At 67.8% G+C, this 228,201-nt stretch carries 199 protein-coding genes, 1 tRNA gene and 1 riboswitch (2 of these 201 cut by a window edge); of the genes, 77 read left to right on the top strand and 123 right to left on the bottom strand.

Annotated features, from left to right (window positions below; translation table 11 throughout):
• From accD to AC1VVG_RS24465, 15 genes are all read right to left on the bottom strand, one after another.
• On the bottom strand, window positions 1-135 hold the beginning of the coding sequence (gene accD / locus AC1VVG_RS24535; RefSeq protein ID WP_006484412.1) for an acetyl-CoA carboxylase, carboxyltransferase subunit beta. 738 nt of this gene lie to the left of the window's left edge; the window shows 135 of its 873 coding nt (coding positions 1-135); its start codon is at window positions 133-135; its stop codon lies beyond the left edge, outside the window.
• A 62-nt stretch (window positions 136-197) separates the two neighbouring features.
• Complete coding sequence (trpA, locus tag AC1VVG_RS24530; protein WP_034185817.1) at window positions 198-1,013, bottom strand: tryptophan synthase subunit alpha; 816 nt, start codon at window positions 1,011-1,013, stop codon at window positions 198-200.
• 96 nt (window positions 1,014-1,109) lie between these two features.
• A complete protein-coding gene (locus AC1VVG_RS24525; protein ID WP_059558342.1) occupies window positions 1,110-1,961 on the bottom strand; it encodes a DNA-methyltransferase in 852 nt (283 codons plus the stop codon).
• A 9-nt stretch (window positions 1,962-1,970) separates the two neighbouring features.
• Window positions 1,971-3,164 (bottom strand): tryptophan synthase subunit beta, encoded by a 1,194-nt coding sequence (gene trpB / locus AC1VVG_RS24520; protein ID WP_049035173.1) that lies wholly within the window; start codon window positions 3,162-3,164, stop codon window positions 1,971-1,973.
• 54 nt (window positions 3,165-3,218) lie between these two features.
• Window positions 3,219-3,917 (bottom strand): phosphoribosylanthranilate isomerase, encoded by a 699-nt coding sequence (locus tag AC1VVG_RS24515; protein WP_034185814.1) that lies wholly within the window; start codon window positions 3,915-3,917, stop codon window positions 3,219-3,221.
• Window positions 3,914-4,726, bottom strand: a complete 813-nt coding sequence (truA, locus tag AC1VVG_RS24510) for a tRNA pseudouridine(38-40) synthase TruA (protein ID WP_482836493.1) — start codon at window positions 4,724-4,726, stop codon at window positions 3,914-3,916. The genes AC1VVG_RS24515 and truA overlap by 4 nt, the downstream gene beginning before the upstream one ends.
• Window positions 4,726-6,819: a motility hub landmark protein FimV gene (locus tag AC1VVG_RS24505; protein ID WP_482836491.1), complete on the bottom strand. Its 2,094-nt coding sequence runs from the start codon at window positions 6,817-6,819 to the stop codon at window positions 4,726-4,728. The genes truA and AC1VVG_RS24505 overlap by 1 nt, the downstream gene beginning before the upstream one ends.
• 465 nt (window positions 6,820-7,284) lie before the next feature.
• Window positions 7,285-8,406, bottom strand: a complete 1,122-nt coding sequence (gene asd / locus AC1VVG_RS24500) for an aspartate-semialdehyde dehydrogenase (RefSeq protein WP_034185812.1) — start codon at window positions 8,404-8,406, stop codon at window positions 7,285-7,287.
• 85 nt (window positions 8,407-8,491) lie between these two features.
• The gene (locus tag AC1VVG_RS24495; protein WP_006756675.1) at window positions 8,492-8,611 is read right to left on the bottom strand and encodes a hypothetical protein; all 120 of its coding nucleotides are present in this window, start codon (window positions 8,609-8,611) and stop codon (window positions 8,492-8,494) included.
• Window positions 8,612-8,718: 107 nt separating this feature from the next.
• Window positions 8,719-9,786: a 3-isopropylmalate dehydrogenase gene (leuB, locus tag AC1VVG_RS24490; RefSeq protein WP_034185811.1), complete on the bottom strand. Its 1,068-nt coding sequence runs from the start codon at window positions 9,784-9,786 to the stop codon at window positions 8,719-8,721.
• A gap of 77 nt (window positions 9,787-9,863) precedes the next feature.
• Complete coding sequence (gene leuD / locus AC1VVG_RS24485; RefSeq protein ID WP_034185810.1) at window positions 9,864-10,514, bottom strand: 3-isopropylmalate dehydratase small subunit; 651 nt, start codon at window positions 10,512-10,514, stop codon at window positions 9,864-9,866.
• Between the two features lie 67 nt (window positions 10,515-10,581).
• Complete coding sequence (locus AC1VVG_RS24480) at window positions 10,582-10,728, bottom strand: entericidin A/B family lipoprotein (RefSeq protein ID WP_034185809.1); 147 nt, start codon at window positions 10,726-10,728, stop codon at window positions 10,582-10,584.
• 3 nt (window positions 10,729-10,731) lie between these two features.
• Window positions 10,732-12,141 (bottom strand): 3-isopropylmalate dehydratase large subunit, encoded by a 1,410-nt coding sequence (gene leuC / locus AC1VVG_RS24475; RefSeq protein ID WP_034185808.1) that lies wholly within the window; start codon window positions 12,139-12,141, stop codon window positions 10,732-10,734.
• Between the two features lie 233 nt (window positions 12,142-12,374).
• Window positions 12,375-13,133 carry a Tat pathway signal protein gene (locus AC1VVG_RS24470; protein ID WP_069705110.1) on the bottom strand — a complete coding sequence of 253 codons (759 nt, stop codon included), beginning with the start codon at window positions 13,131-13,133 and terminating at the stop codon, window positions 12,375-12,377.
• 33 nt (window positions 13,134-13,166) lie between these two features.
• On the bottom strand, window positions 13,167-13,988 hold the full coding sequence (locus AC1VVG_RS24465) for a hypothetical protein (RefSeq protein WP_069705035.1): 822 nt from the start codon (window positions 13,986-13,988) through the stop codon (window positions 13,167-13,169).
• A 367-nt stretch (window positions 13,989-14,355) separates the two neighbouring features.
• Between AC1VVG_RS24465 and AC1VVG_RS24460 the strand changes: the two genes are divergently transcribed.
• Entirely contained in the window at window positions 14,356-14,685 is a 330-nt protein-coding gene (locus AC1VVG_RS24460) for a cupin domain-containing protein (protein ID WP_069705109.1), read from the top strand.
• Between the two features lie 117 nt (window positions 14,686-14,802).
• Entirely contained in the window at window positions 14,803-15,528 is a 726-nt protein-coding gene (locus AC1VVG_RS24455) for a glutathione S-transferase (protein WP_482836487.1), read from the top strand.
• Between the two features lie 9 nt (window positions 15,529-15,537).
• On the opposite strand, the gene AC1VVG_RS24450 is transcribed toward AC1VVG_RS24455, so the two are convergent.
• The 5 genes from AC1VVG_RS24450 to AC1VVG_RS24430 all read right to left on the bottom strand — a co-directional run bounded on the left by AC1VVG_RS24450 (window position 15,538) and on the right by AC1VVG_RS24430 (window position 21,035).
• Complete coding sequence (locus tag AC1VVG_RS24450; protein WP_482836486.1) at window positions 15,538-17,235, bottom strand: flavin monoamine oxidase family protein; 1,698 nt, start codon at window positions 17,233-17,235, stop codon at window positions 15,538-15,540.
• 48 nt (window positions 17,236-17,283) lie between these two features.
• A complete protein-coding gene (locus tag AC1VVG_RS24445; protein WP_034185804.1) occupies window positions 17,284-17,766 on the bottom strand; it encodes an aromatic-ring-hydroxylating dioxygenase subunit beta in 483 nt (160 codons plus the stop codon).
• Window positions 17,744-19,090 carry an aromatic ring-hydroxylating dioxygenase subunit alpha gene (locus tag AC1VVG_RS24440; protein WP_034185803.1) on the bottom strand — a complete coding sequence of 449 codons (1,347 nt, stop codon included), beginning with the start codon at window positions 19,088-19,090 and terminating at the stop codon, window positions 17,744-17,746. Before AC1VVG_RS24440 ends, AC1VVG_RS24445 begins: the two co-directional genes overlap by 23 nt.
• A gap of 155 nt (window positions 19,091-19,245) precedes the next feature.
• The gene (locus tag AC1VVG_RS24435; RefSeq protein ID WP_175900139.1) at window positions 19,246-19,644 is read right to left on the bottom strand and encodes a DUF4440 domain-containing protein; all 399 of its coding nucleotides are present in this window, start codon (window positions 19,642-19,644) and stop codon (window positions 19,246-19,248) included.
• Window positions 19,641-21,035 carry an MFS transporter gene (locus AC1VVG_RS24430; RefSeq protein ID WP_482836483.1) on the bottom strand — a complete coding sequence of 465 codons (1,395 nt, stop codon included), beginning with the start codon at window positions 21,033-21,035 and terminating at the stop codon, window positions 19,641-19,643. The genes AC1VVG_RS24435 and AC1VVG_RS24430 overlap by 4 nt, the downstream gene beginning before the upstream one ends.
• Window positions 21,036-21,172: 137 nt before the next feature.
• Here AC1VVG_RS24430 and AC1VVG_RS24425 point away from each other — a divergent pair, with 137 nt between their 5' ends.
• Window positions 21,173-22,078, top strand: a complete 906-nt coding sequence (locus tag AC1VVG_RS24425; RefSeq protein ID WP_034185800.1) for a LysR family transcriptional regulator — start codon at window positions 21,173-21,175, stop codon at window positions 22,076-22,078.
• Between the two features lie 13 nt (window positions 22,079-22,091).
• On the opposite strand, the gene iaaH is transcribed toward AC1VVG_RS24425, so the two are convergent.
• The 6 genes from iaaH to AC1VVG_RS24395 form a co-directional block, all read right to left on the bottom strand.
• Window positions 22,092-23,513 carry an indoleacetamide hydrolase gene (iaaH, locus tag AC1VVG_RS24420; RefSeq protein WP_175028827.1) on the bottom strand — a complete coding sequence of 474 codons (1,422 nt, stop codon included), beginning with the start codon at window positions 23,511-23,513 and terminating at the stop codon, window positions 22,092-22,094.
• A gap of 123 nt (window positions 23,514-23,636) precedes the next feature.
• Window positions 23,637-25,196 (bottom strand): amino acid permease, encoded by a 1,560-nt coding sequence (locus AC1VVG_RS24415; protein WP_473375243.1) that lies wholly within the window; start codon window positions 25,194-25,196, stop codon window positions 23,637-23,639.
• A 106-nt stretch (window positions 25,197-25,302) separates the two neighbouring features.
• On the bottom strand, window positions 25,303-25,767 hold the full coding sequence (locus AC1VVG_RS24410; protein ID WP_049028515.1) for an Lrp/AsnC family transcriptional regulator: 465 nt from the start codon (window positions 25,765-25,767) through the stop codon (window positions 25,303-25,305).
• Between the two features lie 96 nt (window positions 25,768-25,863).
• Window positions 25,864-26,622: a dimethylarginine dimethylaminohydrolase family protein gene (locus tag AC1VVG_RS24405; RefSeq protein WP_034185982.1), complete on the bottom strand. Its 759-nt coding sequence runs from the start codon at window positions 26,620-26,622 to the stop codon at window positions 25,864-25,866.
• Between the two features lie 166 nt (window positions 26,623-26,788).
• Window positions 26,789-28,039, bottom strand: coding sequence for a DUF1479 domain-containing protein (locus AC1VVG_RS24400; protein ID WP_482836480.1), 1,251 nt, complete (start codon window positions 28,037-28,039; stop codon window positions 26,789-26,791).
• 110 nt (window positions 28,040-28,149) lie between these two features.
• On the bottom strand, window positions 28,150-28,539 hold the full coding sequence (locus AC1VVG_RS24395; protein WP_482836478.1) for a VOC family protein: 390 nt from the start codon (window positions 28,537-28,539) through the stop codon (window positions 28,150-28,152).
• Between the two features lie 73 nt (window positions 28,540-28,612).
• Here AC1VVG_RS24395 and AC1VVG_RS24390 point away from each other — a divergent pair, with 73 nt between their 5' ends.
• Complete coding sequence (locus AC1VVG_RS24390; RefSeq protein WP_124609434.1) at window positions 28,613-29,578, top strand: helix-turn-helix domain-containing protein; 966 nt, start codon at window positions 28,613-28,615, stop codon at window positions 29,576-29,578.
• A 90-nt stretch (window positions 29,579-29,668) separates the two neighbouring features.
• On the opposite strand, the gene gltA is transcribed toward AC1VVG_RS24390, so the two are convergent.
• From gltA to AC1VVG_RS24355, 7 genes are all read right to left on the bottom strand, one after another.
• Window positions 29,669-30,970, bottom strand: coding sequence for a citrate synthase (gene gltA, locus AC1VVG_RS24385; protein ID WP_034185794.1), 1,302 nt, complete (start codon window positions 30,968-30,970; stop codon window positions 29,669-29,671).
• A 66-nt stretch (window positions 30,971-31,036) separates the two neighbouring features.
• A complete protein-coding gene (locus AC1VVG_RS24380; protein ID WP_011548107.1) occupies window positions 31,037-31,309 on the bottom strand; it encodes an FAD assembly factor SdhE in 273 nt (90 codons plus the stop codon).
• A gap of 12 nt (window positions 31,310-31,321) precedes the next feature.
• Complete coding sequence (locus AC1VVG_RS24375; protein WP_011658352.1) at window positions 31,322-32,023, bottom strand: succinate dehydrogenase iron-sulfur subunit; 702 nt, start codon at window positions 32,021-32,023, stop codon at window positions 31,322-31,324.
• 21 nt (window positions 32,024-32,044) lie between these two features.
• Window positions 32,045-33,820, bottom strand: coding sequence for a succinate dehydrogenase flavoprotein subunit (gene sdhA / locus AC1VVG_RS24370; protein WP_034185793.1), 1,776 nt, complete (start codon window positions 33,818-33,820; stop codon window positions 32,045-32,047).
• A gap of 3 nt (window positions 33,821-33,823) precedes the next feature.
• Window positions 33,824-34,192: a succinate dehydrogenase, hydrophobic membrane anchor protein gene (gene sdhD / locus AC1VVG_RS24365; RefSeq protein ID WP_011355745.1), complete on the bottom strand. Its 369-nt coding sequence runs from the start codon at window positions 34,190-34,192 to the stop codon at window positions 33,824-33,826.
• 4 nt (window positions 34,193-34,196) lie between these two features.
• Window positions 34,197-34,613, bottom strand: a complete 417-nt coding sequence (gene sdhC / locus AC1VVG_RS24360; RefSeq protein ID WP_034185792.1) for a succinate dehydrogenase, cytochrome b556 subunit — start codon at window positions 34,611-34,613, stop codon at window positions 34,197-34,199.
• Between the two features lie 169 nt (window positions 34,614-34,782).
• Entirely contained in the window at window positions 34,783-35,607 is an 825-nt protein-coding gene (locus tag AC1VVG_RS24355) for a GntR family transcriptional regulator (protein ID WP_080287700.1), read from the bottom strand.
• A gap of 288 nt (window positions 35,608-35,895) precedes the next feature.
• On the opposite strand from AC1VVG_RS24355, the gene AC1VVG_RS24350 reads away from it, so the two are divergent.
• From AC1VVG_RS24350 to AC1VVG_RS24325, 6 genes are all read left to right on the top strand, one after another.
• The gene (locus AC1VVG_RS24350) at window positions 35,896-36,882 is read left to right on the top strand and encodes a malate dehydrogenase (protein ID WP_006754984.1); all 987 of its coding nucleotides are present in this window, start codon (window positions 35,896-35,898) and stop codon (window positions 36,880-36,882) included.
• A gap of 185 nt (window positions 36,883-37,067) precedes the next feature.
• Window positions 37,068-38,075, top strand: a complete 1,008-nt coding sequence (locus AC1VVG_RS24345; protein ID WP_482836473.1) for an HpcH/HpaI aldolase/citrate lyase family protein — start codon at window positions 37,068-37,070, stop codon at window positions 38,073-38,075.
• 230 nt (window positions 38,076-38,305) lie between these two features.
• The gene (locus AC1VVG_RS24340) at window positions 38,306-38,821 is read left to right on the top strand and encodes a hypothetical protein (RefSeq protein WP_034185790.1); all 516 of its coding nucleotides are present in this window, start codon (window positions 38,306-38,308) and stop codon (window positions 38,819-38,821) included.
• Window positions 38,822-38,843: 22 nt separating this feature from the next.
• Entirely contained in the window at window positions 38,844-40,295 is a 1,452-nt protein-coding gene (locus AC1VVG_RS24335) for a bifunctional 2-methylcitrate dehydratase/aconitate hydratase (protein ID WP_482836472.1), read from the top strand.
• A gap of 52 nt (window positions 40,296-40,347) precedes the next feature.
• Window positions 40,348-43,065: an aconitate hydratase AcnA gene (acnA, locus tag AC1VVG_RS24330; RefSeq protein WP_034185788.1), complete on the top strand. Its 2,718-nt coding sequence runs from the start codon at window positions 40,348-40,350 to the stop codon at window positions 43,063-43,065.
• Between the two features lie 246 nt (window positions 43,066-43,311).
• Window positions 43,312-44,211 (top strand): hypothetical protein, encoded by a 900-nt coding sequence (locus AC1VVG_RS24325; protein WP_226103892.1) that lies wholly within the window; start codon window positions 43,312-43,314, stop codon window positions 44,209-44,211.
• 15 nt (window positions 44,212-44,226) lie between these two features.
• On the opposite strand, the gene AC1VVG_RS24320 is transcribed toward AC1VVG_RS24325, so the two are convergent.
• The 3 genes from AC1VVG_RS24320 to AC1VVG_RS24310 are packed head-to-tail and all read right to left on the bottom strand — an operon-like array spanning window position 44,227 to window position 45,412.
• Window positions 44,227-44,661: a DUF1801 domain-containing protein gene (locus AC1VVG_RS24320; protein WP_034185786.1), complete on the bottom strand. Its 435-nt coding sequence runs from the start codon at window positions 44,659-44,661 to the stop codon at window positions 44,227-44,229.
• On the bottom strand, window positions 44,658-45,089 hold the full coding sequence (locus AC1VVG_RS24315; RefSeq protein ID WP_175028824.1) for an SRPBCC family protein: 432 nt from the start codon (window positions 45,087-45,089) through the stop codon (window positions 44,658-44,660). Before AC1VVG_RS24315 ends, AC1VVG_RS24320 begins: the two co-directional genes overlap by 4 nt.
• Entirely contained in the window at window positions 45,089-45,412 is a 324-nt protein-coding gene (locus AC1VVG_RS24310) for an ArsR/SmtB family transcription factor (protein ID WP_034185784.1), read from the bottom strand. Before AC1VVG_RS24310 ends, AC1VVG_RS24315 begins: the two co-directional genes overlap by 1 nt.
• Before the next feature lie 648 nt (window positions 45,413-46,060).
• Between AC1VVG_RS24310 and AC1VVG_RS24305 the strand changes: the two genes are divergently transcribed.
• A complete protein-coding gene (locus AC1VVG_RS24305) occupies window positions 46,061-47,794 on the top strand; it encodes a S53 family peptidase (RefSeq protein ID WP_124609436.1) in 1,734 nt (577 codons plus the stop codon).
• 49 nt (window positions 47,795-47,843) lie between these two features.
• Here AC1VVG_RS24305 and AC1VVG_RS24300 read toward each other — a convergent pair whose 3' ends face one another.
• The 5 genes from AC1VVG_RS24300 to AC1VVG_RS24280 all read right to left on the bottom strand — a co-directional run bounded on the left by AC1VVG_RS24300 (window position 47,844) and on the right by AC1VVG_RS24280 (window position 53,986).
• Window positions 47,844-49,277, bottom strand: coding sequence for an MFS transporter (locus AC1VVG_RS24300; RefSeq protein ID WP_034185782.1), 1,434 nt, complete (start codon window positions 49,275-49,277; stop codon window positions 47,844-47,846).
• A gap of 248 nt (window positions 49,278-49,525) precedes the next feature.
• Window positions 49,526-50,362: an ABC transporter permease gene (locus tag AC1VVG_RS24295; protein WP_049032914.1), complete on the bottom strand. Its 837-nt coding sequence runs from the start codon at window positions 50,360-50,362 to the stop codon at window positions 49,526-49,528.
• Window positions 50,363-50,397: 35 nt separating this feature from the next.
• Window positions 50,398-51,654, bottom strand: coding sequence for an ABC transporter permease (locus AC1VVG_RS24290; protein ID WP_034185979.1), 1,257 nt, complete (start codon window positions 51,652-51,654; stop codon window positions 50,398-50,400).
• Window positions 51,655-51,765: 111 nt separating this feature from the next.
• Window positions 51,766-52,812, bottom strand: a complete 1,047-nt coding sequence (locus AC1VVG_RS24285) for an ABC transporter substrate-binding protein (protein WP_034185780.1) — start codon at window positions 52,810-52,812, stop codon at window positions 51,766-51,768.
• Window positions 52,813-52,888: 76 nt separating this feature from the next.
• Window positions 52,889-53,986 carry an ABC transporter ATP-binding protein gene (locus AC1VVG_RS24280; protein WP_034185779.1) on the bottom strand — a complete coding sequence of 366 codons (1,098 nt, stop codon included), beginning with the start codon at window positions 53,984-53,986 and terminating at the stop codon, window positions 52,889-52,891.
• Between the two features lie 108 nt (window positions 53,987-54,094).
• Here AC1VVG_RS24280 and pdxR (AC1VVG_RS24275) point away from each other — a divergent pair, with 108 nt between their 5' ends.
• Window positions 54,095-55,618 carry a MocR-like pyridoxine biosynthesis transcription factor PdxR gene (pdxR, locus tag AC1VVG_RS24275; protein WP_124609438.1) on the top strand — a complete coding sequence of 508 codons (1,524 nt, stop codon included), beginning with the start codon at window positions 54,095-54,097 and terminating at the stop codon, window positions 55,616-55,618.
• 47 nt (window positions 55,619-55,665) lie between these two features.
• Here the strand turns inward: pdxR (AC1VVG_RS24275) and AC1VVG_RS24270 are convergent, their stop codons facing one another.
• From AC1VVG_RS24270 to AC1VVG_RS24250, 5 genes are all read right to left on the bottom strand, one after another.
• Window positions 55,666-56,697 carry a lipase secretion chaperone gene (locus tag AC1VVG_RS24270; RefSeq protein WP_059558369.1) on the bottom strand — a complete coding sequence of 344 codons (1,032 nt, stop codon included), beginning with the start codon at window positions 56,695-56,697 and terminating at the stop codon, window positions 55,666-55,668.
• A gap of 3 nt (window positions 56,698-56,700) precedes the next feature.
• Window positions 56,701-57,795, bottom strand: coding sequence for an alpha/beta fold hydrolase (locus tag AC1VVG_RS24265; protein WP_482836468.1), 1,095 nt, complete (start codon window positions 57,793-57,795; stop codon window positions 56,701-56,703).
• 219 nt (window positions 57,796-58,014) lie between these two features.
• Complete coding sequence (locus AC1VVG_RS24260; RefSeq protein ID WP_482836467.1) at window positions 58,015-60,147, bottom strand: TonB-dependent copper receptor; 2,133 nt, start codon at window positions 60,145-60,147, stop codon at window positions 58,015-58,017.
• 83 nt (window positions 60,148-60,230) lie between these two features.
• On the bottom strand, window positions 60,231-60,599 hold the full coding sequence (locus tag AC1VVG_RS24255; protein ID WP_482836466.1) for a DUF2946 domain-containing protein: 369 nt from the start codon (window positions 60,597-60,599) through the stop codon (window positions 60,231-60,233).
• Between the two features lie 156 nt (window positions 60,600-60,755).
• Complete coding sequence (locus AC1VVG_RS24250; protein WP_049036001.1) at window positions 60,756-61,292, bottom strand: cytochrome b; 537 nt, start codon at window positions 61,290-61,292, stop codon at window positions 60,756-60,758.
• Window positions 61,293-61,508: 216 nt separating this feature from the next.
• Here AC1VVG_RS24250 and AC1VVG_RS24245 point away from each other — a divergent pair, with 216 nt between their 5' ends.
• Window positions 61,509-62,147, top strand: a complete 639-nt coding sequence (locus tag AC1VVG_RS24245) for a Pr6Pr family membrane protein (protein ID WP_482836463.1) — start codon at window positions 61,509-61,511, stop codon at window positions 62,145-62,147.
• Window positions 62,148-62,195: 48 nt separating this feature from the next.
• Here AC1VVG_RS24245 and AC1VVG_RS24240 read toward each other — a convergent pair whose 3' ends face one another.
• Window positions 62,196-62,927: a peptidoglycan DD-metalloendopeptidase family protein gene (locus AC1VVG_RS24240; protein ID WP_034185772.1), complete on the bottom strand. Its 732-nt coding sequence runs from the start codon at window positions 62,925-62,927 to the stop codon at window positions 62,196-62,198.
• 444 nt (window positions 62,928-63,371) lie between these two features.
• Between AC1VVG_RS24240 and AC1VVG_RS24235 the strand changes: the two genes are divergently transcribed.
• Window positions 63,372-63,692 carry a hypothetical protein gene (locus tag AC1VVG_RS24235; protein WP_034185771.1) on the top strand — a complete coding sequence of 107 codons (321 nt, stop codon included), beginning with the start codon at window positions 63,372-63,374 and terminating at the stop codon, window positions 63,690-63,692.
• A 112-nt stretch (window positions 63,693-63,804) separates the two neighbouring features.
• Here AC1VVG_RS24235 and AC1VVG_RS24230 read toward each other — a convergent pair whose 3' ends face one another.
• The 4 genes from AC1VVG_RS24230 to AC1VVG_RS24215 form a co-directional block, all read right to left on the bottom strand.
• Window positions 63,805-64,146 (bottom strand): DUF4148 domain-containing protein, encoded by a 342-nt coding sequence (locus AC1VVG_RS24230; RefSeq protein ID WP_034185770.1) that lies wholly within the window; start codon window positions 64,144-64,146, stop codon window positions 63,805-63,807.
• A gap of 200 nt (window positions 64,147-64,346) precedes the next feature.
• Window positions 64,347-65,759 (bottom strand): NADP-dependent phosphogluconate dehydrogenase, encoded by a 1,413-nt coding sequence (gene gndA / locus AC1VVG_RS24225; RefSeq protein WP_049031130.1) that lies wholly within the window; start codon window positions 65,757-65,759, stop codon window positions 64,347-64,349.
• A 97-nt stretch (window positions 65,760-65,856) separates the two neighbouring features.
• A complete protein-coding gene (locus AC1VVG_RS24220; protein WP_367189156.1) occupies window positions 65,857-66,498 on the bottom strand; it encodes a DUF938 domain-containing protein in 642 nt (213 codons plus the stop codon).
• On the bottom strand, window positions 66,495-67,391 hold the full coding sequence (locus AC1VVG_RS24215) for an NAD-dependent protein deacetylase (protein ID WP_034185767.1): 897 nt from the start codon (window positions 67,389-67,391) through the stop codon (window positions 66,495-66,497). The genes AC1VVG_RS24220 and AC1VVG_RS24215 overlap by 4 nt, the downstream gene beginning before the upstream one ends.
• A gap of 1,099 nt (window positions 67,392-68,490) precedes the next feature.
• Between AC1VVG_RS24215 and AC1VVG_RS24210 the strand changes: the two genes are divergently transcribed.
• Together AC1VVG_RS24210 and AC1VVG_RS24205 are read left to right on the top strand one after the other, a co-directional pair.
• Window positions 68,491-69,450, top strand: coding sequence for an LLM class oxidoreductase (locus AC1VVG_RS24210; RefSeq protein WP_482836460.1), 960 nt, complete (start codon window positions 68,491-68,493; stop codon window positions 69,448-69,450).
• A gap of 327 nt (window positions 69,451-69,777) precedes the next feature.
• The gene (locus AC1VVG_RS24205; protein WP_482836459.1) at window positions 69,778-72,246 is read left to right on the top strand and encodes a mechanosensitive ion channel family protein; all 2,469 of its coding nucleotides are present in this window, start codon (window positions 69,778-69,780) and stop codon (window positions 72,244-72,246) included.
• 27 nt (window positions 72,247-72,273) lie between these two features.
• Here the strand turns inward: AC1VVG_RS24205 and AC1VVG_RS24200 are convergent, their stop codons facing one another.
• Window positions 72,274-73,110, bottom strand: coding sequence for a CerR family C-terminal domain-containing protein (locus AC1VVG_RS24200; RefSeq protein ID WP_034185764.1), 837 nt, complete (start codon window positions 73,108-73,110; stop codon window positions 72,274-72,276).
• Between the two features lie 91 nt (window positions 73,111-73,201).
• On the opposite strand from AC1VVG_RS24200, the gene AC1VVG_RS24195 reads away from it, so the two are divergent.
• The 13 genes from AC1VVG_RS24195 (at window position 73,202) to AC1VVG_RS24135 (ending at window position 93,195) form a co-directional block, all read left to right on the top strand.
• Complete coding sequence (locus AC1VVG_RS24195) at window positions 73,202-74,338, top strand: HlyD family secretion protein (protein ID WP_034185763.1); 1,137 nt, start codon at window positions 73,202-73,204, stop codon at window positions 74,336-74,338.
• Window positions 74,331-75,917 (top strand): MDR family MFS transporter, encoded by a 1,587-nt coding sequence (locus tag AC1VVG_RS24190; protein WP_482836456.1) that lies wholly within the window; start codon window positions 74,331-74,333, stop codon window positions 75,915-75,917. Before AC1VVG_RS24195 ends, AC1VVG_RS24190 begins: the two co-directional genes overlap by 8 nt.
• A 13-nt stretch (window positions 75,918-75,930) precedes the next feature.
• On the top strand, window positions 75,931-77,418 hold the full coding sequence (locus AC1VVG_RS24185) for an efflux transporter outer membrane subunit (protein ID WP_473375252.1): 1,488 nt from the start codon (window positions 75,931-75,933) through the stop codon (window positions 77,416-77,418).
• A gap of 225 nt (window positions 77,419-77,643) precedes the next feature.
• The gene (locus tag AC1VVG_RS24180; RefSeq protein ID WP_200086679.1) at window positions 77,644-79,179 is read left to right on the top strand and encodes a catalase; all 1,536 of its coding nucleotides are present in this window, start codon (window positions 77,644-77,646) and stop codon (window positions 79,177-79,179) included.
• A 78-nt stretch (window positions 79,180-79,257) separates the two neighbouring features.
• Window positions 79,258-79,869 (top strand): ankyrin repeat domain-containing protein, encoded by a 612-nt coding sequence (locus AC1VVG_RS24175; protein ID WP_226251857.1) that lies wholly within the window; start codon window positions 79,258-79,260, stop codon window positions 79,867-79,869.
• 80 nt (window positions 79,870-79,949) lie between these two features.
• Window positions 79,950-80,420 carry a VirK family protein gene (locus tag AC1VVG_RS24170; RefSeq protein WP_473375253.1) on the top strand — a complete coding sequence of 157 codons (471 nt, stop codon included), beginning with the start codon at window positions 79,950-79,952 and terminating at the stop codon, window positions 80,418-80,420.
• Between the two features lie 656 nt (window positions 80,421-81,076).
• Entirely contained in the window at window positions 81,077-82,234 is a 1,158-nt protein-coding gene (locus AC1VVG_RS24165; RefSeq protein WP_473375254.1) for an efflux RND transporter periplasmic adaptor subunit, read from the top strand.
• A gap of 20 nt (window positions 82,235-82,254) precedes the next feature.
• Window positions 82,255-85,398, top strand: a complete 3,144-nt coding sequence (locus tag AC1VVG_RS24160; RefSeq protein ID WP_482836454.1) for a multidrug efflux RND transporter permease subunit — start codon at window positions 82,255-82,257, stop codon at window positions 85,396-85,398.
• Window positions 85,399-85,402: 4 nt separating this feature from the next.
• The gene (locus tag AC1VVG_RS24155; RefSeq protein WP_482836453.1) at window positions 85,403-86,833 is read left to right on the top strand and encodes an efflux transporter outer membrane subunit; all 1,431 of its coding nucleotides are present in this window, start codon (window positions 85,403-85,405) and stop codon (window positions 86,831-86,833) included.
• Window positions 86,834-86,934: 101 nt separating this feature from the next.
• Entirely contained in the window at window positions 86,935-87,627 is a 693-nt protein-coding gene (locus AC1VVG_RS24150; RefSeq protein ID WP_034185754.1) for a response regulator, read from the top strand.
• Window positions 87,624-88,586: a sensor histidine kinase gene (locus AC1VVG_RS24145; protein ID WP_482836452.1), complete on the top strand. Its 963-nt coding sequence runs from the start codon at window positions 87,624-87,626 to the stop codon at window positions 88,584-88,586. The genes AC1VVG_RS24150 and AC1VVG_RS24145 overlap by 4 nt, the downstream gene beginning before the upstream one ends.
• A 630-nt stretch (window positions 88,587-89,216) precedes the next feature.
• Window positions 89,217-91,049, top strand: a complete 1,833-nt coding sequence (locus tag AC1VVG_RS24140; RefSeq protein WP_343726558.1) for a S53 family peptidase — start codon at window positions 89,217-89,219, stop codon at window positions 91,047-91,049.
• Between the two features lie 451 nt (window positions 91,050-91,500).
• Window positions 91,501-93,195 (top strand): DUF3300 domain-containing protein, encoded by a 1,695-nt coding sequence (locus AC1VVG_RS24135; protein ID WP_482836451.1) that lies wholly within the window; start codon window positions 91,501-91,503, stop codon window positions 93,193-93,195.
• 51 nt (window positions 93,196-93,246) lie between these two features.
• Here the strand turns inward: AC1VVG_RS24135 and AC1VVG_RS24130 are convergent, their stop codons facing one another.
• On the bottom strand, window positions 93,247-93,897 hold the full coding sequence (locus tag AC1VVG_RS24130) for a pyridoxamine 5'-phosphate oxidase family protein (protein ID WP_200086672.1): 651 nt from the start codon (window positions 93,895-93,897) through the stop codon (window positions 93,247-93,249).
• Window positions 93,898-94,131: 234 nt separating this feature from the next.
• Between AC1VVG_RS24130 and pdxR (AC1VVG_RS24125) the strand changes: the two genes are divergently transcribed.
• Window positions 94,132-95,598, top strand: a complete 1,467-nt coding sequence (gene pdxR / locus AC1VVG_RS24125; RefSeq protein WP_482836450.1) for a MocR-like pyridoxine biosynthesis transcription factor PdxR — start codon at window positions 94,132-94,134, stop codon at window positions 95,596-95,598.
• Between the two features lie 7 nt (window positions 95,599-95,605).
• Here the strand turns inward: pdxR (AC1VVG_RS24125) and AC1VVG_RS24120 are convergent, their stop codons facing one another.
• Together AC1VVG_RS24120 and AC1VVG_RS24115 are read right to left on the bottom strand one after the other, a co-directional pair.
• Complete coding sequence (locus tag AC1VVG_RS24120) at window positions 95,606-97,156, bottom strand: phospholipase D family protein (protein ID WP_059558401.1); 1,551 nt, start codon at window positions 97,154-97,156, stop codon at window positions 95,606-95,608.
• 202 nt (window positions 97,157-97,358) lie between these two features.
• Window positions 97,359-98,144 carry an AraC family transcriptional regulator gene (locus AC1VVG_RS24115; protein ID WP_034185749.1) on the bottom strand — a complete coding sequence of 262 codons (786 nt, stop codon included), beginning with the start codon at window positions 98,142-98,144 and terminating at the stop codon, window positions 97,359-97,361.
• Window positions 98,145-98,364: 220 nt separating this feature from the next.
• On the opposite strand from AC1VVG_RS24115, the gene AC1VVG_RS24110 reads away from it, so the two are divergent.
• The 5 genes from AC1VVG_RS24110 (at window position 98,365) to AC1VVG_RS24090 (ending at window position 106,208) form a co-directional block, all read left to right on the top strand.
• Complete coding sequence (locus AC1VVG_RS24110) at window positions 98,365-100,038, top strand: cyclic peptide export ABC transporter (protein WP_482836449.1); 1,674 nt, start codon at window positions 98,365-98,367, stop codon at window positions 100,036-100,038.
• Window positions 100,035-100,865 carry an ABC transporter ATP-binding protein gene (locus AC1VVG_RS24105; protein ID WP_034185747.1) on the top strand — a complete coding sequence of 277 codons (831 nt, stop codon included), beginning with the start codon at window positions 100,035-100,037 and terminating at the stop codon, window positions 100,863-100,865. The genes AC1VVG_RS24110 and AC1VVG_RS24105 overlap by 4 nt, the downstream gene beginning before the upstream one ends.
• A complete protein-coding gene (locus AC1VVG_RS24100; RefSeq protein WP_482836448.1) occupies window positions 100,862-101,836 on the top strand; it encodes an ABC transporter substrate-binding protein in 975 nt (324 codons plus the stop codon). The genes AC1VVG_RS24105 and AC1VVG_RS24100 overlap by 4 nt, the downstream gene beginning before the upstream one ends.
• A complete protein-coding gene (gene fhuB / locus AC1VVG_RS24095) occupies window positions 101,829-103,853 on the top strand; it encodes a Fe(3+)-hydroxamate ABC transporter permease FhuB (protein ID WP_482836447.1) in 2,025 nt (674 codons plus the stop codon). The genes AC1VVG_RS24100 and fhuB overlap by 8 nt, the downstream gene beginning before the upstream one ends.
• Before the next feature lie 180 nt (window positions 103,854-104,033).
• Entirely contained in the window at window positions 104,034-106,208 is a 2,175-nt protein-coding gene (locus AC1VVG_RS24090) for a TonB-dependent siderophore receptor (protein ID WP_124668825.1), read from the top strand.
• Between the two features lie 253 nt (window positions 106,209-106,461).
• On the opposite strand, the gene AC1VVG_RS24085 is transcribed toward AC1VVG_RS24090, so the two are convergent.
• The 6 genes from AC1VVG_RS24085 to AC1VVG_RS24060 all read right to left on the bottom strand — a co-directional run bounded on the left by AC1VVG_RS24085 (window position 106,462) and on the right by AC1VVG_RS24060 (window position 113,291).
• A tRNA-Ile gene (locus tag AC1VVG_RS24085) sits at window positions 106,462-106,537 on the bottom strand.
• 129 nt (window positions 106,538-106,666) lie between these two features.
• Entirely contained in the window at window positions 106,667-109,087 is a 2,421-nt protein-coding gene (gene rpoD / locus AC1VVG_RS24080; RefSeq protein ID WP_080287699.1) for an RNA polymerase sigma factor RpoD, read from the bottom strand.
• An 88-nt stretch (window positions 109,088-109,175) separates the two neighbouring features.
• Entirely contained in the window at window positions 109,176-111,041 is a 1,866-nt protein-coding gene (dnaG, locus tag AC1VVG_RS24075) for a DNA primase (protein WP_482836446.1), read from the bottom strand.
• 70 nt (window positions 111,042-111,111) lie between these two features.
• Window positions 111,112-111,558, bottom strand: a complete 447-nt coding sequence (locus AC1VVG_RS24070; RefSeq protein ID WP_006479409.1) for a GatB/YqeY domain-containing protein — start codon at window positions 111,556-111,558, stop codon at window positions 111,112-111,114.
• A 194-nt stretch (window positions 111,559-111,752) separates the two neighbouring features.
• Window positions 111,753-111,965, bottom strand: a complete 213-nt coding sequence (rpsU, locus tag AC1VVG_RS24065; protein ID WP_006479415.1) for a 30S ribosomal protein S21 — start codon at window positions 111,963-111,965, stop codon at window positions 111,753-111,755.
• Between the two features lie 105 nt (window positions 111,966-112,070).
• Window positions 112,071-113,291: a BaiN/RdsA family NAD(P)/FAD-dependent oxidoreductase gene (locus AC1VVG_RS24060; protein WP_034185742.1), complete on the bottom strand. Its 1,221-nt coding sequence runs from the start codon at window positions 113,289-113,291 to the stop codon at window positions 112,071-112,073.
• 128 nt (window positions 113,292-113,419) lie between these two features.
• Here AC1VVG_RS24060 and tsaD point away from each other — a divergent pair, with 128 nt between their 5' ends.
• Window positions 113,420-114,460: a tRNA (adenosine(37)-N6)-threonylcarbamoyltransferase complex transferase subunit TsaD gene (tsaD, locus tag AC1VVG_RS24055; protein ID WP_034185741.1), complete on the top strand. Its 1,041-nt coding sequence runs from the start codon at window positions 113,420-113,422 to the stop codon at window positions 114,458-114,460.
• 88 nt (window positions 114,461-114,548) lie between these two features.
• On the opposite strand, the gene folE2 is transcribed toward tsaD, so the two are convergent.
• The 4 genes from folE2 to AC1VVG_RS24035 all read right to left on the bottom strand — a co-directional run bounded on the left by folE2 (window position 114,549) and on the right by AC1VVG_RS24035 (window position 118,673).
• The gene (gene folE2 / locus AC1VVG_RS24050; protein WP_482836444.1) at window positions 114,549-115,358 is read right to left on the bottom strand and encodes a GTP cyclohydrolase FolE2; all 810 of its coding nucleotides are present in this window, start codon (window positions 115,356-115,358) and stop codon (window positions 114,549-114,551) included.
• A gap of 154 nt (window positions 115,359-115,512) precedes the next feature.
• Entirely contained in the window at window positions 115,513-117,417 is a 1,905-nt protein-coding gene (dxs, locus tag AC1VVG_RS24045; protein WP_034185740.1) for a 1-deoxy-D-xylulose-5-phosphate synthase, read from the bottom strand.
• Between the two features lie 81 nt (window positions 117,418-117,498).
• Window positions 117,499-118,383: a polyprenyl synthetase family protein gene (locus AC1VVG_RS24040; RefSeq protein WP_034185739.1), complete on the bottom strand. Its 885-nt coding sequence runs from the start codon at window positions 118,381-118,383 to the stop codon at window positions 117,499-117,501.
• Window positions 118,380-118,673: an exodeoxyribonuclease VII small subunit gene (locus AC1VVG_RS24035; RefSeq protein WP_034185738.1), complete on the bottom strand. Its 294-nt coding sequence runs from the start codon at window positions 118,671-118,673 to the stop codon at window positions 118,380-118,382. The genes AC1VVG_RS24040 and AC1VVG_RS24035 overlap by 4 nt, the downstream gene beginning before the upstream one ends.
• Before the next feature lie 270 nt (window positions 118,674-118,943).
• On the opposite strand from AC1VVG_RS24035, the gene AC1VVG_RS24030 reads away from it, so the two are divergent.
• Window positions 118,944-120,050 carry an aromatic ring-hydroxylating oxygenase subunit alpha gene (locus tag AC1VVG_RS24030; RefSeq protein ID WP_034185737.1) on the top strand — a complete coding sequence of 369 codons (1,107 nt, stop codon included), beginning with the start codon at window positions 118,944-118,946 and terminating at the stop codon, window positions 120,048-120,050.
• Window positions 120,051-120,167: 117 nt separating this feature from the next.
• Window positions 120,168-121,037, top strand: coding sequence for a sulfurtransferase (locus AC1VVG_RS24025; RefSeq protein ID WP_124668823.1), 870 nt, complete (start codon window positions 120,168-120,170; stop codon window positions 121,035-121,037).
• Between the two features lie 54 nt (window positions 121,038-121,091).
• Here the strand turns inward: AC1VVG_RS24025 and AC1VVG_RS24020 are convergent, their stop codons facing one another.
• The 3 genes from AC1VVG_RS24020 to polA all read right to left on the bottom strand — a co-directional run bounded on the left by AC1VVG_RS24020 (window position 121,092) and on the right by polA (window position 126,730).
• A complete protein-coding gene (locus AC1VVG_RS24020) occupies window positions 121,092-121,967 on the bottom strand; it encodes a dienelactone hydrolase family protein (protein ID WP_034185735.1) in 876 nt (291 codons plus the stop codon).
• 396 nt (window positions 121,968-122,363) lie between these two features.
• Entirely contained in the window at window positions 122,364-123,698 is a 1,335-nt protein-coding gene (locus AC1VVG_RS24015) for an NAD(P)/FAD-dependent oxidoreductase (RefSeq protein ID WP_049036581.1), read from the bottom strand.
• A 278-nt stretch (window positions 123,699-123,976) separates the two neighbouring features.
• On the bottom strand, window positions 123,977-126,730 hold the full coding sequence (gene polA, locus AC1VVG_RS24010; protein WP_069705002.1) for a DNA polymerase I: 2,754 nt from the start codon (window positions 126,728-126,730) through the stop codon (window positions 123,977-123,979).
• 1 nt (window position 126,731) lies between these two features.
• Here polA and AC1VVG_RS24005 point away from each other — a divergent pair, with 1 nt between their 5' ends.
• The 4 genes from AC1VVG_RS24005 (at window position 126,732) to AC1VVG_RS23990 (ending at window position 130,022) form a co-directional block, all read left to right on the top strand.
• A complete protein-coding gene (locus AC1VVG_RS24005) occupies window positions 126,732-127,490 on the top strand; it encodes an LOG family protein (RefSeq protein WP_034185732.1) in 759 nt (252 codons plus the stop codon).
• Between the two features lie 390 nt (window positions 127,491-127,880).
• Window positions 127,881-128,180: a hypothetical protein gene (locus AC1VVG_RS24000; RefSeq protein ID WP_034185731.1), complete on the top strand. Its 300-nt coding sequence runs from the start codon at window positions 127,881-127,883 to the stop codon at window positions 128,178-128,180.
• Window positions 128,181-128,316: 136 nt separating this feature from the next.
• Window positions 128,317-129,309, top strand: a complete 993-nt coding sequence (locus tag AC1VVG_RS23995; protein WP_482836441.1) for a GlxA family transcriptional regulator — start codon at window positions 128,317-128,319, stop codon at window positions 129,307-129,309.
• Window positions 129,310-129,458: 149 nt separating this feature from the next.
• Window positions 129,459-130,022: a Tautomerase enzyme gene (locus AC1VVG_RS23990; RefSeq protein WP_051700886.1), complete on the top strand. Its 564-nt coding sequence runs from the start codon at window positions 129,459-129,461 to the stop codon at window positions 130,020-130,022.
• 90 nt (window positions 130,023-130,112) lie between these two features.
• Here the strand turns inward: AC1VVG_RS23990 and AC1VVG_RS23985 are convergent, their stop codons facing one another.
• A complete protein-coding gene (locus AC1VVG_RS23985; protein ID WP_034185973.1) occupies window positions 130,113-131,639 on the bottom strand; it encodes an AMP nucleosidase in 1,527 nt (508 codons plus the stop codon).
• 129 nt (window positions 131,640-131,768) lie between these two features.
• Here AC1VVG_RS23985 and AC1VVG_RS23980 point away from each other — a divergent pair, with 129 nt between their 5' ends.
• The 5 genes from AC1VVG_RS23980 to AC1VVG_RS23960 all read left to right on the top strand — a co-directional run bounded on the left by AC1VVG_RS23980 (window position 131,769) and on the right by AC1VVG_RS23960 (window position 135,293).
• Window positions 131,769-132,164, top strand: a complete 396-nt coding sequence (locus tag AC1VVG_RS23980; RefSeq protein ID WP_021160838.1) for a hypothetical protein — start codon at window positions 131,769-131,771, stop codon at window positions 132,162-132,164.
• A 101-nt stretch (window positions 132,165-132,265) separates the two neighbouring features.
• The gene (locus AC1VVG_RS23975; RefSeq protein ID WP_034185729.1) at window positions 132,266-133,264 is read left to right on the top strand and encodes a homoserine kinase; all 999 of its coding nucleotides are present in this window, start codon (window positions 132,266-132,268) and stop codon (window positions 133,262-133,264) included.
• Window positions 133,255-134,064 (top strand): BPSS1780 family membrane protein, encoded by an 810-nt coding sequence (locus tag AC1VVG_RS23970; protein WP_034185728.1) that lies wholly within the window; start codon window positions 133,255-133,257, stop codon window positions 134,062-134,064. Before AC1VVG_RS23975 ends, AC1VVG_RS23970 begins: the two co-directional genes overlap by 10 nt.
• Before the next feature lie 201 nt (window positions 134,065-134,265).
• On the top strand, window positions 134,266-134,718 hold the full coding sequence (locus AC1VVG_RS23965; RefSeq protein ID WP_034185727.1) for a MarR family winged helix-turn-helix transcriptional regulator: 453 nt from the start codon (window positions 134,266-134,268) through the stop codon (window positions 134,716-134,718).
• Between the two features lie 155 nt (window positions 134,719-134,873).
• Window positions 134,874-135,293, top strand: coding sequence for an organic hydroperoxide resistance protein (locus AC1VVG_RS23960; protein ID WP_034185184.1), 420 nt, complete (start codon window positions 134,874-134,876; stop codon window positions 135,291-135,293).
• A gap of 107 nt (window positions 135,294-135,400) precedes the next feature.
• Here the strand turns inward: AC1VVG_RS23960 and AC1VVG_RS23955 are convergent, their stop codons facing one another.
• Both AC1VVG_RS23955 and AC1VVG_RS23950 read right to left on the bottom strand, forming a co-directional pair.
• Window positions 135,401-135,577, bottom strand: coding sequence for a DUF3563 family protein (locus tag AC1VVG_RS23955; protein ID WP_069245880.1), 177 nt, complete (start codon window positions 135,575-135,577; stop codon window positions 135,401-135,403).
• 78 nt (window positions 135,578-135,655) lie between these two features.
• Complete coding sequence (locus AC1VVG_RS23950) at window positions 135,656-136,765, bottom strand: extracellular catalytic domain type 1 short-chain-length polyhydroxyalkanoate depolymerase (RefSeq protein WP_049028950.1); 1,110 nt, start codon at window positions 136,763-136,765, stop codon at window positions 135,656-135,658.
• A gap of 259 nt (window positions 136,766-137,024) precedes the next feature.
• Between AC1VVG_RS23950 and AC1VVG_RS23945 the strand changes: the two genes are divergently transcribed.
• From AC1VVG_RS23945 to AC1VVG_RS23930, 4 genes are all read left to right on the top strand, one after another.
• Window positions 137,025-137,723, top strand: coding sequence for a phosphatase PAP2 family protein (locus AC1VVG_RS23945; protein ID WP_034185725.1), 699 nt, complete (start codon window positions 137,025-137,027; stop codon window positions 137,721-137,723).
• Between the two features lie 129 nt (window positions 137,724-137,852).
• A complete protein-coding gene (gene modA / locus AC1VVG_RS23940) occupies window positions 137,853-138,653 on the top strand; it encodes a molybdate ABC transporter substrate-binding protein (protein ID WP_034185724.1) in 801 nt (266 codons plus the stop codon).
• A gap of 10 nt (window positions 138,654-138,663) precedes the next feature.
• Window positions 138,664-139,341, top strand: coding sequence for a molybdate ABC transporter permease subunit (gene modB / locus AC1VVG_RS23935; RefSeq protein ID WP_034185723.1), 678 nt, complete (start codon window positions 138,664-138,666; stop codon window positions 139,339-139,341).
• 55 nt (window positions 139,342-139,396) lie between these two features.
• The gene (locus tag AC1VVG_RS23930; protein WP_034185722.1) at window positions 139,397-140,098 is read left to right on the top strand and encodes a sulfate/molybdate ABC transporter ATP-binding protein; all 702 of its coding nucleotides are present in this window, start codon (window positions 139,397-139,399) and stop codon (window positions 140,096-140,098) included.
• Between the two features lie 166 nt (window positions 140,099-140,264).
• Here the strand turns inward: AC1VVG_RS23930 and AC1VVG_RS23925 are convergent, their stop codons facing one another.
• From AC1VVG_RS23925 to AC1VVG_RS23915, 3 genes are all read right to left on the bottom strand, one after another.
• Window positions 140,265-141,101 carry a TOBE domain-containing protein gene (locus AC1VVG_RS23925; RefSeq protein ID WP_200086658.1) on the bottom strand — a complete coding sequence of 279 codons (837 nt, stop codon included), beginning with the start codon at window positions 141,099-141,101 and terminating at the stop codon, window positions 140,265-140,267.
• Between the two features lie 34 nt (window positions 141,102-141,135).
• Window positions 141,136-142,782 (bottom strand): CHAD domain-containing protein, encoded by a 1,647-nt coding sequence (locus AC1VVG_RS23920; protein ID WP_482836438.1) that lies wholly within the window; start codon window positions 142,780-142,782, stop codon window positions 141,136-141,138.
• A 125-nt stretch (window positions 142,783-142,907) separates the two neighbouring features.
• Window positions 142,908-143,291 (bottom strand): tautomerase family protein, encoded by a 384-nt coding sequence (locus tag AC1VVG_RS23915; protein WP_034185719.1) that lies wholly within the window; start codon window positions 143,289-143,291, stop codon window positions 142,908-142,910.
• Between the two features lie 116 nt (window positions 143,292-143,407).
• On the opposite strand from AC1VVG_RS23915, the gene AC1VVG_RS23910 reads away from it, so the two are divergent.
• The 5 genes from AC1VVG_RS23910 (at window position 143,408) to AC1VVG_RS23890 (ending at window position 148,116) form a co-directional block, all read left to right on the top strand.
• A complete protein-coding gene (locus AC1VVG_RS23910; RefSeq protein ID WP_034185718.1) occupies window positions 143,408-144,265 on the top strand; it encodes a LysR family transcriptional regulator in 858 nt (285 codons plus the stop codon).
• A 41-nt stretch (window positions 144,266-144,306) separates the two neighbouring features.
• Window positions 144,307-145,230, top strand: a complete 924-nt coding sequence (locus tag AC1VVG_RS23905; RefSeq protein ID WP_034185717.1) for a DMT family transporter — start codon at window positions 144,307-144,309, stop codon at window positions 145,228-145,230.
• Between the two features lie 67 nt (window positions 145,231-145,297).
• Window positions 145,298-146,080 carry a sensor histidine kinase gene (locus AC1VVG_RS23900; RefSeq protein WP_059558430.1) on the top strand — a complete coding sequence of 261 codons (783 nt, stop codon included), beginning with the start codon at window positions 145,298-145,300 and terminating at the stop codon, window positions 146,078-146,080.
• 76 nt (window positions 146,081-146,156) lie between these two features.
• The gene (locus AC1VVG_RS23895) at window positions 146,157-147,500 is read left to right on the top strand and encodes a hemolysin family protein (protein WP_034185715.1); all 1,344 of its coding nucleotides are present in this window, start codon (window positions 146,157-146,159) and stop codon (window positions 147,498-147,500) included.
• 22 nt (window positions 147,501-147,522) lie between these two features.
• Window positions 147,523-148,116, top strand: coding sequence for a thiamine phosphate synthase (locus AC1VVG_RS23890; RefSeq protein ID WP_124668818.1), 594 nt, complete (start codon window positions 147,523-147,525; stop codon window positions 148,114-148,116).
• A gap of 70 nt (window positions 148,117-148,186) precedes the next feature.
• Here AC1VVG_RS23890 and AC1VVG_RS23885 read toward each other — a convergent pair whose 3' ends face one another.
• Window positions 148,187-149,839 carry a DUF3459 domain-containing protein gene (locus AC1VVG_RS23885; RefSeq protein WP_049030518.1) on the bottom strand — a complete coding sequence of 551 codons (1,653 nt, stop codon included), beginning with the start codon at window positions 149,837-149,839 and terminating at the stop codon, window positions 148,187-148,189.
• Between the two features lie 307 nt (window positions 149,840-150,146).
• On the opposite strand from AC1VVG_RS23885, the gene AC1VVG_RS23880 reads away from it, so the two are divergent.
• Window positions 150,147-150,854 (top strand): class I SAM-dependent methyltransferase, encoded by a 708-nt coding sequence (locus tag AC1VVG_RS23880; protein WP_059558432.1) that lies wholly within the window; start codon window positions 150,147-150,149, stop codon window positions 150,852-150,854.
• Between the two features lie 85 nt (window positions 150,855-150,939).
• Window positions 150,940-151,608: a glutathione S-transferase gene (locus tag AC1VVG_RS23875; protein WP_034185713.1), complete on the top strand. Its 669-nt coding sequence runs from the start codon at window positions 150,940-150,942 to the stop codon at window positions 151,606-151,608.
• A 6-nt stretch (window positions 151,609-151,614) separates the two neighbouring features.
• On the opposite strand, the gene AC1VVG_RS23870 is transcribed toward AC1VVG_RS23875, so the two are convergent.
• Window positions 151,615-152,268 (bottom strand): DUF1345 domain-containing protein, encoded by a 654-nt coding sequence (locus tag AC1VVG_RS23870; protein ID WP_034185712.1) that lies wholly within the window; start codon window positions 152,266-152,268, stop codon window positions 151,615-151,617.
• Between the two features lie 137 nt (window positions 152,269-152,405).
• Between AC1VVG_RS23870 and AC1VVG_RS23865 the strand changes: the two genes are divergently transcribed.
• A complete protein-coding gene (locus AC1VVG_RS23865; protein WP_124668815.1) occupies window positions 152,406-153,137 on the top strand; it encodes a metallophosphoesterase in 732 nt (243 codons plus the stop codon).
• A gap of 53 nt (window positions 153,138-153,190) precedes the next feature.
• On the opposite strand, the gene AC1VVG_RS23860 is transcribed toward AC1VVG_RS23865, so the two are convergent.
• Both AC1VVG_RS23860 and AC1VVG_RS23855 read right to left on the bottom strand, forming a co-directional pair.
• The gene (locus tag AC1VVG_RS23860) at window positions 153,191-153,886 is read right to left on the bottom strand and encodes an RES family NAD+ phosphorylase (protein WP_080287698.1); all 696 of its coding nucleotides are present in this window, start codon (window positions 153,884-153,886) and stop codon (window positions 153,191-153,193) included.
• A 2-nt stretch (window positions 153,887-153,888) separates the two neighbouring features.
• Window positions 153,889-154,308, bottom strand: a complete 420-nt coding sequence (locus AC1VVG_RS23855) for an MbcA/ParS/Xre antitoxin family protein (protein ID WP_049032081.1) — start codon at window positions 154,306-154,308, stop codon at window positions 153,889-153,891.
• A 234-nt stretch (window positions 154,309-154,542) separates the two neighbouring features.
• On the opposite strand from AC1VVG_RS23855, the gene AC1VVG_RS23850 reads away from it, so the two are divergent.
• The gene (locus AC1VVG_RS23850) at window positions 154,543-155,325 is read left to right on the top strand and encodes an ABC transporter substrate-binding protein (protein ID WP_034185708.1); all 783 of its coding nucleotides are present in this window, start codon (window positions 154,543-154,545) and stop codon (window positions 155,323-155,325) included.
• A gap of 1,024 nt (window positions 155,326-156,349) precedes the next feature.
• Here the strand turns inward: AC1VVG_RS23850 and AC1VVG_RS23845 are convergent.
• Window positions 156,350-157,831: a sigma-54 dependent transcriptional regulator gene (locus AC1VVG_RS23845; protein ID WP_034185707.1), complete on the bottom strand. Its 1,482-nt coding sequence runs from the start codon at window positions 157,829-157,831 to the stop codon at window positions 156,350-156,352.
• Window positions 157,832-158,274: 443 nt separating this feature from the next.
• Window positions 158,275-159,192, bottom strand: coding sequence for a metal-dependent hydrolase (locus AC1VVG_RS23840; protein ID WP_034185970.1), 918 nt, complete (start codon window positions 159,190-159,192; stop codon window positions 158,275-158,277).
• Window positions 159,193-159,775: 583 nt separating this feature from the next.
• On the opposite strand from AC1VVG_RS23840, the gene AC1VVG_RS23835 reads away from it, so the two are divergent.
• From AC1VVG_RS23835 to AC1VVG_RS23825, 3 genes are all read left to right on the top strand, one after another.
• A complete protein-coding gene (locus AC1VVG_RS23835; RefSeq protein WP_034185706.1) occupies window positions 159,776-160,117 on the top strand; it encodes an FKBP-type peptidyl-prolyl cis-trans isomerase in 342 nt (113 codons plus the stop codon).
• 25 nt (window positions 160,118-160,142) lie between these two features.
• On the top strand, window positions 160,143-160,916 hold the full coding sequence (locus tag AC1VVG_RS23830) for a helix-turn-helix domain-containing protein (RefSeq protein ID WP_482836435.1): 774 nt from the start codon (window positions 160,143-160,145) through the stop codon (window positions 160,914-160,916).
• A gap of 126 nt (window positions 160,917-161,042) precedes the next feature.
• Entirely contained in the window at window positions 161,043-162,482 is a 1,440-nt protein-coding gene (locus AC1VVG_RS23825; protein ID WP_482836433.1) for an MFS transporter, read from the top strand.
• Between the two features lie 144 nt (window positions 162,483-162,626).
• Here AC1VVG_RS23825 and AC1VVG_RS23820 read toward each other — a convergent pair whose 3' ends face one another.
• Complete coding sequence (locus tag AC1VVG_RS23820; protein ID WP_175900399.1) at window positions 162,627-163,097, bottom strand: winged helix-turn-helix transcriptional regulator; 471 nt, start codon at window positions 163,095-163,097, stop codon at window positions 162,627-162,629.
• Between the two features lie 154 nt (window positions 163,098-163,251).
• On the opposite strand from AC1VVG_RS23820, the gene AC1VVG_RS23815 reads away from it, so the two are divergent.
• Window positions 163,252-164,487 (top strand): MFS transporter, encoded by a 1,236-nt coding sequence (locus AC1VVG_RS23815; RefSeq protein ID WP_124609070.1) that lies wholly within the window; start codon window positions 163,252-163,254, stop codon window positions 164,485-164,487.
• A 129-nt stretch (window positions 164,488-164,616) separates the two neighbouring features.
• On the opposite strand, the gene AC1VVG_RS23810 is transcribed toward AC1VVG_RS23815, so the two are convergent.
• The 10 genes from AC1VVG_RS23810 to AC1VVG_RS23765 form a co-directional block, all read right to left on the bottom strand.
• Window positions 164,617-165,783: a glycosyltransferase family 4 protein gene (locus tag AC1VVG_RS23810; RefSeq protein WP_034185968.1), complete on the bottom strand. Its 1,167-nt coding sequence runs from the start codon at window positions 165,781-165,783 to the stop codon at window positions 164,617-164,619.
• Complete coding sequence (locus AC1VVG_RS23805; RefSeq protein ID WP_034185702.1) at window positions 165,783-166,967, bottom strand: glycosyltransferase family 4 protein; 1,185 nt, start codon at window positions 166,965-166,967, stop codon at window positions 165,783-165,785. The genes AC1VVG_RS23810 and AC1VVG_RS23805 overlap by 1 nt, the downstream gene beginning before the upstream one ends.
• Entirely contained in the window at window positions 166,964-168,430 is a 1,467-nt protein-coding gene (locus tag AC1VVG_RS23800) for an O-antigen ligase family protein (RefSeq protein WP_034185701.1), read from the bottom strand. Before AC1VVG_RS23800 ends, AC1VVG_RS23805 begins: the two co-directional genes overlap by 4 nt.
• Window positions 168,431-168,440: 10 nt before the next feature.
• A complete protein-coding gene (locus tag AC1VVG_RS23795) occupies window positions 168,441-169,577 on the bottom strand; it encodes a glycosyltransferase family 4 protein (RefSeq protein WP_034185700.1) in 1,137 nt (378 codons plus the stop codon).
• A 43-nt stretch (window positions 169,578-169,620) separates the two neighbouring features.
• Window positions 169,621-170,580: a glycosyltransferase family 2 protein gene (locus AC1VVG_RS23790; protein WP_034185699.1), complete on the bottom strand. Its 960-nt coding sequence runs from the start codon at window positions 170,578-170,580 to the stop codon at window positions 169,621-169,623.
• 64 nt (window positions 170,581-170,644) lie between these two features.
• A complete protein-coding gene (locus AC1VVG_RS23785; RefSeq protein ID WP_034185698.1) occupies window positions 170,645-172,870 on the bottom strand; it encodes a polysaccharide biosynthesis tyrosine autokinase in 2,226 nt (741 codons plus the stop codon).
• Between the two features lie 50 nt (window positions 172,871-172,920).
• The gene (locus AC1VVG_RS23780; protein ID WP_034185697.1) at window positions 172,921-174,099 is read right to left on the bottom strand and encodes a polysaccharide biosynthesis/export family protein; all 1,179 of its coding nucleotides are present in this window, start codon (window positions 174,097-174,099) and stop codon (window positions 172,921-172,923) included.
• Window positions 174,093-174,536 carry a low molecular weight protein-tyrosine-phosphatase gene (locus AC1VVG_RS23775; protein ID WP_034185696.1) on the bottom strand — a complete coding sequence of 148 codons (444 nt, stop codon included), beginning with the start codon at window positions 174,534-174,536 and terminating at the stop codon, window positions 174,093-174,095. Before AC1VVG_RS23775 ends, AC1VVG_RS23780 begins: the two co-directional genes overlap by 7 nt.
• A 30-nt stretch (window positions 174,537-174,566) precedes the next feature.
• Window positions 174,567-175,979: a UDP-glucose dehydrogenase family protein gene (locus tag AC1VVG_RS23770; RefSeq protein WP_059558449.1), complete on the bottom strand. Its 1,413-nt coding sequence runs from the start codon at window positions 175,977-175,979 to the stop codon at window positions 174,567-174,569.
• A gap of 63 nt (window positions 175,980-176,042) precedes the next feature.
• Window positions 176,043-177,416, bottom strand: coding sequence for an undecaprenyl-phosphate glucose phosphotransferase (locus tag AC1VVG_RS23765; protein ID WP_034185967.1), 1,374 nt, complete (start codon window positions 177,414-177,416; stop codon window positions 176,043-176,045).
• 428 nt (window positions 177,417-177,844) lie between these two features.
• Between AC1VVG_RS23765 and AC1VVG_RS23760 the strand changes: the two genes are divergently transcribed.
• Window positions 177,845-179,371: a mannose-1-phosphate guanylyltransferase/mannose-6-phosphate isomerase gene (locus tag AC1VVG_RS23760; protein WP_124609068.1), complete on the top strand. Its 1,527-nt coding sequence runs from the start codon at window positions 177,845-177,847 to the stop codon at window positions 179,369-179,371.
• 147 nt (window positions 179,372-179,518) lie between these two features.
• Here AC1VVG_RS23760 and AC1VVG_RS23755 read toward each other — a convergent pair whose 3' ends face one another.
• The 8 genes from AC1VVG_RS23755 to AC1VVG_RS23720 all read right to left on the bottom strand — a co-directional run bounded on the left by AC1VVG_RS23755 (window position 179,519) and on the right by AC1VVG_RS23720 (window position 186,502).
• On the bottom strand, window positions 179,519-180,460 hold the full coding sequence (locus AC1VVG_RS23755) for a DUF6566 family protein (RefSeq protein ID WP_034185693.1): 942 nt from the start codon (window positions 180,458-180,460) through the stop codon (window positions 179,519-179,521).
• A 704-nt stretch (window positions 180,461-181,164) separates the two neighbouring features.
• Window positions 181,165-181,746: a DUF3501 family protein gene (locus AC1VVG_RS23750; RefSeq protein WP_482836430.1), complete on the bottom strand. Its 582-nt coding sequence runs from the start codon at window positions 181,744-181,746 to the stop codon at window positions 181,165-181,167.
• A 28-nt stretch (window positions 181,747-181,774) separates the two neighbouring features.
• Window positions 181,775-183,112 (bottom strand): heterodisulfide reductase-related iron-sulfur binding cluster, encoded by a 1,338-nt coding sequence (locus AC1VVG_RS23745; protein ID WP_482836429.1) that lies wholly within the window; start codon window positions 183,110-183,112, stop codon window positions 181,775-181,777.
• A 122-nt stretch (window positions 183,113-183,234) separates the two neighbouring features.
• The gene (locus AC1VVG_RS23740; protein WP_006497294.1) at window positions 183,235-183,657 is read right to left on the bottom strand and encodes a rubrerythrin family protein; all 423 of its coding nucleotides are present in this window, start codon (window positions 183,655-183,657) and stop codon (window positions 183,235-183,237) included.
• Window positions 183,658-183,883: 226 nt separating this feature from the next.
• The gene (locus tag AC1VVG_RS23735; RefSeq protein ID WP_049029219.1) at window positions 183,884-185,152 is read right to left on the bottom strand and encodes an RNA polymerase sigma factor; all 1,269 of its coding nucleotides are present in this window, start codon (window positions 185,150-185,152) and stop codon (window positions 183,884-183,886) included.
• Window positions 185,149-185,565 (bottom strand): VOC family protein, encoded by a 417-nt coding sequence (locus AC1VVG_RS23730; RefSeq protein WP_034185690.1) that lies wholly within the window; start codon window positions 185,563-185,565, stop codon window positions 185,149-185,151. The genes AC1VVG_RS23735 and AC1VVG_RS23730 overlap by 4 nt, the downstream gene beginning before the upstream one ends.
• 38 nt (window positions 185,566-185,603) lie before the next feature.
• Complete coding sequence (locus AC1VVG_RS23725; protein WP_034185689.1) at window positions 185,604-186,023, bottom strand: YciI family protein; 420 nt, start codon at window positions 186,021-186,023, stop codon at window positions 185,604-185,606.
• A 125-nt stretch (window positions 186,024-186,148) separates the two neighbouring features.
• Window positions 186,149-186,502 carry a YciI family protein gene (locus tag AC1VVG_RS23720; protein WP_034185688.1) on the bottom strand — a complete coding sequence of 118 codons (354 nt, stop codon included), beginning with the start codon at window positions 186,500-186,502 and terminating at the stop codon, window positions 186,149-186,151.
• Window positions 186,503-186,709: 207 nt separating this feature from the next.
• Between AC1VVG_RS23720 and AC1VVG_RS23715 the strand changes: the two genes are divergently transcribed.
• From AC1VVG_RS23715 to AC1VVG_RS23700, 4 genes are all read left to right on the top strand, one after another.
• On the top strand, window positions 186,710-188,557 hold the full coding sequence (locus AC1VVG_RS23715) for an ExeM/NucH family extracellular endonuclease (protein WP_482836427.1): 1,848 nt from the start codon (window positions 186,710-186,712) through the stop codon (window positions 188,555-188,557).
• A 285-nt stretch (window positions 188,558-188,842) separates the two neighbouring features.
• Window positions 188,843-189,229, top strand: a complete 387-nt coding sequence (locus AC1VVG_RS23710) for an ElaB/YgaM/YqjD family protein (protein ID WP_034185686.1) — start codon at window positions 188,843-188,845, stop codon at window positions 189,227-189,229.
• Between the two features lie 64 nt (window positions 189,230-189,293).
• Entirely contained in the window at window positions 189,294-189,878 is a 585-nt protein-coding gene (locus AC1VVG_RS23705) for a BPSL1445 family SYLF domain-containing lipoprotein (protein ID WP_034185685.1), read from the top strand.
• Window positions 189,879-190,114: 236 nt separating this feature from the next.
• A complete protein-coding gene (locus AC1VVG_RS23700; protein WP_034185684.1) occupies window positions 190,115-191,167 on the top strand; it encodes an AI-2E family transporter in 1,053 nt (350 codons plus the stop codon).
• Between the two features lie 9 nt (window positions 191,168-191,176).
• Here AC1VVG_RS23700 and AC1VVG_RS23695 read toward each other — a convergent pair whose 3' ends face one another.
• The 6 genes from AC1VVG_RS23695 to AC1VVG_RS23670 all read right to left on the bottom strand — a co-directional run bounded on the left by AC1VVG_RS23695 (window position 191,177) and on the right by AC1VVG_RS23670 (window position 197,170).
• Window positions 191,177-191,695 carry a thioesterase gene (locus AC1VVG_RS23695; protein WP_226251886.1) on the bottom strand — a complete coding sequence of 173 codons (519 nt, stop codon included), beginning with the start codon at window positions 191,693-191,695 and terminating at the stop codon, window positions 191,177-191,179.
• A 195-nt stretch (window positions 191,696-191,890) separates the two neighbouring features.
• Window positions 191,891-192,907, bottom strand: coding sequence for an NADP-dependent oxidoreductase (locus AC1VVG_RS23690; protein WP_034185682.1), 1,017 nt, complete (start codon window positions 192,905-192,907; stop codon window positions 191,891-191,893).
• A 37-nt stretch (window positions 192,908-192,944) separates the two neighbouring features.
• Window positions 192,945-193,733, bottom strand: coding sequence for an SDR family oxidoreductase (locus AC1VVG_RS23685; protein ID WP_034185681.1), 789 nt, complete (start codon window positions 193,731-193,733; stop codon window positions 192,945-192,947).
• Window positions 193,734-194,168: 435 nt separating this feature from the next.
• The gene (locus AC1VVG_RS23680) at window positions 194,169-194,759 is read right to left on the bottom strand and encodes a phosphatase PAP2 family protein (protein WP_049028189.1); all 591 of its coding nucleotides are present in this window, start codon (window positions 194,757-194,759) and stop codon (window positions 194,169-194,171) included.
• Window positions 194,760-194,840: 81 nt separating this feature from the next.
• Window positions 194,841-196,157 carry an Nramp family divalent metal transporter gene (locus tag AC1VVG_RS23675; protein ID WP_049028188.1) on the bottom strand — a complete coding sequence of 439 codons (1,317 nt, stop codon included), beginning with the start codon at window positions 196,155-196,157 and terminating at the stop codon, window positions 194,841-194,843.
• On the bottom strand, window positions 196,106-197,170 hold the full coding sequence (locus AC1VVG_RS23670; protein ID WP_301741938.1) for a helix-turn-helix domain-containing protein: 1,065 nt from the start codon (window positions 197,168-197,170) through the stop codon (window positions 196,106-196,108). The genes AC1VVG_RS23675 and AC1VVG_RS23670 overlap by 52 nt, the downstream gene beginning before the upstream one ends.
• A gap of 460 nt (window positions 197,171-197,630) precedes the next feature.
• Here AC1VVG_RS23670 and AC1VVG_RS23665 point away from each other — a divergent pair, with 460 nt between their 5' ends.
• Entirely contained in the window at window positions 197,631-198,554 is a 924-nt protein-coding gene (locus AC1VVG_RS23665; protein WP_034185677.1) for a LysR family transcriptional regulator, read from the top strand.
• Window positions 198,555-198,635: 81 nt separating this feature from the next.
• Window positions 198,636-199,037, top strand: coding sequence for an OsmC family protein (locus AC1VVG_RS23660; RefSeq protein ID WP_049028162.1), 402 nt, complete (start codon window positions 198,636-198,638; stop codon window positions 199,035-199,037).
• A gap of 104 nt (window positions 199,038-199,141) precedes the next feature.
• Here the strand turns inward: AC1VVG_RS23660 and AC1VVG_RS23655 are convergent, their stop codons facing one another.
• The gene (locus tag AC1VVG_RS23655; RefSeq protein WP_034185675.1) at window positions 199,142-200,023 is read right to left on the bottom strand and encodes a Dyp-type peroxidase; all 882 of its coding nucleotides are present in this window, start codon (window positions 200,021-200,023) and stop codon (window positions 199,142-199,144) included.
• Between the two features lie 489 nt (window positions 200,024-200,512).
• On the opposite strand from AC1VVG_RS23655, the gene AC1VVG_RS23650 reads away from it, so the two are divergent.
• Together AC1VVG_RS23650 and AC1VVG_RS23645 are read left to right on the top strand one after the other, a co-directional pair.
• On the top strand, window positions 200,513-202,375 hold the full coding sequence (locus AC1VVG_RS23650) for an ABC transporter ATP-binding protein (RefSeq protein ID WP_482836423.1): 1,863 nt from the start codon (window positions 200,513-200,515) through the stop codon (window positions 202,373-202,375).
• Between the two features lie 209 nt (window positions 202,376-202,584).
• The gene (locus tag AC1VVG_RS23645; protein ID WP_034185673.1) at window positions 202,585-203,298 is read left to right on the top strand and encodes a riboflavin synthase; all 714 of its coding nucleotides are present in this window, start codon (window positions 202,585-202,587) and stop codon (window positions 203,296-203,298) included.
• Window positions 203,299-203,423: 125 nt separating this feature from the next.
• Here the strand turns inward: AC1VVG_RS23645 and AC1VVG_RS23640 are convergent, their stop codons facing one another.
• The 11 genes from AC1VVG_RS23640 to AC1VVG_RS23590 form a co-directional block, all read right to left on the bottom strand.
• Complete coding sequence (locus tag AC1VVG_RS23640; RefSeq protein ID WP_034185672.1) at window positions 203,424-204,665, bottom strand: voltage-gated chloride channel family protein; 1,242 nt, start codon at window positions 204,663-204,665, stop codon at window positions 203,424-203,426.
• 79 nt (window positions 204,666-204,744) lie between these two features.
• Window positions 204,745-204,848: riboswitch (Fluoride riboswitch) on the bottom strand.
• 50 nt (window positions 204,849-204,898) lie between these two features.
• A complete protein-coding gene (cheB, locus tag AC1VVG_RS23635) occupies window positions 204,899-205,918 on the bottom strand; it encodes a chemotaxis-specific protein-glutamate methyltransferase CheB (RefSeq protein WP_482836421.1) in 1,020 nt (339 codons plus the stop codon).
• Window positions 205,915-208,224, bottom strand: coding sequence for a hybrid sensor histidine kinase/response regulator (locus AC1VVG_RS23630; RefSeq protein ID WP_059558466.1), 2,310 nt, complete (start codon window positions 208,222-208,224; stop codon window positions 205,915-205,917). The genes cheB and AC1VVG_RS23630 overlap by 4 nt, the downstream gene beginning before the upstream one ends.
• Complete coding sequence (locus AC1VVG_RS23625) at window positions 208,221-208,925, bottom strand: chemotaxis protein CheW (RefSeq protein ID WP_034185669.1); 705 nt, start codon at window positions 208,923-208,925, stop codon at window positions 208,221-208,223. Before AC1VVG_RS23625 ends, AC1VVG_RS23630 begins: the two co-directional genes overlap by 4 nt.
• A 46-nt stretch (window positions 208,926-208,971) precedes the next feature.
• Window positions 208,972-210,345, bottom strand: coding sequence for a CheR family methyltransferase (locus tag AC1VVG_RS23620; protein ID WP_482836418.1), 1,374 nt, complete (start codon window positions 210,343-210,345; stop codon window positions 208,972-208,974).
• Entirely contained in the window at window positions 210,342-210,854 is a 513-nt protein-coding gene (locus AC1VVG_RS23615; RefSeq protein ID WP_034185667.1) for a chemotaxis protein CheW, read from the bottom strand. The genes AC1VVG_RS23620 and AC1VVG_RS23615 overlap by 4 nt, the downstream gene beginning before the upstream one ends.
• Entirely contained in the window at window positions 210,851-212,527 is a 1,677-nt protein-coding gene (locus tag AC1VVG_RS23610) for a methyl-accepting chemotaxis protein (RefSeq protein ID WP_034185666.1), read from the bottom strand. Before AC1VVG_RS23610 ends, AC1VVG_RS23615 begins: the two co-directional genes overlap by 4 nt.
• A gap of 126 nt (window positions 212,528-212,653) precedes the next feature.
• A complete protein-coding gene (locus tag AC1VVG_RS23605; protein WP_034185665.1) occupies window positions 212,654-213,787 on the bottom strand; it encodes a hybrid sensor histidine kinase/response regulator in 1,134 nt (377 codons plus the stop codon).
• 476 nt (window positions 213,788-214,263) lie between these two features.
• Window positions 214,264-215,847, bottom strand: a complete 1,584-nt coding sequence (locus AC1VVG_RS23600; RefSeq protein ID WP_049031033.1) for a Na+/H+ antiporter — start codon at window positions 215,845-215,847, stop codon at window positions 214,264-214,266.
• 233 nt (window positions 215,848-216,080) lie between these two features.
• Window positions 216,081-217,514 (bottom strand): aldehyde dehydrogenase family protein, encoded by a 1,434-nt coding sequence (locus AC1VVG_RS23595; RefSeq protein WP_034185663.1) that lies wholly within the window; start codon window positions 217,512-217,514, stop codon window positions 216,081-216,083.
• A gap of 29 nt (window positions 217,515-217,543) precedes the next feature.
• Window positions 217,544-219,184, bottom strand: coding sequence for an acetolactate synthase large subunit (locus tag AC1VVG_RS23590; RefSeq protein ID WP_034185662.1), 1,641 nt, complete (start codon window positions 219,182-219,184; stop codon window positions 217,544-217,546).
• A gap of 338 nt (window positions 219,185-219,522) precedes the next feature.
• Here AC1VVG_RS23590 and AC1VVG_RS23585 point away from each other — a divergent pair, with 338 nt between their 5' ends.
• Both AC1VVG_RS23585 and AC1VVG_RS23580 read left to right on the top strand, forming a co-directional pair.
• A complete protein-coding gene (locus AC1VVG_RS23585) occupies window positions 219,523-219,861 on the top strand; it encodes a type II toxin-antitoxin system RelE/ParE family toxin (protein WP_482836416.1) in 339 nt (112 codons plus the stop codon).
• A 3-nt stretch (window positions 219,862-219,864) separates the two neighbouring features.
• Window positions 219,865-220,164, top strand: coding sequence for an addiction module antidote protein (locus AC1VVG_RS23580; RefSeq protein ID WP_482836414.1), 300 nt, complete (start codon window positions 219,865-219,867; stop codon window positions 220,162-220,164).
• 83 nt (window positions 220,165-220,247) lie between these two features.
• Here AC1VVG_RS23580 and AC1VVG_RS23575 read toward each other — a convergent pair whose 3' ends face one another.
• The 5 genes from AC1VVG_RS23575 to andAc all read right to left on the bottom strand — a co-directional run bounded on the left by AC1VVG_RS23575 (window position 220,248) and on the right by andAc (window position 224,960).
• Window positions 220,248-221,534 (bottom strand): DUF445 domain-containing protein, encoded by a 1,287-nt coding sequence (locus AC1VVG_RS23575; RefSeq protein ID WP_059558474.1) that lies wholly within the window; start codon window positions 221,532-221,534, stop codon window positions 220,248-220,250.
• 109 nt (window positions 221,535-221,643) lie between these two features.
• Complete coding sequence (gene andAa, locus AC1VVG_RS23570; RefSeq protein ID WP_124609060.1) at window positions 221,644-222,864, bottom strand: anthranilate 1,2-dioxygenase system ferredoxin--NAD(+) reductase; 1,221 nt, start codon at window positions 222,862-222,864, stop codon at window positions 221,644-221,646.
• Entirely contained in the window at window positions 222,854-223,180 is a 327-nt protein-coding gene (gene andAb / locus AC1VVG_RS23565) for an anthranilate 1,2-dioxygenase ferredoxin subunit AndAb (RefSeq protein ID WP_006479527.1), read from the bottom strand. The genes andAa and andAb overlap by 11 nt, the downstream gene beginning before the upstream one ends.
• Before the next feature lie 17 nt (window positions 223,181-223,197).
• A complete protein-coding gene (andAd, locus tag AC1VVG_RS23560; protein WP_482836412.1) occupies window positions 223,198-223,674 on the bottom strand; it encodes an anthranilate 1,2-dioxygenase small subunit AndAd in 477 nt (158 codons plus the stop codon).
• 14 nt (window positions 223,675-223,688) lie between these two features.
• Complete coding sequence (andAc, locus tag AC1VVG_RS23555; protein WP_049029683.1) at window positions 223,689-224,960, bottom strand: anthranilate 1,2-dioxygenase large subunit AndAc; 1,272 nt, start codon at window positions 224,958-224,960, stop codon at window positions 223,689-223,691.
• A 213-nt stretch (window positions 224,961-225,173) separates the two neighbouring features.
• On the opposite strand from andAc, the gene andR reads away from it, so the two are divergent.
• Window positions 225,174-226,133 carry an anthranilate 1,2-dioxygenase regulatory protein AndR gene (gene andR, locus AC1VVG_RS23550; protein WP_034185657.1) on the top strand — a complete coding sequence of 320 codons (960 nt, stop codon included), beginning with the start codon at window positions 225,174-225,176 and terminating at the stop codon, window positions 226,131-226,133.
• A 129-nt stretch (window positions 226,134-226,262) separates the two neighbouring features.
• Here andR and AC1VVG_RS23545 read toward each other — a convergent pair whose 3' ends face one another.
• Window positions 226,263-227,156, bottom strand: coding sequence for a LysR family transcriptional regulator (locus AC1VVG_RS23545; RefSeq protein WP_482836410.1), 894 nt, complete (start codon window positions 227,154-227,156; stop codon window positions 226,263-226,265).
• A gap of 91 nt (window positions 227,157-227,247) precedes the next feature.
• Here AC1VVG_RS23545 and AC1VVG_RS23540 point away from each other — a divergent pair, with 91 nt between their 5' ends.
• Window positions 227,248-228,201, top strand: the 5' portion of a protein-coding gene (locus AC1VVG_RS23540) for a muconate/chloromuconate family cycloisomerase (RefSeq protein WP_034185655.1). The gene runs 180 nt beyond the window's last position; 954 of the gene's 1,134 nt are visible here — the first part of the coding sequence; it begins with the start codon at window positions 227,248-227,250; its stop codon lies off the right edge, out of view.

The raw sequence follows: 228,201 nt of genomic DNA, 5'->3' as shown, positions 1-228,201 counted from the left end.
CGCATCCACGTCGTTGCGGTACAGCACGGCCTCGCAGGACGGGCACTTGACCCACAGGCCTTCCGGAATGCCCTTGCGGCTTTTCGGATCGGTCTGCTTGATCTTCGGCGGCAACAGTTTGTCGAGCCAGCTCATCGTATGGTTTCCTGTTCCGTGGCGGGCCGGGCCGACTGGCCCGCCCGCTTCCTGTGTTGTGTTTATCGCGCCGCCTTGCCCGCGCCGTCCAGGGCGGCACGCAGCTCGGCGATGAAGGTCTTCAGCGCGGCGGCGGCGGCGTCCGGCGCAGCGCTCTCGAGCAGCTGCACGAGGCGGCTGCCGATCACGACGGCGTCCGACACTTCGGCCACCGCACGCGCCGTTTCGGCGTCGCGGATCCCGAAGCCGACGCCCACCGGAACCGGCACGCGCGACTTGATGGCCGGGATTTTACCCGCAATGCTCGAAACATCCAGATTTCCCGCGCCGGTCACGCCCTTGAGCGACACGTAATACACGTAGCCGCTCGCGATCTTGCCAACGTCGGCGATACGTTCGTCGGTCGACGTGGGCGCCAGCAGGAAGATCGGATCGATCTGCGCGGCACGCATCTTTTCGGCGAATACGCCCGCCTCTTCCGGCGGATAGTCGACCACCAGCACGCCGTCGACACCGGCCGCATGCGCGTCGGCCGCGAACGCGTCGACGCCCATCCGTTCGATCGGGTTCGCATAGCCCATCAGCACGACGGGGGTTTTGGGGTCGGTCTCGCGAAAACGCTTCACGTCGGCGAGCACGCTCTTCAACGTGACGCCGCGCGCGAGCGCGCGCTCCGACGAGCGCTGGATCACGGGGCCGTCGGCCATCGGGTCCGAGAACGGCACGCCGAGCTCGATCACGTCCGCGCCGCCGGCGGCGAGCGCGTGCATGAATTCGACGGTTTTCGCGGGATCGGGGTCGCCGGCCGTGATGAACGGGATCAGGCCCTTACGGCCTTGTTCGGCGAGCGCGGCGAAGGTCTGCTGAATACGGGACATGGCAATTTTCCTGTGTCGATCCGGAGTGGGCGCGTCAGCGCTTGCTCCGGCCCCATACAAAGTATGGCGTTGCGTTCGGCGATGCGGCGGCGCGATTCACGCGCACGCCGGCGCGGCGAGCGCGCTGACGCGCTCGTGCGCGATCGCGCAATAGCTTTCGTTGATCTCGTAGCCGACGAAGTCGCGCCCCTGCCGTGCGCAGGCCACCGCGGTCGTGCCGCTGCCCATGAACGGATCGAGCACGCGGCCGCCCGGCGGGCAGCTTGCGAGCACCATCCGCTCGATGATTTCCAGCGGCTTCTGGGTCGGATGATCAACGCGCTCCGCGTGCTGCCGATGCAGGCGCGAGACCGACCAGACGTCCTTCGGGTTGTAGCCCATCTCCAGCCACTTGCTGCCTTCGAACAGCTTGCGCGAGCGGGCCTTCTTCGTATCGGCGTCGTACGGGATGCGGACCGGATCGAGATCGAAGTAATACGCTTTGGAAACCGCGAAAAAGCCGATGTTGTCGTGCACCGACGTGAAACGGCGCGTCGTGCCGCCCATGCTCGGCACGCGCCGGTCCCAGATGATCTCGTTGACCATCGTGAGCTTCGTCTTCAGGAAACTGAAGATTTCCGGCGCGTACTGCCACGTGCAGAAGATGTACATCGACCCGCTCGGCTTCAGCTTCGGAATCGCGAGCTCGAGCCACTCGCGCGTCCACGCGAGGAAATCGTCGCCCGAACGCTTGTCCGAATCGTTGCCGTAGTCCTTGCCGAGCCCGTACGGCGGATCGGCGACGATCAGGTCGATCGACGCGTCCGGCAGGTGCGCGGCATCGGTCAGGAAATCGCGGTTATGCAGCTCGATACCGGACGGCAGCGCGCGCGGCGCGGCGGCGGCGGGCTGAACCGCCTCCGCCTCGCTCGCGGCGCCGCCGCCCGGCTCTTCGATCAGGTCACGCATCGGTCGGGGTCAGAGGTCGATGCCCGATCGCTCGGCGACCGTGTGCATGTCCTTGTCGCCGCGGCCCGACAGGTTGACGAGCAGGATCTTGTCCTTCGGCAACGTCGGCGCGAGCTTCACGCCATACGCGATCGCGTGGCTCGACTCGAGCGCGGGGATGATCCCCTCGATCCGGCAGCAGTCGTGGAACGCCTTCAGCGCTTCGTCGTCGGTGATCGGCACGTACTGCGCGCGGCCGCTGTCCTTCAGCCAGGCGTGCTCGGGGCCGACGCCCGGATAGTCGAGGCCCGCCGATACCGAATGCGTCTCGATGATCTGGCCGTTGTCGTCCTGCAGCAGGTACGTGCGGTTGCCGTGCAGCACGCCCGGGCTGCCGGCGATCAGCGACGCCGCGTGATGGCCCGTGTCGAGGCCGTCGCCGGCCGCTTCGACGCCGATCAGCTGCACCGATTGATCGTCGATGTACGGATAGAAGATCCCCATTGCGTTCGACCCGCCGCCGACGCAGGCGATCACCGCGTCGGGCTGCCGGCCCGCGAGTTCGGGCATCTGCACCTTGCACTCGTCGCCGATCACGCGCTGGAAGTCGCGCACCATCATCGGGTACGGATGCGGGCCCGCGACCGTGCCGATGATGTAGAACGTGCTCTCGATGTTCGTGACCCAGTCGCGCATCGCTTCGTTCAGCGCGTCCTTCAGCGTGCGCGAGCCCGACTCGACCGGCACGACCGTCGCGCCGAGCAGCTTCATCCGGTAGACGTTCGCGGCCTGGCGGCGCACGTCCTCGGCGCCCATGTAGACGATGCACTCCATCCCGAAACGCGCGCAGATCGTCGCGGTTGCGACGCCGTGCTGGCCCGCGCCGGTTTCGGCGATCACGCGCTTCTTGCCCATGCGCTTCGCGAGCAGCGCCTGGCCGATCACGTTGTTGATCTTGTGCGCGCCGGTGTGGTTCAGGTCTTCGCGCTTCAGGTAAAGCTGCGCGCCGCCGAGCATCTCGCTCCAGCGCTGCGCGTGGTAGATCGGCGACGGGCGGCCGACGAAATACTTCAGTTCGCGCTCGTATTCGGCGACGAAGCCGGGATCGTTCCGGAATTTTTCATACGCGTCGCGCAGTTCGTCCAGCGCGTGAATCAGCGTCTCGGCGACGAACACGCCGCCATACGGGCCGAAGTGGCCGCGATCGTCAGGAAGGTTGTACATGATGTCTCTCTCGATCGGTCGGGGCGCCCCGCTTTCGGGGCCACACCGCTTGCATCACCGGGCGTCCGCTTCGCGCACCGCGCGTACGAACGCCGCCATTCGGGCGTGATCCTTCACGCCCTTTGCGCCCGCCACTTCGATGCCACTCGAGACATCGACAGCAAACGGACGCAGCTGGCGGATCGCATCACCGACGTTTTGCGCGCTCAAGCCACCACTCAAAACGGCCCGATGCGCGAGCTCTGCGGGAATAAGAGACCAATCGAAGACCTTGCCGCTACCGCCGTAATCCGGCACCAGGGTGTCGAACAGGAGGCCGCGCGCTTTCGAATAATGAAGAGCCGATTCTACCAAATCGGACGGCTGCGTCGAGGGGCCGACGCGCACCGCGCGCAACCACGGCAGCCGTGCCGCGCGGCCGAGCGCGTCGCACTGCTCCGGCGTCTCGTCGCCGTGGAACTGCAGCATCGTCAGCGGCACGTCGCGCACGACGGCCTCGATCTCGGCCTCGGTCGCGTTCACGAACAGCCCGACCACCGACACGAACGGCGGCGCGAGGCTCGCCAGCTCGGCCGCCTGCGCGAGGGTCACCGCGCGCGGGCTTTTCGGGTAGAACACGAGGCCGATCGCATCGGCGCCGAGCGCCGCCGCGTGCAGCACGTCCTCGGGGCGCGACAGCCCGCACAGCTTGATGCGCGTGCGCGGCGCCAGGCCGGCGGCGGAAGGCGGGGAAGACACGGCTTGATCCGTCATGATTGAGGGTCCAGATCGGCCCAGACGCTGCTCCACGGCACGCTGCCGAGCTGCGCGGGCGGGACGGCGAATTCCGCCGGGTAGCCGACGTGGGCCAGATACAGCCCGTCGGCCATGAACGTGGGCGCCGCCAGGTTGCGATCGCGCCCGGCCAGCACGTCGGCGAGCCAGTCGGCCGGATAGCGGCCGCGCCCGACCGCGACGAGGCAGCCCATCAGGTTGCGCACCATGTGATGCAGGAACGCGTTCGCGCGGAAGCGGAAATGGATGAAATGCCCCGCGCGCCGCACGTCGACCTGATACAGGTGTTTGACCGGCGTCTTCGACTGGCATTCCGACGACCGGAACGACGAAAAATCGTGCTCGCCGATCAGGTGCGCGGCGGCGGCGCGCATCGCGTCGTCGTCGAGCGGCGTGTGGATCCAGCCCGCACGCCCGGCCAGCATCGGCGAGCGCACGGGATGCACGTACAGCGCGTAGTAATAGGTGCGCTCGAACGCCGAGAAACGCGCGTGGAACGTGTCCGGCATCGGCTTCGCCCATTGCACCGATACGGTCGGCGGCAGGAACGCGTTGGTGCCGCGCACCCACGAGAACACCTCGCGTTCGAGCTCGGTGTCGAAGTGCACGACCTGCCCGAGCCCGTGCACGCCGGTGTCGGTCCGGCCAGCGACCGTCGTATGCAGCGGCACCCGCGCGAACTCGGCCAGCGCGTGCTCGAGCCGGTCCTGCACGGTCTTGCCGTGCGGCTGCGCCTGCCAGCCGCAGAACGCCGCGCCGTCGTACTGGATGCCCAGTGCGATCCGCATCACGCCTCGTCCGCCAGTTTCGCGAGCAACGCGCGCGCATCGTCGCGCGTCGCGGTGTCGTTCGCGTCGATCACTTCCTGCAGCAGCGTCCGCGCGCCGGACAAGTCGCCCAGTTCGACGTACTCCGACGCGAGATCGAGCTTGTTGCGCGCGATGCGCGCGAGCTCGTCCGCGGTCAGCGCGGGCAGCGCGGCGCCCGGCGCGGACGGGAGGTCGAGATCGAAATCGAGCTTCAGCGCGCCGAACTGCGCACCGCCGAGCGGCGGCAGCGACGACAGCGCAGACGGGCTGCCCGCGTGGCCGGCGGGCGTTGCCGCGTCCGGATCCCAATCGTACTCGTCGTCCTGGTCGGCCGGATGTTCCGGGGTCGGATGGTTCACGTCAATCGGCGGATGCGATTTGACTTGACCGTTAGTTGCGATTTCATCGATGTCCGACTGCCCTGCCCGCGCGGACAGCTCGTCCGGCGTCAGCGGTGCGTCCTCCGACGTTCGCGGCGGCAACGGCATGTCGAGGCTGTTCAGCGCGCTGATCGCGTTCTGCATCAGCGTCGCGTGCTGCGCGTCGGCCGCCGAAGGCGCGGCAGGCGTGTCGGCCGGCTTGGCAGCGGCCGTTTCGGCCGGTTCTGCGCCGTGCGCAGCCTGAGCCGGCGCCACCTCGTTCACCGGCGCCACGGCCGCTTGCGCGGGCGGCAATCCGGGCTGCTCGTCATGCGGCTTCGTGGCCTCCGGCGCCGACGGTGCATCGGCGACAGCCGGCTCGACCGTTTCGGCCGCGGCGGCAGTCGCCGCGGCAAGATACTGATCCGACGCGGCGTCGCGCGCGACCGGCATCTCGGGCAGGATCGGCAACTCGCGGTCGAGCGACGGCGCCGCTTCGGCCTCCGGGGCCGCGGCAGTACCGGCTGCAGCGGCCACCTCACCCGCATCGCCCGTCTCGCGCCCCTTCCTGCGCTTGCGCCACGCAAAGCCGGCCGCGAGCACGATCACGGCCGCGCCGGCCACGGCGGCCGGACGCCAGTCCATCTGCTCGGTACGGCGCGCCGGCGTCGCGACAGGAGCGGCCGGTCGCGCAGGCGCCGATGCCGATGCCGATGCCGATTGCGCCGCGCTGGCGGCGACCGCGGACGCGGCTTCGCTTGCCGCCGGCGCCGCTGCCGACGCACCGGCGTCGTTCGCGGCCGGACGCGGCGCGGCGGGTGCCGGCGCGGGTGCCGGCGCAGCGTCGTTCGCGGTGCCCGGCTTGCCGATGCCGTGCTTCTGCAATTCCATCAGCACGCGATTCTTCAGCGCCAGCAACTGCTGCAGGCTCGACGGCCGCGGCTGCGACGCGCCGGTCGCGGGCGCCGCACCGGCCGGCTCGCGCGAACCCGAAACCTGGCTGCCCGGCACCGGCTGGACCGCGGCCTCGCTCGCGGACGGCGGCGCGGACTGGATCACACCGCTCCATACATGCGGGCCGCTCGCGCCCGCGGCAGGTGCCGCCGGCGGCAGGCTGTCGGCCGTCGACGCGCCGTGTGCCGCCGACGCGCCGACCGAAGCCGACGCCCCCGCGCCCGTCGCGACGCTCGCGCCGCTCACCGGCGCCGCATGAACGGCCGGCGTGGCCGGCGCCGATTGCACGGCCGACCCGGGATGCGGCGCGGACGCGCCATGCTGCGCTTCCGCCGCCCCGCCCGATGCGGCGGCAGGCGCGGACGCCGCTGCCGCGGCCGAGGCAGCGGCGGCACTGGCCGGCGCGAGCGCCGCGCCGGTCGCGTCGAGCGCGGGCACGGTCAGCGTCGCGCCGACTTTCAGCCGGCTCGCGTCGCGCTTCATGAATGCTTGCGGATTGGCGTCGAACAGCGCGCGGCCGGCACGCGCGAGCACGCCGGGATCATGCGATTGCGTGGCCGCTTTCGCGATGTCGTTCAGCGACTGGCCCGGCTGGACCGTCACGGTAAGCGGTACGGCGCCGCCGGCGGCGGACGCCGGCAGTTCGACGGTGCCGACGGCCCAGGCCGATGCGGCTGCGCCGAGCGCCAGGATCGCCAGCGCGCCACGCACGGCGCGCGACAGACGGGACTGACGCGGAAACAAGGAAATTCGGGACATCGTGGGCTCTATCGCCGCGCGCGGGCGCGGCTCGGATTCGCGGTTGAAGGCGTCAATAAAGTTGCCGCAGAAATGCAAAAGCGTCGCGCGGAACGCGACGCTTTCGGCGGGTCTGTGCGTCGTAACCGCGTAGTTTACTTCACACGATCGCATTCGGGCCGAATTCGTCGCCGGCCGGTGCAACCGGGCGCGTCCGCCCGGCGATCGGGCCATCGCGCCGCCCGGGTCCGCATGCCGCGGCCGGCCGCCGGGCAGATCGAACACAGCCGCATCAATGGATGAAAATCATCGCCGCGCCGGGCAGCCCGCGGACGATCAAGACGCGGCAGGCAGTCGACCAGACGCTGCCGAGCATGCGCCGATCCATTCGCACATGAAAAACGCGCCGCGCCAGCCCCGAACCGGGGGCCGACGCGGCGCGTCATCGCGCGCAGTCCGGCCCGCGGGCCGGACATGCTGACAGGCTTACTTGTCGAGCAGGATGCGCAGCATGCGGCGCAGCGGCTCGGCCGCGCCCCACAGCAGCTGGTCGCCGACCGTGAACGCGGACAGGTATTCGCCGCCCATCGCGAGCTTGCGCAGGCGGCCGACCGGCACCGTCAGCGTGCCCGTGATCTTCGCCGGCGACAGGTCGCGCATCGACGCTTCGCGCTCGTTCGGCACGACCTTCACCCAGTCGTTCGCCGACGCGAGGATGCCGTTGATCTCGTCGAGCGGCACATCCTTCTTCAGCTTGATCGTCAGTGCCTGCGAGTGGCAGCGCATCGCGCCGATCCGCACGCACAGGCCGTCGACCGGGATCGAGCCCGGCTCGCCCATGGCCGGCTTGCCGAGGATCTTGTTGGTTTCCGCGCCGCCCTTCCACTCTTCCTTCGACATCCCGTTGCCGAGATCCTTATCGATCCACGGAATCAGCGAACCGGCCAGCGGCACGCCGAAGTGGCTCGTCGGCATCGCATCGCTGTTCATCGCGGCCAGCACGCGGCGGTCGATGTCGAGGATCGCCGACGCCGGATCGGCCAGCTGTTCCTGCACCGCGCCGTTCAGCGTGCCCATCTGCGACAGCAGCTCGCGCATGTTCTGCGCGCCCGCGCCCGATGCGGCCTGGTAGGTCATCGCCGTCATCCAGTCGACGAGGTTCTCGCGGAACAGGCCGCCGAGCGCCATCAGCATCAGGCTGACCGTGCAGTTGCCGCCGACGAAGTTCTTCGTGCCCTTGACGAGCGCGTCCTTGATCACGTCGAGGTTGACCGGGTCGAGGATGATGACCGCGTCGTCCTTCATCCGCAGCGACGATGCCGCGTCGATCCAGTAGCCGTTCCAGCCGGCCGCGCGCAGCTTCGGGAACACGTCGTTCGTGTAGTCGCCGCCCTGGCACGTGATGATCACGTCGCACTTCTTCAGCTCGTCGACGTTGGTCGCGTCCTTGAGCGTAGTCTCGTTTTTCGCGAACGACGGCGCCTTGCCGCCCGTGTTGCTGGTGCTGAAAAACACCGGTTCGATCAGGTCGAAATCGCCTTCTTCCTGCATGCGCTGCATCAGGACGCTGCCGACCATGCCGCGCCAACCTACGAGACCTACGTTCATGACTAACCCTTTGCTTTGAATGGAGCTTCCCCGCCATTTCCGTCCCCGCGTGACCGCGCGGGGAAACAGGCGGGCACGACGGCGATCAGCGTTTAATGATCGTTTTCGTGGTAATGGTTTTCGTGATGACGATGGCGCGCGCACCCGCACGGGCAGTGTTGCCGTGGAGTTTCAGGACCGGGGAGATCAGGGAAATCAGCGCCATCGTTCGAGTCTACACAAAGCCGGTGGCCCGCACAACGGCCAACCGGGGGCGAACCGGCCGATTTTCCCGGCCTGTTCGCGCCCTTTCTATATTACTGCCGCGTTGCCTTACAGCGCCGCGACCACCGCATCGCCCATCGCCGCCGTGCCGACCTGCCGGCAGCCCGGCGTGGCGATGTCGCCCGTACGGTAGCCCTGTTCGAGCACCGTTTTCACCGCGCGCTCGATGCGATCGGCCTGCTCCGCGCGATTCAGCGAGTAGCGCAGCAGCATCGCGGCCGACAGGATCGTCGCGAGCGGGTTGGCAATGCCCTTGCCCGCGATGTCCGGCGCCGAACCGTGCGACGGCTCGTACAGGCCCTTGTTGTTCTTGTCGAGCGACGCCGACGGCAGCATGCCGATCGAGCCCGTCAGCATCGACGCCTCATCGGACAGGATGTCGCCGAACATGTTGCCCGTGACGATCACGTCGAACTGCTTCGGCGCCTTCGCGAGCTGCATCGCCGCGTTGTCGACGTACATGTGCGACAGCTCGACGTCCGCGTATTCCTTCGACACGTCGATCATGACGTCGCGCCAGAACTGCGACGTTTCGAGCACGTTCGACTTGTCGACCGACAGCAGCTTCTTCGCGCGCTTGCGGGCGGCCTGGAACGCGACGTGCGCGATGCGGCGCACTTCCGGTTCCGAATAGCGCATCGTGTCGAAGCCTTCGCGTTCGCCGGCGAACGGGCCGTCCGGTGCCGCACGCACGCCGCGCGGCTGGCCGAAGTAGATGTCGCCGTTCAGTTCGCGCACGATCAGGATGTCGAGGCCCGCGACGAGTTCCGGCTTCAGCGGCGAGGCATCGACGAGCTGCGGATAGCAGATCGCCGGGCGGAAGTTCGCGAACAGCTCGAGATGCTTGCGCAGCCCGAGGATCGCCTGCTCGGGGCGCAGCGCGCGCTCGAGCGAGTCGTACTTCCAGTCGCCGACCGCGCCGAACAGGATCGCGTCGGCTTCCTTCGCGAGCGCCAGCGTCGCGTCGGGCAGCGGATGGCCGCTCGCCTCGTAGCCGGCGCCGCCGACCGGCGCCTGTTCGAGTTCGAACTTCTCGTCGAGTGCGTTCAGCACCTTCACGGCTTCCTTGACGATTTCCGGACCGATGCCGTCGCCGGGCAGCACTGCAATCTTCATGCGAAATTCCTGACTGGGTAGGTTGTATGAGGCAGGCCGGCGAACGCGCCGCTGGCGCGCCCGCCCGAAAGGCACGATCAGCCGACCAGCTTGGTGTTGAGCCACGGCTGCTTCACGAGCCGCTCCGCTTCGAACTGGCGGATCTTGTCCGCGTGGCGCAGCGTGAGGCCGATGTCGTCGAAGCCGTTCAGCAGGCAGTACTTGCGGAACGCGGTGATCTCGAACGGATACTCGCGGCCGTCGCCCGAGCGCACGACCTGGGCGTCGAGGTCGATCGTCAGTTGAAAGCCGTTGAACGCCGCCGTCTCGTTGAACAGGTGATCGACCTGCTGCTCGGTCAGCACGATCGGCAGCAGGCCGTTCTTGTAGCAGTTGTTGAAGAAGATGTCCGCGAAGCTCGGCGCGATGATCGCGCGGAAGCCGTACTGCTGCAGCGCCCACGGTGCGTGCTCGCGCGAGCTGCCGCAGCCGAAGTTCTTGCGGGCGAGCAGCACCGATGCGCCCTGGTAGCGCGGCTGGTTCAGCACGAAGTCCGGATTCAGCGGACGCTTCGAGTTGTCCTGGCCCGGCTCGCCGTGATCGAGGTAGCGCCATTCGTCGAACGCGTTCGGACCGAAGCCCGTGCGCTTGATCGACTTCAGGAACTGCTTCGGGATGATCGCGTCGGTGTCGACGTTCTCGCGATCGAGCGGCGCCACGACGCCGGTATGTACAGTGAATTTTTCCATGATCCGTCTATCCGGTTGAAGGGCCGGCACGCGGCCGGCACACATCGACAAATTCTCGGTGGCGGTGTCAGTCCGCGGCGCGCTTGAGCGCGTTGCCCGCGGCGTTGACGTCCTCGCCGAAGCCGCGGACGGTATTGCAGCCCGCGAGGCCGAAGCCCAGCCCCGCCAGCGCCAGCGCGGCAACCAGCCGCGCGATGACCTTCGTTGCCGTCACGCGTTACCCCAGCTGGCGAATGTCGACGAAGTGACCTTCGATCGCCGCGGCTGCCGCCATCGCGGGGCTCACGAGGTGCGTGCGACCGCCCGCGCCCTGCCGGCCCTCGAAGTTGCGGTTCGACGTCGACGCGCAGCGCTCGCCCGGATCGAGCCGGTCGGCGTTCATCGCGAGGCACATCGAACAGCCCGGCTCGCGCCATTCGAAGCCCGCATCGGTGAACACCTTGTCGAGCCCTTCGCGCTCGGCCTGCGCCTTCACGAGGCCCGAACCCGGCACGACCATCGCGAGCCGCACGTTCGATGCGATCCGGCGGTTCAGCTTCTTCACGACATACGCGGCCGCGCGGATATCCTCGATCCGTGCGTTCGTGCACGAGCCGATGAAGATCTTGTCGACCTTGATCGATTCGATCGGCGTGTTCGGCTCGAGCGCCATGTAGGCCAGCGCGCGCTCCATCGCGTCGCGCTTGACCGGATCCTTCTCGCGCTCGGGATCGGGCACGCGACCGTCGATCGACGTGACCATTTCCGGCGACGTGCCCCACGTGACCTGCGGGACGATCTCGGCCGCGTTCAGCTCGACCACGCGGTCGAACTGCGCGCCGTCGTCCGACTTGAACTGGCGCCAGTATTCGACGGCCTGATCCCATTCCGCGCCGGTCGGCACGAACGGCCGGCCCTTCAGGTAATCGATCGTCGTGTCGTCCACCGCGACCATGCCCGCGCGCGCGCCGGCTTCGATCGCCATGTTGCAGACGGTCATGCGGCCTTCCATCGTCAGCGCGCGGATCGTCGAGCCGCCGAATTCGATCGCGTAGCCCGTGCCGCCCGCCGTACCGATCTTGCCGATGATCGCGAGCACGATGTCCTTCGCGGTACAGCCGCGCGGCAGTGCGCCCTCGACCTTCACGAGCATGTTCTTGCTCTTCTTCTGCAGCAGGGTTTGCGTCGCGAGCACGTGCTCGACTTCCGACGTGCCGATGCCGTGCGCGAGCGCGCCGAACGCGCCGTGCGTCGACGTGTGCGAATCGCCGCACACGATCGTCATGCCCGGCAGCGTCGCGCCCTGTTCCGGCCCGATGATGTGGACGATGCCCTGGCGCACGTCGTTCATCTTGAACTGCGTGATGCCGAACGCATCGCAGTTCGCGTCGAGCGTGTCGACCTGCAGCTTCGAGACGGGATCGGCGATGCCGTGGCTGCGGTCCGTCGTCGGCACGTTGTGGTCCGACACGGCGAGGTTCGCGCTGATGCGCCACACCGGGCGATGCGTCATCTTCAGCCCTTCGAACGCCTGCGGGCTCGTGACTTCGTGCAGCAGCTGACGGTCGATGTAGAGCAGGGTCGTGCCGTCTTCCTCGGTGTGGACCACGTGGGTGTTCCACAGTTTGTCGTAGAGAGTCTGTGCCATGGGTATGCGGGGTCGTTGTGACTACAAGCCTTGCGGATGAAGTCGATTATGCCACGCAGCGTGCGCCCCGGCTCAGGCCGGGCGCGAAAAAACCCATTAAAAACAGTAGTTTGGCTGGTAGTGCCAATACCTGTATCGGCATTACCCGGCAAAACGGGGCACGCACGGTCCGGCGGGCGGCGATCGCGCGGCCGCATCGCCCGGGTCGCGCGCCGCGCCCCGTGGCTGGCGCATCAGCCGTTCGGGTACGCGCGGTTGATCAGGTCGAGCCGCAGCATCGCGAGCTGCATGCCGGCGTTGCCCAGCAGGTAGAGATCGCGCCGCCGCATGGCCGCCATCTGCGCGGACGTGTCGTAGCGCGACGGCAGCGCGAGGCCTGCCGGCACCGCCGCCTGCATCCCCGCCGCAGTCGACACGCGCACGGCGAGCGACGCCTGGTCCCGATGCGTGACGACGCCGACCTTGCCGAGCGCCGCGGCCGCGCCCGCCTGCCTGACGATCGCGGCGGCGACGCCGTCGGGGGTCGATATCGGGCTGCCGGCGGCGACCGCGGGCGTCGCGATCGACGTCACGCCGGCCGTGAGCCTGTATGTCGACGCGAGCACGCTCGCGACCTCCTGCTGCGCGAAGATCGGTGCCGCGACCTTCTGCCGAAGCTGGAACACGGCATCGGCAATCGCCTCGTTGACGGGGCCCGGTACGGGTGCGGCGGCCGATGCGCCGGCGCGGCTGCCGAAGCTGTATGCGACGATCGTATCGATGGCGGCCGCCGCGACGCTCGGCGGCGTCCACGAGAAAAACGTGTCGAGCAGATAACCGGTTTCGGCGGCGGCGGTCGCGCGATCGTCCAGTTCGTTCGTCAGCTTGCCGAGCATCTGGCGCTGCAGTTCGGCATCGGTAGCCGGCGCGGCGCTCGCGAACACGGGCGTGACGGCCGCGCACGACGCGGCCAGGACGGAGGTGGAAGCCAGGAAATGGCGACGGGTATGCATGGTCATGAGCGTCGATGGGGGGATCGGCGGGCGTCAGCCCTTCGGGTAGGCCTGCATCGTCGCGGTCATCGCGCGCGTCAGCATCTGCGCATACATGTCGTGCACGAGGTAGAGGCTGCGGTTGCGCGTCCACGGCTGGCCCGACTGCGAGTCGTACACCGTCGGCAGCGGCACCTCGGCGACGGCCGCCGCCTTCATGCCCGCCTGTTGCGACGTCTGGATGCAGCGCTTCGCGTGATCGCGATGGCCGACCACCGCGACGGTGCCCATCGCCGCCGCCCCGCCCGCCCGCGACACGGCGACCGCCGCGACGCCCGCGGTACTCAGGTACACGATCGAGCCGTCGTTCGCGATTACCGGTTCGACCGACGACAGCACGTCGGCGCCCATCCCGTATTTCGACACGAGAAACCGCGCGATTTCCCATTGCGCATAGACCTTGACGGGCTTCAGCTGGCGGATGCGGTACACGGCGTCCGCCAGCGCCTCGTTCACGGGCCCCGGATCGGGCAGCGCCGCCTGGTTGCCGCCGGTGCTCGACGTGTTGCCGCTCGACGCGTTCGGACGGTTGCCGAAGCTGTACGCGACGATCGCACCGATCTGCGCGGCGGCCACGGTCGGCAGGTCCCATGTGAAGCCGACGTCGGACATCGCCGGGACGATCGCGTCGACGGTCGCCGCGTCGCCGAGCTGCGCGTTCAGTTTCGCGGACATCTGCGCGGCCAGCGCGCTGTCGGTGACCGGCGCCGACGTGACGTCGTCGCCGCCGCAGGCGCTCAGCAGGGAAGAGGCCGCGACGGCTGGCGCGGCGGCGAGGAATTTTCTTCGGGACGAAGCCGGGGAATGCTGACTCATGTACACGATACGCCATGATGCGAATGACGACCGTGCGTGAGGACAGGCAGGGTCGACGAAATTCGCGGGGTCCAGGGAAAAGGCAATCGGGCAACCGCGCGCGAACCGGCAGCGCGACGTGCCATCGATCGATGCAGCGCGATCCTAGGCGGCGTTGGTTAAATTGCGGTGAAAGTAACGGCCGAATCCGTTCGATCGCCGCGCCGTTTCGCCGATGGACGATCTTGTTTCACCTGCGGCGAGCGAATCGCGCGCCTGTTTCGCCGGTGGAGCGCTCGCGACTGGCGCGGCGTTTCGACATATCGGCACCCGCATTACCATGGCGCAAGCCACGTTCCCTCACGATCCGGACCCGGAGCCCGCCACGATGAAGCTCGGCCTGAACGAATCGCTTGCGCGCCTCGACGACGAAGGCACGCTGTTCACGACGCTGTTTCGCCACGGCACGCGCGATGTCGAGCCGTACCGGCCGCGCGTCGAGGACCGGCAGACGCCGCACACGCGCGACGAGATCGACGTGATCGCGACCGGCACGTCGCGCTTCGTCGTCGACGGGCGCGAATGCGGCGTCGCGGCCGGCGACACGCTGTTCGTCCCCGCCCATGCGACGCATCGCTTCGTCGGCTTCTCCGACGACTTCTCGACCCGGGTGTTCTTCCACGGCCCGGAAGGCGGCGAGCGCGCACGCGACGCATGATGCCGCGCACGGCGCTTTTCGTTCGATCGCCTAGACTGTCTATTCGCAACGGGCGGCGCGCGGCCGCCCGGTCGTCACGAGGCCGGCGGCAGCCGGTTCAACGAACAGGACAACAGCATGCGATATGAACTCTATTACTGGCCCGAGATCCAGGGCCGCGGCGAGTACGTGCGGCTCGCGCTCGAGGCGGCCGAAGCCGACTATGTCGATGTCGCACGCGAATCGGGGCGCGGGATGGGCGTGTCGGCGATGATGCGCATGATGGACAACACGAAGGCCGAGTGCGTGCCGTTCGCGCCGCCGTTCCTGAAGGCGGGCGACGTGGTCGTCGGGCAGACGGCGAACATCCTGCTGTTTCTCGGCGCGCGGCTCGGGCTCGCGCCCGACGACGAAGCCGGCCGGCTGTGGGTACACCAGCTCCAGCTGACCGTCGCCGACTTCGTCACCGAGATCCACGACACGCATCACCCGATCGCCAGCTGCCTCTACTACGAGGACCAGAAGGCGGAAGCCGCGGAGCGCGCGGCCGACTTCATCGAGAACCGGCTGCCGAAATTCCTCGGCTACTTCGATCGCGTGCTCGAGCAGAATCCGCACGGCGGCGGCTACATCGCGGGCACCGCTCTCAGCTACGCGGACCTGTCGATGTTCCAGCTGATCGAGGGCTTGCGCTATGCGTTTCCGAAGGCGATGAAACGCGCGGAGCGGAAAGTCGCGGCGCTCGTCGCGCTGCACGATCGCGTCGCGCGGCATCCGCCCGTCGCGCGCTATCTCGCGTCGGCGCGCCGCATCCCGTTCAACGACATGGGGATCTTCCGGCACTACCCGGAGCTCGACCGGTAACGGCGCCGTTCAATCGCCATATCGATAGCGGCTGCGCATCGCGTCGAGCGGATTGCCGTCGGCCAGCGTGCCGCCGAGGCTGTGGATCACCGCGCTCGCCGCATTGATCGCGGTCTGCACCGCGCCCTCGATCCAGCCGCCCGTAAACGAACAGCAGCAGCCGGCCAGATAGATCCCGCGGTCCAACGACGGATCCGCCGCCGTCTGGAACTGGTAGAACAGCGCCTGCGAGTGGATGTCCTCGCCCGGGTAGTTCAGCTTGAACGCGCCCAGCGCGTAACGGTCCGACAGCCAGTCGTGACTCGTGACGTTGCGCGCGTAATCGTCGTCGAGCGGGCGCAGATGCGCGGCGAACGCCGGCGACACGACGCCGATCTCGGCCACGAGGCGCTTGAACCGCTCGATCTTGTCGGTCAGCGACAGGATCTTGTGCGAATCGTCTTCCCACGTGTAGCTGATCAGCACGACGCCGTGCGCGTCGGGATCGTCGGGCGCGTAGTCGAGGCAGTAGATGCCGCGCGCGAGCGTGTCGGTCTGGATGTTGTGCGGCAGCCCGTGCTTGAGCCAGAACTTGTCGCGGGCCAGCACGAAAAGCTTCGACGAGCTGACCATGTGCGTCTCGTTGATCGCGCGGACGACGTCCGGGGCGAACAGGTTCGCGATGCCCGTCATCCCCATGCCGACCTGCATCGCCCGCGTCGTCGTCGCGACGATCACGCGATCGAACACGCGGGTCGACCCGTCGTCGAGTGCGAGCGCAAGCGTACCGTCGGGCTGCTTCGTCACGCCGCGCACCGCTGCGTGAATGATGCAGTCGCGCACGCGCACGCCGTCGGCGCCGTCGTCCAGCAGCCCCCGCGCGAGCGCGAAGATGCCGGCCGGGATCAGTCGCTGGTCGACCTCGAGCTCATTGACGACGATCCGCAGGATTTCGAGGAACGACGCGCGATAGACCGGCTGGAAGCCGCCCGACCCGATGCCGAGCGTGCCGAACAGGCGCAGGTCCTCGCTCTTGCGCCAGCGAACGCCGCCGGGCGGCGTCGCGCCGGTGAAGATCTTCACGATCGCCGAATAGAACGACTCGTCGCCGAAGCGGTCGATGTACTGCTGCCAGCCGCACCGCGCATCGTCGTAGCGATGCGCGCGCAGCAGCGCCGTCAGTTCGGCCGGCGCCGGTAGCGACGTGCCGTCGTCGAGCCGCACGCCGTCGCGGATGAACGCGCGCCAGCCGCGGTCGACACGCTCGAACAGCGCCGGCGGCGCTTCGCCGGCCGGCCAGCGGTACGCATGGCCCTGATAGTGAATCTCCGTGTCGACGATGCCGGGATCGGGAAACGCCGATGCGCTGTCGACGCCGAACCGGTCCAGGTAGTGATACAGCGCCGCCTGCGACGGCGGAAAGCGCATCGCGCCCATTTCGGCGAGCAGGTGCGGATGCTCGGGATTGATCGACTGCGTCAGCAGGCGTCCGCCGACGCGCGCCCGGTTCGCCTCGAACACGACGACCTGCCGCGCACCGGCGCGCAGCAGTTCGCAGGCCGCGACAAGCCCGCCGACGCCCGCGCCGACGATCGCGATCCGCGCATCGCGCGCGCTTTCGGCCGCCAGCGTACCGACACGGCCGCCGGTACGGGACAGGAAAGCGCCATAGTCGTACAGCGTGTCGATGTACGGTAGCGTGTGCGGCAGGCGTTCAGGGGCGTTCATGGAATCGGGACCAAACCAGGGAAGGAAACCGGCAGCGCGAGCCCGCGCTCACACGGGCAGGTGGATGCTGCCGAGCGGCGCATCGGCGTTGACGAGGTCGACGCGCTTCACGCGGATGCGCAACGCGTCGCCGCTGACCGCGAGTTCGTGCGTGTACCAGCCGGCAAACAGCGTCTGCTCGTCGCGCCGCGCTTCGACGTAATGGAACGGCGTGCGCAACACGTACACGCCGCGCGCCGGGTCGGCGCGCTCGACGTACGGCTGCTGGAGCAGATGATGGCCGCGGCTCGCCGGCTGCTGCGAGAACGTGCGGCGGCCGGCCAGGCGCTCGATGCGGATGCGCAGCAGCAACCGGTCCTCGTCCATCAGCGCGCCATGCAGCACCGAATCGGGCTGATCCGGCGACAACGGCATCCAGTAGCGCGCGTCGTCCGCGTACAGCGCGAGCCAGTCTTCGTAGCGCCGCTCGTCGAGCAGGCGCGCCTCGCGATACACGAACGCGGCGAGTTCATCGTGAGCAAACGTGCGCATCGGCGGCCTCCTTCGTCGATGCGGGCGCGATATAGCGCAGCCACGCGCGGAACTGGTTGCGGATCTGCAGCTCGCTGGTGCCGTTCGTCTCGGCCGTCGCGTGCATGTGCTCGTGCGGATCGAACAGCCGTCCCACATGCACCCAGTCGCGCGATTGCGTCGCGAGGCCGCGCTGCGCGCGTTCGTACATCTCGAGATCGTCGTGCGCGACGATCGACGTCGGCGCGTTGATCAGCCGGTTGTAGGCCAGCGTGCGCTCGAACATCGAATCGGGTGCGCCCGCAAGACGGAACGACCACGATTCGACCAGCGTGCGGTCGGCCGCGAGCGGCTTGAACACGCGCAGGATCTGGATCGGCCCCTTCACCATCGCGTTCGGGAACAGCACCGTGTTGTGGCGCACCTCGCCGAGAATGCGGGCCGCGCGCGCTTCGCCGTACGCCGCCGTCATCTTCTCGTGATAACCGGGAATCGGCGTATAGCGCGCATGGATCGAATCGGCGGTGCCGGTGTGACCGTGCCCGTTGGGCCACACGCGCAGCCCCATCCGCTCGAAGAACGCATGCGGCTGGATGAACGGCTCCAGCAGTTCCACCGCCATCGGCTTCGCGCCTTCCATGCCGTCACGCTCCCAGACGCGCACGGCCGTGCCGGCCGACGACTCGTGCGCGACCATCGGGTGACAGGTGTCGGTCTGGTTCTCGACCAGCATCTTCCAGTTGCACGCATGCACGTACCGGAACACGCCGCCCGCGACTTCGACGCGCCCTTCCGGCGAGCGGTCGACCAGGTTGTCGAGCGACGACAGCGCCGCGCCGAAATAGTCGTGGAAGCCGACGCCCTCCGGGTTCAGCCGACAGAACACGAAACCACGATGCTCGTGGGTCGCGCCGACCGCCTGCATGCCCTTGCTCGCCTCGCACGATTCGAAGCCGGTCTGGTCGTAGCCGCGCCGCAGCGGAATCGCATGGAGGCTGCCGTCGGTCCGGTAGGACCATGCGTGGTACGGACAGCGAAAGAACGTACCCGTGTTGCCGCACGCGTCGGTCACGAGCTGCGTGCCCTTGTGCGAACACCGGTTGTGCAGCACGCGCACCGATCCGTCGACGTGGCGCACCATCACGACCGGCTCCGCGCCGATCGTCGTCGTCACGTAGTCGCCGGTGTCCGGAATCTGGCTGACGTGGCCGACGTACACCCATGTGTTCGCGAACAGGTGGCGCATCTCCAGTTCGAAGATCCGCGGCGACAGGTAAAGATCCTTGTGCACCTCGGTATCGCGCACGAGCGCCGCCACCCCATCGGTGAACCCGGGCGCCGTCATGCGCACCTCCGGCCGCGCACGCGTTGTTGCCGCGCGCCCTTGCGGCGCGCGGATTCGATTGTTTTTATCGTCATCTCTCAGGTTTCTGCTTGCCGTGCCGCTCGGACTGCGTACGCCCGCCGCCAGGCACGCGGCGGCGGGCGCGATGGCGACGGTCAGCCCGTCACCGGTGTTTCATGCAGGCGCAGCCAGCCGATGCGGCCGTTCGCGTCGCGCTCGAATACGACGGTCGAACGGCGCACGGTGCGCCGCCCCGCCGCGTCGACCTGCGTCTCGCGATAGGCAATCACCGCGCCGCCCTGCCACGCGCTCACTTCGTGCAGTTCGTCGATCGCGATCCGCAGCCCGGGACGCGCGCCGTGGCCGCGCGAGAACAGGACGTCGATATCCGCGAAATCCAGCGCATGCCCCTGCAGCGAAATCATCGAGAAACGCCGCGAAAAACGCGCGATCAGCGGCGCGAGCGCGTCGCGTGACGCATGGCCGGACAACCATTGCTCGATGTCGACGTGCGCGTCGACCACTTCCTGGAAAAACGGGTTGGACGGATTCATTTCGACACTTGCGTACGTTGGGAAACCGGTCGCGCGGCAGGCGCGCGGTGCAGGGCGAGGCGCGCGACGAACGGCAGCGGCAGCAGCGTCAGCAACGCGGCCAGGCCGAAGCACTGCTGATAAGACAGCCGCGCGTCGTCGCCCTGCGTCGACAGCAGGAAATTCAGCGCGCTGCCCAGCACGGCGACGCCGAGGCAGAAGCTCAACTGCCGGTTGATGTTCCACAGCGCGCTCGCGTCGCCCATCCGCGCCGCGGGAACGTCGAGGAACGCCGCGCTTTGCGACGTGCTCGTGCACATGCTGGCGCCGAGCCCCATCGCGACGAAAGCCAGCATGCGCCCGGCCTCGAAACCGGCGAGCGGTGTCGCGAGCAGCACGATGCCGATCGCATCGATCGCGATCCCGCTCATGAACAGTGGCTTCGCGCCCCACTTCGGAAAACAGCGCCGCGTCGTCGCGATCGCGACGAACGACGCGATCGCCCACGGCACCATCAGCGCGCCCGTATGCGTCGCGCTGAGCCCGAGCGCGTTCTGCAGGTACAGCGCCGCGACCAGGTTCACGCCGGTGAACACGCCCGGCACGCACAGATAGACGATCAAGCCGATCCGCAGCAGCGGCTGCGCGACGAGGCGCAGGTCGAGCAGCGGGGCCGCCGCGCGCCGCGCATGCGCGACGTACGCGCCACCGGCGACCAGCGCGACCGACAGCGGCGCGATCGCCAGGCGGCCGCCCCCCGGCTGGCCCGCGAACGTCAGGCCGAGCAGCAGCGCGACCAGCGCCACGGCGCTCAACGCGAGGCCGCGGGCATCGAGCGCCGGCGGACGTTCGCCCGCTGCATCCGGCGGCAGCCACGCGAACGCGAGCACGCAGGTCGCGGCGGCCAGCGGCACCATGCCGAAGAAGATCGCCCGCCACGACGCGCGATCGACGATCACGCCGCCGAGCGCCGGCGACAAGGCGGGCACGAGCAGCGCGACCATCATCACGATCGACGTCAGGTGGGCACGTGCATCCGGCGGATACGCGCGATAGGCCATCGTCTGCCCGACCGGGATCAGCAACCCGCCGCCGAGCCCCTGGATCAGGCGCCACGCGAGCAGCGCGCCGATCGACGCCGACAGGCCGACGCCGACGCTGCCGAGCGCGAACAGCACCAGCGACGCGATCAGCAGCCGGCGCTCGCCGAAACGCCGCGCCAGCCAGGTGCCGAGCGGGATCACGACGGTCAGCCCGAGCACGTACATGTTGCCGATCCACGCCAGCTGCGCGACCGATGCGTGCAGCTCGCGCTGGATCGTCGGATACGCGGCGTTGATGACGAACATGTTGGCGAGGTCGATCGCGAACCCGAGCAGGTAGACGGCAGCGATTTTCGAGCGATCGGTCATGTGGCGGAAGACGAACGAAACGCCGCAGTGTAAGGTTCGCCGCGCGTGTCGATAAGACCGTCCGGACGGCAAGACTGGTCGAAAAATTTTGACAATCAGGGCAACATGTCGGTTTTCCGGAAAGCAGCCGACACGCCATGGTGAGTCTCGATCGTTTCGCCGTCTTCCGCGCCGTCGTGGAAGCGGGGTCGTTTACGGCCGCCGCCGCCCAGTTGAATCAGGCCCGGGCCGCGGTCAGCTTCAACATCAAGCAGCTCGAAGCCGAACTCGGCGTCACGCTGTTCACGCGCACGACGCGGCGCGTCGAGCTGACCGACGCGGGCGAGCGCTTCCATGCGCGCTGCCTGCGCGTGCTGGAGGAAGCCGAGAGCGCGATCGACGACGCCCGCAGCGAGCACGGCGGGATGCACGGCGTGCTGCGCGTGACGTCGACGGTCGAGTACGGGACGATGGTGGTCGCGCCCGCGCTGCATGCGTTCATGCAGCGCCATCCCGCGCTGCGCGTGCGGCTCGAGACGCATGCGGCGCAGGTCGACCTGGTGCGGGAGCGCGTCGACGTCGCGATTCGCCTCGGGCGCCTCGAGCAGTTCCAGGACCTGCCCTACCGCGGCGCGTGCCTGGCGACCTACGAAGTGCGGCCCGTGATCGCGCCGTCGCTGCTCGCCGCCGCGGGCCTGTCCCGCATCGACTCGCCCGACGTGCTCGCGCGCCTGCCGCAGCTCGGTCATACGCGGCTCGAGCGCATCGCCACCTGGACGCTCACGGACCGCGACGGCAACCCGCATGCCTTCCGGCCCGGCGCCAAGCCGCGCGTCGTCGTCGACAACGCGTCGGTGCTGCGCGTGCTCGCGCGCCAGGGCAGCGGCGTCGCGCTGCTGCCCGAATGGCTCGTGCGCGACGACCTCGCGTGCGGCGCGCTGGTCGACGCACTGCCCGACTACCGGTTTCCGCCGCAGGCCGTCTACGCGTTGTATCCGTCGACCACGCACGTGCCGCAAAAGGTGCGCGCGTGGGTCGACTTCATGAAGGCCTATCTGGCCTGAACGCGGCCGCGGCTCAGGCGGCCGCTGCGCGATCCCGCAGCCGCGCGTCGATCCGGCGGGCGATCGCGAGCAGGCGCCGGTCGCTGCCCCACGGCCCCTCCAGCATGAGCCCGACCGGCAGCCCCGTCCGCGTGGAGAGCCCGGCCGGGATCGATACGGACGGTACGCCGGCGAGTGTCGCCGGCGACGTCTGGCGCACGACGCGCGCGAACAGCGCAGCGCCCTGTTCGGGCGTCATCGCGGCGGTGTCGCCGAGCGACGGCGGCTCGCCCGGCACCGTCGGCATCGCGATGCAGTCGACCGGCGCGCCGAACGCATCGTCGTACCAGTGCACGAGACGCTGCCGGCACACGATCGCTTCCGCATAGGCGTCGGCCTCGACCGGCGCTTCGACGAGTGACCGGAAGATGCCGCGCACGTCGTCGCTCGCGATCCGTTCGACGAACGTCTCGAACGGAATGCGCAGCCGCTCGGCCGCAAAGCGGCGCCAGTACCGGTTCGCCTCGAACGCCACGATCGGCAGGCCGCAGGCCTCGCTCGCGTCGTGCAGCGGCATCGCCGGCAGCGGCACGAGCGTCGCGCCGGCCGCCACGCACGACGCGAGCGCGTGTTCGATGCGGGCCGCAACGCCCGGGTCGAGCGCGTCGAAGTAAGGCGCGCCCGGTACGCCGATACGCAACTGCGGCCATTCCGGCGCGACGGCCACGCTGTCGTCGCGCGTCAGCACGGCGTCGAGCAGCAGCAAATCGTCGATGCCGTGGCCGATCGGCCCGACCGTATCGCGGGTGGGCGACAGCGACAGCACGCCATGCGGCGAATAGCGCTGCGCGGACGGCCGCAGCCCGTACACGCCGCAGAATGCGGCCGGAATGCGCACCGAGCCGCCCGTGTCGGTGCCGAGGCCGAACGGGATGCCGGCCGCGACCGCGGCCGCCGTTCCGCCGCTCGACCCGCCGGCGATGCGCTGCGGATCATGCGGATTGCCGACCGCGCCGAAATGCCCGTTGCCGCTCGTGATGCCGAACGCGAGCTCGTGCATGTTCGCCTTGCCCAGCGGCACCGCACCGGCTTCGAGCAGGCGCCGTACGGTCTGCGCATCGCCGGTTGCGCGATAGCCGCCCAGCGCCGGGCTCGCACCGAGCGTCGGCATCGCGGCGGTATCGAGGTTGTCCTTGATCACGAACGGCACGCCCGCGAGCGGCAGCGCCTCGCCCCGCGCGACGCGGGCATCGATGCGCTCGGCCGTGCGGCGGGCCAGCTCGGCATCGACGTGCACCATCGCATTGAGCGGCGCGATCGCCGCGAGACGCGCGAGCGCGTCGTCGGCGACGTCGACGGCACGCCGTCCGGCCGCGCGCACGGCATCGGCGATCTCGCGCACGCTGGCGCGGGAGGCAAGTGACGGGGAGGAAACGCGGTTCGGCTGGGTTGTCATGTTGTGTGCTGGACGCGAAATCGATCGGGAAACGCGCGGCATGCCACCGGCCCGGGCAGCACGCCGTGCGAATCGCGATGTTATCGCGGCCCGCGGCCGGCCGTCACGCGAGCGGCCCGCCCGCTACGCGCCGCGCGACGACTCGCGCGCATCCGCCGCCCCGTCGACCGCGCGCGCCAGCCACGGCCCGATCTCCATCTCCTCGTAGCGCACGAGCCGGCTCTTGCGAGCGCGGCGATACGCCCACCAGATCGCGACGAACAGCGGAATCCAGATATAGATCGACAGCACTTCCATCCAGTCGATGCGCGCCGCGAAGAACGCCTGATAGTCCTGCCCGAGCGAAATCACGATGCAGATCGCGATCGCGAACAGCGGCCCGAACGGGAACCACTTCGCGCGGTACGGCAACTGGTCGAGCCGGTAGCCCTGCTTCAGGAAACCCTTGCGGAACCGGTAATGGCAGACCGCGATGCCGAGCCACGCAATGAAGCCCGTGATGCCGACCGTGTTCAACAGCCACAGATAGATGCGCTGGTTGTTGGTCAGCGACGTGAGGAAGCACAGCCCGCCGACGGCCATCGTCGCGTACAGCGCGTTGCGCGGCACGCCGCCCGGCGACAGCGTCGCGAACATCGCCGGCGCGCGCCCTTCCGCGGCCAGGTTGTACAGCATCCGCGTCGCCGCGTAGGTGCCGGAATTGCCGGCCGACAGCACGGCCGTCAGGATCACCAGGTTCATCGCGCCGGCGGCAAGCGGGAAGCCCGCATGGCTGAACACCAGCGTGAACGGACTCACGCCGATGTCGGTCACGTCGCTCTTCAGCAGGTTCGGGTCGGTGTACGGCACGAGCAGGCCGATCACGAAGATCGCGAGCACGTAGAACAGCATGATCCGCCAGAAGATCTGCTTCACCGCGCGCGGGATCGTCTTGCGCGGATTTTCCGATTCACCGGCCGCGATCCCGACCAGCTCGGTGCCGAGAAACGAGAAACCCGCGATCAGCGCGACGCTCATCATCGCGTGCACGCCGCCGACGAACGGCGCGTCGCCCGTCGTGAAGTTGCGCCAGCCGACCGGATGCCCGGTGCCGGTATGCCCGCTGCCGGTATGCCCGCTGCCGAGCACGCCGGCCGCGATCAGCAGCCCCGCCGCGATGAACGCGATCACGGTGACGACCTTGATCAGCGAGAACCAGTATTCCGATTCCCCGAAGCCGCGCACCGACAGCGTATTGAGCAGGAAGATCAGCACGAGGAAGCCCGCGCCCCACCCTATGCCCGGCACCGCCGGAAACCAGTAGCGCATCACGATCTGCGCGGCGACCAGCTCGATCGCGATCGTCACGGCCCAGCTGTACCAGTAGGTCCAGCCGAGCGCGACGCCGAAGCCTTCGTCGACGTACTTCTCGCCGTAGATCGCGAACGAGCCCGACACGGGCATCAGCGCCGCCATCTCGCCGAGCCCGGTGACGACGAAATAGACCATGATCCCGATCGCGATATAGGCGGCGATCGCCCCGCCCGGCCCCGCCTGCGCAACCGACGCGCCCGACGCGACGAACAGCCCCGTGCCGATCGAGCCGCCGATCGCGATCATCGCGATGTGGCGGCCCTGCAGACGGCGCTTGAGCGTCGTCCCGGACGGCGCAGCCGTCTCCACTGCCGCTTGCATAGCATCCATAGTGTTCACCCTGATTGGTTCCGGCTTCCTTCGCCAATTTGATTCGGAATGCGAATCGATTGGCCTGGTCATTCGCGTCGAGCCGGGTCCTGCCCGGCCGGGCACATCACACGACGCTGCGCTTGATCGCCTGCAGTTCGGCCGTCGTCACGATCTTCTCGATCCGGAATCGCGGGCTTTCCAGCCACACGTTGGCGATCCGCCGGTACTCGTCGAGATCCTCGCACGCGAGCCGCACCAGAAAATCGAACGTGCCGCTGACGAGCCAGCAATCGAGCACGGCCGGATTCGCCCGCATTTCGTCCTCGAACGGCGCCTGCGAACGCCCGTGGTCGGCCAGCACGATCTGCGCGATCACGACGATCGGCTTGGTCGCGCGCGGCGCCTTGATCACCGCGCGGTAGCCTTCGATCACGCCGAGCGCCTCGAGCCGTTCCACACGCGCCTGGCAGGGCCGCGGCGTGAGGTTCACGCGCTCCGACAGCTTCCGGTAGGAAATCCGCCCGTCGGTACGCAGGATGTCGAGGATCCGGAGATCGATCTTGTCGAGCTGCATCTTCTTGTCGGTCATCCGCGTTCGCTCCGGTCGGTCGTGGCTGGTGCGCGGAACGTGTCCTCGTCCGCGCGGGGCCACATTATCCGGCCGAAGCGGCCGCGCGCCAATCGGCTAGAACCGCAGCGACAGGCAAGTCAGGCCGCCGTCCATCTTGCGGAACTCGCTCGTGTCGATCACGTGCAGCGGCATGCCGAGCGACGCGATCGCATCGTGAACGCGCGGATAACCGGCCGGCGTAATCAGCGTGCCGTTCACGCGTAGCGTGTTGCCCGCGTATTCGTCAGCGGCCGAGACCGTGATCCGGCGATAGCCGGCGAACGCCGGATGCGCGGCCAGCGCTTCGGTCACGAGCAGCGTGTCGTCGCCGAGCGCGTTGACGACCGACTTCAGGTGCAGCCCCGCGCCGACCGGTACCGCCACGACCGAGTAGCCGTAGCGCGACACCAGCGCCTCGAACGCGGCGATGCCTTCGGCGTCGGTGCGGCCCGTCAGGCCGATGTAGAAGCACTTGCCGACCAGCATCACGTCGCCGCCGTCGAGACGGCCGTCCTGCATCGGCAGCAGGTCGCGATGCGCGGCGAGTGCCGCTTCGATATGCACCGTCTCGCCGCGCCGCGCAGGGGCGCCGGGGCGCGTGATCACCGCGAATTCCGGCGTCACGACCGCGACGTCCTCGACGAAGTGCGAATCGGGGAACGCGTCCAGCGGCGGCAGCTCGGTCAGCGCGACGCCGAGCGTGCGCAGCGCGTCGCAATACGCATGAAACTGCGTAAGCGTCTTGTCGTAGTCGGGTGCGCCGAGTGCGGCGGTGGTCAGGCCCGCGCCACACGACGGTGCCGGACGGCGAACGATCGCTTGCGTGAATTGCATCGACTCCTCCATGGTCTGCGCCGCACCCTTGCGGCGCAAGGGCCCGCGGCGTTGTGTCCGGACCATTATCGGAAGCCAAATTGCGCAATTCGCGTCGATTTCGGCTGCGCCGACAGCCGATTGCGTCGAATTGCGCGCGGCACGCAGCGGATTCGGCAGAAGGCCGTCACGCGCCGGGCCCGAACCCCATCTGCGCTCGGCCCAGCATCGTCAGGTCGCCTTCGTCGCCACGCCCGTCGAAATCGACCTCGAAATGATCGGCCGGGAAATCGGGCGGACTCTCGCCGCGCACGAACGCGGACCGCTGACGCCGCAGGTATGCGTCGTTCTTCGCGCAGCCCGGCGCGGCCGCGATGTACATCACGTTGCTGTCGCCGCTGCCGCGGTGCGCATCCTCCACCGCATGCACGACGTCGCCGTGCCAGAACACCGCGTCGCCCGGCGCCATGTGCGGGATCGGCACCAGCGCGTCGAGCAGCAGCGCATGCCATTCGGGCCGGATCGACAGCGCGCGGCCGGGACGCGCGCCGCACAGGTCGTCGTCGGCGACGTCGTCCTGCAGCGCGCGCAGCACGACGTAGGCCATCGCGTTCGCGACCGGGATCAACTGCAGCGTGCCGTCGCCGGGCCCCTGCGGCGTCAGCGCGGTCCAGCCCTGGAACGTGCGGAACATCGAACAGACGGCCGGCGACGGAATCTCTTCCACGTCGGGACGGAACGCGGCGTCGAACGGATCGTAATCGCGCCAGCGACCGGCCAGCACGTGCCGGTAGACCTGCCGGAAGTTCGCCCCGAGCCAGCGCTCGACGGAGCCGCCGTCGACGTGCGGCGACAGCCCGAGCGACGTCGAACCGGGCGGCCGGCGGCGAATCCGGTCCGCATAGGCCGGCACCTGGTCCGGATCGAAATGCATGCGCACGGCATCCGCGTGCCGCCACAGGCGGTTCAGGAACACACGTGCCTGCGTCAGCGCCGGCGACTGGCGCGCGGCCACCTGCGGCTTCGACCAGTAGACGCCGTAGATCTGCGGCTTGCCCGATGCGAGATTGCCGAAATAGCGGTCTTCGGCACGCGCATTCAACCGCTCGGCGAAGCGGTTCGCATCCAGATACGCACCGATCTCGTCGTTCCAGTCGCGCGCCTGATGCGCGTCGAATACGCCGCGGATCACGACCGCGCCGTGCGTGCGGATGGCGGCGATCGCGCGAGGATCGACGGTGCCGCCCGCGATATCCGCGAACGGCACGACCGGGATCACGTCATGGCCGTGCGCGTGCGCGCGGCGGATCGCCTCGACCTGCCGCGCGATGTCGCCCTCCAGTTCGCGAAACGACGCCGCGTAACCGGGCAGGTCGGCGCGCAGCACCCGTTTCGCCGCGCGGATCGCGGCCGGCAGATCGTCAATCGTCAGTTGCATCGTGGTCTCCTCGCTGAAGCGTATCGTGATGTGCTGTCAGCGTACGGCCGGTACGGGGCCGCCATCACCGCTATCCGGTCAACTATCGATACAATTCTGACAACCGCGCGTTACTCCGGACGATGACAGACCACGCAGAGCTTGTTGCCGTCCGGATCGCGAAAATAGGCGCCGTAGTAGTCGCGGTGATAGTCCGGGCGCAGGCCCGGCGGCCCTTCGCAGGTACCGCCGTGCCGCAGCGCGAGCGCATGGCAGCGATCGACGAGCGCGCGGGCCGGCGCGACGAACGCGACCGTGTGCCCGTTGCCCGGTTCGGGCGCGCGGCCGTCGAGCGGCCGGCCGAAGAAGAACAGCGGCCGGTCGGCATCGGTCGGCATCCAGCCCGACCAGCCGTCCGGCTCGCGGAATTTCAGGCGCAGCCCGAGTGCCGCGAACAGCGGCGCGTAGAAATCGTAGGCGCGCGTCGTATCGCTGACGCCGACGCAAACGTGTGAAAACATGGCATCGCTCCGTGGTGACGATTGCGTTCTCGATCATGCCACGACGCGCTGCCCGCCCCTACCGGAGGCCGCGATGAAACCGCAGTACGAGCATGTGACGTTCTCGCCAGGCTGTTCGATCCGCGTGTATCACCGCCAGCTCGCGCGCATCCCGTTCGAATGGCATCGCCATCCCGAGTACGAACTGACGCTGACGCTCAACAGCCGCGGCCAGCGCTTCATCGGCGATCACGTCGCGCGCTACGCGGACGACGATCTCGTGCTCGTGCCGCCCAACCTGCCGCATACGTGGTCGTCGAACGCGCGCATCGATCGCGCGGCGCCCGAAGTCGCGCTCGTCGTCTGGTTCGACGGCGACTGGGTGCGGCGGCTGGCAGATTGCTGCCCCGAATACGCGCCGCTGCGCTCGCTGCTGCGTCGCGCGGCGCCCGGCCTGCGTTTCGACGTGGAAGCCGCCCGCGCGATGCGGGCGCGACTGCCGCGGTTGCTCGATCCGTCGCCGCGCGCACGGCTCGCGGCGGCGCTCGACACGCTCGCCGATCTCGCCGAAGCCGGCGGCACGCCGCTCGCCACCGCGCACGCGTATGACCGGCCGGACGGCACGGCACCGTCCGCCGACGCGGCCGCGCCCGAAGCCGAACGCCTCGACCGCGTGCTCGATGCGATCGACCGGCGCTTTCACGAACCGCTGCGCATCGACGCGCTCGCCGCCGCCGCGCACATGTCCGAGCGCACGCTGCAGCGCCTGTTCGTCCGGCATCTCGGCGAAAGCGTCGGCCGCTACCTGCAACGGCTGCGACTCGCGCACGCGTGCCGTCATCTCGTCGGCACCGACTGGCCGATCGCGACGGTAGCCGCGCGCTGCGGCATTCCGAACGCCGCGAACTTCAACCGCCAGTTCCTCGCCGCGCGCGGGATGACGCCGGGCGCGTACCGGCAGTTCTTCAAGCAGCACGGCCACGCCCCCGACGACGACGCGCCGGCACTCGATACCCGCCCGCCCTCGCTGGAGCGCCGCGCCCATTCACCGCACAAATGAAAACACCCCGACGGGCGGACCCGTCGGGGTGTCGTGGCGTTGCGATTGCCCGACGCGAGCGGCCTGCCGGCCGTTCGCGTCGCACACGACTTAACGTGCGTCGATCGGCTTCGCTTCGCGCGGCGTGTCGCCGATGAACAGCTGGCGCGGACGGCCGATCTTCTGTTCCGGATCGGCGATCATTTCGTTCCACTGTGCGATCCAGCCGACCGTACGTGCCATCGCGAAGATACACGTGAACATCGACGTCGGGATGCCCAGCGCGCGCTGGACGATGCCCGAGTAGAAGTCGACGTTCGGGTACAGCTTGCGCGACACGAAGTATTCGTCTTCCAGCGCGATCTTCTCGAGCTGCATCGCGAGCTTGAACAGCGGGTCGTCGTGCAGGCCCAGTTCGTTCAGCACTTCGTAGCACGTTTCGCGCATCAGCTTCGCACGCGGATCGTAGTTCTTGTACACGCGGTGGCCGAAGCCCATCAGCTTCACGCCCGAATTCTTGTCCTTCACCTGCTTGATGAATTCGGGGATGTTGTCCGGCGAACCGATCTGCTCGAGCATGTTCAGCGCGGCTTCGTTCGCACCACCGTGCGCCGGGCCCCACAGACATGCGATACCGGCGGCGATACACGCGAACGGGTTCGCACCCGACGAACCGGCGAGGCGGACCGTCGACGTCGACGCGTTCTGCTCGTGGTCGGCGTGCAGGATCAGGATACGGTCGAGCGCGCGGACGAGCACGTCGTTGACCTTGTACTCCTCGCACGGGTTCGAGAACATCATGTGCATGAAGTTCGCGCTGTACGACAGCGAGTTCTTCGGATACACGAACGGCTGGCCGATGCTGTACTTGTACGCCATCGCGACGAGCGTCGGCAGCTTCGCGATCATGCGGATCGCCGACACTTCACGGTGACGCGGGTCGTTGATGTCGAGCGAGTCGTGGTAGAACGCGGACAGCGCGCCGACCGCGGCGACCAGGATCGCCATCGGGTGCGCGTCGCGGCGGAAACCACGGAAGAAGAAGTGCATCTGCTCGTGCACCATCGTGTGCTTCGTGACGGTGTCGACGAATTCCTTCTTCTGCGCTGCGTTCGGCAGCTCGCCCTTCAGCAGCAGGTAGCAGCTTTCGAGGAAGTCCGCGTTCTGCGCGAGGTTGTCGATCGGGTAGCCGCGGTACAGCAGCTCGCCCTTGTCGCCGTCGATGTACGTGATCGCCGAATTACAAGCCGCCGTCGACATGAAGCCCGGGTCGTACGTGAACTTGCCGGTCTGGCCGTACAGCTTGCGGATGTCGATTACGTCCGGGCCCATCGTGCCCTTGTAGATCGGCAGTTCGACGCTCGGCGAGTTGTCGCTGAACGATAGCGTGGCTTTAACATCAGACGGAGTCATGGCACATCCTCAATCGAAATAAAGAAACGGGATTCGATAACGGGCACAGCGCGTTACACCTTGGCGTTACACGTTGCGCAGCATCTCCAACAGCCGGTGAATATCCGGGCTGTCTAGGTCGCCCTCTGGTTCCTTGCGCGCGAGGAGCAAGTCCATCAGGTCGTTGTCGCTCAGATCGAGCAGGCGCGACAACGCGCCTACGTCTGCATCGGTGAGGTCATGCTCGTATCTGCCGAAGAAACGCTCGAATACGATATCGTTTTCCAGCAGACCCCGCCGCGCGCGCCAGCGAAGGCGCGCGCGACGGTGCGGGTCGGATTGATGCGAATCGTCGCTCATTGCAACCCGGCCTTAAACCGCGCGGCGGACCATCAGTTCCTTGATCTTGCCGATCGCCTTCGTCGGGTTCAGGCCCTTCGGGCAAACGTCGACGCAGTTCATGATCGTGTGGCAACGGAACAGACGGTACGGGTCTTCCAGGTTGTCGAGACGCTCGCCGGTGGCCGTGTCGCGGCTGTCCGCGATGAAGCGGTAAGCCTGCAGCAAGCCGGCCGGGCCGACGAACTTGTCCGGGTTCCACCAGAAGCTCGGGCACGACGTCGAGCAGCTCGCGCACAGAATGCACTCGTACACGCCGTCGAGCTCGTCGCGTTCTTCCGGCGACTGGAGACGTTCCTTCTCCGGCGGCGGCGCGTCGTTGATCAGGTACGGCTTGATCGAGTGGTACTGGTTGAAGAAGTGCGTCATGTCGACGATCAGGTCGCGCACGACGGGCAGGCCCGGCAGCGGACGCAGCACGATCTTCTGCGGCAGGTCGTTCAGGTTCGTCAGGCACGCGAGACCGTTCTTGCCGTTGATGTTCATCGCGTCCGAACCGCACACGCCTTCGCGGCACGAACGGCGGAACGACAGCGTCTCGTCGACGGCCTTCAGCTTCACCAGTGCGTCGAGCAGCATGCGCTCATGCTGGATCTCGAGCTCGTACGTCTGCATGCGCGGCGCTGCGTCCTTGTCCGGATCGTAGCGGTAGACTTCAAAAATGCGTTTTGCCATTTCGGATTCCTTTGACTCGGCTTAGAACGTGCGCGGCTTCGGCGGCACGGATTCGACCGTCAGCGGCTTCATTTGAACCGGCTTGTAGTCGAGGCGATCGCCTTCGCTGTACCACAGCGTGTGGCGCAGCCAGTTCTCGTCGTCGCGATGTTCGTAGTCGCTGTGTGCGTGCGCGCCACGGCTTTCCTTGCGCGCTTCCGCCGACACCATCGTGGCGCGCGCCACTTCGATCAGGTTCTCCAGCTCGAGCGCTTCGACGCGCGCGGTGTTGAACACCTTCGACTTGTCCTTCAGGTGGATGTTGTCCACGCGCGCCGCCAGGCCGGCCATCTGCTCGACGCCTTCCTTCAGCAGCGCCGACGTGCGGAACACGCCCGCGTGCTTCTGCATCGTCGCGCGGATGTCGTTCGCGACGTCCTGCGTGTATTCGCCCGACGTCGACTTGTCGAGCTTGTTCAGGCGCGCCAGCGAGAATTCGCCTGCATCGGCCGGCAGCGGCTTGTGTTCCTTCTGGTTCTTCACGTGCTCGACGATGTGGTTGCCGGCCGCACGGCCGAACACCACAAGGTCCAGCAGCGAGTTCGTGCCGAGGCGGTTCGCGCCGTGCACGGACACGCACGAGCATTCGCCCACTGCGTAGAAGCCGTTGACCGGTTCCTTGTGATCGCGCGACGTGCCGACGACCTGACCGTGGATGTTGGTCGGGATGCCGCCCATCTGGTAGTGGATCGTCGGGACGACCGGGATCGGTTCCTTGATCGCGTCGACGTTCGCGAACTTCAGCGCGATTTCGCGGATCGACGGCAGACGCTTCATGATCGTCTCGGCGCCGATGTGCGACAGGTCGAGCAGCACGTGATCCTTGTTCGGACCGACGCCGCGACCTTCCTTGATTTCCTGGTCCATCGAACGCGACACGAAGTCACGCGGCGCCAGATCCTTCAGCGTCGGCGCGTAGCGCTCCATGAAACGCTCGCCGTTCGCGTTGCGCAGGATACCGCCTTCGCCGCGCACGCCTTCGGTGATCAGCACGCCCGCGCCGGCCACGCCGGTCGGGTGGAACTGCCAGAACTCCATGTCCTGCAGCGCGATGCCCGAACGCGCGGCCATGCCGAGGCCGTCGCCGGTGTTGATGAACGCGTTGGTCGACGCCGCGAAGATCCGGCCTGCACCGCCCGTCGCGAACAACGTCGTCTTGCCTTCCATGATGTAGACGTCGCCCGTCTCCATCTCGAGGGCCGTCACGCCGAGCACGTCGCCTTCCGCGTCGCGGATCAGGTCGAGCGCCATCCATTCGACGAAGAACTGCGTCTTCGCTTCGACGTTCTGCTGGTACAGCGTGTGCAGCAGCGCGTGACCGGTACGGTCGGCGGCCGCGCACGCGCGCTGGACCGGCTTCTCGCCGTAGTTCGCGGTGTGGCCGCCGAACGGACGCTGGTAGATCGTGCCGTCCGCGTTGCGGTCGAACGGCATGCCGAAGTGCTCGAGTTCGTACACGACGTTCGGCGCTTCACGGCACATGAATTCGATCGCGTCCTGGTCGCCGAGCCAGTCGGAACCCTTGATCGTGTCGTAGAAGTGGAAGTGCCAGTTGTCTTCGCTCATGTTGCCGAGCGACGCACCGATACCGCCCTGCGCGGCCACCGTGTGCGAGCGCGTCGGGAACACCTTCGACAGCACGCCGACCGACAGGCCCGCGCGCGACAGTTGCAGCGCTGCGCGCAAGCCCGAGCCGCCCGCGCCGACGATCACCACGTCGAACTTGCGGCGCGGCAGGTTAGTTTTGATTGCAGCCATTCTTTACACTCTCCAGAGAATCTGCGCGGCGTAGCCCGCACATGCGAGCAGCCAGACGATGGTCAGCGATTGCAGCAGCAGGCGCACACCGACGGGCTTCACGTAGTCCATCCAGATGTCGCGCACGCCGACCCATGCGTGGTAGAAGAGGGAAAGCAGCATCACGAAGGTCGCGAGCTTCATCCATTGCGCGGCGAAGATCGATGCCCAGCCTTCGTACGAAAAATCGTGCGCGCCGAAGAACAGGACGAGCAGAATGACCGTGTAGACCGCCATGATGGTGGCGGTGATGCGCTGCGCGAGCCAGTCGCGCAGGCCGTAGTGAGCGCCGACGACGAGGCGCTTCGAGCCGATTCGGTTATTGGCTGCCATTTTCTTAGAATGCTCCGAACAGTTTGAGTGCCATGGCGATCGTCAGCGCGATCGAGACGACAAAGACGACGACGGCCGTCCGCTTGCCGCCTTCCTTCGTGACGGCGTCGTGGTTGACGTCCATCAGCAGGTGGCGAATGCCGGCGCAGAAATGGTGGAAGAAGGCCCACGACAGTGCGAGGACGATCAGCTTGACGATGATGTTGGAGAGGAAAGCCTTGAAGACTTCGAAGCTGAGCTCGGACGTGAGGCTCTGGTCGAAGAGGAACAGCAGGAACGGCAGGAACAAGAACAGCAGCGCGCCGCTGACTCGATGGAGAATCGACAATATCGCCGCCAGCGGCATGCGATATTTCATCGTGATATCGCCGAATCCGATGTTCCGGTATTCCGGCCTCGGCTTTCTTACTGCATCAGTCATGCTAGACCCCTACTATGTTGTCACACTAATCCGCGATTTTAGCGCCTTTTTATATCGCGCTGCAGCGAAAGTCTGCTCTGGATAGTTGCGCGAACACGAACAAAGGCGGCCCGAAACGTGCTTCGCGAGCGTGGGAATCGCGAACGCACTCGGCTTGAGCCGAAGCTGCTCAACTCAAGTCATTCTGATAGTAGTACCCGGTTGTGACATACCAGCCGCGACGCACTTCCACCGGCCGGTCCCCGTATGTATAGGACACGCGTTCGACCGACAGCAACGGGAAACCCGCGGGCACATGCAGCAGGTCCGCCACCGACGGCTCCGCCGCGACCGCGCGGATCTTCTCCGTCGCGCGGATCATCCGCGTGCCGAATTCCGTCTCGAACATCGCGTAGAGCGGCCCCTTGTACTCGCTCAGCCGCTCGAACGTGAGCCCGCGGAACATCGCGCCCGGCAGCCAGATCTCGTCGAGCACCGTCACTTCGCCGTCGAACTCCAGCAGCCGGCGCACCTGCACGACCGGGTCGGCCGGCTTCAGGTCGAGCTGCCGCGCGATCTCCGCCGGCGCACGCAGGCGGCGGCATTCGAGCAGGCGGCTCACGTGCGGGTGTTCGGCGCCGTCGTCGGCCAGCAGACGCAGGAAGCGGAACTGCGCGCGATCCTCGTTGTGCGTTGCAACAAAAGTACCCTTGCCCTGCCGCCGGACCACGAGGTTTTCGGCGGCCAGCTCGTCGATCGCCTTGCGAACGGTGCCCTGGCTGACCTTGTAACGGGCCGCGAGCTCCACTTCGCTCGGAATGATCTCGCCCGGCTTCCATTCGCCGGATTCGAGACTTTGCGTGATCAATGACTTAATCTGCTGGTATAACGGGCTGAACGTCGGCGACGGCGACGCCGCGGGCGAAGGTGCGGGATCGCCCGCGCCCGGCTGCCCTGGGCCGCCTGCGCCGGTCTGATTCGCGGTATTCGCCTGGTTCGATGTCATGGCGCGCATTTCATCACAAACCGCACTTTTTCGTCCACTCAATTTCCGCAAAACATCTGTCTTATATAAGACATATGATACCGTTTGACTTTGCGCGTGACGGCTCCTACACTCCCGGTCGAGCAAGGGTTCGCGGGTGCAACAGCGCGTCCCCGGCTACGTGCCACGGCCGTCTCCAGGTTCACCGCGTCTGCCATCGCGAGTCCTCCGCCCTGCTTCAATGCAACGCTACGCACAACGCGCATAGAATGGCGTTTTCGCTCGCGTCCAACGCTTCATCCGTCCTGGAGATTTTCAATGGCTAAGCCCGCAAAGCGCGTTGCCGTCACCGGCGCCGCAGGTCAAATCGCTTACTCCCTGCTGTTCCGCATCGCGAACGGCGACCTGCTCGGCAAGGACCAGCCGGTCATCCTGCAACTGCTCGACCTCCCGCAAGCCCAAGCCGCCGTCAAAGGCGTCGTGATGGAACTCGACGATTGCGCGTTCCCGCTGCTCGCGGGCGTCGTGATCACCGACGATCCGAAGGTCGCATTCAAGGATGCCGACGTCGCGCTGCTGGTCGGCGCACGTCCGCGCTCGAAGGGCATGGAGCGCAAGGACCTGCTGTCGGCGAACGCTGAAATCTTCACGGTTCAGGGCGCCGCGCTGAACGAAGTCGCGAGCCGCGACGTGAAGGTGCTGGTCGTCGGCAACCCGGCGAACACGAACGCCTACATCGCGATGAAGTCGGCGCCGGATCTGCCGAAGAAGAACTTCACGGCCATGCTGCGCCTCGACCACAACCGCGCGCTGTCGCAGCTCGCCGCCAAGTCGGGCAAGCCGGTCGCGTCGATCGAGAAGCTCGCCGTGTGGGGCAACCACTCGCCGACGATGTACCCGGACTTCCGCTTCGCGACCGCCGAAGGCGAATCGCTGCTGAAGCTGATCAACGACGACGTGTGGAACCGCGACACGTTCATCCCGACCGTCGGCAAGCGCGGCGCGGCGATCATCGAAGCGCGCGGCCTGTCGTCGGCGGCGTCGGCGGCCAACGCGGCGATCGACCACGTCCGTGACTGGGTGCTCGGCACGAACGGCAAGTGGGTCACGATGGGCATCCCGTCGGACGGTTCGTACGGCATCCCCGAAGACATCATCTACGGTGTGCCGGTCGTCTGCGAAAACGGCGAGTACAAGCGCGTCGAAGGCCTGGAAATCGACGCGTTCTCGCGCGAGAAGATGGACGGCACGCTGGCCGAGCTGCTCGAAGAGCGCGACGGCGTCGCCCACCTGCTGAAGAACTAAGCATCACGCGCCGGTGCCGGGCGGCCCTCGGGCCACCCGGTTTCGACCCGGGCCGGCCAGCCGCCGGCCCGGCCGAACGATCCGATCCGCGCACGTTTTGCCGCCCCGCGCCCACGGCGCACCGGCCCAGAACCTGCCCGAATCCGATTTTCTCCACGCTGACACGCTCCCCTGACGTCGAACAGATGGCCGCGCTCACTCCTGCACAAGTGCTGTACGACGGGGCGTCCCCGCCCGCGATCCTGCCCTGCTGCGATCATTACGCGGGCAGCGAAAAGCTGATGCGCAAGTCGCTCGCGCTGCAGGCCGAGCTGGGTCCCGTATTCGACATCACGCTCGACTGCGAGGACGGCGCCGCCGTCGGCCAGGAAGCCGCGCATGCGGCGCTCGTCGCCGACCTGCTCGGCAGCGACGAGAACCGCTTCGGCCGCGTCGGCGTCCGGATCCACGACTTTTCCCACCCGCACTGGCGCGACGACGTCCGCATCGTGCTGCGCGCCGCGCGTGCACCGGCCTACATCACGCTCCCGAAGATCGCGGCCGCGGCCGATGCCGCGGAAATGACCGCATTCATCGAAGGCACGCGCCGCGAGCTCGGCATCGCGCAGCCGATCCCGGTGGACGTGCTGGTCGAGACGCACGGCGCGCTGGCGCAGGCGGCCGCGCTCGCCGCGCTGCCGACGGTCGGCACGCTGAGCTTCGGTCTGATGGACTTCGTCTCCGCGCACCGTGGCGCGATTCCCGATTCCGCGATGCGCTCGCCCGGCCAGTTCGACCATCCGCTCGTGCGCCGCGCGAAGCTGGACATCGCCGCGGCCTGCCACGCGCACGGCAAGACGCCGTCGCACAACGTGACGACCGAGGTGCGCGACATGGGCGTCGTGGCCGGCGATGCGCGCCGGGCGCGCGACGAATTCGCGTTCACGCGGATGTGGAGCATCCACCCCGCGCAGATCCGCCCGATCGTCGACGCGTTCGCGCCGCGCACCGACGAGGTCGCGCTGGCCGCCGAGATCCTGCTGGCCGCGCAGGCGGCCGACTGGGGCCCGACGCGCCACGGTGATACGCTGCACGATCGCGCGAGTTATCGCTATTACTGGTCGGTGCTGCGCCGTGCGCGCGCCACCGGCCAGCCCGTTCCGGCCGAGGCCGCGCCGCTGTTCGGCCCGGCCGCCGCGGGCGCCGCGCCTTGAGCGCGCGCCGCCGGCCGAACCACGCGTTTCATGCATTCGCCGGGACGCAAGCCGGACAGAGGTTTGCGAAACGACAAAAAACGTAACGGAGCCCGAAAACCTGATATCTGCGCGGCCAAATAGGTGAAAATAGCGGCCGCTGCGCGCTTTCGGGGCGCGTGCAGTTTCAAACCGGCCGGCGGTTTCGATTGCCGGCCCTTGTCAACTGATTATCGAAAGGTTCTGACTCCATGAAGAAACTCCTGATCGCTACCGCCATCGGCGCCTTGTCCGCCACGATGCTGGTGTCGGCTCCGAGCGCGTTTGCCCAGGGTACGGCCACCACGACCGCGAAAAAAGCCACGGCCAAGCGCCCGGCACCGGCCAAGCGCATCATCCCGCGCAGCAAGAAGGCGCAGGCGCGCGCAGCGGCCAAGGTCGATCCGGTACCGGACGGCGCGGTCAAGTGGTCCTGTAAGGAAGGCCTGTCGTTCGATCTCGCCGGCGACATGAAGCGCGACCAGGTCGTCACGGTTCACTGGGCGAAGAAGAACTACAAGCTGCCGCGTCAAGCCACGACGACGGGCGCCGACACGTTCTACGATCCGGCAGCAGGCTTCAAGCTGGTCGTGATCCCGACCAAGGCGATGCTGTTCTCCGACGCCAACGGCGGCGAGCGCCTCGCGGACGAGTGCGTGACGCCGGAAATGGCGCAAGGCACGCCGGCACCGACGCAGTCGAACGAACTGAAGCCGGCAACGAACTAAGCGCGTTCCCCTCGGCCCCTCGATGTCCGCCCCGGTCTCCAACGTCCGCCCTGCTCCGGATACGGTACTCGTCGATATCGTCGACTACGTGCTGAACACCGGCATCGACAGCGCGCTCGCGCTGGAGACGGCGCGTCATTGCCTGATCGACACGCTCGGATGCGGACTCGAGGCGCTGTCCTACCCTGCCTGCACCAAACTGCTCGGCCCCGTCGTGCCCGGCACGATCGTGCCGAACGGCGCGAAGGTGCCCGGCACGTCCTTCCAGCTCGATCCCGTCCAGGCCGCATTCGACATCGGCGCGATGATCCGCTGGCTGGACTTCAACGACACCTGGCTCGCCGCCGAATGGGGCCATCCGTCCGACAACCTCGGCGGCATCCTGGCGACGGCCGACTGGCTTTCCCGCACGGCCGTCGCGGCCGGCCGGAAGCCGCTCCCGATGCGCGACGTGCTGGTCGCGATGATCCAGGCCCACGAGATCCAGGGCTGCCTCGCCCTCGAGAATTCGTTCAACGCGGTCGGGCTCGACCACGTGCTGCTCGTGAAGGTCGCGTCCACGGCCGTCGTCGGCCGGCTGCTCGGGCTCACGCGCGACGAGCTGATCAACGCGGTGTCCAACGCGTTCGTCGACGGCCACGCGCTGTGGACCTACCGCCACGCGCCGAACACCGGTTCGCGCAAGTCGTGGGCGGCCGGCGACGCCACGTCCCGCGCGGTGCGCCTCGCGCTGATCGCGAAAACGGGTGAAATGGGCTACCCGTCGGCGCTCACCGCGCAAACCTGGGGCTTCTACGACGTGCTGTTCGGCGGCAGGCCGTTCCGCTTCCAGCGTCCGTACGGCACGTACGTGATGGAAAACGTGCTGTTCAAGATCGCGTTCCCCGCCGAATTCCATGCGCAGACGGCCGCCGAGGCCGCGCTGCAGTTGCATGCGCGGCTCGCCGCGGCGGGTCGCACGACCGACGACATCGGCAGGATCACGATCCGCACGCATGCGGCCGCGATCCGCATCATCGACAAGCAGGGCCCGCTCGCCAACCCGGCCGACCGCGACCACTGCATCCAGTACATGGTCGCCGTGCCGCTGCTGTTCGGCCGGCTGACCGCCGCCGACTATGAAGATTCGGCCGCGGCGGACCCGCGCATCGACGCGCTGCGCGCGAAGACCGTGTGCGTCGAGGATCCGCAGTTCACGAAGGATTATCACGATCCGGACAAGCGATCGATCGCGAATGCGCTGACGATCGAATTCACGGACGGATCGAAGCTTGCCGAAGTGGCGGTCGAATACCCGCTCGGCCATCGGCGGCGCCGCGCGGACGGCATCCCGCTCCTGGTCGACAAGTTCAGGACCAACCTCGCCCGCCGTTTCCCGGCCAAGCAGCAACAAGCGATTCTCGACGTGTCGCTGGACCAGGCAAAGCTCGAAGCGATGCCGGTCGATCAGTACGTCGATCTGTATGTGATTTAGCCGTCATCTACAGGACACGTAGTTTCCTAGCCTTAAACCCAGGAAAATCACCATGGCCCACAATCTCCACAAGACCCTCAAGGAATTCGACAGCGGTTCCGGCAAAGGCAAGTTCTACTCGCTGCCGCAACTCGGCAAGGAGCTGAAGACGAAGATCGAACGCCTGCCGGTGTCGATCCGTATCGTGCTCGAGTCCGTGCTGCGCAACTACGACGGCAAGAAAATCACCGAAGAGCACATCGAGCAGCTCGCGAACTGGAAGCCGACCGCGAAGCGCGTCGACGAGATTCCGTTCGTCGTGTCGCGCGTCGTGCTGCAGGACTTCACGGGCGTGCCGCTGCTCGCCGACATCGCGGCCATGCGCGGCGTCGCCGAGCGTACGGGCAAGAACCCGAAGAAGATCGAGCCGCTGGTCCCGGTCGATCTCGTCGTCGACCACTCGGTCCAGATCGACTACTTCCGCCAGAAGGACGCGCTCGACCTGAACATGAAACTGGAATTCCAGCGCAACAACGAGCGCTACCAGTTCATGAAGTGGGGCATGCAGGCATTCGACACGTTCAAGGTCGTGCCGCCGGGCGTGGGCATCGTCCACCAGGTGAACCTCGAATACCTCGCGCGCGGCGTCCACAAGAAGACGGACGGCGGCGACACCGTGTATTACCCGGACACGCTCGTCGGCACCGACAGCCACACGACGATGATCAACGGCATCGGCGTGGTCGGCTGGGGCGTGGGCGGCATCGAGGCGGAAGCCGGCATGCTCGGCCAGCCGGTGTACTTCCTGACGCCGGACGTCGTCGGCGTCGAGCTGAAGGGCCGGCTGCGCGAAGGCGTGACGGCCACCGACCTGGTGCTGACGATCACCGAAATGCTGCGCAAGGAGAAGGTCGTCGGCAAGTTCGTCGAGTTCTTCGGCGAAGGCACGAAGTCGCTGTCGCTGCCGGACCGCGCGACGATCGGCAACATGGCGCCGGAATACGGCGCGACGATGGGCTTCTTCCCGGTCGACGAAAAGACGATCGACTACTTCGAAGGCACGGGCCGCACGAAGGCCGAAATCGCCGCGTTCGAAAACTACTTCAAGGCGCAGAAGCTGTTCGGCATCCCGAAGGCCGGCGACATCGACTACACGAAGGTCGTGACGCTGGATCTGGCGACGGTCGCCCCGTCGCTGGCCGGCCCGAAGCGCCCGCAGGACCGCATCGAGATCGGCAACGTCAAGTCGACGTTCACCGACCTGTTCTCGAAGCCGGTCGCGGAAAACGGCTTCGCGAAGAAGGCGGACGATCTGGGCACGCAATACACGACGAGCAACGGCGTCGACGTGAAGAACGGCGACGTGCTGATCGCCGCGATCACGTCGTGCACGAACACGTCGAACCCGAGCGTCCTGCTGGCCGCCGGCCTGCTCGCGAAGAAGGCCGTCGAAGCCGGCCTCACGGTCGATCCGAAGATCAAGACCTCGCTCGCGCCGGGATCGCGCATCGTCACCGAGTACCTGACGAAGACGGGCCTGCTGCCCTACCTGTCGAAGCTCGGCTTCGAAGTCGCGGCCTACGGCTGCACGACCTGTATCGGCAACGCGGGCGACCTGACGCCGGAACTGAACGAAGCGATCACGAAGAACGACATCGTCGCGGCAGCCGTGCTGTCGGGCAACCGTAACTTCGAAGCGCGCATCCACCCGAACATCCGCGCGAACTTCCTCGCGTCGCCGCCGCTGGTCGTCGCGTACGCGATCGCCGGCAACATCACGCGCGACCTGATGACGGAACCGGTCGGCAAGGGCAAGGGCGGCCGCGACATCTATCTCGGCGACATCTGGCCGACGAGCGAGGAAATCCACGCGCTGCTCAAGTTCGCGCTCGACCCGAAGAAGTTCGAGGACAACTACTCGAAGCTGACCAAGAAGGGCGACCTCTGGAGCAAGATCGAGGGCGAATCGGGCCAGGTCTACGACTGGCCGAAGTCGACGTACATCGCCGAGCCGCCGTTCTTCGGCAACGACTTCTCGATGGAGCCGGCCGCGTCGATCCCGACGGTCAAGGGCGCGCGCGCGCTGGGCATCTTCGGTGACTCGGTCACGACCGACCACATCAGCCCGGCAGGCTCGATCAAGGAAGACTCGCCGGCAGGCAAGTGGCTGAAGGAAAACGGCGTGCAGAAGGCCGACTTCAACAGCTACGGCTCGCGCCGCGGCAACCACGACGTGATGATGCGCGGCACGTTCGCGAACGTCCGGATCAAGAACCTGATGATTCCGGCGAAGGCGGACGGCACGCGCGTCGAAGGCGGCCTGACGATCCACCAGCCGAGCGGCGAACAGCAGTCGATCTACGACGCGGCGATGCAGTACGTCGCCGCCGGCACGCCGACCGTCGTGTTCGCGGGCGAAGAGTACGGCACGGGCTCGTCGCGCGACTGGGCCGCGAAGGGCACGCAACTGCTCGGCGTGAAGGCCGTGATCGCACGCAGCTTCGAGCGGATCCACCGCTCGAACCTGGTCGGCATGGGCGTGCTGCCGCTGCAGTTCAAGGGCGCGGACAGCGTCCAGTCGCTCGGCATCACCGGTGAAGAGACGTACGACATCGAAGGCCTCGGCGACGACTTCAAGCCGCAGCAGGACGTCACGCTTGTGATCCACCGCAAGAACGGCGAAACGCAGCGCGTGCCGGTGCTGCTGCGCATCGATACGCCGATCGAAGTCGACTACTACAAGCACGGCGGGATCCTGCCGTTCGTGCTGCGCTCGCTGCTCGCCGCGTAAGCGCCCTGCCTTTGCAGGTGCCGCAGCCGCCTCGCGGCGGTTGCGGCCGATTTGGATGCCCGACCTCGTGTCGGGCTTTTTTTCGTTCATCGCGGCTTAATCGGCGTCCCGTCAATTGGCGGCGCCACATACGTGCCCGGCTGAACTGCGACGCAGGACGCCGTGTCACAATGGCTCCGCCATCGATCCCAACTGCGTCCCATGTTCCGTCCTGCCCTGCAATACGCAGCAGTACTTCTGTCCTTGATGACCGTCACGACGGCGCTGGCCGCCCCTCAGTACTTCCACAAGTACTTTGCGGGCCGGATCGGTGACCGCTATGCGTTCACGATGGATCTCAAGAATGCCGACGGGAAGTTGACGGGGAGCTATCGCTACGCCGGCAAGCACAACGCTATCGCGTTAAGCGGCAAGATCGATCCATCGGGCACTTTTGCGATGGACGAGATCGGGAGCGGCAGTCAACACACCGGCACCTTCACGGGCAGGGTGACGGGCAACACACTCGAAGGTACGTGGGTATCGGCCCGCGGAGACCGGCATTTGCCCGTCGATGCGCAACAGACCTCGGAAATCGTCATCGGCTCGAAGCGCGAAATTCTCACGCAGGCGATCGGCACGTATGTGCTCGATAGCGTCACCGGCTCCGGTGGGGCCAACGGCATGTGGGATTCATGGCGGGAGAAAGGCCGATGGAAATCGAATATATCGGCCATCGAGATGGCACGCCGCGAGTACTCGGACGTGCGCCTGACACATGAGGATCTGCACCGCCTCGACAGCATGACGATCACGGTGGATACGGCACTCGCTACGCGCCTGAGCGTCGATGGCAAGGCACTGCTGTCGATCCCGTACCGCGACGCGGGCATGCAGTACGACATCAACCAGTCCCACAACAGTATCGTGGAGGACGAGCTGAAAACGCTGTCGCCCGCCACGACGGTGCATGACGAACATCTCTACCTGCTCGTCCGCGATGCGATTGACTTCGTCCCGGCGATGTCGGGAAGCTTTCTGCCTGACGACCGCCTGGACATCGTGACCATCAGCTACGCGATCGTCGACAAAACCTTCGACGTCTACCTGCAGGACGGCAACTGCTGCGGCGGCACCCTGTTCACTTTCCGGCGCAAGGATCGATAGCGGCACCGCGCCGCGTCACACTGCATCGCCGCGTCGCGCCTTCGTGCCAGCGCCAGCCCGCGCGTTCTTCTTCAGATGCGCGCGGTTGTATTCGATCGCCGCGCGCACGAGGTTCTTCAGCGCCCGCTTGTCGACCCGATCGCCTTCGAACAGATCGATCGCGCGTCGCGCATTGCCGTCGAGGCCGTCGTTGAACAGCTTGTCGGGATCGGGGAGCTGCGCGCCGTGCATGAAGGTCAGCTTCACCTTGCCCTTGTGCGCGTTCGCAACCGCGATCATCCCGTCGCATGACCAGACGGGGCTGCCCATCCATTTCCATTCCTCGACGATGCCCGCTTGCGCAGCGAGGATCGTCTGGCGCAGGTCGGCGAACGTCTTGCCGCGCCAGTCGGTGATACCGGCGATCAGCGCATCGATGCGCGCCGACGGTGTGAGGTCCGCGGTACTCATGCGCGGACCTCCGTGCCTTCGTCGGGGCCCGCCAGCACCTGCTCGAGCGACGCGAAGAACCGGACCCAGCCATGCTGCGCGCCACGGTACGCCTGCTCCTGATCCGTGCGGAACCCGACCTGCTCCATGCGCAGGTGCGTGCCGGCCAGCGTCGGCGTGAGCGTCCACGTGACGACGCTTTCGAGGCCATGCGCGGCCCACGTATAGGACAGCGTGCGCGGCGGCTCGATCGTCAGGACCGTGCAGTCGACCGAGCCCCAGTCCGCCCGGAAGCTGAATGCGCGCCCCGCGACGGGCTCGAAGTCGCTCTTCATCAGCCACGCCTCGATCAGGTGCGGTTGCGTCAGCGCACGCCAGATCTTCTCCGGCGGATGAGGCAGTTCGCGGTCGACGACGACGGCGCGCGTTTCGGTAGTGGCTTGGTTCATTACTGATCCATCCTTTTGAGCAGATCTTCGAGGGCGTCGAACCGGCTCTGCCAGAAACCTGCCATCTGGCTCGTCCAGTCGATCAGCGGGGCCAGCGCCTGCGGCTGCGCGCTGTAGTGCGTCTGCCGGCCTTCGTGACGGTCGTTCACGAGCCCGGCCTGCTTCAGTACACCGAGGTGCTTCGACACGGCCGGCTGCGAGACGCCCGCATGGGCCGTCAGCGCGGCAACCGTCAGCTCGCCCTCCTCGCACAGCCGCTCGAAAAGCGCGCGGCGCGTCGGATCGGCAAGCGTCCTGAAAAGCATGTCGTGAGCGTTCTGCATGTCGTTCCAAAATCCATAACCCGTTGGTTATGGATTGAAGGATATCCGCGGATTGCAGCGCGTCAAGGCGGGATTTCGCGAGCTGTGTCGTTCGATCCTGCCGGTGCGGGCGGCCCGCCGCACCGGCTCGCGCCCGCCGCCAAATTCGAATAACCCCTCTAATCCACGATTGCGACACGCGATCCGAAAGGCGCCTGCAAGACTGCCCGACAGGCTGTTCCACAGTTCGAGAAACGTTTGTGCACGGCCCGCCCCGTTCGTGTGCATCCGCGCATCGGTTCCTGACAGGCCGCTTCCATTGACCACATAGTGCGACTCGGCGCGCAACGACGGACACGCAAACGACATGCATGCACGCGCCCGTCCACTCCGCGATCGCGCATGTTCCGAAGCGACGACGAACGACTCGTGCGTGCGAACGTCGCCCGTTGCCAGGCCATCGTGCGGCGAACCGGTTCCGTTCGCCGAGCGGGCCATCGGCCGCGCGCACGAGGCGGCGCGTGCGTGCGGCCGCCCCGATGTCAGAACTGACAGCTGCGGAAAATGGCAGCTACCCGAACGACACCGACGCCCTACGCTCGTCACCGCTCGCGGCCCCACAAGGGCCGGGGGTTCCAGTAACGTCGCTTCTCCTAAAAAGGACTCCCGATGAAAAGGAACACCTGGTTTGCCCTTCCCCTTCCGTCGCCCCGCCGCCTCGCGTGCGTGGCGCCGTTCGTGTTCGCCGCCGCCGCGGCGCACGCGACGACGGATTGGGTCGATACTCATACCAAGGCCTTTCTGACCGGCCCGCAGTTGATGGCCCGCAGTGCGGCGCCGTCGCTCGAACTGGCAGCCGGTGAAACGACCAACGTCGTCGTCAGCCTGAAGCTGCGCAATGCCGCGCAGCTCAAGCAACTGGCGCGCGACGTGAACCGGCCCGGCAGCGCGCATTACCGCCAGTACCTGACGCACGAGCAGTTCCTCGCCGACTACGCGCCGACCGATGCACAGGTGAAGTCGGTGGTCGACTATCTGCACAAGAGCGGCTTCGTGAACGTCGAGGTTGCGCCGAACCGCCTGCTGGTCTCCGCCAGCGGCACGGCCGCCACGGTGAAGACGGCGTTCAACACGTCGCTCGTGCACTTCGAGTACGCCGGCCGCTCGGGCTTCGCCAATACGTCGACCGCGCAAGTGCCGCGGGCGCTCGGCGACATCGTCGGTTCGGTGCTCGGGCTGCAGAGCGTCGCGCGGGCGCGGCCGATGCTGCGCATCGGCAACGTCGCGAAGCCGCAGGCGCTCGCGGCCGGCACGGCGACGGGCCACTATCCGAAGGAATTCCCCGGCCTCTACAACGCCACCGGCGTGCCGACCGCGGCCGGCGTGACCGTCGGCATCATCACGATCGGCGGCGTGTCGCAGACGCTGCAGGACCTGAAGCAGTTCACGTCGAGCAACGGCTACGGCACGGTATCGACGCAGACCGTCAAGACCAACGGCTCCGGCGGCAGCTACACCGACGACCAGGACGGCCAGGGCGAATGGGACCTCGACAGCCAGTCGATCGTCGGCTCGGCCGGCGGCCAGGTCGGCAAGCTCGTGTTCTACATGGCGGACCTCAACGCCTCGGGCAACACGGGCCTCACGCAGGCGTTCAACCGCGCGGTATCGGACAACACCGCGAAGGTGATCAACGTGTCGCTGGGCTGGTGCGAAACCGATGCGAACGCGGACGGCACGATCGACGCCGAAGAGCAGATCTTCACGACGGCAGCCGCCCAGGGTCAGACGTTCTCGGTATCGTCGGGCGACGAAGGCGTGTACGAGTGCAACAACCGCGGCTATCCGGACGGCGCGAACTACACGGTGTCGTGGCCGGCTGCGTCGCCGCACGTGCTCGCGATCGGCGGCACGACGCTCTACACGACGTCGGCAGGCGCGTTCTCGAACGAGACCGTGTGGAACGAAGGGCTCGACGGCAACGGCAAGCTGTGGGCGACGGGCGGCGGCGTCAGCACGATCCTGCCCGCACCGTCGTGGCAGTCGGGCAGCAACCGCCAGCTGCCGGACGTCTCGTTCGACGCCGCGCAGAGCACCGGCGCGTACATCTACAACTACGGCCAGTTGCAGCAGATCGGCGGCACGAGCCTCGCCGCGCCGATCTTCACGGGCTTCTGGGCGCGCCTGCTCGCGGCGAACGGCACGGGCCTGGGCTTCCCGGCCGGCAACTTCTACGCGGACATCCCGTCGCACCCGTCGCTCGTGCGTTATGACGTCGTGTCGGGCAACAACGGCTATCAGGGGTATGGCTATACCGCCGGCACCGGGTGGGATCTGACCACCGGCTTCGGCAGCCTGAACATCGCGAACCTCAACCAGCTGATCAAGTCGGGCGGGTTCTGAGCGATGCATGAAGGCCGGTGCGCGGCGGCGTTTGCCGCGCGCCGGCTCGTTACTGTCCCGTACGCTGTTCCGCCGGCTGCGCCGGCACGCGTTCCGGCGCGGCCGGCACCCCCGCGCGATGCGAAGGCGCAAACAACCGCAGTCCGCTCGCGACACTCGCCGCGCCGGCGAACCCCGCGCCGAGCATCAACGCCAGCGTCGGCCCGTGACGCCCCGCGATCCCGAACGACAGCGCCACCAGCGCCGCGCCCGTTGCCTGCCCGATCAGCCGCGCCGTCGCGATGATCCCGCTCGCGCCGCCGCTGCGCTCGGGCGGCGCGCTCGACATCAGCGCCTTCAGGTTCGGCGACTGGAAGAAGCCGAAGCCCGCGCCGCACAGCATCATCCGCCAGCCGATGTCGACGACGCTCGGCGACATCGGCAGCGCGGCGAGCGACACCATGCCCGCGCTCAGCAACGCGAGCCCGATCGCGCCGAGCAGGCCGGGCGGATAACGATCCGACAACCGGCCCGCGATCGGCGCGGCGAACGCGACGATCGCCGACCACGGCGTCATCAGGAAACCCGTCTCGACCGCGCTGCGATGCAGGACGGTTTCGAAATAGAACGGCAGCGACACGAATGCCAGCCCCTGCGCCGCGAACGCACACACGGCCGTCAGTGCGGACAGCGTGAACACGGGCCGGCGAAACAGGTCGACCGGCAGCATCGGCGCCGGGTGCCCGGCCTGGCGGCGGATCAGCAGCCAGCCGAACGCGAGCGCAACCGCGGCCGACGCGAACACGATCGAAAGCGGCCCGCGCTGCGCGAATTCGCCGAGCGCGAAGATCAGCGACGCGAACGTGATCACGTTGAACAATGCGGCGACCGGATCGAACGCATGCTTGCCGCGCGCCGTCTGCGGCAGCGACGGAACCGCCACGGCGAGCGCAATCACGCCGAGCGGCACGTTCACCGCGAACAGCCACGGCCACGCGGCGACCGACAGGATCAGCGACGCGATCGTCGGCCCCACCGCGAACGACACACCGACGACGAGCGCGTTGAAGCCGACGCCGCGTCCGAGCCGGTGCGCGGGAAACAGGCCGCGGATCAGCGCGACGTTGACGCTCATGATCGCGCTCGCACCAAAGCCCTGCACGATCCGCGCGGCCGTCAGCATCGGCAGCGTCGACGCGAGCGAACAGCCGAGCGAGGCGAGCGTGAACACCGCGAGCCCGGCGATGTACACGCGCTTGTGGCCGACGATGTCGCCGAGCGACGCGAACGGCAGCAGCGTCGCGACCATCGCGAGCTGGTACGCGTTGATGATCCATACGGAAGCGGCCGGCGACGCATGCAGGTCGGCGGCGATCGCGGGCAGCGCGGTGTTCGCGATCGCGGTGTCGAGCGTCGCGAGCGCGACGGCCAGCAGCACCGCGGACATCGCGCGCCAGTTGACGGCCGGCTCATGGGCGCCGGCGGGGGAAGCGAATTCGGACAAGATGAGGCTCGGCTGACGAGCGACGCACGGCGTCGCGGATTGAGCGGCGCGGCAACCAACGCGTGCTCCGTGCGCAGCAAACGGAACGCGCGGCACCGCGAACCGTATTGTTGCAGAGCCGCATCGAACGTGCAGGCAACCGCTTCGTCAGTCAGTCAAACGAAAGCTTCGGCGCACCAGGCCGGCTACGTGAGCCTCGTCGGGCACGCAACGCGCGGCGGTGCGCCTGCCGCTGCGTGCGGGCATCGTTACGACACCGCGCGCCGTGCATTGCGCCCGCGCAGCCATTCGAGCGCCAGCAGCAGGCTCGTCGAAAAGATGATCAGGATCGTTGCGAGCGCAGCGATCGTCGGGCTAATGTTCTCGCGGATACCGGTGAACATCTGGCGCGGCAGCGTGGTCTGGTCCGCGCCCGCGAGGAACAGCGTGACGACCACTTCGTCGAACGACGTCGCGAACGCGAACAGCGCGCCCGACATCACGCCCGGCGCGATCACCGGCAGCGTCACGCGGAAGAAGGTCGACACCGGATTCGCGCCGAGCGACAGGCTCGCGCGCACCAGGTTCTGGTTGAAGCCCTGCAGCGTCGCGGCGACCGTCGTCACGACGAACGGCACGCCGAGCGCCGCATGCGCGGCGATCAGGCCGGTGTACGTGTTCGCCAGCCCGAGCGGCGCGAAGAACAGGTACATGCCGACGCCGACGACGACCACCGGCACGATCATCGGCGACAGCAGCACGGCCATCAGCAATCCCTTGCCGCGGAAATCGGCCTTCGTGAGACCGATCGCCGCGAGCGTGCCGAGCACGGTCGCGACGACGGTGGCCGACGGCGCGACGATGAAGCTGTTCTTCGCGGCCATTCGCCACTCGTCCGATGCGATCAGGTTCTCGTACCAGCGTGTCGAGAAACCCGGAATCGGATAGACGAGGAACGTGCTCGACGAAAACGACAGCGGCACGATCGCGAGCACCGGCAGGATCAGGTACAGCAGCGTCAGCACGACGAGCACGCGCAGCGCGACGTACCACGCGCGCTCGACGAACGACATGTGCGGCGCGAACAGCGGCCTGGCGAGTTTCATGGTCCGAATCCCCTTCCCGTTTCGTAGTGCGCGGCTCAGCCGAGGCTCACGTTCGTGCGCGTGAAGCGCCCGTACACGGCGTACAGCACGAGTGTCGCCGCGAGCAGCAGCCCGCCGAGCGCGCACGCCATGCCCCAGTTGATCGTCACGTTCGTGAAGTACGCGACGTAGTAGCTGACCATCTGGTCGTTCGGCCCGCCGAGCAGCGCGGGCGTGATGTAGTAGCCGATCGCGAGGATGAACACGAGCAGCGCGCCCGCGCCGACGCCCGGATAGGTCTGCGGAACGTACACGCGCCAGAACGCGGCGAACGGATGGCTGCCGAGCGATACGGCCGCGCGCTGGTAAGTGGGCGGGATCGACTTCATCACGCTGTACAGCGGCAGAATCATGAACGGCAGCAGGATGTGCGTCATCGAGATGTACACGCCGACGCGGTTGAACAGCAGCGTCAGCGGGTGCGAGATCAGCCCGCTGCCGATCAGCGCCTTGTTGATGAGCCCTTCGCTCTGCAGCAGCACGATCCACGCGGCGACGCGCACGAGCACCGAGGTCCAGAACGGAATCAGCACGAGGATCATCACGAGGTTCGCGCGCCGCTCCGACAGCGTCGAGATCCAGTACGCGAGCGGATAGCCGAGCAGCAGCGCGAACAGCGTGACGGCGATGCCGATCACGAACGTACGGCCGAAGATCGCGAGATAGATCGACTGGTCGGGATCGGCCTGCACGACGTGGCCGAAGCCGTCCTGCTTGTGGTCGAGCGCGGCGAGCAGGTAGAACGGCGACACCTGGCTGCCGTTCTTCGCGATCGCCTGCCAGTATGCGACGTCGCCCCAGCGCGAATCGAGGTCGACGAATTTCTCGCGGGTCTGCGCGGGCGTCAGCGCCGCGCCGTTGTCGCCCTTCAGCGGCATCGCGCGCGCCGTCTTCGCGACGAGCGAGCGATAGCCGGGAATCTCGGTGTTCAGGCGCCGCGCGAGCGCACCCATCGCCTCGCTGTCGGCCACCTTCGTCATGTCGGCCGCGAGCGCGACATACGCGGCGTCGGCCGGCGGCGCCTTGCGGTCCCAGCCCGACAGCGCGGCGACCGTATTCGGCAACGCGGTCGCGATCTCCGGGTTCTGCACCGCGCGCGTGAGCAGCGTGCCGATCGGCACGACGAAGATCAGCAGCAGGAAAATCGCGAGCGGCGCGACCAGCAACAGCGCCATCGTGCGCTTGCGGGCCTCGGCGGCCTTCAGCTCGCGCTTGAGCGCGGCGGTCGACGGCGAGGAAGGCGCGATCGTCATCGTATTCAACGGTTCTCTCCGGCCGGGCACGTTCCGGCGGAATGCCGCGCGACACGATCGACGCGTCGCGCGGCCGGTTGCATCAGGACACCTTTCAGGAAGCCTGACCGGTTACTTCGTCGCCCATGCCGCGAAGCGCTGCTCGAGTTCGTCGCTGTGGTCGGTCCAGAAACCGATGTCTTCCAGCACCGCGTTCTTGCCGTTGGCCGGCGAGTTCGGCAGGTTCGCGAGCGTCTTCGCGTCGAGCGACTTGATCGCCGCGACGTTCGCCGGGCCGTACGCGATGTGCTGCGCATAGGCCTGCTGCGGCTTCGGCGTCAGCGAGTACGCGATGTACTGCTCGGCGAGCGCCTTGTTCGGCGAGCCCTTCGGAATCGCCCAGTAGTCGAGGTCGTAGATGCTGCCGTTCCACACGACCTTCAGGTTCTTGCCTTCCTTCTGCGCGGCATCGATGCGGCCGTTGTACGCGGTCGACATCACGACGTCGCCGGCGACGAGGAACTGCGGCGGCTGCGCGCCGGCTTCCCACCACTGGATGTACGGCTTCAGCTCGTCGAGCTTCTTGAACGCGCGGTCCTGGCCGGCCTTCGTGCCGAGCACCTTGTACACGTCCTTCGTCGCGACGCCGTCGGCCATCAGCGCGAATTCGAGGTTGTAGCGGGCGCCCTTGCGCATCCCGCGCTTGCCGGGGAATTTCTTCACGTTCCAGAAATCGGCCCAGCCGGTCGGCGCCGACTTCAGCTTGTCCGCGTTGTACGACAGCGCGGTCGACCACACGAAGAAACCGACGCCGCACACCTGCGGCGCTTCCGGAATCAGGTCGGATTTCTTCGCGATCTTCGACCAGTCGAGCTTCTCGTACAGGCCTTCGTCGCAGCCGCGGTTCAGGTCGCCCGATTCGACTTCGACCACGTCCCAGTTGACGTGCTTCGCCTCGACCATCGCCTTCACCTTCGCCTGCTCGCCGTTGTACTCGACGGCCGTGACCTTGTTGCCGGTCGCCTTCTCGAACGGCTGGTTGAACGCGACTTTCTGCGCGTCGCCGTTCGCGCCGCCGAAGTTGACGACCGTGAGTTCCGCAGCCGATGCCGATGCACCGACCGCGATCAGTGCCAGCGCGAGTGCCGTGCGGCGTGCAGTAAAGCTTGCTCGTTTCATGATGGTTCCTCTCCTCTCGTGGTGGAAATGGGCTTTGTTGTTGACGACGTGCTGCGGAAAAGCGGGGAAACCGGGATCACGCGAACACGCGCAGGTGTTCGGGCGAGAACGCGAGCGAGACCGGCGCGCCGGGCGAGAACGCGTCGAGCGCGCCCGTGCCCAGCGGCACCTTCACGAAGCATTCGTCCTGGCCTGGCAGCGCACAACGCATGCGCACGTGATCGCCGAAATAGATGAGGCTGCGCGCTTCGCCGCTCAGGCGGTTCGCGGCGGCGCCGTTGGCGTGGCCGCTGGCCGCGAGGCTCATGCGTTCGGGGCGGATGCACGCGACGGCCGACGCGCCCTCGGCGGCTTCGCCGATATGGCGGCCGACGAGCTTCGTGCCGTCGTCGAGCCGGAATTCGCAGAATTCGCCGTCGACGCGTGCGATGGTGCCGCGCAGCCGGTTGCTGTCGCCGATGAAGTTCGCGACGAATTCGTTGCACGGCGATTCGTACAGGCGGTCCACGGTGTCGAGCTGCTGCACGATGCCCTTGTCGAACACGGCGACGCGGTCGGACATCGTCAGCGCCTCGCCCTGGTCGTGCGTCACGTACACGAAGGTCACGCCGAGCTTTTCGTGCAGCGCCTTCAGTTCGTACTGCATGTGTTCGCGCAGCTGCTTGTCGAGCGCGCCGAGCGGCTCGTCCATCAGCACCAGCTTCGGCTCGAACACGAGCGCGCGCGCCAGCGCAATGCGCTGCTGCTGGCCGCCCGACAACTGCGCCGGATAGCGTTTCGCGAAGCGCTCCATCTGCACCATCTTCAGCGCGTGCGCGACGCGCTCCGCGCGTTCGCCGGCCGGCAGCTTGCGCACGGTCAGCGGATACGCGACGTTCTGCTCGACCGTCAGGTGCGGGAACAGCGCGTAGTTCTGGAACACCATGCCGATGTTGCGCTTGTGCGGCGGCACGTTGTTCAGCAACTCGCCGTCGAGGCGGATCTCGCCGCCGGTCGGGAATTCGAAGCCGGCCAGCATCATCAGGCAGGTGGTCTTACCCGAACCCGACGGCCCGAGCAGCGTCAGGAATTCCCCTCGGTGGATGTCGAGGTCGAGCGATTTGACGACCAGCGTTTCCCCGTCGTAGGTCTTCCGCACGCCGCGAAAGCTGACGATCACATCATCGGACTTCATCGTGGCTGTCCCCTTGCTTCGCGACAAATGATTTTGAGATGCGAGCCACTATACGGTGCGCACGGTTCTATACTAGGGAACCATTTCAATATTCCAAGTAGGACCACTTTGGATACCGTGATCGTCGCCGACTGGCTCTCCGGCCGTCTCGACCGCAGCTCGCCGGAGCCGATGTACCGGCAGTTGCTGCAGCTGATGCAGCAGGCCATCCTGACAGGGGAATTAGGGCCAGGGACGAAACTGCCGAGTTCGCGCACGCTCGCGGGCGACCTGTCGATCGCGCGCAATACCGTGCTGCACGTGTACGACCAGCTGACGGCAGAAGGCTACGTGCTGACGACGACCGGCAGCGGCACCTATGTGGCCGACACGCGGCCTGACGCCGCGGCAATCCATGCACCGGGCGCGGCGCCGCCGCCATCGGCCGCCGACGAACTGCCGCCGCCGGACGCGCAGGGCAGCCTGTCGACGCGCGGCCGGCAGTTGATCGCGCACGCGGGCGTATCGCGGCGCCAGTGGGGTGCGTTCATGCCGGGCGTGCCGGACGTGTCGGAATTCCCGAGCCGCACGTGGAGCCGCCTGCAGGCGCGGCTGTGGAAGGAAGCCAATCCCGAGCTGCTGACGTACGCGCCGGGCGGCGGCTACCGGCCGTTGCGGCGCGCGCTTGCCGACTACCTGCGCGTCGCGCGCTCGGTCAAATGCTCGCCGGACCAGGTGATCATCACGACGGGCATCCACCAGTCGATCGATCTCGCGGTGCGGCTGCTGTCCGACATCGGCGATCGCGCGTGGGTCGAGGAGCCGTGCTACTGGGGCGTGCGCAGCGTGCTGCAGGCGGCCGGCCTCGCGCTCGCCCCGGTGCCGGTCGACCAGGAAGGGCTCGACCCGCGCGCGAGCGACATGCAGCATCCGCCGCGGCTCGTGCTCGTCACACCGTCGCACCAGTACCCGCTCGGCATGGTGATGAGCCTCGCACGGCGCCGGATGCTGCTCGAATACGCGCGCCAGCACCGCTGCTGGATCATCGAGGACGACTACGACAGCGAATTCCGCTACGGCAGCCGGCCGCTCGCGTCGCTGCAGGGGCTCGACGACGGCGGCCGCGTGATCTACGTCGGCAGCCTCGGCAAGATGCTGTTCCCGGGGCTGCGGATGGGCTACATGGTCGTGCCCGAACATCTGGTCGATACGTTCCGCACCGGGCTGTCCGAGCTGTACCGCGAAGGCCAGCTGATGCAGCAGGCCGTGCTCGCCGAATTCATCATGGACGGTCACCTCACCTCGCACGTCAGACGAATGCGCACCCTGTACGGCGAGCGCCGGCAACTGATGATCGACGCGATCCGCACGCGCTTCGGCGACGCGCTCCCGGTGATGGGCGACGAGGCCGGCCTGCATCTGGTGCTCGGCCTGCCCGACGCATGCGACGATCGCGCGGTCACGCAGAGCGCGTTCGACGCGGGCGTGATCGTTCGGCCGCTCACGAGCTACTACAGCAACCTCGACACCGCGCGGCAGGGCCTGCTGCTCGGCTATGCGTGCGTCCCGCACGAAAGCATCGGGCCCGCGTTCGACACGCTCGCCGATACCATCGAGCAACATCTGCCGCGCGACATCACACGCGCCGCATAAAGCCGCATAAGGCCGCATCAGACCGCCCCCACCCAGGGCCGCCCGCGTCATTGCATGCTGCCGGCCCCGCGATCGAGCGATGCCGCGCGCACGGCTTCGCCGGGCTTCGTGAACACGCGTTGCCGCAAGGCGGCGATCCGCGCGTCGCGGTCCTGCGGCGACAGGCCGGCCGATTCGATCTGCGCGCGCTGCGCCGCATAGTCCGCGTAGCGGCTCTGCCACGACGCGTCGTCCTGCTGCATCTGCGCGACGCGCGCGGCGGCCTCGGGGCCGAGCGTCTGCGTCAGCTGCGCGCGCATTGCGTCGGGTGTCGCGCCGCGCTTCTGCAGCTGAGCGATCTGGTCGATCGCGGCGCGCTGCCGGTCGATCCGCTGCTGCGCCGCCCGCTCGTCGGCCGGCATCTGCTGCTCCAGCGCCGCGAGCCGCTCGGCCTTCTGCGCATCGGTCAGCGAGCGATCCTGAGTGATCTTCAAGCGTGCGAGGTCGTAGCGCTGCCGCCACTGCTCCGCGCCGAAGAACGGCTGGCTCCAGTCGCCGAGCGTGCGGGACGCGATCGACGCACGCTGATCGAGCGCGAGCTGCAGCGCGCCCAGGTCGGACTTGTCGACCGCGCCGGCATCGCGCAGTTTCGCGAGCGCATCCAGATACGCGCGATAGCGGTGCCACACGTCGAGCGCCTCGGGCTGCGCCGCCGTGCCGTCGAGCTGCGCGGCGATTTCACGCGCGACGAACGCATCGAGCGCGGTCGCGCTCAAATCGCTCTGCGCCGTCAGGCAATAGTCGAAGAAATCGCGCACCGCGCGCGACTTCGCGAGATGGCCGCCGGCGTCGAGCGGCAGCCGCGGCGCGCTGGAACCGGCCAGCGACGGCGGCAGGCCCGCGCTCGCCGGCACGGCCGCCTGCGGCGAGGCGGCAGCCGCGCCCGCCACCGCCGCGTCCGGTGCGTCACCGGCGGCGACCGACCCGTGATGCCGGCCCGCTCCGCTCCACATCGCGACGCCGGCGATCGCCGCCAGCCCCACGACACCGTAGACCGCTGCGCGCCGCGCCAGCGGCGCGCGCCCTTCACGTGCCGTCATCGATTACACGCCCGCGCGCTGCAGCCGATTCGCATGCGTGCGGATCACCGCGACCGGATCTTCCGCATACGCGCCGCGCACGCCGAGCAACTGGTTGATCTCGTCGATGTGGTTCCACTTGTAGCTCGTGCTCAGCACCTTGCCGTACAGCGCGCTGCACTTCGACACGAGCCCGTCGTTCTGGCCCGACCCGCGGTTGATCATCACCGTGCCGGTGCCCAACAGCGCGAGCGTCGACAGGTCGAGCGCGTTTGCGGGATCGACGAGCGGAATGGTGCTCGTGTCCGTCGCCCCCGTCACGCCGAGCACGGAAAGCGTCGGCTGGATCGCGGTACCGGCCCACGAATACAGCAGATGCGTGTTGCCGCCCACCGTTTCCGTCGGTGCGCCGGTCTGGCAACTGCCCGGCGCGCCCAGGCCCGCGCTCGGATAGTTCCGGTTGTAGGTCGCCGCCTGCGCGGTCGTCAGCGTCTTCAGCGATGCGAGCGCGTCCTGGTTCGTGTTGTGACTGCTGTTCGTCAGGATCCCGAACACATTGACGAACGCGGCGATCACCGTCGACGACAGCCCGGTCGGATCGTACGCGAGCACGCTCTGCACGAAGTCCGCGAACTCGGAGCCGCGATGCGGCGTGCCGATCGTCGTCACCGACGCGACGAGATCGGGCGCGACGGCCGCGACATAGCGCGAGGTCAGCCCGCCCTGGCTGTGACCGACGAGATTGACCTTGGTCGCCCCCGTCGCGGCGAGCACCGTCTTCACGTAGGCGAGCAGCTGTTCGCCGCGGCCGTTCGGGCCGTCGTCGCTCTGGAAGCCGGACAGGTTCGCGACGTAGACGGTCGCGCCGTGCTGCTGCAGATCCTCCTGGATGCCGTACCAGTACTCGAGCACGCCGGCGTACTTGTCGGTGCCCGTGAGCCCGTGCACGAAGATGATCGGATAACGCGTCGCCGCGTAGTTGTCGGCGGGCGCGGTCGCCGCCATCGCCGAGCGGGTCGTCGCGAGTGTCGTCAGCGCGGTCGTCGCCGCGAACGGTGCGACGCTCATCGCGCATGCCACTGCCCCTGCCATTACCCTGGAACGCATCGATCTGGCCATGCATGTTCTCCTGATTATTGTGCTGCCGGTGCGAATGACACCGGATCGACACGCACGCCGCATCGCGCGCATCGTGTGCGTCGAATGCGGGAGTGAATCACGAGTCGCGAACGTTTGCGCCCTGACTAGATACGGTTCTCTAATCGGTTGACGCGCCCCGCCCGTTCGGGCGGGGCCGCGTTCACGCGCAGGCATGCTGCAATGCACACGCGCCGCGCGCTACAGCTTCGCGCTCACGCGCACCCACGCGGTCCGGCCCGGTTCCATCACCGGCGCGTTCGCCGGATAGCCGAAGCCCGCGTTGCCGGCAAGGTTCAGATGTTCGGTGTAGGCCTTGTTCAGCACGTTGTCGACGCCGACCGAGACCTGCACGGTCTTGCTGACGTTGTATTGCGTGTGCAGCGACAGCACGCCGAATCCGGCGCTCGGGCCGAAGTCCTTGCCGACCACGTTGCCCTCGTTCAACGCATAACGATGCTGCGGCGCAACGATCCGCCACAGGCCGCCGGCCGACCATGCGCCGCGCGTGTATTCGAGCCCGATGCGCGCCTCGAGCGGCGGCATCTGCGGCAGCGGATCGCCGCTCGCGACGTTGCGCCCCCACGCATACGCGAGCGACGTCTCGACGCGCAAGGGCGCCACCGGCCGCCACGACACGCCCGCTTCCCCGCCCATGATCTGCGCGTTGACGTTGGTCGCCTGCGTGGTCGCGCCCATCATGCCGGCCGCGTAGTTGAACAGGATGAAGTCCTGCACGTAGCCCGCGTACGCCGACACCCACGCGTCGAACCGGTCGCTCTTGTACTGCGCGCCGATGTCGACCTGCGTGGTCTTCTCCGGCTGCACCGCCGAGAACGCGTTGACCGAACCGGCCGGCCCGCGCGTCGCGGAGAACAGTTCCCAGTAGTCGGGATAACGCTCGGCATGACCGATCCCCGCGTACAACGTGACGGGCAGCGACGCGAGATCGCGCTCGTAGCGCACGAAGCCGCTCGGCAACACGCGCGAGCGATCGTCGTCGAAGGTCGGGTTCGGCTTGCTCATCATCATCCCGCTCTTCATCGCGCGCTTGTCGCGAGCGCCGGCGTAGTCGATGCGCGCGCCGCCGATCACGCGCGACACTTCGCTCGCATACCACGTCAGCTCGCCGAACGCGCCCGCGTTCCACATCGTCGCCTGCGCGTCCCACGGCTGGTCGCGGTAGTTCTGCTGCCCCATCGACGAGCGCGAGTCGAGCCGGTTCGATTGCGCGTCGACACCCGTCACGAGCTTGAAGTCGTCGCCGAAACGGAACGTCGCGGCCGCGCGTGCCCCGACCGTACGGCGCCGCACGTCGGCCGCCATCCGCATCGGCATGCTGCTCGACGGGTCGGGCTGCCGCAACGTGTAGTTGTCCATCACGTGATCGGCTTCGTTGTAGTACACGCGCGCCTCGATCCGGTCGAGCACGTCGCCGAGGTGGCGCTTGTCGAACGACAGCCCGAATGTGTCGCGGCGGAAATGCGCGCCGTCCATTCCACGGCCCGCGTAACGCGCATAGCCGTCGCCGGTGCCGGCGGTCAGCTCGACACGCGTGTGGTCGTCGGGGGTCCAGCCGAGCGCCGCGTCGGCGTTCCACTTGTCCCACTGCGACGGCACCGTGTTGCCGTTGCCGTCCTTGTAGTCCTGCGAATGCGCGTGGTTCGCGCTGACGCGGCCGTAGACGTCCGGCGTGCCGGCCGTCAGATCGAGGTTCTGGTCGTTGCGGCCGAACGATCCGCCGACCAGGCTGCCGTCGAAGCGCATGCCCGGCCGCTCGAAACGCGGCGTCACGCGCTCGAACAGCACGGTGCCGGCCGATGCGCCGGGACCGTACAGCACGGTCTGCGGCCCCTTCACGACGGTGACCTTGTCGTAGCTTTCCGGCGCGATGTACGACGTCGGCGCATCCATCCGGTTCGGGCATGCGCCGAGCGTCGGCATGCCGTTCGCCAGGATGTTCAGCCGCGAACCGAACATCCCGCGCAGCACGGGGTCGCCGTTCGTGCCGCCGCTGCGGATCGACGTGAAGCCGGGAATCGTCTTCAGGTAATCCGCGCCGTCGCTGGCGGGCAGCGGCTGGCGCGGCGCCTTCGGATCCGTGACGACGACGAGCGGCGTCGACAGCGGCGACGCGACGACCTCGACGGGCGGCAGCGGCACGGCCGCCTCGTTCACGGGCGCGACGTCCGCACGCGCCGTTTCGGCTGCCGCGGCAGTCGCGGCCAGCGCGCCGACGGCCAGCGCGGGCACGGCAAGTTTCAACATTCGCGGCACGCGCCGCGCACGGGTATTGCGTGACGCCCGCGGCGCACGCAACTGGAAATGGGTCATGATCGAAAGCCCGAGTGACGCCCTCCACGCGGCCGCGACGGGCCGCACGGATATCGGCGGGAGTAGGAACGGAGAACAGCGCGTCAGGCGCGCTCGGGCGGTGCGCGTGGATACGCGCGCGGATAGCGGTCGGCACACGCCGCGACGACAGGCGGCGCGGCGGCGGAAACGGAAAAGGCGGGAACGGAAGCGAACGACGCGGCGGCCGGCGCGCCGAGCGCGGGGCTATGAGCGAAGAAACCGCAGTAGCCGCACGCGTCGAGATGCAGCGCATGATCGTGCATGCCGCGCGCATCGGCCGGCCGATGCGCGCCATGCTCCGTACTGCAGACGATTGCGTCCGGCGTGGCCGCCTGCGCGATGCGCCACTGCGACACCAGCGGCGCCGCGATCGCGATCCAGATCGCGAGCACGCCGAGCCAGGCGGTCAGGTGACGATGTCGATGCAGCATGCGCGGCGGCGAGTAAGCGGAATGTAAAAGCAGCCGAGATGTTACAGAATGTTCAACGCGATGGCCAGTCGCCGGCGCCGGTAAACGGACCGGGGGCGCATGGTTGTCGACGCAACCATGCGCCCCCGCCCGCGAGACGCGCCATGCACGCGGCGATCAGGGCGCCATGCGCCGCAGCACGTCGTCGCGCCGGATGAAGTGGTGGTACAGCGCGGCCAGCGCATGCAGGCCGATCACGAAGTAGAACGCGTTGCCGATCAGTTCGTGCGCTTCCTTGATCGTCGGCCGCAGCGCCTTGTCGGGGCCGACCAGCGTGAACGACACGCCGAGCCAGTCGAGCGACACCGGCTTGCCGCCCAGGTTGATCATCATGATGCCGAGCAGCGGCTGCGCGAGGATGAACACGTAGAGCGCGACATGCGCGAGCTTCGACAGCCAGCGCAGCAGCGCCGCCTGCGGAATCGCTTCCGGCACGCGGCTGACGACACGCCACAGCACGCGCAGCACCGACAGCACGAGCACGAACGTACCGGCGGTGAGGTGCACGTTCATCCAGAACACGCGGCTGTCGCTGCCCTTCGGGCCGCGGATCTCGATGGCCAGGTAGGCCAGCGCCACCAGCACGAAGATGGCCCAGTGGAAGAAGATCGCGGGCGAGCTGTAGCGCGTCTGTTTCGCGAGGATGTTTCTCATGCGTCGTCTCGTGTTGTATGCGGGGAGGCGCGCGGGCGGCAAGCGGCCCCGCGCCCGACAAAGCTTCCGCGATTGTAGCCGCACGGGCGTCCGGTTTTACGCGGCGCGGTCAAATATCCGACGAATCGCCGGCGCGCCCCTCATATGGAAAGTCCGCATCGCGCACGCAAACGGCTGTGGCACGATGAAGCTTTGGTGCGACGGCGCGCGGGCATCATGAGCAAGGCGTTCTTCGTTGCGGCCTATCGGCTGACCGCCGCGTTGCTCGCGGTATCCACCACGCTGCACAGCGTCGCCGACTACTGGCGCCTGCCGGACTTCCATCTCGGCAACTATCTCAGCTACTTCACGCAACTGAGCAGCCTCTACGCGGCCGCGATGCTGGCCGCGGGCCTCTGGCGCATCGCCCGCCCCGGCTCGGCCCGCTACGAATCGATGCGCGGCGCCGCCGTGCTGTACGTGCTGATCACCGCGATCGTCTACGAACTCCTGCTGGCGCGGCTCGATGCGCTGCGCCATGTCACGCCTGCGTTCAACAACTGGGTGCTGCACCGGATCGTGCCGCTCGTGATGCTGTGCGACTGGCTGTACGTGGAACCGCGCCGGCCGATCGCGCGAAGCAGCGCGTTCGCGTGGCTCGGTTTTCCGGTCGTCTATCTCGGCTATACGCTCGTGCGCGGCGCGTTCGAGAACTGGTATCCCTACCCGTTCGTCGATCCGCGGCCGCACGGCTACCTGCCGGTCGCGATCCAGTGTTCGCTGATCGCGCTTGGCGCGGCGGCGCTCGCGCTGGGTATCCGCTGGCTCGGCAACCACGCTAGACAGTCCGGTACCGCGACGCTCGGGGAAAGATGAAGGCGGGAGCGTGTGCGCCGCCCGGCGCACACGGGGTCATGCAGGCCGTCAGCCGCCGTTGCGCGGCAGGAAGTTCATCGGATCGACGACCTTGCCGTTCTGGCGGACTTCGAACTCGAACGTCGATCGACCGCTCGCGTCGGTGCCCATCTCGGCGACCGGCTGGCCCTGGCGGACCGCGTCGCCTTCGTTGACGAGCAGCTTGCCGTTGTGCCCGTAGGCCGTGATGAGGCCGTTGTCGTGCTTCAGGATCACGAGCGGGCCGTATGCCTTGACGCCGGACCCGGCGTAGACCACGCGCCCGTTCGCCGCGGCCCGCACCGAGTGGTCGGGCCCGGACGCGGCGATCACGACGCCGCGTGTCTTGCCGGCCGCGAACGGCGTCGCGACGACGCCGGTTGCCGGCCAGGCGAGCGAGCCCGGCGCGGCCGCGGCGGGCGGCTGCCCGGGCGACGGCGCGGCGGACGGCGGCGCCACGCGCAGCACTTGGCCGGGCGACACGGCGTCGGTCGGCGCCATGTGATTCCAGCCGGCCACGTCCTGCACGCGTTGCCCGTAGGCACTCGCGATGCCCGCGAGCGTATCGCCCGGGTTCACGCGGTAATAGCCAGCGATCACGCCCGGCGTCGCTGCCGACATCGGGGTCGACTGGCGCGCCGGTTGCCAGTTGTCGGTCCACGGCGTCAGCGTACAGCCCGACAGCGCGACGGCGGCAGCGACTAGCGCCGCCTGCGGCAACCAGCGCGTCAGCGCATCGTGGATGGGAATAGTTTCTCTCAAGGGTCCTCCCGGATTTGCGTCGCGACGCCGCCCACCGCCCCCCGGTGCGCGACGCACGATGTCCGGCCGGACGGCCGGACCAATCAGTATCCGACCGCTCGCGCGGCCGTCAGTTTCCACAGCGGAACGTCCGCGCGAAGGGGCTCACCGGCCCCTTTTTCGCACTTTCCAGTGTCGTCCCGACCGGCAAAGATACCATTTGTCGCGGTCGGGACCGCGTCGGCTGCCGGTTCCGGCAACAATCTTGCAGCGCCGCACGGGCGTGGCGGCGGCCTGCGAGCCGCGCCGGGCGGGCCGTCCGGCGGGCTTCAAGCGGGCTTCGGGCGGGTTTTCCACCCGCGCCGCCGCATGCGCAGCCCATCCCGCCGCCGTCACATTCCCCGCTTCGATCGCCGCCTATACTCGGTGATGCAGCGCGATCCAATGACAACGAGGAGCATGACAATGAACAACGCGACGTTTCTTTCCGTGCAGCTCGACGCCGACGATTTCGCCGGCTCCAGCGGCCTGGTCGAATTGCTCAACCGGCACCTGCTGTTCGCGACCGATGTCGCCGAAGCGGCCGATGCGCTCGTCCAGCTGGCGAGCGTCGCGCACATGACGGGCGCCACGCGCCACAGCGTCGAGCTGCCGATCCTCGCGATCGAACGGCTGCGCGACGCACTCGACACGCTGAGCGGCTACGACGAAACGTGGCTGCAGGTGCTGGAACCGGCCGAAGCGCTGTTCCGCGATATCGGGCGCGGCCGCCGCCCGCTGCATTGAGCGCCGGCGCGTCACGCGCCGCCAATGAAAACAGCCCGCCGTTCCGCATGATGGAACGACGGGCTGTTTGTACTACAGAGGGTCGGATCCGGCCGCCGGGGCGGCCGCACCATTAACGACCCTTGTAGACCGGTGCGCCGTCAGCGATACGCTTGACTTGCCAGCCGGTCTTTGCAGCAGCCGGAGCGCCCGATTCTTGCGCGGCGGCCGGTTGCGCGCCGTAGCCGGTCGTGTCGGCAGCGGCAACGTTTTGTTGCGGGTTCAGACGTGCTTCGGCAGCCTGGATGCCTTCCGGGTAGTTCGTGCGGTCGCTGCCCAGCTTGTAGCCGGCCTGCTGGACGGCGACGAGATCGGCCTTCACCTGTGCACGGGTGACGGGCGCGTTTTGGGCAAACGAGACGGCGGGAACGGCGAGGACAGCAGCTGCGGCGAACGTTGCGATCAGCGATTTCATGATTACCTCCGGGATTTTTTTGCTCCGCCGCACACACCATGTCTGCAGCGATGGAACAGAGTTTAGTCCCGGCAGCACCTAGGGAAAACCATGAAAGAACGAAAACACTGTTTCCCCGGAGCCAACAATGTCGGCATCCGGGATAGAAAAACCCTATTCAAAGAATAGATTTTCGCAACAATGCTGCCCCCACGCGCCGGTTACGACCAGTTCGCGTGGAAGCTGCCCGGCTGGTCGGTACGCTCGAACGTATGCGCGCCGAAGAAGTCGCGCTGCGCCTGCACGAGGTTCGCCGGCAGCCGCTCGGAACGGTAGCTGTCGAAGTACGCGACCGCCGACGCGAACGCCGGGACCGGCACGCCGGCCTTGACCGCGGCGACCACGACGTCGCGCAGCGCCGTCTGGTAGTTCGCGGCGATGTCCTTGAAGTACGGGTCGAGCAGCAGGTTCGCGAGCGCCGGATCCTTCGCGTAGGCGTCGGTGATCTTCTGCAGGAAGCGCGCGCGGATGATGCAGCCCGCGCGGAAGATCTTCGCGATCGTCCCGAGATCGAGGTTCCAGCCGTACTCTTCCGACGCCGTGCGCAGTTGCGCGAAGCCCTGCGCGTACGAGATCACCTTGCTCAGGTACAGCGCGCGGCGCACCGCTTCGACGAACGCGGCGCGATCGCCGTCGAACGGCGCGGCGGCCGGGCCCGACAGGATCTTGCTGGCCGCGACGCGCTCGGTCTTCAGCGACGACAGCACGCGCGCGAACACCGACTCGGTGATGAGCGGCAGCGGCACGCCGAGATCCAGCGCGTTCTGGCTCGTCCACTTGCCGGTGCCCTTCTGCGCGGCGCGATCGAGGATCACGTCGACGAGGTGCTTGCCGGTCTCCTCGTCCTTCTTGCCGAAGATCTTCGACGTGATCTCGATCAGGTAGCTGTCGAGTTCGCCCTGGTTCCATTCGGTGTACACCGCGCCGAGTTCGTCGTTGGTCAGGCCCGCGACGTCCTTCAGCACCGAGTAGCTTTCGGCGATCAGCTGCATGTCGCCGTATTCGATACCGTTGTGGACCATCTTCACGTAGTGGCCCGCACCGTCCGGGCCCATGTACGCGACGCACGGCTCGCCGTCCGACGGCGCCTTCGCGGCGATCTGCTTGAGGATCGGCTCGACGAGGTCGTACGCGTCGCGCTGGCCGCCGGGCATGATCGACGGGCCGCGCAGCGCGCCCTCCTCGCCGCCCGACACGCCGGTGCCGATGAAGTGCAGGCCCGACTGCGCGAGTTCCTGGTTGCGGCGGATCGTGTCGGTGAAGTGCGTATTGCCGCCGTCGATCAGCACGTCGCCCTTCTCGAGCAGCGGCTTGAGCGACGCGATCGTCGCATCGGTCGCCTCGCCGGCTTTCACCATCATCAGGATCCGGCGCGGCGTTTCCAGCGACGCGACGAATTCTTCGAGCGTATAGGTCGGCACCAGGTTGCGGCCGGGGAATTCGGCGATCAGTTCGTCGGTTTTCTCGCGGCTGCGGTTGTACACCGACACCGCGTAACCGCGGCTCTCGATATTGAGTGCGAGATTGCGGCCCATCACCGCAAGTCCGATCACACCGATTGCTTGTTTGCCCATTAGTCAATTCTCCGGAAAAAACGGGGCGCGACCCGAACCGGGCCGCGCGCACAGGCGAAAGGATAGTGGAAACCCGGCGTCGATGCGCGCCGGCGTGTCATTGCTCCGCGTGCGGCAACCGGCGGAACACGACGCTCAGGTTGTTCGCCGGCATCTCGACGACCTCGATACAGTCGAGCCCGCGATCGAGGCCGAGCGCGACGACGGTCTCGAGATCGCGCACGCCCCACGACGGGTCGCGGCTGCGCAGCTGCAGGTCGAATGCCTCGTTCGACGGCGCCGTGTGCCGGCCTTCGCGGCGGTACGGACCGTACAGGAACAGCACGCCGCCCGGCCGCAGCAGCCGCGCCGCGCCCGCGAACAGCGCTTCCGTGCAGGCCCACGGAGAAATGTGAATCATGTTGATGCAGACGATCGCGTCGAGCATCGCGACCGGCCACGATGCCTCGCGCACGTCGAACGCCAGCGGCCCGGCGACGTTCGCGAGGCCCGCATGCGCGATCCACGCGGCGATCGAGTGCCGCGCCTGTTCGTCGGGGTCGCTCGGCTGCCAGCGCAGGCCCGGCAACGCCTGTGCGAAGTGGACGACATGCTGGCCGGTGCCGCTCGCGATTTCGAGCACGCTGCCGCTCGCCGGCAGCACGCGGCGCAATACGTCGAGGATCGGCCCGCGGTTGCGTTCGGCCGCGGGCGCCAGCAACCGCGCGGCGGGATCGGACGAAGACGGGGCGCCGGTCACGATGCATGCTCCACGGGGTTGCCGCCAAGCCCCAGACGGGCCGTCAGTGCGTCGAGCGCCGGCGCGCAACGCGCCTCGACCTTCAGCGTCAGGATCGGATCGGCGCGCGTATGGCCGAGATTGAGCGCGGCGACCGGCTTGTGCCGCGCCTGCGCCCACACGCAGAAGCGGTAGCCGGAATACACCATCAGCGACGAACCGACGACGAGCAGCGCATCGGCCGCGTCAAGCGCCTGCGACGCCAGCGCCACGCGTTCGCGCGGCACGTTCTCGCCGAAGAATACGACCGCCGGCTTCAGCAAGCCGCCGCATGCGGGACAGGCCGGCACCCGGAACGTGTCGAGCGCGGCCCATTCGAGGTGCGCGTCGCCGTCCGCGGCCGGCTCGGCCTGCGCGCCCAGCAGGTCGGGATTGTCGGCCTCGAGCACCGTCTGGATCGTCGCACGCGCATGGTGTGCGCCGCATTCGAGACAGGTCACGCCGTGGATCCCGCCGTGCAGTTCGATCACGTCGTCGCTGCCCGCGCGCTGATGCAGGCCGTCGACGTTCTGCGTGACGAGGCGCTCGATCCGGCCCGCGCCGCCGAGCCGCGCCAGCGCGGCGTGCGACCCGTTCGGTTGCGCGCGGCCGACGACGGGCCAGCCGATCATGCTGCGCGCCCAGTAACGCCGCCGCGCGGCATCGGAACCGAGGAATTCGTGAAGCTGGATCGGCGGCGAGCGCATCCACTGGCCATTGCGGTCGCGATAGCCGGGAATGCCGGAATCGGTGCTGATGCCCGCGCCGGTCAGCACGAGCAGGCGCGGATGCCGCTCGACGAACGCGTGCAGCGCATCGAGCGCGGCCGGGTCGACGCCGGCGGTTGAGGAGTCGTGCAAGGCTGTGTCGTTCATGTTGGCAACGCGTGATCGGGCGCGCGGGCCGGCCGTGCGACCGCACGAGCGGCCCGCGCGCCAACACATGATACATAACGCCGCCCGATCCGGCCGGCGGCCCCGGGGGCAAAACCGGCGCACAAAAAAAGACGCCCATTCGCCGCTCGGCGATGGGCGCTTCAACAATTGATCCATCGGGGTAGTGGATCAACTGACAGCACAAAGTTGCGACGTCCGCCATGCAGCCACCGGCGAACGCTTCCCCTGGACTACGCGTGTTCCACGATGCTGCGCCGCGTCGCGCCACCGGCGCTTCCGTGCGGTCCGGGTCAGGTCCGCCACGCCGCAACGCGCGGCGCGCGAACGCATCCGCCACGCGACGACTCGCGTTGCGCGACGGCATGACGGTCCGGGATCCAGGCCGGTGCCATCCGCATGCATTCGGGGCTCATCCCCGACGGCCGACCGTCGCCGGTCGGCCTCGTGCATCCCGCGTGCACGTCGTCGTTCAGAACGAACCCGATTGCTCGGATGGAACGGAAAGCCGCGCGCTCACGTCGCCGCACGTAACGGCGAAGCGAATACCCTGGCAGGTCGGCGATTCATGTTTGCAACACGCCACGTTGCGATTCGGTCTCTTTTCATTCTCTTGTCCCCGTCTCCGATGCGTCCGACCTACTGAAGCGATCGCCGGGCCGACTACGCCCCCGCGATCACACTCACGGCCCCTACAGATATGCAAGGAGCGCACCATGCTTCGCGCGGCAAGGCCGCGCGGGCACCTGCAAGGCGGCCCGAAAGGATCGCGCACCGTCAGGAAGCGCGAACGTTTCGAAACTGAAACGCCCGCCGGCACGGGGCGATGGCCGGCCTTGCGCGTGGTCGCGCTGCAGCGGGCACCCGGGCCGGGACCGGCGCGTTGCGTCCGCGCGCCGCGGACAATCGTCCTACCATCGTCGCGCCCCGGCCTCGCTCGGCGCGGCGTGACGCTGCGAATCGCGTAGCGCCGCGGACGCCGCACGCCGCACGCCGCACGGCTCGCGCGTTGCGCAAACACGCTAGCATTCGGACACGGAACGCCGCGCGTCCGCTTTTGCATCGCCCTCGAGGATCCGCCATGACCACGCCCGCCCCTGCCCGCCCCGACGTCGCTCGTCGCGTCTTTTCGGACGGACGGTTATCGATCGGCCTCACGCTGCCGCTGCTCCGCAGCGGCCGTATCGTCGCCGACTTCAACGAGCAGCTCGAACTCGCCGAGCTGGCCGATATACTCGGCTTTCGCGCGCTGTGGATTCGCGACGTGCCATTGAACAGCGCCGACTACCCGGACCCGGTCGGCCATCTCGACCCGTGGGTGCTGCTCGGTGCACTGGCATCGCGCACGCGGCGGATCGCACTGGCAAGCGGCGCGATCGTACTGCCGCTGCGACATCCGCTGCACATCGCGAAAGGCGCGCTGTCGGTCGCGACGCTGTCGGGCGGACGTTTCATCCTCGGGCTCGGCTCCGGCGACCGGCCGCCCGAATACGCGGCGTTCGGCATCGACGCGGAAACGCGTCGCGACCGCTACCGCGCGCACTGGGAGGTCGTCGCGGCCGCGCTGGGCATACCGTCACGCGTGCTACCCGACCAGGCGCCGCCCGACGCCCCCGAATTCACGCTGCTGCCGCGCGGCGACGATGCGGTGCCGATGCTCGCGGTCGGCTCGGGCGGACAAAGCGTCGACTGGATCGCGCGACACGCGATCGGCTGGATGACGTACCACCGCGATCCGGACACGCAGCGCGCCCGCCATTCGATGTGGCGCGCGGCGGTCGACCGGCTTCCCGCGCCGGAATTTCGCGCGTTCGGCGTGTCGATGCGGCTCGACCTCGCCGCGGACCCCGATGCGCCGGCCACCGCGCTGTCGCTCGGCTACGCAACCGGGCGCCGTGCGCTGGTCGACATCCTGCAGGACATGCGTGCGGCGGGCACGCATCATGTCACGCTGAACCCGGGATCGGACCGACCCGTGCGCGAGGTCATCGAGGAAATCGCCGAACACGTGCTGCCGGTCTTTCACGGCGAACATGCCTGATTCATCAGGAAACCGAATTTATCCGATGCATCGCACATGATCGGGCGAATGCGCACGTGGCAGGGCATTGCCCGTGCCCGACGGCAAACGGGCGTGGCAGGCACCTTGCGAGTCGGCAAGCCGTGCCCGCCCGATTGCCGGACCATCTGGAGCCGGCACCGGAGATTTGCCTGCGCGAGCGCACTGCAAACGCCCGCGCCGCCTTGGGGATGCCCGATTCGAATCGTCGTCGACGGAACTATTCGCGTCCGGCCGCGATCATGTTAACTTCCGTCCATCGTTCAGCCCGGCGGGCCGCGCCCCGATGCGCACCCGCATGCCCACTCCATGCGACATTTCCTCCTCGGCTGGCTGCTTGCCGCCGTCGTGTCGGCCGCCCATGCGGCCGCCCCCGCTCCGGCCGCCGCTTCGGCCGCCGCTTCGGCCGCTTCCGGCACCGCGCCCGCGCTGACGCCGCAACAGGCCCAGCAGGCACTCAATGTGCTCGAAAACCCCCGCGATCGCGCGCAGGTCGAAACGACGCTGCGCGCGATCGCAGCCGTCGGCGTCCTGAGTGCGCCCGCGGCCGCCGCCAGCAATGCGGCCGCGGCGAGCAGCGCATCGGCCGCCGCGGTCCCGACCGCGCTCACGTCGAACGGGCTCGCGTCGATGCTCGTTCGCCAGGGGGCGCACTGGACCACCGAAATCGGCGGCGCGCTGAACGAATCGTTGCACTCGCTGCTCGATGTCGGCTCGGTCGGCAACTGGTGGCATGACAGGCTGGTGCGCGCCGACGCGCGCGCCGAGCTCACGCACGCGGCCTGGACCATCCTCGCCGTGCTCGTGCCCGCGCTCTTCGTCGAATGGCTCGCGAGGCGGTTGCTGCGGCGTGCGCTGGCCGCGGTCGCGGCGCGGCGCGCCGGCCCATCGCGTACCGCCGCGCCCGATTCCGTCCCGCCCGACGACGACGCACCGCCGGACTCATCCGACCCACCCGATGCCACCGACGCTGCCGAAGCCGCGCCGCCTTCATCCCTCGGTCAAGGCGATGCGCGGCGTCACACCACGCTGCTGCACCGGATGCCGCGCGCGCTCGTCAGCCTGGGGCTGCGCGCCGTGCCGCTGCTCGTGTTCGTCGGCGTCGCGAGCCTGGCGATGTCGCTGCTCGGCGATACGGGCGCGCCGATCGAATCCGCGCTCGAAGCGCTGATCGACACCTACGTGATCTGCCGGCTCGTCACGATCGTCAGCCGGCTGTTCTTCCAGCCCGACGCGCGGCAGCTACGGCTGCTGCATATCAGCGACGCATGGGCCGATTTCGCGCAGCGCTCGATCGCGCGGATCGTGATCGTGGTCGGCACCTGCACGGCCGCGGTCGAGATCGCCGCAAGCTTCGGCCTCAGCGAAGCCGGCCACGTCGCGCTGCTGAAAGCCGTCGCGCTCGCCGGGCACGTGATGATCTCGGTGCTGATCCTGCAGTGCCGCCGGCCGGTCGCCGCAAGGATCCGCACGGCCGGCGCCGACCGCCCGACCTTCGCCGTGGTCGCCAATGCGCTCGCGGACGCCTGGGCCCCCGTGTCGGTCTTCGTCGTGATGGCGCTGTGGTTCGTGTGGGCGCTCGACGTCCACAACGGCTACCGCGTGCTGATCACGCTCGGCGGCCGCTCGATCGCCGTGATGATCGGCATGCGGATGGTGTCGATCGTCGTGTTCGGCGCGCTCGCGCGACTGTTCCAGCGCCGCGACGAGGACCGCACGCTCGTCCATCTGCACGCGTACCGCTATTACCCGCTGCTGCGCCAGATCGTATCGGGCGCGATCGGCGTCGTGACCCTCGTGCTGTTGCTGCAGATCTGGGGCGTGCCGGTCTTCCGCGCGTTCGGGACGGGCACCATCGGCCACCGCCTCGCGTCGGCGCTGGTGACGATCGCGATCGCGGCGATCGTCGCGCTCGTCGTCTGGGAAGCCGCGAACATCGCGATCGAGCGCCGCCTGCAGCGCTGGACGCGCGAAGGCAACCTGGTGCGGGCGGCACGGCTGCGCACGCTGCTGCCGATGCTGCGCTCGCTGCTGTTCGTGATGATCGCGCTCGTCGTCGTGCTGACGGGCCTCAGCGAACTCGGCGTGAACATCGGCCCGCTGCTGGCCGGGGCGAGCATCTTCGGCGTCGCGCTCGGCTTCGGTTCGCAAAAGCTCGTGCAGGATTTCATCACCGGGATCTTCCTGCTGATGGAAAACGCGATGCAGGTCGGCGACTGGGTCACGCTCGCCGGCGTGTCGGGCACGGTCGAATACCTGTCGATCCGCACCGTGCGGCTGCGCGCGGGCGACGGGTCGCTGTATACGATCCCGTTCAGCTCCGTGACGACCGTCAACAATACGAATCGCGGGCTCGGCAACGCGGCCGTCAAGGTCAGCATCGCGTACGGCGAGGACATCGATCGCGCGATCGCGACGCTGAAGGAAATCGGCGCCGCGTTGCGCGACGATCCGACGTACCGCGACGGCATCCTGTCGGACTTCAGCTACTGGGGTATCGACCAGGTCGACGGTGCGGCGCTCGCGCTGGCCGGACAGATGCAGTGCACGGACTCGGCGCGCTGGAGCGTGCAGCGCGAATTCAACCGGCGGATCGCGGAGACCTTCCGCGAGCGCGGGATCCAGATCGCCAATCCGCAGCGCAGCCTGGTTGCCTATGCGGACGGAACGCGGCCTGCCGGCAGCGATGAAGGCGACCACGCCACCGACGACATCACCGCGCCCGACACGCCGCCCCGGCCGCCGTCGCCCGGCAACGGGGGGCGCAAGCCGGGTTGATCGCTCAACGCGTGTGACGCGCCGCGCTCAACGCGCGGCGGGTTTCTTCACGCGCGCCGTCTTTTTCGCCGCAGGGCGTGCCGTTCCCGGTTTCGCCGCGCGTTTCGACGCGGCGGCACCCGGCGCGCGCTTCGCGGCGCCTTCCGGGCCGGCCGCCGGCGCGTCGCGCTGCACATGCCATTGCTCGAGCAGCACGCGCGTCTGGTCGGCGATCGTCTCGATCAGCAGCGCCGCACGCTCGCCCTCGAACGCGTCCCACTCGAGCAACTGCAGCGCCGAACGCTGCGCGATGTGGAATACCGTGAGCTGCCCGAACAGGCTCAGCGCGCGCAACCGCGTGACGGGATCGTCGGCCGGCCGCCCCGAAATGCGGCCGATCAGCGCGGCGCTCACGTCGTTCAGCGGCTTGCGCATGCGCGACATCAGGATTTCGCTCGCGCTCGCCGGCTCCTGGCCGCCCTGCTCGCGCGCAAAGAACATGCGCTGATTCATCGTCTTCGGCGCGGTGAACATCCGGTCCGACAGGGCGCGCAGCAACCCGATGAACGCATCGATCAGCACGTCGATCTCCGCGTGCGCATCGAGCATCGCCCATGCATGGCCGACCGCGGGCGCGAACACCTGCCAGCCGGTCTCCGCGATCGTCTCCACGCACGCGCGGTACACGCCTTCCTTGTTCTCGAAGTAGTACTGCAGCGCCGGCGCGTTCACGCCCGCCATCGCGGCGATCTCGCGCGTCGACGCGCCCGCGAACCCGCGTTCGCCGAACAGTTCGATTGCCGCCTCGATGATCCGCTGCCGCGTTTCGTCCCCGCGCGCGTAGCCGCCTGCCGACGTGCGGCGCAGCTTCTTCGCTTCGTTCATGCCTTCCTCGTCGTTCGATCGATCGATATTCTACTTGACACAATTTTATCAACTGGAATAATTCTTCCACTTGGAATAAATTGGATCCCGCATGTCGACGCCGCAAGACCCGCCCCAGCACCCGCCACAGAAAGCAGATCGTCAGGAAAACGGAACAACGCCGCGCAACGGAAACGGCGGATCGAAGCGGCGCATCCTGCTCGCCGTCGCCGTGCTCGCCGCCATCGGCGGCGCCGTCTGGCTCGGCCGCTGGTGGACGGTCGGCCGCTTCATCGAAAGCACCAACGATGCGTACCTGCAGGCGGACAGCATGACCGCCGCGCCGAAAGTCGCGGGCTACGTGACCGACGTCTACGTGCGCGACAACCAGGCCGTGAAGGCCGGCGATCCGCTCGTGCGGCTCGATGTCCGCCAGTACCAGGTCGCGCTCGCGCAGGCGCTGGCCACCGTCGACGCCCGCCGTGCGGACATCGCGCGCGCCGAAGCCGACATCAGCCAGCAGCGTGCGAATCTCGAACAGGCCGACGCGCAGGCGAAGGTGTCCCGCATCAATGCCCAGCACGCCAGCGACGAATACACGCGCTATGCGCCGCTCGCGGCAACCGGCGCCGAAACGCACGAACGCGTCGCCGACCTGAAGAGCACACGCGACCAGGCCGCCGCGACGCTGGCCGCGAACACCGCGTCGATCGCTGCCGCGCGCACGCAGATCGCGTCGTTCACCGCGCAACTCCAGCAGGCGCGCGCGCAGCTCGAGGCCGCGCAGGCCAGCGCCGCGCAATCGCAGCTCGATCTCGACAACACGATCGTGCGCAGCACGCTCGCCGGCCGCGTCGGCGATCGCACGGTACGCGTCGGCCAGTACGTGCAGCCCGGCACGCGGCTGCTGACCGTCGTGCCGGTCGACTCGATCTATCTCGTCGCGAACTTCAAGGAAACGCAGATCGGCAACATGCGCATCGGCCAGCCCGTGTCGCTGCATGTCGACGCATTGCCGGACGGCACGTTGTCCGGCGTCGTCGACAGCTTCGCGCCCGGCACCGGCGCGCAGTTCGCGCTGCTGCCGCCGGAAAACGCGACCGGCAACTTCACGAAGATCGTCCAGCGCGTGCCGGTGCGCATCCGCCTGGACTCGAACGCCCGCGCGCAGCGCATGCTGCTGCCGGGGCTGTCGGTCACGGTCGACGTCGACACGCGTTCGGCCCGCGACGAGCAGCGCCATGGCTGATACGTCCGCCACGATGCCCGCGCCGCCGCACGAAGGCCGCGCAAGCGTCACCGACTGGATCGCGGTCGCGGCCGGCGCGCTCGGCGCGCTGATGGCCACGCTCGACATTTCGATCACGAACTCCGCGTTGCCGCAGATCCAGGGCGAAATCGGCGCGACCGGCACCGAAGGCACCTGGATCTCGACCGGCTACCTGATGTCGGAGATCGTGATGATCCCGCTCGCCGCGTGGCTCACGCGCGTGTTCGGGCTGCGCAATTTCCTGCTGACGAACTCCGCGCTGTTCATCGCGTTCTCGATGATGTGCGGCTGGTCGCACTCGCTGCCGATGATGATCGCCGGCCGGATCGGCCAGGGCTTCACGGGCGGCGCGCTGATCCCGACCGCGCAGACGATCATCCGCACGCGGCTGCCGCTGTCGCAACTGCCGGTCGGGACGACGCTGTTCGGCCTGATCGTGCTGCTCGGGCCGTTGTTCGGCCCGGTGCTCGGCGGCTGGCTCGCGGAAAACGTGAGCTGGAGCTGGTGCTTCTTCCTGAACCTGCCCGTGTGCCTGCTGCTGATGGCGCTGCTGGTGTTCGGACTGCCGTCGGACCGCCCGCACTGGAGCGCGTTCTTCAACGCGGACTGGCTCGGCATCTTCGGCCTCGCGATCGGCCTGAGCTCGCTCACCGTCGTGCTCGAGGAAGGCCAGCGCGAACGCTGGTTCGAATCGCAGATGATCGTCACGCTGAGCATCGTGTCGTTGGCCGGGATGATCCTGATCGCGCTGTCGCAACGCTTCGCGACACGGCCGATCGTGCGGCTGTCGCTGATGCGCAACCCGCGCTACGCGAGCGTGATCGTGATCGTGTCCGCGGTCGGCGCCGGGCTGTACGGGGTGTCCTACCTGCTGCCGCAGTTCCTCGCGATCGTCGCCGGCTACAACGCGGAACAGGCCGGCGCGATCATGCTGCTGTCGGGGCTGCCGGCCTTTCTCGTGATGCCGATCCTGCCGCGCCTGCTCGGCAAGGTCGATTTCCGCATCCTCGTGATCTCGGGGCTGCTGCTGTTCTGCCTGAGCTGCATGCTCGACATCAGCCTGACCGCGCAAAGCGTCGGCCACGACTTCGTGTGGTCGCAACTGATCCGCGGCGTCGCGCAGATGCTCGCGATGATGCCGCTCAACCAGGCATCGATGGCGGCCGTCGCGCGCGAGGACTCGGGCGACGCGGCCGGGCTCTACAACATGGCGCGCAACCTCGGCGGTTCGATCGGCCTCGCGATCATCGGCACCGTGATCGACCGGCGTACGACCTACCATACAGCCATGCTCCGCGAATCGGTGACCGCCAACTCGCTGATCGGGCAGGACCGGCTGTCCGCCTATGCGGCCAACTGGTTCTCGCACACCGGCGACCTCGCGTATTCGAACCTGCGCGCGCTCGGACAACTGGCGCAGCAGATCCAGATCCAGGCCGTCGTGATGACCTACTCCGAAACCTTTTATCTGCTGGGCCTCGCGCTGCTCGCCTGCGTGCCGCTCGCGCTGCTGCTGAGAACGCCGCGCGGGCCGCAACCGATGTCGTCCGGCCATTGAACCGTCTTACGCGATGAAACCCTTCTTCCCGCCCCGCCGCCCCGCACTCACGCTGTGCGCGGCCGCGTGCCTGCTCGCCGGCTGCACGGTCGGCCCCGACTATCGCGGCGCACCCGCCGCCCCCGATGCGCCGACGTTCGTGCGTGCGCCCGCCGCCGGCGTCGACACCGCCGCGCCCGCCCCGAGCGCGTGGTGGCGCGCGCTGAACGACCGCCAGCTCGACGAGCTGATCACCGCCGCGCTCGTCTTCAACCCCGATCTGCACGCGGCCCAGGCACGCTTGCGTGCATCGCGTGCACAGCTCTCGCAACAGCGTGCGGCCCAGTTGCCGAAAGCGTCGGCCACCGCCGCGGCCGTCCGCATGCGCGAACCCGATATCAGCGCGCTCGGTTCGCTGCTGCCGTCGAACGGCTCGAACCCGTCGGGCGGCACGTCGCCGTCGCTGGGCGGCTCGGGCCCGCTGCAGCTCTATTCGGCGGGCTTCGACGCAACCTGGGAAATCGACCTGTTCGGCGGTACGCGCCGCGCGGTCGAAGCCGCGTCCGCACAGGCCGAAGCAGTGGATGCGGACCTCGCCGATACACAGGTGTCGATCGCAGCCGAAGTCGCCAATGCGTACGTCGACCTGCGCGACCAGCAGCAGCGGCTTGCGCTGTCGCGGCAAACCGCCGGGTTGCAGCAGAAGATGCTCGAACTCACGCAGCAGCGCCGCGCGCGCGGCGTCGCGGCCGATGCGGACATCGAACGCCTGACGACGCAGGTCGAGAACACGCGCGCGTCGCTGATCCCGCTCGACGCGCAGGTGACGGAGTCGCTCGATCGGCTCGCGATCCTGACGGGCCGCGCGCCCGGCGCGCTCGATGCCGCGCTGTCGAGCGCGGATGTGCCGCTGCCGACGCTGCCCGGCAACGTCGCGATCGGCGATCCGGCCACGCTGCTCAAGCAACGCCCCGACATTCGCGCGGCCGAGCGCCGGCTCGCGTCGAGCAATGCGCAGATCGGCGAGCATGTGGCCGACTATTTCCCGAAGGTGACGCTGCTCGGCGATCTCGGCTTCAGCGCGGCGGACCCGGGGCACCTGTTCCGCAAGCAGAATTTCACGTGGGTCGGTGCGCCGTACCTGCAATGGAACATCCTCGACTTCGGTCGCACGCGCGGCGCGGTACGGGCAGCCGAAGCGTCGCGCGACGAAGCGGAAGCGAATTATCAGAAGACCGTGCTCGGCGCATTACAGGATGCCAACACCGCATTGCAGCGCTATGGACACCAGCGCGAGCACGTCGTCGCCTTGACGAAGGTGCAGACATCGGCCGTGCATTCGCGCTCGCTGATGGACGAGCGCTATCGTGCGGGCGTCGCGTCGATGATCGACCTGCTCGATACGCAACGCGAAGCGCTGTCCGCGCAGCAGAACGTGATTGCCGGGCAAGCCGAACTGATCAAGGACTACGTGTCGGTGCAGAAGAGCCTTGGGCTCGGCTGGCAGGCAAACGCAGGGTGACGGCGCCGGCGCGCGTGACGCACGGTCGCCGCATCACGCGCGCCGCAACAACCCATTGCGCGCGCAACAATACCGGTTCGGTTCGTCCGCAACGAGCGGGCCCGCGCCGCTTCGACACCGCGGCTATCGAAAACATATCGAATATCAATTAGCCAATCATCTGACGATATCTTCTAATTCAGTCGGCTTCCCCACCACCGATCGGATTCAAGGAGTTCCATCGTCATGTCCTCATCCTCTCATCGTGCGCTGCGGCACGCAGTCGCCGCGATCTGCGTTGCCCTCTCCGCTTCCCCGTATGCCGCCGAACTCACGCGCGACACGGGCGCGCCCGTCGGCGACAACCAGAATTCGCAGACGGCCGGCCCCGCCGGCCCCGTGCTGCTGCAGGACTCCGCGCTCATCGAGAAACTGCAGCGCTTCGATCGCGAGCGCATTCCGGAACGCGTCGTGCATGCGCGCGGCACCGGGGCATTCGGCGAGTTCGTGCCGAGCGCCGACATCTCCGACCTGACGAAAGCGAAAGTCTTCACGCCCGGCACCCGCACGCCGGTGTTCGTGCGCTTCTCGACCGTGATGGGTTATCGCGGCTCGCCCGAACAGGCACGCGATCCGCGCGGCTTCGCGGTGAAGTTCTATACGCAGCAGGGCAACTGGGACATGGTCGGCATCAACTGGCCCGTGTTCTTCATTCGCGACGGCATCAAGTTCCCCGACTTCGTTCACGCGAACAAGCCGAGCGCCGTGACCGGCGTGCAGGACCCGAACCTCGCGTTCGACTTCTTCGCGCACACCCCCGAAGCGACCCACATGCTGACGATGCTGTACTCGGATGCCGGGATGCCCGACTCGTACCGTCGCATGGACGGCTTCGCGGTGCACGCGTTCAAGTTCGTCAATGCGCAGGGCGACGTGCACTACGTGAAGTTCCACTGGAAGAGCCAGCAAGGCGTGCACGGCCTGCGTCCGCAAGAGATCGCCGCGTCGATCGGGCACGACTGGAACATGATGACGAACGACCTGTACGGCGCGCTGAAGCAAGGCGATTTCCCGAAGTGGGATCTGTACGTGCAGGTGCTCACGCCGAAGGACCTGAACCGCTTCGACTTCGACGCGCTGGACGATACGAAGGTGTGGACCGGCGTACCTGAACGCAAGATCGGCACGATGACGCTCAATCGCGTGCCCGACAACTACTTCCAGTCAACCGAGGAATCGGCGTTCGCGCCGTCGCGGCTCGTGCCGGGCATCGAGCCGTCCGAAGACCGGATGCTGCAGGATCGCCTGTTCGCGTATGCCGACACGCAGATGTACCGCCTCGGCGCGAACTACATGGACCTGCCGATCAACCGCCCCGTCGTGCCGGTGGTCAACAACAACCAGGACGGCAAGATGAACTTCGGCGATCGCAAGGGCGAGGTGAACTACGAGCCGTCGACGCTGAACGAGCTTGCGCAGGATCCGCAGTACAAGTCGGTCCGCACGCCGCTCAGCGGCACGACGCAACAGGAAGCGATCCACAAGAAGCTGTTGTTCCGTCAAGCCGGCGAGTACTACCGCAGCCTGTCGCAGCAGGACAAGGACGACCTCGTCACCGCGCTGTCCGGCGATCTCGGCCAGGTGAAGAACGCGCATAACCAGTACGCGATGCTGTCGTACTTCTACAAGGCCGATGCCGACTACGGCACGCGGCTCGCGCAGGCCGTTCACGCGAACGTTCAGCAGGTGCAGTCGCTTGCGGCGAAACTGAGCGACAACTGATCGCGCGACGCCGGTCGCAGCCTGGCGTGCGCGGTGGTGCCGCGCACGCCGGCCCGACTTCTTCATCAGGACATCCTCATGCGATCAACACGCTTCATCCATGCGGCTCGCGTGGCGGCGACGGCGCTGGCGCTGGCCGCGATCGCCGGCTGCGCGCACCTGCCCGACCGGCCGGCGTACGGCAAGGCCGATCCCGCCGCACTGCGCCGCTACGACGGCGACTGGTTCGACGCCGCCCGCGTCGGCCGCGTCGACATCCTGCGCGCGTTGCACGACGCCGGGTATCCCGTCGACACCACCGACAGCCGCGGCTTTACGGCCGTGATACTCGCGTCGTACGACGGCCAGCCCGCCGCACTCGACTACCTATTGTCGGCCGGCGCCAACGCGTGCATCGGCGATCGACACGGCAATACGGCGCTGATGGGTGCGCTCTTCAAGAACGAACCCGACATCGCCCGCCGCCTGATCGACACGCGCTGTCCGATCGACCAGACGAACGGCGCCGGCGAAACCGCACTGGGGTTCGCGACGCTGTTCAATCGCTTCGAACTGATTCCGCTGCTCGTCGCGCACGGCGCGAATCCGAACCATGTCGACCGGCGCGGCCAGTCGCTGCTGCAGCTCGCGCTGACGCACGACAACACCGATGCCGCGGATGCGCTGCGTAAAGCCGGTGCCAGACCGTAGCGCGACTACGCGTCAACGTCTGATCAATGCGAACGCTCCGTGCTATGGTGCCGTTGGTTTCATCGCACGGAGACAGGAAAATGCTGAGTCGCTTCGCCATTGTTCTTGTTGCCGCCGGCGCGGCAACCAGCCTCGCGGCAACGGCCGCGGGCACCCAACCGGACAGCGCCAATGCGTATCGCCAGTTGCGCACGCGGCTCTTCGCGGGCGTGACGGTCACCGCGATCTTCTCGCCGAACCAGTGCCGGAACGCGCAGCAAGCCGCAACCCGGGCACCCGTACCCACCGTATCAGGCGGTTTCGCGATACGCGATTTCATGGAAGTCGGCGGCAATACGCTCGCGTTCGCCAACCAGCACCTGACCGTCCAGCCGAGCGGCGCGACGGTGCTCGAGCTGATCCAGTATCGCGTGATGCAGGACGAAAGCGCGACGGTAACGGTGCGCTCGCTTTCGCCCACGACGTACCAGCCCGTCGCGCCGGCCCAGGTGTTCCAGTGCACGCTCGGCGACGGCCTTCGTTTCGCCAATGCCTGGCGGGATCGCGACTGACGCGGGGAATGCGTAGCAAATGCGAGAATTCGTGTAAAAACAGCAGGAGTACTACGAAATATGGATAGCGCACGGATAGGAGGAGCGATTCGTGCGCGGCCTTTCAACACGTCGATAACGATCGTCATCTTCGCGGCCGGCGCGAGTCGCGCCAGTTCGAGGTTGTCGCCGCGCACCGCATTCAGCAGCATCCGCTCGCGCCCCGCCGCCTGCGCGACATCCAGCCGCCGTGGGCGCGGCAGCCTTGTCGTCGCGAGCCGGTGCAGCCGCACCTCCTCGCCACTCCATTCGCCCAGCGCCCCCGCCGGTTCGGTGTTCACGAACCGGCGCAAGCCATCGCGCGCATCGAGCCCGAACACCGCGGCGTCCGACTGGCCGTCAGACTGCCGTGTCTTTCGGCTGACGGCCAGCGTAGCTCGCCAGGCTGCGATCGCTCCTCGTTGACTGCGTCAACGTGCGGATTGCCGGCACCACCGCACGCAGGATACCGCCCCGCCCCCATTCGTTCGACCGTCGCGACGCACGCCCCCTCTTTTCGGTTCCTTTCGCCGGCTCCATCGAATCTCCATCTTTCCGCATAAAAGACGCCAACTAATCCACGCACACTCCGCTCCGTCAAAGCAGGCAATGGACTGCCTGCATTTCCTGGAGTCGCCATGAAGAATCAGAAACGATGCTGCTACAGCGCGGTATGCGCGCTGGCGGCGGCAGTACTGGCGGGGTGCGGACCCGCCGATCAGCAGGCCGCCGCACCGGCCATCCCGGTTGCGGCGATGACGCTCGCGGCCGCGCCCCTCGACGTGAGCGAAGACCTGCCGGGCCGCGTCGCGGCCGTGCGGATCGCCGAGATCCGCCCGCAGGTCAGCGGCATCGTCCAGCGCCGGCTGTTCGAACAAGGCACCGAGGTGCGCGCGGGCCAGCCGCTGTTCCAGATCAATCCGGCGCCGTTCAAGGCCGACATGGACACGGCCGCCGCGTCGCTGCAGCGCGCGCAGGCCGCGCTCGAACGCGCGAAGGTGCAGACCGCGCGCTTCAAGCCGCTCGTCGAGGCCGATGCGATCAGCCGCCAGGTGTACGACGACGCCGTGTCGCAACGCGACCAGGCCGCCGCCGACGTCGCGCAGGCCCGCGCGACGCTCGCGCGCCGCCAGCTCGACCTGAAATTCGCCGCCGTGGAGGCGCCGATCGCCGGCCGCATCGACCAGGCGCTCGTGACCGAAGGCGCGCTGGTGTCGAGCACCGACAGCCAGCCGATGGCGCGCATCCAGCAGATCGACCAGGTCTACGTCGACGTGCGCCAGCCGGCCGCGTCGCTCGAATCGCTGCGCGGCGCGCTTGCCGCGCAGCCGGGCGCGACGGGCAACGGCCTGCCGGTCGACGTGCTGCGCGACGACGACACGCGCTTCGACGTGAAGGGACGCATGCTGTTCTCGGGCGTCAACGTCGATCCGGGCACCGGCGACGTGCTGCTGCGCGTGCTGGTCGACAACCCGAAACGCCAGCTGCTGCCGGGCATGTACGTGCGTGCCCGCATTCCGCGCGCGCACTACGCCAGCGCGGTGATGGTGCCGCAACAGGCGGTCGTGCGCGCGGGCGGCAAGCCGCAGGTGTGGGTGCTCGACGCGAAGGGCACCGCGCATCTGAAGGCCGTCGAGGTCGGCGAGCTGACGAACCGCAGCTACCGCATCAAGTCGGGCCTGCAGGCCGGCCAGAAGATCGTCGTCGAAGGCATGGAACGCCTGATCGACGGCGCGCCGGCCGCCGCGACCGACTGGAAGTCGCCCGACGCGGCCACCACCGCGTCCGCGCACTGAGTCACGAGGAGCCACCAGTCATGGCTGAATTCTTTATCCGACGCCCGGTGTTCGCGTGGGTGATCGCGCTCTTCATCATCCTGACGGGGCTGATCGCGATCCCGCAACTGCCGGTCGCGCGCTACCCGTCGGTCGCGCCGCCGTCCGTCACGATCACCGCGAACTACCCGGGCGCCACGCCCCAGACGATGAACGACGGCGTGCTGAGCCTCATCGAACGCGAACTGTCCGGCGTCAGGAACCTGCTCTACTTCGAATCGTCGGCCGATACGTCCGGCTCCGCGCAGATCACCGTGACGTTCAAGCCCGGTACCAACCCGGAGATGGCGCAGGTCGACGTGCAGAACAAGATCAAGTCGGTCGAGCCGCGCCTGCCGGCGGCCGTGCGCCAGAACGGGCTGATCGTCGAATCGGCGTCGTCCGGCTTCCTGATGCTGATCGGCCTGCGCTCCGACAACGGCCGCTTCGACGAAGGAGCGCTCGCCGACTACATGGCGCGCAGCGTGTCCGAGGAACTGCGGCGAATCGACGGCGTCGGGCGGGTGCTGCAGTTCGGCTCCGAACGCGCGATGCGCATCTGGGTCGATCCGCAGAAGCTGATCAATTTCGGCCTGTCGATGAGCGACCTGACGACCGCGATCGGCCAGCAGAACGTGCAGATCGCGCCGGGCAGCCTCGGTGCGCTGCCCGCGCTGCCGGGCCAGCGCGTGACCGTGCCGCTCATCGCGCAGGGCCAGCTCACGACGCCGGAGGAGTTCGCGAAGGTCGTGCTGCGCGCGAACGCGGACGGCTCGAAAGTCGTGCTCGGCGACGTCGCACGCATCGAACTCGGCTCGCAGAACTACACGTTCGTGAGCCGCGAGAACAACAAGCCGGCCACCCTCGCCGGCGTGCAGCTCGCACCGGGCGCCAACGCGGTGAAGACCGCGGACGCGATCCGTGCGCGCATGGCCGAACTGAGCAAGTCGATGCCGTCCGGCATGACCTACTCGATTCCGCTCGACACGTCGCCGTTCGTGAAGATCTCGATCGAGAAGGTGCTGCACACGCTGCTCGAAGCGATGGTGCTCGTGTTCCTCGTGATGTACCTGTTCCTGCAGAACGTGCGCTATACGCTGATTCCGGCCATCGTCGCGCCGGTCGCGATGCTCGGCACGTTCACGGTGATGCTGATGACCGGCTTCTCGATCAACGTGCTGACGATGTTCGGCATGGTGCTCGCGATCGGCATCATCGTCGACGATGCGATCGTCGTCGTCGAGAACGTCGAGCGCCTGATGGCCGAGGAAGGATTGTCGCCGAAGGACGCGACCTCGAAGGCGATGAAGGAAATCACCGGCGCGATCATCGGCGTCACGCTGGTGCTGACCGCGGTGTTCCTGCCGATGGCGATGGCGAGCGGCTCGGTCGGCGTGATCTACCAGCAGTTCACGATGTCGATGGCCGTGTCGATCCTGTTCTCGGCGCTGCTGGCGCTGACGCTCACGCCGGCCCTGTGCGCGACGATGCTCAAGCCGCTCGAACCGGGCCATCACGAGAAACGCGGCTTCTTCGGCTGGTTCAACCGCCGCTTCGATCGCCTGACGAAATGGTACGAGACGCGCGTCGGCCGCCTGGTCGGCCGCACGGGCCGGGTGATGCTGGTGTTCGTCGCGATCTCCGGCGCCCTGGTGTTCGGCTTCCGCAGCCTGCCGTCGTCGTTCCTGCCGGACGAGGACCAGGGTTACTTCATCACCAGCTTTCTGCTGCCCGCGGACGCTACCGCCGAACGTACGCACGACGTGGTCGAGACGCTGGAGAAGCATCTTGCCTCGCGTCCGGCAATCCAGTCGAGCATTTCCGTGATCGGCTACGGCTTCTCGGGGCAAGGTCCGAACGCGGCGATCAACTGGTCCGTGATGAAGGACTGGAAGAACCGGGGCGGCGCGTCGACCCTCGAGGAAGGCATGCTCGCGCAGCAAGCGATGGCCGGCGTGACCGAAGGCACGGTGATGAGCCTGCTGCCGCCGGCGATCGACGAACTCGGCAACAGCTCCGGCTTCTCGATGCGTCTGGAAGACCGTGCCAACCAGGGCGCGGCGGCGCTCAAGGCGGCGGAAGTCAAGCTGCTCGAACTCGCCGCGCAAAGCAAGGTCGTGGCGGGCGTGTACCCGGACAGCCTTCCTGCCGGCACGAGCATCCGCCTCGAAATCGACCGTGCGAAGGCGCAAGCGCTCGGCGTGTCGTTCACGACGCTCAGCGACACGCTGTCGACCGCGATGGGTTCGACCTACGTGAACGACTTCCCGAACGCGGGCCGCATGCAGCAGGTGATCATCCAGGCCGACGCGCCGGCGCGCATGCAGATCGACAACGTGATGAAGCTGTACGTGCGCAACGCGGCCGGCGGCATGGTGCCGCTGTCCGAAGTGGTTCGCCCGGTATGGGCCGAGACGCCGCTGCAGATGGTGCGCTTCAAGGGCTACCCGTCCGCGCGGATCTCGGGCAACGCCGCACCGGGCCAGTCGAGCGGCGCGGCCATGGCCGAGATGGAGCGTCTCGCCGCGCAACTGCCGCCGGGCTTCGCGGTCGAGTGGACCGGCCAGTCGCTGCAGGAACGCCAGTCGGCGTCGCAGGCGCCGATGCTGATGGTGCTGTCGATGATCGTCGTGTTCCTCGTGCTCGCCGCGCTGTACGAAAGCTGGTCGATCCCGCTGTCGGTGATGCTGGTGGTGCCGCTCGGCCTGATCGGCGCGATCGGGGCGGTGCTGCTGCGCGGCATGCCGAACGACGTGTTCTTCAAGGTCGGGATGATCACCGTGATCGGCTTGTCCGCGAAGAACGCCATCCTGATCGTCGAATTCGCGAAGCAGCTGCGCGAGGAAGGCAAGGGGCTCGTCGAAGCGGCCGTGCAGGCGTCGAAGCTGCGCCTGCGCCCGATCCTGATGACCTCGCTCGCGTTCGGCCTCGGTGTCGTGCCGCTGATGATCGCGACCGGCGCCAGCGCCGAAACGCAGCACGCGATCGGTACCGGTGTGTTCGGCGGCATGGTGACCGCCACGGTGCTGGCCATTTTCTTCGTCCCTGTTTTCTTTGTGTTCGTGACGAGCATCCAGGAGCGCGTCGGCGCATGGCGGGCTTCCCGCAAGCAGCCGGCCGCCCCGACTCACGGACAGGAAGGTTGATGCCATGCGATTGCTCATTCTCCCCCTCGTCCTCGCCCTGTCGGCCTGCTCGCTCGCGCCGACGCTGGTCAAGCCCTCGATGCCGGTGCCGACGGCCTACACGGCCGCCGCGGCCGCCGACCTCCAGGCCAACGCCGCCGATCTCGGCTGGCGCACGATGTTCGGCGATCGCCGCCTGCAGCGGCTGATCGAGCTCGCGCTCGAGAACAACCGCGACCTGCGCGTCGCGGCGCTGAACGTCGAGGCCGCCGAAGCGCAGTACGGCGTCCAGCGTTCCCCGCGCCTGCCGTCGATCGGCGCCGGCGCGAGCTTCACGCGCCAGCGTACGTCTGACGACACGCAGTCGAGTCCGCCGCTGTTCGGCACGACGCAGAACCAGTACGGCGTGAACGTCGGCATCAGCGCGTTCGAGATCGACCTGTTCGGTCGCGTGAAGTCGCAGTCGGATGCGGCGTTTGCGCGCTACCTCGCAACCGATCACGGCCGCCGCGCGGTGCAGATCTCGCTGGTCGGCGGCGTCGCGGACGCGTACTTCGCGGAACGCCTCGCGCAGGAGCAACGCCAGTTGTCCGAGCGCACCCTCGCCGACTGGCGACAGTCGCTCGACCTCGCGCGCCGCCTGAAGGATGCGCATCAGGCGAGCGGCGTCGACATCGCACAGGCCGAAGGCCAGGTCGCGAGCGCCACGGCCGATCTCGAAGCGCGCACGCGCGCCGTCGAGCAGGCACGCAACGCATTGCGCCTGCTGGTCGGCACCGATCTGCCGAAGGATCTGCCGGAGCCGGTGCCGCTTCAGCAGCAACCGGTGATGACGCAACTGCCGGCCGGTCTGCCGTCCGAACTGCTGTTCCGTCGTCCTGATATCCAGCAAGCCGAACAGAATCTCGTCGCCGCCAATGCCGATATCGGCGCCGCACGCGCAGCGTTCTTCCCGCGCCTGTCGCTGACGTCGTCGATCGGCTTCCTCAGCCCGGCGATGGGCAGCCTGTTCGACGGCGGACAACGCACGTGGAGCTTCGCGCCGCAGGTCACGGTGCCGATCTTCCAGGGCGGGCGCCTGCGCGCCGAGCTGCGTCTCGCGGAAGTGCGCAAGTCGAGTGCCGTCGCCGAGTACGAACGCTCGATCCAGACCGCGTTCCGCGAAGTAGCCGACGGTATCGCCGGGCGCGAGACCTTCGGACGGCAGATCGACGCGCAGACGCGCGTGGTCGGCTCGGCCGAGCGCCGCACCGACCTGTCGAACCTGCGCTATCGCGCGGGTGTCGAGGGGCGGCTGGAACTGCTCGATTCGCAGCGGCAGCTCTACTCGGCACGGCAGGCACTGCTCGACCTGCGTCGCAGCGAGCTCGGCAACGCCGTTGCACTGTACAAGGCGCTCGGCGGCGGCCTGACGGACAAGGACGTCGCACCGTCGCCGAGCGTGGTGCAGAACTGAACGAACGGCGCCGCTCCATCCCGCGCGGCAGGGGGACGGAACGGCGCGATCCGGCCCGGCAACGGGCTGCCCCGATTGTTCGACATCGCACGGCGAACCCCATGACGAACTCCCTGATACTGATTGCAGAAGACGAACCCGATATCTCCGACATCCTCGATGCATACCTGACGCACGACGGCTTTCGCACCTACCGCGTCGCCGACGGGCAAGCGGTGCTCGACGTACAGCCGCACCTGAAGCCCGACCTGATCCTGCTCGACGTGAAGATGCCGCGGGAAAACGGCTGGAACGTGCTCACCGAGCTGCGGCGGCGCGGCAACACGCCCGTCGTCGTCCTCACCGCGTTCGACCGCGACCTCGACCGGCTGCAGGCACTGCACGCCGGCGCGGACGACTACATCGTCAAGCCGTTCAACCCGGCCGAAGTCGTCGCGCGGCTGCGCGCGATCCTGCGCCGGTCGGCCGCGCCACCGGCGGCGCTCATGTTGCGCGTCGGCGACCTGGAGATCGACACCGACAGCTATCTGGCCCGCGTTCGGACGGATTCCGCCGAGATACCGATCACGCTGACGCTGACGGAATTCCGGCTGCTCGCCCACATGGCGCGATCGCCGAGCCGCGTGTTCACGCGCGGCGAACTGCTCGATGCGTGCATGGCCGACGTGAGCGCGCTGGAGCGCACGGTCGACAGCCACATCTGCCGGCTGCGCAAGAAGCTCGAACAGGCCGGCGCACCGGGCATGCCCGAAGTGATGCGCGGTGTCGGCTACCGGCTGCGGGGCCTGCAGTGACGTTGCCGGCGAAGCCCGGCCGGCAAATCGGACAGGCGATCGGCCTGGGCGCAATCGTCGCCGTGCTGACCGCCTGCACCGTTGCCTTCCTGCTTTACGCGTCGCGTCACCCGGCGGCATTTCCGCACGATGCAGCGGCCGGCACGATGATCGGCAGCGCGTCCACTTACCTGATGCTCGCGACGGTGCTGTTCGTGTGCCTGCTGGCCGCCGCGTTCGACCTGTTCCGGCAGATGCGCCGTACGCTCGCGGCACTCGACGCGATGGCCGCCGACACCGCCCGCATCGCCGCCGGCGACCGGTCGGCGCGTGCGATTTCCCGCGACGGCTGCATGTCCGGCCTGTCGCGCTTCATCGAGGACTTCAATGCGATGACCCATCAACTGAAACATCTCCGGGCACTCGAAACCCGGCTCGAAGCCATCAAGGGGCTCGTCGACGAAGCCGACGCATCGTCAAGCGACGCGCTGCTTCACCATGTCGACGACCTGTTCCGGTTCGTCGACGACCTTCAGGTTGCCGAACGGCCGGAGGGGTTGACGCTCGATCTGTGCTCGACGGCGCTTGACCGCGAAATCGCCGGTGCCATCGATTCGGTCCGCGAAGCGTTTCGTGAAGCGGGGTTCGTCATCGACCTGACGACCGACGCAACCGTCGTGACCTGCGACGGCGCGCGCATCCGGCAGGCCGTTCTCGCGCTGCTCGACGACATGCGGTGCCATTCCGCGCCGGCCACGCTGAAGCTCTTCGTCGAAGACCGCGCCGCGGGCGCCGTCGTCCGGATCGAAGACGAAGGTTCGCGACGATTCGCCGAATCCGGGCTCGGCGTGTTCGTCGCGCGCGCGATCGTCCAGACGCACGGCGGGCAGTTGCGCCATCTCGCCTCGCCCCGCGGCAATGCCGTTCTCGAATTCGACCTTCCGCGGCACCCGCCGGCCATTCGAGCGTTTCCTCGATAGCAACCGGCCATTACGAAACGAATCGGAAATGATCAACGAATCGATTCCGGCATTACCTTCCTTGCCGGTTTCGAGCATTACAAAATGCCGTCGATCTTTTCAAAATCATTGCGCTTTATTCGGTTTAATTTTGTTTCATATAATCAAAAAAAGTTTGACACTGCGCTTTCGTTCTTGATAACTTCCGATGCAAGCAATCTGACGGATTGCTCACCACGCAATCGATTCCGCTCTACGTTTTTTCGCTTCCGCCGCACCGCAGTGCTCGCCGCCGGCTGATTTTCTCGCACACCGGCGCATGCAATATCCCGATGCATCTCATTGGACGGCTGTCATCCGGCAGCGGGCCGAAGGATCGAATCAAATGAGCAGGACAACGAAACTGTTGCTCTAGCAATCCCGCCCGCATCCAGTCCGGCGCGGCTGCCTCGCAGCGCGACGCAGCCCTCCCGTTATCGCGTTTTCCGTATTTCGCCCCCGGAGCAAACCCATCTCTCCGGATCGGGTGAAAGGCCCTGTCGCGTCCGTGCCATCCGCACGCATGCGGCAGCAAGCGGCGGTGCACGATCCGCACCGCTGTCGACCGTTGTTGTTCGTGCCGTTCGATGTTCAACCGGAGGGGTAATTCAAATGAATCAGGTTGCAGACAAGAAACACAAGCACATTCGCATCGTCAAGCTCGCACTCGCCGCCGCGGCATTCGCTTCGTTCGGCATGGCGACCGCCCATGCCGCATCGGCGGCAGGCTGGACGGAAACCCGCACCAAGGGATTCCTGCCGCTCGTGCAGCAGAGCGAAGCCGGTACCGCCGGCGCGCCCGCCGCGAGCACGGCCGCCGCCGCCGCGTCGGCCATCGAGATGGCGCCCGGCGAATCGGTCGACATCGTGCTCGGCTTGAACCTGCGCAACGAGGCGCAACTCGACCAGTACCTGCGCGATCTGCATACGCCCGGCTCGCCGCACTACAGGCAGTTCCTCACGCCGGCGCAGTTCGCCGCGCAATATGCGCCGACCGACCAGCAGGTCGCGTCCGTCGTCGCGCACCTGCGCAAGGAAGGTTTCGTGAACATCGTGGTCGCGCCGAACCGCCTGCTGGTATCCGCGTCCGGCACCGCGGCGACCGTCAAGTCCGCATTCCGCACGACGCTCAAGCGCTTCACGCGCAATGGCCGCAGCGTCTATGCGAATACCGATGCCGCGCAAGTGCCGAACGCGATCGGCAACATCGTGGGTGCGGTGCTCGGGCTGCAGAACGTCGAGCTGATGCATACCGGTGCGGGCAGCAAGCCGCAAGGCAACACCAGCAACCTGACGATTCCGGCCGGCGCGTCGGCGGTGCCGCACAACCCGACCGAGTTCTCGTCGATCTACGGCGGCGACGGCGTGCCGAACGCGTCGCAAACCACCGTCGGCGTCATCTCCGAAGGCGACCTGTCGCAGACGGTGAGCGACCTCAATACGTTCGCGGCGAACAACGGCCTCGGCACGATCGCAAGCGCCATCGTGAAGACCGGCCCGTCCGGCAGTTCGTACACCGACACCGACGGCACCGTCGAATGGAACCTCGACAGCCAGTCGATCGTCGGCTCGGCAGGCGGTGCCGTGAAGCAGGTCGTGTTCTACGTGGCGCCGTCGATGACGCTCACCGCGATCACCGCCGCCTACAACAAGGCCGTGACCGACAACGTCGCGAAGGTGATCAACGTGTCGCTCGGCGTGTGCGAATCGTCCGCCAACAGCACGGGCTCGCAGGCCACCGACGACACCATCTTCAAACAGGCGGTCGCGCAGGGGCAGACCTTCTCCGTGTCGGCCGGCGACCACGGCGCGTACGAATGCGCGAGCGGCACGCCGTCGCGCTCGACCTACACGGTGAGCGAACCGGCCACGTCGCCGTACGTGATCGCCGTAGGCGGCACGACGCTGTTCACGAATACGTCGACCAACGCGTACAACAGCGAGATCGTCTGGAACGATCCGAGCTGGCAGCCGGGCACGGTGTGGTCGACGGGCGGCGGGTACAGCAAGTACGAGGCCGCGCCGACGTGGCAGTCGTCGACCCTGACCGGCTCGACCAAGCGCGCGCTGCCCGACGTCGGCTTCGACGCCGACCTGCGCACCGGCGCGATTCTCGTCGTGAACGGCCAGACCTCCGACACGCTGTGGGGCTCGGGCTACCTGAACAACGAAGGCGGCACGAGCCTCGCCGCGCCGATCTTCACGGGCATCTGGGCGCGGCTGCAGTCGGCCAACAACAATGCGCTCGGCTTCCCCGCGTCGAGCATCTACAAGTACTTCCCGTCCAACGCGGCGTTGCTGCACGACGTCACGTCCGGCAACAACGGCAGCGGCACGTACGGCTACAAGGCGAAGGCCGGCTGGGACGCGACGACGGGCTTCGGCAGCGTGAACATCTCGAAGCTGAATACATTCATCCAGAGCACGTCGGACTTCGCACGCTGATGCGCCGATGACCGACGCGGTTCCGCGTGCGCGTCGTTGCGCGCGCCCCGGACCGCACGCAACCGCGTAAAAGCCCGCGACAGGTGCAAGCCGTCGCGGGTTTTCTGCATTCCGCGTCAGCTCGCGAAGCGGCATCGGGCGGGACGATACGCGCGCCGACCTTGCAATCGTTGCGCCAGCAACTTTCAGGTTCCTTACCCGCCGGGTGCCCGCCCGCTTACGGACCGCAAGGTACACACTGTTACACAACGCTCCGACAACTTCCGCGCGTGTCGTGCGTTTAACCGAATATGACGATTCGTCGCGGGACTTCCATCATGCGAACACGATCTTGCCGCCTGCGCCGGCCGCTGCCGCCGGCGCAAGCGCGGACGATCGCGGCACGGTGCTCAAGCCGATCGCGCAGCCCGCGTGCCTGCCAACGCTGCCTCCACACCGAACGGACAACAACATGAACAACACACGTGCACACCGCCCCGTCAGGACGTTGATCGCTTCGTCCCTCATCGTGTCGCTGCTCGGCCTGTCGGCCTGCAACAAGAACGGCGACGGCAGCCCCGCCGCGCCGGCGAGCGACGCGAGCGCGGCCGCGGCCGCGCAGCCGGCCTCGACACCCGTTGCCTACACGCCGCCGAGCGCCGACCAGCTCTACCAGATGGTCGCGCCGATCGCGCTGTTCCCCGACAAGCTCGTCGCGCTGGTGCTGGCGGGTGCGACGTATCCGGACCAGGTGAGCGCCGCGAACAATTGGGTCACGCAGAATCCGGCATTGAAGGGGCAGGCACTCGCGGCCGCCGCCGATGCGCAGCCGTGGGACCCGTCCGTCAAGGCGCTGACCGCCTTCCCCGCGGTGCTGTCGCAGATGGCGTCGAACCCGGTCTGGACCACGTCGCTCGGCCAGGCGTACTACAACGATCCGACCGACGTGATGAACGCGATCCAGGTGATGCGCCAGCGCGCCCAGACGTCCGGCCATCTCCGCTCGGGCGGCCAGATACGCGTCACGCAAGTCGCGCGGGCCGCGCCGACCGGCTATACGCCGGCCACCGACGCGCCCGTGGGGTACGCCGGGCCGGCGATCGTGCCGCCGCCCGGGCAGGCAATCGAGATCGAGCCCGCGCAGCCGGATGTCGTGTACGTGCCGTCGTACAACCCGACCGTCGTCTACGGCGAGCCGGTATCGGCCTACCCCGGCTACGTTTACCGGCCGCCCGCATACAGCACCGGCGAAGTCGTGGCGGCCAGCGTGATCACGTTCGGCGTCGGCATCGCCGTCGGCGCCGCGATCTTCGGACACCACGACTGGGGCTGGCATGCGTGGGGCGTGAACTGGGGGGCACCGCATCCGGAAGGCCCGAGGTGGAACGGCGGGTGGCAGCGCCCGGCCGTGGTGTACAACCACACCACGTACGTGACGAAGTCGACCACCGTGATCAACAACATCACCAACATCCGCAACACGCGCATCACGAACAACTACGGCGGCAACGTCACCACCAACAACACGACGATCGAACGCAATGCCGCACAGCCGGGTGCCGAACCGATGCGCGGACAGGCCATGGCGCCGCGCGCGGGCGCAGCGCCGATGACGATGCCGCACTTCGGCGCGAACGACGCGCGCCCCGGCACGCGACCCGCGCCAGAAGCATTCGCGCAGAACCGTGCGAATGCGCCACATGCCGTGGCACCGGCGCAGCATCCGTCCGGCGCGACGCACGACGAGCGGCAGCAGGCGATGCAACAGGAGCGTGCAGCCGCGCAGGAAAATCATGCGGCAGCACAGCAACAACAACGCGAGGAAATGCAACAGCACAACGCGGCGCAGCAACGCGAAGCGCTGCAGCAACGCAACGAAGCGCAACAACAGGAACGCGCGCAGGCCCAGCAGCGTAACGAAGCGCAGCAACAACACGCGGACGCCCAGCAACGCAACGAAGCGCAGCAGCAACGTGCGGATGCCCAGCGACGCAACGAGGCTCAGCAGCAGCAACGCAAAGAGATGCAGCCGCACGCCGAAGCGCCGCTGCAGGAACACGCGGCACCGCGCCCTCGGCAACCGGCAACCGAGCACGCGGCGGCGCCGCATCCGCACCCGCCCGAGTCCCACCCGCAGCATGAGTCGCACGAGCATCATCCGGGGTAAGTCCCGCCGACGGTAGCGCGAATGCCGCGCTGCCGTCGGGCGATCCGCCGATCAATCGGCCCAGCTCCGCACGTAGTCCGGCACGGGCACGCCGCCGTCCGCATGCACGGGCGTGCCGCGCGCCGTCTTCAGCGGCAGTATTCCGGTCCACACCGCAAACGCCAGATCCTCGTCCTTGTCGGACGGCAGCGAATCGCTGATTTTCACCGCCGCTTCGTCCATCGCAATCCGCAGCACACTGGTCGCATTGATTTCCTTCGAATTGCCCGGCCGCGCTTCATGCCTGCGGCCGGGCGCGATCTTGTCCATCAAGGCGTCCAGCGCCGCGCGTTTTTCCGCACCGTCCTCCACCGCGTCGAACCGCCCGTAGATCACCGCGGACCGGTAATTCATCGAATGGTTGAAGGCCGACTTCGCCAGCACGAGGCCGTCGAGCAACGTGATCGCGACCGAAGCCTGCACGCCCGCCGATAGCGCCTTGATCATCCGGCTGCCATTGGACCCATGAATGTAGAGATCGTCGCCCCGCCGCCAGTGCGCGGTCGGGATGCAGTGCGTGTGCTCGCCGTCGCCGAACGCGATATGGCAGACATAGGCCTCGTCCACGATGCGGTGGAGCATCGCGCGATCGTGACTGGCCAGCTCGGACAGGCGGCGAATGGTGGTCAGCGGCGAGGAAGAAATGGCGGTCATGATTTTCATATATTCGGACTACAAAATTAATAAAATCGGTATCGTGAGGCGTTGACGCCCGCATGTACGGCCGCCGGGCGCGTCGACAGCCGCGCGTCAAATCGATCACAATACGCACGTGCAATACGCTCGACGATCGCAGGAACGCCCCGCGCGCCGGGGCACATCGCAAGAACGTGAACGATACGATGCGCGTGGCATCTTCAAAAGAACCAGCACAACGGAAATTTCTGGAACCAGCCCATGGATCTCGCGCTGCTCATCTCGTCGCGCTCCCGGCAGGATGGCACGACTCGACACAGCCAGCAGGAAGCGCTGTACCGGAGCCTGCGCGCGCTGCTGCTCGACGGGCACCTTCCCCGCGGCACGCGGCTCGTATCGACGCGCGTGCTCGCGGCCGAGCTGGGCATTGCCCGTAATTCGGCGGTCTATGCGTACGAGCGCCTGGCGGAAGAAGGCTTCGTGGCCGCCACGCGCAACGGCACGATCACGCTATGGGACGGATGCGGCCGGGCAGGCGCCACGCATGACGACGGCTCGCCGGCAGTGCAACTGTCGGCGCGCGTGCACGGGCTGGAGAGCGCCGATCCCGAGCCCGAACGCATGCTGCCGTTCGTCCCCGGCCTCCCGTCACTGGACGAATTCCCGGTTGCGCAGTGGCGTCGTTGCATCGAGCGTGCGTGGAAAACCATCAAGCCCGCGCAGCTCGCGTATGGTCCGGTCGAAGGGCTGCCCGAACTCAGGCGCGCGGTGGCCGCCTACATCCGCGTGTCGCGCGGCGTGCGCTGCGACACGGGCCAGGTATTCATCACCGACGGCACGCAAGGCAGCCTCGAATTGTGCGCGCGCATGCTTGCGAATCCCGGCGAATACGGCTGGCTCGAGAATCCCTGCTACAACGGCGCCCGGACGGCCTTCCGGTCGACCGGCCTGAATCTCGTGCCGATCGAGGTCGATCACGAAGGGATGGCGCCCACCGACGAGCAGTGGCGTAACCAGCCGCCCCGGTTGATCTATACGACGCCCTCGCATCAATACCCGCTCGGCGCGCTGATGAGCCCGGAACGGCGTGCAACGCTCGTCGAGCATGCACGCGCGTGCGGGGCATGGATCATCGAGGACGACTACGACAGCGAGTTCCGTCACGGCGGCCAGCCGCTGCCCGCGATACAGGGCCTGCATCCCGACGCGCCGGTCTGCTATCTCGGCACGTTCAGCAAGACGATGTTTCCGGCGCTTCGGCTAGGCTTCATGGTCGTGCCGCCAGCCCTCGTCGAGCGCTTCACCCGGACGCTGCGCGAGCTCGTCCATCGCGGTCATTCGGCCGATCAGCTTGCGATGGCCGAATTCATCGACACCGGCCTCTTTGCACGGCATCTGCGCACGATGAAGTCGCGTTATGCCGACCGGCGCAGCCGCCTCGAGGCGGCCCTCGCGCGCCACCTCGGCACCGTGTTGAGCGTGCGTGACAGCCCGGGCGGCATGCATCTGTCGGCGGATCTCGCGGCGCCGCTGCACGACGCCGAAGTCGCGCGCGCCGCCTCCGCGCATGGCCTGCTGCTGCAGCCGCTGAGCAGCTATCGCGTCGGCGAGGGCCGCGCGTACAACGGCTTCGTGCTCGGCTATTCCGGGCTGGACGACGCGACGATCGAAACGGCGACGACGCAGTTCGCGGCCGTCATCGAACGATTCGGCCGCCCGCGCCGCTGAGCGGCGCTCACAGTTGCGATTCGATCGGAAACAACCCCAGAAACCAGACTTCCATTCGTCGCGCCGCTGAAACCTCCGGCTCGTGATCGATCTCGGTGACCTTCCCGTCCGCATCGGTCTGGATCCACTTGAGCCGCCCCTGCCCGGCCGCATCGGTGCCCGGCTCGACACGCCACGCGATCCGGTCGAGTCGCGCTTCGAGATCGTTCGCCACCTGGGACGCAATCGCCGGGCTCTCGCAGTAAACGCCGATCTCCGTATTGAGGTTCAACGAGCGCGGATCGAGATTCATCGATCCGATAAAAATGCTCGTGTGATCGAACACGTAGGTCTTTGCGTGCAGCGACGCGCGCGACGAGCCGATGATGACCTGCTTCGAAATGCTCTTGTCGCCCGACGGCCGCCGCTCGTAGAGCCGCACGCCGGCCTTCACCAGATCGCTTCGATAATGCCGGTAGCCGGCATGCACGGCCGCCACGTCGGTCGACGCAAGCGAGTTGGTCAGCACCGTCACGCGCACGCCGCGCGCCGTGAGCGCCCGCAATCGTTCGACGGCCTCCTTGCCCGGCACGAAATACGGCGACACGATCAGCAGGTCGTGCCGAGGCTGCAATGCAAGCGCACGCAGCTGCGGCATCAGGTGTCCGTCGGCGTCCTTCGGCGCATGCGCGATCTTCGACGGATCGTCGTACAGCACCGTCGCGTGCCCCCACGACAGTTCCGTGCCCTGCCCATGCACGATCTGGTCGAGCCGCTGCCGGGCCTCGAGCACGTACGGATTGTCCTCCATCGCCCGCAGGTAGTCGCGCAGCCGTTCGCGCTCGCGATCGAGCCCGCCCGGCGCCGCATCGTGCCCGACCAGCGCATCGATCGGATACGCGTACGGAGAATTCCAGAACGTATCGAATTCGGTCGAGATGTCCTTCACGGCCGGACCGTGGACGACGACGTCGAGATCGCCGAACTCCAGCATCGACGATGCGCCGAAGTACTCGTCGCCGATATTGCGGCCACCGACGATCGCCACCTGGTTGTCCGCGATCATCGCCTTGTTGTGCATGCGCCGGTTGACGCGCGCGAACTCGAACACCGTGCCGATCTTCTTGAACCGGCGCGTGGCCACCGGATTGAACAACCGGATCTCGATGTTCGGATGCGAACTGATCTCGAGCAGCTTGCGGTCGTCCGCGTTCGTGCCGAGATCGTCGAGCAGCGCGCGCACGCGCACGCCACGATCGGCCGCGCGAATGACCGCATCGGCCAGTTCATGTCCGGTCAGGTCGTCGTGCCAGATGTAGTACTGAAGATCCAGCGACCGGTCGGCCCGGTCGGCCAGCAGCACGCGCGCATCCAGCGCATCGACCGGATCGGTCAGCAGATGGAACGCATCCTGCCCGGGATGGGCGCTGGCCTGCTGCTGGAACGCCGCGCCCAGGCGGGTGTGTTCCGTATCGGTGAACGCATGCGTCGGCGCGCGATCGGCCTGCGGCGGAAGGCTGGCGCACGCAACGAGCGCCAGCAACGAAAGAATCGCACCCCACGAACGCAGCATGGTCATGATGACCGTCCCCACTCCCGGCGAAGTCTGTTTTTCTGGTCGCCGGATGACTCACGGCGCGGGTCGGCCGTCCGTTGCGCGACGCGTATCGCGCACGGGCCGTGCCGCGCCACAGCATACTTCGATTGCGATCGGTACTGCACCATTTCCGTGTTTTCCGCCGGTCATGTCGCCGAACCGCCGACCGTCCGAATCATGCCGCTCAACCTGCCGCGAGATATCGCTGCGGCGATTCGCCGGTGATTCGCCGGAACATGACGATGAATGCGCTCGCGCTGCGATACCCGAGATCCTTCGCCACCTGCGCAACCGACTGGCCGAGCGCGAGGCGCGTGATCGCTTCCGCGACACGCATCTGCTGCCGCCAGGCCACGAACGTCAGCCCCGTCTCGGCATGCAGCCGGCGCGCGAGCGTACGGCCGCTGGCGCCGAATTGCTCGCCCCAGAAGTCCAGCGTGAGATCGCTCGCGGGGTCGTTCATCATGTGCTCGCACAGCTTGAGCAGGCGTTCGTCGCGTGGCAAGGGCACACCAGGCTCGGCGAGGCTCGGCGTTTCCGCGAGCACTTTCATCAGCAACGACGCGGCCAGCCCGGCGCGGCTCGTGGCCGTATAAGTATCCGCCCCGTCGACCACCGTGAGCGCGAGCTCCCGCAGCAACACCGACACGGCGATGACCGCCGGTTCTTCCCAGGACCACGGAAACACCTCGGGCTCCACATAGACGCTGCATAGCGCGGTGTCGCCCACGGCGTGCAGTTCGTGATCGACGTCCGACGGCAGCCACACCGCCCGCGACGGCGGGAGTGTCCATGTGCGGGCCGGCGTGAGCACGCGGACGACGCCCTTGGCTGCAAAGACGAGCTGGCCATGACGATGCTGATGCCAGGCAACGCGTTCGCCTTGACGGTAATTCACGAGGGTGGCGGCCACTTCGCGCGGCAGCGGCACCCGCGCCAGCGGATAGCGCTTGAGCAGGAAGGCCTTCATCGGAGACGGTCGAAAGGAGGTGAGCTATGATATTTCAAATTCACCAAATTTTGTCAAAAAATCGATATCGAGTGTCTACCTTTCGACGGCTTGAGGCATTAATCTCCTTATCCATCAATGGTCACGGCCAAATCCCGTCCGACATATTTAATACGTCTCATTCTCATGTATGAGACACGACACGTGCAGCCTGCACGTCCGCACGAACCTTCCGCCACTTATGCCTCTGATTGCCTCATTGATCCGCTACTCACGCTGGCTGCTGCCGGTCGCGTTGCTCGCGAGTCTCGCGAGCGGCTTCGCGAACGCGGCGCTCGTGGCCCTCATCAATCAGGCGTTGCAAGCGTCGGGCGCACAACTGATGCACCTGGGCATGCGCTTCGTGCTGCTCGCCGCGCTGGTACTCGTGACGCGCATCGGCTCGCAGGCGCTATTCATGTATCTCGGTCAACGCGTCAAGGCGCAACTGCGCATGCAGACGATCGGCCGCATTACCGCCGCGTCGTTCCGCGATCTGGAGCGCTGCGGCGCGGCCCGCGCGATGGGCGCGCTGACCCAGGATCTCGACAGCATCGTCGTGTTCTTCGTGAGCCTGCCCTCCATGGCGATGCAGGGCGCCGTGATCGTCGGGTGTCTCGCGTACCTCGGCATGCTGTCGCTGCCGATCCTCGCGGTCGCATTGGGCGTGCTCGGGGCAGGCACGCTCGGCACGCAGCTGGTGAGCACCCGCGCGCTGCGTCATCTGCGCGCATCGCGCGACCGCGAGGACAAGCTGCTGAACCGGTTTCGCGCGTTGTTCGACGGCGCCAAGGAACTCAAGCTGCATCGCGCGCGTGCGAACGCGTTCGTCGGTAGCGAGCTCGCACCGCACGTGGAGGCGGTGCGCGTGCAGCGCACGCGCGGTTATGTGCTGCACGCGCTCGCGGCAAGCTGGGGAAATTTGCTGCTGTTCGGCTTCGTCGGCCTGACGACTTTCGTGCTCGCGCATCTGTTCGGCGCCGACGCGCACGTCATGTCGGGCTACGCGCTCGTGTTCCTCTATCTGATCATGCCGGTCGAAGGGCTGCTCGCGGCGCTGCCGTCGCTCAACTCGGCACGCGTTGCGTTCGAGCGCATCGGCGAGCTCGAGGCGGCGCTGCCTGCCGAACCAGGCAATCACGCCGATTCCGCCGCCGCACCGGCCCCGGCCGAGGGATTCTCGCGCATCGTGTTCGAGGGTGTCGAACATCGTTATGTGCGCGAAAGCGACGATGGCCTGTTCACGCTCGGGCCCATCGATCTGACCTTCGACGCGGGGGAACTCGTGTATCTCGTCGGCGGCAACGGCAGCGGCAAGACCACGCTCGCGAAGCTGCTCGTCGGCCTTTACGCGCCCGAGCGCGGCCGTCTGCTCGTCGACGGCGTCGCCGTGGACGACGCGACGCGCGCCGCGTATCGACAGCGTTTTTCGGTGGTCTTCAGCGATTTCCATCTGTTCGATTCGCTGCTCGGCCTGACCGGCGAACGCGAAGGGATGGCACGTACGTTGCTCGTCGCGCTGCAACTCGACCACAAGGTGCGCATCGAGCGCGGCACGTTCTCCACGCTCGCCCTTTCGCAAGGTCAGCGCAAACGCCTCGCGCTGCTGGTCGCATTCCTGGAGGATCGACCGTTCTATGTCTTCGACGAATGGGCGGCCGATCAGGACCCGGCCTTCAAGGACGTGTTCTATCGCACGCTGTTGCCCGCGCTGAAGGCGAACGGCAAGACCGTGCTGGTCATCACGCACGACGATCGCTACTTCGATCTTGCCGACCGGCTCGTCAAGCTCGAGAACGGGCGAATCGCCGCGATTACCGCCGGCGCGGACCATTCGCGGCATACGGGCGGCAACGACATGGCGAGCGCGGCATGAGCCCAATCGTGCGCGACGAAGCAGCCCGCTCCGCATGCGGCAACACCGGCCCTGCCGCGACGTTCTCGCTCGAACGCGTGTCGTACGTCGCCAGCGGCCGTCCCCTGCTGCAATCGATCGATCTCGCGCTCGAACCCGCATGCGTGACCGGACTGGTCGGGCACAACGGTTCGGGCAAATCCACGCTCGTCAAATTGCTCGCTCGTCAGCTCGCCCCCACTGCCGGCACGATTCGCTACGCGGGCAAGCCGCTCGCCGGCTGGGGCGCACGCCAGTTCGCGCGTCAGGTCGCGTATTTACCGCAGCAGACGCCGCCCACCGACGGTATGACCGTGCACGAACTGGTCGCCCTCGGGCGTTATCCGTGGCATGGCGCACTCGGTCGCTTCGGGGAAGAAGACGCCGCGCACGTCGAGCGCGCGATGCGTGCAGCGGATGTGCTCCGTCACGCCGATCGTCCCGTCGACGTCCTGTCGGGCGGCGAGCGTCAGCGTGCATGGCTGGCGATGCTGGTCGCACAGGACTGCCGCTGCATGCTGCTCGACGAACCGACGTCGGCGCTCGATCTCAACCATCAGCTCTCCGTGCTCGAACTCGTGCGCACGCTCTGCGCGACGAGGGCGATGAGCGCCGTCGTCGTTCTGCACGACGTGAACATGGCCGCGCGGTTCTGCGACCGTATCGTGGCGCTGCGCGAGGGCCGTCTGCTGATGCGCGAGCGCGCCGCCGACATCATGAACCCGGTGCACCTCGAATCGATCTACGGCGTGCCGATGCGCGTGAGTGCCGATCCGGTCAGCGGGCGGCGTCTGGGGTTTCCGGCATGAACCTGCTCGTTGCGAATCCGCGCCGCCGGCAACTGCTCGTCGCGCTCACCGCGCTCGCCGGCTCAGGCCCATGGTTCTCCGCGCCATGCGTCGCTGCCGCGGTCACGCGGTTCCCGCATCGCATCGTGGTGCTCAACTGGGAACTCACGGAAACGCTGCTCGCACTCGGGCGCGCGCCCGTCGGCATTCCATTGCCCGACTGGTATGCGAGCGGCATCGTGACGCCGCCGTTGCCGCCCGGCGTCGCCGATGTCGGCCTGCTCTATCAGCCGAACTTCGAGGTGCTGCTCGCGCTCGCGCCGGATCTCATCATCGTCACGCCGGCGCATGCCGCGTTGATGACGCCGCTGCGACGCATCGCGCCGACGCTCACGCTCGGCACATACATGAGCGCTGCACGGCCTCTCGAGGTGCTCTGCGACGAAACATCCGCGATGGGGCGGGCGATCGATGCGCCGCTACGCGCCACCGAGCTGATCGTCGCCGCGCAACGGGAATTCGCGTCGGTGGCCACCCGGATCGCGAACACCGGGGCTCACCCGGCGCGAGCCGTGATCGTCGCCGAAGCACTCGACGAGCGACATTTTCGCGTCTATGGCACGGGTAGCCTGTTCGACGACGTGCTCGCGCGCATCGGTGTCGACAATGCCGCCCATCCTCGCGACGCGGCGAGCCGAACGGTCGCCACGCCGTGGCGCACCTCCGTCACCGGTTCGGCCGCCGTCGCGCTGGAACGCCTGTTCGATGTCCCGCACGCGGACATCCTGCTGATCGGTCCGCTGCGCGCCGCCGTGCGTGCCGCGCTGAACCAGAGCCCGTTGTGGCGTGCGCTGCCTGCCGTGCGCGAGAAACGCGTCGCAGTCCTGCCGGTGATCGCGGCCTTCGGCGGACTCGTGTCGATGCACCGCTTCGCCGCGGCCGTCTCGATCGCACTGGCCACACTGGAGCAAGGCGGAGGCGGCCTTGCGTAATCTCGTGCTGGCCGGACGCATCGCGCGGACAAGCGATCGGCGCCTGGCGCTGGTCGGCGCCATGGCCGTACTCGCCGCGTGCCTCACCGCCACGGACGTGCATCGCGCACTGGCGAGCGCATCCTTGTGGCGCGCGCTCGCGGCCACCGCAGACACGCAGGACGTGGGGGCCCTGCTCGTTCACTACAGTCTGCTGCCGCGCGTCGCGATGACCCTGCTGTGCGGCGCCGCACTCGGTCTCGCGGGCGCGCTGATGCAACAGGTGCTGCGCAATCCGCTCGCGGAACCCATGACGCTCGGGGTGTTCCCCGGCGCGTATCTCACGCTGTCTGTCGCGACGATCTGGATGCCCGGCTGGTTGGCCATGGGTCGAAGCACGCTGGCGCTGGCGGGCGGCGCGGCCGCGATGCTCGTCGTGTTCGCGCTGGCATGGGCGCAACGTATGTCGCCGCTCGGCGTGATCCTCGGCGGCATGGTCGTGAACCTGTACTGCGGCGCGATCAGTCTCGCGATCTCGGTGGTGCATTTCGACCGGCTTGCAGGCTTGCAGATCTGGGGTGGCGGCGCGCTCGACCAGAACGGCTGGCAACCGACGCTGCATCTGGGCATGCAGCTCGCCGCCTGCGCGGGCGCCGCCGCACTGCTCTATCGTCCGCTGAGTCTGTTCGACGCAGGCGACACGACGGCGCGCCATCTTGGTGTCGCGGTCGGATGGGTGCGCGGCGCCGCGTTGTTCGTCGCGGTCGCGCTCACGGCGTTCGTGGTCGCCGAAGTGGGCGTCATCGGCTTCATCGGCCTGGCCGCGCCGTTGCTGGCCCGCCTGGCCGGCGCGCGGCAATTGCGCGCGCGGCTCGTGTGGTCACCGCTCACCGGCGCGGCGCTGCTGTGGCTCACCGATGAAATCGTGCGCACGGCCGCGCGGGCCGACATGTTTTCCGCGCACGTGATCGCGACCGGAAGCGCGACCGCGATCGTGGGCGTGCCGCTGCTCGTCGGGTTGCTGCCGCGTTTGCGCACGCGGCCCGATGCGCATACTGCAGCGGCCCCCCGGCATGAGCGTCGCGCGCCTCGCGCGATGGCGCTGGCGTGGGTCATGCTGCTACCGCTCGCATGCGTGCTGTCGCTGGCGGTCTCTCGCGGCCCCGCTGGCGCGAGCGTCGCCACGCTCACGCAAATCGAAAGCCTGCTGTTCTGGCGCGTACCCCACCTCGCCGCGGCGCTGGCGGCGGGCGCTCTGCTCGCCGTCGCGGGAACACTGCTGCAACGCATGAGCGCGAATCCGATGGCGAGTCCCGACGTGCTCGGCGTGGGTTCCGGCGGCATGTTCGGCATGGTTGCCGTACTGTTTCTCAGTCACCACCTTGTTCCCGCCGCACTGGTGGCAGGGTGCGTGGCCGGCACGTTCGCGACGTTGGTGCTGCTCGTATGGTTCGGCCGGCGCGCGCGATTCGCGCCCGAGCGCCTGCTGCTCGTCGGGCTGTCGATCAGTGCGCTGTTCAACGCGGTAGTCGGCGCGCTGATGTCAAGCGGCGATCCGCGCGCGGGCGTGCTCGTCGATCTGCTGATCGGATCCACCTACTACGTCGCGCCCGACATCGCCTGGAGCGTCGCGGCACTGGCGCTCCTGACGCTCGCCGTTGCACCGCTGACCGGACGCTGGCTCGCCGCTCTTGCGCTCGGCACCGACGTCGCGGCAAGCGTCGGCGTGCCCGTGGGTCGCGCGCGCTTCGCGTTGCTGCTGCTGGCGGCCATGTCAACGGCGGCGGCTACCGTGATTGTCGGGCCGTTGTCGTTCGTCGGGCTGATCGCGCCGCATATCGCTCGGTTTTCCGGTGCGCGCCGCCCCGTGCCGCAGCTTTATCTGGCCGCAACGCTCGGCGCGCTGCTGATGGTGACGGCGGACTGGCTCGGGCGGCAGATCGCTTTTCCGCAGGAAATCGCGACCGGCCTCGTCGCCACGCTGCTCGGCGGACCGTGGCTCGTCGCGCTCGTGATGCTGCGCGGGTTGCGGCGGTAATTGCGTCACGGGTCGCGGGATCGACCACGATGTCGGTCCGGAAGTTATTCAGTAGTGCATTGATTTACAGATAGACGAGGCTCTCAGATGCCCGTCGATAACGATCGTCCCCCCCATTTTTCAACCCGCCGCTGGCGGGAGGAAGTAGTTCGACATTTTTCAACATCGGGATGATCAACCATGACAACGAGAATAGACCACCCGCGCGCACGGCGCGCGACGACGGGACGATGCAGCGGTGCCCCGCTCGCCTTTTCGGCGCTGTGCCTCGCCTCCTCGTGGGCGCACGCGCAAGGCACGCCGGCCCCGGCCGGCGACATGCTGCCCGCCTTGACGGTGGTGGGCACAAGGGACGCCGATGCGACCACCGAAGGCAGCGGCAGCTACGCTGCGAAGTGGGCCACCATCGGCGGAAAAGTCGCGCAATCGATCAAGGAGACGCCGAACTCGGTCTCGGTGCTCACGCGCGAGCGGATGGACGACCAGAACGTCACGACCATCCAGCAGGCGTTGCGCTCCGTGACCGGCGTCAGTTCGATCGACTACGGCGACGGTACCGCGTACTTCCGCGCGCGCGGCTCGCAGCTCGGCATTGAATTCGACGGGGTCCCGACACTGAGCGGCCTGCAGTACCAGTTGCAATTCGATCTGGCGATGTACGACCGCGTCGAAATCCTGCGCGGCCCGGCAGGCTCGATCGATGGCATGGGCGAGCCGGGCGGCGTCGTCAATCTCGTGCGCAAGCGCCCTCAGGATCAGTTCCACCTCGCCACGGAAACACAGGTCGATTCGTTCGGCAGCGTGCGCCAGATGATCGACGTCACCGGGCCGCTGAACAAGGACGGCACGCTGCGCGGACGTGCCGTTCTCGTGGGAAGCACCGGTATGCAATCCATCGAGCGCACGCGCAGCAAGGAGGCGATGGCCTATGGTGCGCTCGATTGGGACCTCACGCCGCGCACGACGCTGTCGCTCTCGGGCGGCTATCAGGTCTCGCCGATTTCCGGCATCGATTACGGTGCGGGCGGCGTGCTGAACAGCACACGTACCGCGCTCACCGGGCGCGTGCCGAGCGAATATACGCGGAACTTCAGCCCGAGCTGGAACTACGCGTACACCTCGTTGCAAGAGGTCAACGCCAACCTCGTGCATCGGTTCGCAAGCGCGTGGCAATCCTCGACCACGCTGTTCTACCGCCACGAACTCTCCAAGGCCTACTACGCGTACTCCGGCCCCGGCGCAACCGCAAACGGCCTCGCGCGTTTCGGAGACCAGCGGCAGCGCACGAGCTACGACTGGTTCGGCGCGGACACCAATGTGTCCGGCCCGGTCCGCCTCTGGGGGCAAACGCATACGCTGACCATCGGCGCGAACTACGCGGTGATGACCTCGGGCGCGCAGTCGGGTTACCGCGCGTTGAGCGGTCCGTACGGTGGCGCCTACAGTCTCTACGATCCCAATGCGGTACCCGCCGTGGACGTACCGTACACGTTCGGCACCAATCACCGCACCGTGCAATACGGCGTCTATGCGCAGGCGCGCATCAAGCTCGCCGCGCCGTTGACGCTCGTGCTCGGCGGCCGCGAGGCGTTCCTGCAAGACCGCACGCAGTCGACGTTGCCGAGCGTCGCGGACTGGACGACCAACGCGCAGGTCAATCATCGCTTCCTGCCGTCCGCCGGCTTGCTGTGGGACATCGTGCCGTCGCTGACGGCCTATGCCAACTATGCGCGTTTCCTCGATGCGCAAACGCAAGGCACGTACTCGGGGCCGGGCCTGCCGCCGCGCTCGGGAGAGCAGTACGAAGTGGGCATGAAAAGCAGCCTGCTCGATGGCCGCCTGAATGCGAACGCCGCGCTGTTCCGCATCAACGACGACAACCGTGCCGTTGCCGATCCTGCCCATCAGTTCTATTACGTATCCGCAGGCAAGGCACGCAATCAGGGTATCGAACTCGAACTCACCGGCCAGCCGACGCCGGACTGGAATCTCTATGCTGGCTACACGTATCTGAACGCCCACTACGAGAACGACTCGCCCGATCTCACCGACGGCACGGATCCGAAGCATCTGTTCAAGCTGTGGACCCGATATACGCTCTCGCAAGGCCCGTTACGCGGATTCTCGATCGGGGGCGGCATGCTCGCGCAAACGCGTATTTCGCGTGGCGTCGAACAGGGTGGCTATGCGGTTTTCGACGCACAAGCGGGATATCGTTTCAACAAGCACGTGACGGCGTCGCTGCAATTGAATAACGTGTTCAATCGCAGGTACTACATTCGTCCGCCCAGCACCTATTACAGCGTATTCGGCGATGCGCGCAACGTGATGTTGACGGTGCGCTCGGATTTCTAGGCGCCGCCTCGCGGCCAATCCGTCGCGCCACGGACGGCTCTATCGTCCGATAGCCGTCGCTCGGGCGCCGAGCATGGCCGCACCGAACGCACGGCGATTCGCGAAGCTGCACAGGTCCGGGGGCAACAGATAACGGGAAAAGTCCACCGGCCGCCCTCGCTTGCCCTGTCACTGTCCATGGAAACAAAAAACCCGCGAAGCCTTATGGCATCGCGGGTTTCGAGACTTCCTCGGACAACGTTGGAAGCGAATCTGGTGGGCCCGGCGGGGTTCGAACCCGCGACCAATCGATTATGAGTCGACTGCTCTAACCGCTGAGCTACAAGCCCTGGTGAATGACGACGCGTGCTACACGCGACCCCGGCAACGAAGCCGGGCCGGCATTGTAACAACAAAGGAGACAAACGCCACCGGCATCACGCGGATGCCGGCGGCGTTCGCAGGAGAGACGCTGGAAATCAGTTCCCTTCGAGGAACGACTTCAGCTTGTCGGAACGGCTCGGGTGACGCAGCTTGCGCAGCGCCTTGGCCTCGATCTGACGGATCCGCTCGCGGGTGACGTCGAACTGCTTGCCGACTTCCTCGAGCGTGTGGTCGGTGCTCATCTCGATACCGAAACGCATCCGCAACACCTTCGCCTCGCGCGGCGTCAGCGAATCGAGCACATCCTTCACGACGTCGCGCATGCTGGCATGCAGCGCTGCATCCGCCGGCGCGACCGTGTTGTTGTCCTCGATGAAGTCGCCGAGATGGGAATCGTCGTCGTCGCCGATCGGCGTTTCCATCGAGATCGGCTCCTTCGCGATCTTCATGATCTTGCGGATCTTGTCTTCCGGCATCTCCATCTTCTCGGCGAGCGTTGCCGGATCCGGCTCGAGACCGGTTTCCTGCAGGATCTGCCGCGAGATGCGGTTCATCTTGTTGATCGTTTCGATCATGTGAACCGGAATACGGATCGTGCGCGCCTGGTCCGCGATCGAACGCGTGATGGCCTGACGGATCCACCACGTCGCGTAGGTCGAGAACTTGTAGCCACGACGGTATTCGAACTTGTCCACCGCCTTCATCAGGCCGATGTTGCCTTCCTGGATCAGGTCGAGGAACTGCAGGCCGCGGTTCGTGTACTTCTTCGCGATCGAGATCACGAGACGCAGGTTCGCCTCGGTCATTTCGCGCTTCGCCTGGCGCGCCTTCAGTTCGCCGGCCGCCATCTGGCGGTTGGTTTCCTTCAGGTCCTTCAGCGGCAGCACGACACGCGCCTGCAGGTCGAGCAGGCGCTGCTGCTGTTCGCGGATCGCCGGGACGTTACGCGACAGCACCGCGCTGTACGAATGGCCTTCGGCGGTGATCTTCTCGGCCCAGTCGAGATCGGTCTCGTTGCCCGGGAAGCGTGCGATGAATTCCGAGCGCGGCATGCCGCACTTGTCGACGACGATGTGCAGGATCTGACGTTCAACCTGACGCACTTCGTCCACCTGCGCACGCAGCGTGTCGCACAGGCGCTCGACGGTACGCGCGGTGAAGCGGATCGTCATCAGTTCGGTCTGGATCGTTTCCTGCGCCTTCAGGTAGGCCTTCGACTTGTAGCCTTCCTTTTCGAACGCGCGGCGCATCTTGTCGAACCACTCGCTGATCTGCGAGAACTTCTCGAGCGATGCGCGCTTGAGGGCTTCGAGCTGGGCGGCGTTCGCCGATGCCTGCGCGGCACCGTCGTCTTCCTCCTCTTCCTCTTCTTCCTCTTCCTCTTCGGCTTCCTCGTCCTCGTTCTCGATCGCTTCCGCTTCCTTCGCGGAGAAACCGTCGGTATCGGCGGAGTCCGACGCATTCGGATCGAGCAGGCCGTCGACGAGCTCGTCGACGCGGATCTCTTCGTTCGCGACGCGTTCGGCCATCGCGAGGATGTCGGCGATCGTCGTCGGGCACGCGGAGATGGCCATCACCATGTGGCGCAGGCCGTCCTCGATCCGCTTCGCGATCTCGATTTCGCCTTCGCGCGTGAGCAGCTCGACCGTGCCCATTTCGCGCATGTACATCCGGACCGGATCGGTCGTGCGGCCGAATTCCGAATCGACGGTGGACAGCGCGACTTCCGCTTCCTCCTCGACTTCATCGTCCGACGACGCAGCGGGTGCGTTGTCGTTCAGGAGCAGCGTTTCCGCGTCCGGCGCCTGCTCGTAAACCGCCACGCCCATGTCGTTGAACGTGCCGATGATGCCTTCGAGGGCTTCGGTCTCGGTGAAGTTGTCCGGCAGGTGGTCGTTGATTTCGGCGTACGTCAGGAAGCCGCGCTCCTTGCCGAGCTTGATCAGCGCGCGCAGTTTCACGCGGCGCTCTTCGAGCTCCTCGGCCGTGCCCGGCGTGCTCGTCGCGAACGCTTCCTTCAGCAGCGCCTTTTCCTTGGCGCGACGATCGCGCACCTTGGATTTGCCCGGAGCAGCCGCGGCTGCGGCGGGCTGCTCGTCGCTCTGATTTGCGTCGTCTTCGACGGATACTTCGTTCAGCTTTTTGGTCATGGAGTTCGCCGTACCGGCTATATCGACTCGCGGCTGCTGGACGACAGCCGGTTGAACCGTGGGTGCATGAGTAGTACGTACTGCCGTTTCGTCCGCGTCGGCAGTCGTGTCCCTTGCGCTTTTCGCACTTGCCCGCTTCGCCGCCGGCTTGGCCGGCCCGGAGTCGGGTCTCGCGGCAGCCCGTGTTCTGGCTGCCGGTGCCGGCGCAGCCTGAGCAGTGCCGGCCGCGGTTTTCTTTCCTGCTGGGGCTGACGTGGCTGAAGACGTTGTCCTGGAGGAAGAAGCAGACTTGGCCGCTGTGACCTTCTTGGTCGGCTCCGTCGAGCCCTTGCCTGTTGCTTTCTTTCCGCCTGTCGTCTTTGCCATCGCGAATCTCGCCTCTGCTTAGAAAACAAACCGCTGGAAACCTTATATTATAGCACGCTGGGGAGCCCTCTCTAAGCGCCCTGGCCGCCTACAGCCCGAGTCGACGTTTCATGTCGGTTCGCTGCTGGTTCAATTCCGTCAATTCGGCCAACTCCTCGGGTGTGAAGGTGGATTGCCGCGCCAGCCGGTCAAGCCGGTCGCAGCAGGCGTCATAACGCATCTTGAGCACCGCCGCCTGCAGCTCCTCCCCCGCGATCCGTTCCTGCTCACGCTGCCGCTCGGGCACCGTCTCGTCTGCCGGATTCTGTAACAGCAAATCGCGGACGTTTTCATCATAGTCCAGAATTTCGCGGAAGATTTCCTCGTAAGTCGCCCCGTTCGAGGACGTCCGCAGGACATCCGACAGCAACCGGAACTCCGCGCCGTCGCCCAGCGCGCGCGCATGGTCGACGACTTCCGCGAACAGTTCGCCGATGCGCGGCAACGCGCGCAGGGTCGCAATCTGTTCGTCGTCGAGCTGCGACGCGATGCGCGGATGCATCACCAGCGTGCGCAGGGCACGCTTTTCGCTGTCCGTCACGCGGCGCCGCTCGCTGCGCGCGGGCACCTGGCGCGGCGGCGCCGCGATCCGCGTATCGACGTCCGACAGCGCCGCGACCTCTTCGAACGGAATATCGAGGCGGTCCGCGAACATGTGCATGATCTGCGCGCGCAATGCGTTCGCGGGCAGCGCCTGCAGCAGCGGCTTCGCATCGAACAGCGCCTTCGCGCGGCCTTCCGGCTGATCGAGCGCCTTGCCCGAAATTGCTTCGTTCAACAGAAATTGTGACAGCGGCATCGCGCGCTCGACCTGCTCGGAGAACGCTTCGGCGCCGAACTCGCGCACATAGCTGTCCGGATCGTGCTCGGTCGGCAGAAAAAGGAACCGGATCGTGCGGTTGTCGCCCGCATGCGGCAGGCAAGCCTCGAGCGCGCGCCGCGCCGCCCGCCGCCCGGCCGAATCGCCGTCGAAACTGAAAATGACCGTGTCGGTCTGGCGCAGCAGCTTCTGCACGTGAATCGGCGTGCACGCGGTGCCGAGCGTCGCGACCGCGTTCGGGAACCCGAGCTGCGCGAGCGCGACGACGTCCATGTAGCCTTCGACGACCAGCACGTACTTGCGCTCGCGAATCGCGAGCCGCGCCTCGAACAACCCGTACAGTTCGCTGCCCTTGTTGAACAGCGGCGTTTCGGGGGAGTTCAGGTATTTCGGTTCGCCGCTGCCGAGCACGCGGCCGCCGAAGCCGATCACCTGTCCCTTCACGTTGCGGATCGGGAACATGATCCGCTCGCGGAACCGGTCGTAGCGGCGCGCGACGCCCTGCGCGTCGGTCTTCTCGCTGACGATCACGAGCCCCGACTCGACGAGCGACTCGTCGCGATAGTCCGGGAACGCGGCTTCGAGGTTCTGCCAGCCGTCCGGCGCGTAGCCGAGGCCGAAACGCGCGGCGATCTCGCCGGTCAGGCCCCGGTTCTTCAGGTACTGGATCGCGACGGTCGCACCGCGCAACTGCTTGCGGTAGTAGTCGCACGCGGCCGTCATCGCATCGGACAGCGCGGTCGCGACCGATTTCGACACCGGCGCCGGATAGTCGCCGCCCCCGCCTCCGCCGCGCATCGACGGCTCGTGCGGCACGGTCAGCCCGACGGACTGCGCGAGTTCCTGCACGGCTTCCGGGAACGTGAGCCCCGCGTGCTCCATCAGGAAGCCGATTGCCGTGCCGTGCGCGCCGCAACCGAAGCAGTGATAGAACTGCTTGGTCGGGCTGACGGTAAACGACGGGCTCTTCTCGTTATGGAACGGGCACAACCCCATGAAGTTGGCGCCGCCCTTCTTGAGCTGCACGTACCGACCCACCACGTCGACGATATCGACGCGGTTCAGCAAGTCCTGCAGGAACGAATGCGGAATCACCGTGGGATCGAACGAAAAAAGACAATACGACGCCCGGCGCACGCATCGCTGGGCGCGCCGGGAACGGGTTTTACTTCGTGAGCGCGGCCTTGACCTGCGCGGAAACGGCCGTCATGTCGGCACGACCGGCGAGCTTGCCTTTCAGCACGCCCATCACCTTGCCCATGTCCTGCGGACCGGCTGCGCCGGTTTGCGCGACCGCCGCCTGGACTTCGGCCGCCACTTCGGCGTCCGACAGTTGCGCGGGCATGTAACCGCCCAGCACGGTCAGCTCGGCCTGCTCCTTCGCGACGAGGTCGTCGCGGCCGGCGGCCTGGAACTGGCTGATCGAATCCTTGCGCTGCTTGATCATCTTGTCGATCACGGCCGTGATGCCCGCGTCGTCGAGCGTCACGCGATCATCGACCTCACGCTGCTTGATCGCGGCCATCAGCAGGCGAATCGTCGCCAGGCGCTCGCTTTCCTTCGCGCGCATCGCGGCCTTCATGTCTTCGCTGATCTGCTCTTTCAAACTCATCTTTCACCCGGGATGGAAACGTGAATCCGACGCCCGCGAACGGGCGTCAACACAAAAACCCGCTTGGGACAGTGTCTCAAGCGGGTTGCTCGAATCCGGCATCGGCGACTCGCCGCCTGATCGGCTGTGCGATCGCACCCGATCGCACGGAGTCGCCGGTGCGCCGCTCAGCGAACCGCGCGGCGCCCAATCGTTCAGTACAGCTTCTTCGGCAGCGTCTGGCTGCGAATCCGCTTGTAATGACGCTTCACCGCAGCGGCCTTCTTGCGCTTGCGCTCCGCGGTCGGCTTCTCGTAAAACTCGCGCGCGCGAAGCTCGGTCAGCAGACCATTCTTCTCGATCGTGCGCTTGAAGCGACGCATTGCAACTTCGAACGGCTCGTTCTCTTTAACGCGAATGATCGTCATGATCCGACACGAATAAAGGTTTGCAGGGAAAGACTACCGAGTATAGCAGAGCGATTGCCTAAAGGCACGGGGCCTGGTCCCGCTTGAACGGGCCGCCGCGGCCCGTCAGACGGCGCGCGAATACTCCGCCGCCGCTTGCCCGGCCGCCGTGCCGGACGCCCATGCCCACTGGAAGTTGTAGCCGCCGAGCCAGCCCGTCACGTCCACCGCCTCGCCGACGAAATACAGCCCCGGCACGCGCGCGCTCATCATCGTCGCCGACGACAGCTCGCGCGTATCGACCCCGCCCTTCGTCACTTCGGCCTTCTTGTAGCCCTCGGTGCCGTTCGGCGTCAGCGTCCAGCCGGACAGCGCCTCGCCGATCTGGCGCAGCGTCCGGTCGGGCAGGTCCGCGAGCCGCGCGTCGGCCGCGACGCGATGCGTATCGAGCCACGCATGGGCGAGACGCGACGGCACCCAGTCGGCGAGCAGCGAACCGATCTGGCGCTTCGACGTGCGCTTCGCGTCGAGCAGGTCGGCCACCGAGTCGCGCTGCGGCAGCAGGTCGACGCGGATCGGGTCGCCGGGCTGCCAGTAGCTCGAGATCTGTAGGATGCCGGGCCCGGACAGGCCGCGATGGGTCAGCAGCAGATCCTCGACGAATTCGCCGCCGCGCTTCCTGTCGCCGGTCGACACGCGTACCTCGAGCGACACGCCCGACAGCGCCGCGAACGGCTCCCAGTCCTGCGGCGCGAACGTCAGCGGCACGAGCGCGGGCCGCGTATCGACGAGCTTGTGGCCGAACTGCTTCGCCAGCCGGTAGCCGAAGTCGGTCGCGCCGATCTTCGGAATCGACAGGCCGCCCGTCGCGACGATCAGGGCGCGCGCACCGATCGCGCCAGCCTGCTGCGTGTCGAGCACGAAGCCGTCGGCCGGCGCGTGGCGCACCGCATCGACGACGACGGGCCGGCGCCACGCGATGCCGCCCGCGTCGCACTCGTGCTTCAGCACGTCGATGATCGCGTCGCTGCCGTGGTCGCAGAAGAGCTGCCCCTTGTGCTTTTCGTGCCAGGTCACGTGATGGCGCTTGAGCAGCCCGAGGAAGTCGCGCGGCGTATAGCGCGCCAGCGCCGAGCGCGCGAAATGCGGATTCGACGACAGATAGTTGTCGGGGCCGGCGTACAGGTTCGTGAAGTTGCAGCGGCCGCCGCCCGAGATGCGGATCTTCTCGGCGAGCCGCGGCGCGTGATCGATCAGCACGACGCGGCGGCCGAGCTGCCCGGCGACCGCGGCGCTCATCATCCCGGCGGCGCCCGCGCCGATCACGGCGATGTCATAGGTTTCCATGGCGCGGATTGTACCTGCCCGGCATCGGGCCCGGGCCGCCGCCTGCGCCGGCCGGCCCTCGCCTGCTATACTTTCCGGTTACGTTGACCTTCCCGCGGCGCGCCCGACACCGCGCCCTGCCCGCACCCATGCTCGTTCTCGGCATCGAAAGCTCCTGCGACGAAACCGGCCTCGCGCTCTACGACACGCAGCGCGGCCTGCTCGCGCACGCGCTCCATTCGCAGATCGCGATGCACCGCGACTACGGCGGCGTCGTGCCCGAGCTCGCGTCGCGCGACCACATCCGCCGCGCGCTGCCGCTGCTCGAGGAAGTGATGGCGCAAAGCGGCACGCGCCGCGACGACATCGACGCGATCGCGTTCACGCAGGGCCCCGGCCTCGCCGGCGCGCTGCTGGTCGGCGCGAGCATCGCGAATGCGCTCGCCCTCGCATGGAACAAGCCGACCGTCGGCATCCATCACCTCGAAGGCCACCTGCTGTCGCCGCTGCTCGTCGACGCGCCGCCGCCGTTTCCGTTCATCGCGCTGCTGGTATCCGGCGGCCACACGCAGCTGATGCGCGTGACCGACGTCGGCGTGTACGAGACGCTCGGCGAAACGCTCGACGACGCGGCCGGCGAAGCGTTCGACAAGACGGCGAAGCTGATCGGCCTCGGCTACCCGGGCGGCCCGGAAGTGTCGAAGCTCGCCGAGACGGGCACGCCGGGCGCGGTCGTGCTGCCGCGCCCGATGCTGCATTCGGGCGATCTCGACTTCAGCTTCAGCGGCCTGAAGACGGCCGTGCTCACGCAGATGAAGAAGTTCGAGGCGGCGAAGCTGGAAGGCGAAGCACTCGAGCGCGCGAAAGCCGATCTTGCGCGCGGCTTCGTCGACGCGGCCGTCGACGTGCTCGTTGCGAAGTCGCTCGCCGCGCTGAAGCAGACCCGACTCAAGCGCCTCGTGGTCGCGGGCGGCGTCGGCGCGAACCGCCAGTTGCGTGCGGCATTGTCGGCCGCCGCGGCCAAGCGCGGCTTCGACGTGCACTACCCCGATCTCGCGCTCTGCACCGACAACGGCGCGATGATCGCGCTCGCGGGCGCACTGCGGCTCGGCCGCTGGCCCGAGCAGGCGAATGCGGACTACGCATTCACGGTGAAGCCGCGCTGGGATCTCGCGTCGCTCGCCCGCTGACTCCCCGCAACGCGACGCCGCACGCAACACAGCAAAAAGGCCGCTCGTTCGAGCGGCCTTCTTCATGGCGCGACAAAAAGACGCGGCGTCATGCAACCTGACGCTTGTCGCGCTCGATCAGCGCGTACGCGCTGTGATTGTGGATCGACTCGAAGTTCTCGGCCTCGAGCACGTAGGCGGCCACGCGCTCGTCCGCATCGAGACGCTGCGCGACGTCGCGCACGAGATCCTCGACGAACTTCGGATTCTCGTAGGCACGCTCGGTGACGAACTTCTCGTCCGGACGCTTCAACAGGCCCCACAGTTCGCACGATGCCTCTTCTTCCGCGATACGGATCAGCGCCTCGACCGGCAGGTCGGCTGCAAGCTCCGCATCGATCGTCACGTGCGAGCGCTGGTTGTGCGCGCCGTACTGCGAGATCTTCTTCGAGCACGGGCACAGGCTCGTCACCGGCACGAGCACCTTCAGGAACAGGCGCGTGTCGCCGTTGCGGCTTTCGCCCGCGAGCGTCACTTCGTAGTCGAGCAGGCTCTGCACGCCCGACACCGGCGCCGTCTTGTTCACGAAGTACGGGAACGTGACCTCGATGCGGCCGGCTTCGGCTTCGAGCTTCTCGAGCATCGACGCGAGCATCGCGCGGAAACGCTCGACCGTCAGCGGCGCGCGGTTCTCTTCGAGCAGCGCGACGAAGCGCGACATGTGCGTGCCTTTCTGGTCGGCAGGCAGGCGGACGTCGAGGTTCCAGACACCAACGGTCGGCTGCACGTCGCCGCTTTCGGTGCACACCGTCAACGGATGCCGGACCGCCTTCACGCCCACGCGCTGAATCGGGATCTGACGGATATCCACCGTGCTCTGCACGTCGGGCATCACGAAGGCGGGATTCATCTGGTTCATCTTGTTCAATCCTTGTAAGCCGCGCGTCCGACGACGCGCACGCCGCGTCATGCGGCAGCCGGAAAAGCAACATGGGCCCGCAGGCCCATGTTTTCCGCATCAATGAAGACCGGTTGCGCCAGTCGCACCGGCACCGCCCACGGGCGGCGCCAGCTTATGCGACGCGCTTCGCCTGACCGGCGACATCGGCCGCCGGGCTCAGAAAGCGTTCGCGAATCGATTTCGCGATGCCCGCGCCGTCGAGGCCGCATTGCGACAGCAGCTTCGCGGGATCGCCGTGATCGATGAACAGGTCAGGGAGGCCCAATTGTAGTACGGGTCGGATAACCCCACTCTCCATCAGGGCTTCCACGCAGGCCGAGCCCGCGCCCCCCATCACGCAACCTTCCTCGACCGTGACGAGGTAGTCGTGCGTTTCGGCGAGCTCGCGCACGAGCGCCGCGTCGACCGGCTTCACGAAGCGCATGTTCGCGACCGTTGCGTCGAGCTCCTCGCCCGCCGCCAGCGACGGTGCGACCATCGTGCCGAATGCGAGGATCGCGACGCGCTTGCCTTCCGGCTGCGACGTGCGGCGACGCACTTCGCCCTTGCCGACCGGGATCTCGGTGAATTCCTTCACCGTCGCCACCCCGGTGCCCGCGCCGCGCGGATAACGCACCGCGGTCGGGTTCGGCTGCTGCAGCGCCGTGTGCAGCATCTGGCGGCATTCGTTCTCGTCGGATGCCGCCATGATCGTCATGTTCGGGATGCAGCGCATGAACGCGAGATCGTACGCACCCGCGTGCGTCGCGCCGTCCGCGCCGACGAGGCCCGCGCGGTCGATCGCGAACACGACCGGCAGGTTCTGCAGCGCGACGTCGTGAATCAGCTGGTCGTATGCCCGTTGCAGGAACGTCGAATAGATCGCGACGACCGGCTTCAGCCCTTCGGTTGCGAGGCCGCCCGCGAACGTCACCGCGTGCTGCTCGGCGATGCCGACGTCGTAGTAGCGATCCTTGAAACGCTTCTCGAACTCGACCATGCCCGAGCCTTCACGCATCGCGGGCGTGATGCCGACGACGCGCGTATCGCGCTCGGCTTCATCGCACAGCCATTCGCCGAACACCTGCGTGTAGGTCTTCTTCGCGGGCGTGGTCGACGGCTTGATGCCTTCGGCCGGGTTGAACTTGCCGGGACCGTGATAGAGCACGGGATCGGCTTCGGCGAGCTTGTAGCCCTGGCCTTTCTTCGTCACCACGTGCAGGAACTGCGGGCCGCGCAGTTCGCGGATGTTCTGCAGCGTCGGGATCAGCGAATCGAGATCGTGACCGTCGATCGGGCCGATGTAGTTGAAGCCGAACTCCTCGAACAGCGTGGCCGGCACGACCATGCCCTTCGCGTGCTCCTCGAGCTTGCGCGCGAGTTCGAGCACCGGCGGCGCCACGCTCAGCACGCGCTCGACACCGGCACGCGCGGCCGCATAGAAGCGGCCCGACATCAGGCGGGCGAGATGACGATTCAGCGCGCCGACCGGCGGCGAGATCGACATGTCGTTGTCGTTCAGGATCACGAGCACCTTCGCGTCTTCCGACACGCCCGCGTTGTTCATCGCCTCGAACGCCATGCCGGCCGTCATCGCGCCATCGCCGATCACGGCGATCGAGAAGCGGTCGTCGCCGTTCAGCTGGCTGCCGATCGCCATGCCCAGCGCGGCCGAGATCGACGTGCTCGAGTGCGCGGTGCCGAACGTGTCGTATTCGGATTCGCTGCGGCGCGGGAAGCCCGAGATGCCGTCCTGCTGACGCAGCGAATGCATCTGGTCGCGGCGGCCCGTCAGGATCTTGTGCGGGTAGGTCTGGTGGCCCACGTCCCAGACGATGCGATCGTTCGGCGTGTTGAACACGTAGTGCAACGCGATCGTCAGCTCGACCGTCCCGAGGTTGGACGACAAATGGCCGCCCGTCTTCGACACGCTGTCGAGCACGAACGCACGCAGTTCATCCGCGAGCGGTTGCAGTTGGCGACGATCGAGGCGGCGCAAATCCGCCGGGTCGTCGATGGTTTTCAGCAAGTCGTACATCGTCGTTCCATTGTAGGAAATCAAACGCGCCCGCATTCTATTGCACGCACCGTAGCGTGTGCGCGGCGGCGGGCTTTCGCGTCAGCTGACCCGGTTCACTACCAGGTCGGCAAGTTCGGCGAGACGCTGTGCGCGTGCGCCGAACGGTTTCAGCGCGTCGTGCGCTTCGGCGCGCAGCTGCGCTGCCAGCTCGCGCGACGCCTCGAGGCCGAGGATCGATACGTAGGTCGGCTTGTCGTTCGCCGCGTCCTTGCCGGCCGTCTTGCCGAGCGTCGCCGAATCGGTCGTGACGTCGAGAATGTCGTCGACGACCTGGAAGGCCAGACCCACGGCCCCCGCATAGACGTCGAGCGCGGCCATCGTTTCCGCCGACGGCGTCTCGCCGGCCAGCGCGCCCATCCGCACGGCCGCGCGCAGCAGTGCGCCGGTCTTCATCCGGTGCATCGTTTCGAGCTGTTCGCGCGTCAGCTTGAGGCCGACGCTCGCCAGGTCGATCGCCTGCCCGCCCGCCATGCCGATCGAGCCGCTCGCAAGCGCCAGTTCACGCACGAGCGCGGCCTGCTGCACCGGCGACAGCGCCTCGGCGTCGGTCAGCGCGACGAACGCCTGCGACTGCAGCGCGTCGCCGACCAGCAGGGCCGTCGGCTCGTCGTACTGCACGTGCACGGTCGGCTTGCCGCGGCGCAACGCATCGTCGTCCATGCACGGCATGTCGTCGTGCACGAGCGAATAGACGTGGATCATCTCCAGCGCCGCCGCCGCCGCATTGCGTGCCGCTTCCGTCGCGCCGGTCAGTTCGCCTGCTGCATGGCACAGCAGCGGACGAACCCGCTTGCCGCCACCGAGGACCGCGTAGCGCATCGCCTCGTGAAGTTTCGCGGGCATCGCGGTATCGGCGGGCAGATAGTGGCCGAGTGCGTTCTCGACACGGTCAAGCACGGACCGCATCCATTGTTCGAATGTCATAGATCGTCGTCTTCGCCGTCCGTGGCGGCCGTTCCGGACGAAAGCGGCTTCAGCGTCGCGCCGTCGAGCACGCGAACCTGCTGCTCCACTTTCTCGAGCTGCTGTTGGCAAAACGCAACGAGGGCCGCACCGCGGCGGTATGCCGTCAGTGAATCCTCGAGGCTCAACGCGCCGCCTTCCATCCGGGCAACCAGCGTCTCGAGTTCCGCGAGCGCCATCTCGTAATTGTCCGGCAACGGTTCGGTGCCATTGCCGGGCGGCGTGGCGCCTGGGGATGCGGTTTTCGCCATGGACGAGGTGTCAAATTTCAAAACAAGTCGGACATTCTACGGCAAAAGAGAATTTTCCGACCTGCCGTCGTGGGCACCCCGGTACATATTCCGGCCCCATCTCCGACGCACATTGTGCGCCTCCCGCGGGTCGCCCGACAAAAAATTGACACAAATCAGGCACTTAATCCTAGCCTTGCGAGGCGAACCGGGTATAATTCTCCGTTTCCCTAAATCGATTTTTCGATGGTTGGGTTGTTCACTGCTTTCACGCTAACACCGGGAGTGGGAATGTCCAATCTGAGCGATGCGCTTCAGTTGAAGTCGGCCCACAGCCAGCTTCCAGTCACTGCATATTTCGATGAGGCGCTACTCGAGCGCGAGATCGAAACCCTCTTCAAGAAAGGACCTCGTTACGTCGGGCACGAATTGATGGTGCCCGAGGCGGGGGATTATTTCGCGCTGCCGTCCGAGCAGGAAGGCCGCGTGCTGGTCCGCAACCAGACGAACCAGATCGAACTGCTGTCGAACGTCTGCCGCCACCGTCAGGCGATCATGCTCAACGGGCGCGGCCGCACGCAGAACATCGTGTGCCCGCTGCACCGCTGGACGTACGACCTGGAAGGCGAGTTGCTCGGCGCACCGCACTTCCCCGACAAGCCGTGCCTGAACCTCGGCAAGAGCCCGCTGCAAAACTGGCAGGGGCTGCTGTTCGAGGCCGAAGGCCGCAACGTCGCGCGCGATCTTGCCCACCTCGGCACCAAGCATCACTTCGACTTCTCCGAGTACCACTTCGATCACGTCGAAGTGCACGAGTGCGATTACAACTGGAAGACGTTCATCGAGGTCTACCTCGAGGATTACCACGTCGTCCCGTTCCACCCGGGTCTCGGCAGCTTCGTGTCGTGCGACGACCTCAAGTGGGAGTTCGGCGACTGGTACAGCGTGCAGACGGTCGGCGTGCACAACGCGCTCGCGAAACCGGGCAGCGCGACTTACCAGAAATGGCACGAGCAGGTGCTGAAGTTCCGCAACGGCGTGCCGCCGGAGTTCGGCGCGATCTGGATGGTCTACTACCCGGGCCTAATGATCGAGTGGTACCCGCACGTGCTCGTCGTGTCGTGGCTGATCCCGCGCGGCCCGCAGAAGACGACCAACATCGTCGAGTTCTATTACCCCGAGGAAATCGCGCTGTTCGAACGCGAATTCGTCGAGGCCGAGCGCGCCGCCTATATGGAAACGGCCGTCGAGGACGACGAGATCGCCATGCGGATGGACGCAGGCCGCCGTGCGCTGATGGCACGCGGCGAGTCGCAGGTCGGCCCGTACCAGAGCCCGATGGAAGACGGCATGCAGCACTTCCACGAATTCCTGCGCCGCCACCTCGGCGACCTCTGACGGCCGGTGCGGCGCCTTGACGCCGCATGGTATCCGGCAGACGAAAAGACGGGCTTCGGCCCGTCTTTTTTTGTTTAGACTTGGAGTGTCAGGCCAATTGCACTCCAGGGAGTCGTCATGCCACACACTCACTACACCACGCTCATCTCCGCCGCCAACCTCGCCGAGCGCCTGGCCGCGGCGCCCGGCAGCGTCGTCCTGTTCGACTGCCGCTTCGATCTCGCCGATCCCGGCGCAGGCGAAGCGGCCTATGCGGCCGGCCACCTCCCCGGCGCACACTACCTTCATCTCGACCGCGACCTGTCGGGCCGCAAGACCGGCACCAACGGCCGCCATCCGCTGCCGACCCGCGACGCATTCGCCACGCTGCTCGCCAGCCACGGCGTCAAGCAAGGCCAGCAGGTAGTCGCATACGACGCGCAAGGCGGCGCGTATGCGGCGCGCCTGTGGTGGCTGCTACGCTGGCTCGGCCACGATTCGGTCGCCGTGCTCGACGGCGGCCTGCAGGCCTGGGAAGCAGCGGGCCAGCCGCTGACGGCCGACGTGCCGCAACCGGCCGCCGGCGATTTCCGCGCGGCAGCGCCGCTCGAATCGACGGTCGACGCGGCAGCCGTGCTCGCGAACGTGACGTCGCCCACGCGCGTCGTGATCGATGCGCGCGCACCGGACCGCTACCGCGGCGAAAACGAAACGATCGATCGTGTCGGCGGCCACATCCCCGGCGCGCGCAACCGCTTCTTCAAGGACAACCTGAATGCCGACGGCCGCTTCAAGACCGGCCATGAATTGCGCGAAGCGTTCTCGACCGTACTGGCCGGCACCGAGCCGAACCGCGTGATCCTGCAATGCGGCTCCGGCGTGACCGCGTGCCACAACGCGCTGGCGATGGAGGTGGCGGGGCTGCACGGCGCATCGCTGTACCCGGGCTCGTGGAGCGAATGGAGCGCCGATCCGTCGCGGCCGATCGCCACCGGCCCGACGCCGTAAGCACCAGCGTCACGCAGCAGTGACGAAGCGGCGGCATGGGCCGCCGCTGCTCGTTTACATCACGCCGTACTTGTGGAACCACGCGATCGCGCGCTTCCAGCCGTCCTCGGCATCGCCCTTGACGTAGCTCGGCCGGTAGTCGGCGAAGAACGCGTGACCGGCATCCGGATACACGACGATCTCCGATTCGCGCGCGAGCTTCGAGTCGCTCGCCTGGATCGCCTTGCGCATGTCCGCGAGCGACGCCTGCGTGATGTTCGTATCCTTCTCGCCGTACAGACCGAGTACCGGCACCTTCAGCGACGACGCATGATCGACCGGGTTGAACGGCGTCATCTCGTCGGTCTTGCCCTCGACGAAGCCATACCATGCAACGGCCGCGCGCACGTGCGGATCGTGCTCGGCATAGAGCCACGCCTGGCGCCCGCCCCAGCAGAAGCCCGTCACGCCGAGACGCGTCAGGTCGCCGCCGTTCTTGCCGGCCCACGCCACCGTCGCATCGAGATCCTCGGTGACCTGGCGGTCCGGCACCTTGCTGATGATGTGGTCGTACAGCTCCTTCATCGTCGGATACTTCGCCGCATTGCCCTGCCGCGCGAACAGGTCGGGCGCGATCGCAAGATAACCGAGCTTCGCGAAACGGCGGCAGACGTCGGCGATATGCGCGTGCACGCCGAAGATCTCGTGGATCACGATCACGACCGGCAGGTTCGTCTTGTCGGCCGGTTGCGCGCGATAAGCCGGCACGCTCGCGTCGCCCGAGCGGATCTCGACGGTGTCGACGTCCAGCCCGGCGCTGTCGGTCGTGACCGTCTGCGCCGAAACGGGCAGCACGGCCGCCGCGAAGGTGCCGCCCAGCGCGGCCTGCATGAACTTGCGGCGCGAGAACGGAACGTGGGGGACCAGGCTGTCGACTTCGGGTTTCAACATGAATGCACTCCTCGATTGGGCGCCGCCGTCACGATTCCGGATGCGTATGACGGGGCATCGCGCCGGCGCACGGCGCGGACGTCGCGGCGGTGGGCACCCCCGCCGCGGACGGAAACCCGGACAAGATGCCCAATAATCCGTTGTCGCGTCAACTGTCAGATGTGTAAGACTCGATTACGACGTGTTGCGTCGACCGCCTCGATCCCCACGCACAAGCCCGCTGGTGGCCTGTCGGATCGTCACGCGGCCCGTCGCCTGCCGGCCGTCGCGATTCGCCGGATGCTTGCCGATTGAAAAGAAAATCCCGCGGGCGATGCCGTCGCCTCCTGCAAAAACAACGGGCGGGGAACCTGCGCGACGCGCACGCTACCCGCCCGCCCCCGCGCGAACGCGCGATCAGTGCAGCTTGACGCGCGGCAGCGTCGTGCGCCGCAGCCAGTGCGCGACCGTGTCGAGGATCATCCGCGGATAGCCGTGCAGCGCCGCGATGTGCAGCCGGTACAGCGACATGTACATGAAACGCGCGAACAGCCCTTCGATCAGCATGTTGCCGCCGATCAGCCCGCCCATCAGGTTGCCGACCGCGCTGAAGTGGCCGAGCGACACGAGCGAGCCGAAATCCTTGTACGTGAACTCGGGCAGCGGACGCCCTTCGAGCCGGCAGCCGATCGCCTTCAGCAGGAAGCTCGCCTGCTGGTGCGCAGCCTGCGCGCGCGGCGGCACGTTGCGTTCGTTGCCGGGCCACACGCACGCCGCGCAGTCGCCGAGCGCGAACACGTTGTCGTCGGTGAAGGTCTGCAGCGTGCGGCGCACGTCGAGCTGGCCGAGCTTGTTGACCTGCAGGCCGTCGAGATGCGACAGCACCGACGGCGCCTTGATGCCGGCCGCCCAGACCGTCAGGTCCGCACGCACCGCCTTGCCGCTCGCGGTATGCACGAACCCCGGCGCGACCTCGGTCACGCGCTCGCCGAGCATCAATCGCACGCCCAGCTTCTCGAGCAGTTCGGCCGTCGCGGTCGACACGCGTTCCTGCAATGCCGGCAGGATCCGCGGTCCCGATTCGATCAGCACGATGCCGACGTCGTGGCGCGGATCGAGCTTGTGCAGCCCGTACACGGACAGCACCTGCGCCGTGTTGCGCAGTTCCGCGGACAACTCGACGCCCGTCGCGCCGCCGCCGACGATCACGACCTGGATGCGCGGCTCGGCCGTTTCGCCCGGGGCGGTCGGCGCAGGCGCCTGGTGTTCGGCGCGCATGCACGCGGCGATCAGCCGCTTGCGGAAGCGCTCGGCCTCCCCGACCGTATCGAGCGCGATCGCGTTTTCCGGTGCGCCCTGCACGCCGAAGAAGTGGGTCGTACTGCCGATCGCGATCACGAGCGTGTCGTATTCCAGCTCGCGCGCCGGCAGCAGTTCCGCGCCGTCGCTGTCGTTGAGGGGCGACAACGTGACGCGCTTCGCCGTGCGGTCGAGCCCGGTCAGCTCGCCCTGCTGAAACTCGAAGCCGTGCCAGCGCGCCTGCGCCGCGTATTCGAGCTCCTGCGTGAACGGGTCCATGCTGCCGGCCGCAACCTCGTGCAGCAGCGGTTTCCAGATGTGGGTCGGATTGCGGTCGACGAGCGTGACAAGCGCACGCGCGGGACGATTGCCGCGCGCGCCGTAACGGTCGCCGAGCCGCGTCGCCAGTTCCAGGCCGCCCGCGCCTCCGCCTACGATGATGATCCGATGCATCTGATTCCCCCTTTGCGATTCGAAACTGCTGCCGCCGGGCAAAGCCAATGCGATGCATTCGCGCCGCCCGGTGGATTAACCGGTTCGGACACCATCGTTGTGCAGTTCGAAGCACTTCGATGCGACCGACCCGGAACGCGGGGCGCGCGGCCCCGCGTCAATGACATGACTGACATGCATTGTCCGGGAGCTTGCGCGTTGACCACAAGCAAACCATCTCGATATTCAGCATCCCTGCAACAATATGCCGCGGGAAACGCGAACCGCACGGGGGTGCGTCAGTGTGCCTCTTCCCAGTTCGCGCCGGCACCGACCTCGGCGACGAGCGGCACCTTCAGCTTCGCGACGCCGCACATCATTTCCGGCAGTTTCTCGCGCACCAGCGACAGCTCGTCGTCGGGCACCTCGAGCACCAGTTCATCGTGCACCTGCATGATCATGCGCGACGCGAGCTTGTCGCGCGTGAGCCAGTCGTCCACCGCGATCATCGACAGCTTGATCAGGTCGGCGGCCGTGCCCTGCATCGGCGCGTTGATGGCCGCGCGCTCGGCCGCCTGGCGGCGCGGGCCGTTGCCGCCGTTGATTTCCGGCAGCCACAGGCGGCGGCCGAAAACGGTTTCGACGTAGCCCTTTTCCTTCGCCAGCGAGCGCGTGTCCTCCATGTACTGCGCGACGCCCGGGTAGCGGGCGAAATAACGGTCGATATAGAGCTTCGCCGCGTCACGCGTGATGCCGAGGTTCGACGCGAGGCCGAACGCGCTCATCCCGTAGATGAGCCCGAAGTTGATCACCTTCGCGATCCGGCGCTGGTCGGAATTGACCTCCAGCGGCGTCACGCCGAACACCTCGGCGGCCGTCGCGCGGTGGATGTCCTCGCCCTGCGAGAACGCACGCAGCAGCGACGCGTCGCCGGAGATATGCGCCATGATCCGCAGTTCGATCTGCGAATAGTCGGCCGACACGATCCGGTGACCCGGCGACGCGATGAACGCCTCGCGGATGCGCCGGCCTTCGGCCGTGCGCACCGGAATGTTCTGAAGATTCGGGTCGTTCGATGCGAGGCGGCCCGTCACCGCGACGGCCTGCGCATAGTTCGTGTGCACGCGCCCCGTCGAAGGGTTCACCATGCGCGGCAGCTTGTCGGTATAGGTCGACTTCAGCTTCGACAGCCCGCGATGCTCGAGCAGCAGCTTCGGCAGCGGGTAGTCCTCCGCCAGCTTCTGCAGCACCTCTTCGTCGGTCGACGGCGCACCGCTCGGCGTCTTCTTCACGACGGGCAACTGCAGCTTCTCGAAGAAGATCTGCCCGATCTGCTTCGGCGAGCCGAGATTGAATTCGCCGCCCGCCAGCTCGTACGCCTGCGCTTCGAGCTCGATCAGGCGCGTCGCGATTTCGGTGCTCTGCGCGTGCAGCCGCGCATCGTCGATCAGCACGCCCGTGCGCTCCATCTTGCGCAGCACGCGCGAGACCGGCATCTCGATCTCGCGATACACGCGCTCGAGGCCCGGCTCGCGCGCGACCTGCGGATACAGCACGTGATGAAGCTGCAGCGTGATGTCCGCATCTTCGGCCGCGTACTCGGCGGCTTGCGCAAGCGCCACTTCGTCGAAGCCGATCTGCTTCGCCCCCTTGCCCGCGACGTCTTCGTACTTGATCGTCTTGACGCCCAGATGACGCAGCGCGAGGCTGTCCATGTCGTGCGTGCGGTGCGATTCGACGACGTACGATTCGAGCAGCGTGTCGTGCTCGATGCCGTTCAGTTCGATGTCGTAGTTCGCGAGCACCTGCGCGTCGTACTTCAGGTGCTGGCCGACCTTCTTGCGGTCGGCCGATTCGAGCCACGGCTTCAGGCGCGCGAGCACCTCGTCGATCGGCAGTTGCTCAGGCATGTCGGGGCCGCGGTGCGCGACCGGCAGATACGCGGCCTTGCCCGGCTCGACCGAGAACGACAGGCCGACGAGGCGCGCGAGCATCGGGTCGAGCGCGGTCGTCTCGGTGTCGAACGCGGTCAGCTTCGCGTCGTTGATCTTCGCGAACCAGGCGTCGAACTGCTCCCAGGTCTGGATCGTGTCGTATTCGCGCACGATGTCGGCCGCCACCACCGGTGCCGGCTCGCCTTCCGGCGCATCGGCGCCGCCGCCTTCCGCCGGCGCGCTGTCGACTTCGCGCAGCCAGGTCTTGAAGCCGTAGCGCGCGAAGATGTCGCGCATCATGTCGCGCGCTTCGCCGTCGCTCTTCAGCGACGCTTCGATCGACTCGAGATGCGGCGCGAGATCGCAGGCCGTCTCGACGGTCACGAGCTTGCGGCCGAGCGGCAGGAAATCGAGCGCGCGGCGCAGGTTGTCGCCGACCACGCCCTTGATCTCGCCCGCGTGCTCGATGACGCCGTCGAGGCTGTCGTATTGCGCGAGCCATTTCACGGCCGTCTTCGGCCCGCACTTCTCGACGCCGGGCACGTTGTCGACGGTATCGCCGATCAGCGCGAGGTAGTCGATGATGCGCTCGGGCGGCACGCCGAACTTCGCGATCACGCCGTCGCGGTCGAGCGTTTCGTTGGTCATCGTGTTGACGAGCGTGACGCGGTCGGTCACAAGCTGCGCGAGATCCTTGTCGCCGGTCGACACGATCACGTTCATCCCGTGCCGCTCGGCTTCGCGCGCGAGCGTGCCGATCACGTCGTCGGCCTCGACGCCTTCGACCATCAGCAGCGGCCAGCCGAGCGCGCGCACCGCGCCGTGGATCGGCTCGACCTGCAATGCAAGATCGGGCGGCATCGACGGACGGTTTGCCTTATAGTCGGCATAAAGGTCGTCACGGAACGTCTTGCCCTTTGCATCGAACACGCAAGCGCTATACTCTGCACTGACTTCCTTGCGCATACGGCGCAGCATGTTGATGATTCCGTAGAGCGCTCCGGTCGGCTCCCCGCCAGGGCCACGCAAATCAGGCATCGCATGGTAAGCCCGATACAGATAGCTCGAACCGTCAACCAATAGCAGGGTCTTACCTTCCAGATTTCGTTCTTCAGGCATTATGAACAAGAGAAAAGTGATTCCGAGTCTGCGTTCGCTCGCAGATCAAGAACGCGCGACGGCCAAGAAGGCGCGCGCATCGTGGCAGATGTTCACGATTATGGCAGAGTTTATCGAGGCGACCGAGTACCTGTCGGAGATCCGCCCGGCTGTCAGCATCTACGGTTCTGCCCGCCTCAAACCCGACACGCCGCACTACAAGCTCGCGGTGCAGATCGCGCGCAAGCTGTCCGACGCCGGCTTCGCCGTGATCTCCGGCGGCGGCCCCGGCATCATGGAAGCCGCGAACAAGGGCGCGCACGCCGGCAAGGCGCCGTCGGTCGGGCTGAACATCGAGTTGCCGCACGAGCAGGCCGGCAACCACTACCAGGACATCTCGCTGCGCTTCCGCCACTTCTTCACGCGCAAGGTCACGTTCGTGAAGAACTCGGATGCGGTGATCGTGATGCCGGGCGGCTTCGGCACGCTCGACGAGCTGTCCGAAGTGCTCACGCTGATCCAGACGAAGAAGTCGCGCCTCGTGCCGATCATTCTGGTCGGCAGCGAGTTCTGGAAGGGGCTGCTGCAGTGGTTCCGCGACCAGCTGATCCCGATGGGCCTGATCAATCCGGACGACATGGATCTGATGCAGGTGATAGACGATCCCGACCAGGTGCTCGACGCGGTGCTCGCGTTCTACGAGGACAGCGGCGAGGAAGAAGGCTCGGACGACGACGGTCATCCGCCGCGGCCGGAAGAAGACCGGATGTTCTATCTGTAACGCATCCTTGGCAGCCGCCGGCCCGACGGCCGGCGTGCGGTTCGCCACGCGGCAGGCGGCGCCTCGGCTGCCTGCCGCGTGTCAGTTTGTAACGCACCGTTAATCCCGCTTTGCGGCCGCGTGCCGCCGAATGTCAAATTCGCACGGCCCGCGTGCCACGTCGCGGAGCGCCTGTCCGCACCCGCGGCTCGCCATTGTCAAATGGCGCTGGCGCATACCCGCACCCCGCCGCTGCCGGCCGGCAACCCTCCGTAACAAACCCGTCTCGCCTTTTCCGTCGCGTGCCCGCACACTGCATTCTGTCGGCGCGGCGTTCCCCCCGGTGGAACGATCCCCCTCGCTTCCATCGCGTCGTGCCGGCCTCTTTACAACGACATCACGGAAAAGAACATGCAACGCTCGCTGATCGCCCTCGCTTTCGCCGGCCTCGGCCTTTCGCTGTCCGGCCTCGCCCATGCCGTCAACGTCGACGTCAACATCGGCACACCCGCGCCGGTCGTCGTCGCGCCCGCGCCCGTCGTGGTCGCCCCGGCGCCCGCGGTCATCGTCGGCTGGCACGGCGACCGCTACTGGGACGGCCGCCGCTACTGGGAACGTCGCGAGTGGGAAGATCACCAGCGCTATCGCGGTCATGACGATCGTCGCGGTTATCACTGCCCGCCGGGACACGCGAAAAAGGGCGAGTGCTGAGCGACACTGCACGTTCACCCGCTACGCACGGCCGTCCGCGCGCTTCGCCGCCGGGCGGCCGTTTGATTTTCGGCAGCCGATATCGCATGAGGCCGAATGGTAGGATTGCCCTCGTCCAGGGCCCCTTCCGCCACTCATGCCGCTCATCCGAATCTGGGCCGTCGACCACGCCCTCGCGTCCGGCATCGTCGCGCCGACCGACATCCTGACGGCGGCCAACCATCTCGCGTCGTCGATGCCGCCCGGCCACGCGGCCGCGCCGTTCCGCTGGCGCGTCGAATCGGTCGATGGACGGCCCGTGCGCACGGCCTCCGGCCAGCTCCTTCCGGTCGACGGCGCAATCGACGGCGGCAGCCGCGCCGACGCGATCTGGCTCACGGGTCCGCTCGTCGCCGATCTCGACCGGCTGCTGGACCGGCCCGCACCGCTCGCCCCGCTGCTCGATGCACTGCGCCGGCAACACGCGCGCGGCACGCTGATCGCGACGTACTGCACCGGCGCGTTCCTGCTCGCGGAAGCGGGATTGCTCGACGGCCGCGTCGCCACGACGCACTGGTCGAAAGCCTCGAGCTTCCGCGCGCGTTATCTGGACGTGGCGCTACGCGCGTCGGACGTCCTGACCGAACAGGATGGCATCCTTTGCGGCGGCGCCGTCACGTCGTACCAGACTCTCGCGCTGCGGGTCATCGACAAGCTGGCGAACGCGCGCCTGGCCGCGTCCGTCGCACGGCTCATGCTGATCGACGTGAACCGCGACTCGCAGGACTCGTTCATCGACCTCGACCGGATGGGCCACCATCGACACGACGATCCGGCCATCGCGCGCGCGCAACGCTGGATGGAAAAGCATCTGCGCGAGCCGTTCAGCCTCGCGCGGTTGAGCGACCACGTCGCGATGAGCGAACGCACGCTGCATCGCCGCTTCCGGGATGCGGTCGGCGCCCCGCCGCTCCGGTATCTGCAGACGCTCAGGATCGAAGTCGCGAAGCGGCTGCTCGCGGAAACGAAGCTCGCGATCGATGCGGTGTGCGAACGCGTCGGGTACGCGGACATCAGCGGTTTCCGGCAACTGTTCAAGCGCGAAACCGGCATCTCTCCCGGCGAATATCGTCGTCGTTTCGCGCGCTAGCCCGACTGGAACGGGCGCGGGACACGCTGTCGGGAATGGCATCGTCGAATGGCAGTTTCGCCACTTCGCGCGTCGGCATGCGATTCATACACTGGATTCACGTCGCCGGAACCGGAGCGACGCCGCCTCCACCGAACCAGGACACCGCCATGCCGATGATCGACGTCACCCTCCCCGAAGGGGCACTCGCGCCGCACGCCGAAGCGCAACTGATGAACGAGCTGACCGGGACACTGATCCGTCACGAAGGACTCGATCCCGACGATCCGCGCGTGCGGGACGTGACCTGGATCTTCGTCCATCGGCCGGCGGCCGTATATCGCGCCGGTGCCGTCGCGCCTGCGCCGCTCTACCGGATCGTGCCGACCGTGCCCGAAGGACAGTACACGGACGCCGCGCGTGCGGCGCTGATCGCCGACGTGACCGCCGCCGTCGCACGCGCGGAAGGCGCGGCGGTCGACGCCGTCGCGACACGCGTGTGGGTCTTTCCAACGGAAATCGACGACGGCTGCTGGGGCAGCCGCGGCACGGTGCGTCGCCTGCCGGACATCATGGAGTATTTCGGTGGCGCGACATTGCGGGCGCTCGGGGAACAACGCCTGGCGACCAAGCGGCGCGCGGATGCGGACCGGGTCGTCGATGCCGTGCGCGATTCGATGCGGGAAACGGATCGGAACGGGTTTCACGAACCGGCTGCCGGCGTCGTTCGCTGACGGCGGTTGGCAGAAGGAAAGCGGCCGTGCCCCGGTAGGCGGTTGCGTCGACCATCGCGACGCGCATCCTGGCCGGGGCCGGCATTTACGTCACTGAAACGCCACTTCCGCAAAGCTCCGCAGCTTGCGGCTATGCAGCTTGTCGAGCCCGTTGGTCCGCAGGATCTCCATCGCCCTCACGCCGATCTGCAGATGCTGGTCGACCTGCCCGCGATAGAACGTGTCGGCCATGCCGGGCAGCTTCAGCTCGCCGTGCAGCGGCTTGTCCGATACGCACAGCAGCGTGCCGTACGGCACGCGGAAGCGGAAGCCGTTCGCGGCGATCGTCGCGCTTTCCATGTCGAGCGCGATCGCTCGGCTCTGCGACAGCCGCTGCACCGGCTCGCGATGATCGCGCAGTTCCCAGTTGCGGTTGTCGACGCTCGCGACCGTACCCGTGCGCATCACGCGCTTCAGTTCCGCGCCCTCCAGCCGCGTGACGTCGGCCACCCCGCGCTCGAGTGCGAGCTGCACTTCGGCCAGCGCCGGAATCGGCACCCACAGCGGCAGGTCGTCGTCGAGCACGTGATCCTCGCGCACGTAACCGTGCGCGAGCACGTAATCGCCGAGACGCTGCGTGTTGCGCAGCCCCGCGCAGTGGCCGAGCATCACCCACGCGTGCGGACGCAGCACCGCGATGTGATCGGTGATCGTCTTCGCGTTCGACGGACCGACGCCGATGTTGACCATCGTGATCCCGCTGCCGTCCGCGCGCTTCAGGTGATAGGCGGGCATCTGCGGCAGGCGCGGCGGCGCGGCGCCCTCGGAGGGCTCGCTGCCGAGGTTCGCGTTGTACGTGACGACATCGCCCGGCTCGACGAACGCGCTGTACTGGCTGCGGTAGGCGCGCACCTCGGGATCGTCGCTTTCCGTCATCACCGTGCGGCCCAGCTTCACGAATTCGTCGATGTAGAACTGATAGTTCGTGTAGAGCACGTAGTTCTGGAAGTGCGTGGGCGACGTCGCCGTGTAGTGACGCAACCGGTGCAGCGAGAAATCGACGCGCGCGGCCGTGAACAGCGCGAGCGGATGCGGCTCGCCCGGCGCCGGCTCGAACGTGCCGTTGACGATACGGTCGTCGAGATACGACAGGTCGGGCGTGTCGAAGATGTCGCGCATCGCGAGCAGGCGGTCGCGGTCGAGCTCGCCCTCGAGATGGATGCCTTCCGGAAACGCGAAATGAATCGGAATCGGCTGCGACGACACGCCGATCTCGATCTTGACATGGTGGTTCTTCGACAGCAGGCGCAACTGCTCGCGATAGTAGTTCGCGAAGAGATCGGGGCGCGTGACCGTCGTCTCGAACACGCCCGGGCCCGCGACGAAACCGTACGAGCGGCGCGAATCGACGTGCGTGTTGACGTCGGTGCGGATCCGCACGAACGGATAACACGCGCGCACGTGCTCGGTAATCGGTTCGTGGCGGCGATAGCGCGCGAAGGCGTCGCGCAGGAAACCGGTATTCGTGTCGTAAATCGCGGACAGCCGCGCAACGGCGGCGATCGGGTCGTCGAAAGCCTCGACCGACGGGCTGTCGGGCGACAGCACGCGGTGCCGGCGGCTCAAATCGTTCTTCATTTTCATCACCTCGTCTGATCGAACGACATTACCACGGAACCCGGTCACCCTTGTGGCCGGCCCCGCGCACGCCAGGGCCGGATGGCGCGCAGTATTTGCTAAAATCGGTAGGTTCACTGGAGACTCATCATGAAGCCGCTCATTCTCGTCGTCGCTGCCGCCGCGTTTGCCGCCGCCAGCGCCGCTTACGCCGCCGGCGGCACGCCTGACGCCGACGCGCAGGCCCGGGCCGAGGCCAACGAGGCCGCCGGCCTGCCCGATCTCCGCAAGATCAACCGGCCGGGCGCCGAAGTCACGTCGAAAGTGGACTTCGCGGACATCCGCCGCACGCCGAGCTTCCACGAAAAGAGCAAGAACGGCACCGAGGTCACCGAGTACCGCGACCGCGGCAAGCCGGTCGAGATCGACGTGAAGTCGAATTTCGGCACGCGCTACCAGATGAGCTCGACGCCGGACACGTCGCCGAAGCCGCACGACGCGGGCATCCCGATCACGCGGCTGCCGTCGCTGAATCTGCGCTACTGATTCCGTGGCCCGCCGCGTCGTTCGCGGCGCGCCGCCTCCCTTCACCTGCTGTCGCGACGCACGCCGCCCGCGTGCCGACACCCTGACCTGACGCATCCCGCATGGCCGTTTTCACTGCTGTTTCCGACTCCGATCTCGCGCAATGGATGCGCCACTACGAACTGGGCGACGTGCTTGCGTTCCGCGGCATTCCGTCCGGTATCGAAAACAGCAATTTCTTCCTGACGACGACGCGCGGCGAGTACGTCCTCACGATCTTCGAAAAGCTCTCGGCGCAACAGCTGCCGTTCTACCTCGACCTGATGCGCCACCTGGCCGGCCACGGCGTGCCGGTGCCGGACCCGATTCCGCGTGACGACGGCGCGTTGTTCGGCGAACTGCACGGCAAGCCGGCCGCGATCGTCACGAAGCTCGACGGCGCGGCGGAACTCGCGCCGGGGGTCGAACACTGCATCGAGGTCGGGCAGATGCTCGCGCGCCTGCACCTCGCCGGGCGCGACTATCCGAACCACCAGCCGAACCTGCGCAGCCTGCCGTGGTGGCAGGAAAACGTGCCGGCGATCGTGCCGTTCATCACCGACGCGCAACGCGCGCTGCTCGAAGGCGAGCTCGCGCACCAGGCGGCCTTCTTCGCGTCGGACGACTACGCGGCGCTGCCGGCCGGCCCTTGCCATTGCGACCTGTTCCGCGACAACGTGCTGTTCGCGCACGCGGCGCCCGGCACCGGCCACGACGTGCGGCTCGGCGGCTTCTTCGACTTCTATTTCGCCGGCTGCGACAAGTGGCTGTTCGACGTCGCGGTGACGGTCAACGACTGGTGCGTCGACCTCGCGACCGGCGTGCTCGACGCTGCGCGCGCCGATGCGCTGCTGCGCGCGTACCAGACCGTGCGACCGTTCACGGCCGAGGAGCGGCGCCACTGGAGCGACATGCTCCGCGCGGGCGCGTACCGCTTCTGGGTATCGCGCCTGTACGACTTCTACCTGCCGCGTGCGGCCGAGATGCTCAAGCCGCACGACCCCGGTCATTTCGAACGCATCCTGCGCGAGCGCATCGCGCATACGCCCGCGCTTCCCGAGATCCAAACCGCATGCAACTGATCGAAGTGCCCGCCAAAACGGGCTATGTCTGGTTCCGTCAAGGCGTCTGGCTGTTCCGCCGGAATCCGCTCGCCTTCATCACGCTGTTCTTCACGTACCTGCTGGCGATCACGCTGGTGTCGATGGTGCCCGTGATCGGCTCGGCGCTGCCGCTGGTCTTCATCCCCGGCATCGCGGTCGGCTTCATGGCCGCGTGCCGCGACACGGTGGCCGGCAAACCCGTGATGCCGACGATCCTCGTCGACGGCTTCCGCTCGTACGGCACCGTCGCGACCCAGCGGCTGCTGGTGCTCGGCCTGATCTACGTCGCGTCGATGGTGCTGGTGTTCGCCGCTTCGTCGTTCGTCGACGGCGGCGCGCTGTTCCACGTGATGATGGGCGCGGCCGACGAAGCCAGCGCGACGCCGGAATCGCTGGCCGCGCAAGGCACGCTCGGCGCGCTGTTTTTCGCGACGCTGCTCTATCTGCCGGTCGCGATGCTGTTCTGGTTCGCGCCGGTGCTGGTCGCATGGCATGACGTGCCGCCCGCGAAGGCGCTGTTCTTCAGCGTCGTCAGCTGCTGGCGCAATCGCGGCGCGTTCGTCGTGTACGGCATGCTGTGGTTCGCCGTCGCGCTCGGCACGTCGCTCGCGCTGTCGCTGCTGCTGCAGGCGCTCGGCGCCGGCGCCTACGCGCTGACGATCATGATGCCGGTGACGATCATCATCGTCACGATGCTGTACTGCTCGTTCTACGCGACCTATCGCGGCTGCTTCGGCGTGCAGGAGCCGGGCGCGCCGACGGCCACGTCGGGCCGCTGACACCCCTGGCCGGCGCACGGCGCCGGCCGGCATGCCGTTCATCGCGCCGGGTCGCCACCCCGGCGCACCGCCGATCTCCCCTTTCCCGCCTCCACTACCGGCAAACCCTGGCCGGGCGCCCCCCCCTGTTCAATGCGATTTTTTGCGCGCAAAATAATTTGTGTACAAATTATTTTGCGCGTCTACCGCGCCCTTCGACTCATGGACCGCCTACCCGCCCTGCCCCAGACGCTCGACGAGCAACTGTGCTTCGCGCTGTACTCGACTTCGCACGCGATGACGAAGGCGTACAAGCCGCTGCTCGACAAGCTGTCGCTGACCTATCCCCAATATCTGGCGATGCTCGTGCTGTGGGAGCGCGACGACATCGCGGTGAAGGACATCGCCGCGCGGCTCGATCTCGACCCGGCGACCGTCACGCCGCTGCTCAAGCGGCTGGAGGCGCTCGGTTACGTCGAACGCGTGCGCAGCGCAGCCGACGAACGCGTCGTGAACGTGCGCGTCACGCCGCAGGGCCGCGCACTGAAGGATCGCGCACGCTCGGTGCCCGCCGATCTCTTTTGCGCCATGCAGCAGACGCCCGAATTCCTGATCCGGCTGCGCGCCGACCTCCAGCAGTTGCGCGACGCGCTGTCGGCCGCCAACGAACGCTGATACGCGCACGCCGACCGACCGGCCCGGCGCTGCCGGGTTTTTTCTTGCAAATTTCATTTGCACACTAATGATTAGTGTTCTATATTTTGTGCGTGGCCGGCGACATCCCGTTTGACCGGACCGCTTTTCCTCTTTTCCCGACAAGGAGCTGCACGATGAACATTCTGTACAAGACCAGCGCCACGAGCACGGGCGGCCGCGACGGCCGCGCGGTTTCCGCCGACAACAAGCTGGAAGTGAAGCTGGCCGCGCCGCGTGAACTCGGCGGCACGGGTGCGGAAGGCACGAATCCGGAGCAGCTGTTTGCCGCAGGTTACTCGGCCTGTTTCCTGAGTGCGATGAAATTCGTCGCCGGCCAGAACAAGCAGGCGCTGCCGGCCGATACGCAGGTCACGGCGGAAGTGGGTATCGGCCCGAACGACGCCGGCGGCTTCGGGCTCGACATCGAGCTGCGCGTATCGCTGCCCGGCCTCGACAAGGCCGACGCGCAGGCGCTGGTCGAAAAGGCCCACCACGTGTGCCCGTATTCGAACGCCACGCGCAACAACGTGCCGGTGCGCCTGACGGTCGTCTGACGCGACGCAGGACCGCCCACGCAAAAAGGGCGCGTGCGGCCACTTGCCGCACACGCCCTTTTGCGCGATTCGTCGAAACGGCGGGCCAGCGTGCCCGCCTGCGCTGCTTAGCGCGAGCCGATCGAGTACGGGCGATTCATCGCCGCTTCGCGATCGATCTTGCGCATGCGGAATTCGAGATCGTAGATGTCGGTGGCATCGGCCAGGTACGCGTCGGCGCGCTCTTTCGCGGCCTTTTCGGCGTTCTTGGTCAGCATCAGGAAGAGGTGGCTCAGCAGGTACATGGCGATCTCGCTTTCAATGGTCTTGGACTAGGGTTTTCCCGAATTATAGGGAAAACCCTAGGCTTTGGCCAGCGTTGCTTAGACGATGCGTCGTTCGGTCGCCACAGTTCGTTGATTCGCCTCGAAAAAAGCCCAGATCATCGCGCTCGCATCGGGGCCGACCGCCGCATGAAACGCCACGGCTTCGTCGCCGCCGGCCCACGCATGATCGAGCCCTTTTACGTGACAAAGCCGCACGACCGGCTCGCCGTCGCGGCAAACGTCGGTGATCTGCGCGCCTGCTTCGCGCGTCTCGACGCGCTCGCCGCCGCGCAGTGCGCCGCGGGCATCGGCCAGCCCGTTCAGGCGCATGAACTGCACCGTCAGCTGGTCGGCGTTCTTCGGCGCGACGACGTGATCGCCGTCGCCCTGGACGATCAGGGCGGGCATGCCGGGATAAGCGGCCACATCGACCAGCGCGTCGATCACCGCGGCCGGGTTCTGCCGCAGGCCGCGCCGCATCACGTCCATCGCCGTGATGCCGGAATTCGCCTCGCCGAGCGCGGGGCCCGAGTGCAGCGCCACCGCCGCGAAGCGGTCCGGATGGTGCAGCGCAAGAAGCGACGCGAGACCCGCGCCGGCCGACAGCCCCGCCACGTAGACGCGCGACGCATCGAAACCGTGTTCGTCGACGAGCGCATCGACCAGCGACGCCACCGCGTTCGCCTCGCCGCGGCCCGCGCGGTCGGTATCTTCATACCAGTGCCAGCAGCCGTGCGCGTGCGCCCGCAGCGACTGCTCCGGATACAGCACCGCGAAACCGTGCTTGTCGGCCAGCAGGTTCATCCGCGTGCCCTGCACGAATTCGTCGACGGACTGCTGGCAGCCGTGCAGCATCACGACGAGCGGCATCGCGCCGCGCCGGCGGCCGGGCGGCACATACAGGCCGTACGCGAGATGCTGGACGAGGCGCCCGAGCGCGGGCGCCATCGGGTATTCGCCGCGCGTCCACTCGCCCGCCGCCCATGCGGCGGCACGCGGGCGCACGCGCGATTCGCGTGGCGGGGACAGATCGGATGCGGCGGGAGAAGCCGCAGCCTCGAGTGCGTCGCGTGTGATGCGCTGTGCATCGCGCGCCGCGCGCTTCGCGGCCGGAGAGAGCATGCGTTTCATGCCGCCCAGCCACACCTTGGTCAGACTTTTGGTCATCGATCGGGCTCGCAGTCAGGAAAAATAGGGGCACCATGAAGGCGCCGCAACGGATGCATCGTTCGACTTTGTGCAATGCACCATAACATTGTTTCCAGGATTTTTCCTGCATGCGCGTCGTTCCCGGCGGCGCAAAAAACGGGCCGCATGCACACGCGGCGCTATACTGGGGTTTCGCCGCTTGTATCCGTTGTAGTCGTTCTTCCAGGCTCGCGCGTTGATTTAAGCATTCTCCCCGCCTTCGTCCGTCCCCTTCCCGATGTTCGACCTGTCGTCTCACCTGTGGATCATGATCACCGCGTTCGGCGGCGCCGGCCTGACCTTGCCGCTCGCGATCACGATCGCCGTCTGGCTGGCGCTCGGTTACTCGTGGCGGCGCGCGGCCGCATGGCTCGCCGTGCTGGCGGCCGCGATCGGCGTGGTGGCGCTCACGAAGATCGCGTTCCTCGGCTGGGGCATCGGCATCCGCGCGTGGGATTTCACGGGGTTCAGCGGCCACGCGATGCTGTCGACGTCGGTGTATCCGGTCGCGATCTTCCTCGCGCTGATCCGCACGCGCACGCCGGTGAGAATCGCCGGCATCGCACTCGGGCTCGCGGCCGGCATCGCGGTCGGCGTGTCGCGCGTCGCACTCGACGCGCATTCGCCGTCCGAATCGATCACCGGCTGCATCGTCGGCGCGATCGCCGCGCTCGCCTTCATTGCCGGCTCGTGGCGTGCGGTGCCGCACCGCTGGTCGGTGCCGGCGGTCGTCGCGAGCCTCGCGATCGTCACCGTCGCGCTGCACGGCATCACGGTGCCGTCGCATCGCTGGGTCACCAAGGTCGCGCTGCAACTGTCCGGCCACGAGCGCCCGTTCGTCCGCGCGCGCTGGAAGGCCAACCCGAACTACCATCCCGCGTCGCAGCCGTCGTCGCTGCAGCGCACCGAATCATCGGCGCACGCGCTGCGCACGTGACGGGCCGCCCGGCCGCCCCGTTCCAGGTCTGACCATTTCATGCGCGCCGTCGCATGAGCGGTATGTCGAGCGTTATAACCCGCCCTATATTACGATTACGGTTTCCACCCATTCAAAAACGAATCCGCCATGCGCCCAACCGTCCGTCCGCTTCGCCGCACCCTGCTCCGCCTGCTGCCGATCGCCACGCTTGCCGCCGCCGGCATCGCGTTCAGCGCGCCCGCTTCCGCCGCCGACGAACTGGTCGTATCGGCGGCCGCCAGCCTGACGAATGCATTCAAGGCCGTCGGCGAGGCGTACGAGAAGCAACACCCGGACACCAAGGTGCTGTTCAACTTCGGCGCGTCGGACGTGTTGATGCAGCAGATCGCCAAGGGGGCGCCGGCCGACGTGTTTGCGTCGGCCGACCAGAAGGCGATGGATCGCGCGGTGGACGAAAAGGTGATCGCGCCCGGCACGCGCCGCGATTTCGCGGCGAACTCGCTCGTGCTGATCGTGCCGGCGGACAGCCGCACGGCGGCACCGGCGTCGCTGAACGACCTGACGGCCCCCGGCGTGAAGCGCATCGCGTACGGCGACCCGGCATCGGTGCCGGTCGGCCGCTACACCGAAGGCGCGTTGCGCGCGGCCGGCGTGTGGGACGCCGTCAGCGCGAAGGGCGTACTGGCCGCCAACGTGCGCCAGAGCCTCGACTACGTCGCGCGCGGCGAGGTCGACGCGGGCTTCGTGTTCGGCACGGACGCCGCGATCATGCCGGGCCGCGTGAAGGTCGCGCTGACGGTGCCGACCAGGACGGCCATCACCTACCCGATCGCCGTGGTGAAGGACAGCCGGCACGCCGCGCAGGCGCAGTCGTTCATCGACTTCGTCGCGTCGCCGCAGGGCCAGGCCGTGCTGTCGACGTTCGGCTTCAAGCCCGCGGGCAAGTGAGCGGCGCGCGATGCAAGACGCCTGGGTACCGCTGCTGCTGTCGCTGAAGGTTGCCGGCTGGGCAACCGCGCTCGACATCGTGCTCGGCGTCGCGGCCGCGTTCGTGCTCGCGCGCTGGCGCTCGCCGCTGCGCGATGTCGTCGATTCCATCCTGACGCTGCCGCTCGTGCTGCCGCCGACGGTACTCGGCTATTACCTGCTCGTGCTGCTCGGCCGGCGCGGCGTGTTCGGCGCGTGGCTCGACGATCTCGGCATCGAGCTGGTCTTCACGTGGCAAGGCGCGGTGATCGCGTCGATGGTCGTCGCGTTTCCGCTGATCCTGAAGTCGGCACGCGCCGCGTTCGAGGGTGTCGATCCGCATCTCGAGCGCGCCGCGCGCACGCTCGGGCTCGGCGAGGTCGCGGTGTTCTTCCGCGTGACGCTGCCGCTTGCCACGCGCGGCATTCTCGCGGGCGCGCTGCTCGCGTTCGCACGCGCGCTCGGCGAGTTCGGCGCGACGCTGATGATCGCGGGCAACCTGCCCGGCCGCACGCAGACGCTGTCGGTCGCCATCTACGCGGCCGTGCAGGCCGGCGACGACCACACGGCCAACTTCCTCGTGCTCGTGACGTCGATCACCTGCATGCTCGTGCTGCTCGCGACCGGCTGGCTCGTGCCGTCGCGCGCCCGACGGAGCCAGCCGACATGAAGCGCATGCGCCGTCCGTCTCGCTCCGCGGCCCGATCGTTGCGGCGGAGGCCCGCATGAGCCTCGTCGTCGACATCCGCAAGACCTACGCAAACGCCGAGCGCCGCTTCACGCTCGACGTGTCGTTCACCGCGACGACGCAGCGCGTCGTGCTGTTCGGGCCGTCCGGCGCGGGCAAGAGCATGACGCTGCAGGCGATCGCCGGACTGCTGTCGCCCGACGAAGGCGCGATCACGCTGAACGGCGAGGCGCTGTTCGACGCCGCGCGCCGCATCGACGTGCCGACCCGCGACCGCCGCGTCGCCTACCTGTTCCAGGACTACGCGCTGTTTCCGCATCTGAACGTGCGCCAGAACATCGCGTTCGGGCTCACGTCGGGGCTGCGCAATCCGCGCGCGAAGACGGTGCCGCCCGAGGTCGCGTACTGGCTGCGCGCGTTCGACCTGGAAACGCTCGCGGGGCAGTATCCGTCGCAGCTGTCGGGCGGGCAGAAGCAGCGCGTCGCGCTGGCGCGCGCGCTGGTCGCGCAGCCGCGGATCCTGCTGCTCGACGAGCCGTTCGCGGCGCTCGACGGCGCGATGCGCCAGCGCATGCGCCACGAGCTCGCCGAGCTGCAGGCGCGGCTCGATATCCCGATGGTGCTGATCTCGCACGACCCCGACGACGTCGCCGCATTCGGCGACCAGGTCGTGCAGTTGAGCGAAGGACGCGTGCAGGCGGCCCCGCCGCACGCCGGGTGGCCGACGCGCGTCAGCTGAGCGCGCGAGGCCGTGGTCGCGGCACGCGGGTGGGCGCCTGAGAGAAACTCGCGGCGCGGCACCGGCTGAAAACGGAAACGAAGTCGGTGCCGTGCACGTGCCGTGCGATGCCGGCTTCGCCCCGTCCGTCGCGCGATCTTCGACGCGCGCCGCCCGAGCCGCTGCGTCAGCCCGTCACCGCGAGAATCACGCTCGACGCCTTGAACAGCGCGATCGCCGGCCGGCCCGCGTCGAGTTGCAGCGCCGCGACGCTGTCGTGGGTGACAACCGCCGTCAGCGTCCCGCCACCGTCGAGCGCCAGCGTCACCTCGCTGTTCACCGCACCCGCCACGACGGCTTCCACGCGGCCCCTCAGCTGGTTGCGCGCGGACACCTTCAGGTCGGGCCCGTCATCGTCCACCGCCAGCACGACCCACGACGCCTTCACCAGTGCGCAGGCCTCCGCGCCTTCGCGCAGGCCGAGCGCCTCGGCGCTTTCGTGCGTGAGCACGGCAACGACCGGCTGCCCGCCGGGCAGCGTCAGCGTCACCTCGTCGTTGACCGTGCCGCGCACGATCGACGCAACCTTGCCGAACAGCTGGTTGCGCGCGCTGGTCTTCATCCCGATCCGGCCGATCAGCGCCCAGTCGACGTCGAAACCGGCGACGGCCGCGCTCGCGGCCTCGATGAAGCGGCGATGCTCGCGCTCGATCGTGCGGAACGCGGCGATCAGCGACGTCGCGCGCGGCGTCAGCGTCGTGCCGCCGCCGCCCTTGCCGCCCGTCGAACGCGCGACGAGCGGTTCGCCGGCAAGATTGTTCATCGTGTCGACCGCATCCCACGCGGCCTTGTAGCTAAGGCCGACGGCCTTCGCCGCGCGCGTGATCGAACCGGTATCGCCGATCGCCGCGAGCAGCGCGATGCGCGTCGCGCCGCCGAGCGTCTGCTCGCCGGCGCGCAGCCACAGCTCGCCGCCCAGTTCGAGCGGTTCGGCGGATGGGGAAGCGTGCGGTGCGTCGGTCATCGGGCGGCGTATGGGAAACGGGCGGTCATTATAGTCAGCGCGCCGCTCGGCCCGGCTTGCCGTCGAGCTTCGGCGGCCGCAGGCCGGCCAGCAGCGCCTCGGCGTCGCGCGCCGCGCGCTGTTCGAGCGCCGCGCCGTAGCCGCGCACGAAACCGAGCTGGTATGGCGGCGCGCCCAGTTGCTCGAGGTGATGCAGCGCGACCATCGCGTCGTTCGCTTCACCGAGCACGCCCTGCACGCGCGTGAGTGTCTTGACCGTCTCGCTGCGCGTGCGGCGCGACGCCAGCGACGCGAAGAATTCGAGCGCATAGCGCAGCCGCTTCGCATCGATCCGCACCTGGTGGCGCGCGGCCGTATCGAGCGACGTGAGCGACGGCGACGCATAGAGATGGCCGAACAGCCGGCGCACGCGCTTGGCCGCATGCCGCCGCAGCGGCGGCGCGTCGCCGCCCTCGGCTGCCGGCAGCGCGAGCGTGCTCAGCCATTCGAGCCAGCCGAGCGTCAGCCGCGCGTAGCGGGCCGAATGCAACGCCTGACGCAGCTCGACACGCGCGGTCGTCGACTGCGCGCGTGCCGCGTCGAGCGTGCCGTCCCAGTCGCCGTCGCCGCCGTCGGCCGCGATCAGCGCGGGCAGGCTTTCGGTCGAAAACACGTCCCAGTCGCGCACCGTGCCGAGCAGCCCGGCGAGCCAGCGCAGGTCGACGCCGAGCGTGTCGCGCCACTGGCGGTCGGCAAAACGCGGGAAGAAGCGCATCAGCGTGCGCAGGCGGCGCAGCGCGACGCGCATCTGGTGGACGAATTCGGGATCGTCGCGCTCGAGCACGCCGCCCTCGTTGCCGAGCCACTGCGCGGTGATGTCGCCGGACAGCGCGAACAGCGCGGCGCGTTGCGTGCGGATGCCGGTCAGGTCGACCGGTTGCGCCTTGACCAGCCCGCCGGCCACCGGGCCGCCCGCGCAGGCGCGGTCGATCACGCTCGTCAGTTGCACGAAGGCGGGCCACGCGCCGCTCAGCTCGCGCGCCGCGGCAAACAGCGCGTGCAGCGCGGCCGTGCGCGCGGCGACGGTTTCCCAGTCGGGTGCGGCAAGACGCAACTCAACGTAGCGGCGCGGCGGCTCGCCGCCGCCGGACAGCGTGATGTCGTCGAGCGTCATCTCGACCACGACGCCGCCGTCGTCGGCCCACCGCCCGCGCCGCCGTTCGCTGACGAGGCGCAGCGCCGGCGCATCGGGCTGCTCGCCCGCCGCCGGGGGCGCGGCGGCGTCAGGCGCGACGCCGTCGACTTCGCCCGTCGGTGCGTCGGCATCGGCTGCGGTCGTCGTCACGGATACCGGCAGCGGCATCGCAACGACGATGCCCGCATGCTCCGCATCGAACAGTTCGCGCGCGGTAACGCCGGGCGCGAACGCCTTCGTGCGCGACGCGACGACACGCCTGCCGTGCGCGTTCGATTCGACCCAGGTCCACCAGCTTGCGCCGGGGCTCGCCTCGGCCTCCTCGATCTGGCACGGCTCGATCGTCACGCGTTCATGACCCCGCCGCATCCGCACCTGCGGGCAGATCCGCCACGCGCGCACGAGCTCGGCGCCGAAGTCGCGCTGCGTGCCGCGGGCGCGACCCGCGGGCTTGACCGGCCACCCTTCCAGCGACAGCGACAACACGATTTCCAGCACACGCGACATGAAGGCTCCTGCACAAGAAGAATCGCCGGCGCATCGACCCCGCCGGCGTCGCCCGTGAAGCAGCTTCCATAGTACACGCCGTCAAATCGTGCCGGCGGCGATCTGGCCCTGTCGCCTGTCGGATATCAAACGGCGTATTGCGCGAGGCCGTTGCCGAACGACCAGTCCTCCTTCAGCACCTCGACGAGACTGATGAATACGTCCTGCTGGCGCACGCCGGGCTGCTGCGAGAGGTTCTCCGCGATCGTCCGGTACAGCGCCCGCTTCTGCTCGAGCGTGCGCGTGTTGTTCGCGGTGATCTGGATCATCACGAGATCGTCGCTGCGCTCGATGTCGAGGTAATGGCGGCCGTACACGAAGTTCTCGGCCGCATGCTCGGTCACGACCATGAAGATGTCGTCCTCGGGCACGTTGAAGGTCTGCATCAGCGCGCGATGCACGCCGTCGACGAGCGCCGCGCGGTAGGCGGCCGGTTTGCCTTCGCGTACGGCGATACGGGTGAATGGCATGGTCCTGCTCCTGTCGGTGAAGTTGACGTGGAAGAAACGGAAACACGGCATCAGGTTAGGCGCGCCGAACTATAATTAACAGTCATTGATGCTTATTTCATTCATTTACACTTGAAATGAAAGTACTCGATCTCGATGCGGTCCGTGCGTTCGTACTGGTCGCCGATCTCGCCAGCTTCACGCGCGCCGCCGATGCGCTCGGCACCACGCAATCGGCCGTCAGCCTGAAGCTGAAGCGCCTGGAGGCCCATCTCGGCAAGCCGCTGCTGGCGCGCACGCCGCGCGTCGTCAAGCTGGCGGCCGACGGCGAGAACTTCCTGCCGGCCGCCCGCGCGCTGCTCGACGCGCACGAGCACGCGCTCGGCGCGATCTCGGCCGGTACGTATCGCCTGTCGCTCGGCGTCAGCGAGCACGTCGCGGTGCCCGACCTGCCGGCGGTGCTCACGAGCCTGCACCGGCAGGACCCCGGGCTGTCGCTGGAAATGCATCTCGGGACGTCGACGAACCTGCTCGCGCAATACGACGAACGCCGGCTCGACGCGGCGATCGTGCGGCACGAGCCGGGCGAGGATCCGCCGCGCGAAGACGGCACGCTGCTGTTCACCGAACCGCTGGCCTGGCTCGCCGCACCGGACTGGGCACCGCGCGCGGGCGAGCCGCTGCCGCTCGCGGTGCTGGCCGGCCCGTGCGGCGTGCGGGCCGCCGCGCTGCGCGCGCTCGACCGTGCGGCGCGGCCGTGGCGCGAACGCTTCATCGGCGGCGGCGTCGCGGCGGTCACGGCGGCGGCCGCGGCCGGGCTCGCCGTCTGCCCGCTCGCGCGGCGCGTCGCACCGCGCACGCTGGTCGACGTCGGCGCGAAATTCGGGCTGCCGCCGCTGCCGCAATCGCAGGTCGTGCTGTATTCGCGCGTACGCGACGCCCGGGCCGCGGCCGCGCTGCGCCGGTTCGCCGACAGCCTTGCAATCTCGGCGTAAACTAGCGGGTTTCGCCGTCCGCAATCTCCAGAAGAATTCCGATGAAGCCCGAAGCCCGCCAGCACCTCCGCGCCAACCTGCTGATGCTCGCCGCCGCCGCGATCTGGGGCTCGGCTTTCGTCGCGCAGCGGCTGAGCCTCGACGTGATCGGGCCGTTCCTGTTCACCGGGCTGCGCTTCCTGCTCGGCGCGCTGGTGCTGGTGCCGCTGCTGATGCTCAACGCGGCGTCGCGCGCGCAGTGCGCGGCGATCCGCCGCGAACCGGCGTTGCTGCTGCCGGGCGTCGCGCTCGGCGGGCTGCTGGCGGTATCGATCTCGCTGCAGCAATTCGGCCTGCAATACACGCGAATCGCCAACGCCGGCTTCATCAGCTCGCTGTACGTCGTGATCGTGCCGCTGATGGGCGTGTTCGCGCGCCACCGGATCGGCGCGGGCACGTGGTTCGGCGCGCTGCTCGCGGCGATCGGCCTGTATTTCCTCAGCATCGACGAGCATTTCTCGGTGCTCTACGGCGACTGGTTCCAGCTCGCGGGCGCCGTCATCATCGCCGCGCACGTGATGGCCGTCGGCCATCTCGCGAAACGGCACGATCCGCTCGTGCTCGCGTTCCTGCAGTTCCTCGTGTGCGGCATCGCATGCCTCGCGGTCGGCGTCGCCGTCGAGCCGGTCAGCGTCGCGATGCTGCGCGGCGCGCTGCCGACGCTGCTGTACGGCGGGCTGCTGTCGGTCGGCGTCGGTTATACGCTGCAGGTCGTCGCGCAGCGCGACGCGGCGCCCGCGCACGCGGCCGTGATCTTCAGCATGGAAGGCGTGTTCGCGGCGCTCGCCGGCTGGGCCGCGCTCGGCGAAACGCTGACGCTGCGCGCGCTCGTCGGCTGCGCGCTGATGCTGGCCGGCCTGCTCGCCTGCCAGTTGCTGCCGAACGGCGACGCCCGGAAAAAGGACGAGGACGCGCTGCCGGCGTGACACGCACCGTCCCTATAATGGCGATTCGCGTGACTTCCACGCCAACCGTTTCCGACAGGCCAGCTCCGTGACGTCCACTTCCGTCGATCCCGCCGCCGACCTGCTGCGCGAACGCGCAGCGCATTACGCCGCCCAGGCGGCGCTGTTCCTGCGCGATCAGGCGCTCTCCACCGCGTCGCATGACCTGCGCAGCCCGCTCAACGCGATGCACAGCTGGGCGTACGTGCTCGAGCGCCAGCTCGCCAATGCCGATCCAAACCTGCAGCGCGCGCTCGCGGGCATCCGCACGGGTATCGACCAGCAGGTTGCGCTGATCGACGACGTGCTCGACGCGCCGCGCGCGGAAACCCGCACGCTCGCCCTCGAGCCGCGGCCGTTCGCGCTGCGCGCGCTGCTCGACGACACGCTCGCGCTCGTGCGCGCGGCGCTCGCCGACGCGCGGCAGGTCGCGCTCGACGCGACGCTGCCGGACGACGGCGCGCCGTCGCTGTCCGCCGACCGCGAGCGCATCGCGCAGGCGCTGTGGACGATGCTGACGACCGCCGTCGAAGCCAGCGCCGCCGGCTCACGCGTGACGTTCGAATGCGCGCGCGACGGCGCCCGGTTCACCGCGCGCGCCGCCTGCACCGTGAATGCCGCCGCACTCGCCGATCCCGCGCAACCGCACGCGTTCGAGGCGTTCGCCCGGCGCGAGATGCTGCGCGAGCGCGACGCGAAGCGGGTCGCATGGACCCTCGCGCTGTGCCAGCGCGTCGCGCTCGCGCACGGCGGCACGTTCTCGCATACCGCGTTCGCCGACGGTGCGGCGGCCACCCTCACCTTCTCCGTCCCCTGCGAGGCGCCGGTGTAAGTATTCGGCCGTCCAGTACATTACAAATTCCTTTCCGGCTCTATACTGATGGGCCTGTCATAACCGGAGCGATTCTTTGTTACAGATCTTCGCGCTCATCGGCGCGTTGTTCCTGGTGGCCCTCAACGGGTTCTTCGTCGCGGCTGAATTCGGCCTCGTCAAACTGCGCGCCACGCGCGTCAAGACACTGGCCCGCAAGCACGGCCTGCGCGGGCGCATCCTCGGCATCGTGCACGGCCGCCTCGACGCGTACCTCTCCGCGTGCCAGCTCGGCATCACGCTCGCGTCGCTCGGCCTCGGCTGGGTCGGCGAACCGGCGTTCGCGCAACTGCTCGCCCCGGTGCTCGACCTGATCGGCGTGCAGTCCGAACGCGTCGTGCACCTGATCTCGCTGATATTCGCGTTCTCGCTGATCTCGTTCCTGCATATCGTCGTCGGCGAACTTGCGCCGAAATCGATGGCGATCCGCCAGTCCGAGAAGGTCGGCCTGTGGGTCGCGCTGCCGCTGTATGCGTTCTACTGGGCGATGTATCCGGCGATCTGGGTGCTCAACTCCAGCGCCAACGCGGTGCTGCGGCTCGCCGGGCTGTCGGCCGACCACGGCAGCGACGCGCACTACTCGACCGACGAGCTGAAGCTGATCCTGCGCAGCCGCCGCAGCACGGCCGGCAATGCCGCCCAACCGGCGCGCGGCACGTACAGCGACGACGAGTGGAACACGCTCGCGCATTCGCTCGATTTCTCGTCGATGACCGTGTCGGACCTGATGCGGCCGGCCCATGAAATGATCGGCCTGCGGCGCGACCTGCCGCTGCCCGACAACATGGAGATCGTCGCGCGGCACCGCTTCAGCCGCTATCCGCTGTTCGAGGATGCGTCGCGCGAACAGGTGAGCGGATTGATCCACCTGAAGGACCTGCTGCTCGCGCGTCATGCCGGCGCCGCGCTCGAAGACCTGTCCGACTACGTGCGCCCCGTGCAGTACGTGCGGCCCGACACGCCGGCGCTCGACCTGTTCCGCCGCTTCCGCAAGGGCGCGCCGCACTTCGCGCTGGTCGGCAACAAGGGCGAGAAGCCGATCGGCTTCCTGACGCTCGACAACCTGCTCGGCGCGCTGGTCGGCCAGATCCACGACGAGTTCCGCCAGGGCGATGCCGACTGGAGCCGCCTCGACGACGGCACGCTGATGGGCAAGGGCAGCCTGCCCGTCGTGTCGCTCGAGCAGGCGCTCGGCATCGATATCGACGAAGGCCGCGCGGAATCGGTCGGCGGCCTCGTGATCCAGGCGTTGAGCGACCTGCCGACCGAAGGGCAACGCGTGTCGTTCGACCGCTTCGACGTGGTCGTGAAGAAAATGAACGGGCCGCGCATCGTGCTCGTGCGCGTCTATCCGAAGGTCGCGAAAGAGGCCGACGAATGATGGCCCTACAGTGCCGCACGCGATGAACGGCACGGCCGCGCCGCTGCCGCGCTGCTGCGTGATCACGCCGGAACCGGCGTCCGCGTCGGCGGCCGATTGCGCGGCGTTCCTCGACCGGCTGTCGGCCGTGCTCGCGCGCGGCGAAACGCTCGTGCAACTGCGCGTGAAGTCGCTCGATGCGGCCGCGTTCGCGCCACTCGCCGCCGCCGCGCTCGCGCGCTGCGACGCCGCCGGCGCGCAGCTGATGCTCAACGGGCCGATCGATGCAGCCGGCGTGATGCGGCTCGACGGCGCCGGCTGGCATCTCGACGGCACCGCGTTGCGCGCCGCCGCGCAGCGTCCGTTGCCGGCCGAGCGGCGGGTGTCCGCCGCCTGTCACACGCTCGACGATCTGCTGCTTGCCGCCCGCATCGGCGCGGATTTCGTCACGCTGTCGCCGGTGTTGCCGACGCTCAGCCACCCCGGCGCGGCAACGCTCGGCTGGGCGCGGTTCGATGCGCTGGCCGCGCAGGCCACGATGCCCGTTTTCGCGCTCGGCGGGATGACGCGCACGCATCTCGACGACGCGCGCCGCCACGGCGCCTACGGCATCGCGGGCATTCGCGGGTTCTGGTAAGTCCGGGATCGCCTGCCGCGCAGCCGGGTGCGCATGCGCCCGGCCTTCCAACCCTCACGCCGTCATCCGCTCATGCGTTCAGGTTCGGACGCATGCCGCGCCACGAACCGTCGTCGATACGCCGCGCGTCGTGCGTCAGCGCATAGTGGTTGACGTCGCCCGTGAGCCACGCAACGAGCGAATACGGCGGCAACTCCCCTTCATCGATGCGGTCGCGCGCACGTGCCGGCGTCTCGAACACGACGCGCCCTCGCGGCGCGTCGAACCGCACCGCGTCGGGCGACAGGTTCAATGCGATCGTCAGCGTCTCGTCGTCGGCGAGCCGCCACGACGCGAGCAGCGCGTCGGCATCGCCGTCGCCGTCCGCCTTCAGCGCATGCGCATCCTGCGGCCGGCAATCGGACAACCGCGGCGAGATCAGCTTCGCGCGCACCGCGAGCGCCGACTGCACGACATGCGCACGATCGGCGTCGCGCGCGGTTTCATCGAAGATCAGCGGAATCTGCGGCGTGAGCAGCGACAGCGCGAGCGCCGCGAGGCCGGACGCCTGCGCGGGGTCGCCCGGGCCGCCGTCGCGCCACGCGCCATCGGACAACACGAGCGACGTCAGGGCCAGCCCGCTGTCGGCCGCGATGCCCTCTCCCGACGCGGCCGGCTGGAACGCCGCGCCGGCCGCGGTCAGCGCACGCGCGAGCGTGTGGATCGACTGGCGCGCGGAAATGCCTTCGTGGGCCGACGGATCGCGCCCCGTCAGACGGTGCAGCGCGCGTTCGCCGCAGCCGTTCCACTGCGCATCGAAATGGGTATCGGCGAGGTGCGCGGGATGCCGCTCGCTGCCCAGCACGAGATGGATGAGCCGGTCGGCCGGCACGGCCGCGCGCACGCGGTCCGCGATCTCGCGCAGCCACGACACGCCGATCCGGTCGGCCTCGCGCAGGCGCAGCCCGTCGCAACGGTATTCGTCGATCCAGTACAGCGCGTTGTCGCAGAAGAAATCGCAGACTTCCGGATGATCGAGCGCCAGCGGCGCGGCCTGCAGCGGATCGTCGCGCGTATGGAAGAACGGCGCAGCGTAGTGGCGCAGCGCATCGGTGCCGCTGCCGAAGCGCGCGTAGTCGAGTTCCAGCAGCACCGCGAGCCCGTAGCCGTGCGCGTCGTCGATCAGCGCCTTCAGCGCGTCGGGGCCGCCTTCGGCCGCGAGCGGCGCGAACGGCAGGCTGTCGTGCGGCGACGCGAGCAGCTCCAGCGCGGTCACGCCGAGCCGCGCGAGCCGCGGCAGGCGGCGGCGCACGCCGTCGAAACCGCCCACCGCATGCGGCCGGATCGCGTAGAGCGCGATGTCTTCCCATGCACGCCCGCGCCAGAACGTGTTGCGCCACGTGAACGCGCGCGGATCGACGACCTCGCTCGGGCCGTTGAGCCCGTCGGGTTGCGAGCGCGACGCGGGATCGGGAATCGACACGGCATCGTCGAGGCGATAGCGGTAACGCGTACCCGCACCGCAGTCGGCGAAGACCTCGAACCAGTGCGGGCCGGCGGCCGCCATCGGCACGAGCGTCGGGTCGGAGCCGGAATCGAGTTCGAGTTGAACCTGCGTACTGCCCGGCGCCCACACGCGGAAATGCGTGCGCGGTGTCGCGCAGAGCGCGCCACAGGGCTGGGCGCCAAACGGCAAGCAATGAATGTAGTGCTGCGCGTACGGATCGTGCGGACAATCGGACATCATGCGCTCCTCGTGCGTGCCGAGCGGCATGGCCGCGCCCGTGGCGCGGCGCATCGGGGCCCGGCATGCGACGGCCAGGCGGGGGGAGAGCACCGAGTATGCGCCGGATTCGCCATCGCGATATACGCTGATCAGACATTTTTAAATGCGAATCGACCCTGCGAAAACGGGCTGGCGGGCCTGGGCCCGCAAGCCGGGTAGTCGGCATACCGGAATGTCTGCCCGCCTTGTTGCGCGGGCCGCGCGCCCCTACGCTCCACGTCATGCTCGCGGACCCGTCGTCCGCCCTCGACCCCAGGAGCCCGCCATGTCGCTTCCCGCCAGTGCCGCGAAATTCGATCCCTCGCGCGCGCAGGACTATGCCGCGCAATCGCGCATCGCGCTCGCCGGCTACGATGCGTGTCACGAACTCACCGCCTGCATGCTCGCGTCGACGATCGGGGCGACCGATGCGCGGATCCTCGTCGCGGGCGCGGGCGGCACGGGCCAGGAAATCTGCGTGGCCGCCGCGCTCGAACCGGGCTGGCAATTCACGGCCGTCGACCCGTCCGCGCCGATGCTGGCGCTTGCGCGTTCGAACGTCGAGGCCGCGGGCTTCGGGTCGCGCACGGCATTCGTCGAGGACGGCGTCGATGCGCTGCCCGATGCCCCCGCATTCGACGGCGCCACGCTGATCGGCGTGCTGCATCACGTGCCGGGGGATGCGGCGAAGGCCGCGTTGCTGCACGCGATCGCGCGGCGCCTGAAACCCGGCGCGCCGCTCGTGCTCGCCGGCAACCATCGCCGCTACGCGGACCACCCTCGCCTGCTCGACGCGTGGCAGCAGCGCTGGCGCATGAAGGGCGCCACGCCCGACGCCGTGCGCGTGCAACTCGCGAAGATCCTGCAGGGCGCCGATCCGCCGGCCACCGAAGAAGCCGTGTTCGACCTGCTGCGCGATGCGGGCTTCGATGCGCCGCTGCGCTTTTTCGCGAGCCTGTTCTGGGGCGCGTGGGTCGCTGTGCGGCGCGCATAGCGGTTCGGCACGGCGTGCGACCGGATGCGCGTGCGTGCCGCGCGCGCTGGGTATGATGTCGGTTCCGTCCCCTTCCGGCCTCGACATGCTCACCGTCCATCACCTGAACAACTCGCGCTCGCAGCGCGTGCTCTGGCTGCTCGAAGAACTGGATGTACCGTACGAAATCGTGCGCTACGCGCGCGATCCGAAAACGATGCTCGCGCCGCCCGAACTGCGCGCGATCCATCCGCTCGGCAAGTCGCCGGTCGTCACCGACGACGGCCGCACGTTCGCCGAATCGGGTGCGATCATCGAGTACCTCGCCGAACGCTACGGCAAAGGGCGTCTCGCGCCGCCACCCGGCACGCCCGAGCGGCACGACTACACGTACTGGCTGCACTACGCGGAAGGGTCGGCGATGCCGCCGCTGCTGCTCAAGCTCGTCGCCTTGCGGATCGCCCAGGCACCGATGCCGTTCTTCGCGCGGCCGATCGCACGCAAGATCGCCGACACGCTGCAGTCGGGCTTCGTCGATCCGCAGATCGCGCTGCATCTCGGCCATGTCGACGGCGCGCTGCAACGCACCGGCTGGTTCGTCGGCGACAGCTTCAGCGCGGCGGACATCCAGATGAGCTTCCCGCTCGAAGCCGCGACCGCACGCGGCGGCGGCAACCGGTATCCCGCGATCGCGCGCTTCCTCGACGCGATCCACGCACGGCCGGCGTACCAGCGGGCGCTGGAGCGCGGCGGCCCGTACGACCTGCTCAAGTAAGCGGCGTCAGCTCAGCAGGCCGGCCGCGACGTTGATCGACAGCCCGAGCACGGCCATGTTGAAGTAGAACGACAGGATCGACTGCGCGAGCACCGAGCGCCGCGCGGAACGGTTCGCGAGCGACACGTCGGCCGTTTGCGACGCGACCGCGATCGTGAACGCGAAATACAGAAAATCCCAGTAATCGGGCTCGGGGTTGCGGTCCGGAAAGCGCAGCGCGCGATCGTTGCCCGGCGAACCGTAATAGAGCCGCGCGTAGTGCAGCGTGAAGATCGTCGGAATCAGGAACCACGCGCCGAACAGCGTCGCAGCCGTGATCGCGTAGTGACTGAGCCCCGCGCTGAAGCCCACGCTCTTGGCCGTGGCGAGTTCGATCGCGATCGCGGCGACGCTCGCGACGGTCGCGGAGCACACGACGGTCAGCACGGTCGTCGCGTTTTCGTCTTCGCGGATCGCGACTTCGCGCACCTTGTGATGGTGCGCGGTGACCATGCGCACCCACATCAGCACGAGATACAGCCAGATCGCGCAATCCCAGCCGATCAGCGCACGCACGGCCGGGCGCAGCGCAAACGGCAGCAGCACCGCGCACAGCACGCCTGCGACGAATGCCGCGACCATGCGCGGCCGGTTGCGTAATACCTGCGGATAAAGCGTCATCGTGTGATTCCGAAAGCGGATGGAAAGGATTCGAACGGCGCGCGGGACGGCCCGTTGCGCCTCGGGCGGGTGCCGCGCCCCGATTATCGCCATTCCCTCGTGACGTGGCGATGGGCGGGAGCGCCTAAGATGAGGGGATGACCGCCACCGCCCCCCTCTGCTGCCACCCCGCGAACGCCGCCGGCCGCGACTTCGTCGTCGGCGACCTGCACGGGTGCGTGGACGTGCTGCGCGCGCTGCTGCACGACATCCGCTTCGATCCGGCCCGCGACCGCCTGTTCTCGGTCGGCGACCTGGTCGATCGCGGCCCGGCCTCCGAAACCGCGCTCGACCTGCTCGACCGCCCGTGGTGCCATGTCGTGCGCGGCAACCACGAGGAAGTGCTGAGCCTCGTGTCGCGCGGCAAGCTGTCGCCCGATGCGTGGCGCGGAATCGGCGGCGACTGGGGCGCCGACCTGCCACCGGAGCGGCTGCACGCGCATGCGGCGCGTGTCGACGCGCTGCCGCTGGTGCGCGTGATCGGCGACGGCCCCGGACGCTTCAACGTGCTGCATGCGGAATTCTTCGGCTCGGACGCCGACCTCGATGCCGGCAGCTACTCGCACGACGTGCGCGAGCGGTTGATCTGGGGCCGCGATCTCGTCCAGGGGCTCGCCGATCCGGCGCGGCAGGCGGGGCTGTCACTGACCTGCACCGGGCATACGCCCGTGCGTGCGCCGCAGCGGATCGGTGCGCAATGGTTCATCGACACAGGTGCGTTCGCACCGTCCGGTCGGCTCACGCTCGCCGAGCCGCGTACCGGCAGCACGTGGTCGATGACGCAGGCCGAGGCGCGCGAGCGCCATGCGGGCGACTGGCCGTTGCCGTAACGCGTTCGTGCCTTCGTGCCTTCGTGCCGGAACGGCTCGCGAAGCGGCGAACGCTAGCCGACCTGGTTCAGCTCGAACACCGCGTCGACAACCGAGCCGTTCCAGTTGTATTCGAGATAGGCCGCGTGATGGCAATCGCGCAGCAGCGCGGTGCGAAACGCGGCCAGGCATTCGCCGCGCGGGTCGCGCACCGACGGATAGACGATCCCCGCGCCGCCCGCGTTGCGCACCGCGCGGCCGAACGCCTGCCCCGCGCCGTAGTCGAGCGGATGCAGCAAGGCCGGATCGCGCTGCGGCCACGTGCGCACGTCGACCACGCTGCCTTGCGCGATCACCGTGTAGAGCCGCATCTGCTGGCGCATCGGCGGTTCCTTCGTCGCGGCCAGGAACAGCGCGCTGTGGTAGCGCGTTTCGGCGATCGCCGTATCGCGTGAACGGGTGCAGTAGAACACGCCGTAGCTGCCGTCGGAAAAGCGGCTGCCCTGCGGATTCAGGTGCGTGAAGGCGGCCATGATCGGCCCCCAGCCCAGCCCGTAGCGGCGCTCGGCGGGCGGCACGAGATCGAGTGCGCCGATTTCGTTGCGGATGCGGTCGTTGGTCAGCGATTCGAGCGCGTACAGCGCGTCGAAATCGTCCGCCGATGCCACGCGGTCGAACAGGTTGATCGCCGGGAAACGGGTGGGGATGACTCGGTAGGCAGGCACCCAGTCGACCGTGGTCGTGGGCCATTGTTGTGTCTCGATCGGCATCGTCACGCCCAGCCACCTCGCATCGCGTCGAGATATTGCCGGACGGCGACCAGATCGCCGACGTTGCCGGCGAGCATCCGGTCGAGTGCGCGCTTGCCGCCGAACGGCGCCGCGTCGTTGGGCCGTTTGACCCATGCGTCGGCCGCGGCGGGCTGCGGCAGCAGGATCTGCAGCGCCTTGTAGATGCCAAGCAGCAGCGACAGTCGCTCGAGCGTGTCGCGCGGCAGCCGCGCCGATTCCGGCGCGGCCTTCCACTTGAAGAACGTCGAACGGCCGGGCGATCCGAGCAGCACGATCTGCTCGTCGATCGTCAGTTCCCAGTCGCGCGCGATGTTGAAAAACGCACGCAGGCCGGCCGCCGACATCTGCGCGACCGAGGCCTGCGGCGGGGCGGAATGCGAATCGTAGGCGGGCTGTGACATGATCGTTAGTCTCGAAACGAATTTACTAACAAGATTAGTCCATTTTCGTATTTTTGCAAGGGTCGACACCCGTCGACCGGCGATGGTTTGAGACAAAATGATATTTTTTGTCCATTCTGGACTCTTATTTTATTTTCTGCGTTAATGGCCGTGCGGACACCGCGCCCGGACGCGGCCCGTATCCGTAAGAACCGTGTCGCACAGAACCCGGAAGCACCCGCCAAGGAACGCACCATGAAGAGACTGATTGCCGCTGTTTCGATCGCCCTGCTCGCGGTATCCGCAGGCCCCGCCGTCGCGAAGGACTGGACCACGATCCGCTTCGGCACCGACGCCAGCTATGCGCCGTTCGAGTCGAAGGCGCCCGACGGCAAGCTCGTCGGCTTCGACATCGACCTCGGCAACGAGATCTGCGCGCGCCTGAAGGCAAAGTGCGTGTGGCTCGAGAACGATTTCGACGGGATGATCCCGGCGCTGAAGGCGAAGAAGTTCGACGCGGTGCTGTCGTCGATGTCGATCACGCCGCAGCGCGCGGAGCAGATCGGCTTCACGACCAAGATCTACAACCAGCCGACGCGGCTCGTCGTGAAGAAGGGCTCGCCGCTGCTGCCGACGGCCGAATCGCTGAAGGGCAAGTCGATCGGCGTCGAGCAGGGCACGACGCAGGAGACGTATGCGAAGGCGTACTGGGGCAAGCAAGGCGCGAACGTCGTGTCGTACCAGAACCAGGACGGCGTGTACGCGGACCTGACGTCGGGCCGCCTCGACGCAGCGCTCCAGGATGAAGTGCAGGCCGCGATCGGGTTCCTGAAATCGCCGCGCGGCGCGAACTACACGTTCGTCGGGCCCGAACTCGTCGACGAGAAAGTGCTCGGCATCGGCGCCGGCATCGGGCTGCGCAAGGAAGACACCGACCTGAAGGCGAAGATCGATCGCGCGATCGCCGACATGGTCAAGGACGGCACCTACAAGCGGCTCGCGTCGAAGTACTTCGACTTCGACATCTACGGCGGCTGAAACGGCGTCGCGCGCGTACGGGTACCACTTCCCGTCGCGCGCGTCCGACCGCCCCTCCCCTTTAACCGGATGGCAACGGCACCGCGCGGCTCGCCGTTGCATCGAATGCTGCTCGTCTTGCGTCGCGCACGCGGCGCGTCACCTCGCACATCGTTCGGATTGCAGATCGATTGACCAAGGAACGACCGGCCACGCGAACGGATGCGGTGCTGCGCGAATCAATAGGCGAAGATCGGGCGCCGCGGTATCGGCGCCCGTGCGCACATGCCCATGCGACTCGGGTTGGCGTGCAGGAAAGTACCGACCCGGCGCGGATGACCGGCAACCAGCCGGATCCGCCTCGCCCCGGGCGCGGAGAGATGGCCTGTCGACGCATGCCGGCCGGCTGCGAGTGCGACGTTCGACCGGCGATGCCCCGCATCACTGCGATCGCGGCCTGCCGGCCGCGGCGTGTGGCGATCGTTCATTTTTCTACCCCGTTTGCAGTGTGATGTTTATTCCGGCAACCGGACCCTGCCGGTGCCCCGACGATCGGCCGAAGACGTTCCGTGCCCGCCGGAACGCGGCTGCCGTGCCGCGCTCCGCCGCCGCATCCCCGCGGAGTGCGTCCGGGCCGCTGGAACCGGCCGGACCTCGCGTCGTCGACTGTCGCACGACACTCTTCGCAAGGAGCGGGCCAGCCGCGCGCGCGCCTGTCCGGGCAAGGGTTTGGCGCGGCCGACAGGCAACCGGAACGGGGGCGGATGGGCGGAAGTTGCGAATCTGAAACATGCGGCGCGCGGCACGCGTCGGACCGGTCGCGGCCCACCCTTGCGGGATAAGGCTGAACAATGGAGCGCGGCGTTTTTACCGACACGTGCCGGCCCGTTCAGCCCGGTTTCCCGCGAGAATTCGCCCGGTTGCCGAGGCGAAATGTTTCATGCGCTTTACATGCCCGTCGGCGGGACGAATCGGCAAGTGCCGAACGGACGATCGCCCGGCGGCACGCGACAATCGCTACGTGCGTGCGGCACCGGCGCCGGCCTCAGCCGACCCGCTGATGCCCCGCGTCGCCGGACGGCGCGCCGTCGTGCCCGCCGTTGTCGCCGTTTCCGCCGTTGTTGTCGTGATCGTTCAGCCCGTGCTCGATCATCATCCGGTAGAGCGTCACGCGCGAGATGCCGAGTTCGGCCGCAGCCTTGTTGATCCGGTGATCGTTGCGCAGCAGCGCATTCTCGATCGCGGTGCGCTCGGCGAGCGCCCTCGCCTGTTCGAGCGTCACGGGCTCGGTTTCGCCGGGTGTGTCGAGCCCGAGATCGTGCGGCGTCAGCAGCCGGCTCTCGGCCATCACGATCGCGCGCCGCACGCGGTTGATCAGCTCGCGCACGTTGCCGGGCCATTCGTAGCGACGCATCGCATCGAGCGCGGCCGATGTGAAGCCGCTGATCTTGCGACCGCTGTCGGACTTGAATTTCTGCAGCACGTAGTGCGCGAGGATATCGATGTCCTTGCCGCGCGCGCGCAGCGGCGGCTCGTGGATGCGCAGCACGCACAGCCGGTGATAGAGATCCGCGCGGAAGCGCCCGGCCTCGACCGCACCGTCGAGATCCACGTGCGTGGCCGAGATGATCCGCACGTCGACCGCGATCGATTCCTGCCCGCCGAGCCGCTCGATCTTCCCTTCCTGCAGGAAGCGCAGCAGGCTTGCCTGGCTCTCGACCGGCATGTCGCCGATCTCGTCGAGAAACAGCGTGCCGCCGTTCGCCGATTCGATCCGGCCCGCGCGCCGCTGGTTCGCGCCGGTGAATGCGCCGCGCTCGTAGCCGAACAGCTCCGACTGCAGCAGGTGATGCGGAATCGCACCGCAATTGATCGCGACGAATGGCCCCTTGCCGCGGCCGGAGCGCTCGTGAATCGCGAGCGCCGTCAACTCCTTGCCGGTGCCCGACTCGCCCGAGATGAACACGCTCGCATCGGTCTTCGCGACCTTGCGGATCGTGCTGAACAGCTGCTGCATCGCCTCGCAGTTGCCGATCATCCCGTGTTCGCCGATCGACGCCGCGTAGGCCGCGCCATCGACGCGATCGAGCGCGGCCATCCCGCGCGCATGACCGAGCACGTGCGAAATCCACTCGTAGGGCAGCGGCAGCGTGACGTAGTCGAAACAATAGCTGCGGATCAGTTCGCGCACGGCAGGGCTGATCGTGATGCCGGCCTGCGCGATGGATATCCAGCCGATCGCCGGCTGGCTCAGGCACGCTTTCAGCGCCGGATAGTCGCGCGACGTGAAGCCCGTGAAATCGACCAGCCCGGCCGCGACGCTCATGCCGGAGGTCATGTTCTGCGCGGCGCCGGCCGTCTTCGCGACCGCGATCTCCCAGCCGAGCCCGCGCAGTTGCGCCAGCAGCGGCTCGTCGGGCGTCCGCATGATCGCGAACAGCTTGCGTCCGGCCTCGGGAGCGGTGACGGCTACATCCGTCATCTCGGGCGCCGCCTGCCCGTTTGCGTCGGGTGACCTTGCAACCATCGTTGTTCCCCGCTTGGCGTTGGTATCGTGCGCCGGCTCGCCGCCGTCTCCGACGGACCACGATTGAACCGACATATTGGCCGCATTTCCGTCCGAATAAAATCCCCCCGCGCACGAATCGCGCGCGAGGTGGGCGCCGTCATGAACGGTATATCGATGCGGCAGGCGGGCGACTAGATGGGTGTTATCCCGGTGGCGCGCGCGGCGAGACCCCGAAACAGGCGGGCGCGCCGGGCGCCGAGCCGCGCCGGTGCTGGCGCACGGCGTTTGCGTGCGATGCCGTGCAGACCGAATCGGCAGGCCGGCGCGGGTAGGCGGAATCGGCCGGCCGGCCACGCGTGCGCCCGCGCAACCGGTTCCCGTTGACTTCGGTCAATCGTCATAGGAAGCCGGTTGATGCAGGAACGCAACATGCGCCGCGCGACGCCGCGCGGCGGGTCGTGTCAGCGGCCCGACGCGAGCGATGCCGGCGCGTTCGCGCGGCCGCGCCCGGCGGGCGCGCCGGCCGGTTCGCCGTAGGTGGCGGCGAGCGCGTCGACGCGCGCGAGATGGTGATGGTTGTCGTGATCCCACGGATGGAAGCCCGGCCGGAAAAAGCTCAGCCATTCGCCCGCGATGCGCGGGAACAGGCCGCGGCGCGGCCCGTACAGGAACGCGATCATCCGCAGCATGCCGCGCACGTGATGACCGGCGCCGCGATCGCGCCACAGCAGCGTCGCGTGCATCAGGAACACGGTCGGCCAGAACGTGAGCGTCGTCAGCAGATACACGCCGATGCGGATCAGATAGCGGCGCGGCCCCGGCTTCATCACGGTATTCCACACATCGAACGACACGGCCTTGTGCTCGGTTTCCTCGAGCGCATGCCAGATCCACATCTGGCGGTAGCCTTCGACCGAGCCATCCAGGCGCGTCGGGTCGCGCAGCAGCCAGTCGGCGAGCATCGCCGTGTAGTGTTCCGCCGCAACCGTATGCGCGAGCTGCACCGAGTGCGGCAGCTTGCGCTTCATGAAGGCCAGCACCGTCCAGACGCGCTTGTCGAGCTTGCGCGCGGGCAGGCGGTTCGCCTGCATCAGTTCGTTGTATTCGATGTGCTCGCGCGTGTGCATCGCCTCCTGGCCGATGAAACCGAGCACCTGCTGCTTCAGCACGGGATCGTCGATCCGGTCGCGGTAGTTGCGCACCGAATCCATGAAGAAGCGCTCGCCGGCCGGAAACAGCAGCGACAGCGCGTTGAAGAAATGGGTCACGTGCGACCCGAGGCCATGCCAGTCCTTCGCGCGTTCGACCGGCAGGTCGAAGCGCAGGTCGCGGCGCACCGGCATGATCCCGGCTGCGGTGGCGGAAGCGGCTGACTTCATGTTCATGGTTCTCCTGGTTCCGGCGCGGCGCGGCGCGTCATCCGACGCGGCCGGCGCAGGCCCGGACGGCGCGTCGCGCGCCGCCAAAATCTTGACATCGACAAATGTAAAGATAGGCCGCCCGCACTGACACGCGCAAGCCGCGCGGTAGATGCGCGCTTCCAAACAGGGCACGGTCGAACAGGCGGAAAAAACGGCGCCCGAACGGCGTGGGGGCAAGCCGCGATTCGAACGCGACGTCCGGCCGGCACGCGAGGCATGACGCCCGGCCGCGCCTGCTGTCGGCGACCTGAAAGCCCCGTCGGGCGGGCATTTCGCGGCATCGGACGGATGCCGCACGACGCACCTCGGCCCCTGCAGCCACGCCGATTCATACGCATGGCGCACCCGCGTGGTGCAACCGCGGCGAGGCGGCCCGCGCAACCATTCAAACGCGCGTTCCAATCGTGTTTCGGGCGAGCGCGGCGAGGATGGTCCATCGCCGCTCCCGCACCGCACGCCGCGCCGCGAAAACCACCCGCGCCGGCCCGCGGCGCGCTCGCCTACAATAGCGGTTTTACGCAACCCTCTTTCAGGAGAAGTCATGTCTGTCATCACGACCGAATCGGGTCTCAAATACGAAGACCTGACCGAAGGCACCGGCACGGAAGCGCAAGCCGGCAAGACCGTCAGCGTCCACTACACGGGCTGGCTGACCGACGGCCAGAAATTCGATTCGAGCAAGGACCGCAACGACCCGTTCGCGTTCGTGCTCGGCGGCGGCATGGTCATCAAGGGCTGGGACGAAGGCGTGCAGGGCATGAAGGTCGGCGGCGTGCGCCGGCTGACGATCCCGCCGCAACTCGGCTACGGCCCGCGCGGCGCAGGCGGCGTGATTCCGCCGAATGCGACGCTCGTGTTCGAAGTCGAACTGCTCGACGTCTGATCGCGCACCCGGCCGTTTCCTTCCGATGGAACGCATCGCCTCCCCCGCCATCGCGCTGCGCCGCTACGACACGTGCGAAGCGTCGGACGTGCACGACTTCCACCAGGTCGTGCTCGGCGTCGATGGCGCGATGGTGATGGCGGTGGACGGGATCGGCCAGCGCATCGACCGGCACGCGGCCTGGCTGATTCCGGCCGGCGCGCGCCACGACTACGCGGGCCTCGGCGACAATCGTCAGCTCGTGATCGACCTGCCCGCGGCATCGCTCGCGGTGCCGCAGCGGCTGTTCGACCAGGCGCGCGCCGTATCGATCGACCCGGCGCTGACGTCGCTCGTCGCGCAGGTCGCGGCCGCCGCCGTGCAACACGATGCGCCGGCCGGCGACGCACGGCACGCCGCCGCGCACCGCTTCCAGTGGCAGGCCGCCGCGCGCCTGTGCGACGCGCTGCTCGACGACGCCGGCATCGCCGCGCCCGCGTCGGGCCTCGATTTCGCGCGCATCGACCGCTGGCTGCGCGCACGGCTCGCGGAGCCGCTGCGCATCGCCGATCTCGCCGCGCACTGCGGTTACGGGATGCGCCGGTTCCATCAATTGTTCGTCGAAGCGTTCGGCGAAACGCCCCATCGCTACCTGCAGCGGCTGCGGCTCGACGCGGCGGTCGTGCTGCTCGCCGACGGCCGGCATGCGCTCGTCGACATCGCGGGCATGGTCGGCTTCGGGGACCAGAGCACGTTCACGCATGCGTTCACGAAGCGCTTCGGCGTCGCGCCCGGACGCTGGCGCGGCGAACGGCACTGAACGCATCGGCCTCGCCGGACACGCCTCGACGCGCGTAGCAGGAACGACGCCGCCGCGTCGGCCTGCGTATCGACGCTTCACCTCCCGCTGAAACATCGCCCGTCCGCCGCGTCCTACGATGGACGCATGAATACGATCACCCCCGCCTCCGCTTTCCCGCCCGCGCTCGCCCGCGTCGTCGCGACCGTCAGCATCGGTTTCGTCGTCACGCAGCTCGACGTGACGATCGTCAACATCGCGCTTGCGCCTCTCGCGGCGGACCTGCATCTGCCGGTCGCCGGGCTGCAGTGGATCGTCGATGCGTACACGCTCGCGTTCGCGGTGCTGATGCTGTCGGGCGGGGCGCTCGGGGACCGCTTCGGCGCGCGCCGCCTGTACGTCGCGGGCCTCGCGCTGTTCGCACTCGCGTCGCTCGCGTGCGGCGCCGCACGCGCGCCCGCGATGCTGATCGCGGCCCGTGCGTGGCAGGGCATCGGCGCCGCGGCGATGCTGCCCAATTCGCTCGCGCTGCTGAACGACGCGTGCCGGCACGACCCGCACCTGCGCGCACGGGCCGTCGGCGGGTGGACGGCGGCCGGGTCGGTCTCGATCGCCGCCGGCCCGGTGGTCGGCGGCCTGCTGACCGCCACGTGGGGCTGGCGCGGCATCTTCCTCGTGAACCTGCCGCTGTGCGCGGCGGGGCTTGCCGCCACGTTGGCCTGGGTGCCGGCACGCCACGCGCAGGCCGCGCCATCGCGCCCGGTCCGCGCGCTCGACCTGCGCGGCCAGCTCATCGCGATCGCGATGCTGACCGCGCTGACCGGCGCCGTGATCGAATGGCGGCCGCTCGGCATCGCGCACCCGGTCGTTGCCGGCGGCTTCGCATTCGCGGCGCTCGCCGCGCTCGCCTTCGTCGCGATCGAATCGCGCACGGCCACGCCGATGCTGCCGCTGTCGCTGTTTCGTCATCGCACGTTCAGCGCGGCCGTGCTGTTCGGGATCTGCGTGAACCTCACGTACTACGGCACCGTATTCGTGCTGGCGCTCTACCTGCAGCGTGCGCGCGGCGAAACGGCGTTGCAGGCCGGCCTGGCGTTCCTGCCGCTGACGGGCGGCTTCCTGCTGTCGAATCTCGCGAGCGGCCGCGTCGTCGCGCGTCACGGCCCGCGACGGCCGATGCTGGCAGGCGCGCTGGTCGCCGCGCTAGGCTACGGGTCGCTGCACTTCGTCGATGCGTCGACGCCGCTCGCCGCGCTGCTCGTGCCGTTCCTGCTGATTCCGTCGGGGATGGGGTTCGCGGTGCCCGCGATGACGACGGCCGTGCTCGCGTCGGTCGCGCCCGAGCGGGCCGGCATCGCATCGGCCGTGCTGAATACCGCGCGGCAAGCCGGCGGCGCGATGGGTGTCGCGGCGTTCGGCGCGCTCGCGGGCGGCGGCGGCCCGCGGCAGGTCGTGGACGGATTGCGGATCGAAACAGCCGTATCGGTCGCATTGCTGGTCGCGGCCGCGCTGCTCGCGACGCGCGTGCGGCCCGATGCGCATCGCGGCGCGGCGCCCGTGCATCGGGCAATGCCGGCGGCCGATTGAACGCGTGTGCTCACGCGTCGCCGGGATCGCGCTGGAGCAGCCGCCGGTAACCCGCGGCATCCAGCGGACGGGTCATGGCGACGCGGCTCCGGTCAACGACGATCGCGACAGTCCAGCCGACCGGCCGCCCGCCGCGCAACGCGCTCACCGCCGGGGCGCGCCCGCTTCGTCGCCGATCTTCTTCACGACCGTCTCGGCCGCCTTCAAGGGCCGGCCGTCCTCGTGGCGCAGCGCGAGCTTGCGGATCGCACGCCCCGTGCCGCGATCGACCAGCACCGAATGCGGCTCGCCGCGGGCGAACAGGTTCGCCTCGCCCCATTGCCGCAGCATCACGATCACCGGAAACAACCCCTCGCCCTTTTTCGTCAGCGCGTATTCCTGATACGCGGTGCCGTCCGACGCCGGCACGACGTCGAACACGCCGGCGTCCACCAGCATCTTCAGCCGGTCGGACAGGATGTTGCTCGCGACGCCGAGGCTCGCGCGGAAATCGCCGAACCGGCGCACGCCGTCGAACGCATCGCGCACGATCAGCAACGCCCAGCGATCGCCAACGATATCGGTCGCCCGCGCCACCGGGCACGGCGAATCCGCAAGACTTTTCTGCCTGGCCATGTTCCTCTCCACCCTCGTGCCGGCCGCGCGCTCGGCAGCGCCGGCCATCCGTGCGCGGGCCCGTCGCCCGCCGCACAACAAGTTGCATTTTAAAACTACTTTTCCTACACTTCATACAAGTTTCAATTTGCAACTACTTTGCGCAAGGGAACCCATGGAGTCTTCCTGTCATTCCGGCGTCGCGGCATCGAACGTGCCGCCCCGTGCAACGCATGCGGCCGATGGCAGCCGCCTGTCCTCGGCGCGCGTCGCGTGGCTAGCCGTCTGCTGTGCGGCGAGCGTCGCGAACGTCTACTACGCGCAGCCGCTGCTCGATTCGATCGCGCGCGATTTCGGTGTGTCGCAGGCCGCCGTCGGCGGCGTGATCACCGCGACGCAGCTCGGCTGCGCACTCGCGCTGCTGTTCGTCGTGCCGCTCGGCGACCTGCTGAACCGCAAGCGCCTGATCACCGCGCAGCTTCTGCTGCTGACGGCGGCCTGCATCGGCGTCGCCGCGTCGCCGACGCGCATCGCGCTGCTCGCGGGGATGGTCGCGGTCGGGCTGCTCGGCACCGCGATGACGCAAGGGCTGATCGCGTGCTCGGCCGCGCTCGCCGGCGCCGGCGAACGCGGGCGCGTGGTGGGCGCCGCGCAAGGCGGCGTCGTGGTCGGGCTGCTGGCCGCGCGTTCGCTGGCCGGCGTCGTCACCGATCTCGCCGGCTGGCGGGCCGTCTACCTCGTGTCGGGGGCGCTCGCGATCGCGATGCTCGCCGTGCTGTCGCGGCTGTTGCCCGACACGGACGCGCCGCGCGAGCGCATCGGTTATGCGGCGCTGCTGCGGTCGATGGTGTCGCTGTTGCGCGATGAACGCGTGCTGCGCGTGCGCGGTGCGATCGCGCTGCTGATGTTCGCGGCGTTCAGCATCTTCTGGAGCGCGCTCGTGCTGCCGCTGAGCGCGCCGCCGCACGCGATGTCGCATACGCAGATCGGTGCATTCGGCCTAGTCGGCGCGCTGGGCGCGGCGGCCGCCGCCCGCGCGGGCCGGCTCGCGGATCGCGGGCGCGGCGAAGCGACGACCGGCGCCGCGCTCGCGCTGCTCGCGTGCGCGTGGCTGCCGCTCGCGTTCGGCGTCACGTCGATTGCGTGGCTGATCGTCGGCATCGTGCTGCTCGACGTCGGCGGGCAGGCCGTCCACGTCGTCAACCAGAGCATGATTCTCGGCGCCCGGCCCGATGCGCACGCGCGCCTCGTCGGCTGCTACATGCTGTTCTACTCGGCCGGCAGCGGGCTCGGTGCGATCGCGTCGACGATGATGTATGCGCGCGCCGGATGGACCGGCGTCTGCGTGCTCGGCGCGGCCGTCAGCATCGCCGCGCTCGGCGTATGGGTCGCGACGCTCAGGCGCGCGTGATGCGCGCCGGTCATCGGGATCGAGCAAAAAAGCCGGCGCACCCGCGTCGGGCGGCCGGCACGCGCACCGGCCACGTGCCTGCACCGGTCCGGTTTCCTGGTCGGCGCGCCGGTTGCGCGCCGCGAGCGTTCAGCCGGCCGCCTGGATCGCCTCTTCGTACACGCCGGCGACGCGTCGCGCGATCACCGCGTTGTCGAAATGGTCACGCGCGTAGCGCTTGCATGCGGCCTCGTCGGGCAGCGCGATCGTACCCGACAGTGCGCCGCCGAGCCCTTCCGCGATCGCATCGGCGCCCGTCGACGGCAGCACGAGATCGTTCGACAGCCCGGCCACCGCCTCCGGCAGCCCGCCGACCGGCGTCACCAGCACGGGCGTGCCGGACGCGAGCGATTCGACGGTGATCAGCCCGAACCCCTCGAGGGCGACCGTCGGCACGACGCTGACCGTCGCCGCGCGGTACAGCGCCGCGAGATGGTTGTCGGGCACGAAGCCGAGCAGTTTCACGTTGTCCTGCAGCCCGGCGGCGTCGATGCGCTGCTGCAGTTCCTCGCCGATCTTGCCCTTGCCGGCGATCAGCAGCAGCACGTCCGGGTGGCGTTGCTTGATGAGACCGATCGCGTCGATCAGGTCCTCCAGCCCCATGCGCCGCACGAGCCGGCGCACGGCCAGCACGATCGGCCGGTCCTGCGGCAACTGCAGCTTGTGCCGCGCCTCGGCGGGCGTCAGCGGCGTATCGAACTGCGCGGTGTCGACGCAGCCGGGAATCACGCGCACGCGCGACGGATCGATCCCGTAGCGGTTCGTCAGGATCTGGCCGAACGCCTGCGACAGCACGATCAGCCGCGACGAGCGCGTATAGACGGCCTGTTCGAGATAGCGCTTCGCGCGCTGCCCGAGCGACGCCGCGCCCTCGACCTGGCTTTCGTCGGCCCACGGCCCCTGGAAGTGCGACACCTGCGGAATCCCGCGCGTGACGTCGAGCCCCGGAAACGTGTACAGCGCGAAGTGCGACGAGATCACGTCCGGCCGTTCGCTGCGGATCTCGTCGCGCAGCGCGCGCCGCGCGGCGAGCATCCGGCGCGCGAGCGGCTCCGACGCGGGACCGAAGCCCTGGATCGCGCCGCCCGTGTCGTCGGCGACCTTCGGCGAGCCGGCAACGAGCCCGCGCACCTCGACACCGGCCCCCGGCAGCGCGCCGACGAGCGAGTAGTACATCCGGTCGAGGCCGCCCGCGCGTTCGGGGAACCAGTGCATGCCGATTTGCAACGATTTGATCGGCCGGGAAGTTTGGGACATCACGACTGCTCCTGCGTGACTGCATGCTCGACCCGCTCGAAGGCGGACGGCTGCGTGGGTTGACCGATGCGCCGGTAAAGCGCGACGTACTGGGCACCCATGTGCGCCCAGCCGAAACGGGTCATCAGTTCGCGGGCCGCGTCGCCCATCGCGCGACAGGTGTCGCGCGAGGCCGCGAGCGAGCCGATCGCCTGCGCGAGCGCGGCCGGATCGTCCGGATCCTCCAGCACGATCCCGCATTCGCGCGTGATGATCTCCGCGCCGCCCGCCGTGCGCGCGGTGACAACCGGCAAGCCGGCCGCCATCGCTTCCAGCAGCGACAGGCTCATCGCTTCGTAGCGCGACGGAAAGACATACGCGTCGACCGAGCGCATCAGCGTCGGCATGTTTTTCACGAGGCCGAGGAAATGCACGCGCGCATCGATGCCGAGCGCGCGCGCCTCTTCCGGATACGGGCTGCCGGGCAAATAGCCGGCCACCGCCAGATGCACGTTCGCCGGCAGCTTCGTCAGCGCCTTCAGCACGGTGCCGAGGTTCTTGCGCGGCGTGCGCAGGTCGCCGACGAACAGCAGCAGGAACGCGTCGTCCGGCAGCTTGAACGCCGCGCGGTCGGCCTGCGCGTGCGCGAACGCGCTGCCGTCGACGCCGTTGTAGATCACGCTGATCTTGCGGCTGTCGATGCCGAGCCCGGCAATCTCGTCGGCCACCTTCTGCGACACGGCCGTGATCGCGCGCGAACGCCGGTACGCCCAGCGCTCGAGCGTGGTATTCACGCGCGTATAGACGTACTGGTAAGCCGACCAGATGCCCTTCGTCGGCCCGAACGGATAGTACGGACTCTTGAACCAGCCGCCGTGCACGAAGTGCGCGGTATTCACGTCGGCCTTGATCCACGAGATGAAGCCGTTCACGTGCAGCACGTCGTATTCGCCGCGATGCGCGCGCAGCCAGGCCGCGCTCTTCAGCGCGAACACCTGCTGCTTGACGAGATTCGACGGCCAGAAGCCGCCGACCTTCACGGGCACCCAGCGCACGCGCGGGTCGGCCAGCAGCTCGGGCGCGACATGCGACGCGACCAGCGTGACCTCGTAGTTTTCGGCCAGCGCCGCGCGCGCGATTTCGTAATTGACGCGGCCCTGCCCGTCGTTATGTCGCACGACGTGCGTGACGATCGCGATTCTCAATGGTCGCCTCCCCGTGAACGCGCGGCGGCCAGCAGGCGTTGTGCCTTTTGCCAGTGCGCCGCGGCAAGTATCGAAAAAATGGCTGTGAACATCAGCAGGCCGCCCGTGCCGATCAGCGAGTTCGTGAACACGAGCATCGCGAAGGTCGACAGGCACAGGCTCAGGCACGCGCCGACGAACTTGTCCTTGCGCAGCCGGAATGCCGCGCGCAGCGTGCGGCCGAACAGCATCACGACGCCGGCGAGATACAGCAGCGTGCCGGGCCAGCCGAGCACGAACGGCACGTTCATCACGCCGCTGTCGAAGCTGCCGTACTTGCCGAGCTCGCCGCTGTCGCTCGACAGCTTCGTGGATGCGCCCGTCGCGCCCATTCCTTCGCCGGCGACGTCGGTAAACGCCGTCTGCGCGAAGGTGGCGTAGAACTTGTTGCGGTCGTCGTAGCTGCGGTCGTCCTTCAGGTTCGTGATCGACTGCAGGCGCGCGCCGAGACGGTCGGCCACCGGCCCGACGGTCAGGAGCGGCACGCACAGCCCGACCAGCACGACGCCGCTGATGAGGATCCGCATCCGCAGGCGGTTGTTCGACTGCGCGAGCTGGATCGCGAGCGCGATCACCCAGCCGCCCCACGTCGAGCGCACGAGACACAGCGCGAACGACACGAAACCGGCCGCCCCCGCGAACCAGCGGATCTTCTGCGGCGCGGCGAACACGAACACCAGCGCGCCCATGATCGCGAACGCGAACGGCCCCGACGAATTCATCGTGCTGAACACGCGCACGCCGTACGGCACCGGCTCGCCCTGCGAGCCCATGTCGGACCCGATCATCCACAGCACGTCCCACTGCGGCATCACGAAGTACTGCACGACGCCGTACAGGCCCATCACCAGCATGCCCCACATGAACGTGGACAGCAGCACGTCGCGGTACTCGGGATAGTCGCGCGCGTTGACCATGATGTGAAAGCCGATCAGCACCGGGTACACCCAGTTCGCCAGGTCGTAGGTCGCGGCCATCACGCCGCTCGACACGATCCCGACGAGATACGCATACGCGAGCCCGAACAGCATCAGCAGCACGGGAATCCCGCGCCGCTGCGCGAGCACGCGGTAATGCCGGATCAGCCCGAAGCCGGCGATCATCGTCACCGCGAGCGGCGCGACCTGGATCAGGCTCGTCGGCGTGAACGCGCCCTTCGACCAGTCGGCCAGCCGCCGCACCTCGGGGCTCAGGAACCACACCCACCACATGAAGCCGACATAGCGCGCCGGGCTCTTGAAATACAGCCAGAAGCCGACCGCGATGGCCAGCACCGGAAACGCGAGCGTCAGCACCTTGCCCTGATGCACGGCGATCAGCGCGGCGGTGAAGGACCACAGCGCGGCCTGCCCGACCCAGTGCTTCGGCTCGGGAAGCCGGCTGCGCTTGGGCGACGGTGCGCGCTCGGCGGCAATCGTACTCATCGATCCGCTCTCACCGCGACGACGGGCGCGAATCGGCGAGCGGCATCGCCAGCCCCGCGGCCGCCGGCGTGCGGCGCCGGCGCAGCATGTCGCGCGTGATCCGCACGTGCTGCTCGGCGAACGCCTGCGTGGTCAGGTCGCGATCGCGCAGGCACGCGGCGGCGGCCCGCGCGCAATCGAGCGCCGCCGCCGGATCGGCGACGAAGCGGTCCGCGGCCTGACGCATCGCCGGCGCGTCGAACGCCGGCACATACGCGGCCGTATCGTGCGGAAAGTAGTCGCTGAGACCGCCGACGTCGGACACGATCATCGGCTTGCCGACGGCCGCCGCCTCGAGCATCACGGTGATACCCGACGCATGGAAATTCGGCCGCAACGGCACGACGATCACGTCGGCCCACGCGTACAGCTCGTGCTGCTTCGCCAGCCCCGACGCCGAGCCGATCTTCACGTTCGGCGCATGCCACTCGCGCGGCACGCGGCGGCGCGTCGCGAGCCGCACGTCGTAGCGCGCGTCGCCGCCGAACGCGGCGAGGAACGTGCGCCAGTCGCGGTCGCGGTCGTTGCCGATCGCCGCGATCCGCAGCGGCTGGTTCGGTGTCCACTGCCGCGGCTCGGCCGGCGGAAAATCCTGGGTGTTCAGCCCGTAGTAGACGAACTCGGCTTCGCGACCGAGATAACGACGGCACAGCTCGGCGTTGTCGCGCGCCAGCGTGGTCAGCGCGTCGGCGCGCTTGAGCAGCTTGCGGTACAGCCAGCGGCGCGGACCGCCGAAACTGTCCCACTTGTCGAACAGCCACACGCTCTGCGCGAGCAGCAGCGGCCGCTTGCCCCGCGTACCGGCGAGCTTGAGGACCAGCGCCGCCGCCAGATGCTCCTGTTCCGTATGCGTCCAGATCACGTCGGTGTTCAGCAGCGCGGCGCGATTGCGCCACGCATGCACGACGTCGAAGCCGAGCGCCGCCTTCAGCGCGCGGCGTGCAAGGCTGGCGACGCGGTTCTCGCCGCCGTCCTGCGAATAGGTCAGCCGGAACTCGTCGGATTCGGCGTGGTGATAGCCGTACAGACAGCCGATGTTCTCGCCTTTCCGGTAGGTACGCGGATCGGCGCCGTAAAACAGATGGACATGGACGTTCGTTGCAGTCATGCGAGCCCTCCGGGGGTGGCCGCGCGCGAGGCGCGCGGGCCGTTCAAGACGTCACCGGCGGCATCGCCGCATGGTGGGGGGCAAGGTTCGCGCGGCGGGCATCGCGCGCGCCACGGCGCACCGCGCGCCAGTGCTCGCGGATCCGCTCGCGCTTCGCCGTATGCAGCGACAGCAGCACGTGCGCGAAGCCCGGGTAGACGCGCGTGCCGACCAGCGCCCACCACCACCATGCGATCTCGCGCCGCAGCGGCGGCAGGTGCTCGCGCAGGATCAGGTGCATGTTGTACGCGCCGTTGCTGATCGCATTCAGCGACGCGGCATCGCGCCGGTCGTCGTCGAAACGCTCGGCCGGAAAATGATCGACCGCGATCGCCGGGTCGTAGACGAGCGTCCAGCCGTCGCGCTGCACGCGCATGCTGAAGCCCATGTCGTTGTGCACCTGCGCACCGGCGCCGCGCAGCCGCGTGTCGAAGCGCAACCGCTCGATCGCGGCGCGGCGGTAGCTCATGTTCGCGCCTTTCAGCATGTCGACTTCGCGCGCGCCGCCGACGCCGAGGTGATGATTGCCGACGATCTTGCCGGACAGCGTGAGCTGGCCGACGCGTTCGCGCGATTCGTCGAGCACGCGGCCTTTCTCGTGGACCCAGTCGCGCCCGCCGACCGCGCCCACGCGCGGATCGGCCTCGAATACCGCTTCGACGCGGGCGAGCCAGTCGCGATGCGGCGCCGCATCGTCGTCGGTGATGGCCACGATGTCGCCGGTCGCGGAATCGAGCCCCTTGTTCAGCGCGGCGACCTGCCCCGGCACGTCGACCGGCACGACGCGCAGCGGCAGCGCGCCGCCGACCGCCGGATCGGCGAGCCGCTCGTGCGTGGCGTCGTCCTCCGGGCGCGCGACGACGATCACCTCGTCGGGCAGCCGCTGCTGCCGCTGCAGCGCCAGCAGGCAGCGCGCGAGGTCGGCGGGACGCCGGTAGGTCGGAACGAGCACGGAAATTTTCATCGATGGTTCTCCAGTCGGCCGGGCGGGCAGCACGCGCCGCCCGCCCGGTTACGCGCCAGACGGATCAGGCGCTCAGGTATTCATGCACGGCCGCATAACCGCGGCCGTAGCCGCGCGCCTTCGGCGGCACGCCGTTGAAGATCCCGCCTTCCAGGTCGACACCCGCGGTGCGCAGGCGCTTGATCGCATCGGCGATCTCGCCTTCGGTATGCATGCCCGAGCGCAGCACGAGGAACGTCGAGCCGGCCATGCGGCCGATGATGGTCGCGTCGGTCACCGCCAGCACCGGCGGCGAATCGATCAGCACGACGTCGTAGCGCTTGCCGAGCCCTTCGAGGTATTGCGGCAGGCGCGACGACATCAGCAGCTCCGACGGGTTCGGCGGACGCGTGCCGGCCGCGATGAACGACAGGCCCTGCACCGGCGTTTCGCGCACGGCATCCTCGAGCGGCGCCTGGTCGCTCAGCAACTCGGACAGGCCCGGCTGCGCGGTCAGGCCGAAATAGCGGTCGAGCAGGCCGCGGCGCATGTCGGCGTCGATCAGCAGCACGCGCTTGCCCGAATGGGCGAGCAGCACCGCGAGGTTGACCGTCAGGAAACTCTTGCCGATGCCCGGCGTCGGGCCCGTCAGCACGATCACGCGGTTCTTCGCGTCCATCATCGCGAACTGCATCGCGGTGCGCAGGCTGCGCAGGCTCTCGACGCTGAGATCCTTCGGACGCAGGCTCGCGAGGATCGGCCGCGCGCGGCCGCCGCCCTTCTCGGCCGCCGCGTCGAGCTTCACCTGCTCGGCGCTTTGCGGCACCAGCCCGTACAGCGGCAGGTTGAACGTGCGCTCGATGCGGTCCGGATCCTCGATGCCCTGGAACAGGTTGCGGCGCAGGAACACCACGCCCGTGCCGAGGATCAGGCCCAGGAACACGGCCGCCGACAGGATCAGCACCTTCTTCGGCTTGACCGGATCGCCCGGACGCAGCGCCGAATCGACGAGGTGGATGTTGCCGCCCGTGCCGGCCTTCTGCACCGACAGTTCCTGCACGCGGTTCAGCAGCAGCACGTAGATGTCCTCGGCGACCTTCGCGTCGCGCTGGAGCTGGACGGCCTTCACTTCGGTGGCCGGCAGGCTGCGGAAGCGGTTGCTGAACTTGTCCTTCTCGCCCTGCAGTTCCGCGAGCTGCTGCTTGGCCGCGATCACCATCGGGTGCGAATCGGTGAAGCGCTGCGCGAGCGACGCGAGCTGCAGGCGCTGCGCGGCGATCTGCTGTTCGTACTGCACGCTGCCTTCGAGGTAGACCTTCGCCTCGTCGCTCGCGTTGATCGAGCCCGACGTGCGCTGGTACTGCGTCAGCGCGGCTTCCGCGCGTTCGAGGTCGGCCTTCAGGCGCGGTTCCTCGCCCTTCAGGAAGTCGAGCATCTTGGTCGCCTCGGCCTGCTTCGCGACCACGTGCTGGTTCAGGTACGACTGCGCGAGCGCGTTCGCGATCGCGGCGGTCTGGTCCGGGTCCTTGCCTTCGAGCGAGATCTGCACGACGCCCGTCTGCTTGCCCTGCTCGGTCACCTGGATGCCGGCCTGGAAGCCGCTGATGGCGTCGAGATCGTTGTAGCGGACCACCGTGAACTGCGTGCCGGGGCGCGCGACGAGCTTCTGCACGAGCAGCGTCACGCCACCGCCCTGCGCCGCTTCGCCGACATGGCCCGACAGCAGCCGCGTCCCGTTCGGGTCGACCAGCGAATAGGTGCCGTCCGGGCCGGCCGTCAGCGTCAGCTTCTTGCCTTCGAGCGCCGGCACGACGCTGATCGAATCGACGTCGGCGACTTCGCCGCCCCACGCATACGACTTCAGGCCGAGCCACGGCCGCGACGGCACGCCCGCCGTCGCGAGGCGCGCGGCGAGGCTGCCGATCACCGGCAGCGTCTTCGGCGCGATCGAGAAATTCAGCTTGAACTGATCGACCACCGGCGCGACGACGCCGCGGCTCTTGATGATCTCGATTTCCGCATCGGTCTGCGCCTGCTGCGGACCGGTGTTGATCGTCGCGCCGGTCTGCGTCTGCGTGAGCGCCTGCGACGTGTTGTCGTTGCTCTCGACCCGCACGTGGACGTCGGCCTGGTACACCGGCTTCGCCACGTAGCAGTAGAGGCCGGCGAGCGCGACGACCGTCACCGCGATGCCGAGCAGCAGCCAGATGTCGTCCATGATCACCTGGAGCAACTGGCCGAGGACGACGTCCTCTTCCTCGGTTTTCACGGACAGATCCGCGTAGGAGTGTTTCGCTTGCGTGTTCACCATTCGTTCCCGCTTGAGTGGTGCCGGGGCGGAGGCGCCGCCCCGGCGGGCTATCAGCGCGTGATTTGCCGCATGTAGAAGATCGTCTGGATCGTCGGCAGCACCTGCTGCAGCACACGGTTGAACTGCACCGAGCTGGCCGTGCTGACGTAGACGACGTCGAGCGGTTGAAGCGGGAAGCGGCTCGACAGCATCAGCGCATCGGGTTGCGTCATGTCGAGACGGAACACTTCGGGCTTCGTCGGGTTGTCGCGCATCCCGCGCATCACGTAGATCTTGCGCGGGTTCGCGTCGGTGTCGAGGATGCCGCCGCCCGCGGTCAGCGCGTCGGCGATGGTCAGCCGGCCCTTGAGCATCGGCACCGTGACCGGCGTCTTGACCTCGCCCATGATGAACACACGGCTGTCGCTGCGGTCCGGCACGTTGATGATGTCGCCCGCCTGCAGCATCACGTTCTTGTTGACTTCGCCGCGATCGAGCACGCCGTTCGCGTCGAGCGTGTAGAGCTTGCCGTCGCGGGTCAGGCGCACGCGCTGCAGGTCGGCCTCGTTGGTCGAGCCGCCCGAGCGCGAGATCGCGTCGACGAGCGTCAGCGGCACGTCGCTCATCGCGAGCGGGCCCGGCTGCTTCACCTCGCCCGTCACCTGCACCTTCTGGCTGCGGAACGACAGCACGCGCACGTCGAGCTGCGGATTCTTCACGTAGCGCGACAGGCCGGACGCCATCTCGTCGCGGATCTGCGCGACGGTCTTGCCCGCCACGCGCACGCGGCCGACGAACGGGAAGAAGATCGTGCCGTCGGCGCCCACCGTCTGGCCATACGGATCGGCCTGGCCCGGCAGCGCGGTCGTATACGGCTGCTGCAGCGCGCCCGCGACCGATTGCGTCGTGTTGCCGCCGCTCGAGAACGACTGGCCCTGCGGCGTCGTCAGCTCGGGGTGGTCCCACACGGTGACGCCGAGGATGTCCTGCGGGCCCACGCGATAGGTGTACTGCGACGGGTCGGTGTAACGTCCCGGCGGCAGCGGATGGTCGACCTGCGCCTTCTGCAGCTGGTCCATCACCACTTTGGCGTCGATGTAATGCACCGGATAGGTTTCGGCGGCTTGCTGCCGGCCTTCGTCCTTCAGGTTCGACGAGTCGAGGTAGTTGCCGGGAGCGGTTGCACAGGCCGACAGGAAAGTCGTCAGCGCGACGGCAAGCGCCACCGGGCGCATCGGGCGTTTCAGCATAGTTTCTGTAGCCATCCTTGAACCAGACGTTCGATCAGTGAGTAGCTCTCGCGGTAGTCGGCCTCGGGACCGCCGTGCGGGTCGGCAATCTCGGCCCCTTCCCACTTGCCGAGCAGGTGGACCTTGCCGCGCGCGAACGGATCGACCGATTCGACGGCCGCGATCTGTCCGCGCTCGCTGACGAGAATCAGGTCGGCGTCGCGCACCAGCCGGCGCGACAGCCGCCGCGAGCGGTGGGTCGTCGCATCGACGCCCCGCTCGGCGAGCAGTTGCCGCATCACCGGATCGATGCCGTCGCCGTCATTCGCGTGCACGCCGGCCGAGTGAAAGGTCGGGCGCGGGCCGCCGCGCGACGCGGCGTGCGACTTGAACAGCATTTCCGCTGCCGGGCTGCGGCAGACGTTCGCGTGGCAGACGATCAGGATGTTCCGGAACATGGCGCCTCGTAACGAGTGACGGGAAACGGGTTACGCACTCGCGCGCGCGGCGCCGGGCACGCGGGCGGCGACGGCCTGGCGCGAGCCCGGCCGGCCGATCGGGTGGTACTCGATGCCCTGCTCGCTCATCGTCTCCGGCTCGTACAGGTTGCGGCCGTCGAAGATCACCGGCGCTTTCCACAGGCGGCCGAGCGCGACGAAGTCGGGGCTCTTGAAGATCTTCCATTCGGTGACGATCACGAGCGCGTCGGCGTCGCGCGCGGCCTGCGCCTCGTCGTCGACGAAGGTCAGGCGCGCCAGCCAGCTCGGGTGATCGGCGAGATCGAGCGCGATCACGCGGCGCGCTTCCTGCTGCGCGACCGGGTCGTACGCGGCGATGCGCGCACCGCGCGACAGCAGCTCGGCGATCAGCTCGCGGCTCGGCGCTTCGCGCATGTCGTCGGTGTTCGGCTTGAACGCCAGGCCCCAGATCGCGAACGTGCGGCCCGTCAGGTCCTCGCCGAAACGCGCGACGATCTTGTCGGCGAGCACGCGCTTTTGCGTCGCGTTGACCGACGACACGGCCTTCAGGATCTGCAGCGCCTGCCCGTGCTCGTCGGCCGTGCGGATCAGCGCCTCGACGTCCTTCGGGAAGCACGAGCCGCCGTAGCCGCAGCCGGCATACAGGAAGTGATAGCCGATGCGCGGATCGGAGCCGATCCCGCGGCGCACGGCCTCGATGTCCGCGCCGAAGCGGTCCGCGAGGTTCGCCAGCTCGTTCATGAACGAGATGCGCGTCGCGAGCATCGCGTTGGCCGCGTACTTCGTGAACTCGGCCGAGCGCACGTCCATGTACAGCGTGCGTTCGTGGTTGCGGTTGAACGGCGCGTACAGCTTCTTCATCAGTTCGCGGGCGCGCTCGCCCGGCACGTCGTCGTCGCAGCCGATCACGATGCGGTCCGGACGCGTGAAATCGTCGACGGCCGCGCCTTCCTTCAGGAATTCCGGATTCGACACGACCGAGAACATCTGGTCGCCGCCGCGCTTCGCGAGCTCCTCGGCAACCGCCGCGCGCACGCGCTCGGCCGTGCCGACCGGCACCGTCGACTTGTCGACGATCACCTTGAAGCCCGTCATGTAGCGGCCGATGTTGCGCGCGGCCGCGAGCACGTACTGCAGGTCCGCCGAGCCGTCCTCGTCGGGCGGCGTGCCGACGGCGATGAACTGCACATCGCCGTGCGCGACCGCGGCCTCGACGTCGGTCGAGAAGCGCAGGCGGCCGGCCGCGCGGTTGCGCGCGATGACTTCCTTCAGGCCCGGTTCGTGGATCGGCACGCCGCCGTTGTTCAGGACGTCGATCTTTGCCTGGTCGACGTCGAGACAGAACACGTCGTGCCCGATGTCGGCGAGACAGGCGCCGGTGACAAGACCTACGTAACCGCTGCCGATGATAGTCAGATTCATGATGTGTCGGACCTCGTGACCAATGATTCGAAATTCGTAAAACCGGAACGCCTGCGCGGCGCGTCAGTACGCGTTGCTGCCGGTAAAGCCTTTCCAGAGCGTCAGCACGACGATCTTGATGTCGAGCCAGAACGACCAGTTCTGCATGTAGTACAGATCGAGCTTCACGCGCCCCATCATCTTCTCGATCTGGTCGGTCTCGCCGCGATAGCCGTTGATCTGCGCCCACCCGGTGATGCCCGGCTTGATCCGGTAGCGGAACATGTAGCCCTTGACCAGATCCTTGTAGATGTCGTCGTGCGCGAGCGCATGCGGGCGCGGGCCGACGACCGACATCTCGCCCTTCAGCACGTTGATGAACTGCGGCAGCTCGTCGAGGCTCGTGCGGCGCAGGAACCGGCCGACCGGCGTCACGCGCGTGTCGTTCTTCGTCGCCTGCGTGACTTGCCCGGCCACTTCCTGATGCACCTTCATCGAGCGAAACTTGTAGATCTCGAACTCGTGCCCGTCGATGCCCTTGCGCTTCTGGCGAAAGAACACCGGCCCGCGCGACGTCAGCTTGATCAGGGCCGCGATCAGCACCATCACCGGCGCGAGCGCCGTGAGCGCCGCCAGCGCGAACAGCCGGTCGAACACGAACTTCGGCAGGATCCGCACGTCGGTGATCGGCGACGCCGCGAGGTTGATCGCCGGCACGCCGAGCACCTCGACCACTTCCTGGTTGAAGAACGACAGCGTGCGCACGTCCGGGATGAAGCGGATATTCACGAAGTCGTGGCGGAACACCGTCACGATCTGGTGAATCCGGCGCTCCTCCGTGATCGGCAGCGTGAGCCACAGCTCGCTGATCGCGCGGCTGCGCACCAGCCACACCAGCGATTCGAACTGCCGCTCGATGCGCACGTCGTCGAGCGCGACTTCGCCCGGCGCCTCGCTTTCGTCGTACACGCACACCGGGTTGAAACCGGCTTCCGGCCGCGCCCGCATCTGCGCGATCAGCCGCCGCGCCGCCGGCGTACCGCCGACGATCGCGACCGCCTTCAGGTTGTAGCCGCCGCGACGCAGCTGCCGCAGCACGACGTGCACGCACGTCTTCGAGCCGGCGAGCAGCGCCATCGTCACGAGCGCCCAGTAGCCGAGCCACAGCCGCGACAGTTCGCCCGACTGGTGAAAGCTGAAGCTCATCAGGATGCCCGCGAGCTCGACCACGAGCCACGCGAACGCGACCCGGCCCACCAGCCCGACGAGACGCTTGCCGCGCCACGACTGGTAAATGCCGATGGCCGGAAAGAACACGACGACGAGCAGGCAGTCGAACAGCACCGTCGTGCGCTGCAGGTCGTTGAGCCAGATACTGCCGTCGTGCAGCGCGGCGGCGATCAGCGCCCCCGCTACGACCATCGCGATATCGATGACTCTCGCCAGCACGCTCAACATGTCCGCTTCCTCTTTGAACAGGCGTTTGCCGAACAGCTCCTCGTGCGACCCGTGCCGCACCTTCGATTCAAACGTTGCATGACGCTATTGAAGCGACAAGAAAATCCCCCCTCAAGCGCACAAGTATTTCGAAAAATAATCGGAAATTCTTGCCGCTAACTTTTTGAATTAATTCGGCACGTTTTCCCGAATCGATCTGAAATCGAGAATTTTTCGGAAACTTTACGTTCGGCTCAATCCCTTTACAGGCAAGCGCCAGCCGCCGGCACACGGAATTATTTTTTATTTTTTTATTTGCATCCGATGCTAGCGCGGAAAATTTTTCCAGATGAATGCCCGATGAATATCAGGCAATGGGCCCGGTTTTATTGTCGATTTACTTCATGCTACAACGACAGGCACTGACTTCAACCGTGGAGAGTGCCATCATGAATGCTCCGGCCGTGGCAGCCGAAACGCGCCATGCTTCTTCCGCCGCCCCCGCCGCCGGCACGCGCCTCGCGGTGCAACCGGTGATTCTTGCCGGCGGCTCCGGCACACGCCTGTGGCCGATGTCGCGCGAACGTTTTCCGAAACAGCTGATCGGCCTGCTCGGCGATCATTCGCTGCTGCAGTCGACCGCCCTGCGCCTCGACGGCCTCGCGGCCGACCATCCGCTGAACGACGACGTGCTGATCGTGTGCGGCGAGGATCACCGCTTCACGACCGCCGAACAGCTGCGCCTGACGGCCAAGCGCGCGACGATCATGCTCGAGCCGCTCGGCCGCGACACCGCGCCCGCGCTCACGCTGGCCGCGCTGCGGCTCGTCGCCGGCGGCAACGATGCGGTGATGACGGTGATGCCGGCCGACCACGCGGTCGCCGACCTGCCGCGCTTTCATGCAGCGGTCGCGGCCGGCGTGCACTGCGCCGCGCAAGGCAAGATCGCGACGATGGGCATCGTGCCGAAGCACGCGGAGACCGGCTACGGCTACATCCGCGTGGGCGCGCCGCTCGGCGACGCCGCGACCGGCAGCCTCGACGTGCGCCGCCTCGACCGTTTCGTCGAGAAGCCGCACCTCGAACTCGCCCAGCAGTACGTCGCATCGGGCGAATACTGGTGGAACAGCGGGATCTTCATCGTGCGCGCGTCGGTCTGGCTGAAGGCGATCCGCCAGCTCGAGCCGGCGATCTACGCCGCGTGCGAAACGGCCGTCGCCCAGGGCAAGGACGACGGCGATTTCTTCCGTGTCGATCGCGAGGCGTTCGCCGCGTCGCCGTCGAACTCGATCGACTACGCGGTGATGGAGCCGCTCGCGAGCCTGCCGCAACTGTGCGAAAGCGTGGTCGTGCCGCTCGACGCCGGCTGGTCGGACGTCGGGTCGTGGGACGCGATCTGGCAGATCTCGCCGAAGGACGATGCGCAGAACGTCGGCCGCGGCCATGTGCTGTTCGAAGGCGCCGAATCGACTTTCGCGCATTCGGAAAGCCGGCTCGTCGCCTGCGTCGGCACGCACAACCTCGTCGTCGTCGAAACGCCCGACGCGGTGCTCGTCGCGGACAAGTCGCGCGTGCAGGACGTGAAGAAAATCGTCGGCCGCATCAAGGCGCAGCGCGGCGCGGAAGCCACCGATCACCGCAAGGTGCATCGCCCGTGGGGCCACTACGACTCGGTCGACATGGGCGAGCGCTTCCAGGTGAAACGCATCGTCGTGAAGCCGGGCGCGCAACTGTCGCTGCAGATGCATCACCACCGCGCCGAACACTGGATCGTCGTGCGCGGCACCGCGCGCATCACGCGCGGCGACGAAACGTTCCTGCTGTCCGAAAACGAATCGACCTACATCCCGCTCGGCGTCTCGCACCGCCTGGAGAACCCGGGCAAGATGCCGCTCGAACTGATCGAAGTGCAATCGGGCGCGTATCTCGGCGAGGACGACATCGTCCGCTTCGACGATACCTACGGCCGCCAGTGATGCATCAAACGCCCGGGGCGCCGCTTCGACGGCGGCGCCCCGGGGGCCAGGCCCGTTCACACCGACAACGGTCTCGCGAACGTACCCGGGCAGGCACGCGCGGGCGTCGTGGCACACGACGGCCCGCGCCTCGCATCGGCACCGCGATCAGCCGACGCGGTACGCGTACTCGCGACGTTCCGACTGCACCGGATCGTTGCGGCTTTCGGTCAGCGCACCGGTATGACGCTCGGCGATGAAGCGCTTGATGTCGGACTCCGCACGCGACAGCGCCGACAGACCGGCCAGCACCTCGCTTTGCGGCGCGCGCGCCGGCTCGTCGCTCGCGCCGTGGCGATCGATCCACTGGCGCGCCCAGTCGAGCGCGTACTGCTCGGCTTCCTCGGCGTCGGTAAAGCGCGGGCCGATCAGGCCCGAGCGTTCCACGCGCCGGTCGTCCTGCGAGATCTCGGCCCACGCGCGATACATCAGGTTCTGCACCGGCTGCGCGGTGCCGCTGATCGTATAGCCGCGATACGAGTCGACTTGCGGTTCGGCCGCGGCGAAGCTCGCCGACGACACATGCGCATGACGCAACTCCGTCGACGGCGCGCCGGGCACCACGAACGATGCGTCGGACCGGTCGATCACCGCATCGTCCTGCCTCGCGCTGACCGACGCGCCTTCGCCCTCCCAAACGTTTGCCTGAGCGACCGGCAATTGCCACGACTCGGGGTTTTGCCAGAACACGCCGCGCAAGCGATCGTTGTCGGGCACGGATTCCACACGGCGCGCGGGAACCACAGGCACCGGCGGCGGCGGAATATACGCGAACGTGCGCCCGCTGAACTGGGTCAGCACGTCGATCATCTGCAGCAGCGTGCCGTTCGCAAGCCACTCCTCGTAGCGGCGTCGGCACGTCGGCCCGGACGGATAGCGGCCGGGCAGCTTGGACCAGGCTTCACCGGTCGTCAGGATCCAGAGCACCGCATTGGCGACGACGCGCGGTTCGGCACGCGGACGCCCGCGACGATTCAGCCGGATGGGTTCATCGGCGATCAGCGTTGAAAGACGAAACCACTCTTCATCGTTAAGCTCATCGAAGAACATAGTAGATCTCTCCACGCAGCCAGGCCGGGCTGCGATTGGCGGCGCCATTGCGACACTTCGCGTCGCGGGGGCGGCCAGGTTGCACATTATGGTTATCCGGTGTTGTGCATGCCGGCTCGGCACCGCACTTTTACGGTGCCGTGATTCCCGGCAATGGCGCACAAATCACGGTCTCACTCCAATGTGGGAATTTTTGTGCACGAAGCATACCATCCTCAGGGTTTATCTCAATATGACAATGACTTAATGTTACGCACTGAAACAACCTGCCATTGATGCGCAATCCATTTACGCTTGAATTTTTTTGCGAGATCTTTATGCCCGTCGCTGCAAAGGCCCGCCTGGCGGGGCTCTACAGGGTATGAAGAATGGCTTGAAATAACCGGTTACAGGCTGGTCCGACCCTTGCCGGCAACAATCGCCGGAACTGCTGCCTAAAATCGGTAAATCATGGGAAAATTCGTAACAAGAGATTCACGAATCGGTAAATCATTCAATTTCCGTTCGCCGTGATTATCTTCGTACACAATCTTGATATTGTTTCTCTGCGAGTGATGAAAGGGCGGTGACGCGCGATGCACGGTATGTCTCCACGTGCAAATTCGTGACGCGTGTTACATCTTCGCGGCGACAGCCGGGCGGCCCCCTGTTTCGGGTCGGAACGGAACGGCGGAAACCGGGCGCGTGGGACGCGCGGCGCTCGGTCAGCGCAGGTCGCCGGCCAGCGATGCGGTCACGTCCGCGTCGATGCGCTGCGGCGGCATCGTATAGGCAGGATGATCGCAGCCGATCGACAGCGCTGCCCCGCCCTTGAGCGCCGCGCGCATCGGCGCGTCGAGTTCGAAACGCACGAAGTGCACGGCCGACGTCTTCTCGGCGGTGTCGCGCTCGAGATCCTCGTCGGCGATCGCGTAGACGCTCGCATGCCCGTCGACCCGCACGTACACGCGATCCTCGACGCCGATCAGCCGCGCGAGCGCCGCGCGCCGCTCGGCCTCGTGCTCGTATTCGATCTGCATCGTCGCCTTCAGGTTGGTGCCGTCGGGTATCAGCGACAGATACGCGTCCAGCTCGCCTTCGATGCCTGCCTCGTCGAAGATCTTCTCGATGTGCAGCATCTCCTGGATCTGATAGCGGATCGTCGTCTCGTCCTCGAACAGGAAGCGCAGATGGTTGCCGAGCGCCACCGCGCGGCGGCGCTTGTACGCGACGAGCCGCGCGTGTTCGGTCCGGCGGATCTTCGCGTACGCCTCGAGCGTCAGCAGGGAGTCGCGGGTCAGCGTCATGAGAGGTCCTCGAGGATGGCGGGCGTCGTCAGACGCCGTAGGCGCGGCGCAGCAGCGTGAGCGGATGCGCGAGCGGCGCGGACGGCAGCCCCTTCTCGTCGATGCCCTGCACGATGTGATGGCCGGCCAGCGCGCAGTCGGACGACACGACGTCCGGCCGCGGCTCGGCCATCGCCTTGAACACGGGTGCGCCGATCCGCATCGCGTCCGCATGGAATTCCTTCTTCACGCCGAACGTGCCCGCATGCCCCGAGCAACGCTCGACGACGTTCACGCGCGTATCGGGCACGAGCGACAGCGCGTCGGCGGTCTTGCGGCCGATGTTCTGCACGCGCGCATGGCACGGCACGTGATACGACACGGTGCCGAGGCCGGTCTTGAAATCGGTCTTCAGCAGCCCGTCGCGATGGCGCGCGATCACGTATTCGAACGGATCCCAGAACGCATTGGCCACCGCGCGCACCGCGTCGTCGCCGGGGAACATCAGCGGCAGCTCGCTCTTGTACATCAGCACGCAGCTCGGAATCGCGCCGATCAGCGCGTAGCCTTCGCGCGCATAGCGTTCGAGCACCGGGATGTTCGCGGCCTTCTTCGCGGCCACGCCCGCGAGGTTGCCCTGCTCGAGCAGCGGCATGCCGCAGCAGGCTTCGCGCGCGACGAGTTCGTACGGGATGTCGTTATGCGCGAGGATCGCGAGCAGATCGTGGCCGATGCCCGGTTCGTTGAAATTCACGTAGCACGTCGCGTAGATCGCGACCTTGCCGGGCGTGCGTTCACCGTCGCGCACGGGCGGGTTGCCGGAGCGCTGCGCGGCGCGCCGGAACTTGCACGGCGCGAACTCCGGCAGCCATGCGTCGCGATCGACGCCGAGCGCCGCTTCGAGCGCGTGGCGGGCGGGCGGCGTGCGGTTCACCGCGTTGACGGCCTGCGTGACGATCGGAATGCCCGCGAAATGACCGAGCGCATCGGTATTCGACAGCACCTTGTCGCGCAACGCCACTTCGCCGCGCCGGTAGCGCGCGGCCTTGCCGCGCAGCATCAGGTGCGGGAAGTCGACGTTCCATGCGTGCGGCGGCACGTACGGGCATTTCGTCATGTAGCAGAGGTCGCACAAATAACACTGGTCGACGACCTTGCCGAACGCTGCCTTCGGCACTTCCTCGATGTCGCCCATCGGCGTGTCGTCGACCAGGTCGAACAGCGCCGGAAACGCGCCGCACAGCGACACGCAACGCCGGCACCCGGCGCAGATGTCGAACACGCGCGTCATTTCCGCATCGATCGCGGCCTGGTCGTAGAACGCATCGGACTGCCAGTCGAGCGGATGCCGGGTCGGGGCTTCGAGACTGCCTTCCTTGTGGGGCATGGGGCGCTCCAGCGTGGCGCGCATGCGCGCGAGCGCGCCGCCCGCGCGCGGCGGGCAGCGATGAACGAACGGCCGGCCGCATGCCGGACGCGCGGCGATGCCGTGCGGCCCGCGGCGGCCCGTCAGTCGACGAGACTGTCCAGCGCCTTCGTATAGCGGTTCGCGTGGCTGCGTTCGGCTTTCGCCAGCGTTTCGAACCAGTTCGCGATTTCGTCGAAGCCTTCGTCCCGCGCGGTCTTCGCCATGCCCGGATACATGTCGGTGTATTCGTGCGTCTCGCCGGCGATCGCCGATTCGAGATTCAGCCGCGACGAACCGAACGGCAAGCCCGTGGCCGGATCGCCGACCGCTTCCAGGTATTCGAGATGGCCGTGCGCATGGCCCGTTTCGCCTTCGGCGGTCGAGCGGAACAGCGCGGCGACGTCGTTCTGCCCTTCGACGTCGGCCTTCGAAGCGAAATACAGATAGCGCCGGTTCGCCTGCGATTCACCCGCGAATGCGGCCTTCAGGTTCTCTTCGGTTTTGCTGCCCTTGAGTTGAGCCATTTGCGCCTCCGTTCGAGTCGGCGCGGCCGCGTGCGAAGCCGGGCCGATGAAGTATGTGGGGAACGATGCGTGTGCCGGGGCGCGCACATCGTGCTCTTCAATCTAGGCGCTCGCGTTCGCATCCCCCAATAGGCTTTTTCAATGCGCGCGATAGTGTCGGGGGGGGGGCGCGGGTGGCGTCGGGACCATGCGTTCGGCGCGCTCCGCGTGGGTCATGCCTCATGCGTCAGGCATCGGTCGCGCGCTTGAGCAGTAATTCGCGTTCGCGCGCGTTGCGCGTCATGTCCGCCGCGCGCCGAAACTCCAGCCGGGCTTCGTCGGTGCGGCCGAGCTTGGCCAGCAGGTCGCCGCGCACGCTCGGCAGCCAGTGATAACGCGCGAGCGCGGGATCGTCGCGCAACGCATCGACGATGTCGAGTGCCGCGGCCGGCCCGAACGCCATCCCCACCGCCACCGCGCGATTCAACTCGACGACCGGCGACGGGGCAACCTCGGCGAGCGCGTCGTACAGCGCGACGATCTGCGCCCAGTCGGTATCCGACGCCTGCCGCGCACGCGCATGGCAGGCCGCCAGCGCGGCCTGCAGCGCATACGGCCCGCGCACGCCGCCGAGCTTGGTCGCCCGCTCCAGCGCCGCGAGGCCGCGCCGGATCAGCAGCGGATCCCAGCGGCTGCGATCCTGATCGAGCAGCAGCACGGGTCGGCCCTGCGCATCGGTGCGCGCATGCATGCGCGACGCCTGCAGTTCCATCAGCGCGACGAGCCCGAGCACTTCGCTCTCGTCCGGCGCGAGCCCGGCCAGCACGCGGCCGAGCCGCAGCGCTTCGTCGCACAGCGCCGGACGCGTCCAGTCGTCGCCGGCGGTCGCCGCATGGCCTTCGTTGAACACGAGGTAGATCACTTCGAGCACCGACGCGAGCCGTGCCGGCCGTGCATCGGCGGCCGGCACCTCGAACGGCACGTGCGCGGCCGACAGCGTGCGCTTTGCCCGCACGATCCGCTGCGCGATCGTCGGCTCGGGCGTCAGGAACGCACGCGCGATCTCGCCGGTCGTCAGCCCGCCGAGCAGCCGCAGCGTCAGCGCGACCCGCGCATCGGTCGACAGCACCGGGTGGCACGACGTGAAGATCAGCCGCAGCAGGTCGTCGCCGATGTCGTCCTCGCTCGCGTCGGCGAGCGCCTCCGCGATGTCGGGGACGACGTGCGCTTCGAGCGCGTCCATCTCGTGACCGAGCTGGTCGCGCTTCGCCGCATGCAGCGACTCCTGCCGGACACGGTCGAGCGCGCGGCGCTTCACGGCCGTCATCAGCCACGCGGCCGGATTGTCGGGCACGCCGTCGACGGGCCAGTGTTCGAGCGCCGCGACGAGCGTGTCCTGCGCCAGTTCCTCGGCCACGCCGACGTCGCGCACCACGCGCGCGGCACGCGCGATGATCTTCGGCGCCTCGATCCGCCAGACCGCTTCGATCGCACGATGCGTCGCCTCAAGCGTCACGACGCCTGCCCCTGGCCCGACGCGTCCAGCGGCATGGCCATCAGCTCCCATGCGTGGCCGTCCGGATCGTCGAACCCGTGGCCGTACATGTTCGGATACTCGCGCGGGGCCTGCGGCGCGGAGCCGCCGGCCGCGAGCGCCTTCGCGACGATCGCGTCGACCTCGGCGCGGCTGTCGCACGACAGGCACGACAGCACCTGCACCTGCGTCGCCGGATCGATGATCGTCTTGCCGGTAAAGGTCTGGAAGAACGGCCGCACGAGCAGCATCGCGAAGATCGTGTCGCTGATCTTGATGCAGGCGGCCTGGTCGTTGGTATAGGCCGGCACGACTTCGAAGCCGAGGGCCTGGTAGAACGCCTTCGAGCGCGGCAGGTCGGCCACGGGCAGGTTGATGAAGACCATCTTGTGCATGACGGGTGCTCCCGGTGAAGTTGGATCGACGTGGACGCTCAGGCGCCGGCGCGGCCGACGTGGAGATCGCGGAACCGCTCGACCGCATCGCTCGGCGTGAGGTCGTCGAGTTCGAACAGCGGCCGCACCTCGATCTCGCAATCCATCTCGGCACCGAACGGCGCGGGAAACCGCCGCGTCCATTCGAGCGCCTCGTCGCGCGAACGCACCTGGATCAGCGTGTAACCGGCGATCAGTTCCTTCGTTTCGGCAAACGGCCCGTCGACCACCGTGCCCTTGCCGCCCGTGTAGCGCACGCGCCAGCCGCGCGCGCTCGGCCGCAGCCCGTTCGCGTCGAGCAGCACGCCGGCCTTGGCCAGTTCCTCGTGATAGACGGTCATGGCCTCGACCAGCCGGTTGTCCGGCAACGCGTCGGATTCGCTGACGGCGTTCGCCCGGATCATGATCATGAATCGCATCGTTTACTCCTTGTCGTCGATGGCAGGAGGCGCCCGTTCATCGGGGCCTTATCCGGACGACGGACGAAAGACGGCCGGATCGACACGCGCCGCGACGCATCAGGGTAAATACCGAGTCGCCGTCGTTACAGGAAGCACGGCCCCACCGCCCGAACCTCGACCGTGCACCATTGCGCGGCCGGGCACTGGCGCGCGATCTCGATCGCCTCTTCGCGCGTGTCGACATCGACGAGGAAGAAGCCGCCGACCATTTCCTTTGCCTCCGCGAACGGGCCGTCGAGCAGGCGCGTCTCGCCGTCCCGCACCTGCACGCGCGTGCCGCGCTCGGAGCGCTCCAGCGACTCGACGCCGCGCAGCACGCCGCGCGCCTTCAACGTCTCGGCGAAATCGACCATCCGCGCGTACAGCGCCTGACCTTCGTCGAGCGTGCGCTCGGCGCGCTGTTCGGTCGGTTCGACAATCAACAGCATGTAAGACATGGATTTCTCCTGTGGGGACGGGGCGCGGCAGCGTTCGCCGCGCGATCGGCACGCGGCACCCGATGCGAAAGCGTAACAGCCGCGATGCGGCCGGCCGACATCGTTGGCCGATCGGCACTGGCCTGACGGCCAATTCGGCCGTTTCCTGACATTTTGCCTTCAGGATGCAGGCCCGAACTGTCGGATTTTCTTCCCGAGGACCGCCCCATGTCACGCCTGCCGCCGCTGCTTGCCGTTGCGCTGTTGCCCGCCCTCTTCGTCCGCCCGGCCGGGGCCGCGCTGCCGGTCAGCGCCGGCTGCGGCGGCGCGACCTCGGCGATTGCCGACCTGCGCCGCGCCGGCGGCCCGTCGCCGGCGGCAGGGCACACGACGTCGATCGAGGCCGTCGTCACGGCGGCGTTCGGCGGGGCCGACGGCCTCGGCGGCTTCTTCGTCCAGCAGGCCGACGCGCGGCGCAAGCGCACGCCGGGCGTCCCGGAAGGCCTGTTCGTATACGCGCCGAACGCACGCGCGAACGCCGGCGATCTCGTGCATCTCACCGGCCGGGTCGACGATCGATACGGCCGCACGCAATTCACGCTGACGGGCGGCATCGCCGTCTGCGCACGCGGGCAGACGGTCACGCCCGCCACGCTCACGCTGCCGGTCGCCACGCCGGACGTGCTGGCCGCGCACGAAAGCATGCTGGTGCGCCTGCCGCAAACGCTGACCGTCAGCGACACGCACGAACTCGGCCGCTACGGCAGCGTCGTGCTCAGCAACGGCCGGCTGCGCATCCCGACCCAGGTCGCGCCGCCCGCCCAGGCCGCGGCGCGCGCGGCGGCCAACGCGCGCAACCGCATCGTGCTCGACGACGGCTCGAACCGCCTCGATCGCACGGCAGTCCGCTATCCGCCGCCCGCACTGAGCGCCGCCAACACGCTGCGCGCGGGCTACACGGTGCGCGGCGTCGAAGGCGTGCTCGAGCTGCGCTACGGCGCGTGGCGCCTGCAACCGGCCGCCGGCGCACCACCGGTGTTCGACGCCGCGACGAATCCGCGTACCGATGCGCCACGCCGGCATCCCGACGCCGACGTGCGCATCGTGTCGTTCAACGTTTTCAACTATTTCAACGGCGACGGCCACGGCGGCGGATTCGGCGCAGCGGCCGATCGCGGCGCAAAATCACCCGCGGCATTCGCGCGGCAGGAAGCAAAGATCGTCGCGGCGTTGCGCGCGCTGGACGCCGACGTGATCGGGCTGATGGAAATCGCGAACAACGGCCACGGCGACACGAGCGCCGTGCGGCGTCTCGCCACGCAACTCGGCGACGGCTGGCGCGCGGTCGATCCCGGTACCGCGCGGCTCGGCGACGATGCGATCGCGGTGGCGCTGCTGTACGACAGCCGCGCGGTCGAACCGGTCGGGCGCGCCGCCACCGTCACGCTGGGCGGCCGGCACCGGCCGCCGCTCGCGCAGACATTCCGGCGCGTCGGCGGCACACGTGCGTTCACGGTCGTGGTCAATCACCTGAAGTCGAAGAACTGCCCGAACGCGAGCGGCGCCGATCGCGACCAGTCGGACGGCCAGGGCTGCTGGAATGCGGCCCGCACGCGGGCAGCCGTGCGCGTCGCCGACTGGCTCGCCACGTCGCCGACGGGCGCCGCGGCCGACGGCGTGCTGCTGATCGGCGACCTGAACAGCTATGCGAAGGAAGACCCCGTTCGTGCGCTCGAAGCGCGCGGCTATACGAACCTGGTGGCACGCTTCGTCGGTGATACTGCGTACAGCTACGTATTCGGCGGCGAGGCCGGCAGCCTCGATCACGCGCTCGCGACGCCGGGCCTGGCCGCGCGCGTCAGGGCCGTGCACGTCTGGCACATCAACGCCGATGAACCGTTTGCCCTGCAACCGGTGCCCGATTACAAAACGGCCGCGCATCGGTCGTCCTATTACGCACCCGACGCGTATCGGTCATCGGACCACGATCCCGTCGTCGTCGACCTCGCACTGGGCAACGGAGCGCGAATGCCGGGCGCAGGCACAAACCCTGCTCGCCCGTACGACGTCGATTAGTGCATTTGCATCAGCCCATCGCATGCAATGGCACTATTTACCTGGCACCCCGGGCGACGCCATATTTACCGCACATTCACTTCGTATCGCTTTGAGCTGCACGCGTTTCGCCCAATTGAGAATTTTTTTCAATCTTCGCGCGGCCCCGCGTGGCGGGGCTTCCCGGCAATTCCGCCGACGAATTGAAAAATTGTCTCGAAACTCAATCGGGTCAAGTGAATCACATTGGTTGCTGGGATTCGTCTTATCTTCAAATTGGCCTTGAATCGAAGGAGGATAAACATCATGGCGCTCACCGACTCGATCGAACACAAGCTGGACCGCGGCCTCTCCGACATCCGTCGCACCGGCCGGCGCGTGGGACGTACGACACGCTCGGCCGCCCGCGACCTGCACGCGGACGTGACCGACGATCTGCGCGGGCTGGTCGACGAACTGGAAGACCTGTTGAAAAACGATGGCGACGGCGATATCGCCGCCCTGCGCAAGCGCGTGCAATCCAAGCTCGACGAAGCACGCGGCGCGCTCGACTACGCGTCGGGCAGCGCGGCCGCCCGGCTGCGCGAGTCGGCGGAACGCGTGTCGCAGGTCGTGCACGACAACCCGTGGCAAACCGCCGGCGTCGTGGCCGGTCTCGCATTCGTTGCGGGCCTGCTGCTGTCCCGCCGTTGACCGCGGCCAGCCGCCCCGCTGCCCGCACCGCCCATCTTCAATCAGACAACGAAGGAGAACCGCCATGCAGAAGTCTCTCGCCATGAAGGCCGCCGCCGCCGTGATGCTCGGCAGCCTCGCGCTCGCCGGCTGCACGACCACGCCCGACAAACCCGACAGCCCCGCCGCCAGCGCATCGAAGCGCCAGTCGATCGACGCCAGCGTGAACGCCACGCTGTCGCGCCTCTATTCGACGGTGCCGGGTTCGCGTGAGCTCGTCGCGAAATCGCGCGGTACGCTCGTGTTCCCGAACGTGCTGCAGGCCGGTTTCATCGTCGGCGGCCAGTCCGGCAATGGCGCGCTGCGCGTCGGCGGCAGCACCGTCGGCTACTACAACACGTCGTCGCTGTCGGTCGGCCTGCAGGCCGGCGCGCAGTCGAAGGCGATCGTGTTCCTGTTCATGACGCAGGATGCGCTCGACTCGTTCCGCAAGTCCGAAGGCTGGTCGGCCGGCGCCGACGCGTCGGTCGCGGTCGTGAAGGTCGGCGCGAACGGCGCGGTCGACTCCAACACGGCCACCGCACCGGTCGAGGTGCTGGTCCTGACCAACGCGGGCCTGATGGGCGACCTGTCGGTGAACGGCACCAAGGTGACGAAGCTCAACATCTGACGATGCGGCACGCGGCCTCGGGCCGCGCCCGCTTCCCGGCAGCGCCGCGGCCCCGGCCGCGGCGTTTTCGCATGGGTCACACGCAGCCGCTATGATCGCGGGGCCTTTGCGGGCATACTCCCGTTCGGGCCGCCCCGCGCCGCGCTCCGCCGCGAACCCGTGACGTTCGCGAGCCGATCGCGCGCCGGGCCACGCAATTCAATCAAACGAAGCAACAATCTGCGCGAACGCCACCCATGGATAGTGGACACGATCACCAAAAATTCTTCTATTTCCTGCTGGCCGCGGTCACCGTCGGACTCTGCTGGATCCTCGCGCCGTTCTCCGGCGCCGTGTTCTGGGGCACCATTCTCGCGATCCTGTTCCAGCCCGTGCAGCGCTGGCTCGCCGCGCGCTTCGGCAAGCGGCGCAACCTGGCCGCGCTCCTCACGTTGTCGCTGATCATCCTGATCGTGATCCTGCCGCTCGTGTTCGTCGCCGCGACGCTCGTGCAGGAAATCGCGTATGTCTACCAGGAAATCAAGTCGGCGCCGCCGAATTATTCGCAGTACTTCCAGGACATCATTCACGCGCTGCCGTCGTCGATCCAGCACCTGCTGCAGAAATACGGGTTGACCAACATCCCGGGCATCCAGAAGAAGCTGACTGACGGCGCCGCGCAGATCAGCCAGTTCGCGGCCACCCAGGCGCTCAGCATCGGCCAGAACACGTTCCAGTTCATCGTGAGCTTCGGCGTGATGCTGTACATGGTGTTCTTCCTGCTGCGCGACGGCGGCGAGATCGGCCGCCGCGTGCGCCGCGCGCTGCCGCTCGACGACGAGCACAAGAACCTGCTGCTCGCGAAATTCACGACGGTCGTGCGCGCCACCGTGAAGGGCAACATCGCGGTCGCGCTCGTGCAGGGCGCGCTCGGCGGCCTGATCTTCTGGATCCTCGGCATCGAGGGCGTCGTGCTGTGGGGCGCGCTGATGGCGTTCCTGTCGCTGCTGCCCGCGATCGGCGCGGGCCTCGTGTGGGTACCGGCGGCGCTCTACTTCCTGATGATCGGCGCGGTCTGGAAATGCGTGATCCTCGTCGCGTTCTGCGTCGGCGTGATCGGCCTCGTCGACAACCTGCTGCGCCCGATCCTCGTCGGCAAGGACACGAAGATGCCCGACTGGGTCGTGCTGATCTCGACGCTCGGCGGGATGGCGCTGTTCGGCATCAACGGCTTCGTGATCGGGCCGCTCGTGGCGGCGCTGTTCATGGCGAGCTGGGACATCTATGCACGCTCGGAACAGGGCGAGTGACGCGCGCCGTCAAGGATGACGGATGTTGATGACGACGGGCGCCACGGCGCCCGTTTCGTCATCCGCCGCAACCGTCATCACACCGCCGTACGGGCCGACGCGATACGCGCGCCCCGATACCAGCGGCACGCTTCGATCGTCGCGCGCATCGCGCCACGTGGCGCGTACCCCCGAACCGGCATCCGGCTCGAACGGCGTGCCATCGGCCGCGGCCAGCGTCACCTGCGCGCCCGGCAAGCGCCGGCCGTGCGCTTCGAACCGCAGTGTCGCCACCGCGCTGCCGGTCCTCTCCCGCCCTTCGACGAACGCGCCGGACGGCGCATCGAGCGTCACGTCGTAGAGATCGACGAGTGCGCCCGTGAAATGCACGACGCCGTCCGACGTCGCCTGCCCGTTTGCCATCGCACTCGACATGGCCAGCGCGACACCGAGCCCGACAGCGATCCGCTGCACGCCACCCGTACGCGACGCCGTTCGATTGCGCACCGCGCCCGATGCCGATGCCCCCCGTTTCGCGTCGTTTCGCATGTTCCCTCTCCCCTTTCGCGTGACCGGAAAAAAGTCGGCGTGACGCGTCGGTCACGCCGCCTGTCTGCTGGCAATCACTTTAGGGAGAGCGGCCGGGACAATATATGGGACAAGTCCTAAAATGCGGCCCGGTTAATCGAACTCACTGTAGTCGGCACCGGTCGCCGGCAACCGGCGACCCGCCTCTCCGCCTCGTCACGCATCCGGATCGACGCGCAGCACGAGCTTGCCGCGATGGTCGCCGTCGAACAGGCGATTGAGCACGTCGGGCGCATTCTCGAGACCATCCGCCACGGTTTCCTCGGCCTTGAGCCGGCCGTCGCGCAGCCAGCCGGCAAGCGTCTGCACGGCTTCGCGGCTCTTGCGGTAGTCCAGGATCAGGAAGCCGCGCATCGTCAACCGCTTCGAGATCAGCACGCCGACGTCGTCGGCCGCGCGGCCGCTGTTGTAGTTCGAGATCACGCCGCACAGCGCGACGCGCCCGCCGATCACCATTCGCGACAGCACCGCGCGCATCACCTCGCCGCCGACGTTCTCGAAGTTCACGTGCACGCCGTCCGGCGTCGCCGCCTTCAGTTGCTGACGGAAATCGTCGGCCTTGTAGTCGACGGCCGCGTCGAAGCCGAGCGTCTCGGTCAGATAGCGGCACTTGTCCGCGCCGCCCGCGATGCCGACCACGCGCGCGCCGTGGATCTTGCCGATCTGCCCGGCGATCGAGCCGACCGATCCGGCCGCCGCCGACACGACGAGCGTCTCGCCCGGCTGCACCGGCGCGATGTCGGTCAGCCCGTAGTACGCGGTCAGCCCGCTCATCCCGCACGCGCCGAGCAGCGTCGGCAGCGGCAGGCCCGACTGCGCGGGCAGCTTCACGAGCTGCGCGGCCTGGTCGGCCGGCACGACCGCATAGTCCTGCCAGCCGACGAGCCCCTGCACGAGATCGCCGGGCGCGAACCCCGCATGACGCGACGCGACCACGCGCCCGATGCCGAGCGCGCGCATCACCTCGCCGATCGCGACGGGCGGCAGGTACTGCGGCACGTCGCTCATCCACACGCGGTTGGTCGGGTCCATCGACAGGTACAGCACGCGCACGAGCACCTCGCCGTCCGCGAGCGCCGGCACCGGCGTCTCGACGAGCGAAAAATGTTCGCGGCCGACGCGCCCCTCGGGGCGCGTCTTCAGCAGCAGTTGGCGGTTCACGGGTGTCGACACGATGTTCTCCTCCAGTCGTTGTGGTTCGGGATGCGCGTCAGACCGCGCACATGCCGCCGTCGATCACGAGTTCGGCGGCCGTCACGAAGCGGCTCTCGTCGGAGGCGAGATACACCGCCGCGTGCGCGACGTCGTCCGGCTCGCCGAGCCGGCGCAGCGGAATGCCGCGCGCGAGCTTGCGCGTCGCGTCGCGTTCGCCGAGCGACTGGAACAGCGGCTCGACGATCCCCGTGCGGATGAACGCCGGGTGAATGGAATTGCAGCGCACGTCGATTTCGCGGCGCGCGCAGTCGATCGCGACCGACTTCGTCAGCGACGCGACCGCCGCCTTCGACGCGTTGTACGCGGTGAAATCCGGTTCGACCTTGAACGCGGCGACCGACGAGATGTTGATGATCGACGCGGGATGGCTCTCGGCCAGATACGACAGCGCATGCTTGCAGCCGAGCACGATGCTCTCGACGTTGATCGCCATCACGCGCCGCCATTCGTCCAGCTCGATCTGCGCGGGCGAACCGATCGAGCCGACGCCCGCGTTGTTGACGAGCACCGACAACCCGCCCATCGCATCGACCGCCTGCGCCAGCAGCGCCTGCCAGCGCGCTTCGTCGCGCACGTCCTGCGTCGCGGCGAACGCGACCGGCGTGGCGTGGCCCGCGTTGAGTTCCTGCGCGAACGCATCGAGCACCGCCGCCTCGGCGATGTCGGTCACGAACACGCGCGCGCCCTGCTCGACCATCCGGCGCGCGATCGCACGGCCGAGGCCGCCAGCGGCGCCGGTAATGTATGCGCACTTGCCTGCGAGGCGCGATGAAACGGCTGTCATGTGACGGGCTCCTGTCGTGGTTCGTCGTCGCGGAACGCTGCCGCGACGGGTTTTTCCGTGCCTATCCCGGCCGACACGGGCCGGTCGACCGTGCGCGGTCGTGACGACGCACCGCACGGTTTCCGCGAGTATATCGAGATGATCGTGACGCGCACCGGTCAGTCCGGCGGCCGGCCCCGGTTGAACGTCAGCCAGCGTACGCGAATGCCGCCGATCGATGAAATGAATATTCGTTATACCCGGTCATAGGCACCGTTCATGACCTTCGCGCCCCTGCGCGAACGCGCGAGCCGACACGGACGATCCGGCGGGCCGGCCGATGCGCCGATTCGGGGAATGGCAAGGGTGACGTTCCGCGACGCGGGACGCGCAATGGCGCTCGGGACAATCGATCGGGGAACCGCCGGACGAACGCCGGCGGGAAACCGCCAGCCGTCAGAATCCGTCGCCCGACGGCGCGCGCACGAACGCGCAGAGCTGCGGCGAATGCATGTCGATCATCTGCTGGAACGGCGCGCGATGCCCGTACGCGATGCCCGACACGAGCAGCAGGCAAACCGCCGCGATGCGCGGCGAGAACGCGCGCTGCCGCGCGCCGTCGTAGCCGCGCAGGAACACCAGCGCGACCAGCGCGCCGAGCAGCCAGCCGACGACGACTTCAGGCAGCGTGTGCGAGTGGTCGAACACACGCGCGACGGCCGTGATCGCGCCGACGGCCAGCCCGGCCGCGATGCCGGGCGCCTTGCCGGGCCGGAACGCCTGCCACAGCATCGACAGCGCGACCGTCCACACGGACGTCGACAGCATCGTGTGGCCGCTGATCACGCGGAAATCGAATTGCGGCAGCTCGATGCCGCACCCGGCATACAGGATCTTCGTCGCGCCGACGACGCCCATGCCGGCGGCGAGCAGCATGCCCCAGCGGGCGGCGAGACGCCAGTCGGCCATCGCCAGCCAGGCCGCGCAGGTCAGCGCGATCGGCAAGGTCAGCGCGGCGTCGCCGATGTTGCTGATTTCACTCCACATAACGGACTTCGGACAACGATGGAAAGGCCGCAGTTTACCGCATGCGCGCCGCGCGGCTGTGTCAGCCTGTGACAGGCTGTATCAGCCCGCGACACCGGTAATCAACAACAGGTTCGTGCCGGTGATGACGACGAACAGCGCCCACGCGGCGACCTGCATCCCGCGGCCGATCGTGTGCTCGCCCATCGTGTCGCGGTCGCTGACCGAGCGGATCAGCGGCCACATCGCGAACGGCAGCTGCAGGCTCAGCAGCACCTGGCTCCACACGAGCAGTTGCCCGACCGACCCGTCGCCGAGCCACAGCACGCCGATCAGCGCCGGCACGAGCGCGAGCCCGCGCGTGATCAGCCGGCGCTGGTAGCACGGGATCTTCGTATGCAGGAAGCCGTCCATGATCACCTGGCCGGCTATCGTGCCGGTCAGCGTCGAGCTTTGCCCCGACGCGAGCAGCGCGATGCCGAACAGCAGCGCGGCCGCGCCGCCCGCGATCGGCGTAATCAGCTTGTAGGCCTGCTCGATGTCGGTCACGTTGTGCAGGCCGGTCGCGTGGAACGCCGCACCGGCGACGATCAGGATCGCCGCATTGACGAGCATCGCGACGAACAGCGACACGCAGGTATCGATGCGCACGAGCGCGAGCGTGTCGCGGATCATGCCGCGCGCGCCGCCGACGACATGCCGCGTCTGCACGACCGACGAATGCAGGTACAGGTTGTGCGGCATGATCGTCGCGCCGACGATGCCGAGCGCGAGCACGATCGCGTCCTTGCGGTCATGGCCCGGATCGCCCGGCACGAGCCCGCCGACCACCGCATGCCAGTCGGGCGGCGTGATCGCGACCTGCGCGACGAAGCAGAACGCCATCGTCGCGATCAGCCCGAGCACGATCGCCTCGATCTGCCGGAAGCCCTTGCCCTGCAGGCCGAGCACGATCACCGTGTCGAGCGCGGTCAGCACGACGCCCCACGCGAGCGGCACGCCGAGCAGCAGCTTGAACGCCAGCGCGCAGCCGAGCACTTCCGCGATGTCGCACGCGATGATCGATATTTCGGCGGTGATCCACTGCACGATGCGGCCGAACCGGCCGTAGCGTTCGTAGCTGGCCTGCGCGAGATCCTTGCCCGCGACGAGGCCGAGCCGCGCCGCGAGCATCTGCAGGAAGATCGCCGCGAGGCTCGAGAACGCGACGACCCACAGCAGCGAATAGCCGAACTGCGAGCCGGCCTGGATGTCGGTCGCCCAGTTGCCGGGATCCATGTAGCCGATCGCGACGAGCAGGCCGGGGCCGAAAAAGCGCTTGAGCTTCTGCCAGCGCGGCGCGCCTGCGTCGATCGTGATGCTGCCCTTTACTTCCGACGGGCAGAAAGGGGCGGTGGCGGTAGTGGGGAGGAAGGGCATGGAAACCGGGAATCGAGATCGCGACAGGGCGATTTTACGGGTATCCGTCCCGTTTTCTCGTGCGCGTCGATACACGCGTCCCAACTCGCCCCGTCGCCGGCGCGGTACGCGGCGCCGGAACCCTCGTCCGCCTCGGTCGACATGGTGCCGCGATTCAGCAGCCGGTCCCGCTCGGCGACGCGAAATTCGGTCGGCGAGATCAGCAGGCGCTGCCGAAACAGCTTCGCGAGCCGCTCGCCGCTGCCGAACCCGGTGCGCCGCGCGACCTTGTCGGCCGGCAGCGTCGTGTGGATCAGCATGTGGCACGCACGCTCGAGCCGCACGTGCTGAACGAACTCGGTCGGCGTCACGCCGATCTCCTTCTTGAAGCGCCGCAGGAAATTGCGCTCGCTCATCGCGGCGACCCGCGCGGCGTTCGCGATCGACACGCGGTTCACGCTCTGCGCGCGCAGCCGCTGCGCCGACATCCGGATCGGCGGGCTCGCGCTCAGTTCGCGAAACGCCCACATCGACTGCGCGTAGCGCTGCTCGACCGGCCGCATCATGTTGCTGGCGATCTCCTGCGCGGCGCTGTCGCCGAGGTCGACGCGGAACATGTCGAGCGCGGCGGCGAACACGTCGGTCTCGCCGGCCTGCAACTCGACCGTCGTCGCGCCACGACGCGCCCCCCGGCCCGGCCGCACGTCGATCGACGCCGACGGCCGCCGCGTGGCCGCGAGCGCGGGCAGGTCCATCGCATCGACGATCCAGCGCGCATGCCGTCGAATGTCGGTCAGGCGCCGCTGCAACGCGTCGTCCCAGTTGACGGCCGCGCGCTCGCCGTGAAGATGAAAGAACGCGAGTGCGCGACGGCCATGCTCGTCACCGAGCGGCTCGGCCGCGATTCTCACGCCGGACGACGACTGCAACAGTCCCCCGCTTTCGGATACGTACTTCAGTTGGTAATCCGCACTGTACGCATGCAGGCGATTCGCCAGGTTGAAGGCCTCGCCAAGACGCGCGGCCTGGGCCAACGAAAACCCCGTACTCAAATAGATAACGACCCACCGCTGATCTGCTGCATTCACTGGCCAAGCCCCCGACTTGTTCGACTTCTTCTAATACCGTCGAACTGTCAGGCTTATATTTGGTTTGAATGCGTGCGACAGGACGGCTATCCCGAAATATGAAGCGACGGCATCTTAGCCGAACGGGTAGCGCCTTTGGCACGAAATGGCCGACGTGGACAGCATGATGGCGGATTACTACAGGCTCTCACGTATTGCCGGTATGCCCATGCAGAATCACGCATGCGAGGCACGCATCGTGGCGTGCCGCACCGCGGGCGAAGCCGCACGCGCGTACCGGTCCGAACGGCATCGATACGCATCGAACGTGTTCGATCGGCACGCACGTCACGCACCACACGCGGCGCATCCGTTGCCTGCGCATCCCTTAGAATCGATCCACCGTTCACCACCCCCACCGCGCGCCGTGCCTGCCGATCATCGCCTCGACCTGAACCTGTTTCGCGTGCTCGACGCCGTGTACGTATACGGCGGCATCGGCGCGGCCGCCCGCGCGCTGCATCTCACGCAGCCGGCCGTCACGCACGCGCTCAACCGGCTGCGCGCGCATTTCGACGATCCGCTGTTCGTGCGCCAGGGCAATCGCGTCGTGCCGACCGAACGCACGCGCGCGATCATCGCGGACGTGCAACTGCATCTGAAGGGCCTGCAACGCACCGTGCGCGATCCGTCGGCCTTCGATCCCGCGACGCTCGACCTGAGCATCGCCGTCGGCATTCGAGACGTGCTGGAATCCATTGCGTTGCCGCGGATCGTCGCGGCATTCGCCGACGAAGCGCCGGGCCTGCGACTCGTGAGCCGCCGTGTCGCGGTGGCCGACATCGAGCGCGAACTCGCGTCGGGCAATACCGACCTCGTCGTCGATCGTCGCGTGCAGACGGGCCCGCGCATCGCCACGGAACACCTGCTCGACGATTCGCTCGTCGTCGCGCTGCGCCGCGATCATCCGCTGGCGGGCGACCCGCTGCGGCGCAGCGACTATTTCGCGGCCCGACATATCGCGGTGTCGTCGCTCGGCGAACCGCAATCGCTCGACGTGCTGCTCGGCAACGACGGGCGCTTCCGCGATATCCGCCTCACCTGCCAGCACTATTTCGCCGCGTGCCAGATCGCCGCGACGGGCGACCTGCTGGTCACGCTGCCGCATACGTATGCGCTGCGGATGGCCGCACTGCTGCCGATCGTCGTGCGGCCGCTGCCGTTGCGGCTCAAGCCGTTTCCGCTGCTCGCGTACTGGCATGAATCGCGCGACACCGATCGCGCGCACCAGTGGGTACGCGAACGCATCGCCGCACTCGTGCGCAGCAGCGCCGGCGCCGCCAACGCATAGCCCAGGCCGGGACGGTATGCTGACGGCTGCGCGCCGTCACGCGGCGCCCGCCTTTTACTTCCCGCTTACCGGAGACTTGCCATGTCGCTCATCCATGCCGCCGCCGTGCTCGACGCGGACGCACCCGACTACGTCGTCCAGCTGCAGGCCGGCACGCACGCGCTGACCGGCGACGAAGCGCCGCGCGAAGGCGGCCAGGATCGCGGGCCGGCGCCGTACGAGTTCGTCCTGGCCGGTCTCGCGCAATGCACGGCCGCGACGCTGCGCATGTACATGCAGCGCAAGACGTGGCCGGCCGTGCGCATCGCCGTGCGCACCGAGCTGCATGCCGATCGCGAAGGCGTGCAGTACGTGCGGCGCGTCGTGACGCTCGACGGCCCGCTCGACGACGCGCAACGCCAGCGTCTCGCGGAAATCTGCGAGAAGACGCCGGTGACGCAGTTCATCAAGCGCGGCACGCGGATCGAAACGACGTTGAACTGATGCACGCGGCGAGCGACACGCGACACGCGATCGCCGCCCGACATGCAAAACGGGCGGGCCGCGCATGATGCGCGACCCGCCCGTTCATCGATACCGCCGCGCGCTTACAGTCCGAGCGCGGACAGGTCCAGCTTGCCGCCCCTCATCGGCGGACACCAGAAATACGCGCCCGTCAGCGGCCGCGTGAAGCGGAACAGGCCGTCGACGATCCCGTCGTCCGCGCCGCTCATCCGCCGCATCTGCACGTCGAACGCGCGGAACGAGCAGCCGAACGCGACGAAGTAGAGGCCCGCGCGACGCGCGTCCGACCACGGCGAAGAACGGCGCAGCATGAACGCCTCGGGCTCGAAGCTTTCCTGCGCGGTGCGCTTCACGTGCGCGAACTCGGGTGCGTCGTCGAGCTCCTCGTTGTCCGAGCGGCGGCGCCCGACGATGTTGTCCATGTCGCCCGACGGAATGCGCTCCATCTGGTCGAAGTCGTGCAGCCATTGCTGCACCGCGACGAAGCTCGCACCGTCGAGCCCCGCCCCCTGCCCCGTGACGATCGCCGCGGCCACCGCGTCGTCGCCTTCCGGGTTCTCGGTGCCGTCCTCGTAACCGGACAGGTCGCGGTCGTTCGAATAGCGGAAACCGTCGACGGCATCCTGCAGCGCAAATGCCGGCGCGAGCGCGCGCTCGATCGCCCGCGCACGCAGCACGATCTCGCCGCGGTCGTCGGCGCGCAGCCAGACCCATACGTCGGCCGGCGTGGCCGGCAGCGTGCGATCCTTCACGGCGAACGCAGGAAAGTCGGTCAGGCCCGGCACCGGACGTCCGAGGTGAGCGGCCAGCGACTGTCCGAAACCGACGACCGTGTCGCGTCCGTCGACGATCTCGCGCAGCGCGGCCAGTGCCGCCGCCACGTTGCCGTCATTCGAAATCGTGAAAGTGAGGTACCGGGCCGCCGTGTCGATCGGAGCCAGGATGCCTTGCTGAACGTCGCTCATCGTTTCCTCAGGAGTGTATCGGGGGTGAATCTGCAAGGGTCGCACCATCGTGCGCCGTGGACGCCGAAGTGTAATCGATGCCCCTGCCGGCCCCTGCGCTGCCGCGCCGCGAGACGCCCGCGAAAGCAGGGCCGAAACCCTGAATACTAACCGTATCGACGCCGCAACGCCGCATTCGTCAGACGTTGCAGCGCGCCGTACACTGCTGATAGAATCTTTTCACGTCTTTTCGGCGTCCTTTCAACGTTCACTTCAGAGGAGGTGCAGATGTTCCGAATGCCAGCCACCTTCTCGAACGTGGTCCCACGGCGCAGCTGATCCAGCCCGCCGTCCGCGCCGGCTCCCGAGTTTTCCGCTAACCCGTCCGCCGCGCTTTTCCCGACAGCCCGTTTTTCGCTCCGCCCGCGTTTTCCGCGCGGCCCGGCTGTTGCGTTTTCGACGTTCTCCGAACCGGAAAGTCCCGTCGCGCGATGCGCCGGGCAACGATAAATGACCAGAAAAACCTCCCATCTGGGCGGCCACGCATTCCAGGCCGTCTTCGGCTTCACCCTTCGTTACTGGCGCAAGCAGCCGGCGCGCACCGCCACGGTCGCGGGCCTCGCGCTGTTCGCCGCGCTCGCGGACGTCCTCACGCCGCTGTTCGCCGGCCGCCTCGTCGACGCACTGTCGACCGGCCTCACCGACCGTGCCGCCGCGTGGCATTCGGCCCTCGCCGCGTTCGGCATGCTCGCGGCGCTCGGCATCGGCGCGACGGTGCTGCGCCAGGGCGTGTACCTGAACATCATCACGCTCACGCTGAAGATGATGAGCGAGATCGCCGCCGCGTCGTTCCATCGCGTGCAGCGCTTCTCGACCGACTGGCACGCGAACAGCTTCGCGGGCTCGACCGTGCGCAAGATCACGCGCGGCATCTGGGCGCTCGACCTGCTGAACGACACGGTGCTGATCGCGCTGCTGCCGTCGGTCACGATGCTGGTCGGCGCCACCGTGCTGCTCGGTACGCACTGGCCCGTGATGGGGCTCGTCGTTGGCGCGGGCTCGTTGCTGTACATCTCGGTGACGGTCGCGGTGTCGCTCGGCATCGTCGCGCCGGCCGCGCGGCTCGGCAACCTGTGGGATACGCGCATGGGCGGCGCCCTCGCCGACGCCGTCAGCTGCAACGCCGTGGTCAAGGCCTTCGGCGCGGAAACGCGCGAGGAAGCGCGGCTCGCGCGCGTGATCGGCAAGTGGCGGCAGCGCACGCGCCGCACGTGGGTGCGCGGCACGTTCAACGGCGGGCTGCAGGGCGCGATGCTCGTCGCGATGCAGGCCGCGATGATCGGCGTCGCGCTGCGGCTGTGGGCGAACGACGAGGCGAGCGTCGGCGACATCGCGTTCGCGCTGACGATGTTCTTCATGCTGCAGGGCTACCTGCGCGACGTCGGCATGCACATCCGCAACCTGCAGCGCTCGGTGAACGACATGGAAGAGCTCGTCGCGCTCGAACGCCAGCCGCTCGGCATCGACGACCGCCCCGACGCGCCGGCCATCCGGATCGGACAAGGCGAGATCCGCTTCGAGCACGTGACGTTCCGCTACGGCAACCATCCGGTGCCGCTGTACGACGACTTCTCGATGCGCATCGCTCCGGGCGAGCGCGTGGGCCTCGTCGGCCACTCGGGGTCGGGCAAGACGACGTTCATCAAGCTGATCCAGCGGCTGTACGACGTGTCGGGCGGCCGCATCACGATCGACGGCCAGGACATCGCGCGCGTGCGGCAGGATTCGCTGCGCAGCCAGATCGCGATCGTGCAGCAGGAGCCCGTGCTGTTCCACCGCACGCTCGCGGAGAACATCGCCTACGCGCGCCCCGACGCGAGCCGCGCCGACATCGAGCGCGCCGCGCGTCTCGCCAGCGCGCACGACTTCATCGCCGCGCTGCCGGACGGCTATGACACGCTCGTCGGCGAACGCGGGATCAAGCTGTCGGGCGGCGAACGCCAGCGCGTCGCGATCGCGCGCGCGTTCCTCGCCGACGCGCCGATCCTGATCCTCGACGAAGCGACGTCGAGCCTCGACAGCGAAAGCGAGCTGCTGATCCAGCAGGCGATGGAACGGCTGATGGTCGGCCGCACGACGCTCGTGGTCGCGCACCGGCTGTCGACGGTGCGCGCGCTCGACCGGCTGCTCGTGCTCGATCGCGGCAAGGTGATCGAGGAAGGCAACCACGACGCGCTGATCCGCATCGAGGGCGGCATCTACCGCCGGCTGTTCGAGCGGCAGGCGCTGGAGCTCGCGAAGGGGCTCGCCGATGCGCCGCGGCGCATGGCGAACGACGCCGCCGGGCCGCTGGGGGAGCCGGCGGAAGCCTGACGCAAGCCCGCCGCGCCCCGGCCCGGTGATGCCGGCGGGACGGCCGGGCCGGGGCGCCCCACGAGATCCGGTTCGAGGCCGTGCCGTGTGCACGGCCTTTTTCATGTCCCCGAATATCGCGGGGCCTCCCCCGGATCGCGCGCGGCGGCACCGCCTCTTGCGGGATCACTTATCATGTCGGCCAGGAAATTAGCGACGAGGGATCGACGATGTTTACAGGAATTGTCCAGGGCGTTGGCGTCATCAAGGCCACCAAGGATCACGGGGAGCTGAGAACGTTCAGCATCGAATTCCCCGAGCGGTTCACCGACGACATCGAAATCGGGGCCAGCGTCTCGGTCGACGGCGTCTGCCTGACGGTGACGACCATCCATTCGCCGACGCTGGTCGACTTCGACGTGATGCTGCCGAGCCTGAAAATCACGACGCTGGCCGATCTCGCGACCGGCTCGCGGATCAACGTCGAACGGGCCGCGAAGGACGGCGCGGAAATCGGCGGGCATCCGCTGTCGGGCCATGTCGACTTCCCGGGCACCATCCTGCACATCGCGACGTCCGAACACAACCGGATGATCCGCATCGGCGTGCCCGCCGAGTTCAAGCGTTATGTGTTCGCGAAGGGCTATATCGCGATCAACGGCTGCAGCCTCACGGTCTCGGACGTGAACCGCGACGAAGGCTGGTTCGATATCTGGCTGATTCCCGAAACGCGCCGCGCGACGACCTTCGATGCGAAGGGCGTCAACGACAAGGTCAACATCGAGATCGAGCGCAGCACGCAGGTGGTCGTCGATACGATCCGCGAAGCGGTCAAGGAAACGCTCGGCGAACTCAACGGCGTCGTCACTGCGCTGCTGGCGGAAAAAGGCATCGACATCGAGGAACTGCTCGCGCGCAACGTCGCGCGGCTGCCGAAGCAGTAAAGCCGCGTGTCCGGTGATCCGCCGGATCACCGGAACCCGGTTTTCGTCGAAGCACACCTCGATCCGGGGTTCCGGTTCGTCAAACGGCACGCTCGAACGGCTTCGACCGCAGCCGCTTGCGCGCCTCACTCCGCCCCGGCCTGTGTCCCCTTGCCCACCGCCACGCGCTGCGCGCGATAAATCCCCGCGTGCCCCGAAAACAGGTACGCGACGACACACGCGACGATCGCATACACGCCGATGTCCGCGCCGAACAGTTCGATCGCCATGATCGTCGACGCGATCGGCGTGTTGGCCGCGCCCGCGAACACCGCGACGAACCCGAGCCCCGCGAGTACCGGCACCGGCAGCGCCAGCACCTGGCCGAGTGCGTTGCCGAGCGTCGCGCCGATATAGAACAGCGGCGTCACTTCGCCGCCCTTGAATCCCGACGCGAGCGTGACGACCGTGAACGCGAACTTGCCCGCGAAATCGTAGAGCGGCAGCGGGCCGTGAAACGCCGCTTCGATCGTCGGGATGCCGAGGCCGAGGTACTGCGGCACGTTCAGCACGGTGGCCGCCACCGCGACCAGCAGGCCGCCGAGCACCGGCTGCAGCGGCGCATGGCGGACGACGCGGCGGAACCACGCGGTCAGCGCATGCGTCGCGAACGCGAACAGCCGCCCGACGACGCCGAACGCGACGCCCGCGACGATCGTCACGACCAGCCCCGTCGCCGACACGGCCGGCACGAACGGAATCGCATAGGCCGTGTGATGCACGCCCCACGCGCGGCACACGACGTCCGCGACGATCGCCGACGCGACGCAGGTCAGCAGCGCGTCGTACCGCACGCGCCCGATCGCGAGCACCTCGAGCCCGAACACGGCACCCGCGAGCGGCGTGCCGAACACCGACGCGAAACCGGCCGCGATGCCGCCCATCAGCAGCACGCGGCGATGCTCGCGATCGAGCCTGAACACGTGCGTGATGCGATCGGCCAGCGCGCCGCCCATCTGCACGGCCGTGCCCTCGCGGCCGGCCGAGCCGCCGAACAGGTGCGTGACGACGGTCGCGACGAGCACGAGCGGCGCCATCCGCTTCGGCACGAGCGCCTTCGGATCGTGGATCTCGTCGATCAGCAGGTTGTTGCCGCGCGCGACCGACTGGCCGAAACGGTGATAGGTCCAGCCGGTGGCGAAACCGGCGGCCGGCAGCCCCCACAGCAGCCACGGATGCGCGACGCGCGTGCCGGTCGCCCAGTCGAGCGCGATCAGGAACAACGCGGAAGCCGTGCCCGCGAGCGCGCCGAGCAGCGCCGAGAGCGCGAGCCAGCGGCATACGTAGCGCACGGTCGCGAGAAGATCGGAAGAAGTCGTGAAAAACATGATTTCCAGATTCGACGGAACATCAAAACCTGGGCGGCAGAATACCGCATGGACGGCCTGCGACCTCCTGACGACCCAGGAACACGCAGGCATCATCAGCCGGGCAAACCGGCGGTTGAGGGCCGCCCCGCGCGCAACGCGCCGGCAACGGCCGCAGGGAGGCATGCCATCTCCGCAGGCCGCCATTGTACGCGACGCCGCGCATCGCCCGCAATGCGGCTCGCCGCGTGCCGTCAGTCGCGCAGCGGGCGCGTGATGCGCGAGATCAGCTGGGGCGCGATCCGCTCGAGCGGCAGGATCGCCGACGCCGCGCCGATCGCCGCGGCCGCCTTCGGCATCCCGTAGACGGCGCTGGTCGCCTCGTCCTGCGCGATCGTGTAGCTCCCCTTCGCGCGCATCGCCTTCAGGCCGAGCGCACCGTCGCGTCCCATGCCGGTCAGCAGCACGCCGAGCGCGTCGCCCTGCCAGCCGTCGGCGACGCTGTTGAAGAACACGTCGATCGACGGCCGGTACGGCGTCTCGACCGGATGCTGCGTATAGCCGAGCACGCCGCGCGGCGACAGGTAAAGGTGATCGTTAGTGGCCGCCAGCAGTACCTCGCCGGCCTGCGGCACGCTGCCTTGCCGCGCGACGCGCACCGGCAGCCGCGTATAGCCGTCGAGCCACTCGGCCATCCCGTACGCGAACGCCTGGTCGACGTGCTGGACGATCACGAGCGCGGCCGGGAAATCGGCCGGCAGCGCGCGCAACAGCGCGGTGAGCGCGGTCGGTCCGCCCGCCGACGCGCCGATCGCGACGAGCGTGGGCTGGCCGCGCGCGGGCGCCGGCCCCGGCGGCACGAGCGCGGCCGTCCGGCTTTCGAGCAGCCGGCCGATCTGGTCGATCTTCGCGAGCAGCGCCTGCGGCGACGCGTCGGTCGACAGCCCGAGCGCGAGGGTCGGCGTGTCGACCGCATCGAGCGCACCGGCTCCCATCGCCTCGTACACCGACGACGTGTTCGCGCTGACGCTCGCCGTGACGATCAGGATCGCGCACGGCGCGCGCGCCATGATCCGGCGCGTCGCCGCGACGCCGTCGACCTTCGGCATCACGAGATCCATCAGCACGACGTCGGGCGGCTGCGCGACGCAGAAATCCACGGCCTCGTCGCCATCGGTCGCGACCCACAGCACGCGGTGGTCCGCGCGCAGCGCGATCACGCGGCGCAGCGCCTCCACGGCCAGCGGCAGGTCGTTGACGATACCGATGTTCATCCGCGCGCACCCCCGATCAGGTCGTGCACGGCATCGAGCAGCGCCTCGTCGTGGAAGCTGCTCTTCGCGAGGTAGTAGTCGGCGCCGGCATCGAGCCCGCGACGGCGATCCTCGTCTCGATCCTTGTACGACACGATCATCACCGGCACGCGCTTGAGCATCGGATCGCCCTTGATCAGCGTGACGAGTTCGATGCCGTCCATGCGCGGCATGTCGACGTCGGTCACGACGAGATCGAACGTATCGCTGCGCACCGCGTTCCAGCCCTCCATCCCGTCGACCGCGACCGTCACGTCGTAACCGCGCTTTTCCAGCAGCTTGCGTTCGAGCTCGCGCACCGTCAGCGAATCGTCGACGACGAGCACGCGGCGGCGGCGATCGGCGAACGCGAGTTGCGGGTCGCGCGTGACCCGCGCAAGCTGCCCGCCGCGCACGAGCTTGTCGACCGAGCGGATCAGGTCCTCGACGTCGACGATCAGCACCGGGTCGCCGTTCTCGAGCAGCGCGCCGGCCGCGATGTTCTGGATCTTGTTCAGGCGGCTGTCGAGCGGCTGCACGACGAGCATCCGCTCGCCGAGGAAACGGTCGACCGCGACGCCGTACAGCTCGGGCTCGCCGCCGACGACCACGACGGCCGTGCTCGTGCGCGCGACGTCGGGTTCGCCCGCGTCGAGCAGCTGGTGCGCGGCGACCAGGCCCGCGCGCCGGCCGTCGAACGGAAAATGCGGCTGCCCTTCGAGCACGTCGATGTCGTCGTGCGCGAGTTCGAGCGTGCGGCGCACATGCGCGAGCGGGAACGCATACGGCTCGCCGCCGACTTCGACGAGCAGGCTGCGGATCACCGACAGCGTGAGCGGCAGCTGCAGCACGAAGCGCATGCCCGCGCCCGGCTCGTTGAAGATCCGCACCGCGCCGCGCACGCCGCGCACCATCTCCTGCACCGCATCGAGGCCGACGCCGCGCCCCGACACGTCGGTCACCGCATCGCGCATCGAGAAGCCCGGCAGCAGCAGGAATTCGAGCAGCTCGGGGTCGGACAGCCGCGCGGCCGTCTCGTCGTCGGTCAGGCGCTGGCGCACGACGGCCGCGCGCAGCGCGTCCATGTCGACGCCCGGCCCGTCGTCGATCACGCTGACGAGCAGCGAGCCGGCGCTGTGGCGCGCCTCCAGCGTCACGCTGGCCTCGGCCGGCTTGCCGCGCGCACGCCGCGCATCGGGCGAATCGACGCCGTGATCGATCGCGTTGCGCAGCAGATGGCCGAGCGGCGCGTCGAGCAGGTCGAGGATGTCGCGATCGACCTGCGTGCTCTCGCCGACGATCGAAAAGCGCACCTGCTTGCCGAGCGAACGCGCGAGATCGCGGACGATGCGCGGATACGCGCGCGTCGCGTCGCCGAACGGCCGCATCCGGCACTGCAACGCCTCGTCGTACAGCTGCTCGGCGATATGCGTGCTGCGCCGCTCGAAGCGGTCGAATTCGTCCATGCGCTCGGCCAGCGAACGCTGCAGGTCGTTGAGCATGTGCCGCACTTCGTTCATCGACGCGAGCATGCCCGCGTCGAGATCGTCGGCGAATTGTTCGTACATCAGATCGAGCGAACGGGCCGCGTCGCGCTGCGCGCGCTTCACGCGCAGCATCGATTCGGCGAACGGCTTGAGCCAGCGCGATTCGACCAGCGATTCGCCGGACAGGCTCAGCAGCCGGTTCAGCGTATCGGCCCGCACGCGGCGCATCGCGCCGGCGCCGGCCACGCGGCCGGCCTGCGCCGGATCGGGCGCCGCGCCCGACACCGCGAGCGGCGGCACCGCGGCGCTCGCGCCGACCGGCTCGTTCGCGGCGCCGTCGTGGTCGCGATACGGCATCGCGGGCGGCGGCACCGGCGGCGGCATCCCGGCAGGCGCCTGCATCGTCTGCGCGCCGTCGGCGCCCGCTAGCGCGGCCGCGAACACGTCGATCTCGGTCGACGTGACGGGCTGCGCCTGCGGATCGCCGACGCGCACCAGCAGATCGACGCCGGCGAGCAGCACGTCGACGTGCGTGGCCGTCAGCGAGATCGTGCCGGCCTGCGCGGCGACGAAGCACTCCTCCATCCGCCCCGCGATGTCGACGCCGAGCGGCACGCCGACGATGCGCGCGGCCCCCTTCAGCGAATGCGCGGCGCGCATGCAGGCTTCGAGCGCGACCGAGTCGGGCTCGCCCGATTCGAGCGCGAGCAGCCGCTCGGACAGCGCCTGGGTCTGCGTGCGCGTCTCCTCGCGATACAGCTCGAGCAGCGACAGGTGGCTCAGGTCGTCATCACCGCTCATCGCATGCTCCGTGTCACGGCGTCGAACAGACGGTCGTCGTCGAGCAGGCCCACCGACTTGCCGCGCCACGACAGCACGCCGCGCGACAGCCCGGCGCTCGCGCGCCCGACGGTCGCCGGCACGGGCACCCAGTCGGACGCGCCGTAGCGCAGCACGCCCTCGACTTCATCGACCGGAAACACGACCGGCTCGCCCTGGTGCGCGGCGACCAGCAGCCGCGTGAAGCGGCCGTCGCCGTCGCGGTCGCCGCCCTTGCCGGCATCGAGGCCGAGCAACGCGCCGATCGAGATCGCGATGCGCAGCGTGCCGCGGATGTTGACCACGCCGCGCACGGCCGAATGGCGGCGATGCGGCAGCGAATGGATCGGGCGCGTGCCGGCGATCTCGCGCAGCACGCCGATCGGCAGCGCAAGCCATTCGTCGGCCACGCGGAACGCCAGCGCCGCGTGGTGCGTGTCGCCGTCGTCGCCCGCGCGCGTCGCGCCGAACGCACTGATCCGGCGCGTCGCGTCGGCCATCTCGGCCACGTCGAGCGGGCGCTCGAGCAGCTTCGCCGCGTGATACGCGTAGACCGGACAGTTCAGGCAGCGCAGGCAGTCGTTCAGCCGCTCGCACGAGCGGTCGCCGCGCGTGCCGATCCGGTTCCAGCAATCGTCGACGTCGATCGTCGTGTCGTCAATGGCAGCGGCGGCGCGGTTCATGAATTCCTCTGGTCATCGCGGTGTCGGTCCCGATTCCGTCATCGTGTCAGCCGGCCGAGCGCCGTGCGCGCTCGAGCAGCCATTGCGCGCCCGCACGATCGCCGCCGACGTCGAGCAGCGTCGCGAGATGGGTCAGCGCTTCGTGGTGCGTGGGTCGCAGGTACAGCGCCTTCCGGTAGAAGTCGCCCGCTTCCGCGGCGCGCCCGCGCGCATCCGCGATCAATCCGTTCAGGTAGAACGCATCGGCATGCGGGCCGACGCGCGCCGAGAACTGCGCGAGCACGCGCTCGGCCTCGTCGAATGCTCCCGCGTTCGCGAGCGCCTGCGCGTCCTCGAGCGTCGGCGCGACGGCTTCGGCAACCGGCGCGACCGCTTCGACCGTCGCGGCCGACAGGTCGGCCCGCGCATCGAAGGTGGCCGTGTTCACGGCCGGCGGCGGCACCGCGAACGGCTGACGCGCATCACCCGGCCAGGACGGCGGCGCAACGGCCAGCACCGAGCGCGTCGCGGCGAGCGGCGCGACCGTGAAGCGCTCGGTGCGCCGGTACGGCGCCGCCGCAGCCGCGTCGGCCGCCGTGCCGGCCGGCTCGCGATGAAACGCGAATGCCAGCGGCACGCGCGCCGAGCGCATTCCGTGCCGCATCGCGACGCCCGTTTCGGCCGGCCCGACGAACAGCATGCCGTCGTCGACGAGCAGCGCGTCGAGCGAGCGGATCACGCGATCCTGCGCGTCGCGGTCGAAATAGATCAGCACGTTGCGGCAGAACACGAAATCGTAGCGAATGCCCGTATCCGCGGCCGGTTCGACGAGATTCGCGTGACGAAACTGCACGCAGGCGCGCACGCGCTCGTCGAGCAGCCAGCCGTCGCTGGCCGGCGTGAAGTACCGTGAACGAAACTCCGTCGCCGTGCCGCGAAACGCGTTGCGTCCGTAACAGCCGAGCCGCGCGTACTCGATCGCGCGCGCGCTGAGATCGATCGCGTCGATCGTGAAGCTGGCCGGCTCGAGCCCCGCGTCGAGCAGCGCCATCGCCGCCGAATACGGCTCCTCGCCCGTCGAGCACGGCGCGCTCAGCACGCGGATCACCCGGCCGGGCAGCGCGGCAAGCCGTTCGGCCGCCAGCCGCGCGAGCGTCGCGAACGCCTCGCGGTCGCGGAAGAACCACGTCTCGGGCACGACGAACAGCTCGATCAGCGCGCGCCGCTCGTCGGCCGATGCGTTCAACTGCTGCCAGTACGCGTCGAGCGCCTCCGGCGTGACCGGCGGCCGCGCCGCCGACGGCAGCCGCTCGCCGTCCGCCTGCAGCGCATGCACGCGCTCCGTCAGCGCCCGCGTCAGAAAATCGTTGCCGAGCGAATCGGGGTCGATGCCGGTCTCGCGCAACAGCCAGCCGCGAAATCGCGATTCGGACGCTTTCATGCGAACTCCCCCCCGTGGCCCGGCAGGCCATCGAACAGATACAGGCGCGCCACGTCATCGATCAGGTCGGACACCGACACCTGCTGCACGATGCCGTCAGGCGTATTGGCGACGTGCCCGAGCCAGCGCGTGCGCGCGGTCGAGATGCCGCTCGCGTGGAACGCCGCGCGGTCGATCCGCATCGTCTGCGTCGCACGTTCGACGATCAGGCCGAGCGTGCGCTCGACGCCGGCCTCGCCCGCGCGGTAGCGGACCATCACGAGCCGCGTCGAGCGCAGCGCGTGCGCGCGCCGCCCGAGCGCCAGCATCGGCACGTCGATCACCGGCACCGGCTGGCCGGCGCGCATCAACAACCCGGCGATCCAGTCGGGCGCGCCGGGCACGGCCTTCGTGTCCGCGAGCGGCAGCACCTCGTCGATGCCGGCCGCGTCGAGCGCATAACGCTCGCCGTCGAGCTCGAACATCAGGAACAGCGCCTGCGCGCCGTTCTGCGGATCGGCGCGCGTCACGCGTCGACCTTGAAGCGCGACACACTGGTGCGCAACTGGTTCGCCACCAGCGTCAGGTCGTCGATCGCCTGCGACGACTGGCGCAGCGACTCGGCCGTCTGCTGCGCGGCCTCCGACAGTTGCGACAGCGCCTGCGTGATCTGCTCGGCGCCGTTCGCCTGCGTCTGCATCCCCTCGTTGACCATCTGGAAGCGCGGTGCGAGCGTCTGCACCTCGGCGATGATCTGCGACAGCTGCCCGCCGACCTGCTGCACGTCGAGCATCCCGCGGCGCACTTCCTCGGAGAACTTGTCCATCCCCATCACGCCCGCCGACACGGCCGACTGGATTTCCTTCACCGTCTGCTCGATGTCGTAGGTCGCGACGGCCGTCTGGTCGGCCAGGCGACGGATCTCGGTCGCGACGACCGCGAAGCCGCGACCGTACTCGCCGGCCTTCTCGGCCTCGATCGCCGCGTTCAGCGACAGCAGGTTGGTCTGGTCGGCCACCTTGGTGATGGTCGCGACCACCTGGTTGATGTTCAGCGCCTTCTCGTTGAGGATCGCGAGCTTCGCGTTCACCGAGCCGGCCGCGTCCATCACGCTGCGCATCGTCTCGCCCATCCGCGTGAGCCCGCTCTGGCTCACGCCGGCGAGCGTCGCCGACTGCTCGGCCACGCCGGCCACCTCGTTCATCGTGCGCAGCAGATCGCGCGAGGTCGCGAAGATCTCGCGCGAGGTCGCGCCGATCTCGGTCGTCGTCGCCGCGGTTTCGTTCGCGGTCGCCTGCTGCTCGCGCGACGTCGCCGCGATCTCGGCCACCGACGTGGTCACCTGCAGCGACGACTGCTGCGCGCGCGCGACGAGTTCGGTCAGCTCGTCGGCCATCCGGTTGAAGCCCGTCTCGAGCGTGCCAAATTCGTCGCGGCGACGCAGGTCGAGGCGGCGCGTGAGGTTGCCGGTGCGCATCACGTCGTGCACTTCCACCAGGCGCGCCATCGGAACGGTCACCGAACGGTACAGCACGTAGCCGAGCCCGAGCGCGGACAGCAGCACGAACGCGAGCGCGGTCGCGAGCACGACCTCGGTGTCCTGCACGGATTCGCGGATCAGCTTCGCGGACTGCTCGGCGAACTTGCGGTTCTCCTGGACCAGGACGTTGGCGTTGCGCACGACCTCGGCCCAGGCCGGTTGCGCCTTGGTGTATGCCGCGACCGCGTCGTCGTGCGACGCGCGGGTCTTCTGAATCGCGTCGCTCAGGAGCGGCAGGTAACGATCGTATGCGCCGCGGAACGCGGCGAACCGCTGCCGGTCGTCGTCGCGGAACGTCGTGGCCTGATAGTCGACCGACAGCGCCTCGACTTCCTTCATCGCGTCGGCGATCTTCGCGAGATCGCGATGCACGCTGTCGGGGTCGGTATCGACGAACGTTGCCTGCTGCAACAGCATGAACGATTCGTTGACCGAGCCGCGCAGCGATGACGCGAGGTACACGCCGGGCAGCGAGTCGCGCTCGATGCTGATGGCTTCGGCGTTGATCGCGCGCAGTCGCTCGTAGGACACGCCGGCTGTCACCAGCATCAGCACGAACAACACGCCGAAGCTGAGCAGGATGCGATTGCCGAGCGTCAGCCGGGCAGCGCCGATCGTCGGATGCAGGCTTTCATTGGTCGCGCGGGGCGTCACGGTGGCCATGTTCGTTATGGGCTTTCTAAAATCAGCGTTGAAAAAATCCGCGCCCGCCTGCGCGCCGGTCGGCGCGCCACGAGCGCATCGGGGTCGGATGCGGACGACGCGGCGCCGGCAGGCCGCGCCGCGAAATCACCGCTCCGCTTGCGCCGGCAGCCGAAGCGCGACCATGAAGCCGCGCGCCGTATTGCGCATCAGGATCTGGCCGCGATGCCGCGCCGCCGTCGCGCGCACGAACGCAAGCCCGAGGCCGAAGCCGCCGCGCGCCGCGCCGTTCACGGTTTCGAGCTGCACGAACGACTCGGTCGCGGCCGTGCGCTGCTCGGGCGCGATGCCGGCGCCGCCATCCTCGACGCCGATCAGCCAGGCGCCGTCCTCGCTGCTCAGCGTGCAGTGCACGTCCGTGCCGGCCGGGCCGTACTTCAGCCCGTTGTCGATCAGGTTCGCGACCGCGCGCGTGAGCATCATGCGGTCGCCCATCGTCACGCACTCGGTGTCGGGCACGTGCGCGACGACCCGGCAGCCGAGCCCGGCCGCTTTCTCCCACAGCTGGTCGACGGCATCGACCACGATCTCGTTGAGGCTCAAGACCTCGTGCGCGCGGCGCTCGGACTGCGCGCGGGTCAGGTGGATGAAGCCGTCGGCAAGCGCCAGCGCACGCCGCGCATGGCCGGCGATGCGCTCCATGATCGCCGGCATGTCGCCGTGTTCGGCGCGGTAGACGTCGAGCAGCGCGAGGATCGACGTCTGCGGGGAACGCATGTCGTGCGACAGGAAATCGAGCGCCTCGTCGCGCTGCCGGGACATCAGGTACGAATTCGAGTGATAGCGGATGCGCGCGGTCAGCTCCATCGCGTCGGGGAGCTTCACCAGATAGTCGTTCGCGCCGGCGATGAACGCCTCGCGCTTGACGATCGGCTCCTCCTTCGCGGACAGCACGATGATCGGCACCCGCGCGGTGCCGGCGTCGGCGCGCCACGCGCGGACGAGATCGAGGCCGTCGATCTCCGGCATCACGAGGTCCTGCAGGATCACCGTCGGCTTCACGTCGCGCGCGACCGCCATCGCCCGGTGCGCGTCGGTACACACGTGCAGATCGATGTCGTGCTCGCTGCGCAGCGCGCGGCGGATCACCTCGCCGACGAACGGTTGATCGTCGACCAGAAGGACCGATAACCCCGATTCAAGGCAATCCGAGGCATTATCACTGCTCGATTCTTTCATAAATACAGTTTCAAACGCCGAATCTCCAATCGATTCTTTCATAGGAGTTGTTTATCCGACTTGGACACTATCTTATTTTGGCGGTTGAAAAACCCGCCTGATTCCGCCGATTTGGCCTGTCGGCACTGCCTTGCGGGGCTTGAGACGCCGATTCCTTCCTCATCGGCAACCGCATTACCTCCGCATTCTTTCTCTCAATAAAGATAACCGGCTGATTCTAAATGAAATTAGAACACAGCATCTATCTCCTTCCGGTTTAGTTTTGCCAAATATGCAGAAAGAGACGGAATCAGATAAATCTGATCATTTCCGGATTCGAAAGACGATAACGTTTGCGAGACCGGCGCCATAAGGCTTGCATGGTCTGCAAGGCTGTTTGCCGGTGGTATTGAGGGCCGGATTCCGACAGGTCGAATCGGCTGGTGGGCGGGAGCAACATCGCGCGGCGGGGAAGGATCGGCCGCGCGCGGTGCAGGGCCGGCAGAACGCCGGCCCGTGGGATGACGGGTCGCGCCCGCTTACCCGCGCGCGTGCTGCGCGGACACTTCCTGCAGGTCGAGATCGCGTTCGAGCGTGTGCAGCATCTCGTCGTGGATGCGCCCCGACCGATGCAGGCGCAACAGTTCCGCACGCCCGGCCCTGATCGCGGCCAGCACGACGTCGTAGTGCGCGGTGCGCACTTCCGCCGGGTACTCGGGTTCGTTCTTCGAGCGTTCGGTCAGCTCCGCGCGATACGTGTACTGCTCGAGCAGGCGCGGATGGATCACGACGCCGTGCTCGTCGCGCACGAGCGGCTGGATCGCCGCGAGCTGCGCGGCCTCGACGTGCGCCCACGTCTGCGGCTCGGTCAGATGGTGCGCGGCGCGCTCCTCGCGCTGCGGCAGGCGCAGCAGCCGGATCAACGGCCCGATCGTCGTGCCCTGCAGCAGCACGGTGACGAGGATCACCGCGAACGACGCGACCAGGATCACGTCGCGGCCGGGCAACGCCTCGGGCAGCGACAGCGCGATCGCGAGCGTCACGACCCCGCGCATCCCGGCCCAGCTCATGATCGTCGCGGCCTTCCAGTCGGGCGCTTCGCCGCGCCGTGCGATCCCGCGCACCGGCCACTTCAGCGCCTCGACCGCGTAGATCCACACGAAGCGCGACACGATCACCGCCGCCAGCACCGCGACCACCGGCGGCACCATCGTGGCGAGCACCTGCTCGAAGCCGCCGAGCCGGTGAATCGCGCCGCGCAGCGACAGCCCGATCAGCACGAACACCATCGCTTCGAGCAGGAACACGATGACCTGCCAGAATGCGGTGCCGCGCGTGCGCACGGCGGCCGAGAACACCTCGTGCTGATGCCAGCCGATGATCATGCCGGCCGTGACCGTCGCGATCACGCCCGACACCTCGACCATTTCGCCCGCGATGTACGCGATCCAGCCGGCGATCACCGCGACGGTGATCACGAGATAGTCGTCGTCGAGCAGCTTCAGGAACCACACGACGAGCCGGCCGATCACGAAGCCGACCACCACGCCGCCGAGCCCGAGTTCCGCGAAACGCACGACCGCATGCTCGAGGCTGAACGCACCGGTGAGGGCGGCCGCGACCGCGAAGCGGAACAGCACGAGGCCGGCCGCGTCGTTCAGCAGGCTCTCGCCTTCGAGCAGCACCATCAGCCGGCGCGGCAGCGCGACGCGTTCGAGCACGGCTTTCGCGGCGACCGCGTCGGGCGGCGACACGATCGCGCCGAGCGCGAAGCACGCGGCCCACGGCAGCGCCGGCACGACCCAGTGCACGGCGAAACCGACCGCGAACGTCGTGAAGATGACCGCGCCGATCGCGAGCATCAGGATGCCGCCGACGTTACGCTTGAACTCTTCCCATACGGAGAAGTACGCGCCGTCCATCAGCAGCGGCGGCAGGAACACCAGCAGCACCAGCTCGGGATCGAGGTTGATCGGCGGCAGGCCGGGAATGAATGCGATCCCGATACCGCCGATCAGCAGCGCGGCCGCGGGCGGCAACCGCAACCGCTTGGCGATGCATTCGAGCGCGACGATCGCCAGGAATGACAACAGAACCAGCTTGAATGCCGAGACGGGGGACATGAATCGACCTCGTGAAGAATGAATTCGCGCTTTCCGGTGCCGTGCCCCGGTCGGCGGTTTGGCGCGATTACATCACGAGGCGAGGCCCGCAGTCGAGCGCGCGTCGGGCGGCCCGTCGCGCGGCGGTACGCGCGCGATGCCGGACCGATGCGCGCGGCGCAATGAAAACGGCACGCAGGCCGGCCCGATCGCCTGCCTGCGTGCCGTTGCGGAGTGACGCCGCGGCCGGCGCGTTACCGGCGCCGCACGACCATCAGCCGCGGTTCGGTCATGTCCTCGATCGCGTAGCGGACCCCTTCGCGGCCGAGGCCCGAATCCTTCACGCCGCCGTACGGCATGTTGTCGACGCGGAACGACGGCACGTCGTTGATCACGACGCCGCCGACTTCCAGTTCATCCCACGCGCGCTGCGCATGCGTGAGCGAATCGGTGAACACGCCGGCCTGAAGCCCGAAGTCGCTGTCGTTCACGCGGGCGAGCGCATCGTCGAAGCGGTCGAACTTCTCGAGGATCGCGACCGGGCCGAATGCCTCCTTCCGGTACAGGTCCTGCTCGTGCCCGACGTTTTCCAGCAGCGTCGCCTCGAACATCGCGCCGTCGACCTTGCCGCCCGCGACGATCTTCGCGCCCGCCGCGACGGCCGCGTCCATCCAGCCCGACAGCCGGCGCGACTCCGATTCGGAGATCATCGGGCCGACGAACGTCGACGGATCCTTCGGGTCGCCCATCTTCAGCGAACGCGTCTTCGCGATCAGCTTCTCGCGCAGCGCGTCGTAAAGATCGGCATGCACGAGGATCCGCTGCACGCCGATGCAGCTCTGGCCCGACTGGTAGTACGCGCCGAACGCGAGACGCTCGACCACGTAGTCGAGCCGGTCGCGCTGATCCGCATCGACGATCGCGGCCGCGTTGCCGCCCAGTTCCAGCACGACTTTCTTCTTGCCCGCCTTCTCCTTCAGCGCCCAGCCGACGGCCGGCGAACCCGTGAACGACAGCAGCTTGAAACGCTCGTCGGTCGTAAACAGGTCGGCGCCGTCGCGATGCGCGGGCAGCACGGAGAACGCGCCCTTCGGCAGGTCGGTTTCCGCGAGCACCTCGCCGATGATCAACGCGCCGATCGGCGTGCGGCTCGCGGGCTTCAGCACGAACGGGCAGCCGGCCGCGAGCGCGGGCGCGACCTTGTGCGCGGCAAGGTTCAGCGGGAAGTTGAACGGCGAGATGAACGAACACGGGCCGATCGGCACGCGCTTCACGTACCCCGTATAACCCTGCGCACGCGCGGAAATTTCGAGGTTGACGATCTCGCCGTCGATCCGCACCGATTCCTCCGCGGCGACGCGGAACGTGTCGATCAGCCGCGTCACTTCGCCCTTCGAATCGTTGATCGGCTTGCCGGCCTCGATGCACAACGCCTCGGCCAGCTCGTCGAAGCGCTCGCGAAAGCGCGCGACGCAATGGTCGAGCACGGCCTGCCGCCTGAAGGCCGGCATCTCGCGCATCGGCTTCGCGGCGGCGACCGCCGCGCCGATCGCCGCATCGATCGCCTTCGCATCGGCCAGCGCGACGCGCGTCGCGACCTTGCCGCTGAACTTGTCCGTGACCTCCAGATCGGTGTTCGCGTAGACGGCTTCGTTGGCGAGGTAGTACGGATAGGTTTCCTTCAACATGGAACGACTCCTTCCGGTGAACGGGGAATTCAGAGCTGTGCCGACAGGCGCTTGATCTCGCGGTTCAGCACGCGCTCGTTGTCCGAGTAATCGATCGGCACGTCGATCACGTGCACGCCCGGCGACGAGAAGCACTCGCGCAGCAGCGGCTCGAGATCGTCGGCCGATTCGACACGATGCCCGTGCGCGCCGTAGCTTTGCGCATACGACACGAAATCGGGGTTCTGCAGCGTCATCGCGTAATCGGGGAAATTCATGTTCTCCTGCTTCCAGCGAATCATCCCGAACGCGTCGTCGCGCAGGATCATCACGACGAGGTCGAGCTTCAGCCGCACGGCCGTCTCGAGCTCCTGCGAATTCATCATGAAGCCGCCGTCGCCGCACACGGCGATCACCTTGCGCTGCGGATGCACGATCTTCGTGGCGATCGCAGACGGCAGGCCGGCGCCCATCGACGCGAGCGCGTTGTCGAGCAGCAGCGAATTCGGCTCGTGCGCACGCCAGTAGCGCGCGAACCAGATCTTGTACATCCCGTTGTCGAGACAGACGATGCCGTCGACCGGCAGCGCGTTGTACAGGTCGTTGACGATCCGCACCGGGTACATCGGGAAGCGCGGATCGTGCTGGCCCTTCTCCAGATGGGCGTCGAAATGCTCCTTGATCATCGCGAAGCGCGCGAAATCCCAGTGCGGCTGCGGCGACATGGCCTCTTTCATTTGCCACACGGCATTCGCGATGTCGCCGACCACTTCGATCTGCGGGAAATAGACGGGATCGACCTGCGCGCCGAGGAAGTTCACGTGGATCACCGTCTTGTCGTCGGTGCGCATGAAGAACGGCGGCTTCTCGATCACGTCGTGGCCGACGTTGATGATGCAGTCCGCATGCTCGATCGCGCGATGCACGAAATCGCCGTCGGACAGCGTCGCATTGCCGAGCCACAGCGGATGGGTCTCGTCGATCACGCCCTTGCCCATCTGCGTGGTGAAGAACGGGATGCCCGTCTTGTCGACGAATTCGAGCAGCATCTTGCAGGTGGTCTTGCGGTTGCCGCCCGCGCCGATCATCAGCAGCGGATGGCGGGCGGCCTGGATCGCGTCGACCGCACGCGCGACCGCCTTCTCCTCGGCCACCGGCCGCCGGCTGTAGCTGCGCGGGATCGGCTTGCCGTCGCCCTCCTCGTGCGCGATGTCTTCCGGCAATTCGAGGTGCGCCGCGCCCGGGCGCTCCTCCTCCGCGCGGCGGAACGCCTCGCGCACGGCCGACGGGATATTGCCGATCGACACGATCTGCCGCGTGAATTTCGTGAGCGGCTGCATCATGTCCACCACGTCGACGATCTGGAAGTGGCCCTGCTTGCTCGACTTGATCGGCTTCTGCCCGGTGATCATCAGCATCGGCATGCCGCCGAGCTGCGCATACGCGGCGGCCGTGACGAAGTTCGTCGCACCCGGCCCGAGCGTCGCGAGACACACGCCGGTGCGGCCCGTCAGGCGGCCGTAGGTGGCGGCCATGAACCCGGCCGCCTGCTCGTGCCGGGTCAGCACGAGCTTGATCTTCGATCGCCGCAGCGATTCGAGCAGATCGAGGTTTTCTTCGCCGGGAATACCGAACACGTACTCGACGCCTTCGGCTTCCAGCGCCTTCACGAACAGATCCGATGCTTTCATGGGGGACTCTCGGTTATGCCGCCTGCCCGGCCTACGGGCGCGCGGCGTACATGACGCGCGCCGGCCTACGGCACGCGGACGCTCTACCTACTGGACACAGACCACGGCACTTCCCGCCGCGCGACGAACGATGCGCGGCGGCGCCCCCGGATGCCGGAGGACGAACGGCCCCACCCGTGCGCGACGAGCATGCACGAGCGGCAAGGATGTGTTTGATTGTAGACGGATTCGAAAGATTTCGACTTCGGCCGAACGGCCAACCGGCACCCAAGCGAGGCGGACGGCCCTACCGCAGCAGCCACGAAACGACCTGCCACCGCCCTTTTTTTCTGTGAACCATGGTTGACATACTGCCATCGACGCCCTACCGTGCGCCTACGTTCAGCGCCCGAACCACCGACGTCTTCGACACCTGGTTTGCCGGCCTGCAGGATCGCGTCGCGAAGCGCCGCATCCAGGCTCGCATCGACCGCCTGTCGATGGGCAACCCCGGCGACCGGAAGTCCGCCGGCTCGCCGGTCGTCGAAATGCGGATCGATCATGGCCCCGGCTATCGCGTCTACTCCGTCCGGCGCGGACCGATCCGGGTCATCCCGCGCTGCGGCGGCGATCAATCGACGCAACAGGCCGACATACGCGCCGCGCACGCGATGCTCGCGCGCCTCGACATGGAGTGATCGATGGACAAGATCCGCACCCGACCGTGGAATTCGGCCGAACCCCTGAAAACCGAAGACGACATGGCCGACTACTTCGAGGCCTGCCTGCAGGAAGCCGGCGACGATCCGGCCTTCATCGCGCACGCGCTCGGCGTGATCGCACGCGCACGCGGCATGTCGCGGGTCGCGCGCGATGCGGGCCTGTCGCGCGAAGGGTTGTACAAGGCGCTGTCGCACGACGGCAATCCGAGCTTCGGCACGATCCTGAAAGTCATCAAGGCGCTCGGCCTGCAGCTGCACGGCGCGAAAGCGCACGCATGACAAAAAAAGCACGTGCCCGGCATCGCGCCCGTTGTGCGGTGCTCGTGGCCGCGCCGGCGCCGCCGTTCAACGGCATGGGCGCGTCAAGGCAGCCACCCCGCCGCCCAGCGCGGCACCAGCGACACCAGATACAGCCCGAGCCCGATCAGCCCGCCGACCAGCGTGCCGTTGATGCGGATGTACTGCAGATCCTTGCCGATGTTCAATTCGATCTGCCGCGACATCTCGCGCGCATCCCAGTTGCGCACCGTATCGCGAATGTGGCGCATCAGGAAATCGGCGAAATCCGGCGCCATCTCGTGCACGGCCTTCTCGACATGCTCGTTCAGCGACGCGCGCAGCGCCGGGCTCTCCGACAGCCGCGCGCCGAGCCAGCCGCCCAGCGTCGCGGCCTGCCGGTGCAGCGCCGAATCGGCGCGGGCAAGATCGGCCTTCAGCCACGCGCGCAACTGGTCCCACAAGTCGCGCGCATACTCGTTGAATGCATCGCCGTCGCGGATATAGCGCTTGATCTCCTCGCCCTTCGCGACGAACGCCGGATCGTGCTTCAGCCGCTCGGTCAGTCGCGCGACCGTCCGGTCGAAGCGCTGCCGCAGCTCGTGCTCGGGGTCGGCGGCCACGCCTTCGAGCACGCGGCTCACCGCGCTCGCGAGCATCCGCGCGCCGTTCTCGCCGAACCATTGCGTCGGCATGATCTTCTCGACCTTCGGGTATTGCGTCTTCAGCCATTCGACGATGAAGCCCGCGATCACCTCGCGGTTCTCCTCCTTGTCGAGCACGTCCACCACCTGTTCGATCGCGTCGTCGAGCAGCGCCTGGTGGCGGCCGTCCTTCGTCAGCGTATCGAGGATCGCGCCGGCCGACTGCGACAGGTCGACCCGGTCGAGCACCGCGCGGAACGCGTCGTGCACGAACGACTGGATCCGCGCGTCGTCGGTCATGTCGAGCGCGAAACTCATCAGCCTCGTCACGTAGCCGCCGAGCGCATCGGTGTTCGCCGGCTCGCCGAGCCACGCACCGAGTTTCCGCGCGGGATCGTGCTGGCGGATCTGCGCGGCGAGCGCGTCGGGGCCGAGGAACTTCTCGCGCACGAACACCGCGAGGTTGTCGGCGATCTTGTCCTTGTTCTTCGGAATGATCTCGGTATGGCGCGACACGAACGGAATCGGCACGCGGCGGAACAGCGCGACGACCGCGAACCAGTCGGCGAGCGCGCCGACCATCGCGGCTTCGGCCACGGCCTTGAAGCCGTCGACCCACGGGCCGCGCGGCAGCAGGATCGTCGTGACGAACACCGCGACGGCGGCCAGCAGCAGCCACAGCGCGCGGCGCTTGCTGCGTTTCAGTTCGAGGGCTTTGTCTGGCGTCATGGCGGACCGGCGGATCGGCGATGCCGCTAATATCCCCGATTTCGCCGCAACCGACAAACGCGCGGGCCGCGCAGGCGCATGCGGTGCACGCACACCGCGCGCGCCGCCGTTACAGGAATGTCTTCAGGTTCACCGCCGGATCGGCCAGCTTCGCCGGGTCGGGCACCGCCCCTGCCGCGATCAGCCGGCGCGATGCGCCGATGTCGCGCCCGAGATTCGCCGCGGCCACCGCGACGATCCTGCCGTCGTCGCCAAGCCCGAACACCGTGAACGGCCCGCTCGCCGGATCGCCGCGCACGACGATCGTGCGTTCGCCGCCGAACAGCCCGAGCATCTGCAGGTTGCAGTCGTACTGATCGGACCACAGCCACGGCAGCTCGCCATAGGTTTCGTCGGCACCGAGCAGGTTCGCCGCCGCGACGGCCGGCTGGTTTTCGGCCACCTGCCACGACTCGATCCGTACGTGGCGCCCCAGCAGCGGATTGAAGTGCATCGTCACCTCGCCCGCCGCGAAGATCGCCGGATCGGCCGTACGGCAACCCGCGTCGACGCGTATCCCGTTGTCGACGTCGAGCCCCGCCGCCTGCGCAAGCTCGACGTTCGGTACCACGCCGATGCCGACCACGACGATATCGGCCGGCACGTCGCCGCGATCGGTCTCGACGATCGCGCCGCCGCCCGGCGCGCGGCGGATCGCACGCGGCAGCGTCGCCATCCGGAACGCCACGCCACGCGCGTCGTGCAACCGACGCGCATACGCACCGACCACCTCCGGCAGCGCGCGCTGCAGCAAGCGCGGCGCCGGATCGATCACCGTCACGTCGCAGCCGAGCTGGCGTGCCGCCGCCGCGACCTCGAGGCCGATGAAACCGCCGCCGAGCACCGCCACGCGGCGGCCCGGTGCCAGTCGCGCACGCAACGCACGCGCATCGTCGACCGTGCGGACGTAGTGCGGCACGACGCCTTCGTCGACCGTCCCGCCGAACGTGCGCACGCGCGACCCCGTCGCGAGCACGAGCCGCGCGTACGGCAGCGTCGTGCCGTCGTCGAGCCGTACGCGCCGCGCATCACGCTCGATCGCGTCGACGCGCGTGCCGAGCCGCAGCTCGATGCGCTGCGCGTCGTACCACGCCGCGTCGCGCACGAACGCACGCTGCTCGCCGCCGTCCGTCAGCAGCGCATCCTTCGACAGCGCCGGCCGGTCGTACGGCAGCGCGCGCTCCGCGCCGATCATCACGATGCGCGCCGCCGCATCGCGCTCGCGCAGCGCTTCAGCCGTGCGCCGCGCCGCATGGCCGGCGCCGACGATCACGAACGGATCAGCCGACATTGACTTCCACCTGCCCGTCGACGATCCGGATCGGATAGGTCCGTACCGGCTCGGTGATCGGCGCGCATTTCGGCGCACCGGTGCGGATGTCGATCAGCCCCTGGTGCAGCGGGCACTCGACGCAGCCGTCCTCCACGTAACCTTCGGACAGCCGCGCATGGCCGTGCGTGCAGAGGTCGTGCATCGCGAACAGTTCGTCGCCGATCCGGAACACGGCGATCGGCTTCTGGCCGGCGACGCGCGCCGCCGGTTCGTCTTCGGAGAATTCGTCGAAAGCCCCGAGCGGATGCCACTCGGCCAGCGTTGCTTCGGTCATGTCGTTTCCTTGCTTCGTCAGATCGGCGTCGCGAGCAGCGTCTGCACGCGCGACGTGTCGTAGATCACCCGCTTGGTCTTGTAGCGCAGCCCGTCGGGCGTGCGCACGACCGTGTCGTAGTACTTGCCGGCCTGGTACACGTTCGACTCGCCGTTGCTGCGCGTCTGCACGACGACGTAGTTGCTCTCGGTGTCGATCTCGCCGTCGCGTTCCGCGACGATCGTCAGGCCCGACGTCATGTGCCGGTACGTGTGCTCCTCGTAGATGTTCGCGTGCCGCAGCGACACCACGCGATCGCGCAGCATCCGCTGGTTCGTGCAGTGGACGATCCCGACCGGCAGCCCGAGATCGGCGTTCTCCTTCGGCACGATCTCGTACGTGCAGTCCTCGGTGAACATCTCCGACCAGTGTTCGAGCCGGTCGTTGTCGAGGTGCCCGATATAGCGGTTCTGGAGCATGTAAATCTCGAACCAGGTCTTCATGTCTTCCGTCATTTTTCGCTCCCGCCTCAATAGCCCATCAGCTTCTGGTAGCCGACCCAGAACTTGCGGATCAGGCTTTCGGTGATCACCGTGTCCTGCTGGTCCGGATTGCCGCGCGACATCTCGATCACCGACGTCGCATCGGCATCGCGTATCGTGCCGCGCTGCACGAGTTCGGTCGCTTCGGTGTCTTCCATCGAGATGTAGCCGGCCGGCCCGACGAGGTTCGCCTGCTTGATGCGCAATGCGCGCAGCTCGGGCGTGTCGTCCGCGTACCCGAAGAAGTGGAAGATCAGCTCGAAGTTGTCGGGACCCTTCGGCAGGATCTGCCGCGCGACCAGCGTGTTGTGGATCTGCTGGATCACGAGCTGCGGGAAGATCGGCTGGATATGGTTGGTGCAGTCCTCGTCGTATTCCGACACGAGATCGAGGATCGATTCGTCCTCGAGATGGAAACCTTCGTCGAACGACCGGATGTTCTGCTGCTTGTACGCGGCCGACGTGTCGTCGTTCGTCTTCGTCACGGTGATGATGCTGTGCAGCCCGTGGTTCGCGTCCGGAATCGAACGCGCCTTCATCCCGACGCGGAAGATGTTGAAGGTCGTATGGAACAGGTGCAGCATGCTCGCGTGATACGGGTCCTTCACGTTCTCCATGTACAGCTTCCAGTTCGACTTCGAATACTGGCGCGTGCAGCCGAGATACTCGATCGGCTTGTGGAAGATCCGGTCGATCCACGGGCGCATCTGCTCGCCGAGATACTCGGGCAGCGGCGCGACGGCGTCGCTGAAGGTCGCGAACACGAGCCCACGATAGCTGTCGACGCGCAGCTTGCGCAGCCCGTGCTGCTTCGGGTCGAAGTCGGCCGGCATCCCGGTCATCCCCTTCTGGCCGCGCCGGAACGGCACGCCGAGCAGGTTGCCCTGGCTGTCGAAGCTCCACTGGTGATACACGCACGTGTGCGAACTCGCGTTGCCGCGCGACTTGCGGCACACCTGCGCGCCGCGATGCGCGCAGCGGTTCACCCACGCCGAGAGCGTGCCGTCCTCGGCGCGCGTGACGACCACCGGCGTGTCGCCGACGAACGTGCTCTTGAAGTCGCCGGCCTTCGGGATTTCCGCTTCGAGCGCGACGAAGTTCCATGTCGGCCCGCGGAAGATGCGCTCCTGCTCGCGATCGTAGACCGCACGCGAGCTGAACACCTTGTACGGCACGCGCGAGCCGTCGTCGTGCGGAAAGGTCACGTCGGATGCGTCGCCGCGCTCGGCGAAAACGACGGGCGATTCTGTCTGCTCCATGTCGGACTCCTTGTCGATCGATTTCGTTGAATGCATGGAGCCGATTTTTGAAAAGCTAATATTCGTCGTCTATCCGGAAAGTGCGATTGCGGCGGCGCAATATCCACTTTCGGCGGATTTCTGCGCTAGCATGACGGCACACGCGACCCGGCGCACGATCGCGACCCATTCGTCGGATCGAAGCGCGCGTCGCCCATACCAAGGCTGAGGCCCATGTCCCCAACGTCGTTCGAGCCGTCCGCGCTGCGCGCGCACCGGCTGTTCGAATCCCGCGATCTCGACGAGACGCGCGAGCGCATCTCGCGCGTGATGCAGCCGCATGCACTGCTGCCGAACGGCCGCGTGCACGGCGCGTCGCACATGGATTTCGTCAAGCTGGGCGGGCTCGGGATCGGCACGATCGCATTCGGCGACGCGATGCGCGTGCAGGTCGACGCGGTCGACGGCTATTACCTGCTGATGTTCTGCCTGTCCGGCCAGGCCGAGGTGCGCGCGATGGGGCGGCAGCTCGGCGTCGACGGCCAGACCGGCGTGCTGTGCGCGCCCGGCGAGCGCTTCGACGCGGTGCTGTCGGCCGATTGCGAGCAGTTCGTGCTGCGCATCGACGCGGCGACCGTCGGCGCGCTGACCGGCGACCCGCGTGCGACGCTCGACCCCGTGCTGCACATCAGCGACGCCGCGCTTTCCGCGTGGCGCCAGCAACTGATGCTTGTCGCGCGGTCGCCCGAACTGCTCGAGCGCGCGAACGCGAACCCGCGTGTCGCGTCGCAGCTCGAGCATTTGCTGATTGACCTGCTGATCGAAGGCCATCCGCCGTCGGTGCTGCGCGCGACGCACCGCGACCCCGCGCCGGGCTTCGTGCGGCGCGCGCAGGAGTTCGTGAACGCGCACTATGCGCAGCCGCTGCAGCTCGCCGATATCGTCCAGGCCGCCAACGTGCCCGAACGGACGCTGCGCGACGCTTTCCTGCAGTTCCGCGGCATGAGCCCGATGCAATACCTGCGCGCGACGCGGCTCGACCATGCGCGCGAGCTGCTGCGCGGCGCGGCGGCCGGCCGGCGGATCGCCGAAGTCGCGCTCGATTGCGGGTTTACGCACCTCGGACGCTTCGCGATCGCGTATCGGGAAAAGTTCGGCGAATCGCCGTCGGAGACGCTCGACGCGAAGCGGTAGCCGCGACCGCCAGGCTGGCCGGCCGGCTGTCGCGCGAGCCGCAACGGCATCGCGCCGCACCGCCCTCGCCCCATTCGGCGGCGTCCGCCCAAACAGACCGTTAGTTGCGATTCATCGCACCCACGGCGGTCATTGCGCCGCCGGCGCGATCATCTCCCGCGCAATCGCGCAGAACGCCGCCGTGGCCGCGCTTTCGCCGTGCAGCCGGCGACTCATGATGATCGGCGACGTCGCGGCCGGCTCCGGCAGCCGCCGGTAGACGACGCCCCGCACGCGCACGCCCTCCACACTCTCCGGCACCAGCGACACGCCGACCTGCGCGGCGACGAGCCCGAGCGCCGTCTGCAACTCGCGTACCTCGTGAACGGCCGCCGGCACGACCGCGCCGTCGCGCAGCGCGGACAGCTGCTGATCGGCGAAGCTCGGCCGCGGCGTGCTCGGGTAGACGATCATCGTCTCGTTCGCGATATCCGCGAGCGTCAGCGGCCGGGCCGGATCGGCGAGCAGATGCCCGACCGGCAGCGCCGCGATCAGCTTTTCCTCGATCAGCGCCTCGCGCACCAGCTGGTCGTCGTCGAAGCGCAGGCGGCCGAACCCGACGTCGATCCGCCCGCCCTTCAGCGCGCCGAGCTGTTCGAGCGTGAACATTTCGATCAGCGACAGCTCGACGTCCGGCTGCGCCTCGCGAAACGCGCGGATCACGTCCGGCAGCGCGCCGTACAGCGTCGACGGCACGAAGCCGATCACGATCCGCTCCGACAGCTGCGCAAGCCGCCGCGTCAGCGGGCCGAGCTCGTCGGCCTGGTCGACGAGGCGCTTCGCCTGCGCATAGAACACGCGCCCCGCATCGGTCAGCTTCAGCGGCCGCGCGCCGCGCTCGAACAGCGGCAACCCGATTTCGTCCTCGATCGCCTGGAGCTGGCGGCTCAGCGGCGGCTGCGTCATGTGCAGCCGCTCCGCCGCCCGCGTGATGTTCATTTCCTCGGCGACGGCGATGAAGTAGCGGAGCTGACGCAATTCCATTTCATGCCTCAAAGGTATGGAAGTAGTCGGAAAGAGTGTTGGACGACGCGGGGCGGGAATTCCTACCATGTGCACCAACAGGAGGAATCGCATGATAGCAACTGCCGCCACCATCGAACGCATCGACACGCTGCTCGTCGACGTGCCGACGATCCGGCCCCACAAACTGTCGGTCGCGACGATGAATTGCCAGACCCTCGTGCTGGTCCGGGTTCGATGCACGGACGGTATCGAAGGCGTCGGCGAGGCGACGACCATCGGCGGCCTCGCCTACGGCGAGGAGAGCCCCGAAAGCATCAAGGTCAACATCGACACCTACTTCGCGCCGCTGCTGCAGGGCATGGACGCGACACGCCCCGGCGCCGCGCTGGCGCGTGCGCGCAAGCTGTTCCAGGGCAACCGTTTCGCGAAGTGCGCGATCGAGACCGCGCTGTTCGACGCGCAGGCGCGGCGCCTCGGCGTGCCGCTGTCCGAGCTGTTCGGCGGCCGCCGGACCGATGCGGTCGATGTCGCCTGGACGCTCGCGAGCGGCGACACGCAGCGCGACATCGCGGAGGCCGAAGCGATGCTCGACGCGCGCCGCCATCGTGCGTTCAAGCTGAAGATCGGCTCGAACGCGGTTGCCGACGACGTGGCGCACGTGGTCGCGATCAAGCGTGCGCTCGGCGAGCGCGGCGACGTGCGCGTCGACGTGAACCAGGCCTGGAGCGAAACCGATGCGATCTGGGCCGGCGCGCGGCTGGCCGAAGCCGGCGTGAGCCTCGTCGAGCAGCCGATCGCCGCGACCAACCGCGCGGGGCTCAAACGCCTCACGCAGCTCGCGCAGGTGCCGATCATGGCCGACGAGGCGCTGCACGGCCCGGTCGACGCGTTCGCACTCGCGCAGGACCGCGCGGCCGACGTGTTCGCGGTGAAGATCGCGCAGTCGGGCGGCCTGCAGGGCGCGGCGAGCGTCGCGTCGATCGCCGCGGCGGCCGGCATCGAGCTGTACGGCGGCACGATGCTCGAAGGCGCGGCCGGCACGATGGCGTCCGCGCAGCTGTTC

The sequence above is a fragment of the Burkholderia sp. L-4 genome (assembly GCF_056856535.1).
The sequence above is the reverse complement of the archived record's forward strand: the minus strand, read 5'-3'. Positions and strand labels throughout refer to the sequence as shown.

Coding starts and splice junctions, on each gene's coding strand:
- trpA (WP_034185817.1), bottom strand. CDS start 1,013: ATGTCCCGTATTCAGCAGACCTTCGCCGCGCTCGCCGAACAAGGCCGT.
- AC1VVG_RS24525 (WP_059558342.1), bottom strand. CDS start 1,961: ATGCGTGACCTGATCGAAGAGCCGGGCGGCGGCGCCGCGAGCGAGGCG.
- trpB (WP_049035173.1), bottom strand. CDS start 3,164: ATGTACAACCTTCCTGACGATCGCGGCCACTTCGGCCCGTATGGCGGC.
- AC1VVG_RS24515 (WP_034185814.1), bottom strand. CDS start 3,917: ATGACGGATCAAGCCGTGTCTTCCCCGCCTTCCGCCGCCGGCCTGGCG.
- truA (WP_482836493.1), bottom strand. CDS start 4,726: ATGCGGATCGCACTGGGCATCCAGTACGACGGCGCGGCGTTCTGCGGC.
- AC1VVG_RS24505 (WP_482836491.1), bottom strand. CDS start 6,819: ATGTCCCGAATTTCCTTGTTTCCGCGTCAGTCCCGTCTGTCGCGCGCC.
- asd (WP_034185812.1), bottom strand. CDS start 8,406: ATGAACGTAGGTCTCGTAGGTTGGCGCGGCATGGTCGGCAGCGTCCTG.
- AC1VVG_RS24495 (WP_006756675.1), bottom strand. CDS start 8,611: ATGGCGCTGATTTCCCTGATCTCCCCGGTCCTGAAACTCCACGGCAAC.
- leuB (WP_034185811.1), bottom strand. CDS start 9,786: ATGAAGATTGCAGTGCTGCCCGGCGACGGCATCGGTCCGGAAATCGTC.
- leuD (WP_034185810.1), bottom strand. CDS start 10,514: ATGGAAAAATTCACTGTACATACCGGCGTCGTGGCGCCGCTCGATCGC.
- leuC (WP_034185808.1), bottom strand. CDS start 12,141: ATGGCACAGACTCTCTACGACAAACTGTGGAACACCCACGTGGTCCAC.
- AC1VVG_RS24470 (WP_069705110.1), bottom strand. CDS start 13,133: ATGCATACCCGTCGCCATTTCCTGGCTTCCACCTCCGTCCTGGCCGCG.
- AC1VVG_RS24465 (WP_069705035.1), bottom strand. CDS start 13,988: ATGAGTCAGCATTCCCCGGCTTCGTCCCGAAGAAAATTCCTCGCCGCC.
- AC1VVG_RS24460 (WP_069705109.1), top strand. CDS start 14,356: ATGAAGCTCGGCCTGAACGAATCGCTTGCGCGCCTCGACGACGAAGGC.
- AC1VVG_RS24455 (WP_482836487.1), top strand. CDS start 14,803: ATGCGATATGAACTCTATTACTGGCCCGAGATCCAGGGCCGCGGCGAG.
- AC1VVG_RS24450 (WP_482836486.1), bottom strand. CDS start 17,235: ATGAACGCCCCTGAACGCCTGCCGCACACGCTACCGTACATCGACACG.
- AC1VVG_RS24445 (WP_034185804.1), bottom strand. CDS start 17,766: ATGCGCACGTTTGCTCACGATGAACTCGCCGCGTTCGTGTATCGCGAG.
- AC1VVG_RS24440 (WP_034185803.1), bottom strand. CDS start 19,090: ATGACGGCGCCCGGGTTCACCGATGGGGTGGCGGCGCTCGTGCGCGAT.
- AC1VVG_RS24435 (WP_175900139.1), bottom strand. CDS start 19,644: ATGAATCCGTCCAACCCGTTTTTCCAGGAAGTGGTCGACGCGCACGTC.
- AC1VVG_RS24430 (WP_482836483.1), bottom strand. CDS start 21,035: ATGACCGATCGCTCGAAAATCGCTGCCGTCTACCTGCTCGGGTTCGCG.
- AC1VVG_RS24425 (WP_034185800.1), top strand. CDS start 21,173: ATGGTGAGTCTCGATCGTTTCGCCGTCTTCCGCGCCGTCGTGGAAGCG.
- iaaH (WP_175028827.1), bottom strand. CDS start 23,513: ATGACAACCCAGCCGAACCGCGTTTCCTCCCCGTCACTTGCCTCCCGC.
- AC1VVG_RS24415 (WP_473375243.1), bottom strand. CDS start 25,196: ATGGATGCTATGCAAGCGGCAGTGGAGACGGCTGCGCCGTCCGGGACG.
- AC1VVG_RS24410 (WP_049028515.1), bottom strand. CDS start 25,767: ATGACCGACAAGAAGATGCAGCTCGACAAGATCGATCTCCGGATCCTC.
- AC1VVG_RS24405 (WP_034185982.1), bottom strand. CDS start 26,622: ATGCAATTCACGCAAGCGATCGTTCGCCGTCCGGCACCGTCGTGTGGC.
- AC1VVG_RS24400 (WP_482836480.1), bottom strand. CDS start 28,039: ATGCAACTGACGATTGACGATCTGCCGGCCGCGATCCGCGCGGCGAAA.
- AC1VVG_RS24395 (WP_482836478.1), bottom strand. CDS start 28,539: ATGTTTTCACACGTTTGCGTCGGCGTCAGCGATACGACGCGCGCCTAC.
- AC1VVG_RS24390 (WP_124609434.1), top strand. CDS start 28,613: ATGAAACCGCAGTACGAGCATGTGACGTTCTCGCCAGGCTGTTCGATC.
- gltA (WP_034185794.1), bottom strand. CDS start 30,970: ATGACTCCGTCTGATGTTAAAGCCACGCTATCGTTCAGCGACAACTCG.
- AC1VVG_RS24380 (WP_011548107.1), bottom strand. CDS start 31,309: ATGAGCGACGATTCGCATCAATCCGACCCGCACCGTCGCGCGCGCCTT.
- AC1VVG_RS24375 (WP_011658352.1), bottom strand. CDS start 32,023: ATGGCAAAACGCATTTTTGAAGTCTACCGCTACGATCCGGACAAGGAC.
- sdhA (WP_034185793.1), bottom strand. CDS start 33,820: ATGGCTGCAATCAAAACTAACCTGCCGCGCCGCAAGTTCGACGTGGTG.
- sdhD (WP_011355745.1), bottom strand. CDS start 34,192: ATGGCAGCCAATAACCGAATCGGCTCGAAGCGCCTCGTCGTCGGCGCT.
- sdhC (WP_034185792.1), bottom strand. CDS start 34,613: ATGACTGATGCAGTAAGAAAGCCGAGGCCGGAATACCGGAACATCGGA.
- AC1VVG_RS24355 (WP_080287700.1), bottom strand. CDS start 35,607: ATGCGCGCCATGACATCGAACCAGGCGAATACCGCGAATCAGACCGGC.
- AC1VVG_RS24350 (WP_006754984.1), top strand. CDS start 35,896: ATGGCTAAGCCCGCAAAGCGCGTTGCCGTCACCGGCGCCGCAGGTCAA.
- AC1VVG_RS24345 (WP_482836473.1), top strand. CDS start 37,068: ATGGCCGCGCTCACTCCTGCACAAGTGCTGTACGACGGGGCGTCCCCG.
- AC1VVG_RS24340 (WP_034185790.1), top strand. CDS start 38,306: ATGAAGAAACTCCTGATCGCTACCGCCATCGGCGCCTTGTCCGCCACG.
- AC1VVG_RS24335 (WP_482836472.1), top strand. CDS start 38,844: ATGTCCGCCCCGGTCTCCAACGTCCGCCCTGCTCCGGATACGGTACTC.
- acnA (WP_034185788.1), top strand. CDS start 40,348: ATGGCCCACAATCTCCACAAGACCCTCAAGGAATTCGACAGCGGTTCC.
- AC1VVG_RS24325 (WP_226103892.1), top strand. CDS start 43,312: ATGACCGTCACGACGGCGCTGGCCGCCCCTCAGTACTTCCACAAGTAC.
- AC1VVG_RS24320 (WP_034185786.1), bottom strand. CDS start 44,661: ATGAGTACCGCGGACCTCACACCGTCGGCGCGCATCGATGCGCTGATC.
- AC1VVG_RS24315 (WP_175028824.1), bottom strand. CDS start 45,089: ATGAACCAAGCCACTACCGAAACGCGCGCCGTCGTCGTCGACCGCGAA.
- AC1VVG_RS24310 (WP_034185784.1), bottom strand. CDS start 45,412: ATGCAGAACGCTCACGACATGCTTTTCAGGACGCTTGCCGATCCGACG.
- AC1VVG_RS24305 (WP_124609436.1), top strand. CDS start 46,061: ATGAAAAGGAACACCTGGTTTGCCCTTCCCCTTCCGTCGCCCCGCCGC.
- AC1VVG_RS24295 (WP_049032914.1), bottom strand. CDS start 50,362: ATGAAACTCGCCAGGCCGCTGTTCGCGCCGCACATGTCGTTCGTCGAG.
- AC1VVG_RS24290 (WP_034185979.1), bottom strand. CDS start 51,654: ATGACGATCGCGCCTTCCTCGCCGTCGACCGCCGCGCTCAAGCGCGAG.
- AC1VVG_RS24285 (WP_034185780.1), bottom strand. CDS start 52,812: ATGAAACGAGCAAGCTTTACTGCACGCCGCACGGCACTCGCGCTGGCA.
- AC1VVG_RS24280 (WP_034185779.1), bottom strand. CDS start 53,986: ATGAAGTCCGATGATGTGATCGTCAGCTTTCGCGGCGTGCGGAAGACC.
- AC1VVG_RS24270 (WP_059558369.1), bottom strand. CDS start 56,697: ATGACGGCACGTGAAGGGCGCGCGCCGCTGGCGCGGCGCGCAGCGGTC.
- AC1VVG_RS24265 (WP_482836468.1), bottom strand. CDS start 57,795: ATGGCCAGATCGATGCGTTCCAGGGTAATGGCAGGGGCAGTGGCATGC.
- AC1VVG_RS24260 (WP_482836467.1), bottom strand. CDS start 60,147: ATGACCCATTTCCAGTTGCGTGCGCCGCGGGCGTCACGCAATACCCGT.
- AC1VVG_RS24255 (WP_482836466.1), bottom strand. CDS start 60,599: ATGCTGCATCGACATCGTCACCTGACCGCCTGGCTCGGCGTGCTCGCG.
- AC1VVG_RS24250 (WP_049036001.1), bottom strand. CDS start 61,292: ATGAGAAACATCCTCGCGAAACAGACGCGCTACAGCTCGCCCGCGATC.
- AC1VVG_RS24245 (WP_482836463.1), top strand. CDS start 61,509: ATGAGCAAGGCGTTCTTCGTTGCGGCCTATCGGCTGACCGCCGCGTTG.
- AC1VVG_RS24235 (WP_034185771.1), top strand. CDS start 63,372: ATGAACAACGCGACGTTTCTTTCCGTGCAGCTCGACGCCGACGATTTC.
- AC1VVG_RS24230 (WP_034185770.1), bottom strand. CDS start 64,146: ATGAAATCGCTGATCGCAACGTTCGCCGCAGCTGCTGTCCTCGCCGTT.
- gndA (WP_049031130.1), bottom strand. CDS start 65,759: ATGGGCAAACAAGCAATCGGTGTGATCGGACTTGCGGTGATGGGCCGC.
- AC1VVG_RS24215 (WP_034185767.1), bottom strand. CDS start 67,391: ATGAACGACACAGCCTTGCACGACTCCTCAACCGCCGGCGTCGACCCG.
- AC1VVG_RS24210 (WP_482836460.1), top strand. CDS start 68,491: ATGACCACGCCCGCCCCTGCCCGCCCCGACGTCGCTCGTCGCGTCTTT.
- AC1VVG_RS24205 (WP_482836459.1), top strand. CDS start 69,778: ATGCGACATTTCCTCCTCGGCTGGCTGCTTGCCGCCGTCGTGTCGGCC.
- AC1VVG_RS24200 (WP_034185764.1), bottom strand. CDS start 73,110: ATGAACGAAGCGAAGAAGCTGCGCCGCACGTCGGCAGGCGGCTACGCG.
- AC1VVG_RS24195 (WP_034185763.1), top strand. CDS start 73,202: ATGTCGACGCCGCAAGACCCGCCCCAGCACCCGCCACAGAAAGCAGAT.
- AC1VVG_RS24190 (WP_482836456.1), top strand. CDS start 74,331: ATGGCTGATACGTCCGCCACGATGCCCGCGCCGCCGCACGAAGGCCGC.
- AC1VVG_RS24185 (WP_473375252.1), top strand. CDS start 75,931: ATGAAACCCTTCTTCCCGCCCCGCCGCCCCGCACTCACGCTGTGCGCG.
- AC1VVG_RS24180 (WP_200086679.1), top strand. CDS start 77,644: ATGTCCTCATCCTCTCATCGTGCGCTGCGGCACGCAGTCGCCGCGATC.
- AC1VVG_RS24175 (WP_226251857.1), top strand. CDS start 79,258: ATGCGATCAACACGCTTCATCCATGCGGCTCGCGTGGCGGCGACGGCG.
- AC1VVG_RS24170 (WP_473375253.1), top strand. CDS start 79,950: ATGCTGAGTCGCTTCGCCATTGTTCTTGTTGCCGCCGGCGCGGCAACC.
- AC1VVG_RS24165 (WP_473375254.1), top strand. CDS start 81,077: ATGAAGAATCAGAAACGATGCTGCTACAGCGCGGTATGCGCGCTGGCG.
- AC1VVG_RS24160 (WP_482836454.1), top strand. CDS start 82,255: ATGGCTGAATTCTTTATCCGACGCCCGGTGTTCGCGTGGGTGATCGCG.
- AC1VVG_RS24155 (WP_482836453.1), top strand. CDS start 85,403: ATGCGATTGCTCATTCTCCCCCTCGTCCTCGCCCTGTCGGCCTGCTCG.
- AC1VVG_RS24150 (WP_034185754.1), top strand. CDS start 86,935: ATGACGAACTCCCTGATACTGATTGCAGAAGACGAACCCGATATCTCC.
- AC1VVG_RS24140 (WP_343726558.1), top strand. CDS start 89,217: ATGAATCAGGTTGCAGACAAGAAACACAAGCACATTCGCATCGTCAAG.
- AC1VVG_RS24135 (WP_482836451.1), top strand. CDS start 91,501: ATGAACAACACACGTGCACACCGCCCCGTCAGGACGTTGATCGCTTCG.
- AC1VVG_RS24130 (WP_200086672.1), bottom strand. CDS start 93,897: ATGAAAATCATGACCGCCATTTCTTCCTCGCCGCTGACCACCATTCGC.
- pdxR (WP_482836450.1), top strand. CDS start 94,132: ATGGATCTCGCGCTGCTCATCTCGTCGCGCTCCCGGCAGGATGGCACG.
- AC1VVG_RS24120 (WP_059558401.1), bottom strand. CDS start 97,156: ATGACCATGCTGCGTTCGTGGGGTGCGATTCTTTCGTTGCTGGCGCTC.
- AC1VVG_RS24115 (WP_034185749.1), bottom strand. CDS start 98,144: ATGAAGGCCTTCCTGCTCAAGCGCTATCCGCTGGCGCGGGTGCCGCTG.
- AC1VVG_RS24110 (WP_482836449.1), top strand. CDS start 98,365: ATGCCTCTGATTGCCTCATTGATCCGCTACTCACGCTGGCTGCTGCCG.
- AC1VVG_RS24105 (WP_034185747.1), top strand. CDS start 100,035: ATGAGCCCAATCGTGCGCGACGAAGCAGCCCGCTCCGCATGCGGCAAC.
- AC1VVG_RS24100 (WP_482836448.1), top strand. CDS start 100,862: ATGAACCTGCTCGTTGCGAATCCGCGCCGCCGGCAACTGCTCGTCGCG.
- AC1VVG_RS24090 (WP_124668825.1), top strand. CDS start 104,034: ATGACAACGAGAATAGACCACCCGCGCGCACGGCGCGCGACGACGGGA.
- rpoD (WP_080287699.1), bottom strand. CDS start 109,087: ATGGCAAAGACGACAGGCGGAAAGAAAGCAACAGGCAAGGGCTCGACG.
- AC1VVG_RS24070 (WP_006479409.1), bottom strand. CDS start 111,558: ATGAGTTTGAAAGAGCAGATCAGCGAAGACATGAAGGCCGCGATGCGC.
- rpsU (WP_006479415.1), bottom strand. CDS start 111,965: ATGACGATCATTCGCGTTAAAGAGAACGAGCCGTTCGAAGTTGCAATG.
- AC1VVG_RS24060 (WP_034185742.1), bottom strand. CDS start 113,291: ATGGAAACCTATGACATCGCCGTGATCGGCGCGGGCGCCGCCGGGATG.
- tsaD (WP_034185741.1), top strand. CDS start 113,420: ATGCTCGTTCTCGGCATCGAAAGCTCCTGCGACGAAACCGGCCTCGCG.
- folE2 (WP_482836444.1), bottom strand. CDS start 115,358: ATGAACCAGATGAATCCCGCCTTCGTGATGCCCGACGTGCAGAGCACG.
- dxs (WP_034185740.1), bottom strand. CDS start 117,417: ATGTACGACTTGCTGAAAACCATCGACGACCCGGCGGATTTGCGCCGC.
- AC1VVG_RS24040 (WP_034185739.1), bottom strand. CDS start 118,383: ATGACATTCGAACAATGGATGCGGTCCGTGCTTGACCGTGTCGAGAAC.
- AC1VVG_RS24035 (WP_034185738.1), bottom strand. CDS start 118,673: ATGGCGAAAACCGCATCCCCAGGCGCCACGCCGCCCGGCAATGGCACC.
- AC1VVG_RS24030 (WP_034185737.1), top strand. CDS start 118,944: ATGTCCAATCTGAGCGATGCGCTTCAGTTGAAGTCGGCCCACAGCCAG.
- AC1VVG_RS24025 (WP_124668823.1), top strand. CDS start 120,168: ATGCCACACACTCACTACACCACGCTCATCTCCGCCGCCAACCTCGCC.
- AC1VVG_RS24020 (WP_034185735.1), bottom strand. CDS start 121,967: ATGTTGAAACCCGAAGTCGACAGCCTGGTCCCCCACGTTCCGTTCTCG.
- AC1VVG_RS24015 (WP_049036581.1), bottom strand. CDS start 123,698: ATGCATCGGATCATCATCGTAGGCGGAGGCGCGGGCGGCCTGGAACTG.
- polA (WP_069705002.1), bottom strand. CDS start 126,730: ATGCCTGAAGAACGAAATCTGGAAGGTAAGACCCTGCTATTGGTTGAC.
- AC1VVG_RS24005 (WP_034185732.1), top strand. CDS start 126,732: ATGAACAAGAGAAAAGTGATTCCGAGTCTGCGTTCGCTCGCAGATCAA.
- AC1VVG_RS24000 (WP_034185731.1), top strand. CDS start 127,881: ATGCAACGCTCGCTGATCGCCCTCGCTTTCGCCGGCCTCGGCCTTTCG.
- AC1VVG_RS23995 (WP_482836441.1), top strand. CDS start 128,317: ATGCCGCTCATCCGAATCTGGGCCGTCGACCACGCCCTCGCGTCCGGC.
- AC1VVG_RS23990 (WP_051700886.1), top strand. CDS start 129,459: ATGCCGATGATCGACGTCACCCTCCCCGAAGGGGCACTCGCGCCGCAC.
- AC1VVG_RS23985 (WP_034185973.1), bottom strand. CDS start 131,639: ATGAAGAACGATTTGAGCCGCCGGCACCGCGTGCTGTCGCCCGACAGC.
- AC1VVG_RS23980 (WP_021160838.1), top strand. CDS start 131,769: ATGAAGCCGCTCATTCTCGTCGTCGCTGCCGCCGCGTTTGCCGCCGCC.
- AC1VVG_RS23975 (WP_034185729.1), top strand. CDS start 132,266: ATGGCCGTTTTCACTGCTGTTTCCGACTCCGATCTCGCGCAATGGATG.
- AC1VVG_RS23970 (WP_034185728.1), top strand. CDS start 133,255: ATGCAACTGATCGAAGTGCCCGCCAAAACGGGCTATGTCTGGTTCCGT.
- AC1VVG_RS23965 (WP_034185727.1), top strand. CDS start 134,266: ATGGACCGCCTACCCGCCCTGCCCCAGACGCTCGACGAGCAACTGTGC.
- AC1VVG_RS23960 (WP_034185184.1), top strand. CDS start 134,874: ATGAACATTCTGTACAAGACCAGCGCCACGAGCACGGGCGGCCGCGAC.
- AC1VVG_RS23955 (WP_069245880.1), bottom strand. CDS start 135,577: ATGTACCTGCTGAGCCACCTCTTCCTGATGCTGACCAAGAACGCCGAA.
- AC1VVG_RS23950 (WP_049028950.1), bottom strand. CDS start 136,765: ATGACCAAAAGTCTGACCAAGGTGTGGCTGGGCGGCATGAAACGCATG.
- AC1VVG_RS23945 (WP_034185725.1), top strand. CDS start 137,025: ATGTTCGACCTGTCGTCTCACCTGTGGATCATGATCACCGCGTTCGGC.
- modA (WP_034185724.1), top strand. CDS start 137,853: ATGCGCCCAACCGTCCGTCCGCTTCGCCGCACCCTGCTCCGCCTGCTG.
- modB (WP_034185723.1), top strand. CDS start 138,664: ATGCAAGACGCCTGGGTACCGCTGCTGCTGTCGCTGAAGGTTGCCGGC.
- AC1VVG_RS23930 (WP_034185722.1), top strand. CDS start 139,397: ATGAGCCTCGTCGTCGACATCCGCAAGACCTACGCAAACGCCGAGCGC.
- AC1VVG_RS23925 (WP_200086658.1), bottom strand. CDS start 141,101: ATGACCGACGCACCGCACGCTTCCCCATCCGCCGAACCGCTCGAACTG.
- AC1VVG_RS23920 (WP_482836438.1), bottom strand. CDS start 142,782: ATGTCGCGTGTGCTGGAAATCGTGTTGTCGCTGTCGCTGGAAGGGTGG.
- AC1VVG_RS23915 (WP_034185719.1), bottom strand. CDS start 143,291: ATGCCATTCACCCGTATCGCCGTACGCGAAGGCAAACCGGCCGCCTAC.
- AC1VVG_RS23910 (WP_034185718.1), top strand. CDS start 143,408: ATGAAAGTACTCGATCTCGATGCGGTCCGTGCGTTCGTACTGGTCGCC.
- AC1VVG_RS23905 (WP_034185717.1), top strand. CDS start 144,307: ATGAAGCCCGAAGCCCGCCAGCACCTCCGCGCCAACCTGCTGATGCTC.
- AC1VVG_RS23890 (WP_124668818.1), top strand. CDS start 147,523: ATGAACGGCACGGCCGCGCCGCTGCCGCGCTGCTGCGTGATCACGCCG.
- AC1VVG_RS23885 (WP_049030518.1), bottom strand. CDS start 149,839: ATGTCCGATTGTCCGCACGATCCGTACGCGCAGCACTACATTCATTGC.
- AC1VVG_RS23880 (WP_059558432.1), top strand. CDS start 150,147: ATGTCGCTTCCCGCCAGTGCCGCGAAATTCGATCCCTCGCGCGCGCAG.
- AC1VVG_RS23875 (WP_034185713.1), top strand. CDS start 150,940: ATGCTCACCGTCCATCACCTGAACAACTCGCGCTCGCAGCGCGTGCTC.
- AC1VVG_RS23870 (WP_034185712.1), bottom strand. CDS start 152,268: ATGACGCTTTATCCGCAGGTATTACGCAACCGGCCGCGCATGGTCGCG.
- AC1VVG_RS23865 (WP_124668815.1), top strand. CDS start 152,406: ATGACCGCCACCGCCCCCCTCTGCTGCCACCCCGCGAACGCCGCCGGC.
- AC1VVG_RS23860 (WP_080287698.1), bottom strand. CDS start 153,886: ATGCCGATCGAGACACAACAATGGCCCACGACCACGGTCGACTGGGTG.
- AC1VVG_RS23855 (WP_049032081.1), bottom strand. CDS start 154,308: ATGTCACAGCCCGCCTACGATTCGCATTCCGCCCCGCCGCAGGCCTCG.
- AC1VVG_RS23850 (WP_034185708.1), top strand. CDS start 154,543: ATGAAGAGACTGATTGCCGCTGTTTCGATCGCCCTGCTCGCGGTATCC.
- AC1VVG_RS23845 (WP_034185707.1), bottom strand. CDS start 157,831: ATGGTTGCAAGGTCACCCGACGCAAACGGGCAGGCGGCGCCCGAGATG.
- AC1VVG_RS23840 (WP_034185970.1), bottom strand. CDS start 159,192: ATGAAGTCAGCCGCTTCCGCCACCGCAGCCGGGATCATGCCGGTGCGC.
- AC1VVG_RS23835 (WP_034185706.1), top strand. CDS start 159,776: ATGTCTGTCATCACGACCGAATCGGGTCTCAAATACGAAGACCTGACC.
- AC1VVG_RS23830 (WP_482836435.1), top strand. CDS start 160,143: ATGGAACGCATCGCCTCCCCCGCCATCGCGCTGCGCCGCTACGACACG.
- AC1VVG_RS23825 (WP_482836433.1), top strand. CDS start 161,043: ATGAATACGATCACCCCCGCCTCCGCTTTCCCGCCCGCGCTCGCCCGC.
- AC1VVG_RS23820 (WP_175900399.1), bottom strand. CDS start 163,097: ATGGCCAGGCAGAAAAGTCTTGCGGATTCGCCGTGCCCGGTGGCGCGG.
- AC1VVG_RS23815 (WP_124609070.1), top strand. CDS start 163,252: ATGGAGTCTTCCTGTCATTCCGGCGTCGCGGCATCGAACGTGCCGCCC.
- AC1VVG_RS23810 (WP_034185968.1), bottom strand. CDS start 165,783: ATGTCCCAAACTTCCCGGCCGATCAAATCGTTGCAAATCGGCATGCAC.
- AC1VVG_RS23800 (WP_034185701.1), bottom strand. CDS start 168,430: ATGAGTACGATTGCCGCCGAGCGCGCACCGTCGCCCAAGCGCAGCCGG.
- AC1VVG_RS23795 (WP_034185700.1), bottom strand. CDS start 169,577: ATGACTGCAACGAACGTCCATGTCCATCTGTTTTACGGCGCCGATCCG.
- AC1VVG_RS23790 (WP_034185699.1), bottom strand. CDS start 170,580: ATGAAAATTTCCGTGCTCGTTCCGACCTACCGGCGTCCCGCCGACCTC.
- AC1VVG_RS23785 (WP_034185698.1), bottom strand. CDS start 172,870: ATGGTGAACACGCAAGCGAAACACTCCTACGCGGATCTGTCCGTGAAA.
- AC1VVG_RS23780 (WP_034185697.1), bottom strand. CDS start 174,099: ATGCTGAAACGCCCGATGCGCCCGGTGGCGCTTGCCGTCGCGCTGACG.
- AC1VVG_RS23775 (WP_034185696.1), bottom strand. CDS start 174,536: ATGTTCCGGAACATCCTGATCGTCTGCCACGCGAACGTCTGCCGCAGC.
- AC1VVG_RS23770 (WP_059558449.1), bottom strand. CDS start 175,979: ATGAATCTGACTATCATCGGCAGCGGTTACGTAGGTCTTGTCACCGGC.
- AC1VVG_RS23765 (WP_034185967.1), bottom strand. CDS start 177,416: ATGTTGAGCGTGCTGGCGAGAGTCATCGATATCGCGATGGTCGTAGCG.
- AC1VVG_RS23760 (WP_124609068.1), top strand. CDS start 177,845: ATGAATGCTCCGGCCGTGGCAGCCGAAACGCGCCATGCTTCTTCCGCC.
- AC1VVG_RS23755 (WP_034185693.1), bottom strand. CDS start 180,460: ATGTTCTTCGATGAGCTTAACGATGAAGAGTGGTTTCGTCTTTCAACG.
- AC1VVG_RS23750 (WP_482836430.1), bottom strand. CDS start 181,746: ATGACGCTGACCCGCGACTCCCTGCTGACGCTCGAGGCGTACGCGAAG.
- AC1VVG_RS23745 (WP_482836429.1), bottom strand. CDS start 183,112: ATGCCCCACAAGGAAGGCAGTCTCGAAGCCCCGACCCGGCATCCGCTC.
- AC1VVG_RS23740 (WP_006497294.1), bottom strand. CDS start 183,657: ATGGCTCAACTCAAGGGCAGCAAAACCGAAGAGAACCTGAAGGCCGCA.
- AC1VVG_RS23730 (WP_034185690.1), bottom strand. CDS start 185,565: ATGCACAAGATGGTCTTCATCAACCTGCCCGTGGCCGACCTGCCGCGC.
- AC1VVG_RS23725 (WP_034185689.1), bottom strand. CDS start 186,023: ATGCGATTCATGATCATGATCCGGGCGAACGCCGTCAGCGAATCCGAC.
- AC1VVG_RS23720 (WP_034185688.1), bottom strand. CDS start 186,502: ATGTCTTACATGCTGTTGATTGTCGAACCGACCGAACAGCGCGCCGAG.
- AC1VVG_RS23715 (WP_482836427.1), top strand. CDS start 186,710: ATGTCACGCCTGCCGCCGCTGCTTGCCGTTGCGCTGTTGCCCGCCCTC.
- AC1VVG_RS23710 (WP_034185686.1), top strand. CDS start 188,843: ATGGCGCTCACCGACTCGATCGAACACAAGCTGGACCGCGGCCTCTCC.
- AC1VVG_RS23705 (WP_034185685.1), top strand. CDS start 189,294: ATGCAGAAGTCTCTCGCCATGAAGGCCGCCGCCGCCGTGATGCTCGGC.
- AC1VVG_RS23700 (WP_034185684.1), top strand. CDS start 190,115: ATGGATAGTGGACACGATCACCAAAAATTCTTCTATTTCCTGCTGGCC.
- AC1VVG_RS23695 (WP_226251886.1), bottom strand. CDS start 191,695: ATGCGAAACGACGCGAAACGGGGGGCATCGGCATCGGGCGCGGTGCGC.
- AC1VVG_RS23685 (WP_034185681.1), bottom strand. CDS start 193,733: ATGACAGCCGTTTCATCGCGCCTCGCAGGCAAGTGCGCATACATTACC.
- AC1VVG_RS23680 (WP_049028189.1), bottom strand. CDS start 194,759: ATGTGGAGTGAAATCAGCAACATCGGCGACGCCGCGCTGACCTTGCCG.
- AC1VVG_RS23675 (WP_049028188.1), bottom strand. CDS start 196,157: ATGCCCTTCCTCCCCACTACCGCCACCGCCCCTTTCTGCCCGTCGGAA.
- AC1VVG_RS23660 (WP_049028162.1), top strand. CDS start 198,636: ATGTCGCTCATCCATGCCGCCGCCGTGCTCGACGCGGACGCACCCGAC.
- AC1VVG_RS23655 (WP_034185675.1), bottom strand. CDS start 200,023: ATGAGCGACGTTCAGCAAGGCATCCTGGCTCCGATCGACACGGCGGCC.
- AC1VVG_RS23650 (WP_482836423.1), top strand. CDS start 200,513: ATGACCAGAAAAACCTCCCATCTGGGCGGCCACGCATTCCAGGCCGTC.
- AC1VVG_RS23645 (WP_034185673.1), top strand. CDS start 202,585: ATGTTTACAGGAATTGTCCAGGGCGTTGGCGTCATCAAGGCCACCAAG.
- AC1VVG_RS23640 (WP_034185672.1), bottom strand. CDS start 204,665: ATGTTTTTCACGACTTCTTCCGATCTTCTCGCGACCGTGCGCTACGTA.
- cheB (WP_482836421.1), bottom strand. CDS start 205,918: ATGAACATCGGTATCGTCAACGACCTGCCGCTGGCCGTGGAGGCGCTG.
- AC1VVG_RS23630 (WP_059558466.1), bottom strand. CDS start 208,224: ATGAGCGGTGATGACGACCTGAGCCACCTGTCGCTGCTCGAGCTGTAT.
- AC1VVG_RS23625 (WP_034185669.1), bottom strand. CDS start 208,925: ATGAACCGCGCCGCCGCTGCCATTGACGACACGACGATCGACGTCGAC.
- AC1VVG_RS23620 (WP_482836418.1), bottom strand. CDS start 210,345: ATGAAAGCGTCCGAATCGCGATTTCGCGGCTGGCTGTTGCGCGAGACC.
- AC1VVG_RS23610 (WP_034185666.1), bottom strand. CDS start 212,527: ATGGCCACCGTGACGCCCCGCGCGACCAATGAAAGCCTGCATCCGACG.
- AC1VVG_RS23605 (WP_034185665.1), bottom strand. CDS start 213,787: ATGAAAGAATCGATTGGAGATTCGGCGTTTGAAACTGTATTTATGAAA.
- AC1VVG_RS23600 (WP_049031033.1), bottom strand. CDS start 215,847: ATGTCCCCCGTCTCGGCATTCAAGCTGGTTCTGTTGTCATTCCTGGCG.
- AC1VVG_RS23595 (WP_034185663.1), bottom strand. CDS start 217,514: ATGTTGAAGGAAACCTATCCGTACTACCTCGCCAACGAAGCCGTCTAC.
- AC1VVG_RS23590 (WP_034185662.1), bottom strand. CDS start 219,184: ATGAAAGCATCGGATCTGTTCGTGAAGGCGCTGGAAGCCGAAGGCGTC.
- AC1VVG_RS23585 (WP_482836416.1), top strand. CDS start 219,523: ATGGTTGACATACTGCCATCGACGCCCTACCGTGCGCCTACGTTCAGC.
- AC1VVG_RS23580 (WP_482836414.1), top strand. CDS start 219,865: ATGGACAAGATCCGCACCCGACCGTGGAATTCGGCCGAACCCCTGAAA.
- AC1VVG_RS23575 (WP_059558474.1), bottom strand. CDS start 221,534: ATGACGCCAGACAAAGCCCTCGAACTGAAACGCAGCAAGCGCCGCGCG.
- andAa (WP_124609060.1), bottom strand. CDS start 222,864: ATGTCGGCTGATCCGTTCGTGATCGTCGGCGCCGGCCATGCGGCGCGG.
- andAb (WP_006479527.1), bottom strand. CDS start 223,180: ATGACCGAAGCAACGCTGGCCGAGTGGCATCCGCTCGGGGCTTTCGAC.
- andAd (WP_482836412.1), bottom strand. CDS start 223,674: ATGACGGAAGACATGAAGACCTGGTTCGAGATTTACATGCTCCAGAAC.
- andAc (WP_049029683.1), bottom strand. CDS start 224,960: ATGGAGCAGACAGAATCGCCCGTCGTTTTCGCCGAGCGCGGCGACGCA.
- andR (WP_034185657.1), top strand. CDS start 225,174: ATGTCCCCAACGTCGTTCGAGCCGTCCGCGCTGCGCGCGCACCGGCTG.
- AC1VVG_RS23545 (WP_482836410.1), bottom strand. CDS start 227,156: ATGGAATTGCGTCAGCTCCGCTACTTCATCGCCGTCGCCGAGGAAATG.